The organism is Allobosea thiooxidans, assembly GCF_900168195.1.
GTDB classification, from domain to species: domain Bacteria; phylum Pseudomonadota; class Alphaproteobacteria; order Rhizobiales; family Beijerinckiaceae; genus Allobosea; species Allobosea thiooxidans.
In genome coordinates this window covers 109,657-334,526 of sequence record NZ_FUYX01000004.1, presented here as the reverse complement: position 1 = coordinate 334,526, position 224,870 = coordinate 109,657, and the positions used below count along the sequence as shown (strand labels likewise).

General features: G+C 67.5%; 201 protein-coding genes, 1 tRNA gene and 1 pseudogene (2 of these 203 only partly in view). 108 read left to right on the top strand and 95 right to left on the bottom strand.

Annotation, left to right across the window (positions count from 1 at the left end):
- Together B5Y19_RS09760 and B5Y19_RS09755 are read right to left on the bottom strand one after the other, a co-directional pair.
- Nucleotides 1-2,171, bottom strand: partial view of a putative bifunctional diguanylate cyclase/phosphodiesterase gene (locus B5Y19_RS09760; RefSeq protein WP_176168600.1) — the 5' portion only. It extends 133 nt beyond the left edge of the window; 2,171 of the gene's 2,304 nt are visible here — the first part of the coding sequence; the start codon lies at nt 2,169-2,171; its stop codon lies beyond the left edge, outside the window.
- A gap of 153 nt (nt 2,172-2,324) precedes the next feature.
- Entirely contained in the window at nt 2,325-3,266 is a 942-nt protein-coding gene (locus B5Y19_RS09755) for an enoyl-CoA hydratase-related protein (protein ID WP_055728789.1), read from the bottom strand.
- Between the two features lie 449 nt (nt 3,267-3,715).
- On the opposite strand from B5Y19_RS09755, the gene B5Y19_RS26090 reads away from it, so the two are divergent.
- From B5Y19_RS26090 to B5Y19_RS09730, 6 genes are all read left to right on the top strand, one after another.
- On the top strand, nt 3,716-3,877 hold the full coding sequence (locus B5Y19_RS26090; RefSeq protein WP_176168599.1) for a hypothetical protein: 162 nt from the start codon (nt 3,716-3,718) through the stop codon (nt 3,875-3,877).
- A gap of 57 nt (nt 3,878-3,934) precedes the next feature.
- Entirely contained in the window at nt 3,935-5,224 is a 1,290-nt protein-coding gene (murA, locus tag B5Y19_RS09750; protein ID WP_055728788.1) for a UDP-N-acetylglucosamine 1-carboxyvinyltransferase, read from the top strand.
- 45 nt (nt 5,225-5,269) lie between these two features.
- Complete coding sequence (locus B5Y19_RS09745) at nt 5,270-5,716, top strand: DUF2948 family protein (protein WP_055728787.1); 447 nt, start codon at nt 5,270-5,272, stop codon at nt 5,714-5,716.
- Nucleotides 5,717-5,760: 44 nt separating this feature from the next.
- Nucleotides 5,761-7,053, top strand: coding sequence for a histidinol dehydrogenase (gene hisD, locus B5Y19_RS09740; RefSeq protein ID WP_055728786.1), 1,293 nt, complete (start codon nt 5,761-5,763; stop codon nt 7,051-7,053).
- Between the two features lie 37 nt (nt 7,054-7,090).
- On the top strand, nt 7,091-7,579 hold the full coding sequence (locus tag B5Y19_RS09735; RefSeq protein WP_055728785.1) for a UPF0262 family protein: 489 nt from the start codon (nt 7,091-7,093) through the stop codon (nt 7,577-7,579).
- A 107-nt stretch (nt 7,580-7,686) separates the two neighbouring features.
- A complete protein-coding gene (locus B5Y19_RS09730; RefSeq protein ID WP_055728841.1) occupies nt 7,687-8,091 on the top strand; it encodes an arsenate-mycothiol transferase ArsC in 405 nt (134 codons plus the stop codon).
- A gap of 5 nt (nt 8,092-8,096) precedes the next feature.
- On the opposite strand, the gene B5Y19_RS09725 is transcribed toward B5Y19_RS09730, so the two are convergent.
- Together B5Y19_RS09725 and B5Y19_RS09720 are read right to left on the bottom strand one after the other, a co-directional pair.
- Complete coding sequence (locus B5Y19_RS09725) at nt 8,097-9,824, bottom strand: pilus assembly protein TadG-related protein (protein WP_079591393.1); 1,728 nt, start codon at nt 9,822-9,824, stop codon at nt 8,097-8,099.
- 34 nt (nt 9,825-9,858) lie between these two features.
- Nucleotides 9,859-10,287, bottom strand: a complete 429-nt coding sequence (locus B5Y19_RS09720) for a TadE/TadG family type IV pilus assembly protein (RefSeq protein WP_055728783.1) — start codon at nt 10,285-10,287, stop codon at nt 9,859-9,861.
- Nucleotides 10,288-10,511: 224 nt separating this feature from the next.
- Here B5Y19_RS09720 and B5Y19_RS09715 point away from each other — a divergent pair, with 224 nt between their 5' ends.
- Nucleotides 10,512-10,838 carry a hypothetical protein gene (locus B5Y19_RS09715; RefSeq protein ID WP_055728782.1) on the top strand — a complete coding sequence of 109 codons (327 nt, stop codon included), beginning with the start codon at nt 10,512-10,514 and terminating at the stop codon, nt 10,836-10,838.
- On the top strand, nt 10,835-12,292 hold the full coding sequence (locus B5Y19_RS09710) for a methyl-accepting chemotaxis protein (RefSeq protein WP_079591392.1): 1,458 nt from the start codon (nt 10,835-10,837) through the stop codon (nt 12,290-12,292). The genes B5Y19_RS09715 and B5Y19_RS09710 overlap by 4 nt, the downstream gene beginning before the upstream one ends.
- A 1-nt stretch (nt 12,293) precedes the next feature.
- On the opposite strand, the gene B5Y19_RS09705 is transcribed toward B5Y19_RS09710, so the two are convergent.
- The 6 genes from B5Y19_RS09705 to B5Y19_RS09680 form a co-directional block, all read right to left on the bottom strand.
- Complete coding sequence (locus B5Y19_RS09705; RefSeq protein WP_055728780.1) at nt 12,294-13,511, bottom strand: phosphopentomutase; 1,218 nt, start codon at nt 13,509-13,511, stop codon at nt 12,294-12,296.
- A gap of 2 nt (nt 13,512-13,513) precedes the next feature.
- Complete coding sequence (locus tag B5Y19_RS09700; protein WP_055728779.1) at nt 13,514-15,142, bottom strand: ABC transporter ATP-binding protein; 1,629 nt, start codon at nt 15,140-15,142, stop codon at nt 13,514-13,516.
- Nucleotides 15,139-16,311 (bottom strand): ABC transporter permease, encoded by a 1,173-nt coding sequence (locus B5Y19_RS09695; RefSeq protein ID WP_139384332.1) that lies wholly within the window; start codon nt 16,309-16,311, stop codon nt 15,139-15,141. The genes B5Y19_RS09700 and B5Y19_RS09695 overlap by 4 nt, the downstream gene beginning before the upstream one ends.
- Nucleotides 16,312-16,313: 2 nt before the next feature.
- Nucleotides 16,314-17,399, bottom strand: a complete 1,086-nt coding sequence (locus B5Y19_RS09690; protein ID WP_079591391.1) for a microcin C ABC transporter permease YejB — start codon at nt 17,397-17,399, stop codon at nt 16,314-16,316.
- Between the two features lie 7 nt (nt 17,400-17,406).
- A complete protein-coding gene (locus B5Y19_RS09685) occupies nt 17,407-19,269 on the bottom strand; it encodes an extracellular solute-binding protein (protein ID WP_055728839.1) in 1,863 nt (620 codons plus the stop codon).
- Between the two features lie 184 nt (nt 19,270-19,453).
- A complete protein-coding gene (locus B5Y19_RS09680; protein WP_055728777.1) occupies nt 19,454-19,996 on the bottom strand; it encodes a c-type cytochrome in 543 nt (180 codons plus the stop codon).
- Nucleotides 19,997-20,197: 201 nt separating this feature from the next.
- Here B5Y19_RS09680 and B5Y19_RS09675 point away from each other — a divergent pair, with 201 nt between their 5' ends.
- A complete protein-coding gene (locus B5Y19_RS09675; RefSeq protein ID WP_055728776.1) occupies nt 20,198-20,932 on the top strand; it encodes a 3-deoxy-manno-octulosonate cytidylyltransferase in 735 nt (244 codons plus the stop codon).
- A gap of 78 nt (nt 20,933-21,010) precedes the next feature.
- Nucleotides 21,011-21,865 carry a prephenate dehydratase gene (locus B5Y19_RS09670; protein ID WP_055728775.1) on the top strand — a complete coding sequence of 285 codons (855 nt, stop codon included), beginning with the start codon at nt 21,011-21,013 and terminating at the stop codon, nt 21,863-21,865.
- Nucleotides 21,866-21,939: 74 nt separating this feature from the next.
- Here the strand turns inward: B5Y19_RS09670 and B5Y19_RS26445 are convergent.
- The 7 genes and pseudogenes from B5Y19_RS26445 to B5Y19_RS09635 form a co-directional block, all read right to left on the bottom strand.
- Nucleotides 21,940-22,152 (bottom strand): annotated as a pseudogene (locus tag B5Y19_RS26445) (helix-turn-helix domain-containing protein); the annotation flags it as partial.
- Nucleotides 22,153-22,297: 145 nt separating this feature from the next.
- Nucleotides 22,298-22,702: an oxalurate catabolism protein HpxZ gene (gene hpxZ, locus B5Y19_RS09660; RefSeq protein WP_055728773.1), complete on the bottom strand. Its 405-nt coding sequence runs from the start codon at nt 22,700-22,702 to the stop codon at nt 22,298-22,300.
- Nucleotides 22,699-23,871, bottom strand: coding sequence for an amidase (locus B5Y19_RS09655; protein WP_055728772.1), 1,173 nt, complete (start codon nt 23,869-23,871; stop codon nt 22,699-22,701). The genes hpxZ and B5Y19_RS09655 overlap by 4 nt, the downstream gene beginning before the upstream one ends.
- 55 nt (nt 23,872-23,926) lie before the next feature.
- On the bottom strand, nt 23,927-24,883 hold the full coding sequence (gene nudC, locus B5Y19_RS09650; protein WP_055728771.1) for an NAD(+) diphosphatase: 957 nt from the start codon (nt 24,881-24,883) through the stop codon (nt 23,927-23,929).
- A gap of 43 nt (nt 24,884-24,926) precedes the next feature.
- Nucleotides 24,927-25,814, bottom strand: a complete 888-nt coding sequence (gene mmsB, locus B5Y19_RS09645; RefSeq protein ID WP_079591389.1) for a 3-hydroxyisobutyrate dehydrogenase — start codon at nt 25,812-25,814, stop codon at nt 24,927-24,929.
- Nucleotides 25,815-25,938: 124 nt separating this feature from the next.
- On the bottom strand, nt 25,939-27,093 hold the full coding sequence (locus B5Y19_RS09640; RefSeq protein ID WP_139384331.1) for an isobutyryl-CoA dehydrogenase: 1,155 nt from the start codon (nt 27,091-27,093) through the stop codon (nt 25,939-25,941).
- A 273-nt stretch (nt 27,094-27,366) separates the two neighbouring features.
- Nucleotides 27,367-28,863, bottom strand: a complete 1,497-nt coding sequence (locus tag B5Y19_RS09635; RefSeq protein ID WP_055728769.1) for a CoA-acylating methylmalonate-semialdehyde dehydrogenase — start codon at nt 28,861-28,863, stop codon at nt 27,367-27,369.
- Between the two features lie 124 nt (nt 28,864-28,987).
- Here B5Y19_RS09635 and B5Y19_RS09630 point away from each other — a divergent pair, with 124 nt between their 5' ends.
- Entirely contained in the window at nt 28,988-29,932 is a 945-nt protein-coding gene (locus B5Y19_RS09630) for a LysR family transcriptional regulator (protein WP_055728768.1), read from the top strand.
- Between the two features lie 4 nt (nt 29,933-29,936).
- On the opposite strand, the gene B5Y19_RS09625 is transcribed toward B5Y19_RS09630, so the two are convergent.
- From B5Y19_RS09625 to B5Y19_RS09615, 3 genes are all read right to left on the bottom strand, one after another.
- The gene (locus B5Y19_RS09625) at nt 29,937-31,223 is read right to left on the bottom strand and encodes a response regulator (protein WP_055728767.1); all 1,287 of its coding nucleotides are present in this window, start codon (nt 31,221-31,223) and stop codon (nt 29,937-29,939) included.
- A gap of 89 nt (nt 31,224-31,312) precedes the next feature.
- Nucleotides 31,313-33,064 (bottom strand): ABC transporter permease, encoded by a 1,752-nt coding sequence (locus B5Y19_RS09620; protein ID WP_079591439.1) that lies wholly within the window; start codon nt 33,062-33,064, stop codon nt 31,313-31,315.
- A gap of 31 nt (nt 33,065-33,095) precedes the next feature.
- Entirely contained in the window at nt 33,096-34,076 is a 981-nt protein-coding gene (locus B5Y19_RS09615; protein ID WP_055728766.1) for an ABC transporter substrate-binding protein, read from the bottom strand.
- Nucleotides 34,077-34,315: 239 nt separating this feature from the next.
- Here B5Y19_RS09615 and B5Y19_RS09610 point away from each other — a divergent pair, with 239 nt between their 5' ends.
- The 6 genes from B5Y19_RS09610 (at nt 34,316) to B5Y19_RS09585 (ending at nt 40,055) form a co-directional block, all read left to right on the top strand.
- On the top strand, nt 34,316-35,698 hold the full coding sequence (locus tag B5Y19_RS09610; RefSeq protein WP_055728765.1) for an ABC transporter substrate-binding protein: 1,383 nt from the start codon (nt 34,316-34,318) through the stop codon (nt 35,696-35,698).
- A 106-nt stretch (nt 35,699-35,804) separates the two neighbouring features.
- Entirely contained in the window at nt 35,805-36,680 is an 876-nt protein-coding gene (locus B5Y19_RS09605; RefSeq protein ID WP_197282444.1) for an ABC transporter permease subunit, read from the top strand.
- Entirely contained in the window at nt 36,677-37,513 is an 837-nt protein-coding gene (locus B5Y19_RS09600; RefSeq protein ID WP_055728763.1) for a carbohydrate ABC transporter permease, read from the top strand. Before B5Y19_RS09605 ends, B5Y19_RS09600 begins: the two co-directional genes overlap by 4 nt.
- 159 nt (nt 37,514-37,672) lie before the next feature.
- Entirely contained in the window at nt 37,673-38,629 is a 957-nt protein-coding gene (tal, locus tag B5Y19_RS09595) for a transaldolase (RefSeq protein ID WP_055728762.1), read from the top strand.
- Nucleotides 38,630-38,636: 7 nt separating this feature from the next.
- The gene (locus B5Y19_RS09590; protein WP_055728761.1) at nt 38,637-39,347 is read left to right on the top strand and encodes an SDR family oxidoreductase; all 711 of its coding nucleotides are present in this window, start codon (nt 38,637-38,639) and stop codon (nt 39,345-39,347) included.
- 111 nt (nt 39,348-39,458) lie between these two features.
- Nucleotides 39,459-40,055, top strand: a complete 597-nt coding sequence (locus tag B5Y19_RS09585; RefSeq protein ID WP_055728760.1) for an HdeD family acid-resistance protein — start codon at nt 39,459-39,461, stop codon at nt 40,053-40,055.
- 10 nt (nt 40,056-40,065) lie between these two features.
- On the opposite strand, the gene B5Y19_RS09580 is transcribed toward B5Y19_RS09585, so the two are convergent.
- Nucleotides 40,066-40,602: a hypothetical protein gene (locus B5Y19_RS09580; protein ID WP_139384329.1), complete on the bottom strand. Its 537-nt coding sequence runs from the start codon at nt 40,600-40,602 to the stop codon at nt 40,066-40,068.
- A 231-nt stretch (nt 40,603-40,833) separates the two neighbouring features.
- On the opposite strand from B5Y19_RS09580, the gene B5Y19_RS09575 reads away from it, so the two are divergent.
- Both B5Y19_RS09575 and B5Y19_RS09570 read left to right on the top strand, forming a co-directional pair.
- Nucleotides 40,834-41,397 (top strand): YceI family protein, encoded by a 564-nt coding sequence (locus B5Y19_RS09575; protein WP_055728758.1) that lies wholly within the window; start codon nt 40,834-40,836, stop codon nt 41,395-41,397.
- The gene (locus tag B5Y19_RS09570) at nt 41,394-41,957 is read left to right on the top strand and encodes a cytochrome b (protein WP_079591387.1); all 564 of its coding nucleotides are present in this window, start codon (nt 41,394-41,396) and stop codon (nt 41,955-41,957) included. The genes B5Y19_RS09575 and B5Y19_RS09570 overlap by 4 nt, the downstream gene beginning before the upstream one ends.
- A 7-nt stretch (nt 41,958-41,964) precedes the next feature.
- Here B5Y19_RS09570 and B5Y19_RS09565 read toward each other — a convergent pair whose 3' ends face one another.
- The 5 genes from B5Y19_RS09565 to amaB form a co-directional block, all read right to left on the bottom strand.
- The gene (locus tag B5Y19_RS09565; RefSeq protein ID WP_139384328.1) at nt 41,965-42,477 is read right to left on the bottom strand and encodes a hypothetical protein; all 513 of its coding nucleotides are present in this window, start codon (nt 42,475-42,477) and stop codon (nt 41,965-41,967) included.
- A gap of 97 nt (nt 42,478-42,574) precedes the next feature.
- Nucleotides 42,575-44,251: a thiamine pyrophosphate-binding protein gene (locus B5Y19_RS09560; protein WP_055728755.1), complete on the bottom strand. Its 1,677-nt coding sequence runs from the start codon at nt 44,249-44,251 to the stop codon at nt 42,575-42,577.
- A 117-nt stretch (nt 44,252-44,368) separates the two neighbouring features.
- Complete coding sequence (locus B5Y19_RS09555; RefSeq protein ID WP_079591386.1) at nt 44,369-45,553, bottom strand: CaiB/BaiF CoA transferase family protein; 1,185 nt, start codon at nt 45,551-45,553, stop codon at nt 44,369-44,371.
- A 108-nt stretch (nt 45,554-45,661) separates the two neighbouring features.
- Nucleotides 45,662-46,858, bottom strand: coding sequence for an acyl-CoA dehydrogenase (locus B5Y19_RS09550; protein ID WP_055728753.1), 1,197 nt, complete (start codon nt 46,856-46,858; stop codon nt 45,662-45,664).
- 126 nt (nt 46,859-46,984) lie between these two features.
- Entirely contained in the window at nt 46,985-48,505 is a 1,521-nt protein-coding gene (gene amaB, locus B5Y19_RS09545) for an L-piperidine-6-carboxylate dehydrogenase (protein ID WP_055728752.1), read from the bottom strand.
- 164 nt (nt 48,506-48,669) lie between these two features.
- Here amaB and B5Y19_RS09540 point away from each other — a divergent pair, with 164 nt between their 5' ends.
- The 3 genes from B5Y19_RS09540 (at nt 48,670) to B5Y19_RS09530 (ending at nt 51,422) form a co-directional block, all read left to right on the top strand.
- Entirely contained in the window at nt 48,670-49,584 is a 915-nt protein-coding gene (locus tag B5Y19_RS09540; protein WP_055728751.1) for a LysR family transcriptional regulator, read from the top strand.
- 92 nt (nt 49,585-49,676) lie between these two features.
- On the top strand, nt 49,677-50,900 hold the full coding sequence (locus B5Y19_RS09535; RefSeq protein WP_055728750.1) for an NAD(P)/FAD-dependent oxidoreductase: 1,224 nt from the start codon (nt 49,677-49,679) through the stop codon (nt 50,898-50,900).
- 15 nt (nt 50,901-50,915) lie between these two features.
- Entirely contained in the window at nt 50,916-51,422 is a 507-nt protein-coding gene (locus B5Y19_RS09530; RefSeq protein ID WP_055728749.1) for a DinB family protein, read from the top strand.
- A gap of 234 nt (nt 51,423-51,656) precedes the next feature.
- Here B5Y19_RS09530 and B5Y19_RS09525 read toward each other — a convergent pair whose 3' ends face one another.
- A complete protein-coding gene (locus B5Y19_RS09525) occupies nt 51,657-52,181 on the bottom strand; it encodes a hypothetical protein (RefSeq protein WP_055728748.1) in 525 nt (174 codons plus the stop codon).
- Nucleotides 52,182-52,377: 196 nt separating this feature from the next.
- Here B5Y19_RS09525 and B5Y19_RS09520 point away from each other — a divergent pair, with 196 nt between their 5' ends.
- The 3 genes from B5Y19_RS09520 to B5Y19_RS09510 are packed head-to-tail and all read left to right on the top strand — an operon-like array spanning nt 52,378 to nt 54,120.
- Nucleotides 52,378-53,010, top strand: a complete 633-nt coding sequence (locus tag B5Y19_RS09520) for a LysE family translocator (protein ID WP_055728747.1) — start codon at nt 52,378-52,380, stop codon at nt 53,008-53,010.
- 7 nt (nt 53,011-53,017) lie between these two features.
- Nucleotides 53,018-53,581: a chromate transporter gene (locus B5Y19_RS09515; protein WP_055728746.1), complete on the top strand. Its 564-nt coding sequence runs from the start codon at nt 53,018-53,020 to the stop codon at nt 53,579-53,581.
- Nucleotides 53,581-54,120, top strand: coding sequence for a chromate transporter (locus B5Y19_RS09510; RefSeq protein WP_055728745.1), 540 nt, complete (start codon nt 53,581-53,583; stop codon nt 54,118-54,120). Before B5Y19_RS09515 ends, B5Y19_RS09510 begins: the two co-directional genes overlap by 1 nt.
- 9 nt (nt 54,121-54,129) lie before the next feature.
- Here the strand turns inward: B5Y19_RS09510 and B5Y19_RS09505 are convergent, their stop codons facing one another.
- On the bottom strand, nt 54,130-55,077 hold the full coding sequence (locus B5Y19_RS09505; protein ID WP_055728744.1) for a hydrogen peroxide-inducible genes activator: 948 nt from the start codon (nt 55,075-55,077) through the stop codon (nt 54,130-54,132).
- 138 nt (nt 55,078-55,215) lie between these two features.
- On the opposite strand from B5Y19_RS09505, the gene katA reads away from it, so the two are divergent.
- Complete coding sequence (gene katA / locus B5Y19_RS09500; protein ID WP_055728743.1) at nt 55,216-56,745, top strand: catalase KatA; 1,530 nt, start codon at nt 55,216-55,218, stop codon at nt 56,743-56,745.
- 270 nt (nt 56,746-57,015) lie between these two features.
- Here katA and B5Y19_RS09495 read toward each other — a convergent pair whose 3' ends face one another.
- Nucleotides 57,016-57,837: a C40 family peptidase gene (locus tag B5Y19_RS09495; protein WP_342060152.1), complete on the bottom strand. Its 822-nt coding sequence runs from the start codon at nt 57,835-57,837 to the stop codon at nt 57,016-57,018.
- 187 nt (nt 57,838-58,024) lie between these two features.
- Between B5Y19_RS09495 and B5Y19_RS09490 the strand changes: the two genes are divergently transcribed.
- Nucleotides 58,025-58,951: a cation diffusion facilitator family transporter gene (locus B5Y19_RS09490; protein WP_055728741.1), complete on the top strand. Its 927-nt coding sequence runs from the start codon at nt 58,025-58,027 to the stop codon at nt 58,949-58,951.
- 126 nt (nt 58,952-59,077) lie between these two features.
- Nucleotides 59,078-60,286 (top strand): M20 family metallopeptidase, encoded by a 1,209-nt coding sequence (locus tag B5Y19_RS09485; RefSeq protein ID WP_055728740.1) that lies wholly within the window; start codon nt 59,078-59,080, stop codon nt 60,284-60,286.
- A 7-nt stretch (nt 60,287-60,293) separates the two neighbouring features.
- Here B5Y19_RS09485 and B5Y19_RS09480 read toward each other — a convergent pair whose 3' ends face one another.
- Nucleotides 60,294-60,875 (bottom strand): TetR/AcrR family transcriptional regulator, encoded by a 582-nt coding sequence (locus B5Y19_RS09480; RefSeq protein WP_079591385.1) that lies wholly within the window; start codon nt 60,873-60,875, stop codon nt 60,294-60,296.
- Nucleotides 60,876-60,978: 103 nt separating this feature from the next.
- On the opposite strand from B5Y19_RS09480, the gene B5Y19_RS09475 reads away from it, so the two are divergent.
- Entirely contained in the window at nt 60,979-61,221 is a 243-nt protein-coding gene (locus B5Y19_RS09475) for a putative antibiotic biosynthesis monooxygenase (protein ID WP_055728738.1), read from the top strand.
- 12 nt (nt 61,222-61,233) lie between these two features.
- Here the strand turns inward: B5Y19_RS09475 and B5Y19_RS09470 are convergent, their stop codons facing one another.
- Together B5Y19_RS09470 and otsB are read right to left on the bottom strand one after the other, a co-directional pair.
- Complete coding sequence (locus B5Y19_RS09470) at nt 61,234-63,075, bottom strand: glycoside hydrolase family 15 protein (protein ID WP_055728737.1); 1,842 nt, start codon at nt 63,073-63,075, stop codon at nt 61,234-61,236.
- A gap of 2 nt (nt 63,076-63,077) precedes the next feature.
- Nucleotides 63,078-63,878: a trehalose-phosphatase gene (gene otsB, locus B5Y19_RS09465; RefSeq protein ID WP_079591438.1), complete on the bottom strand. Its 801-nt coding sequence runs from the start codon at nt 63,876-63,878 to the stop codon at nt 63,078-63,080.
- A 277-nt stretch (nt 63,879-64,155) separates the two neighbouring features.
- Between otsB and B5Y19_RS09460 the strand changes: the two genes are divergently transcribed.
- From B5Y19_RS09460 to B5Y19_RS09440, 6 genes are all read left to right on the top strand, one after another.
- Nucleotides 64,156-65,721, top strand: coding sequence for an alpha,alpha-trehalose-phosphate synthase (UDP-forming) (locus B5Y19_RS09460; RefSeq protein ID WP_079591384.1), 1,566 nt, complete (start codon nt 64,156-64,158; stop codon nt 65,719-65,721).
- 183 nt (nt 65,722-65,904) lie between these two features.
- Entirely contained in the window at nt 65,905-68,172 is a 2,268-nt protein-coding gene (ptsP, locus tag B5Y19_RS09455) for a phosphoenolpyruvate--protein phosphotransferase (protein ID WP_055728736.1), read from the top strand.
- A 54-nt stretch (nt 68,173-68,226) separates the two neighbouring features.
- Nucleotides 68,227-69,312, top strand: a complete 1,086-nt coding sequence (gene prfA, locus B5Y19_RS09450) for a peptide chain release factor 1 (protein WP_055728735.1) — start codon at nt 68,227-68,229, stop codon at nt 69,310-69,312.
- Nucleotides 69,313-69,386: 74 nt separating this feature from the next.
- Nucleotides 69,387-69,641, top strand: a complete 255-nt coding sequence (locus B5Y19_RS26440; protein ID WP_055728734.1) for a hypothetical protein — start codon at nt 69,387-69,389, stop codon at nt 69,639-69,641.
- A 53-nt stretch (nt 69,642-69,694) separates the two neighbouring features.
- Nucleotides 69,695-70,534, top strand: coding sequence for a peptide chain release factor N(5)-glutamine methyltransferase (prmC, locus tag B5Y19_RS09445; protein WP_055728733.1), 840 nt, complete (start codon nt 69,695-69,697; stop codon nt 70,532-70,534).
- 418 nt (nt 70,535-70,952) lie between these two features.
- Entirely contained in the window at nt 70,953-71,921 is a 969-nt protein-coding gene (locus B5Y19_RS09440) for a DUF4167 domain-containing protein (RefSeq protein WP_176168598.1), read from the top strand.
- A 66-nt stretch (nt 71,922-71,987) separates the two neighbouring features.
- Here B5Y19_RS09440 and B5Y19_RS09435 read toward each other — a convergent pair whose 3' ends face one another.
- Together B5Y19_RS09435 and B5Y19_RS09430 are read right to left on the bottom strand one after the other, a co-directional pair.
- Nucleotides 71,988-72,773, bottom strand: coding sequence for an MOSC domain-containing protein (locus B5Y19_RS09435; protein WP_079591382.1), 786 nt, complete (start codon nt 72,771-72,773; stop codon nt 71,988-71,990).
- A 146-nt stretch (nt 72,774-72,919) separates the two neighbouring features.
- Complete coding sequence (locus tag B5Y19_RS09430; RefSeq protein ID WP_055728730.1) at nt 72,920-73,228, bottom strand: DUF2293 domain-containing protein; 309 nt, start codon at nt 73,226-73,228, stop codon at nt 72,920-72,922.
- Between the two features lie 176 nt (nt 73,229-73,404).
- Between B5Y19_RS09430 and clpB the strand changes: the two genes are divergently transcribed.
- Nucleotides 73,405-76,023, top strand: coding sequence for an ATP-dependent chaperone ClpB (clpB, locus tag B5Y19_RS09425; RefSeq protein WP_055728729.1), 2,619 nt, complete (start codon nt 73,405-73,407; stop codon nt 76,021-76,023).
- Nucleotides 76,024-76,209: 186 nt separating this feature from the next.
- Here clpB and metW read toward each other — a convergent pair whose 3' ends face one another.
- On the bottom strand, nt 76,210-76,833 hold the full coding sequence (gene metW, locus B5Y19_RS09420; RefSeq protein ID WP_055728728.1) for a methionine biosynthesis protein MetW: 624 nt from the start codon (nt 76,831-76,833) through the stop codon (nt 76,210-76,212).
- Between the two features lie 2 nt (nt 76,834-76,835).
- Nucleotides 76,836-78,005: a homoserine O-acetyltransferase MetX gene (gene metX, locus B5Y19_RS09415; RefSeq protein WP_055728727.1), complete on the bottom strand. Its 1,170-nt coding sequence runs from the start codon at nt 78,003-78,005 to the stop codon at nt 76,836-76,838.
- Nucleotides 78,006-78,316: 311 nt separating this feature from the next.
- Between metX and B5Y19_RS09410 the strand changes: the two genes are divergently transcribed.
- The 4 genes from B5Y19_RS09410 to B5Y19_RS09395 all read left to right on the top strand — a co-directional run bounded on the left by B5Y19_RS09410 (nt 78,317) and on the right by B5Y19_RS09395 (nt 81,437).
- Nucleotides 78,317-79,150, top strand: a complete 834-nt coding sequence (locus B5Y19_RS09410) for a chorismate mutase (protein ID WP_055728726.1) — start codon at nt 78,317-78,319, stop codon at nt 79,148-79,150.
- 38 nt (nt 79,151-79,188) lie between these two features.
- Nucleotides 79,189-80,295: a histidinol-phosphate transaminase gene (gene hisC, locus B5Y19_RS09405; RefSeq protein WP_055728725.1), complete on the top strand. Its 1,107-nt coding sequence runs from the start codon at nt 79,189-79,191 to the stop codon at nt 80,293-80,295.
- The gene (locus B5Y19_RS09400; protein ID WP_055728724.1) at nt 80,295-81,239 is read left to right on the top strand and encodes a prephenate/arogenate dehydrogenase family protein; all 945 of its coding nucleotides are present in this window, start codon (nt 80,295-80,297) and stop codon (nt 81,237-81,239) included. The genes hisC and B5Y19_RS09400 overlap by 1 nt, the downstream gene beginning before the upstream one ends.
- Nucleotides 81,240-81,361: 122 nt before the next feature.
- Nucleotides 81,362-81,437: transfer RNA gene (locus B5Y19_RS09395), tRNA-Thr, on the top strand.
- An 83-nt stretch (nt 81,438-81,520) separates the two neighbouring features.
- Here B5Y19_RS09395 and B5Y19_RS09390 read toward each other — a convergent pair.
- From B5Y19_RS09390 to B5Y19_RS09370, 5 genes are all read right to left on the bottom strand, one after another.
- Nucleotides 81,521-81,838, bottom strand: a complete 318-nt coding sequence (locus B5Y19_RS09390; RefSeq protein WP_139384327.1) for a hypothetical protein — start codon at nt 81,836-81,838, stop codon at nt 81,521-81,523.
- Nucleotides 81,839-81,943: 105 nt separating this feature from the next.
- Nucleotides 81,944-82,744: a cell wall hydrolase gene (locus B5Y19_RS09385; protein WP_079591380.1), complete on the bottom strand. Its 801-nt coding sequence runs from the start codon at nt 82,742-82,744 to the stop codon at nt 81,944-81,946.
- Nucleotides 82,745-83,058: 314 nt separating this feature from the next.
- On the bottom strand, nt 83,059-84,075 hold the full coding sequence (locus B5Y19_RS09380; protein ID WP_079591379.1) for an ABC transporter substrate-binding protein: 1,017 nt from the start codon (nt 84,073-84,075) through the stop codon (nt 83,059-83,061).
- A gap of 49 nt (nt 84,076-84,124) precedes the next feature.
- Nucleotides 84,125-84,991 (bottom strand): ABC transporter permease, encoded by an 867-nt coding sequence (locus B5Y19_RS09375; RefSeq protein ID WP_055728720.1) that lies wholly within the window; start codon nt 84,989-84,991, stop codon nt 84,125-84,127.
- 16 nt (nt 84,992-85,007) lie between these two features.
- Nucleotides 85,008-85,787, bottom strand: coding sequence for an ABC transporter ATP-binding protein (locus tag B5Y19_RS09370; RefSeq protein WP_055728719.1), 780 nt, complete (start codon nt 85,785-85,787; stop codon nt 85,008-85,010).
- Nucleotides 85,788-85,892: 105 nt separating this feature from the next.
- On the opposite strand from B5Y19_RS09370, the gene B5Y19_RS09365 reads away from it, so the two are divergent.
- The 3 genes from B5Y19_RS09365 to B5Y19_RS09355 all read left to right on the top strand — a co-directional run bounded on the left by B5Y19_RS09365 (nt 85,893) and on the right by B5Y19_RS09355 (nt 88,626).
- Nucleotides 85,893-86,558: a response regulator transcription factor gene (locus B5Y19_RS09365; protein WP_055728718.1), complete on the top strand. Its 666-nt coding sequence runs from the start codon at nt 85,893-85,895 to the stop codon at nt 86,556-86,558.
- Complete coding sequence (locus B5Y19_RS09360) at nt 86,500-87,906, top strand: sensor histidine kinase (RefSeq protein ID WP_055728717.1); 1,407 nt, start codon at nt 86,500-86,502, stop codon at nt 87,904-87,906. The genes B5Y19_RS09365 and B5Y19_RS09360 overlap by 59 nt, the downstream gene beginning before the upstream one ends.
- 498 nt (nt 87,907-88,404) lie before the next feature.
- On the top strand, nt 88,405-88,626 hold the full coding sequence (locus B5Y19_RS09355) for a hypothetical protein (RefSeq protein ID WP_055728716.1): 222 nt from the start codon (nt 88,405-88,407) through the stop codon (nt 88,624-88,626).
- Between the two features lie 417 nt (nt 88,627-89,043).
- On the opposite strand, the gene B5Y19_RS09350 is transcribed toward B5Y19_RS09355, so the two are convergent.
- From B5Y19_RS09350 to B5Y19_RS09330, 5 genes are read right to left on the bottom strand one after another with little or no spacing between them, the layout of a single operon-like run.
- Nucleotides 89,044-90,528 (bottom strand): M81 family metallopeptidase, encoded by a 1,485-nt coding sequence (locus B5Y19_RS09350; protein ID WP_055728715.1) that lies wholly within the window; start codon nt 90,526-90,528, stop codon nt 89,044-89,046.
- A gap of 38 nt (nt 90,529-90,566) precedes the next feature.
- Complete coding sequence (locus B5Y19_RS09345) at nt 90,567-91,412, bottom strand: ABC transporter permease (RefSeq protein WP_055728714.1); 846 nt, start codon at nt 91,410-91,412, stop codon at nt 90,567-90,569.
- The gene (locus B5Y19_RS09340; protein ID WP_055728713.1) at nt 91,409-92,341 is read right to left on the bottom strand and encodes an ABC transporter permease; all 933 of its coding nucleotides are present in this window, start codon (nt 92,339-92,341) and stop codon (nt 91,409-91,411) included. The genes B5Y19_RS09345 and B5Y19_RS09340 overlap by 4 nt, the downstream gene beginning before the upstream one ends.
- A gap of 33 nt (nt 92,342-92,374) precedes the next feature.
- Nucleotides 92,375-93,934, bottom strand: coding sequence for an ABC transporter substrate-binding protein (locus B5Y19_RS09335; protein ID WP_244555541.1), 1,560 nt, complete (start codon nt 93,932-93,934; stop codon nt 92,375-92,377).
- 60 nt (nt 93,935-93,994) lie between these two features.
- Nucleotides 93,995-94,873: a MurR/RpiR family transcriptional regulator gene (locus B5Y19_RS09330; RefSeq protein ID WP_055728711.1), complete on the bottom strand. Its 879-nt coding sequence runs from the start codon at nt 94,871-94,873 to the stop codon at nt 93,995-93,997.
- Nucleotides 94,874-95,014: 141 nt separating this feature from the next.
- Here B5Y19_RS09330 and B5Y19_RS09325 point away from each other — a divergent pair, with 141 nt between their 5' ends.
- Both B5Y19_RS09325 and B5Y19_RS09320 read left to right on the top strand, forming a co-directional pair.
- Complete coding sequence (locus tag B5Y19_RS09325) at nt 95,015-96,271, top strand: NAD(P)/FAD-dependent oxidoreductase (RefSeq protein ID WP_055728710.1); 1,257 nt, start codon at nt 95,015-95,017, stop codon at nt 96,269-96,271.
- A 279-nt stretch (nt 96,272-96,550) separates the two neighbouring features.
- On the top strand, nt 96,551-96,991 hold the full coding sequence (locus B5Y19_RS09320; protein ID WP_079591378.1) for a Rossmann-fold NAD(P)-binding domain-containing protein: 441 nt from the start codon (nt 96,551-96,553) through the stop codon (nt 96,989-96,991).
- Between the two features lie 191 nt (nt 96,992-97,182).
- On the opposite strand, the gene B5Y19_RS09315 is transcribed toward B5Y19_RS09320, so the two are convergent.
- The 5 genes from B5Y19_RS09315 to B5Y19_RS09295 all read right to left on the bottom strand — a co-directional run bounded on the left by B5Y19_RS09315 (nt 97,183) and on the right by B5Y19_RS09295 (nt 104,209).
- The gene (locus B5Y19_RS09315; RefSeq protein WP_079591437.1) at nt 97,183-99,216 is read right to left on the bottom strand and encodes a transglycosylase domain-containing protein; all 2,034 of its coding nucleotides are present in this window, start codon (nt 99,214-99,216) and stop codon (nt 97,183-97,185) included.
- 252 nt (nt 99,217-99,468) lie between these two features.
- Entirely contained in the window at nt 99,469-100,509 is a 1,041-nt protein-coding gene (locus B5Y19_RS09310) for an HlyD family secretion protein (protein WP_055728703.1), read from the bottom strand.
- Between the two features lie 3 nt (nt 100,510-100,512).
- Entirely contained in the window at nt 100,513-101,805 is a 1,293-nt protein-coding gene (locus B5Y19_RS09305; protein WP_055728702.1) for a glycosyltransferase family 2 protein, read from the bottom strand.
- 2 nt (nt 101,806-101,807) lie between these two features.
- A complete protein-coding gene (locus tag B5Y19_RS09300; RefSeq protein ID WP_139384325.1) occupies nt 101,808-103,112 on the bottom strand; it encodes a TackOD1 domain-containing metal-binding protein in 1,305 nt (434 codons plus the stop codon).
- Nucleotides 103,113-103,678: 566 nt separating this feature from the next.
- Nucleotides 103,679-104,209 (bottom strand): TetR/AcrR family transcriptional regulator, encoded by a 531-nt coding sequence (locus B5Y19_RS09295; protein WP_176168596.1) that lies wholly within the window; start codon nt 104,207-104,209, stop codon nt 103,679-103,681.
- Between the two features lie 266 nt (nt 104,210-104,475).
- Here B5Y19_RS09295 and B5Y19_RS09290 point away from each other — a divergent pair, with 266 nt between their 5' ends.
- From B5Y19_RS09290 to B5Y19_RS09275, 4 genes are all read left to right on the top strand, one after another.
- Nucleotides 104,476-105,807, top strand: coding sequence for an MFS transporter (locus B5Y19_RS09290; protein WP_055728699.1), 1,332 nt, complete (start codon nt 104,476-104,478; stop codon nt 105,805-105,807).
- A gap of 72 nt (nt 105,808-105,879) precedes the next feature.
- A complete protein-coding gene (locus tag B5Y19_RS09285; protein WP_055728698.1) occupies nt 105,880-107,292 on the top strand; it encodes an FAD-binding oxidoreductase in 1,413 nt (470 codons plus the stop codon).
- Nucleotides 107,293-107,323: 31 nt separating this feature from the next.
- A complete protein-coding gene (locus B5Y19_RS09280) occupies nt 107,324-107,611 on the top strand; it encodes a YciI family protein (protein WP_055728697.1) in 288 nt (95 codons plus the stop codon).
- Nucleotides 107,612-107,676: 65 nt separating this feature from the next.
- Complete coding sequence (locus B5Y19_RS09275; RefSeq protein ID WP_079591376.1) at nt 107,677-108,495, top strand: SDR family NAD(P)-dependent oxidoreductase; 819 nt, start codon at nt 107,677-107,679, stop codon at nt 108,493-108,495.
- Nucleotides 108,496-108,565: 70 nt separating this feature from the next.
- On the opposite strand, the gene B5Y19_RS09270 is transcribed toward B5Y19_RS09275, so the two are convergent.
- Nucleotides 108,566-109,432 (bottom strand): hypothetical protein, encoded by an 867-nt coding sequence (locus B5Y19_RS09270; RefSeq protein ID WP_139384324.1) that lies wholly within the window; start codon nt 109,430-109,432, stop codon nt 108,566-108,568.
- Between the two features lie 122 nt (nt 109,433-109,554).
- Nucleotides 109,555-110,421, bottom strand: coding sequence for a DMT family transporter (locus B5Y19_RS09265; protein WP_055728695.1), 867 nt, complete (start codon nt 110,419-110,421; stop codon nt 109,555-109,557).
- Between the two features lie 96 nt (nt 110,422-110,517).
- On the opposite strand from B5Y19_RS09265, the gene B5Y19_RS09260 reads away from it, so the two are divergent.
- Entirely contained in the window at nt 110,518-111,969 is a 1,452-nt protein-coding gene (locus tag B5Y19_RS09260) for an aminotransferase-like domain-containing protein (protein WP_055728833.1), read from the top strand.
- A gap of 112 nt (nt 111,970-112,081) precedes the next feature.
- Nucleotides 112,082-113,029: a hydroxymethylbilane synthase gene (hemC, locus tag B5Y19_RS09255; protein WP_055728694.1), complete on the top strand. Its 948-nt coding sequence runs from the start codon at nt 112,082-112,084 to the stop codon at nt 113,027-113,029.
- A 109-nt stretch (nt 113,030-113,138) separates the two neighbouring features.
- On the opposite strand, the gene B5Y19_RS09250 is transcribed toward hemC, so the two are convergent.
- From B5Y19_RS09250 to B5Y19_RS09240, 4 genes are all read right to left on the bottom strand, one after another.
- Entirely contained in the window at nt 113,139-113,345 is a 207-nt protein-coding gene (locus B5Y19_RS09250) for a hypothetical protein (RefSeq protein WP_055728693.1), read from the bottom strand.
- Nucleotides 113,346-113,469: 124 nt separating this feature from the next.
- A complete protein-coding gene (locus tag B5Y19_RS26085) occupies nt 113,470-113,619 on the bottom strand; it encodes a hypothetical protein (RefSeq protein WP_156367060.1) in 150 nt (49 codons plus the stop codon).
- A gap of 4 nt (nt 113,620-113,623) precedes the next feature.
- Nucleotides 113,624-113,839 (bottom strand): hypothetical protein, encoded by a 216-nt coding sequence (locus B5Y19_RS09245; protein WP_055728692.1) that lies wholly within the window; start codon nt 113,837-113,839, stop codon nt 113,624-113,626.
- Nucleotides 113,840-113,902: 63 nt separating this feature from the next.
- Nucleotides 113,903-114,925 (bottom strand): DNA topoisomerase IB, encoded by a 1,023-nt coding sequence (locus B5Y19_RS09240; protein ID WP_055728832.1) that lies wholly within the window; start codon nt 114,923-114,925, stop codon nt 113,903-113,905.
- On the opposite strand from B5Y19_RS09240, the gene B5Y19_RS09235 reads away from it, so the two are divergent.
- The 6 genes from B5Y19_RS09235 (at nt 114,849) to B5Y19_RS09210 (ending at nt 122,945) form a co-directional block, all read left to right on the top strand.
- Complete coding sequence (locus tag B5Y19_RS09235; protein WP_079591375.1) at nt 114,849-116,597, top strand: M81 family metallopeptidase; 1,749 nt, start codon at nt 114,849-114,851, stop codon at nt 116,595-116,597. The two genes, B5Y19_RS09240 and B5Y19_RS09235, sit on opposite strands and share 77 nt — an antisense overlap.
- 45 nt (nt 116,598-116,642) lie before the next feature.
- Entirely contained in the window at nt 116,643-118,265 is a 1,623-nt protein-coding gene (locus B5Y19_RS09230; RefSeq protein ID WP_079591374.1) for an amidohydrolase, read from the top strand.
- A 215-nt stretch (nt 118,266-118,480) separates the two neighbouring features.
- Entirely contained in the window at nt 118,481-120,070 is a 1,590-nt protein-coding gene (locus B5Y19_RS09225) for an ABC transporter substrate-binding protein (protein ID WP_055728690.1), read from the top strand.
- A gap of 137 nt (nt 120,071-120,207) precedes the next feature.
- A complete protein-coding gene (locus B5Y19_RS09220; protein ID WP_055728689.1) occupies nt 120,208-121,143 on the top strand; it encodes an ABC transporter permease in 936 nt (311 codons plus the stop codon).
- Nucleotides 121,144-121,152: 9 nt separating this feature from the next.
- Entirely contained in the window at nt 121,153-121,974 is an 822-nt protein-coding gene (locus tag B5Y19_RS09215) for an ABC transporter permease (protein ID WP_055728688.1), read from the top strand.
- Nucleotides 121,975-121,988: 14 nt separating this feature from the next.
- Nucleotides 121,989-122,945, top strand: a complete 957-nt coding sequence (locus B5Y19_RS09210; RefSeq protein ID WP_055728687.1) for a succinylglutamate desuccinylase/aspartoacylase family protein — start codon at nt 121,989-121,991, stop codon at nt 122,943-122,945.
- Between the two features lie 18 nt (nt 122,946-122,963).
- Here B5Y19_RS09210 and B5Y19_RS09205 read toward each other — a convergent pair whose 3' ends face one another.
- The 3 genes from B5Y19_RS09205 to B5Y19_RS09195 all read right to left on the bottom strand — a co-directional run bounded on the left by B5Y19_RS09205 (nt 122,964) and on the right by B5Y19_RS09195 (nt 127,168).
- Nucleotides 122,964-123,272, bottom strand: a complete 309-nt coding sequence (locus B5Y19_RS09205) for a hypothetical protein (RefSeq protein WP_055728686.1) — start codon at nt 123,270-123,272, stop codon at nt 122,964-122,966.
- 163 nt (nt 123,273-123,435) lie between these two features.
- The gene (locus B5Y19_RS09200) at nt 123,436-125,427 is read right to left on the bottom strand and encodes an ATP-binding protein (RefSeq protein WP_055728685.1); all 1,992 of its coding nucleotides are present in this window, start codon (nt 125,425-125,427) and stop codon (nt 123,436-123,438) included.
- A gap of 166 nt (nt 125,428-125,593) precedes the next feature.
- Nucleotides 125,594-127,168, bottom strand: a complete 1,575-nt coding sequence (locus B5Y19_RS09195) for an acyl-CoA carboxylase subunit beta (RefSeq protein WP_079591372.1) — start codon at nt 127,166-127,168, stop codon at nt 125,594-125,596.
- 237 nt (nt 127,169-127,405) lie between these two features.
- Between B5Y19_RS09195 and B5Y19_RS09190 the strand changes: the two genes are divergently transcribed.
- From B5Y19_RS09190 to B5Y19_RS09180, 3 genes are all read left to right on the top strand, one after another.
- The gene (locus tag B5Y19_RS09190) at nt 127,406-128,584 is read left to right on the top strand and encodes an acyl-CoA dehydrogenase family protein (protein ID WP_055728683.1); all 1,179 of its coding nucleotides are present in this window, start codon (nt 127,406-127,408) and stop codon (nt 128,582-128,584) included.
- A 130-nt stretch (nt 128,585-128,714) separates the two neighbouring features.
- Complete coding sequence (locus tag B5Y19_RS09185; protein ID WP_055728682.1) at nt 128,715-129,359, top strand: TetR/AcrR family transcriptional regulator; 645 nt, start codon at nt 128,715-128,717, stop codon at nt 129,357-129,359.
- Nucleotides 129,360-129,488: 129 nt separating this feature from the next.
- Nucleotides 129,489-130,532: a histone deacetylase family protein gene (locus tag B5Y19_RS09180; protein WP_055728681.1), complete on the top strand. Its 1,044-nt coding sequence runs from the start codon at nt 129,489-129,491 to the stop codon at nt 130,530-130,532.
- A gap of 182 nt (nt 130,533-130,714) precedes the next feature.
- Here B5Y19_RS09180 and B5Y19_RS09175 read toward each other — a convergent pair whose 3' ends face one another.
- Entirely contained in the window at nt 130,715-132,271 is a 1,557-nt protein-coding gene (locus B5Y19_RS09175; protein WP_055728680.1) for an acetolactate synthase large subunit, read from the bottom strand.
- 241 nt (nt 132,272-132,512) lie between these two features.
- Here B5Y19_RS09175 and B5Y19_RS09170 point away from each other — a divergent pair, with 241 nt between their 5' ends.
- The 5 genes from B5Y19_RS09170 to B5Y19_RS09150 all read left to right on the top strand — a co-directional run bounded on the left by B5Y19_RS09170 (nt 132,513) and on the right by B5Y19_RS09150 (nt 137,170).
- Nucleotides 132,513-133,472 (top strand): ABC transporter substrate-binding protein, encoded by a 960-nt coding sequence (locus B5Y19_RS09170; RefSeq protein ID WP_079591371.1) that lies wholly within the window; start codon nt 132,513-132,515, stop codon nt 133,470-133,472.
- Between the two features lie 120 nt (nt 133,473-133,592).
- The gene (locus B5Y19_RS09165; RefSeq protein ID WP_055728679.1) at nt 133,593-134,114 is read left to right on the top strand and encodes a mismatch-specific DNA-glycosylase; all 522 of its coding nucleotides are present in this window, start codon (nt 133,593-133,595) and stop codon (nt 134,112-134,114) included.
- Nucleotides 134,111-134,884, top strand: a complete 774-nt coding sequence (locus B5Y19_RS09160; RefSeq protein ID WP_055728678.1) for an ABC transporter permease — start codon at nt 134,111-134,113, stop codon at nt 134,882-134,884. Before B5Y19_RS09165 ends, B5Y19_RS09160 begins: the two co-directional genes overlap by 4 nt.
- Nucleotides 134,881-135,660: an ABC transporter ATP-binding protein gene (locus B5Y19_RS09155; RefSeq protein ID WP_055728677.1), complete on the top strand. Its 780-nt coding sequence runs from the start codon at nt 134,881-134,883 to the stop codon at nt 135,658-135,660. Before B5Y19_RS09160 ends, B5Y19_RS09155 begins: the two co-directional genes overlap by 4 nt.
- A gap of 286 nt (nt 135,661-135,946) precedes the next feature.
- Nucleotides 135,947-137,170: a class I SAM-dependent methyltransferase gene (locus tag B5Y19_RS09150; RefSeq protein ID WP_280174380.1), complete on the top strand. Its 1,224-nt coding sequence runs from the start codon at nt 135,947-135,949 to the stop codon at nt 137,168-137,170.
- 152 nt (nt 137,171-137,322) lie between these two features.
- Here B5Y19_RS09150 and B5Y19_RS09145 read toward each other — a convergent pair whose 3' ends face one another.
- Nucleotides 137,323-138,462, bottom strand: a complete 1,140-nt coding sequence (locus B5Y19_RS09145; RefSeq protein ID WP_055728675.1) for a citrate synthase family protein — start codon at nt 138,460-138,462, stop codon at nt 137,323-137,325.
- Nucleotides 138,463-138,548: 86 nt separating this feature from the next.
- On the opposite strand from B5Y19_RS09145, the gene B5Y19_RS09140 reads away from it, so the two are divergent.
- Complete coding sequence (locus B5Y19_RS09140; protein WP_055728674.1) at nt 138,549-139,628, top strand: citrate synthase/methylcitrate synthase; 1,080 nt, start codon at nt 138,549-138,551, stop codon at nt 139,626-139,628.
- A gap of 110 nt (nt 139,629-139,738) precedes the next feature.
- Here the strand turns inward: B5Y19_RS09140 and B5Y19_RS09135 are convergent, their stop codons facing one another.
- The 5 genes from B5Y19_RS09135 to hutI form a co-directional block, all read right to left on the bottom strand.
- Nucleotides 139,739-140,299 carry a HutD/Ves family protein gene (locus B5Y19_RS09135; protein WP_055728673.1) on the bottom strand — a complete coding sequence of 187 codons (561 nt, stop codon included), beginning with the start codon at nt 140,297-140,299 and terminating at the stop codon, nt 139,739-139,741.
- A gap of 161 nt (nt 140,300-140,460) precedes the next feature.
- Nucleotides 140,461-142,128 (bottom strand): urocanate hydratase, encoded by a 1,668-nt coding sequence (gene hutU / locus B5Y19_RS09130; protein ID WP_055728672.1) that lies wholly within the window; start codon nt 142,126-142,128, stop codon nt 140,461-140,463.
- Nucleotides 142,125-142,931 carry an N-formylglutamate deformylase gene (gene hutG, locus B5Y19_RS09125; RefSeq protein ID WP_055728671.1) on the bottom strand — a complete coding sequence of 269 codons (807 nt, stop codon included), beginning with the start codon at nt 142,929-142,931 and terminating at the stop codon, nt 142,125-142,127. Before hutG ends, hutU begins: the two co-directional genes overlap by 4 nt.
- Before the next feature lie 123 nt (nt 142,932-143,054).
- A complete protein-coding gene (gene hutH, locus B5Y19_RS09120; RefSeq protein ID WP_055728670.1) occupies nt 143,055-144,587 on the bottom strand; it encodes a histidine ammonia-lyase in 1,533 nt (510 codons plus the stop codon).
- Complete coding sequence (hutI, locus tag B5Y19_RS09115) at nt 144,584-145,750, bottom strand: imidazolonepropionase (protein WP_211200694.1); 1,167 nt, start codon at nt 145,748-145,750, stop codon at nt 144,584-144,586. The genes hutH and hutI overlap by 4 nt, the downstream gene beginning before the upstream one ends.
- 143 nt (nt 145,751-145,893) lie before the next feature.
- Here hutI and B5Y19_RS09110 point away from each other — a divergent pair, with 143 nt between their 5' ends.
- Complete coding sequence (locus tag B5Y19_RS09110) at nt 145,894-147,297, top strand: formimidoylglutamate deiminase (RefSeq protein WP_055728668.1); 1,404 nt, start codon at nt 145,894-145,896, stop codon at nt 147,295-147,297.
- A gap of 8 nt (nt 147,298-147,305) precedes the next feature.
- A complete protein-coding gene (gene hutC, locus B5Y19_RS09105) occupies nt 147,306-148,055 on the top strand; it encodes a histidine utilization transcriptional repressor HutC (RefSeq protein WP_055728667.1) in 750 nt (249 codons plus the stop codon).
- A gap of 87 nt (nt 148,056-148,142) precedes the next feature.
- On the opposite strand, the gene B5Y19_RS09100 is transcribed toward hutC, so the two are convergent.
- Nucleotides 148,143-148,403 carry a YMGG-like glycine zipper-containing protein gene (locus B5Y19_RS09100; protein ID WP_055728666.1) on the bottom strand — a complete coding sequence of 87 codons (261 nt, stop codon included), beginning with the start codon at nt 148,401-148,403 and terminating at the stop codon, nt 148,143-148,145.
- Nucleotides 148,404-148,649: 246 nt separating this feature from the next.
- On the opposite strand from B5Y19_RS09100, the gene B5Y19_RS09095 reads away from it, so the two are divergent.
- From B5Y19_RS09095 to B5Y19_RS09080, 4 genes are all read left to right on the top strand, one after another.
- Nucleotides 148,650-149,018, top strand: a complete 369-nt coding sequence (locus B5Y19_RS09095) for a PRC-barrel domain-containing protein (protein WP_055728829.1) — start codon at nt 148,650-148,652, stop codon at nt 149,016-149,018.
- A 254-nt stretch (nt 149,019-149,272) separates the two neighbouring features.
- Nucleotides 149,273-150,160 carry a transglutaminase-like domain-containing protein gene (locus B5Y19_RS09090; RefSeq protein WP_079591369.1) on the top strand — a complete coding sequence of 296 codons (888 nt, stop codon included), beginning with the start codon at nt 149,273-149,275 and terminating at the stop codon, nt 150,158-150,160.
- Nucleotides 150,161-150,206: 46 nt separating this feature from the next.
- Nucleotides 150,207-151,100 carry a diacylglycerol/lipid kinase family protein gene (locus B5Y19_RS09085; protein WP_055728664.1) on the top strand — a complete coding sequence of 298 codons (894 nt, stop codon included), beginning with the start codon at nt 150,207-150,209 and terminating at the stop codon, nt 151,098-151,100.
- A gap of 62 nt (nt 151,101-151,162) precedes the next feature.
- Nucleotides 151,163-151,813 carry a phosphatase PAP2 family protein gene (locus B5Y19_RS09080; RefSeq protein WP_055728663.1) on the top strand — a complete coding sequence of 217 codons (651 nt, stop codon included), beginning with the start codon at nt 151,163-151,165 and terminating at the stop codon, nt 151,811-151,813.
- Nucleotides 151,814-151,831: 18 nt separating this feature from the next.
- On the opposite strand, the gene B5Y19_RS09075 is transcribed toward B5Y19_RS09080, so the two are convergent.
- Entirely contained in the window at nt 151,832-152,320 is a 489-nt protein-coding gene (locus B5Y19_RS09075) for a pyridoxamine 5'-phosphate oxidase family protein (RefSeq protein ID WP_055728662.1), read from the bottom strand.
- Between the two features lie 148 nt (nt 152,321-152,468).
- Here B5Y19_RS09075 and B5Y19_RS26080 point away from each other — a divergent pair, with 148 nt between their 5' ends.
- The 3 genes from B5Y19_RS26080 to B5Y19_RS09065 all read left to right on the top strand — a co-directional run bounded on the left by B5Y19_RS26080 (nt 152,469) and on the right by B5Y19_RS09065 (nt 154,584).
- Nucleotides 152,469-152,621 carry a hypothetical protein gene (locus B5Y19_RS26080; protein ID WP_176168595.1) on the top strand — a complete coding sequence of 51 codons (153 nt, stop codon included), beginning with the start codon at nt 152,469-152,471 and terminating at the stop codon, nt 152,619-152,621.
- A 119-nt stretch (nt 152,622-152,740) separates the two neighbouring features.
- Nucleotides 152,741-154,186 (top strand): aldehyde dehydrogenase family protein, encoded by a 1,446-nt coding sequence (locus B5Y19_RS09070; RefSeq protein ID WP_055728661.1) that lies wholly within the window; start codon nt 152,741-152,743, stop codon nt 154,184-154,186.
- 65 nt (nt 154,187-154,251) lie between these two features.
- Nucleotides 154,252-154,584: a four-helix bundle copper-binding protein gene (locus B5Y19_RS09065; RefSeq protein ID WP_055728660.1), complete on the top strand. Its 333-nt coding sequence runs from the start codon at nt 154,252-154,254 to the stop codon at nt 154,582-154,584.
- A 39-nt stretch (nt 154,585-154,623) separates the two neighbouring features.
- Here the strand turns inward: B5Y19_RS09065 and B5Y19_RS09060 are convergent, their stop codons facing one another.
- Genes B5Y19_RS09060 through B5Y19_RS09050 form a run of 3 tightly spaced genes read right to left on the bottom strand, consistent with a single transcriptional unit; the run spans nt 154,624 to nt 161,434 of the window.
- Complete coding sequence (locus tag B5Y19_RS09060; RefSeq protein ID WP_055728659.1) at nt 154,624-155,502, bottom strand: transglutaminase family protein; 879 nt, start codon at nt 155,500-155,502, stop codon at nt 154,624-154,626.
- Nucleotides 155,499-158,018 (bottom strand): circularly permuted type 2 ATP-grasp protein, encoded by a 2,520-nt coding sequence (locus B5Y19_RS09055; protein ID WP_055728658.1) that lies wholly within the window; start codon nt 158,016-158,018, stop codon nt 155,499-155,501. The genes B5Y19_RS09060 and B5Y19_RS09055 overlap by 4 nt, the downstream gene beginning before the upstream one ends.
- Nucleotides 158,019-158,026: 8 nt before the next feature.
- Nucleotides 158,027-161,434 carry a transglutaminase family protein gene (locus B5Y19_RS09050; protein ID WP_079591365.1) on the bottom strand — a complete coding sequence of 1,136 codons (3,408 nt, stop codon included), beginning with the start codon at nt 161,432-161,434 and terminating at the stop codon, nt 158,027-158,029.
- A gap of 253 nt (nt 161,435-161,687) precedes the next feature.
- Between B5Y19_RS09050 and B5Y19_RS09045 the strand changes: the two genes are divergently transcribed.
- From B5Y19_RS09045 to eda, 8 genes are all read left to right on the top strand, one after another.
- Nucleotides 161,688-163,292, top strand: coding sequence for an ABC transporter substrate-binding protein (locus tag B5Y19_RS09045; protein ID WP_055730869.1), 1,605 nt, complete (start codon nt 161,688-161,690; stop codon nt 163,290-163,292).
- 140 nt (nt 163,293-163,432) lie between these two features.
- Nucleotides 163,433-164,497 (top strand): ABC transporter permease, encoded by a 1,065-nt coding sequence (locus tag B5Y19_RS09040; RefSeq protein WP_055730870.1) that lies wholly within the window; start codon nt 163,433-163,435, stop codon nt 164,495-164,497.
- A 10-nt stretch (nt 164,498-164,507) separates the two neighbouring features.
- Complete coding sequence (gene nikC, locus B5Y19_RS09035; RefSeq protein WP_079591364.1) at nt 164,508-165,413, top strand: nickel transporter permease; 906 nt, start codon at nt 164,508-164,510, stop codon at nt 165,411-165,413.
- A gap of 4 nt (nt 165,414-165,417) precedes the next feature.
- The gene (locus B5Y19_RS09030; RefSeq protein ID WP_055730872.1) at nt 165,418-166,275 is read left to right on the top strand and encodes an ABC transporter ATP-binding protein; all 858 of its coding nucleotides are present in this window, start codon (nt 165,418-165,420) and stop codon (nt 166,273-166,275) included.
- The gene (locus B5Y19_RS09025) at nt 166,272-167,024 is read left to right on the top strand and encodes an ABC transporter ATP-binding protein (RefSeq protein ID WP_055730873.1); all 753 of its coding nucleotides are present in this window, start codon (nt 166,272-166,274) and stop codon (nt 167,022-167,024) included. Before B5Y19_RS09030 ends, B5Y19_RS09025 begins: the two co-directional genes overlap by 4 nt.
- Nucleotides 167,025-167,191: 167 nt before the next feature.
- Nucleotides 167,192-168,694, top strand: coding sequence for a glucose-6-phosphate dehydrogenase (gene zwf, locus B5Y19_RS09020; RefSeq protein WP_055730874.1), 1,503 nt, complete (start codon nt 167,192-167,194; stop codon nt 168,692-168,694).
- Complete coding sequence (locus B5Y19_RS09015) at nt 168,694-169,380, top strand: 6-phosphogluconolactonase (RefSeq protein ID WP_055730875.1); 687 nt, start codon at nt 168,694-168,696, stop codon at nt 169,378-169,380. Before zwf ends, B5Y19_RS09015 begins: the two co-directional genes overlap by 1 nt.
- A 39-nt stretch (nt 169,381-169,419) precedes the next feature.
- Nucleotides 169,420-170,064 (top strand): bifunctional 4-hydroxy-2-oxoglutarate aldolase/2-dehydro-3-deoxy-phosphogluconate aldolase, encoded by a 645-nt coding sequence (eda, locus tag B5Y19_RS09010; RefSeq protein ID WP_055730876.1) that lies wholly within the window; start codon nt 169,420-169,422, stop codon nt 170,062-170,064.
- 116 nt (nt 170,065-170,180) lie between these two features.
- Here eda and B5Y19_RS09005 read toward each other — a convergent pair whose 3' ends face one another.
- Both B5Y19_RS09005 and B5Y19_RS09000 read right to left on the bottom strand, forming a co-directional pair.
- Nucleotides 170,181-171,287: an NAD(P)/FAD-dependent oxidoreductase gene (locus tag B5Y19_RS09005; protein WP_079591363.1), complete on the bottom strand. Its 1,107-nt coding sequence runs from the start codon at nt 171,285-171,287 to the stop codon at nt 170,181-170,183.
- A 16-nt stretch (nt 171,288-171,303) separates the two neighbouring features.
- On the bottom strand, nt 171,304-172,476 hold the full coding sequence (locus B5Y19_RS09000; RefSeq protein WP_055730878.1) for a M20 aminoacylase family protein: 1,173 nt from the start codon (nt 172,474-172,476) through the stop codon (nt 171,304-171,306).
- Between the two features lie 445 nt (nt 172,477-172,921).
- Here B5Y19_RS09000 and B5Y19_RS08995 point away from each other — a divergent pair, with 445 nt between their 5' ends.
- On the top strand, nt 172,922-173,242 hold the full coding sequence (locus B5Y19_RS08995; RefSeq protein ID WP_176168594.1) for a DUF882 domain-containing protein: 321 nt from the start codon (nt 172,922-172,924) through the stop codon (nt 173,240-173,242).
- Nucleotides 173,243-173,260: 18 nt separating this feature from the next.
- Here B5Y19_RS08995 and B5Y19_RS08990 read toward each other — a convergent pair whose 3' ends face one another.
- Both B5Y19_RS08990 and B5Y19_RS08985 read right to left on the bottom strand, forming a co-directional pair.
- Entirely contained in the window at nt 173,261-173,782 is a 522-nt protein-coding gene (locus tag B5Y19_RS08990; protein ID WP_079591362.1) for a GNAT family N-acetyltransferase, read from the bottom strand.
- A gap of 32 nt (nt 173,783-173,814) precedes the next feature.
- A complete protein-coding gene (locus B5Y19_RS08985; RefSeq protein WP_055730881.1) occupies nt 173,815-174,783 on the bottom strand; it encodes a threonine ammonia-lyase in 969 nt (322 codons plus the stop codon).
- Nucleotides 174,784-175,029: 246 nt separating this feature from the next.
- Here B5Y19_RS08985 and argE point away from each other — a divergent pair, with 246 nt between their 5' ends.
- The gene (argE, locus tag B5Y19_RS08975; protein WP_079591361.1) at nt 175,030-176,181 is read left to right on the top strand and encodes an acetylornithine deacetylase; all 1,152 of its coding nucleotides are present in this window, start codon (nt 175,030-175,032) and stop codon (nt 176,179-176,181) included.
- Between the two features lie 30 nt (nt 176,182-176,211).
- On the opposite strand, the gene B5Y19_RS08970 is transcribed toward argE, so the two are convergent.
- Nucleotides 176,212-177,474 carry a hypothetical protein gene (locus B5Y19_RS08970; protein ID WP_055730884.1) on the bottom strand — a complete coding sequence of 421 codons (1,263 nt, stop codon included), beginning with the start codon at nt 177,472-177,474 and terminating at the stop codon, nt 176,212-176,214.
- Between the two features lie 224 nt (nt 177,475-177,698).
- Between B5Y19_RS08970 and B5Y19_RS08965 the strand changes: the two genes are divergently transcribed.
- Nucleotides 177,699-178,214 carry a DUF2478 domain-containing protein gene (locus tag B5Y19_RS08965; protein WP_055730885.1) on the top strand — a complete coding sequence of 172 codons (516 nt, stop codon included), beginning with the start codon at nt 177,699-177,701 and terminating at the stop codon, nt 178,212-178,214.
- 31 nt (nt 178,215-178,245) lie between these two features.
- On the top strand, nt 178,246-178,860 hold the full coding sequence (mobA, locus tag B5Y19_RS08960) for a molybdenum cofactor guanylyltransferase MobA (RefSeq protein ID WP_055730886.1): 615 nt from the start codon (nt 178,246-178,248) through the stop codon (nt 178,858-178,860).
- A gap of 13 nt (nt 178,861-178,873) precedes the next feature.
- Here the strand turns inward: mobA and B5Y19_RS08955 are convergent, their stop codons facing one another.
- The 3 genes from B5Y19_RS08955 to B5Y19_RS08945 form a co-directional block, all read right to left on the bottom strand.
- Nucleotides 178,874-179,275, bottom strand: coding sequence for an SRPBCC family protein (locus B5Y19_RS08955; protein ID WP_055730887.1), 402 nt, complete (start codon nt 179,273-179,275; stop codon nt 178,874-178,876).
- An 82-nt stretch (nt 179,276-179,357) separates the two neighbouring features.
- A complete protein-coding gene (locus B5Y19_RS08950) occupies nt 179,358-180,473 on the bottom strand; it encodes an Mrp/NBP35 family ATP-binding protein (protein WP_055730888.1) in 1,116 nt (371 codons plus the stop codon).
- 28 nt (nt 180,474-180,501) lie between these two features.
- Nucleotides 180,502-180,729 carry a sulfurtransferase TusA family protein gene (locus tag B5Y19_RS08945; protein ID WP_055730889.1) on the bottom strand — a complete coding sequence of 76 codons (228 nt, stop codon included), beginning with the start codon at nt 180,727-180,729 and terminating at the stop codon, nt 180,502-180,504.
- A gap of 181 nt (nt 180,730-180,910) precedes the next feature.
- Between B5Y19_RS08945 and B5Y19_RS08940 the strand changes: the two genes are divergently transcribed.
- Nucleotides 180,911-182,158 carry a molybdopterin molybdotransferase MoeA gene (locus B5Y19_RS08940; protein WP_079591360.1) on the top strand — a complete coding sequence of 416 codons (1,248 nt, stop codon included), beginning with the start codon at nt 180,911-180,913 and terminating at the stop codon, nt 182,156-182,158.
- A 41-nt stretch (nt 182,159-182,199) separates the two neighbouring features.
- Here the strand turns inward: B5Y19_RS08940 and B5Y19_RS08935 are convergent, their stop codons facing one another.
- From B5Y19_RS08935 to B5Y19_RS08925, 3 genes are all read right to left on the bottom strand, one after another.
- Entirely contained in the window at nt 182,200-182,970 is a 771-nt protein-coding gene (locus B5Y19_RS08935; RefSeq protein ID WP_055730891.1) for a TIGR02186 family protein, read from the bottom strand.
- Entirely contained in the window at nt 182,967-183,896 is a 930-nt protein-coding gene (locus B5Y19_RS08930; protein ID WP_055730892.1) for a sulfite exporter TauE/SafE family protein, read from the bottom strand. Before B5Y19_RS08930 ends, B5Y19_RS08935 begins: the two co-directional genes overlap by 4 nt.
- A 181-nt stretch (nt 183,897-184,077) precedes the next feature.
- Nucleotides 184,078-187,383, bottom strand: a complete 3,306-nt coding sequence (locus B5Y19_RS08925; RefSeq protein ID WP_079591359.1) for an SEL1-like repeat protein — start codon at nt 187,381-187,383, stop codon at nt 184,078-184,080.
- A 368-nt stretch (nt 187,384-187,751) separates the two neighbouring features.
- Here B5Y19_RS08925 and B5Y19_RS08920 point away from each other — a divergent pair, with 368 nt between their 5' ends.
- From B5Y19_RS08920 to B5Y19_RS08905, 4 genes are all read left to right on the top strand, one after another.
- On the top strand, nt 187,752-188,207 hold the full coding sequence (locus B5Y19_RS08920; RefSeq protein ID WP_244555538.1) for a MerR family transcriptional regulator: 456 nt from the start codon (nt 187,752-187,754) through the stop codon (nt 188,205-188,207).
- A gap of 193 nt (nt 188,208-188,400) precedes the next feature.
- Complete coding sequence (locus B5Y19_RS08915; RefSeq protein WP_055727644.1) at nt 188,401-190,197, top strand: acyl-CoA dehydrogenase C-terminal domain-containing protein; 1,797 nt, start codon at nt 188,401-188,403, stop codon at nt 190,195-190,197.
- Between the two features lie 186 nt (nt 190,198-190,383).
- Nucleotides 190,384-191,592: an acetyl-CoA C-acetyltransferase gene (locus tag B5Y19_RS08910; protein ID WP_055727645.1), complete on the top strand. Its 1,209-nt coding sequence runs from the start codon at nt 190,384-190,386 to the stop codon at nt 191,590-191,592.
- 23 nt (nt 191,593-191,615) lie between these two features.
- Nucleotides 191,616-193,817, top strand: a complete 2,202-nt coding sequence (locus B5Y19_RS08905) for a 3-hydroxyacyl-CoA dehydrogenase NAD-binding domain-containing protein (protein WP_055727646.1) — start codon at nt 191,616-191,618, stop codon at nt 193,815-193,817.
- Nucleotides 193,818-193,995: 178 nt separating this feature from the next.
- Here the strand turns inward: B5Y19_RS08905 and B5Y19_RS08900 are convergent, their stop codons facing one another.
- Nucleotides 193,996-194,898: a LysR family transcriptional regulator gene (locus B5Y19_RS08900; RefSeq protein ID WP_055727647.1), complete on the bottom strand. Its 903-nt coding sequence runs from the start codon at nt 194,896-194,898 to the stop codon at nt 193,996-193,998.
- Nucleotides 194,899-195,014: 116 nt separating this feature from the next.
- On the opposite strand from B5Y19_RS08900, the gene B5Y19_RS08895 reads away from it, so the two are divergent.
- Nucleotides 195,015-195,788 carry an SDR family oxidoreductase gene (locus B5Y19_RS08895; RefSeq protein ID WP_079591433.1) on the top strand — a complete coding sequence of 258 codons (774 nt, stop codon included), beginning with the start codon at nt 195,015-195,017 and terminating at the stop codon, nt 195,786-195,788.
- A gap of 148 nt (nt 195,789-195,936) precedes the next feature.
- Entirely contained in the window at nt 195,937-196,431 is a 495-nt protein-coding gene (locus B5Y19_RS08890; RefSeq protein WP_055727648.1) for a peptide deformylase, read from the top strand.
- A 6-nt stretch (nt 196,432-196,437) separates the two neighbouring features.
- Here B5Y19_RS08890 and B5Y19_RS08885 read toward each other — a convergent pair whose 3' ends face one another.
- Complete coding sequence (locus B5Y19_RS08885) at nt 196,438-197,643, bottom strand: ABC transporter substrate-binding protein (RefSeq protein WP_079591358.1); 1,206 nt, start codon at nt 197,641-197,643, stop codon at nt 196,438-196,440.
- 236 nt (nt 197,644-197,879) lie between these two features.
- Complete coding sequence (aptA, locus tag B5Y19_RS08880) at nt 197,880-199,220, bottom strand: omega-aminotransferase AptA (protein WP_055727650.1); 1,341 nt, start codon at nt 199,218-199,220, stop codon at nt 197,880-197,882.
- A gap of 176 nt (nt 199,221-199,396) precedes the next feature.
- On the opposite strand from aptA, the gene B5Y19_RS08875 reads away from it, so the two are divergent.
- The 3 genes from B5Y19_RS08875 (at nt 199,397) to B5Y19_RS08865 (ending at nt 203,918) form a co-directional block, all read left to right on the top strand.
- Nucleotides 199,397-201,184, top strand: coding sequence for a tetratricopeptide repeat protein (locus B5Y19_RS08875; RefSeq protein ID WP_079591357.1), 1,788 nt, complete (start codon nt 199,397-199,399; stop codon nt 201,182-201,184).
- Between the two features lie 165 nt (nt 201,185-201,349).
- Nucleotides 201,350-202,837: an EAL domain-containing protein gene (locus B5Y19_RS08870; RefSeq protein ID WP_139384320.1), complete on the top strand. Its 1,488-nt coding sequence runs from the start codon at nt 201,350-201,352 to the stop codon at nt 202,835-202,837.
- 190 nt (nt 202,838-203,027) lie between these two features.
- Nucleotides 203,028-203,918, top strand: a complete 891-nt coding sequence (locus tag B5Y19_RS08865) for a TIGR01459 family HAD-type hydrolase (RefSeq protein ID WP_079591356.1) — start codon at nt 203,028-203,030, stop codon at nt 203,916-203,918.
- A gap of 70 nt (nt 203,919-203,988) precedes the next feature.
- Here B5Y19_RS08865 and B5Y19_RS08860 read toward each other — a convergent pair whose 3' ends face one another.
- Entirely contained in the window at nt 203,989-204,375 is a 387-nt protein-coding gene (locus tag B5Y19_RS08860; protein ID WP_055727653.1) for a response regulator, read from the bottom strand.
- A gap of 248 nt (nt 204,376-204,623) precedes the next feature.
- Here B5Y19_RS08860 and B5Y19_RS08855 point away from each other — a divergent pair, with 248 nt between their 5' ends.
- From B5Y19_RS08855 to mutL, 9 genes are all read left to right on the top strand, one after another.
- A complete protein-coding gene (locus tag B5Y19_RS08855) occupies nt 204,624-205,079 on the top strand; it encodes a MaoC family dehydratase (protein ID WP_244555537.1) in 456 nt (151 codons plus the stop codon).
- Nucleotides 205,080-205,211: 132 nt separating this feature from the next.
- Nucleotides 205,212-206,198, top strand: coding sequence for a bifunctional riboflavin kinase/FAD synthetase (locus B5Y19_RS08850; RefSeq protein ID WP_055727655.1), 987 nt, complete (start codon nt 205,212-205,214; stop codon nt 206,196-206,198).
- Between the two features lie 203 nt (nt 206,199-206,401).
- A complete protein-coding gene (gene ileS, locus B5Y19_RS08845; RefSeq protein ID WP_079591355.1) occupies nt 206,402-209,407 on the top strand; it encodes an isoleucine--tRNA ligase in 3,006 nt (1,001 codons plus the stop codon).
- Nucleotides 209,407-209,892, top strand: coding sequence for a signal peptidase II (gene lspA / locus B5Y19_RS08840; RefSeq protein ID WP_055727657.1), 486 nt, complete (start codon nt 209,407-209,409; stop codon nt 209,890-209,892). The genes ileS and lspA overlap by 1 nt, the downstream gene beginning before the upstream one ends.
- Nucleotides 209,893-209,963: 71 nt before the next feature.
- Entirely contained in the window at nt 209,964-210,611 is a 648-nt protein-coding gene (locus tag B5Y19_RS08835) for a hypothetical protein (protein ID WP_055727658.1), read from the top strand.
- Between the two features lie 121 nt (nt 210,612-210,732).
- On the top strand, nt 210,733-212,022 hold the full coding sequence (locus B5Y19_RS08830) for a M16 family metallopeptidase (RefSeq protein WP_244555536.1): 1,290 nt from the start codon (nt 210,733-210,735) through the stop codon (nt 212,020-212,022).
- 53 nt (nt 212,023-212,075) lie between these two features.
- The gene (locus tag B5Y19_RS08825; protein WP_055727660.1) at nt 212,076-213,371 is read left to right on the top strand and encodes a M16 family metallopeptidase; all 1,296 of its coding nucleotides are present in this window, start codon (nt 212,076-212,078) and stop codon (nt 213,369-213,371) included.
- Between the two features lie 36 nt (nt 213,372-213,407).
- A complete protein-coding gene (locus B5Y19_RS08820) occupies nt 213,408-214,733 on the top strand; it encodes a phosphoglucose isomerase-related protein (protein ID WP_055727661.1) in 1,326 nt (441 codons plus the stop codon).
- A 158-nt stretch (nt 214,734-214,891) separates the two neighbouring features.
- Nucleotides 214,892-216,697 (top strand): DNA mismatch repair endonuclease MutL, encoded by a 1,806-nt coding sequence (mutL, locus tag B5Y19_RS08815; protein WP_055727662.1) that lies wholly within the window; start codon nt 214,892-214,894, stop codon nt 216,695-216,697.
- Nucleotides 216,698-216,700: 3 nt separating this feature from the next.
- Here the strand turns inward: mutL and B5Y19_RS08810 are convergent, their stop codons facing one another.
- The 4 genes from B5Y19_RS08810 to B5Y19_RS08790 form a co-directional block, all read right to left on the bottom strand.
- The gene (locus tag B5Y19_RS08810) at nt 216,701-217,075 is read right to left on the bottom strand and encodes a DUF2019 domain-containing protein (RefSeq protein WP_055727663.1); all 375 of its coding nucleotides are present in this window, start codon (nt 217,073-217,075) and stop codon (nt 216,701-216,703) included.
- Entirely contained in the window at nt 217,072-217,344 is a 273-nt protein-coding gene (locus B5Y19_RS08805; RefSeq protein ID WP_055727664.1) for a hypothetical protein, read from the bottom strand. Before B5Y19_RS08805 ends, B5Y19_RS08810 begins: the two co-directional genes overlap by 4 nt.
- A 559-nt stretch (nt 217,345-217,903) precedes the next feature.
- On the bottom strand, nt 217,904-218,464 hold the full coding sequence (gene rsmD, locus B5Y19_RS08795) for a 16S rRNA (guanine(966)-N(2))-methyltransferase RsmD (RefSeq protein ID WP_055727666.1): 561 nt from the start codon (nt 218,462-218,464) through the stop codon (nt 217,904-217,906).
- A gap of 3 nt (nt 218,465-218,467) precedes the next feature.
- Nucleotides 218,468-220,516 carry a pseudouridine synthase gene (locus tag B5Y19_RS08790; RefSeq protein WP_079591354.1) on the bottom strand — a complete coding sequence of 683 codons (2,049 nt, stop codon included), beginning with the start codon at nt 220,514-220,516 and terminating at the stop codon, nt 218,468-218,470.
- Nucleotides 220,517-220,639: 123 nt separating this feature from the next.
- On the opposite strand from B5Y19_RS08790, the gene B5Y19_RS08785 reads away from it, so the two are divergent.
- Nucleotides 220,640-221,104: a nucleoside deaminase gene (locus B5Y19_RS08785; protein ID WP_139384347.1), complete on the top strand. Its 465-nt coding sequence runs from the start codon at nt 220,640-220,642 to the stop codon at nt 221,102-221,104.
- Nucleotides 221,105-221,219: 115 nt separating this feature from the next.
- Here the strand turns inward: B5Y19_RS08785 and B5Y19_RS08780 are convergent, their stop codons facing one another.
- Both B5Y19_RS08780 and B5Y19_RS08775 read right to left on the bottom strand, forming a co-directional pair.
- Nucleotides 221,220-221,471: a hypothetical protein gene (locus B5Y19_RS08780; protein ID WP_055728500.1), complete on the bottom strand. Its 252-nt coding sequence runs from the start codon at nt 221,469-221,471 to the stop codon at nt 221,220-221,222.
- Between the two features lie 103 nt (nt 221,472-221,574).
- Nucleotides 221,575-222,318, bottom strand: coding sequence for a sulfite exporter TauE/SafE family protein (locus tag B5Y19_RS08775; RefSeq protein WP_055728499.1), 744 nt, complete (start codon nt 222,316-222,318; stop codon nt 221,575-221,577).
- 105 nt (nt 222,319-222,423) lie between these two features.
- Here B5Y19_RS08775 and B5Y19_RS08770 point away from each other — a divergent pair, with 105 nt between their 5' ends.
- Nucleotides 222,424-223,182, top strand: a complete 759-nt coding sequence (locus B5Y19_RS08770) for an ArsR/SmtB family transcription factor (protein WP_079591431.1) — start codon at nt 222,424-222,426, stop codon at nt 223,180-223,182.
- Here B5Y19_RS08770 and B5Y19_RS08765 read toward each other — a convergent pair.
- A complete protein-coding gene (locus B5Y19_RS08765; protein ID WP_079591353.1) occupies nt 223,142-224,011 on the bottom strand; it encodes a patatin-like phospholipase family protein in 870 nt (289 codons plus the stop codon). The genes B5Y19_RS08770 and B5Y19_RS08765 overlap by 41 nt on opposite strands.
- Before the next feature lie 203 nt (nt 224,012-224,214).
- On the bottom strand, nt 224,215-224,870 hold the 3' portion of the coding sequence (locus B5Y19_RS08760; protein ID WP_055728503.1) for an alpha/beta fold hydrolase. Its footprint extends 259 nt past the window's final position; only the last 656 of its 915 coding nucleotides appear in the window; its start codon lies off the right edge, out of view; its stop codon occupies nt 224,215-224,217.

Genomic DNA, 224,870 nt, shown 5'->3' with positions numbered 1-224,870 from the left:
TCGACGACGACGTTCATCTGCAGCCGGCGGGCGAGCTGGCAAACGGCCTCGATGACGGCCTTCGACGCCTCGTTGGTGTGGACCTCGCGCGAGAAGCTCTGGTCGATCTTCACCTGTGCGAAGGGGTAGGTCGAGAGATAGGCGAGCGAGGAATAGCCGGTGCCGAAATCGTCGAGCGCGAAGGTCACGCCCAGGGCCCGCAATTCGTCGAGCACCGAAAGCGCCAGCTTGCTGTCCTCGATCAGCAGCGATTCCGTGACCTCGAGCATCAGCCGCCGGGATTCGAGATGGGAGGTGATGAGCGCCTCCTTCACGGTGTTGACGATCCGCCGCGGCTCGCGGAACTGCAGCGGCGAGACGTTCACCGAGACGCTGATGCCGGGCTCCCAGCTCGCCGCGTCCTTGCAGGCCTGGCGGATCGCCCAGTCGCCCATCGCCGCGATCAGGCCGGACTGCTCGGCGATCGGGATGAAGACGTTGGGCGGAACCAGGCCGCGGGTCGGGTGGCGCCAGCGCATCAGCGCCTCGCGCGAGACGACTTCCTGCGTCTTCAGGTCGATGATCGGCTGGTAGTAGAGCTCGAGCGTGCCGTCCGTGCAGGCCTTGCGCAGGTCGATCTCGATTTCGTGCCGTTCCAGCATCTCCTCGGCCATGGCGGGGTTGAAGAACATCAGCGTGTTCCGCCCGGCCGACTTGGCCTTGTAGAGCGCCGTGTCGGCGTGACGCAGCAGGTCGGCGGGGGTGCCGCCGTCATGCGGCGCCATGGCGATGCCGACGCTCGCCGTCACATAGACCGTCTTGCCCTCGACATCGAAGGCGCGGGTCATCGCATTGATCATGCGCTGGGCGATCGCGGTCACTACGGTATGGTCGGCCGAGGGCAGGATCAGCAGGAACTCGTCGCCGCCGAACCGGGCCAGCATGTCGTTGCTGCGGATCGCGCCGCGCAGGCGGCTGGCGGTCTCCATCAGCACATGGTCGCCGATGTCGTGGCCGAGGCTGTCATTGACCTGCTTGAAGCCGTCGAGATCGACATAGAGCAGTGCGAAGGCCTCGCCCGTGCGCTCGAGCCGTGCGAAGGCGTCGGCGATCTGCGTGTTGTACTCGAAACGATTGGCCAGGCCGGTCAGCTCGTCGAAGCGCGCCATCTGCTCTATGCGCGCCTCGGTCGCCTTCCGCTCGGTCGCATCCTCGGTGAGCATCAGGATGCCGCCTTCGGCGGCGGGCGCGAAGGTCACGACCAGCACCAGACCGCTGCGGGTGACGACCTCGTGGCTCGTGGCCTGCTGGGTGCTCTGCACCGTGGTCAGCGCTGTGCGTATGGCGCGCAGCTGGTCCTGGCTGATCACCTGCCGCTCGACCAGGAAGCGCGCGATCGCCGTCAGCGGCGTTCCCGGCAGGGCCAGCGTCTCGGGCAGGCCGTACAGGGTGCTGTGAGGCGCGTTGCTGACCGCGAGCTTGAGGCTGCGGTCGAACATCGCGAGGCCGTCGATCATCGTATTGAGCGCGGCGTCGAGCGTGAGGTTCTGCGAGTGCAGGGCGGAGGCGAGCGCCTTCGACTGCTTGGTCGCGTCGCTCAGCGCCAGCAGGTTCCGGTGCAGCGAGTTCGTGATCGCGATGTTGGCCGCCACATAGAGGAAGGCGAAGTAGCCGATATAGCGATAATAGGGGTTATGGGCCGCGATCAGGCCGATCGCCATCGGAATGCAGAAGGTCAGCAGCTGGACGGCGACGAATTTCGGACGTCCGGCATTGCGGGCGACATAGCCCGAGGCCAGCGCGATGGTCGAGGACACGGAGGTGATGTGCGCGGCCGGGTCGTCGGTCTGGACCAACGCGACATAGCAGCTGTAGCCGAGCACCGCGCTGAAGACGGTGGCGCCGAGGAAATAATCGCGGTCCCAGCGCCGGGTCTGCGCATAGCTGTCATTGGCATGGTTGCGCCGCCGATAGGCGACGACGGTCATCAGCCGCAGGATGACGATGAGCGTCACCAGGATGGTGAGGCTCATGAAGATGTCCATGCCGGTCGAGAGCCAGCACAGGAACGGCGTGAGGATCCCGGCGATGCCGCCGGGGATGATCGACGCCGGGGATGAGAACAGCGAGCTGACCAGCAGCGAGTAGCCGGTCAGGTCGACGGAGTCGTCCTGCTCGCGCCCGCCGGCCATGGATCGCTTCAGCGCGCCCGCCATCTACTCCTGCCTTCGCCGCATGCGCGGCCCTGCCCGCGCGGTCCAAACCACACGACAGCAAAGGTTTCTATGGCAGCAGAGGTAAATGCTTCGTGTGAATCGATCGCGACGAAAGACTACTGACGTCGATTATACCGTCGTCAGGTGTCGCTGGTAGACGCGCGCCAGCATGCGGTCCTGGGTCTGGGCGATACGCTGCAGCTTCGAGATCGCGCTGGGGCTGAGCCGCAGCATGCAATCCGTCCAGATCTGCCCGAGATGGGTCAGCTCCTCGCGCAGGTCGCCGGAGCGCCGGTTGAAGGCGGTGAAGAGGGCCGTCTTGGCGGCGTGGATCGGCAGCGCATCGCTGCAATATTTGCGGATCCAGGATTCGCCGGTCCCCGCCGGAACGACCGCTTCCAGGCCGCCCGCGGCCATGAATTCCGCGGCGCTCATCTCCTCGCCCGAGAGCAGCATCTGCTCGGCTGCCCGCTGCCCCATCCGCCGCGACAGGATGGCGACGGCCGTGATCGGGAAGTGGTTGAACTTGATCTCCGGGTAGACGAACGAGGCCTGCTCCTCGGCGATCATCACATTGCAGGAGCGCGGCGCGTCGATGCCGCCGCCGATCGCCTTGGCGTGGATGGTCGAGAGGGTGATCACCAGGCCGTTGAGGCCGCCCGAGTTCCAGATCGCGCCTTCCGCCGAGAGGCGGGCATATTCGGTCAGCGACGCGCGGTCGTTCTTCGCCAGGCAGTCCAGATAGAAGTCGAGGTCGCCGCCCAGCGTGAAGAACGGGCCGGTTCCGCGGAAGGCGAGGAACCGAACCGGGGCGCGGTGATACTGATCGGGAGCGCCCCATAGCGCGACGATCGCGCTCTGGATCTTCACCAGGCTGTCGAGCAGCTGCAGCGTGAAGACCGGCTTCAGCTCGGGCCGGATCGTGACCCAGAGCGTCTTGATCTCCGGTTCGTAGGCGATCTCCACCTCCGGCAGGAAGCCGGCCTTGTAGCGGATCGCATCGATGACCTCGCAGCTCTCGAGCAGGGCAGGCGCGACGGTTTCGGCTCCGATCTTCAAGGACTGCAACATGACGCTACCCCGGAACTCCCTGATGCCGGCAGCCTAAACGAGCTTAACAAAGTGTAAACACGTTCAACCGGAAATGGTTAATAGGATTAATCTTTCTCGGATAACCGTACGTCAGCTCCAGGCCTTTGCGCCGGCTCCGGGCCGCTCTCAGGCAAGTGCCAGGCCTGCTGGTGCGGACGGGGATCGGGACACAAAATTTCGATGGCGGCGCGTCGCAGGACACAAAGTGGCGCTGCGGGGGCTTTGAAGCGCTGCGAAGATGGAGGGGCGGAAATCCGGCCGGTCGGGTGCCCCGTATTGGCACAGCCGGTCCGGTGCATCCCGGGACAGTGCCGTCGGTCGGCGGCGCTTGTCCGGAAACGGATGTGGGTCTAACCATAGCGCCGCGAATTCGCCGCGTTCCCGCGTTCAAACACCTAGGTCGCAGACACCCACGCCGAGCTGATGCCGTGACCCGCCAGACAGCCGAGGACGAGAAGCAGGCGCGCCTTGCCGCCGCGCTCCGCGAGAACCTGAAGCGCCGCAAGGCCCAGGCCCGCGCTCGCCGCTCGGAAGAGGCGGCAGCGCAGGAGCCGGTGCCCCCCGTTCAGGCCGAAACTTCCCGGTCCTGACTTCCCTTAATTCGACGGGCCGCCGGGTCTTCCGGGCCGGCCGAGCAGGACCTGACGATGGACAAGATCCGCATCACCGGCGGCCAGCGCCTCAACGGCGCGATTCCGATCTCCGGGGCGAAGAACGCCGCCTTGCCGCTGATGATCGCGAGCCTGCTGACGGACGAGACGCTGACGCTGACCAATGTGCCGCGCCTGTCGGACGTGACCGCGCTCTCGCGCATCCTGTCGAACCACGGCGTCGACCGCACCGTCGCCGGCAAGCGCATCGGCCAGTCGGCCGAGACCGGCCAGAACATCTCGCTGACCGCACGCCAGATCGTCGACACCTGCGCGCCCTATGAGCTGGTCTCGACCATGCGGGCGAGCTTCTGGGTGATCGCGCCGATCCTGGCCCGCATGGGCGAGGCCAAGGTCTCGCTGCCCGGCGGCTGCGCCATCGGCACGCGCCCGGTCGATCTTCTGCTGATGGCGCTCGAGAAGCTCGGCGCCGAGATCGTGATCGAGAACGGCTACGCGCTGGCGCGTGCGCCCAAGGGGCTCAAGGGCGGCGAGATCGTCTTCCCGAAGGTCACGGTCGGCGGCACGCATACCGCGCTGATGGCCGCCGTCCTCGCGCAGGGCACCACCGTCATCGAGAACGCCGCGCGCGAGCCCGAGGTCACCGATCTCGCCGCCTGCCTCGTGAAGATGGGCGCCAAGATCGAAGGTGCCGGCACCTCCCGCATCGTGGTGACCGGCGTGTCTCGCCTCGGCGGTGCGCATCATGCCGTCCTGCCGGACCGGATCGAGACCGGGACCTACGCCATGGCCGTGGCCATGACCGGTGGCGACGTCATGCTCGAAGGCGCGCGCGCCGATCTGCTGCAATCCGCTCTCGACGTCCTGACCAGGGCCGGCGTCGAGATCAACGAGACCAATGAGGGCATCCGCGTCCGCCGCAACGGCCACGGCATCGACGCGGTCGATATCGACACCGATCCCTTCCCCGGCTTCCCGACCGACCTGCAGGCGCAGTTCATGGCGCTGATGACCAAGGCCAGGGGCACCTCGCGCATCCGCGAGACGATCTTCGAGAACCGCTTCATGCATGTGCAGGAACTCGCCCGCCTCGGCGCGAAGATCCGGCTCGACGGCGATGTCGCCCATGTCGAGGGTGTCGCCAAGCTCACCGGCGCGCCGGTGATGGCGACCGATCTGCGCGCTTCGGTCTCGCTGGTCATCGGTGGGCTTGCTGCCGAGGGCGACACCACCATCAACCGCGTCTACCACCTCGACCGCGGCTTCGAGGCGCTGGAATCCAAGCTGACCCGCTGCGGCGCGGTGGTGGAACGCATCAGCAGTTGAGTCTCGACAGTTGATTTTCCCGGGGCGGCTCGTCAGAACGGGATCATGTCAGACGATGCCGCCGACCCGCTGAAGCTCATCGCGCTCGATGCCGACGATCTCGCGATCGTCTCGGCGCATCTTCAGGATGCGGTGCTCAAGGCGGCCGACCTGGTCTATCTGCCGGCCGAGAAGCGCTTCGCGCTCGCGCTGCGCCGCTTCGACTGGGAAGGCGCGCAGCATGGCCGGCGCCGGCGCCGGCTGGCGGCACTGCATTTCGACCGGGTGCTCGCGGTGCGCAGCGCCAAGCTCGACAAGAACGACCCGGACAAGGTGCTGAACCTCCTCGCCATCACCTTCGACCAGGGCGAGGACCCGGCCGGCGACGTGACGCTGCACTTCTCGGAAGGCGCTGCCATCCGTCTCTCGGTCGAATGCGTCGAGGCCCAGATGAAGGATCTCGGCCCGGTCTGGGAAGCGGTGGCGACGCCGGGGCATCCCGACGGCGCCTGAGCGCGGCCGGCCATTTCTCGCGACGATTGCCAGGGACAACAGCGATGCCGATCAGGCTCGACGACAAGGATGCACGCTTCGCCGATGGCTTTGCGGCGCTGCTCGCCGCCAAGCGCGAGGTCTCGGAGGAGGTCGATCGCGTCGCCGCCGACATCATCGCCGCGGTGCGCGAGGGGGGCGATGCCGCGCTCATCGCCTACACCAGCCGCTTCGATGCTCTCGATCTGACGCCGCAGACCCTGCGCGTCAGCGAGGCCGAGATCGACGCCGCCGTTTCCACCTGTTCCGCCGAATTGCTGGCGGCGCTGGAAACCGCGCGCGACCGTATCGCCGCCTATCATGAGCGTCAGAAGCCGGCGGATTCCTGGGTGAAGGACGCGGCCGGCGTCGAGGCCGGCTGGCGCTGGAGCGCGATCGAGGCCGTCGGCCTTTACGTGCCCGGCGGCACGGCGAGCTATCCGTCCTCGGTGCTGATGAACGCGATTCCGGCCAAGGTCGCCGGCGTGCCGCGCATCGTCATGGTCGCGCCCACGCCGCGCGGCGAGACCAATCCGCTCGTTCTCGCCGCAGCCCGGCTTGCCGGCGTCGACGAGGTCTATCGCATCGGCGGCGCGCAGGCCGTCGCGGCCCTGGCCTATGGCACGCCGAGCATCGCGCCCGTCGCCAAGATCGTCGGCCCCGGTAATGCCTATGTCGCGGCGGCCAAGCGCCGCGTCTTCGGCCAGGTCGGCATCGACATGATCGCCGGCCCCTCCGAAGTCCTGGTGATCGCCGACCGCACGGCCAATCCGGACTGGATCGCGGCCGATCTGCTGGCGCAGGCCGAGCATGATGTCTCGGCCCAGTCGATCCTGATGACGGACGATGCGGCGCTGGCGTCCGAGGTCGAGAAGGCGGTCGCAGCCCAGCTTGCGACGCTGCCGCGCGCCGAGATCGCCGGCAGGAGCTGGCAGGAGTTCGGCGCGGTCATCCTGGTCGCCGATCTCGAGGCGGCCGTGCCGCTGGTCGACCGACTCGCGCCGGAGCATCTCGAGATCATGACGGCAGAGCCGGAGCGGCTCGCGGGGCTGATCCGCAATGCCGGGGCGATCTTCCTCGGCGGCCATACGCCGGAGGCGATCGGCGACTATGTCGGCGGCCCCAACCATGTGCTGCCGACGGCGCGCTCGGCCCGTTTCTCGTCGGGCCTCGGTGTCGGCGACTTCATGAAGCGGACCTCGCTGCTGAAATGCGGCCCGGAAGGCTTGCGCGCGCTCGCTTCGGCCGCGACGCAGCTCGCCGAGGCCGAGGGGTTGCAGGCGCATGGCCGATCCGTGACGATCAGGCTCAATCTCTGAGCGTCGCGAAGCGGGCGGCGCTGCGGCAGGAGGAGCGATGTCCGACGTCTCCACTTCCAACGGGCAATGCCTGGTTGGCGTCACCCTCGACGAGAATTCGCTCGGGCGCGGTTCGCCCGACCAGGAGCACGAGCGCGCCGTCGCCATCTACGACCTGATCGAGCGCAACCGATTCGCCGTGCCGGAGCACGATGGCGGCCCCTATCTCGCCCATCTCGCCATGGTCGAGCGCCGCCTCGTCTTCGAGATCAAGGCGGCGGACGGATCCCCCGTCGTCACGCATCATCTCTCGCTCAGCCCGTTCCGTCGCATCATCAAGGACTACGAGCTCGTCTGCGAGAGCTACTATGCCGCGATACGGACCGCGACGCCCGCGCAGATCGAGGCGATCGACATGGGCCGGCGCGGGCTGCACGACGAGGCCGCTGGCCTGCTTGCGGAACGGCTCGCCAACAAGGTCGAGATCGATTTCGACACGGCGCGCCGTCTCTTCACGCTGATCTACGCCCTGCACTGGAAGGGCTGATGCGTTTGGAGCCCAAAGTATCTTCAAGCGATGGGGAGACCGGTTCGCGTGAAGACGCTGCGGAGAATGCGCCGTCTCTCCCGCGCAAGGTCCAGAGCGTGCTGTTCATGTGCGCGATGAATGCCGTGCGCTCGCCGATGGCCGAGGCGCTGGCCAAGCATTTCTTCGGCAAGTCGATCTACGTCCAGTCGGCCGGCGCCCGGAAGGGCGAGCCGGACGGCTTCGCGCTCGCGGTCCTCGACGAGATCGGCATCGACCTGAGCCGGCACAGGCCGAAATCGATCGAGGAGCTGGAGGAGTGGGAGGGTCTCAACTTCGACCTGATCATCTCGCTCTCGCCGGAGGCGCATCACAAGGCACTGGAACTGACGCGGACCCATGCCGCCGAGGTCGAATACTGGCCGACCGTCGATCCGACCCTGTTCCAGGGCTCGCGGGAGCAGAAGCTCGATGCCTATCGCGAGGTTCGCGACGGGCTGATGCGGCGGATCAAGACGCGCCTGCAGCGCTGAGGCCCTTACCGCACCAGCACCGCCCCGCCACAGCGCACGCCGGTGACCCAGCTATCCGCCTGGCCGAGCCCGATTCCCAGCGTCCCGAGCAGCCCGTTGAGGATTTGGTCGAGCGGCGTCGCGGCGGTGGCGACGATGCCGCCCACCAGCCCCTCGAGGCCGGGCAATCCGATTCCCAGCCCGAGCGCCTCGACCTCCAGCTGGAGATCGCCGATCAGCCGTCCGAGCAGCGTGGCGACGAAGTTCTGGGTCGAGGTCGTCTTCTTGTCGCCGCGCTGGATCTCGGCGTACCTGAAGCTGACGCTGGTCTCGGCCAGGTTGGTCATCGTCACATGGGCGCGGGCGGTCACCTTGGCGAGGCCGGCAACGTTGAGCAGCGTCGCGGCCGGCGGCCGTGGCGCCGCCGTGAAATTGTTGAACTCGGCCATCGAGACCTGCCCGATCCAGGCATCGACCAGCGCCGGCGTGACGCCGAGCGTCACCCGCGAGGTCGAGACATCTCCCGGCGAGCATTGCAGGCCGGTGAGGCGCGCCGTGGCGGCGGCGAGTTCCAGATAGAGCGGTAGCCGCACCACCGCCGCCGCGCCCGAGCCGAGCAGATCGACGGTCAGGAGCAGGCGGGTCTGGGCGGTGTGGACGCTCGTCCCGGCCCGTCCCACGCGCACGAGGCTGGTCCCGACCGGCCGCTCGCCGATGCCGAGCTTGAGCGAAGCGGCGGCGATGCCCGGCAGGTTGAGATTGAGGCCGAGATCGATCTGCCAGTTGCCGTTGGAGATCTGGGCGACGGCGGAGACGATGTCGAGCGCGGTCAGCGAAGCGGCGATCGGCTTTGGACCGGCGATCGGCTTGTCGCCGGACGGGCCGAAGGAGATCAGGGACGGGAGATTGACGGGCAGGCCGCTCGCCGAGGCGGCGGCGAGGCGGCCGAGCGCGGCGGTCGCGGTGGCGCTGCGCGTGTCATGGTCGCGCGAGGCATCGACGATGGCCGCGAGCACGTCGCCGAGGCGAACATTCGCCTTCAGCACGTCGTCATAGGTCACTGCCGTCAGGTTGAGCCTGGTGGCCAGGTGGCGGGAGAAGTCGAACAGGTCGACGCGGGCCTTGATGAGGGCGTCGTAATCCATCACGGACAGCGAGACGCCGCCGCCGAGCAAAGCGCTCAGCAGGCTGTTGAGCAGGCCGCCATCGAGCTTGAGCAGGCGGGAGCCGACCGCGAAGGAGGCCTGGGCGTCCTGGAAGGCGACGGCGCTCGATCCGATCGGGACCTCGCCGCTGACGCTGGCCAGCACCGGCCCCTGCGACGGGGCCGCGGCCTGCACCGGTTTCGTGACGACGGTGGAGGCGGAGAGGACCCGGCCGAGCAGCAGCGGCGTCGTGGTCCCCATATCGATCCTGACCGCATTGGCGGTCGTCGCCGGGCCCGGCACGAAGCGCGCTTCCGGCGGCTTGCCGGGGTCGGGGGTATAGATGCCGGGTTGGAGGGAGCGGATGTTGCTGCCGGCGAAGCCGTTCTGCGTCACGCTCGCCTGAGCGGCCGCCTGAGCGCGCGGGATGTCGCTGGCGGCGGCCAGCGCCGCGAGGTCGTTGGCGGTCTGGAGCTTGCGCTTCTCGAAGTAAAAGCTGCCGACATCGACGGCCATGGCGCCGAAGCCGAAGAGCGCCATGATCGAAATGGCGAAGACAATGGCCGCGCCGCCCTTCTGGTGATCCGCGAAAATCCTGAGCCTGCTCATCCCGGGTCTCCAGCCTGAAATCTCGGATAGTCGTTCAGTATCCGCCGCGCTGGACGACCGCGCGGCGCTCGATCAAGGGAGGTGGCAGGGAAACCAGCCGGCTCAGTTCGCCGTAGACCGAGCCGCCCATGTCGTAGGAAACGGCGACCTCGAAGTTCTGCAGTTGCGGGCCGGTCTGGCTGGTCGTGACCCGCAGCTTCGTCGGGTCGATGAAGGCGTAGGATGTGGCGTTGGCCGCGACATAGGCCCGTGCGATCTGGGCGCGTTCGGCGTCGCTGATCCCCGACACCGACGAACGGGCCGCTTCGGCGGCGATCTGCTGGACGCCGTGATAGACGCCGAAGACGTAGCCGAAACCCATGATGCCGAAGAGCAGCAGAAGGAGGATGGGGGCGATAAAGGCGAACTCGATCGCGCTCGTTCCATCCTGGTCGCGGGCGAGGTGGGGCAGTGCGTGCAGCATAGCCAATCCCCAGCAAGGACAACAATCTCAGGTTGTGACCTGGCCCGTTGACGAAGGGTAAATGGCGCGCCCGGGTTGGAGCCGTCCTTAAGAAGCAGCCAAGGGCTTAAGCGAAATTTTACGGAGCTGCGCTTGCTTTGCCGCAGCGCGGCCGTCTTCCAGAATGGTTTCTTTCCATGCCTTCCAAGTGCCTTCCGGGATCGGAAGCGGTCCGCGAGGAGCGCTTGTCTCTCGGTGGCGGCCTGCTGATTGCTGCTGCCTGCCTGTTCATCAGCCTCGGTGCGCTCGCGAGCCTGCCGCGTCCGGCCATGGCGTCCGAGCCGATCGCGATCGTCTTCCCGCCCTGGACCGGCCGGGCCAGCGCGATCGCTGCGAGCTTCGAGGCTGGCCACCATGTACTGCGGAGCGGCCGGCTGGCCTCGATCGTCGTCGTCTCGCCCGCTACCGCGCATGAAAGGCCATCCCTGCCGCAAGGTGCCTGGTTTTCCCTGACCTTGGCGGGGCTCGCCGGTTGCCTCGATGCGGCCGGCGCGGCGGGGGACCTGTCGTGATCTGGTCCCTGTCGCTGGTTCGCCGCCGGGTGGCCCAGGCCCTGCTGACCCTGGGGCTGATCCATGTGCCGCTGCTGGCGCTCTGCTTCTGGGCAAACGGCATTGCTGGGGCGGTGCCGGTGGCGATCGCGGCTGTGGCGGCGCTGGGGGCCGTGCTGGTCTACCGGCTGGCCGGGCCCGCCATCGTGACCCAGCAGGTCATCGCGGTCGTTCTGATCGGGCAGGTCTCGATCCTCGTGTTCGGCTTTGCCGGCCATCCCTGGCAGCCCGACATCCACATGTATTATTTCGCGGTGCTGGCGCTGCTGGCGGGCTTCTGCGACTGGCGCCCGATCGTGACGGGCGCGGCCTTGACGGCGCTGCACCATCTCGCCCTGCAATATGTGCTCCCGGCCGCGGTGTTCTATCAGGGTGGAAGCCTGCTGCGCGTGTTGCTCCATGCCGTGATCGTCGTCATCGAGACCTCGTTCCTCGCTGTGTTCGCGGTCGTCCTGCAGCGCATGTTCGCCGTCAACGAGCAGAACCTCGCCCGGGCGCAGGCCGTCGCCGAGCGGGAACGCATCGCCGGCGAGAAGGAGCGCAATCTCGCAGGCGAGCTCGTTCGCAGGGCCGAGATCCTGCGCGCGGCGGTCTCAAGCTTCCATGCGCAGATGGAGCAGGCCATGGCGGTGCTCGACCACTCCGCCGAGGCGATGAAGAGCGAGGCGGGGGCCCTGACCGAAACGGCCGACCATGTCCGCCGGCAGACCGCGCTGGTTTCGGATTCGGCGGCGGGCACCATGGAGAGCATCGATCATCTCTCGGCCGCCAGCACGGAACTCGTCGCCTCGATCGGCGAGATCGGCCGCAATGCCGGCCATTCGGCCGAGGGCTCGAAATCGACCGCGACGCTGGCGCGCCGGGCCGGCGCCGAGATCGAGAATTTGGCGCATAGCAGCGAGAATGTCGGCGCGGTGGTCGAGATCATCCGCGGCATCGCGGCGCAGACCAGCATGCTCGCCCTCAACGCCACCATCGAGGCGGCGCGCGCCGGCGAGATGGGGCGCGGCTTCGCCGTCGTCGCCAGCGAGGTGAAGACCCTCTCGGCCCAGACGGCGAAGGCCACCGACGAGGTCTCGCATCAGATCGGGGCCATGCAGCAGGCCTCGCAGCGCTCGCTCAAGGCGATCCGCGACATCGTCGCGGCGATCGGCGAGGTCGAGAGCGTCGCCGATGCGATCGCGCTTTCGGTCGGCGAGCAGAGCCGCGCCACGGCCGAGATCGCCCATCAGGTCCGGCTGTCCTTCGAAGGGGCGCAGCGCAGCGCCGATGTCGCCGGCGGCTTCGAGGTCATGACCCGGCAGGCTCACGGCGCCGCGCAGCAACTCGAGGGCGCTGCGACCGCGCTCGCCCAGCAGGCGCAGGACATCCGCCGCGAGGTGGCGAGCTTCTGCAATCGGGTCGCGGCCGCCTGATCTACCAGTGGCGGCCGGGGCCGACCGGGCCGATGCCGAGGAAGACGCCGAGGCTGGCCGCGATATCGGCGAAGCTCTCGCGCCGGCCGAGCGGCTCGGGCGCGATGCCGGGCCCGAAGGCGAGGATCGGCACATGCTCGCGCGTGTGGTCGCTGCCTCTCCAGCTCGGGTCGTTGCCGTGATCGGCCGTGATCACGGCGATGTCGCCCGGCTTCAGCACCGCCTCGATATGCGGAACCAGCCGGTCGAACGCCTCCAACGCGGCCGCATAGCCCGGTAGGTCGCGGCGATGGCCGTACTCGGTATCGAAGTCGACGAGGTTGACGAAGCAGAAGCCGCCGTCGGGCAGGGCGTCCCAGGCTTCCAGCGTCGCCTCGACCATCGCCGCATTGCCGAAGGGCTTGATCTCTTCGCCCGTGGCGCGATGGGCGAAGATGTCGCCGATCTTGCCGATGGTGACGACCTTGCGGCCCTTCTGCGTCAGGCGGTCGAGGATCGTCTCGTCCGGGGGCGGTATGGCGAAATCCTTGCGGTTGCCGGTGCGGGTGAAACCCTCCTCCGGCGAGCCGACGAAGGGGCGCGCGATCACGCGGCCGATCCGCAAGGGGTCGACCAGCCCCCGCGCGAGCTTGCAGAGGGCGTAGAGCCGGTCGAGCCCGAAATGCTCCTCATGCGCTGCGATCTGCAGAACGGAATCGACCGAGGTGTAGCAGATCGGCTTGCCCGTCCGGATATGCTCGGGCCCGAGCTCCTCGATGATCGCGGTGCCCGATGCGTGCTTGTTGCCGAGGATGCCGGGCAGGGCGCCTTCCTTGACGATCCCGGCGACGAGCTCGGCCGGGAAGGAGTTCTCGAGATCGGTGAAGTAGCCCCAGCGGAAGGGTACCGGGCAACCGGCGATCTCCCAATGGCCGGACGGCGTATCCTTGCCCTGGCTGACCTCGACGCCGTAGCCCCAGCGTCCTTGCGGCTGCGCCGGCCTGGCGACGCCGGCGAGCGGCCGACCGGTCGAGGCTTCGCAGGCATGAGCGAGGCCGAGCCGGGCGAGGTTCGGCAAGTTGAGCGGTCCGCTGCGCAGGCCCTCGCGATCACCGCGGCCTTCCGTGCAGGCCTCGGCGATGTGGCCCAGCGTGTCCGAGCCGGCATCGCCATAGGCCACCGCATCGGTCGCGCCGCCGCAACCGACCGAGTCCAGCACGATCAGGAGCGCGCGCGCCATGATCAGTCCCTCACCGCGCTGCCGTTGGCGGTATCGAGATTGAGCGCGGCCGCCAGCAGCGCCTGGGTATAGGCCTCGCGCGGCTGGGCGAAGATCGCTTCCGCCGGGCCTTCCTCGACCACCTTGCCGTTCTGCATCACCACCACCCGATGCGACAGCGCCCTGACCACCTTGAGGTCGTGGCTGATGAAGAGATAGCCGAGCTTACGCTTGCTTTGGAGGCCGCGCAGCAATTCGACGATCTGCGCCTGCACCGACATGTCGAGCGCCGAGGTCGGCTCGTCCAGCACGACGAATTTCGGGTCGAGCGCCATCGCTCGCGCGATCGCGATGCGCTGGCGCTGGCCGCCGGAGAATTCGTGCGGATAGCGGTCCATCGCCGCCGGATCGAGGCCGACATCCACCAGCGCCTGCGCCACGATCTCGCGGCGCTGCTGATAGGTCAGGTTCGGCTGCTGGATGGCGAGTCCCTCGGCCACGATCTCGGCCACCGACATGCGTGGCGAGAGCGAGCCATAGGGGTCCTGGAAGACGACCTGGAGGTCCTTGCGCTTCGGCCGGACCTGCTTGCTGGAGAGCCCGTCGATGCGGTCGCCGAGGAAGACGATCGGCCCCTCCGAGGAGATCAGCCTGAGGATGGCGAGGCCGAGCGTGGTCTTGCCCGAGCCGGATTCGCCGACGACGCCCAGCGTCTCGCCCTCGCGCACCTTCACCGAGATGCCGTCGACCGCCTTCACATGGCCGGTGACACGGCGCATCAGGCCGGACTTGATCGGGAACCAGACCTTGACCGGCCCGGCTTCGAGCAGCGTCGCGGCGTCGGCCGGGACAGGCGCGGGCCGGCCCTTCGGCTCGGCCGCGAGCAGGCGCTTGGTGTAGTCGTGCTGCGGGTTCGAGAAGATCTCGCCGACCGGACCCTGCTCGACGATCTTGCCCTTCAGCATCACGCAGACCCGGTCGGCGATGCGCCGGACGATGCCGAGATCATGGGTGATGAACAGCATCGCCATGCCGAGCCGGCCCTGAAGCTCCTTGAGCAGCTTCAGGATCTGCGCCTGCACGGTGACGTCGAGCGCCGTGGTCGGCTCGTCGGCGACGAGCAGCTCCGGCTCGTTGGCGAGCGCCATCGCGATCATCACGCGCTGGCGCTGGCCGCCGGAAAGCTGGTGCGGATAGGCGTCGAGCCGGCTCGCGGCGTCGCGAATGCCGACGAGCTCCAGCAGTTCCAGCGTGCGGGCGCGGGCCTTCTCGCCGCGCAGGCCCTTGTGCAGCTCGAGGATCTCGCCGATCTGCCGCTCGATCGTGTGCAGCGGGTTGAGCGAGGTCATCGGCTCCTGGAACACCATGGTGATGTCGTTGCCGCGCACCTTGCGCATTGCGTCCTCGTCGGCCGCGATCAGGTCCTGCCCGCCGAAGAGGATCTTGCCGGAAGGGTGATGCGCCGCCGGATAGTTCAGCAGCTTCAGGATCGACAGCGCCGAGACCGACTTGCCGGAACCGGATTCGCCGACCAGCGCCAGCGTCTCGCCCTTGGCGATCGAGAAGGAGACGCGGTCGACCGCGAGCGTTTCCTGCCCGCCCTGGCGGAAGGCGACGGAGAGGTCTTCGACGGAAAGCAGCGGCGCTGTCATGCGAAGGTCTTCCGCGGGTCGAAGGCGTCGCGCACGGCCTCGCCGATGAAGATCAGCAGCGACAGCATCAGCGCGATCACGATGAAGCCGGAGAGGCCGAGCCAGGGCGCCTGCAGATTGGCCTTGCCCTGCGCCAGCAGTTCGCCGAGCGAAGGAGAACCGGGCGGCAGGCCGAAGCCGAGGAAGTCGAGCGAGGTCAGCGTGGTGATCGAGCCGTTCAGGATGAAGGGCAGGAAGGTCAGCGTGGCCACCATGGCGTTCGGCAGCAGGTGCCGGATCATGATCGTGCGATTGGAGAGGCCGAGCGCCCGCGCAGCGCGGACATATTCGAAATTGCGCGCCCGCAGGAACTCGGCGCGCACGACGCCGACCAGGGCCACCCATGAGAACAGCAGCAGGATCCCCAGCAGCACGAAGAAGCTCGGCGTGATGATCGCGGCGACGATGATCAGCAGATAGAGCGCCGGGATCGAGGTCCAGATCTCGATCAGGCGTTGGAAGATCAGGTCTGTCCAGCCGCCGAAATAGCCCTGGATCGCGCCGGCCGCGATGCCGATCACCGAGGAGAAGGCGCACAGGATCAGCCCGAACAGCACGGAGATGCGGAAGCCGTAGATCAGCCGCGCGACCACGTCGCGCCCCTGGTCGTCCGTGCCGAGCCAGTTCCATTCGAGGTCGCGGCAGGTCGATCCACCGTTGCGCTCCGCGATCGGCCTGCACTGCTCGTCTTTGAGCATCCAGGTCGGCGGGGCGGGGGCCGGCACCGGTAGGTCGAGATTATGCGTGCGGTAGGAGTAGCGGATCGGCGGCCAGATCGCGAAGCCGTTGGCGGCGATCTCCTTGGCTATGACCGGGTCGCGATAATCGGTTGTGGCGAGGAAGCCGCCGAACTTCTCTTCCGGGTAGTTCACGGCGACGGGGAACAGCCATTCGTCCTTGTAGCGCACGACGAGCGGGCGATCGTTCGCGATGAACTCGGCGAAGAGCGAGAGCACGAACAGCAGCAGGAACAGCCAGAGCGACCACCAGCCGCGCTTGTTGGCCTTGAAGTTGTTGAGCCGGCGCCGGTTGATCGGCGAGAGCTTGAGCCAGCCCTGCTTGGCTTCCGCTGGTGCGAGGGGCGTGTCGCTGCGCAGGGCCGGCGGGGGAGCGTCGATCAGCGTGTCCATGCTCACGCCTCCCGGCTCTCGAAGTCGATGCGGGGGTCGACCCAGCTATAGGTCAGGTCGGTGATCAGGTGCACGACGAGGCCGATCAGCGAGAAGATGTAGAGATTGGCGAAGACCACGGGATAGTCGCGGTTGACGATCGCCTCGAAGGACAGGAGCCCGAGCCCGTCGAGCGAGAAGATAGTCTCGATCAGCAGCGATCCCGCGAAGAGCGCATGCACGAAGGCGCCGGGAAAGCCGGCGATGACGATCAGCATCGCGTTGCGGAAGACATGGCCGTAGAGCACGCCGCGCTCGCTGAGGCCCTTCATCCGCGCCGTCAGGACGTATTGCTTCCGGATCTCGTCGAGGAAGGAGTTCTTGGTCAGCAGCGTCGAGGTCGCGAAGGCGCCGAGCGCCATCGCCAGGACCGGCAGCGTGATGTGCCAGAGATAGTCCTTCACCTTGCCGAACAGGCTGAGATCGGCCCAGTTGTCCGAGGTCAGGCCCCGGAGCGGGAAGATCTGCCAGAACGAGCCGCCGGCGAAGAGCACGATGAGCAGGATCGCGAAGAGGAAGCTCGGGATGGCGTAGCCGACGATGACGATGGCGCTCGTCCAGGTGTCGAAGCGCGAGCCTTCCTTGACCGCCTTGCGGATGCCGAGCGGGATCGAGATCGCGTAAGAGAGCAGCGTCATCCACAGCCCGAGCGTGATCGAGACCGGCAGCTTCTCCTTGATCAGCTGCAGCACCGGCGCGTCGCGGAAATAGCTGCGGCCGAAATCGAAGCGGGCATAGTCGCCGAGCATCTTCAGGAAGCGCTCATGCGCCGGCTTGTCGAAGCCGAACTGCTTCTCGAGCTCCTTGATGAAGGCGGGGTCGAGTCCCTGCGCGCCGCGATAGGCGGAAGCCTCGCCATGCGCCCCGGCATCGCCCATCTGGCTGCCGCCGACCCGGTCGGCCGCGCCGCTATTGGGGTTCTGGAGCTGCGAGATCACGCGTTCGACCGGTCCGCCCGGTGCGAACTGCACGATGACGAAGGAGACGAGCAGGATGCCGAACAGCGTCGGCACCATCAGCGCGAGGCGCCGGGCGATATAGCTCAGCATGCCCGGGTCACGCCTTTCCGATCCGCTTGGCCTTCTCGGCGTCGTACCACCAGATGCCCGGCGCGCCGGAAGAATATTTCGGCTTGGTCGCCGGCCGGTCGTACATGTCCCAATAGGCCAGCCATTCCTCGTCGTTCCACCACATCGGAATCCAGTAGCGGCCGGCGCGGAGCAGACGGTCGAGGCATTTCGCGGCGACGATGCAGTCGGCATAGGTCTTCGCCTGGCCGATCTTCTCGATCATCGCGTCGATGGCGGGGTGGCTGATGCCGCCGACATTGCGCGAGCCCTTGGTCTTCGCCGCTTCCGAGCCATAGACGATGCTGAGCGTGTCGCTGGGGATCGAGCCGCCCGAGAGCGCCCGGCTGATGATGTCGAAATCGAACTCGTCGAGGCGGCGCTGATACTGCGCGGGGTCGACGAGGCGCGAGGTGGCGTTGATGCCGAGCCGCTTGAGATTGGCCTGGAAGGGCTGGGTGTGCGGCTGCAGGGCCGGGTTGGAATCGAGGAATTCGATCTCGAAGGGCTGCCCGTTCGGCAGCTTCATCACGTTGCCGTCGCGCTTGCAGCCGGCGGCGCGCAGCATTTCGTCGGCCTTGCGCAGGAGGTTGCGGTCACTGCCCGATCCGTCCGAGACCGGCGGCAGGAAGGGCTCGCCGAAGACCTCTTCCGGCACCTTGCCGCGCCAGGGTTCGAGCAGGGCGAGCTCCTCCGGCGAAGGCTTGCCCACCGCCTTGGAATCCGAGTTCTCGAAATAGGAGGTCATGCGCTCGAATGAGCCGAACATGATGTTCTTGCGCGTCCATTCGAAATCGAAGGCCAGCCCCAGCGCCTCGCGGATGCGCGGATCGGCGAATTTCTCGCGCCGGGTATTGTAGACCCAGCCCTGCGAGCCGACCGGCTCGGTCTTCGGAAGGGTTTCCTTCTTGACCTTGCCTTCATGCACGGCCGGGAAATCGTAGCCCGTCGCCCAGATACGCGAGGTGAACTCTTCCTGGAAGGTGATGACGCCGCTCTTGAAGGCCTCGAACGCCACCTGCCGGTCGCGGAAATACTCCCAGCGCACGCGGTCGAAATTGTTGGTGCCGATATTCACCGGCAGGTCCTTGGCCCAATAGTCCGGCACGCGCTCGAACTCGATGAAGCGGCCCTGCTCGAAGCGTCCGACCTTGTAGGCGCCCGAGCCGAGCGGCGGCTCCAGCGTCGAGGCGGCGAAGTCGCGCGTCGACCAGTATTTCTCCGAGAACACCGGCAGGCCGGCGACGACGAGATGCAGGTCGCGTCCGCGCTTCGGCGAGAGCTTCACCACGAGGATATCGTCGCCTTCGGCCTCCGACGAGACCAGCTCGTTGAGCAGCAGGCGGTAGGTCGGATGGCCCTTCGCCTTCAGGATGTTCATCGAGAAGGCGACGTCGCGGGCCGTCACGCGCGAGCCGTCATGGAAGCGCGCCTCGGGCCGCAGGCGGAAGCGATAGCTCAGCTTGTCCGAGGAGACCGCGACGCTCTTCGCCAGCAAGCCGTAGAGCGAGCCCGGCTCGTCGCCGGAGCCGGCCATCAGGCTGTCGAAGCAGGCATCCATGCCGGCTGCGCCATCACCTTGCAGAACATAGGTGTTGAGCGTGTTGAAGGTGTCGAAGCTCTGGTTGCCGCCACCGCGCTTGATCTGGACGGTGAGCAGGCCGCCCTTCGGTGCCTTCGGGTTCACATAGGCGAAATGCGGGAAGTCCGGCGGCAGAGCCAGTTCGCCGAAGGTGGAGAGTCCGTGCGATTCGGCATCCTGCGCCAGCGCCGCTTGGGGAAGCTGGGGCAGGGCGCTCGCGACGGTCGCGGCACCTGCGGCTTCCAGCAATCTGCGGCGTGTGATGCGCATCGCCATCGTCTCGCGTCTCCCTCTGATTCGCCGTTGTCCTGTGTCGCCTGCGCGGCGGGCTACGGCAATGGCTGGCAGGAGAGCGATAGTGCCGGCACGCGCGGGGCGGGAGCAAGGCGCGGAAATGAAAAAGCCGGGCAAAGCCCGGCTTCGTGATCTCTGCTCGGCCCTCGATCGGGCTGCCTCAGGGCTTCGGCAGCGGCTGCGGCGAATCCGACAGCGAATTCAGATAGGCGACGACGTCGGCGCGTGCCTCGGGCTTGCTGATGCCGGCGAAGGCCATGGCGGTGCCCGGCACATAGGCCTTGGGGTTCTTCAGGAAGTGGTCGAGCGCGTCGGCGTCCCAGACCTTGTCGTTGCGGCCCTTCATCGCGGCGGAGTAGCCGAAGCCATCGACTGAGCCTTCGTTGCGGCCATAGACGCCGAAGAGATGCGGGCCGACCTTGTTGGCGCCGCCCTTGTCGAAGGTGTGGCAGGCCTTGCAGGCGCCGACGGCCTTCTCGCCCTTGGCCGGGTCAGCCTTCGCGAGACGCACGGCGATCGGCTCCTCGGCCGCAGGGGCGGCGGCGCCGCCGGCTCCGGCGGCCGGCTCCTCGCTCGGCAGTTCGAAGCCGGCCACGGCCGGCTTCTTCGGCGCGAAGACGATGCCCGCCGCCATATTGAGGCTCATCACGACAAGCAGCGTGGAGAGAACCGCGCCGGCGATCTTGTTGGCTTCGATATTCATCGTATCCGAACCTTGTGCCCTCCGCGGCCTAGGCCCGGGAGACGAGATAGCGCTAGCCGGAGTCTCGAAAGGCTCCAGCGTCCGCCGTTGCTTAACCGCTTTGCGCGCTTCATTGCAACTCGTATAAGCACGCTCCGCTTTGAGACTTTTTGACGCCGCCCGCCGCCGCCCGCGGCGCATTTGCCGAGCCCGCTTCGAAACATGTCGAATCCGCTGATCCTGATCCCCGCCCGCATGCAGGCGACGCGCCTGCCCGGCAAGCCCCTCGCCGACATCAATGGCGAGCCCATGATCGTCCACGTCTGGCGCCGGGCGGTCGAATCCGGCGCTGGAGACGTCGCCGTGGCGACCGACGCCTCCGAAATCGCCGCCGCCATCGAGGCTGCCGGGGGCAGGGCGGTGATGACGAGCGCCGACCATCAGACCGGCTCGGACCGCATCAAGGAAGCCGCCGACATCCTCGATCCCGAGCGGCATTACGACATCATCGTCAATGTGCAGGGCGATTTTCCGACGCTGGAGCCCTCGGCCATCGCTGCGGCGGTGAAGCCGCTCGCCGATCCGGCTGTGGATATCGCGACGCTCGCGGGCGAGATCACCGACGAGGAAGAGAAGGTCGCGCCGAGCGTGGTGAAGCTCATCGGCAGCGAGATTGCGCCCGGTCACATGCGCGCGCTCTACTTCACCCGGGCTACGGCGCCGGCGGGCGAGGGGCCGCTCTATCACCACGTCGGCCTCTACGCCTATCGGCGCGCCGCGCTCGACCGCTTCGTCAGCCTGCCGCAATCGCCGCTGGAGCTGCGCGAAAAGCTCGAGCAGTTGCGCGCGCTCGAGGATGGCATGCGCATCGACGTCATGATCATAGACCATGTGCCGCGCGGCGTCGACACTCCCCCCGATCTCGATCGCGCCCGCGCGATCCTGAAAGCCCGCTGAAGCCGTTCCGGCAAGGCCGCGCCGCGGCCTTGCGTTCGGACCGCGTCAAAACAAGAAGATCAGGAGCCTGAGCGTCCCATGTCCTTCGTCGTCTCTTACCAGGGTGAGCCCGGAGCCTTCTCCTCGCAGGCGGCTCTCCAGGTGTTTCCGGACTGCGAGCTCCTGCCCTGCGCCACCTTCGAGGATGCGCTCTCCGCCGTCAGCGACGGCAAGGCCCGTTACGGCATGATCCCGATCGACAATTCGATCGCCGGGCGCGTCGCCGACATCCATCACCTGCTGCCGCGCTCGGGGCTGCACATCATCGGCGAGCATTTCCTGCCGATCCGCTTCCATCTGATGGGGGTGAAGGGCGCGACGCTGGCGACCATCCAGACGGTGCAGAGCCACATCCATGCGCTCGGCCAGTGCCGCAAGATCATCCGCAAGCTCGGCCTCAAGGCCGAGGTCGCGGCCGACACCGCCGGCTCCGCCCGCCAGGTCGCCGAGGCCGGGGATCTGACGCGAGCGGCCATCGCCCCGCGCATCGCGGCGGAGGTCTATGGCCTCGACATCCTGATGGAGGACATCGAGGACGAGAAGCACAACACCACCCGCTTCGTCGTGCTCTCGAAATACCCGGAATACGCCCGTCAGGGCGCGGGCCGGACCGTGACGACGCTGATGTTCCGCGTCCGCAACATCCCGGCGGCGCTCTACAAGGCGATGGGCGGCTTCGCCACCAACGGCATCAACATGACCAAGCTGGAAAGCTACATGGTCGACGGGCTGTTCTCGGCGACGATGTTCTACGCCGATGTCGAGGGCCATCCCGACGATCCGGCGCTCCGGCGCGCGCTCGAGGAGCTCTCCTATTTCTCCAAGGAGATGAAGATCATGGGCGTCTACCCTGCCAACGACTTCCGCTCGACGATCGAAGAGGCCGGCGAGTAGCTGGGCCCGGGGCGCCGGCCGGCGGCGCCTGATCAGGACGATGCGGCGGTGTGAAGCCGCCGCATCGGGAGCCATCAGACACAGGCCAGGCTGGGCTGCGGCGGTTCGGGCACGTCGTAGCCTTCCGCCGCATAGCTGTTGATCTTGTTGCGCAGCGTGCGGATGGCGATGCCGAGCAGATTGGCCGCATGGGTGCGGTTACCGCCGGTTTCGCGCAGCGTGGCGAGGATCAGATCGCGTTCGACATCGGCAACGGGCAACCCGACGAGTTGCTCCACGATGGCCTGCTCGAGATCGAGATCGGGCATGGTCCTGGTCCTTTCGAGCCCCCGAAAGCCCCGATGGACTGCGACCAGAGGGCGCCCCTCATGGTTAAGGAAGGGTAAAGACGCCCGCTGTGTGTCGGTGGCCGTCGGGCTTCCGGGAGGAGGCTCACCAGGGGCGCGGCCCTTCCATCGTCGAGACATGGGCCGAGACGACCTTCCAGCCGAGATCGGGGAAGCGCACCCAGGTCTGGCTCTGGCGGCCGATGATCTCGCGTCCGCGCACCTTGAATTCGAGGTTCACCGTGGCGAGGTCGCGGCCGAGCGTCAGGATCTCGAGCCGGATCCGCTTCTCCTTGAGGCCCGGTCCCGGCGGGCGGGCGAGGCGGTGGCGGTGGATCTCGTCGAAGCCGTAGCCGTTCTCGCCCAGCGCATAGCGGATCGTATGGGGGCTGTTCCAGAACGAGGCGTCGAGCACATTGACGTTCTTGTCGATCAGGGCCTGCTCGTAGCGTTCGAACAGGGCGCTGATTTCTGCGACGATTTCAGGCAGGTTCGGGGTGAGGTCTGTCACGAGATGGCCTCCATGGCTTGAGCGAGGGCGATCAGGCTGGCGTCGGTGCCGCGCCCGCCGATGATCGAAAGACCGACCGGCGCACCATCGACCGTCGCGCCGGGAATGCTGATCTGCGGCGACCCGGTGAGGCCGCCCTGGGCGCAGAGGCAGGTGATGCGGTCGCGCATCGGCTGCAGGGCCGGCATCGGCAGGCCGCGCAGCGGCGCCGGGAACGGTGTGGTCGGCAGGCACAGGACCGTGCCGGGCGGCAGCAGATGGCGCAGACGCGCCCGCGCCTCCTCGCGCATCAGCGCCGCCCAGTTGCGCTCGCTCGCGGGAACCTGCGAGCCGGCGATCAGCCCGGCGGCGACGCTGAAGGCCATGCGCGGATTGTGCCGCTCGATCCAGGGCCGGAAGGTCTGCCAGGCTTCGACCGGCTGGAGGCTGCGCTGGGCTCGCGCCCAGACCGAGAGCCCCTGCGGCGCCATGATCTCCTCGCGCGCCGGCCCGACGACCCGCTCCAGCTTGCGGACCATCGGCTGCAGGGCGGCCGCGACCTCCGGATCGGCGAAGGCGAAGGCGTCGACGGCGATCAGGAGCTTCGTCGGCAGCGGGCCGGGGGCCTCGCCGAGCAGCACCGCGCCGACCCGGGCGAAGGTCGCGGCATCGCGGGCGAACCAGCCGGCGGTATCCGAGCTCGGCGCCTGCGGCATCAGCCCGGTGACGTCGATGCGGCCATGCGTCGGCCGGATGCCGTAGATCCCGCAGAAGCTCGAAGGCACCCGCATCGAGCCGCCGGTGTCGGTGCCCAGCGCCGTGTCGCAGAGGCCAGCGGCGACGGCCGCGGCCGAACCGGAGGAGGAGCCGCCGGGCACGCGCTCCGGCGCCGCGCTGTTGGTCGGGGTGCCATCGAAGGCGTTCTCGCCGAGGATGCCGAGCGAGACCTCGTCGGTGATGGTCTTGCCGACGAGGTCGGCGCCGGCGTCGAGCAGTGTCTGCACCGCCCAGGCATGGCGCTCGGGCACCGGGTTCGCCTTGGCCCAGTCATGGTTGCCGCCGCCCGTGGGAATGCCGGCGACGTCGAACAGATCCTTCACCGCGAAGCTGAGCCCGGCGAGCGCTCCCCCGGCGCGGCCGGAAATACGGGCGCGCGGCCCGGCTACGAAGGCGTTGACCGGGTCCGTCATGCAAAGGCTCCGCAAAGGCTGTTTGTCGGGGAGGCGGCGCAGGACACGCGCCCGGTCAGATCCGCTCGCATTCGAGCGCCCAGGCCCGCACCAGCGTATTGGCGATGGCGATGTGCTGCGGGCAGGCGAGGCCGTCCGGATGGACCCCGTCCAGCATCTGCAGCACCTCCTCGCGCGGGAACCAGCGCCCGGCCTCGAGCTCGGTCATGTCGAGGGTGATCTCGTCGCCGAGGGCTTCGGCGATGCAGCCGACCATGATCGAGGACGGGAAAGGCCAGGGCTGCGAGGCGATGTAGCGGACCGTGCCGACGCGCAGGCCGGCCTCCTCCCAGCTTTCGCGCCGGACGGCGTCTTCCAGCGTCTCGCCGGGCTCGACGAAGCCGGCGATGCAGGAATACATGCCGGGCGCGAAACGGGCCTGCCGCGCCAGCAGGCAGGCATCGCCCCGCGTCACCAGCATGATCACGACCGGGTCGGTGCGCGGGAAATGCATGGCGCCGCAGGCGGTGCATTCGCGTCGCCAGCCCGAAGCGCCGGCGACGGTCGGTCCGCCGCATTGCGCGCAGAAGCGGTGGCGGGCATGCCAGTCGAGCACGGCCTTGGCCTCGCCGAGCGGCCCGACCTCGTCCTCGGGCACGATGCGCTTCAGCGCAACCGAGCGAAGATCGGTCAGGAACAGTTCGGGGCGTTCCTTCAGTGTCTCGGCCAGCGCCCGGTCGAGCAGGCGCGCGAAGCGCGGAGCGCCGTCCTCGGCCATGCCGAGGAAGATCTCCTCGGCGGCCGGACCGAGCATCTCGGTCTCGCCATGGCTGAACCAGATCGAGAGCGCCTCGCCATCGAGCCGCTTGAGCACCGGCGTTTCGCCGGCGACGGCGACGATCCGCGTATCCGAGCGGTGGCGCAGCGCCGTCACCGCATCGGGCTTGTTGCGCAGGTCCTCCCGCCGGTCGAGCCTGTTGATCGCGAAGCCTGTGAGGGCGGAGCGTTCGCGGCGGAGCGGAGCGTCGTTCATGAATCGGGTCTAGACCCGCTCACGCCCGCCGCGCAAGCGCGTCTCACGCGTCCCTGCGTCCCCGCAGGAGATGGATGATGCCGGAGAAATCCATGTCACCCTCGCCCCAGGCATTGTGCAGGGCGAAGAGCTGCGCCGCGGCAGCACCGAGCGGGGTCGAGGCCCCGGCTGCTTGAGCCGCCTCCTGTGACAGCTTGAGGTCCTTCAGCATCAGCGCCGAGGCGAAGCCGGGCTTGTAGTCGTTGTTGGCCGGCGAGGTCGGGACGGGGCCCGGCACCGGGCAATAGGTGGTGAGCGACCAGCACTGGCCGGACGAGGTCGAGGCGACGTCGAACAGGGCCTGATGCGCCAGGCCGAGCTTCTCGGCCAGCACGAAGGCTTCGGAGACGCCGATCATCGAGATGCCCAGGATCATGTTGTTGCAGATCTTCGCCGCCTGGCCGTTGCCGGCCCCGCCGCAATGGACGATCTTGCGGCCCATCTTGGCCAGGACGGGCTCTCCCCGGGCGAAGGCCGCATCCGCGCCGCCAACCATGAAGGTCAGCGTCGCTGCCTTCGCCCCGCCGGTGCCGCCGGAGACCGGGGCGTCGAGCGAGGGGCAACCATGCTCGGCCGCCAGCGCATGCGCCTTGCGCGCGCTGTCGACATCGATCGTCGAGGAATCGATCAGCAGCGTGCCGGGCTTCACCGCGGGCAGGATGTCGGCCCAGACCGAAAACACATGCTTGCCGGCCGGCAGCATCGTCACCACGACCTCGGCACCGGCCACGGCCGCCTTCGCCGAGCCGGCGATCCCGACGCCCATCTCCGCGGCCGCGTCCTTCGATGCCTGCACCAGATCGAAGGCCTGGACGCTGTGACCGGCCTTGACGAGATTGCCGGCCATCGGGCCGCCCATATTGCCGAGGCCGATGAAGGCGATATTGGTCATGGTCGTTCTCTCCCTTCGCTAGCCGTCATGGTCGGCCTTGAGCCGGCCATCTCGGAAACCATGGCGTTCCGGTCACGAGTTCCTCGGGTCTGCGCTTCGCTTCGCCCGAGAATGACGTCGATCTTCAATTTCCCTTCGAGCGCCCGACCAGGCCGCGCGCCACGATCATCCGCATCACCTCGTTGGTGCCTTCGAGGATCTGGTGGACGCGCAGGTCGCGGACGATCTTCTCGATGCCGTAGTCGGCGAGATAACCGTAGCCGCCATGGATCTGCAGCGCGTCATTGGCGACCTCGAAGCCGGTGTCGGTGGCGATGCGCTTGGCCATCGCGCAGAGCCTGGTCGCATCCGGCGCCTTGGCGTCGAGGGCGGATGCCGCGCGCCACAGGAAGGTGCGGGCCGCTTCCAGCTCCGTCGCCATGTCGGCGAGCTTGAACTGCAGGGCCTGGAAATCGGCGATCGCCGCGCCGAAGGCCTTGCGCTCCTTGGCATAGGCGAGGGCCTTGTCGAGCGCCCCTTGGGCGCCGCCGATCGAGCAGGCGCCGATGTTGAGACGACCGCCGTCGAGCCCTGCCATGGCGATCTTGAAGCCGATCCCCTCGGGCCCGAGCCGGTTGGCCACCGGCACGCGGCAATTCTCGAAGATCACGGCTCGCGTCGGCTGGGCGTTCCAGCCCATCTTCTTCTCGTTGGCGCCGAAGGAGAGGCCGGGGGTGTCCTTCTCCACGACGATGGTCGAGATGCCGGAGGGGCCGGGCTCGCCGGTGCGCACCATCACGACATAGACGTCGGAGACGCCGGCGCCCGAGATGAACTGCTTCTGCCCGTCGAGGACATAATAGTCGCCGTCCAGCACGGCCTTGGTCTTCAGCGCGGCGGCATCGGAACCGGCGCCGGGCTCGGTCAGGCAATAGCTCGCCAGATGCTCCATCGTGCACAGCTTCGGCAGGAAACGCTGGCGCTGCTCCTCCGAGCCATAGCGGTCGATCATCCAGGCGCACATGTTGTGGATCGAGATATAGGCCGCGACCGTCGGGCAGCCGGTCGAGAGCGCCTCGAAGATCAGCGCCGCGTCGAGGCGCGACAGGCCGGAGCCGCCGACATCCTCCTGGATGTAGATGCCGCCCATGCCGAGCGCGGCGGCGGCACGCATCTCCGCGACCGGGAAATGCTTCTCCTCGTCCCAGCGCGCTGCATGGGGAGCGAGCGTTTCCGCGGCGAAATCCTGGGCCATCTCGCGAATGGCGATCTGGTCTTCGGTGAGAGCGAAGGCGTTCAAGGCTGGCCCTCCTGATCAGTGAGATAGTCCCGTCGCGCAGTCGCGCGCAATCGCGACGAAAGGCCCGGCCTCTTCGTCCCGGATCGGGATGGGGAGAAGATGCGCTCGGCGCGGGCCCCGCCCCGGGTTGTCCCGGGAGCGGGAGGAAAGGCGCTACCGGCAGGTCGCTCCGTGCGGGCGGCGGGCATGGCCGGGAGCCAGCCCCGAAGGGAGGCCGGAAGCGACGATGCGGACGGGCGCAGCGCTCGCTTCATGGCCTCCTCCGGCAGCGCGTCAGTTCATCGTCGGGATGACGAAGCTGGCGCCGTCCTTGATGCCGCTCGGCCAGCGGGCGGTCACGGTCTTGGTCTTGGTGTAGAAGCGGATCGCGTCCGGCCCGTGCTGGTTGAGGTCGCCGAAGGCGGAGCGCTTCCAGCCGCCGAAGGTGTAGTAGGCCAGCGGAACCGGGATCGGCAGGTTGATGCCGACCATGCCGACCTGCACCTTCGAGGCGAAGTCGCGCGCGGCGTCGCCGTCGCGGGTGAAGATCGCCGTGCCGTTGCCGTATTCGTGGTCGTTGGTGAGCTTCAGCGCCTCGTCATAGCTCTCGGCGCGCAGCACGGAGAGGACGGGCCCGAAGATCTCCTCCTTGTAGATGCGCATGTCCTTGGTGACGTTGTCGAACAGGCAGCCGCCGACATAGAAGCCGTTCTCGTAGCCCTGCATCTTGAAGCCGCGGCCGTCGACGAGGAGCTTGGCGCCTTCCTGCACGCCGATGTCGACATAGGACTTGATCTTCTCCACCGCCGCCTTGGTCACGACCGGGCCGTAATCGGCGGAGAGGTCGGTCGAGGGGCCGACCTTGAGGCTCTCCACGCGCGGGATCAGCCGCTTCACCAACTCGTCCGCCGTCGCCTTGCCGACAGGGACCGCGACCGAGATCGCCATGCAGCGCTCGCCGGCCGAGCCGTAGCCCGCGCCGATCAGCGCGTCGACCGCCTGGTCCATGTCGGCGTCCGGCATGATGACCATGTGGTTCTTGGCGCCGCCGAAGCACTGCACGCGCTTACCGTTCGCGCAGCCGCGGGCGTAGATATATTCCGCGATCGGGGTCGAGCCGACGAAGCCGACGGCCTTGATCTCGGGATGGTCGAGGATGGCGTCGACCGATTCCTTGTCGCCGTTGACGACGTTGAGGATACCGGGAGGTCCGCCTGCCTCGACGAACAGCTCGGCCAGGCGCATCGGCACGCCGGGGTCGCGCTCGGAGGGCTTCAGGATGAAGGCGTTGCCGCAGGCGATCGCGGGGCCGAGCTTCCAGAGCGGGATCATCGCCGGGAAGTTGAACGGCGTGATGCCGGCGACGACGCCGAGCGGCTGGCGCATCGAGTAGATGTCGATGCCGGGGCCGGCGGCGTCGGTGAACTCGCCCTTCATCAGGCCGGGGACGCCGAGCGAATACTCGATCACCTCGACGCCGCGCTGGATGTCGCCCTTGGCGTCGGGAATGGTCTTGCCGTGCTCGCGGGCGAGCAGATCGGCGAGCTCCTCGTTGTTCTGGGCGATCAGGTCCAGGAACTTCATCAGCACGCGGGCGCGGCGCTGCGGGTTGACCGCGGCCCATTTCGGCTGTGCCTCGGCCGCGTTCCGCACCGCGGCGTCGAGCTCGGCGGCGGAGGCGAGCGCGACCTTGCCGATCACGCTGCCGTCCATCGGCTGGAAGATGTCGGAGGTGCGCCCCGAAGTGCCGGCGACGTGCTTGCCGCCGATGAAATGTCCAACCTGACGCATGGGCGCCCTCCCTACGAATTGGTGGTGTGGTGATCGTGATGACTCACTACCATTCCCGTTTGTGCACGGCTATAGCGAGAGTGGAACGTCGGCCGTGCGAAAACACAAATATGGGGAGAGGGCCTTGGAGCGCTTCGACTGGGACGACCTCCGCTTCTTTCTCGCCGTGGCGCGCTCGGGGCGCCTCACGGCGGCCGCGCGCCGGCTCGGGGCCGACCATGCCACGGTTTCGCGCCGCATCACCTCGCTCGAGGAAGCGCTGAAGGCCAAGCTCTTCGAGCGCCGCCCGCAGGGCTACACCCTGACCGGGCACGGCGAGCGCCTGCTCGCCAAGGCGGAGAGCATGGAGACCGAGGCGCTTGCGATCCAGAGTGATATCGGCGGTGCCGACATGGCCTTGTCGGGCACGGTCAGGATCGGCGCGCCTGATGGATTCGGCACCTCCTTCCTGGCGCCACGGCTTGCGACCTTCGCGAAATCCTATCCCGGTCTCGAGATCCAGCTGATCGCCATGCCGCGGCTGCTCTCGCTGTCGAAGCGCGAGGCGGACGTCGCGATCACGCTGGCCCCGCCCAAGGAGGGCAAGGTCGTCGCCCGCAAGCTCTCCGATTATCGCCTCGGCCTTTACGCCGCGCCGGAATATCTGGCGTCGATGCCGCCGATCACGAAGCCGGAGGATCTCTTCGAGCACCGCATCATCGGCTATATCGACGACCTGATCTTCTCGCCCGAGCTCGACTATCTCGACGAGGTCGCCAAGGGGCTGCGCGCCCATGTCCAGAGCTCCAGCGTCATCGCGCAGATGAATGCGGTGGCCGCCGGCGCCGGCATCGGCGTCATCCATCATTTCATGGCGGAAGGGGAAACCCGCCTTGTCCCGGTCCTGCCGGAGACGGTGCAGATCACGCGCTCCTTCTGGCTGCTCGTGCATGCCGATCTGAAGGACGTGGCGCGGGTGCGCGCCATCGTCGACTTCATCGTGCGCGAGGCGAAGGCGTCGCGCCTGCTGCTGCTGGGCGAGACGAGGCCGGAGGCGCGTGCGCCGGAGCGGCGCCAGGCGGCGGAATAGCGCTTCAGGCCGCCGCGGTGTCGACCCGGTTGCGGCCCTTCTGCTTGGCCGAATAGAGGGCTCGGTCGGCGCGGTTGAGGCTGGCGTCCAGCTCGTCGTCCGGACCGATCTCGGCCACGCCCAGCGAGACCGTGAGGGCGAGCGCCTCGTCGCCCAGAGCCTGCGACTCGCGCGCGATCGTCTCCCGAATGCCGTCGCAGAGCCGTACGGCCTCATCGAGATCGGCGCCGGGAAAGAGGATCGCGAATTCCTCGCCCCCGAAGCGCGCGAGCAGGTTGAAGCCGCGCTCGGCCGAGGCACTGAGGCTGCGCGCGACCGCCATGAGCGCCTTGTCGCCGCCGTCATGGCCATGGCGGTCATTGAGCCGCTTGAAGTGATCGATGTCGAGAATGGCGATCGAGACCGGAACACCCATCGCGCGCGCCTCGTCGACGAGCCGGCGTCCGTTCTCGAAGAAGTGGCGGCGGTTGAACAGGCCGGTCAGGAAGTCGCGCGCGGCCAGATCCTGCAGCTGCTTCAACTGTGCCAGCGTCTCGACATTGGAGGCGATGCGGCATTGCAGCTCTTCGAGCACGAAGGGGCGCGAGACGAAGTCGTGCGCGCCCGCCTTGAGGAAGCCCGCCGATGTCTTGCGATCGGTCGAGGACGAGATGCCCAGTAGCCGGACCTTGGGGTGGAGGCGCCGGATGCGGCGCGCCAGCTCGAATCCGTCCATGTCGGGCATGTAGTAGTCGCTGACCACCAGCTGGATGTCCGGGTTCGCATCGAGCATCGCCAGCGCTTCCTGGCCGGATCCGGCCTCGACCACGGCATATTGCTGGATTGCCAGCATGCGGGCGAGCACCTTGCGGGTGGTGCGGGTGTCGTCGACGACGAGGATGCGGGTGTTGCGGTTGTCCAGCGCGCGCTTGACGGTGCCGACGAGGTTGGGCAGCGCGAGCTCGTTGTCCTTCAGGACATAGTCGATCACCTCGCGCTCCATGATCCGGCCGCGCGTGGCGAGATCGAAGGTGGCGGTGAAGACGACCGAGGGGATGCCGTGGGTGACGGTCCAATCCAGCGCCTCGCCGCGCGGCGCGTCGGGCAGGTTGAGGTCGACCACCGCGATCGCATAGGCGCCGGGCGCGGCGACGATCAGTTCGCTCAGATCCTTGAGGGAGCCGCAGGTCGTGACCGGCAGTCCGGTTTCCGCTTCGAGAAACTGACGTAACGCCAGCGAGAAGGTGCGGGAGTCCTCGATCACGAGGATCTTGCGGTCATCGGCGATCGGTTCTTGTCTGGTCTGAAGCATCGTAGAAGCACCCATGGCTCATCTAGGGCGCTCGCAAGCTTAATTTTCCGTCACGGCGAAGGGCCGTTTCCATCCGGCCGCGCGCCCCGTCAGAGGCGCCAGGGCAGGATGTTCTGCGGCAGATGCCGGCCCAGCAGGTCGAGGACCAGCATCGCCGCGAGGATGACGGCCGAGGCGCTGACGGCGACCGCTGCTGCCTCGCCGGCCAATCCCGCCTCCTTCAGGCTGAACAGCACCACCCCGAGCGTCTCCGTGCCCGACGACCAGAGCAGGGCCGAGACCGTGAGCTCGTTGAAGGCGACGAGGAAGACCATCAGGGCCGAGACGGCGGCGGCCGGCGCCAGGATCGGCGCGACGATGAAGCGCAGCATCTGCCAGAGATTGGCGCCGTCGAGCTTCGCCGCCTCCTCGTGATGCGCCTCGATCTGGGCCATGGCCGCGACTGGAGCCTTCAGGGCCAGCGGCAGGAAGCGCGCGAGATAGGCGAAGAGGATGATGAAGGGCGTGCCGTAGATGCTGACCCCGATGAGCGGCAGCGGCTTCAGGAAGATCAGGATGCAGGCGATGGCGAGGACCACGCCCGGCAGCGCATAGGGTAGCTCGATCAGGAGCTCGACCGGGCGTCTGAGCTTGCCGAGCCGCCGCTCCAGCGCATAGGCGAAGGCGATCGCCAGCAAGGCGAGGATGACGGCGGCGGCGCCGGCGAAGGCCAGCGAGTTGCGGAAGGCGCGCATCGTCGCGGCCTGCCGGAACAGTACCTCCGCGAATTTGTCGAAGGTCAGCGTCTGCCAGGAGAGGGCGACTCCGAGTGCCGGCGTCAGCGCCTCGCTCAGCAGCGCCAGCAGGGGCAGGCCGAGCTTCAGCGCCAGCAGCCCCCAGAGACCCGCCGCGACGAAGGGCCGGGCGGCGCCGAGCCGCCAGAACGGCTCGAGCGGCCGTTCGATCTCGATCTTGCCGCGCTGGCGGCGGGCGACGAGCGCACTGGCGACGATGCCCAGCGCCGCCACGGTGCCGACCAGCACGGCGAGCGCCGCCGTCTCGCCGAGGCTCGACGGGCCGAAGCTCGACAGCCGGCGATAGATCAGCGTCGGCAGCGTCAGATAGTTCACGGGCAGGCCGAGTAGGGCGGGAATGCCGAAATTGCCGACGCCCGCGACGAAGGCGACGAGGCCGGCCGCCACGATCTGCGGCCGCAGCACGGGCACGACGATCCGCGCGGTGATGGTGGCGTGCGAAGCCCCCTCCATCTGCGCCGCCTCGATCAGGGATTGCGGGATGCTGCGCAACCCGGTCCAGAGCGTGATCGCGACCAGCGGCGCGTGGTGCAGCGCCATCACCAGGACGATGCCGCCGCGCCCCAGCAGCGGGTTCGGCGTGCCCGGCGCCGGTGCGAGGCCAATCAGCGCGAGAATCTGCGAGTTCGGTGCGAACAGGCTGAGGAAGGCAAGCGCGGCCACCTGCGGCGCGATCATCATCGAGAAGACGAAAGCGAAGGCGAGGGGGCGCTTTCCCCGCACATCGGTGACGCCGAGCGCCAGCGCGACGATGCCGCCGACGAGCAGGGCCCCGGCCGCGGAGAGGCTGGCGGTCTCGAGCGTATGCCAGGTCGCGGTCATGGCGGAACGGCTCGCCATCTCGGCGAAGGCGGCATCCGGCGCGAACTGCCCGCCCGGAGCGAAGGCGGCTGCGACCAGGCGGAAGAAGGGCAGTCCGCCGAGCAGGAGCGCGACGGCGACGACGAGCGCCGGCAGGCCGAGGCCTTCCGGCAACGGCAGGCGCGGCAGAAGCGGGGCCGCCAGGGCGGGCTCCCGCTTCCGGTTTCGGGCGATGGCCAGCGTCATGGCGCCGGCCATCTCGAAGGCGATGCCGTCGTCACTCGAAGATGGCGCCGAAGCGCTTGCGTGCCGCGGACTCTTCGGCGAGCGCCTTGGCCGCGTCGAAGGCCATCAGTTTGATCGCGCTGCGCGCCGGATAGCCGGCCGGCAGGGCGACATCGGGATGGGCCGCGACATAGCCCTGCTTCAGGGCGAGTTCCTGGCCGTCCTTCGACAGCAGGAAGTCGATGAAAGCCTTGGCGGCTTCGGGGTTCTTCGTGGTCTTCAGGATCGCGACCGGCTCGCTCACGGCCGAGACGCCTTCGCTCGGGAAGACGAACGCGACCGGGGCTCCCTTGGCCTTCTCGCGGATCGGCATGAAGTCGACGATCATGCCGTAGAGCTTCTCGCCGGTCGCGACCTGGCGCAGGATGTCGCCATTGGCGCCGGCGGCGAGCGTGCCGTTCTCCTTGAGCTTCTCGTAGAAGCCCCAGCCGTCCTTGAGATTGCTGGTCAGCGTGATCGTGTGGATCAGCGCGGCGCCGGAATTGAGCGGGCTCGGCATGGCGAGCTGGTTCTTCGCTTCCGGCTTGGTCAGGTCGGTCCAGCTCGAAGGCGTCATCGTCGCCTTGGTGTTATAGACGATGCCGGTGGTGATCAGCTTGGTCGCGAACCACATCTTCCGGGGATCGTGGACACCGGCCGGATAGGCGGAGACGTCGGCCTTGTCATGGGCGAGCAGGCGGTCGTCCTTCTTGAGGCCCTCCATCGTCACCGAATCGGCGATGAGCAGGATGTCGGCCTGGGGCGCGCCCGCTTCGAACTCGGCCTTGATCTTCGCCATGACGCGCGGCGTTCCGTCGCGGACGAAGGAGATGTCGACCTTCGGATATTTCGCCTTGAAGGCGTCGACCGTCTGCTGCGCGTCGGTGTTCGGCTGGCTGGTGTAGAGAACGAGCTTGCCCTCGACGGCGAGCGCCGGGCCGGAGCCGGTGAGGCCGGCCGCGAGGATGAAAGCGCTCAAGGCCTTGCGTTGCATCTGTCTCTCCATCTCATGATCGCAGCTGCGAGATGGCGCTGCCGGTAGCGAGCGCAGGTGACAGTTCGATGAACCCCGGAGATGCGCCGCGCCCGGTTTCGCGGGCTTGCTCTGGAGGGAATAAAAAATACTATTTGTGAGGGGCTCGCCCGGCTTGTTTCGTTCGGGGCTTTTCGACTAGGGTCGCGGCAAGACGGTCATAACGTCGGATTCAAACGGTTTAAACGGGAGGTTTTCTGATGAAGTTGGATCGGTATTTCGTTGCGGGCACGGCCGTCGCGGCCGTCGTTGCGGGCTGGTCGGGCGCCGCTTCGGCACAGGAAGTGCTGACCGCCTGGTTCACCAAGGGCTTCTACAAAGGCGAGGACGACGCGCTGCTGGCGGTCGTCGACAAGTTCCAGAAGGCGACGGGCGTCAAGGTCGAGCTCTCGCTCTACGCGACCGAGGATTGCGTCACGAAATCGGTCGGCGCCGTCGATGCGGGCACGCCGCCGGATGTCGGCTTCTGCACGACCTATGATTTCCGCACCACCGGCAAATGGGCCTATGACGGCAAGCTCGAGGACGTCTCGGACGTGATCGAGCCGCTGAAGTCGGAGTTCCAGCCGATGGCGCTCTCGACCACCTTCCTGATGAACGGCAAGGCCGGCAAGAAGTCATACTATGCCTTCCCGGTCGAGCAGCAGATGATGCACATCACCTACTGGAAGGACATGCTGGAGGAGGCCGGCTTCAAGGAGGCCGACATCCCCAAGACCTGGAACGGCTACTGGGACTTCTGGTGCGACAAGGTGCAGGGCGCGATGCGCGCCAAGGGCAAGCGCGTCTACGGCATCGGCCATCCGATGGGCATCGCGGCGTCCGACACCTTCTATTCGTTCCTGACCTTCGCCAACGCCTATAACGCCAAGGTCGTCGACGAGAACGGCAAGATCGTGCTCGACCAGCCCGAGAACAAGAAGGCGATGGTCGAGGCGGTGAAGTCCTACGCCAACATCTTCCAGCGCGGCTGCACCCCGCCGTCCTCGGTCAACTGGCTCGACCCGGACAACAACGTCGCTTTCCACAACCGCACCACCGTCGCCACGCACAACGCCACGATCTCGATCGCCGGCAAGCACATGGACGACATGAACAACGCCGCGCTCACCGCCGAGCAGCGCGCCACGGCCAAGAAGAACTACGAGGACAACATCCGCACGGCCGAGTTCCCGCTCAAGGCCGACGGCAGCAAGATGACCAACCTCGCCGCGGTCAAGACGGCGGTGATCTTCGCCGACGCCAAGAACAAGAAGCGCGCCAAGGAGTTCATGGCCTTCTTCATGAAGGACGAGAACCTGCGGCCCTTCGTCGAGGGCTCGGCCGGCCGCTGGGTGCCGACGACGCTGAAGGGCATCGAGGCGCCGTTCTGGTCGGATGGCAAGGACCCGCATCGCGCGGTCGTCTACAAGCAGTACAAGGACGGCACGGTGCCGTTCCAGTTCGTCTACAACTACAACTTCACGACCGTGAACGCCGAGAACGTCTGGGCCAAGGCCGTGAATCGCGTGGTTCAGGACAAGATCCCGGCCGAGCAGGCCGTGGACGAGATGATCGCCCGTATCAAGCAGATCGCCGGCTGATCTTCGCGCAGCTCGCGCTTGCCTCTTCGATCCGCCGCGGCGATGCTTGCCGCGGCGGAGCTTTCACCGGGTCCATTTCCAGGGAGAGTCCATGAGCACTGCCGTCATGACAGCGCCGATTTCGGCACCACGCGAGGATGCGTCGGGCTTCACGCGCGACCGCGCGATCTGGGGCACGATCATGCTGGCGCCCTATGTGCTCGTCTTCGCTGTGATGGTGGTCTATCCCGTTGGCTACGGCCTCTGGCTCGGCCTCAACTGGAATTCCTACAAGGCGCTCTTCGCCGACCCGATCTTCCTGCGCACCGTCGTCAACACGGTCATCTTCCTGTTCGTCGCGGTGAACCTGAAATTCCTGATCGCGCTCGGCCTGTCCGGCTTCTTCGTACAGCAGCGGCCCTGGATCCGCTTCGTCCTGGTGCTCTTCATCCTGCCCTGGGCGGTGCCCTCGATCCCGACCATCCTGTCCTTCCGGGTGATGCTGAACCCGGAGAACGGCATGGTGAACCAGCAGCTCTTCCAGTGGTTCGGCATCATGGAAGGGCCGGGCTGGCTGACCGATCCGACGCTGGCTTTCGCGATGTCGATCGTCGTCCATATCTGGAAGTCGCTGCCGTTCTGGACGCTGATCCTGATCACTGGCCGCCTCGCCATCGCGCAGGACCTCTACGAGGCCGCGAGCGTCGACGGCGCCAATCGCTGGCAGCAGTTCCGCTTCATCACCTGGCCGTCCCTGGCGACGCTCTACGTCACCTCGACCATGCTCTCGATGATCTGGACGCTGGGCGACTTCAACAGCGTCTACCTGCTCAACAGTGGCGGGCCGGGCGATCTCAACCACGTGCTCTCCACGCTCGGCATCCGCTACATGCGCAACAACAACCTCGATCTCGGCATCGCCTCGATCATCGTCGCCATGCCGCTGATCCTGCCCATGGTCTTCGTGATGGTGAAGCGCCTGTCCAAGGGAGCCGAGGCATGAGGAAGTTCCTCGACGAGGGCAAGCTGATCCTGATCGCGATCCCGGTCCTGATCTGGACGCTGCTGCCGATCTATCACCTCTTCGTGCTGTCGATCTCGAACCAGGAATCGATGCTGGCCGGCAAGCTCTGGCCGGACAATCCGACGCTGCAGAACTTCCAGATCGTCTTCAACCAGCAGCACTACTACCTGCATAATTTCTGGCGGCAGCTGTTCAACAGCTTCTTCATCGCGGTTTCGACCGGGCTGATCACGCTCTTCGTCGCGACCTTCGCCGCCTTCGCCATCGCCCGGCTCAAGGTTCGCGGCGGGCGCACGATGATGAACCTGGCGCTCGCGACCTATCTGATCCCGGCCGCCTTCCTCGCCATCCCCATGTACAAGGCGATGGGTTCCTACGGGCTGCTCGATACCCAGGCTTCGCTGATCCTCGCCATGGTCGCCCTGGCCTCGCCCTACGCGATCTGGGTGCTGAAGCAGGCCTCGGACAAGCTGCCGAAGGAGCTCGACGAAGCCGCGGTGATGGACGGCGCCACCTCGCTGCAGCTCTTCCGGCTGGTCTACCTGCCGCTGATGAAGCCCTCGATGGTGGTGATCGGCATCTATGCGCTGCTGCTTGCCTGGAACGAGTATCTCTACGCCTTCCTGCTGCTCTCCTCGGAGAAGGCGGTGCCGCTCGCCGTGGGCCTCGGCCTTTTCCTCTCCGCCGACGACGCGCCCTGGAACCTGCTGATGGCCGCCGGCCTGCTCTACGCCATCCCTCCGGCGGTGATCTATTACGGTTTCCGCAAGAACATGGTCGGCGGGCTGACCTCGGGCGCGGTGAAGAGCTGAGCCAGGCCGAGGCTCGCGAAAGTCATGCTCGGGCCGAGCCCGAGCAGGCGGGACGCGGGTCGTTGCATGGCCGTGTTGCTTCGCCCCCCTCGCAATCCTGCCGAACAGGCGTCACATTGCGGGGGTTAGGCTGATGAAGACGATTTCCAGGAAAAGACGATGACCGCCTCCAAGCTCGACCAGCTCCGCGAAATGACCACCGTCGTCGCCGACACCGGCGACATCGAGGCCGTGCGCCGCCTGAAGCCGGTCGATTGCACCACCAATCCGACGCTGCTGCTCAAGGCGGTCGAGACTCCCGCATATGCCCATCTCGTCGAGGAGGCGATCGGCTGGGGCAAGAAGCAGGGCAGCGGCGAGAAGGCGGTCCACGCCGTCTGCGACCGGCTCGCGGTGAGCTTCGGCACCGAACTGACCAAGATCGTGCCAGGCCGCGTCTCCACCGAGGTCGATGCCGATCTCTCCTTCGATACGCAGGCGACCATCGAGAAGGCGCGCGCCATCATCGCAGCCTACAAGGAGCGCGGCGTCGCGAAGGACCGCATCCTGATCAAGGTCGCCTCGACCTGGGAGGGGCTGCAGGCCGCCAAGGTCCTGCAAGGGGAGGGGATCGACTGCAACCTGACCCTGCTCTTCGCGCTGCCGCAGGCGATCGCGGCCGCCGACGCCAGGGCCTTCCTGATCTCGCCCTTCGTTGGGCGCATCCTCGACTGGCACGTCAAGGCGGGCGGAGGCCCCTACACGGCCGAGACCGATCCCGGCGTCGTCTCGGTTCGCACCATCTACGCCTATTACAAGACCTATGGCATCGACACGGTGGTGATGGGCGCCTCCTTCCGCAACACCGGCGAGATCGAGGCGCTGGCCGGCTGCGACCGGCTGACCATCGGCCCGGGCCTGCTCGACGAGCTTGCCGGCGCGACCGGCGAGCTGCCCCGCAAGCTGAAGCCCGAGGCGCCGGGCAAGGCGCCGGAGAAGCTCGTCCTCGACGAAAAGGCCTTCCGCTTCGCGATGAACGAGGACGCGATGGCGACCGAGAAGTTGGCCGAGGGCATCCGCGGCTTCGTCAAGGACCTGCGCAGCCTGCGCAGGCTCGTCGCAGAGAAGCTCGGCTGAGCCGACCATGGCGGAGCGGGGGATCGCCGTCGTCACCGGCGGCGCCAAGGGCATCGGCGCCGCGGTCGCCGACAGGCTCGAGCAGGACGGTTTCGTTCCGGTCGTCTGGGATATCGCCGCTCCGGGCACGGCCGGGCGGCGCCATCTCGCCTGCGACGTCTCCGACGAACGCTCGGTCGCGGAAGCCCTCGCTTCGACCGAGCGCGAACATGGCCCGGTCGCCGTGCTGGTCAACAATGCCGGCCTGACCGGTCCCTCGACGACGGTCGCCGACACGCCGCTCGCGCAATGGCAGAAGGTGCAGGCGATCAACCTGACCGGGACCTTCCTCTGCTCGCGTGCGGTGGCGGCGGCGATGCTGCCGCGTGGCTACGGCCGTATCGTCAACATCGCCTCGCTCGCCGGCAAGGAGGGCACGCCGACCCTCGCGGCCTACAGCGCCGCCAAGGCCGGCGTCATCGCCCTCACCAAGGCGCATGGCAAGGAGCTCGCCGGGACCGGCATTCTGGTCAACGCCGTCGCTCCGGCGGCGATCGAGACCGACCTGCTCCAGCAGATGAGCGCCGAGACGGTCGCGACCATGATCGCCAAGAGCCCGCTGAAGCGCCTCGGCACGGTTGCGGAACTGGCCGAGCTGGTCGCCTGGCTCGCGAGCGAGCGCTGCAGCTTCTCGACCGGGGCGGTCTTCGATCTCTCGGGCGGGCGCGCCACCTACTGACGCATGGCTTGCGTCAGATCATTGACGCAACCGCTGCGCGGGTTTCTCATGCGGTCTGTCGAATGAGGCGGCCCCGGCTGTCGCGGCCTGCCCGGAACGGAGACGGTTGTCATGAGCACACCCTCTGAAGCTTCCACCCCTCCCTCTCTCGGTACGCATCTCATTCCGCTCCGGCGCAGCTGGGGCTGGTTGATGGCCGAGGGCATCGTCCTCATCATCCTCGGCGTTCTCGGCCTGGGCGCGGTGGCGCTGCTCAGCCTCGCGAGCGCGATCTGGTTCGGCGCGATGATCTTCGTCGGCGGCATCGTCGTGCTGATCGACGCCTTCCGACACCAGGGCTGGAAAAGCCGCCTGTGGCACCTGCTGATCGGCGTGCTCTACGTCGCGGTCGGCGTGATGACCTTCGTCAATCCGCTCGTCGCCACGGCTTCGCTGACCCTGCTGGCCGGTGCGGCCCTGGTCGCGACGGGCGTGCTGCGCCTCGTCATGGCCTTCCAGAACCGGGAACTGCCCTATTGGGGCTGGGTCGCCTTCTCGGGCGTGCTGTCGCTCTTGCTGGGCGGCATGATCCTGGCGCAGTGGCCGGGCTCCAGCCTGTGGGTGCTCGGCACCTTCCTGGCGATCGAGCTGATCTTCCAGGGCTGGGCGGCGATCGCGCTGGCGCGCGCCATCCGCTCGACCTTCGACGGTGTCCGCTCGAAGGGCTGAGGCAAGGAAGCTAGCGCCCGGCCGGTTCGATCAGAGCAGTCGGCTGGGCCAGCGAGAGCTCCGGCGGGAGCGGAGGCGCATCGCGGAAATCGCGGAAGAAGCTGCGGCCGCCGGCCGCGGCAGCCTGGAGCTGTCCCTTCCAGCCCTTCTCGCCTGATTTTCCGCCAAGCCCGGTGAAATCGCCCTCGATCAGGTGATCGCTGTTCCGGCCCTTATAGACCAGCACGCCGCGTGCGGTGACGACGACATCGCCGCGGCGCAACGTCGGATCCTTCAGATACCAGTCGGGATCGCGCTGCGGATCGAGCTTGACGATCGGCGGCTTGGGCTTGGAGGTCGTCTCGGCCGAGGCGGCGCGTTTCCGGCGCGGCTTTACCGTAACGTTGAGCGGATCATAGGGCTCGACTTCGACCCACCGGCGCGGCTGTGGCTGCCCGAACAGCGCCTTGGCGAGATCGTCGAGGAAGCCGGCGGCACTGGCCGGCATGGTCGCGGCGATGCTGATCGCGGCTGCGACACACACGACACTGCGCAACTGTCCCGTCATTCCGTCGGCCTCCCCCTGCGGAGACACAACTGACGAGTCGGCGGGAAGTTTCAACCCCATGGCGCCAGCGCGCTTAACGAGCGGTCAACCGGCTGCCGCTGCCGGAGGTTCGCATCAACCTTGATGCATCGATCTTGAATCACCTTTCCGTGTCCGGCCTTCTCCGCCATGGCTTTTCCTTCAAGTTGATGGATCGTCGCACCGTCCCGCGGGCATCTGCCGGAGGCCGCCATGGCCAGGGTCGTCGCCTTCCTTCTCGCAATGTCCTTCGCCGCCGTGCAGGCGCAGGCTCAGTCCACCTGGAGCTTCGATCGCGGCACAACCGAGATCAGCTTTGTCGGGCATCGCTTCGGGGCGGTGGTCACGACGGGGCGCTTCGAACGCTATGACGGCAATTTCGCCATCGATTTCGACCATCCCGAGCGCAGCCGCGTCCGCGTGACGCTTGAAACGGCGTCGATCAAGGCGGGCTCGGCGCTGGTCGATGGCTTCATCGTCGGGCCCAGCATGCTCGATGCCGCCCGGTACCCGATGGCGAGCTTCGTCTCGGAGAGCGTATCGCGCACCAGCGAGCACAGCCTCGACATTCGCGGCAGGCTGACGATCAAGGGCGTGACCCAGCCATTCACCGTCACGGCGAACGTAGCCGGCGATATCGAGCGGGCGAAGCGCGGCGACGCGCTGCCCTTCCAGGCCAGCGGCAGCTTCCTGCGGCCGGCCTATGGCATCGGCCAAGACGTCAACGTCGTCGACGATCGCATCGACATCGTCATCAAGGGGCGCCTGAGGCGATGAGCTGCAGCCCCGATCGGCCGGCGCGGTGGCATCCGGCCAGCGTTGCGCTGCACTGGCTGACGCTCCTGCTCGTGCTGTTCCAGTTCTGGATCGCCGGCCCGATGCGAGACGAGAGCCGCGATCTCATCTCCCGCTTCGAGCTCTACCAGCGCCACAAATCCGTGGGGCTGACGATCGCGCTCTTCGTCGTGCTGCGCCTGATGCTGCGCCTCGCTATGCCCCAACCGGAGCCATTCGAGCGCAATCCCTGGCTGCGCGGCGCCGCGGCGAGCGTCCATGCCGCGCTGTATCTTTGCCTGCTGGCGCTGCCGGTGACGGGGCTGCTCATGGCGGCAGCCGCCCCGATCCAGATCCCGACGCTCTATTTCGGGCTGTTCCCCGTGCCGCATCCGATCGGCCCGGACCCAGCCACCTACCGGCGGATGCTGTGGATGCATAATCAGCTCGGTAACATCCTGATCGGGCTTGGCGCGGTGCATTTGGCCGCGGTGGCCGTCCATATGCTGCTCTGGCGCGATGGCCTGCTCGGCCGGATGTGGTTCGGCCAGCGCTGGCGTTAGTCGCTCTCTAGCGGTTCGGCTCCGCCTGGCCGTTCTCGGCGGCCTCCGCAGTCACGGCTTCCGTTCTGGCCGGCTCGCTGTGGAACATGGTGCGGCCTCCGGCGGCTGCGGTTTCCAGCTTCTGCTTCCAGCCTTTGGGGTCGCTGCCGCCAAGGGCGGCGAAATCGGCCGGGCGTGCCGCATCGCTGTCGCGGCCCTGATAGACCAGCACGCCGTTTGCTGTGACGACGATATCGCCTCGCCGCAGAGTCGGGTCCTTCAGATACCAGTTCCGGTCGGCCTGCGGGTCGAGCTTGACGACCGGGGGCTTGGGCTTCGACGAGGTCTCGGGTGCCCGCGGGCGGGGCCTGGCCCGCGGCCGCTCGTCGTCGAACTCGTAGATCGGCGAGGCGTACAGGCGGGGCTGACCGAAGATCGCCCGCGCCAGGCCGTCGAAAAGCCCCTGTGCCCTGGCGCCGGGCGCGGCCGTGACGGCGATCAGAGCCGCCATCCCGAACCGGATCGCAAATCCATGTCTCATGGCCGAGCCCTCCGCGTCGTCGTCTCCTCAACGACGATTGGTCGCGAAAGGTTCGGCTCCGGTTCAGGCGCGGGGGCGAATTTTCACCGTGGCGCGATCAGCGCTTGCCCTGTGCCGCGAAAGCTTCCGCCCGGATCGTCGAGAGCGACTTCGCCGGGGTGATCGCTTCGGGATCGAGCAGGCAGTGGATGATCGCGGGCTTGCCGCTCTTCACTGCGCGCTCGAAGGCTGGCGCGAATTCCTCGGTCTTCTCGACGCGCTCGCCATGGCCGCCGAAGGCCTTGGCGTAAGCCGCGAAATCCGGGTTCTTCAGCGTCGTCGCCGAGACGCGGCCGGGATATTCGCGCTCCTGATGCATGCGAATCGTGCCGTACATGCCGTTGTCGACCACGACGATGATCACCGGCAGGTCGTATTGCACGGCGGTTGCGAAATCCTGGCCGTTCATCAGGAAACAGCCGTCGCCGGCAAAGGCGACGACGGTGCGTTCCGGGAAGATCCGCTTGGCGCCGATGGCAGCCGGCACGCCATAGCCCATCGAGCCCGAGGTCGGCGCGAGCTGCGTCGCGAACTTGTTGAAGCGGTGGAAGCGGTGCACCCAGGTCGCGTAATTGCCGGCGCCGTTGCACATGATGGCGTCGTCGGGGAGCTGGCTGCGCAGCCAGCGCACCATCTCGCCGGGATGGAACTCACCGGCCACGGGCGCCGGTTGCTCGCTCCAGGCGATATAGGCCTCATGCGCGGCCGCGCTCGCGCCCTTCCAGGCCGGGTCCTTCGGCGGCTCGAGCTTCGTCAGAGCGGCACAGAAGCCGGCCGGCGAGGCGTTGATCGCCAGCGTCGGGCGATAGACCCGGCCGAGCTCTTCCGGATCGGGGTGGACATGGACCAGCGGCCGGCCCGGATTGGGGATGCCGAACAGGGTGTAGGACTGGCTCGGCATCTCCGAGAGACGCCCGCCGATCAGCAGGACGAGGTCGCTCTCCTTGATGCGGGCAAGCAGCTTGGGGTTCGGGCCGATGCCGAGATCGCCGGCGAAGTTCGGATGGTCGGCCGGGAACAGCATCTGGCGGCGGAAGGAAACCGCGACCGGCAGATCGAAACGCGCGGCAAACGCCTGGAAGTCGGCGATCGTCTCCGGACTCCAGCGCGAGCCGCCGAGGATGGCGATCGGCGACTTGGCCGCGGCGAAGCGCTTGGCGAGTTCGTTCATCTGCACCGGCGAGGGGTGCTGCTCGGTGATCTCATAGGGCTCGGCGTCGGCGACGTCGGCGAGGTCGGTCAGCACGTCCTCGGGCAGCGCGATCACCACGGGGCCGGGGCGGCCGGAGGTCGCGACATGGAAGGCGCGGCTGATGATCTCCGGAATGCGCGCGGCATCGTCGATCTCGGTCGCCCATTTCGTCATCGTGCCGAAGACGGCGCGGTAGTCGAGCTCCTGGAAGGCCTCGCGCTCGCGCATGCCGCGCTCGATCTGGCCGACGAAGAGGATCAGCGGGGTCGAGTCCTGGTCGGCGATATGGATGCCGGGCGAGGCATTGGTGGCGCCGGGGCCGCGCGTCACGAAGCAGATGCCGGGCTTGCCGGTGAGCTTGCCGGCGGCCTCGGCCATCATGCAGGCGCCGCCTTCGGCCCGGCAGATGGTGACCTTCATCGAGGCGTCGTGCAGGGCGTCGAGCACGGCGAGATAGCTCTCGCCCGGCACGCAGAAGGCGTCGGTCGCGCCATGGATCAGAAGCTGGTCGACGAGGATCTGCCCGCCGGTACGATTAGCCATTGCTCTTGTTCCCTTGCCCTTGCCGTCATTGCGAGGAGCGCAGCGACGAAGCAATCCAGGGGGACGTCGAGCGAGCCCTCCTGGATTGCTTCGCTGCGCTCGCAATGACGGTGAGTGTCATCGCGCCGGCCCGCCCCAGGCCGGATCGTTCAAAATGTCGTCAGCATGCTCGCCGAGCCGCGGGCTCGGGCGCCCGGCGACCTGCCGCACGCCGTTCATGACGATGGGCGAGGCGACGGTCGGAATATGTCCTGCCTTGGCGGCCGCGCTCGGCAGGTCGACCCTGACGCTGCGCGCGATCACCTGCGGGTCTGCGAAGACCTCGCCGATATCGTTGATCGGCCCGGCGGGCACGCCGACCTTCTCCAGCCCGGCCAGCAGATCGGCCTTGGCATAGCGCTGGCAAAGCAGGTGCAGTTTGGCGGTCAGCGCGACGCGATTCTTCACCCGCGATTTGTTGTCGAGATAGTCGGGGTGGTCGGCCAGCGCCGGTTCGCCCAGGACTTCGCAGAGCTTGCGCCACTGCCCGTCATTGCCTGTCGCGATGATGATGTGCCCGTCCGCAACCGGGAACACATCATAGGGCACGATGTTGGGATGCGCGTTGCCGAGGCGCGGCGGCGGGTTTCCGCCGACGAGATAGTTCATCGCCTGGTTGCCGAGCACCGCGACCTGCGAGTCGAGCAAGGCGAGGTCGAGCGTCGCGCCTTCGCCGGTCGTGTCGCGCTGGCGCAGTGCCGAGAGGATGCCGACCGTGGCGTAGAGCCCGGTATAGATGTCGGCGACGGCGTAGCCGGCTTTCATCGGTGCGCCCTCAGGCTCGCCGGTGATCGACATCGCCCCGCCCATGCCCTGGACGAGGAAGTCGTAGCCGGCGCGCGGCGCATAGGGGCCGTCCTGCCCGAAGCCGGTGACAGAGCAATAGACGAGCTGCGGGAATTGCTTGCGCAGCGAGGCCGCGTCGAGCCCGTACTTCTCGAGGCCACCGACTTTGAAGTTCTCGACCACCACATCGGCATGGGCGGCGAGCCGCTTGACCAGCGCCTGCCCCTCCGCTGTGCGGAAATCGGCGGTGATCGAGCGCTTGCCACGATTGGCGGCGTGGAAATAGGCGGCCGAGAGATGCTCCTCGCCGGTGCCTTCGACGAAGGGAGGGCCCCATTTGCGGGTGTCGTCGCCTTCCGGCGCCTCGACCTTGACGACATCGGCGCCGAGATCGGCGAGCAACTGGCCGATCCAGGGACCTGCGAGGATGCGCGCCAGTTCGAGGACGCGCAGGCCGGTAAGCGGTGGGGTCGTCATGGCGGGTTCGACTCGGGCGTCATGGTCGGGCTTGACCCGACCATCTCCGGGGAGGTTCACGAGGGACGAGATGCCCGGGGCGAGCCCGGGCATGACGCCTTGTTGCGCTCAGAAGAACGCCTGCAGGCCAGTGATCGCCCGGCCGAGGATCAGCGCATGGACGTCATGCGTGCCCTCATAGGTGTTCACCGTCTCGAGGTTCGCCGCATGGCGCATCACCTGATACTCGATCTGGATGCCATTGCCGCCGTGCATGTCGCGGGCCTGGCGGGCGATGTCGAGCGCCTTGCCGCAGTTGTTGCGCTTGACAAGAGAGATCATCTCCGGGGCCATCTTGCCCTCGTCGAGCAGGCGCCCGACGCGCAAGCTGCCCTGCAGGCCGAGCGTGATCTCAGTCAGCATGTCCGCGAGCTTCTTCTGGTAGAGCTGCGTCTGGGCCAGCGGCTTGTTGAACTGCTTGCGGTCGAGCCCGTACTGGCGGGCGCGGTGGAAGCAGTCCTCGGCGGCGCCCATGACGCCCCAGGAGATGCCGTAGCGGGCGCGGTTGAGGCAGCCGAACGGGCCCTTGAGCCCCGAGACGTTCGGCAGGATGTTGTCTTCCGGCACGATGACGCCGTCCATGACGACCTCGCCGGTGATCGAGGCGCGCAGCGAGAGCTTGCCGCCGATCTTCGGCGCCGAGAGGCCCTTCATGCCCTTTTCGAGGATGAAGCCGCGGATCTGGTTATCATGCGCGGCCGACTTCGCCCAGACGACGAAGACGTCGGCGATCGGCGAGTTCGAGATCCACATCTTCGAGCCGGTCAGCTTGTAGCCGTCGGCGACCTTCTCGGCGCGGGTCTTCATGCCGCCGGGATCGGAACCGGCATCCGGCTCGGTCAGGCCGAAGCAGCCGACCCATTCGCCCGAGGCGAGCTTGGGCAGGTACTTCTGGCGCTGCTCTTCGCTGCCATAGGCATGGATCGGGAACATCACCAGCGAGGACTGCACGCTCATCATCGAGCGATAGCCGGAATCGATGCGCTCGACCTCGCGGGCGACGAGACCGTAGGAGACGTAGTTGGCGCCGGCGCAACCGTACTTCTCGGGGATCGTCACGCCGAGCAGGCCGAGCGAGCCCATCTCGTTGAAGATGGCGCGATCGGTCTTTTCCTCGAGATAGGCGTCGTGGACGCGCGGCGCGAGCTTCTCCTGCGCGTAGGCGCGGGCGGTGTCGCGGATCAGCCGCTCGTCTTCGGTGAGCTGCTCGTCGAGCAGGAAGGCATCGTCCCAGTTGAGCTGCGCGAGCTTGTGGCTGCCGGCCATGGTGTTCGTCTCCCGATATTCAGACCGTCATGGTCGGGCTTGACCCGGCCATCCCGGAAACCAGTGTCTTCTTGTCATGAGTTTCCCGGGTCGCCGCTGCGCAGCACCCGGGAATGACGTTCCGTGTCACGCGTCCACGTCGAAGCTGACGCCCTGCGCCAGCGGCAGGGTGGTGCCGTAGTTCAGCGTGTTGGTGGCGCGGCGCATATAGGCCTTCCAGGCGTCCGAGCCGGCCTCGCGGCCGCCGCCCGTCTCCTTCTCGCCGCCGAACGCGCCGCCGATCTCGGCGCCCGAGGGGCCGATATTGACGTTGGCGATGCCGCAATCCGAACCCTCGTCCGAGACGAAGAGCTCGGCCTCGCGCATGTTGAGCGTGAAGATCGAGGAGGACAGGCCGGCGCCGACCGCGTTCTGGATTGCGATCGCCTCGTCGATGGACTTGTACTTCATGACATAGAGGATCGGGGCGAAGGTCTCGCGCTCGACCGGGCCACACTGGCTGGGCATCTCGACCAGGGCCGGGCGGACATAGAAGCCGCCGACGCCGACATCGACCTTCTCGCCGCCATGGACCTTGCCGCCCTCGGCCTTGGCCTCGGAAAGCGCCTTCTGCATGCCCTGATAGGCGGCCTCGTCGACCAGCGGGCCGACCAGAACGCCTGCCTCGCGCGGATCGCCGATCTTCACCGAACCGTAGACCTTGGCGAGCTTCGGCACGAGCTGGTCGTAGACGCTCTCATGCACGATCAGGCGGCGCAGCGTGGTGCAGCGCTGGCCGGCGGTGCCCATCGCCGCGAAGGCGATGCCGCGCAGCGCGATGTCGAGATCGGCGGAGGGGGCCACGATCGCGGCGTTGTTGCCGCCGAGCTCGAGGATGGCGCGGGCGAAGCGCGCGGCGAGCTTCTGGCCGACTTCCTTGCCCATGCGGGTCGAGCCGGTGGCGGAGACGACCGGGACGCGGTGATCCTGGACCAGAATGTCGCCGATCTCGCGGCCGCCGATCAGGACCTCGGAGAGGCCGACCGGGGCCTCGGGGCCGAAGCGCTTCATCGTCTTCTCGACGATGGCCTGCACGGCGAGCGCGGTCAGCGGGGTCTTCTCGGAGGGCTTCCAGACGACGCTGTCGCCGCAGACGAAGGCGAGCGCCGCGTTCCACGACCAGACCGCGACCGGGAAGTTGAAGGCCGAGATCACGCCGCAGATGCCGATCGGGTGCCAGGTCTCCATCATGCGATGGTTCGGGCGCTCGGTGGCGATGGTCAGGCCGTAGAGCTGGCGCGACAGGCCGACGGCGAAGTCGCAGATGTCGATCATCTCCTGAACCTCGCCGAGGCCTTCGGAGGTCACCTTGCCGGCTTCCAGTGTCACCAGCAGGCCGAGGTCGGTCTTGGCTGCGCGCAGTTCCTCGCCGAGCAGGCGCACGAACTCGCCGCGCCGCGGCGCCGGCACCTTGCGCCAGGCGAGATAGGCGGACTGGGCCCGGCCGATCGCGGCCTCGGCCTCGGCAGGCGAGGTTTCGCGCAGGGTCACCACGGTCTCGCCGGTGATCGGCGAGCGCGCCGACAGACCGGCATCGGCATAGGCCGCGTCGGAGACCCCGAGGCGCTTGAGCAGGGCGAGCGTGTCTTTCGGCAGAGCTGTGGCCATTTTCGTCTTCCAGCGGTCGCGGCGGGTGCCAAAGGGCTGATAGCCCCGAGGCGCATGAACAATTGGCGCGGAAACCGGAGCTGCCGCGCTTTGGGGCGGGAGAATGCCCTCTTTCATGGGCGCGCGGCAACCGATATGTTCTCACCACTTGGTGAGTATTGCTCATGGATGACGCGCTTGTTCCCGGCCGCCTCTCGGTGCCCTCGCTGTCCGCGCTCGCCGCCTTCGAGGCGGCTGCCAGGCATGGCAGCTTCACCCGCGCAGCCGAGGAGCTCAACCTGACGCAGGGGGCGGTCAGCCGCCAGGTCGCACATCTGGAGAAGACGCTCGGCGTCAGCCTGTTCGAGCGCGTCAAGAAGCGCGTCAGCCTGACGGCGGCCGGAGCCGCCTATGCCAACGAAATTCGGGATGGTCTGTCGCGCCTCGCGGCTGCAACCGTCTCCGCCATGGCCTTTCGCGGCGCGGCCGGCGTGCTCAATCTCGCCATCCTGCCGACCTTCGGGACGCGTTGGCTGATCCCGCGCCTGCCGCGCTTCACCGAGGCGCATCCGGGGATCACCATCAATTTCACCACCAAGCTGGTGCCCTTCGACTTCGCCCGCGAGCAGGTCGACGCCGCCGTGCATTTCGGGGCCGAGAGCTGGCCGGGCGCCCGGCTGCACCGGCTGATGGGCGAGGAGGTCGTGCCGGTCGCCGCGCCCTCCCTGCTGGTGCGCACCGGCATCGCCGAACCGGCCGACATGCTGCGCGTGCCGCTGCTGCAGCAGTCGACCCGGCCGCGCGCCTGGGCCAACTGGCTGGAGCAGCAGGGGCTGGCGCCGGAGCGGGCGCTGATGGGGCCGCGCTTCGAGCAGTTCGCCATGATCGCACAGGCGGCCGTGGCCGGGCTCGGGCTCGCCATCGTGCCGCGCTTCCTGGTGGAGGAGGAGCTGCGCTCCGGCTCGCTCGTCATCCCGATCGACCGGCCGGTCACGGGCAAGGACGGCTATTACCTCGTCTATCCCGAGGAGAAGGCCAACCTGCCGACGGTCATCGCCTTTCGCGACTGGCTGCTGGGGGAATGCACGCCCGCGAGCTGAGCCGCCTCTCGACAAGCGCGCCGCGCTCGGTCATTCATGCGCGAAATTCACCAACCCGGCTTCCTGCCGAAGCCGGCCGCGCGAGGCCTGCCATGCCGCCCGTCTCCGAAAGCGCCGATGTCGTGATCTGCGGAGGTGCCGCGATCGGTTCCTCCGTGGCCTATCATCTCGCGGCCGACCCCGGCTTCTCCGGCAAGGTCGTGGTGATCGAGAAGGATCCGACCTACCGCTTTTCGGCTTCCGCGCTCTCCGCCGCCTCGATCCGGCAGCAATTCTCCAGCGCGGTGAACATCCGCATTTCGCTCTTCGGCATCGATTTCCTGCGCAATATCGGCCAGCACCTCGCGGTCGACGGCGAGGTTCCGGCCATCGATCTGCATGAGGGAGGCTATCTCTATCTCGCGAGCGAAGCCGGCGCGCCGATCCTCGAAGCCAACCAGAAGCTGCAGGCGGCGGAGGGCGCGGATATCGCGCTCTACGATCCCGCTGCGCTGAAGCAACGCTTTCCCTGGCTCAATGTCGAGGACCTCGCCTGTGGCACCTTCGGCGTCAGCGGCGAGGGCTGGTTCGACGGCTGGGCGCTGCTCCAGGCCTTCCGCAAGAAGGCGCGAAGCCTCGGCGTCGAGTACCGGCAGGGCGAGGTCGCGCGTTATGTCACCGAAGGCAGCCGGGTGACGGCGGTCGAACTCGCCGATGGCAGCCGCATCGCCTGCGGCGCCGTGGTCAATGCCAGCGGCACCCATGGTGCGAAGCTCGCGGCCACGGCGGGCGTTTCGATCCCGGTGAAGTCGATGAAGCGCTACGTCTTCACCTTCACCTGCAAGGGCGATGTCGAGGGCTGCCCGCTCTTGATCGACACCACCGGTGCCTGGTGCCGGCAGGAAGGCAAGCGCGGCAGCGACGGCCAGCTCTTCATCGGCAGCTGCTCGCCCTTGACGCCCGAGCAGGATGTCGAATGGATCGAGACCGATCCTGCCGCCGAGGATGTCGATTGGGGCTTCTTCGAGGAGGTCGTCTGGCCGTCGCTCGCCACCCGCATCCCTGCTTTCGAGCAGATCAAGCCCGGCCGTGCCTGGGCCGGCCCCTATGACATGTGCGGGCTCGACCATAACGCCATCGTCGGCCCATCGGTCGGCTTGCCGAATCTCTATCTCGCCAATGGCTTCTCCGGCCATGGCCTGCAGCAATCGCCCGCGGTCGGTCGCGGGCTTGCCGAGCATATCGCGCATGGCAGCTATCGCTCGCTCGACCTTGCCGATCTCGGCCACGAGCGCATCGTTGCGGGCCGGCCGCTCAAGGAGGCCAACGTCATCTGACGAGGAGCCCGCCCCATGGTCGATCCCGCCTATGTCCGGACCATGGCCCGCTACAACGCTTGGCAGAACCGCAGCCTGATGGCGGCGGCAGACGGGCTGACCGATGAGGCGCGCAAGCTCGATCGCGGCGCCTTCTTCAAGTCGATCCACGGCACCTTCAACCACATCCTCTGGGGCGACGAGACCTGGCTCAGCCGCCTGACCGGCAGCGAGAAGCCTGCCGTCAGCGGCCGCGACTCGGCGATCTATTTCGAAGGCTGGGCGCAGTTCTGCGCGCGCCGCCGCCAGCGCGACCAGGCGATCCTCGACTGGGCCGAGAGCGTCGAGGCGAATTGGTTGCGTGGCACGCTGATCTGGTACTCCGGCGCGGCCGGACGCGAGATCGGCAGGCCGCGGGCCTTCGTGATCGCGCATTTCTTCAACCACCAGACCCATCATCGCGGTCAGATCCACGCGATGCTCACCGCCGCCGGCGCCAAGCCTGATGACACTGACCTCTTCCTGGTCGACGAGCCGCGGTGAGGGCGATGTGGCGGACCGGGACGCTCCGATAGCGCTCTACCTCTCCCCAGCAAGCCCGGTTAGCACGGGGAACCCTCTCCCGGAGGGAGAGGGCAGGGTGAGGGGTAAGCCGTTGGACACTGTCGCCGTGACCTGACCGCTGCGCCGTTGGGGCCTCGCCGTACTGGTCCAGCGGCCGACGCTTACAGGAGAGAGGTTCCCTGCGCCGTTTCGGCTTGGTCGTCCGCTTGGGTTTCAGCCAGCTTTCTCCGCGGGAGTTGGCGTCAGCGCGCGTTGCTTTGACCGCTTGCTTTGCTCGCCCTCGTCCCGATCCGGCGGCACCGCGGCGGTCACGTTCTGGCTGAGCTTCTGGAAAAGCCCGAGCCCGACCAGCGTCAGCACGGCGAGCAGCATCAGAAGGCCGGGATAGACGAGGTTGCCCATCGTCTCGCGCGAGGTCTTGGCGATCAGCACGAGGGATTCGAGCGAGAGCGCCACGATCATGATCGACATGAACTTCGTCAGCGAGCCGCGCGCCTCGGCCGGCCGGCGCATCTCGCGGTCGGCCACCACCTCCTCCTCGAACAGGAACTTGCCGACATCGGCGACCGCCACCGCGATGATCACGAGGCCGATCGCGTCGAGCATCGTGTCGAGCGCGCCCTCGCCGGTCCAGAAGCCGTGCGAGGTGCGCCAGATCGCGACGCCGATCAGGACGATCGAGGCGCCGAGCAGGGCGAAGGCGATGATGGTGTAGAGCAGCCGGCTGAACAGCGTCATGTCTTCCCCCGATGCGCTTGCAGGCGACAACGGCCCGCGTCACGGCCGGTTCCGTCTGGGGCAGTCGAGGGACAGTGGAGAATGCCGGACGTTGTCGCGCTTATCGCGAAATCTTGCATGGCTGTTCCCGCAGCCGCGCGATTGCCGGCCGTCGTGACCCGTGCTTCAAGCGCAGAGTTCCGCTGGAGCGCTTGGCATGCCCGAGACGACGAACCTCCTGACCTTCGCCCTGATCGCGCTGGGCATGGTGCTCACGCCTGGACCGAACATGATCTACCTGATCTCGCGCTCCATCGCGCAAGGCTTCGGAGCCGGATTGATCTCGCTTGCCGGCGTGGCGCTCGGCTTCGTCGTCTACATGCTCTGCGCGGCTTTCGGCATCACCGCGCTGCTCTTCGCCGTGCCCTACGCCTATGACGCGCTGCGCCTGGCGGGAGCGGGCTATCTGCTCTGGCTCGCCTGGCAGGCCGTGAAGCCCGGCGGTCGGTCGCCCTTTCACGTCCGTGAACTTCCGCCGGATGGTCCGCGCAAGCTCTTCTTGATGGGTCTCCTGACCAACCTGCTCAACCCCAAGATCGCGATGCTCTACCTCGCGCTGCTGCCGCAGTTCATCGATCCTGCTGCCGGCGACGTGCTGGCCCAGTCGCTGGTTCTCGGCTCGGTGCAGATCGCCATCAGCGTCAGCGTCAACACCGTGATCGCGCTGGCGGCGGGCGGGATTGCCGTCTTCTTGCGGACACGGCCGTTCTGGGCGCTGATGCAGCGCTGGCTGATGGGCACCGTGCTCGCCGTCTTTGCCCTGCGCATGGCGACGGAAGCGCGCCGCTGACGGCCCGATGACCACGCTCGAAACCGCGACGGACGTGCCGCCGAGTTTGCCGGCGCTCTTCACCGGCTTCCTCAAGATCGGGATGATGGGCTTCGGCGGCGTCGGCCCGGTCGCGCGTCACATCATCGTCGCCGAGCGCAACTGGCTGGACGATCGCGCCTATGCCGAGCTGATGGGCATCTGTCAGGCGCTGCCCGGCGCCAACACCGTCAATGCCGCCGTCATGCTGGGCGACCGCTTTCGCGGGACGGCCGGCGCGCTCACCTGCGTCTTCGCACTGATGGCGATGCCCCTGCTCGCCTTGGTCGCGATCGCGAACGTCTACGATGCTGTCTCCGATCACCCGCTGGCGCAGGTGGCGCTCACCGGTGCCGCGGCGAGTGCCGCCGGGCTGATCCTCGGCACCGCCGCGCGGCTGCTGACCAAGGCCGGGCTGGCCCGCTGGGCCTGGCTCATGGCGGCCGCCGCCTTCCTCGCCGTCGGGCTGCTGCGGCTGCCGATGCTGCCCACCCTGCTGGTGCTGGTGCCGCTCGGCCTTGTCGCGGCGTCCCTGGGAGCGCGACGGATCTGATGGAACGCGGCATCTTCGGCCAGCTGGTCATCACCTTCGGCACCATCTCGCTGATGGCGATCGGCGGCGCCAACGCCGTGGTGCCCGAGGTCCATCGCCAGATCGTGGAGATTCTCGGCTGGATGGACGCGCCGACCTTCGCGCGTCTCTTCGCCATCGCCCAGACAGCGCCGGGGCCGAACGTCATGCTCGCCAGCATCGTCGGCTGGCATGTCGCCGGCACGAGCGGCCTGCTCGTGGCGACGGCGGCGATGCTGCTGCCATCCTCGCTGCTCGCTCTCGCCTGCAGCCGGGGCCTGCAGCGCTTCAGCGACAACCGCATCGTCCGGATCGTCACGCTGGCGCTGGTGCCGATCGCGCTCGGCCTGATGCTGGCGAGCGGCGCCGTGGCGATGCTGGCCGCCGATGCCGGGCTTTTCGGCTTCGCGATCACGGCCGCGACGGCGGCCGTGACCTACCGCTCGAAGGTCAATCCGCTCGTACCGATGGCCGTGGGCACGGCGGCCTATGTCGCGGGCTGGTGCGTCGGCCTCGCCTGACGGCTTTGTTCAGGCCGCCAGGCGGATCATTTCAGCCTCGGCTGCGGGCAGGCGACCTGCGGTCAGAGCCGTGCCGACCTCGGCCAGGATCGCGCCGAGCGCCTCGAAATCCGCCTTGCGCGGCGAGGTCCGGCGCCAGGCGAGGCCGATCGAGCGGCTGGGGCCCGGGGCGGCGAAGCGGAACAGCCTGACCGGCATGTCCGGGCGCAGCTCGACCGGCAGTGCCATCGCGGGCATCAGCGTGGTGCCGAAGCCGTTCGCCACCATCTGCATGATGGTCGAGAGGCTGGAGGCGCCGTATTGCCGGCGCGAGCCGCCGGGGGTCGTCCGGCAGAAACTCAGGGCCTGGTCGCGCAGGCAATGGCCTTCCTCGAGCAGCAGCAGGCTCTCGCCGGCGAAAGGTGCATCCGGTCGGAAAGGCGGAGCGTTCGGCGACGTCTCCACTGGCACGGCCAGCAGGAAAGGATCGTCGAACAGGGGCAGGGTCTCGATGCCGGGGCGCTCGATCGGCAGCGAGAGCAGCGCGACGTCGAGCCCACCCTCGATCAGTTCGTCCAGCAGCGTCGCGGTCTGCGTCTCGCGCAACCTCAGATCCAGCGCCGGATGGCGCCGCTGCAGCAGGGGCAGCGTCGCCGGCAGCAGATAGGGCGCGATCGAGGGGATGACGCCGAGGTCGAGCTCGCCGCTGAGCAGGCTACGGCGATGGCGCGCATGGTCGATGAGATCGCTCGTCTCCAGCAGGATGCGGCGGCCGCGCTCGGCGATCTCGGCGCCCATCTCGGTCAGCGCCACGGCGCCGCGCCGCCGCTCGACGAGCTGGCAGCCGAGAAACGCTTCCAGTTCCTGGATCTGCAGCGACAGAGCCGGCTGGCTGACATGGCATTCCTGCGCGGCGCGGCCGAAATGGCGATGCCGGGCGAGGGCGGTGAAATAGCGGAGCTGTTTCAGGGTGAGCATATCGATAAGATAAACTTATCGATGGTCGCCGTAAACGGTATTGGACATTGTCGCCACATCGGGCTGTTAGTTCCTCCAATTCGAAACCGTCCGCGCATCCGCTGCGGGCGGCGGCCGCTCGTCAGGAGGGAATGAGCCATGTCAGCCAATGATCCGAAGAACCCGCAGGTTGGCGTCACCATGACGACCTCGGCCGGCGCGCCGATCCCGGACAACCAGAATTCGATCACCGCCGGCGAGCGCGGCCCGGTCCTGATGCAGGACTACCAGCTCATCGAGAAGCTGGCCCATCAGAACCGCGAGCGCATTCCGGAGCGCGCCGTCCACGCCAAGGGCTGGGGCGCCTATGGCACGCTGAAGATCACCGGCGACATTTCGAAATACACCAGGGCCAAGGCGCTGCAGCCCGGCACCGAGACGCCGCTGCTGCTGCGCTTCTCGACCGTCGCGGGAGAGCTCGGCGCGGCCGATGCCGAGCGTGACGTGCGCGGCTTCGCGATCAAGTTCTATACGCCCGAGGGCAACTGGGACCTCGTCGGCAACAACACCCCCGTGTTCTTCGTGCGCGACCCGGTGAAGTTCCCCGACTTCATCCACACCCAGAAGCGCCACCCCAAGACCAACATGCGCTCGCCCACCGCGATGTGGGACTTCTGGTCGTTGTCGCCTGAGAGCCTGCACCAGGTCACCATCCTGATGTCGGATCGCGGCCTGCCGACGGATGTGCGCCACATCAACGGCTATGGCTCGCACACCTATTCGTTCTGGAACGACAATGGCGAGCGCTATTGGGTGAAGTTCCACTTCAAGACCATGCAGGGCCACAAGCACTGGACCAACGAGGAAGCCGAGAAGGTTGTCGGCAAGACCCGTGAATCCACGCAGGAAGACCTGTTCAACGCGCTGGAGCGCGGCGAGTATCCGAAGTGGAAGGTCCAGGTCCAGATCATGCCCGAGCTGGACGCCGAGAAGACCTCCTACAATCCCTTCGACCTCACCAAGGTCTGGCCGCATGCGGATTATCCGCCGATCGACATCGGCGTGATGGAGCTCAACCGCAATCCGGAGAACTACTTCGCCGAGGTGGAGAACGCCGCCTTCTCGCCGTCGAACATCGTGCCCGGCATCGGCTTCTCGCCGGACAAGATGCTGCAGGCCCGGATCTTCTCCTATGCTGACGCCCATCGTCACCGGCTCGGCACGCACTACGAGAACATCCCGGTCAACCAGCCGAAATGCCCGGTCGCGCACTATCATCGCGATGGTCAGATGAACACCTATGGCGGCATCAAGACCGGCAATCCGGATGCCTATTACGAGCCGAATTCCTTCGGCGGGCCGAAGGAGCAGCCCTCCGCCAAGGAGCCGCCGCTGAAGATCTCGGGCGATGCCGACCGCTACAACCATCGCATCGGCAATGACGACTATGGCCAGCCCCGCGCGCTGTTCAACCTGTTCGACGCCGGCCAGAGGGAGCGCCTGTTCTCCAACATCGCCGCGGCGATGGGCGGCATTCCGCAGCATATCGAGGAGCGCCAGCTCGCCCATTTCGACAAGGTCCATCCGGACTATGGCAACGGCGTGCGGCGCGCCCTCGCCAAGGCCGATGGCCGCGAGCGCCCGGCGATCTCGGTGACCGAGAACACGCCCCAGCGCGCGGCCGAGTGAGCCCGCTGCCCTGACGGGCCGACACCGGGGCCCGCCTGCATGAGCAGGCGGGCCTTTTTTCTGTTGCCCATGGGAGCAGAGGTGCTGGAAGCGGCAGGTCTCCCGATCGGGTTGGAAGCGGAGACTGGCGCTCAGCCCCACAATGAGGCGCGGCAGAAAGGGCCGTCGGGCAAATTCTCCGAATGCGCTTCATCATCCAGGGGAGTGCCGGCAACAGGCTTCGGCCTCCCATCTCGGCTGGGCAGCTCGTCGGATGCGGGATGTCGCGTACTAGGCGGGACGACCGGAGCGAGGAACGACGACCGAATTCTGGTGATCCCAGTGCAATCGCCGGTAATCGAACCCCGCTTCGATCACCGGCTTGATGATCTGAAAATAGGGAGAAATGTCGAAGTCGCGCGGCGCGTAGAGGCTATGGTGCCGAATGTGCAGAATTTCGTCCCGGGAATGCAGGCTGACGGCGCGATCATGGCACGGCAGATGGTCGATCTGGGGCAGAATGGGATAGTGTACCGACTGAAATGCCTCGGCGATCAAGGAGGAGCAGATTGCACGCGTCGGCAGTCCGCTGCCAAGCGCGATCATGCGGCGGCGCCAGCGCACGGGAATGAAGGGCAGCGGGTGCAAAAAGCGCGCAAGGTCGACCACGTTCCGCAGATCGTATTGAAGCCCGAGATGATCGACCATGAAACGCACCACCTCCTGCTTCTCCGCGAGGCTAAGTCCGACCGGGCGGCAGATGCGCGTCGTGAAGTTCTCGTACTTGCTTAGCGGAACCGCAATGCACCCCTTTGCAAGGTCCATCTCGATCAGCATGGGTTCGCTTCGTGAGATGGCGTTCACATCCGGCATATCGCCCACATAGAGCGCCGCGTGAGACCATGTCGATTGCGTCAGATATTTTATGACCGTCGAGACTTTCTGGTTGCCCTCGACCAGGACGATATCGGCTGGTTCGAGCACGCGGCGCAGTAGTTCCGGATCGCAGGGCGTAAACGGCTTGTAGGCGCTCGATGGCCGCGTGATCAGCCGAACGAGCATCCCGCTGCACGCGCCAAGTATTCGATGAATCGCAAACATTTTCGCATTCATCCATAGCCGTCATCAATACAGATCTGTGCTCCAGCTTCGCAGTTCAAGGGGCGGTGGACTCTTGGGTTTGCTGCAATCCGCCGCGCCTCCTAGTCTCGCAACGAAGCGGAGGTGTTAGGGGCGGCGATGGCGTTTCCACGCCGCTGCCCGTAGAATTGAGGTCGCCGAGGCATCGAGGGGGCAGGGGTTGAACACCGAGCAACGGGTCCTGCGCCTCTCGATCGGGGTGACCTTCATCCTCGCGGCGGCCGGCATCGTCTTCGGCCTGCTCTCCGGCTCCTTCGCGATCGTCTTCGACGGCATCTACGCCCTGACCGACGCCACGATGACGATCGTCGCGCTGCTGGTCTCCAACCTAATCACTTCCTCGACGGCGAGCGGCGCCGTCGGCGGCAGGTTGGTCAAGCACTTCACCATGGGATTCTGGCATCTGGAGCCGATGGTGCTCGGGCTCAACGGCGTCCTGCTGACCGGGGCGGCGATCTACGCCCTGATCAACGCCGTCGGCAGCATCATGGCCGGCGGCCGGCTCCTCGCCTTCGACTACGCCATCATCTATGCCGGGCTGACCATGCTGATCGCCTTCGCCATGGCGATCTACGGAAGCCGGGCCAATCGGGAGCTGAATTCGAGCTTCGTCGGGCTGGACGCCAAGGCCTGGGCGATGTCCGGCGGCCTCAGCGGCGCGCTGCTCGGCGCCTTCGTCTTCGGCTATGCGATTCAGGGAACGAAACTCGCCTGGATGCTGCCTTATGTCGATCCGGTCGCGCTCGCGCTGGTCTGCCTCGTCGTCATCCCGATGCCGATCGGAACGATCAAGCAGGCTCTCGCCGACATCCTGCTGGTGACGCCCTCCGATCTGAAGCGCCATGTCGACGGCGTCGCCGAGGAGATCGTTCGCCGTTACGGCTTCGCCTCCTATCGCTCCTATGTCGCCCGGGTCGGGCGTGGCAGGCAGATCGAGCTCTACTTCATCGTGCCCAGGAACGGCCCCGCGAGGAGGCTGGAGGAGTGGGATCACATCCGCGACGAGATCGGCGATGCGATCGGTGACGACACGCCCGATCGCTGGCTCACCATCGCCTTCACCACCGATCCGGAATGGGCCGACTGATCCGGAAGGAGCCGGGCCGGCATGCGCCGGGTGAATGGGAACTCCGCTGCCGTTTCCCATTGCCGGGGAGGGCGCAGCCATTAAGCTGCCCGGCATTGTCCCAGCTGGAACGATTGCGAGCGAGCGATGAGCGCCTTGACCCCCGAGGAACAGAAAGTCACCGAGTGGCTGGCGGGCCGCAAGGAGGGCATGGTCGCGCTCCTGCGCGAGTTGGTCGACACCGACTCGGGCTCCTATGACAAGGCGGGCGTCGACCGGGCGGGCGAGGTCGTGGCCCGCTTCCACCGCGCGAACGGCCTCGATGTCGAGATCGTGCCGGATGCCCGCTTCGGCGATGCCGTCAGGGCGCGCTTGCCGAACCCGAGCGCCAACGACCAGCGTCCGGTGCTGCTCCTCGGCCATCGCGACACGGTCTTCCCGCAGGGCGAGCCGACGCGGCGGCCCTTCACGATCAAGGGGACGCGGGCCTATGGGCCGGGCGTCGCCGACATGAAGGGCGGTATCGTCATCTCGGCCTTCGTCGCCGCGGCCTTCGCCGAATGCGGCGGGGTCGCCGCGCCGCTGCTGATGCTGACGACCAGCGACGAGGAGATCGGCTCGCCGTCCTCGCGTCCCGTCATCGAGGCGGCGGCGCGCGAGTCGCGCTGCGTCTTCAACGCCGAGCCCAGTCGCCTGCCGGCCGGCACCGATTTCGCGAAGGACCAGAAGCAGTCGGTCACTAGCGGCCGCAAGGGCGGCGTCTTCATGCGCGCCGAATTCACCGGCAGGCCGGCCCATTCCGGCGCCAATTACGAGAAGGGCGCCTCGGCCATCGTCGATCTCGGCCACAAGATCCCGAAGCTGCAGGGACTCACCGATCTGGAGAAGGGCATCACCGTCAATGTCGGCCTGATCGGCGGCGGCCAGACGGTCAACACCGTCGCGCCGCATGCCTGGTGCGAGATCGACCTGCGCTACGTCACCGCCGCGCAGCGCGACGAGATGGTCGGCAAGATCAAGGCGATCATCGAGGCTCCCGTGGTCCCGGAAACCACCGCCGTGCTGTCGATCAAGGGCGAGTTCCTGCCGCTCGAGCGCTCGCCGGAATCGGCTACCCTCTACGACACCTATCGCGAGGCCGCTGCCGCTTTCGGCATCGGCGTCACGGCCGAATTCACTGGCGGCTGCGCCGATTCCGGCTTCACCGCGGCGCAGGGCACTCCGACGCTCTGCAGCGTCGGGCCGATCGGCGGCATGGCCCATACGCCGGATGAGTTCCTCGAGGTCGAGAGCCTCGTGCCGGCCGCCCAGGTGCTGGCGCTGGCCGTGATGCGCGCGGCCGTCAGGGTCGAGTAGGCCACGCTCAGCGGCAGAGCAGGTCGATCTTGCGGCTGAGCGTGGGCTCGTCCTCGCTCAGCCGGTCGGTCAGCGCATGCAGCCAGTTGAAGCCGACCCAGAGCTCCAGCCGGTCGTCGATTTCCGTGGCCGGGAATTCGCCGCGTTCGGCGGCGCGCACGAACATCTGCCGGGGCGCCGCCAGCCTGTCCGGCATGAACTTGAAGCGCAGCGCGGCCAGCGCGCTTTCGCTGGTCTGCGCCTCGGCGATCAACCCCTTGAACACCCGGCCCGCCGTGTCCTCGCGCCAGAAGCGCCAGAGATCCGCGGTGTAGCGCAGCAGGTCGGCGCGCAGCGAGCCTTCGTCGGGAAGCGGGATCGCGGCGTCCTTGCTGGCGCCGTAGATCGCGATGAAGAGATCGGCCTTGTTCGGCCACCAGCGATAGATCGTCGGCTTACCGGCCCCGGCACGTCGCGCCACTTCCTCGATCGAGAACCCGGCATAACCCTTCTCCGCAAGCACGGCTCTCGCAGCTGCCTTCACGGCCGCCTCGGTCTCGGGGCTGCGCCTCGCGCCGATCGAGGCGCGGCGCGGCGGACGCGTTTCCATTGGCTCTTCGACTCCGTTGATCCGGTCCATCTTGACATAACGAAACGGTCCGTTTAATTCAACAAATAGAAACGATACGTTTCGTTACGAATAGGTCCGCACCATGACTTCGTTTCCCGCCTCCGCTGCACGTGCCGTCCTGTCGCGCCTTCTGGTGCGGCTGCGTTTTCTGGTTGTCGCGACTCTGGGTGCCTACGCCGCCATCAACCTGCTGCTGATCGCACTCTCGCCGTTCACACAGGGCTGGCCGACGCTCGCCGTCACGGCCCTGGCCGTGCCGCCGATGGTGCTGGTCATGGTTTATGCGGTGATCCCGGTCGCCTTCCGCTTCGGCTCGCCGCGCTGAGGGGAGGGCGCTTCAGAACGCCTCTTCCCAGTCCCGGCTCAGCCGCATCGCGCAGTTGATCAGCCCGACCATCGAGTAGGTCTGCGGGAAATTGCCCCAGAGCTCGCCGGTCTTGAGATCGGCGTCCTCCGAGAGCAGACCGAAGCTGTTGCGTCGCTGCAGGATGCGCCCGAACAGGGCCTTGGCCTCGTCGCTGCGGCCGATCGTGTTCAGCGCATCGACATACCAGAACGCGCAGATCAGGAAGCCGGTATGCATGTAGCCGAAATCGTCCTGCGTGGCGTAGCGCAGCAGCAGGTCGCCGCGCTTCAGATCGCGGCCGATCGCCTCGACCGTCGCGACGAAACGGGCATCGTCCGGCTTCACGAAGCCGATCTCGGCAAGCAGCAGCAGCGTGGCGTCGAGGTCCTGGCCATTGAAGGTCGAGACGAAATGGCCCTTCTGCTCGTTCCAGATGCGCTCGGCGATGATGCTCTTGAGGCGTTTGGCCTCCGCCTTCCAATATTCCTTGCGGTCGGCCCGGCCGAGCGTCCCCGCGATACGGGCGAGGCGATCGCAGGCCGCCCAGCACATCACGCTGGAGAAGGCATGCACGGCCTCCTTCTCGCGCAGCTCCCAGGGGCCTGCATCCGGCTTGTCGAAGACGGCGATGGCGAGTTCGCCCATGCGCTCGAGCTGGCTGAACAGCGTGTCCTTCCCAGGCTGGATCAGGCGCCGGTCGAAGAAGGAATGCGTCGCGGCGAGCACCACGGCGCCATAGCCGTCGTTCTGGATCTGCACGGCGGCGCCATTGCCGAAGCGGACCGGCTGGTGCCCGCGATAGCCGGAGAGGTTCTTCGCCTCGAATTCGGTCAGCGAGCCGCCGCGCGTGATCGGGTAGAGCGGCGGCAGATGCTCGGCGCCGCTTTCCGAGAAGGTGTCGACGATATTGGTGATGAAGCCGAGATAGTCCTCCATCGTCCGCGTCGTGCCGAGACGGTTCAGCGCATGCACGACGAAATAGGCGTCGCGCAGCCAGCAATAGCGATAGTCCCAGTTGCGCTGCGTGCCGGGCGCCTCCGGGATCGAGGTCGTCAATGCCGCCACGATCGCGCCGGTCTCCTCGAAGGAGCAGAGTTTCAGCGTGATCGCTGCCCGGATCACCTCGCTCTGATATTCGAACGGGATCGAGAGCGAGCGAACCCAGTCGCGCCAATAGTCGGTGGTCTTGTCCAGGAACTCGCGCGAGGTCGTCTCGATCTCGGCGCGCAACGCCTCGTCGGAGCCGATGAAGAACGAATAGGCCTGGTCGACCGCGAAGGGCGTGCCTTCGACGACATAGGAGAGCGGCGCGTTCGTGGTCAGCCGGATCGTCTGGTCGGCCCCGACGAAGCGGACATGGTTCGATCCGCGTGTGATCTCGTCCGGCTCTTCGCCGATGCCGAGGCTGGGCTTGACGAGCACGCGGATCCGGGGCCGCCCGGAGATGCGCCGCACCCGCCGCACCAGCTGCGGCGGCCGGAAGAAGCGCTCGTAGCGGACGAAGCGGGGCGCGAAATCGAGGATCTCGATCGCGTTGCCCTGGTCGTCGGAGAGCACCGAGGACAGGATCGCGGTGTTGTCCAGATAGCTTTGCTCGCAGCGTGTCATGCCGACCAGCTCGATGCCGAAGAAACCCTTCTCCGGCTCGTCATCGCCGTCATTCGCATGGTTGTCGATCAGCGAGCAGAATACGGGGTCGCGGTCGAAGCGCGGAAAGCAGCCCCAGACGATGCGGGCGCGCCGGTCGATCAGCGCCGCGATCGAGCAGTTGCCGATCACGCCGAGATCGAGCGAGGCGGAGTGATGCCCCGCGGCCGTGGTCGTTACGGTCATGGTCAGTCCCGGGTGAAGCTGGAGGCGGTCAGGCTGCCGCCTTCGGCGGCTTCGAGAAGGATATGCCGCAAGGCGGTCGGTGAAGCGAGCCGGTGCAGCGCATGGCTCTCCCGATCCTCGCCGATGCGGATCGAGAGCCCACCCATGGCGTTGACCGCCTCGAACCCGTCCTCGTCGGTGATGTCGTCGCCGATGAAGACCGGGCGGCGTCCGGCATAGGTCGGCGTCGCCATCAGCCAGGCGATGGCGCTGCCCTTGCTGGCGCTCGCCGGCACCAGCTCGGCGACCGACTTGCCTTCCTGCAGCCTTACGCCGGGGCCGAGCTTCGCCGCGGCCTGGCGCATCAGATCGAGCGCCTCGTCCTTGAGCTCGGGCGCCAACCGCCAATGCAGGGCGGCGGAAATGCGCTTGTCCTCGACGATGATGCCGACATGGCTGTTGGCGAAGCGGACGAGGTCGCGCAGCGCCTCGCGCATGTTCTCCGGCGCGTCGGATTGCGAACGGATCTCGCCGTCGACGCGGATCTGCGCGCCATGCAGGCCGGCGATGTCGAAGCTGTGCGGCGTCAGCATCTCGTCCAGAAAGGCGATCGGGCGCCCCGAGACCAGTGCGAGGGCGCCGCCGAGGCCGGTGCGCAGCGCCTCCAGCGCCGGTGCGACGCGGCGATCCAGCCGGACATCCTCCGGCGAGGGTGCGATCTCGACAAGCGTTCCATCGAAATCCAGGAACAGAGCGATCTGCGGTTGGGCCGCAGCGATATCGTCATTGTGATGGACGGTTTCGGGGTCGATCAGTGTCGTCATCATTTACTATCTGGCCATCGAACACGGCAGAAGAACGGCCGTTTTGCCTGGCATTCCTTTTGCTTGGCCATCGCCAACTCGCGCGGCCGAAAATTCAACGTCGGGGTTGTCTCGATTGACTTATAGCCTAACATGGCAGCCACGATTTCAGCGCAGGGCCGCCACGGCTCCGCCATGCGGCCAGCCCGCGCCCCCGGAAACATTACGTCTTTGCGAGCGTTCTGTTCCTGCCGCCCATGGCAAAAATCGGGCGGCGCTTCTGGAGAACCCGTACCCAATGCGTCTCATCGTCGTCTCGAACCGCGTCACCATTCCCGAGCGCCATGAAAAGGCCGCGGCGGGGGGATTGGCGGTGGCGTTGCGCGAGGCGCTGGAACAGCGCGGCGGCCTCTGGTTCGGCTGGAGCGGCGCCGTGGCCGAGGGAGCGGCGCAGCAGGTCAGGCAGGTCCAGCGCGGCAACGTCACCTATGCGGTGACCGATCTCAGCGAGGCCGAGCGGCAAAGCTACTATCTCGGTTTCTCGAACCGCGCTCTGTGGCCGCTGATGCACTACCGCCTCGGCCTGACGGATTTCCAGCGCAGCGACTACATGGGCTATCTCGGCGTCAACCGGCGCTTCGCCAAGCAGCTCGCGGCGCTGATCCGCCCGGACGACCTGATCTGGATCCATGACTATCATCTGATCCCGCTGGCGGCGGAGCTGCGCCGGCGCGGCGTCACCAACCGGATCGGCTATTTCCATCACATTCCCTGGCCGTCCGCCGACGTGATGGGCGCGTTGCCCTTCAGTTCCACCCTGGTCCGGACCATCGCGGCCTATGACCTCGCCGGGATGCAGACCGAGCTCGATGCCCGCAATCTGATCGACGGCCTGGTGACGATGTGCGCCGGGCGGACGGACGGGCAGCGCGTGCGGCTGGGCGCGCGTGAGACGCTGGTGCAGACCTTTCCGATCGGGATCGACGTGGAGGCATTCCGCCGGCTCGCGGCGGCTTCGACGCGCCAGGCGCCGGTCCCCCTGCGCGCCGCGCGCGAAACGCTCGGCGAGCGCAAGCTCGTCGTCGGCGTCGACCGCCTCGACTATTCGAAGGGGATCGTGCAGCGGCTCGCGGCTTTCGGCGAGTTCCTGCGCGGCCACCCGGAGCATCGCGGCAGGGTCAGCCTCCTGCAGATCGCGCCGCCATCGCGTAGCGACGTGCCCGAATATGCCGAGCTCGACCGCCTGTCGGACGAGGTCGCCGGGCGATTGAACGCTCAGCTCGGCGAATTCGACTGGACGCCGATCCGCGTCGTCAAGAAAGCCTATTCGCGCAGCGCGCTCGCCGGCTTCTACCGCCGCGCCCAGGTCGGCCTCGTCACTCCGATGCGCGACGGGATGAACCTGGTCGCCAAGGAGTACATTGCGGCGCAGGACCCCGCCGATCCCGGCGTGCTCGTGCTGTCCCGCTTCGCAGGCGCCTCGCAGCAGATGGGGGAGGCGCTGATCGTCAACCCTTACGACACGCATGAGGTGGCGGAGGCGATCCGCACCGCGCTCGCCATGCCGAAGAGCGAACGGATCCGCCGTTTCGAGAAGCTCTACGCGACTATCGCCGCCAGCGATATCGACTGGTGGACGCAACGCTATCTCGACGCGCTCGCCGGGGGCGCGGCCGCCCAGGCGGTGCCTGTCGAGGCTACGGGCGACAAGAAGCCGCGTGCCGGCGCACGGCGCGCCGCCGGGTCTGAGGCCGTGGCGGTGAAAAGGCCGCCGAAGCCCGGCAAGGCCGGAAAGATCTCGACAGGTTCGCGCCGGAAAGGAAGGGGCACGCCACCGCCGTCGCTGACCGTGGGGCAGCCGTGACAGCTTGCCCCGCGACGGCGAAAACCGACGAAATCTTGGGGGGATGCTTGCTCGAGCTCGCGCGGCCCTTGCCGAATAAGGTCTTTGGTCGCTAGAAGGCAGCATGACCGGGTTGGGCGACTCAGGTTCTGGACAGGCATCGTATCGTCGATGGCTGAGGAGGCGGGCGGAGGGCTGAGATCGATGCGAGGCGCTCTCGGAGGACCGGGCGTTCTGTTGCGCCGCCTCCGCGAGGTCATGGCGGCATCGATCAGCCCGCAGGAGCGGCTCGACCGGCTCGTCGTCCTGATCGCCGGCAATCTCGTCGCCGAAGTCTGCTCCGTCTACGTCCTGCGCGAGGACGGCTCGCTCGAGCTCTATGCCACCGAAGGCCTCAACCGCGAGGCCGTCCACCTCACCACCATGCGTGCGGGAGAGGGGCTCGTCGGCCTGATCGCCAGCGAGGCCGAGCCCCTGGCCTTGTCGGACGCGCAGGCCCATCCCTCCTTCTCCTATCGCCCGGAGACGGGCGAGGAGGTCTACCGCTCCTTCCTCGGCGTCCCGATCCTGCGCGGCGGCGCGGTGATGGGCGTGCTCGTCATCCAGAACCGGGCCTCGCGCATCTACTCCGAGGAGGAGATCGAGAGCCTCCAGACCACCGCCATGCTGATGGCGGAGATGATCGCCGCCGGCGGGCTGAAGTCGCTTGCCGCGCCCGGTGCCTCGATTGGCCTCGACCGGCCTATCCATGGCGTCGGCGTCATCCTCGCCGACGGGGTCGGCCTCGGCCATGTCGTGCTGCACGAGCCGCGCGTCGCGATCACCAACCTGATCGCGGAAAACCCCGCCGCCGAGGTCAGCCGCCTCGAAGCCGCGATCGGCGAGATGCGCGCCTCGATCGACGAGCTCGTCGAGCGGGGCGACGTCGCCCATACCGGCGAGCACCGCGACGTGCTCGAGACCTTCCGCATGTTCGCCCATGACCAGGGCTGGCTGCGCCGGATGCGCGAGGTCGTGCTGACGGGCCTGACTGCCGAAGCCGCCGTCGAGCGCGTCCAGTCCGACACGCGCGCCAAGATGCTGCGCCAGACCGATCCCTATCTGCGCGAGCGGCTGCACGATCTCGACGATCTCGCCAACCGGCTGCTGCGCACCCTGGTCGGCAAGGCCAATGGCGTGACGCATGAATCCCTGCCGGAGAACGCCATCGTCGTCGCCCGTTCGATGGGGCCGGCCGCGCTGCTCGACTATGACCGCGCCCATCTGCGCGGGCTCGTGCTGGAGGAGGGTGGCCCGACCAGCCACATCGCCATCGTCGCACGGGCCTTGGGCATCCCCGCCGTCGGCGAGGTCGCGAATGCGACGGCGCTGGTCGAGGCGGGCGATGCCATCATCGTCGACGGCCAGGCCGGCGAGGTGCAGATCCGCCCGCAACCCGACGTCGAGAACGCCTACAAGGACAAGGCCCGGCTGCGCGCCCGCAAGCAGAAGCAGTACGAGAAGCTGAAGGAGCTGCCGGCGACGACCCGGGACGGCGTCGAGATCACGCTGCAGATCAATGCCGGCCTGATCGTCGATATCCCGAACATCGAGGCGACGGCCGCCTCCGGCATCGGGCTGTTCCGGACCGAGCTTCAGTTCATGGTGGCGCAGCACATGCCGACCACCGCCGAGCAACAGGCGCTCTACACCGCCGTCCTGAACGCGGTGCAGGACCGGCCCGTGACCTTCCGCACCCTCGATATCGGCGGCGACAAGGTGCTGCCCTATATGGAGCGGGTCGAGGAGGAGAATCCGGCGCTCGGCTGGCGGGCGATCCGCATCGGGCTCGACAAGCCGCGCCTGCTTCGGGCGCAGCTGCGCGCGATGTTGCGCGCCGGCGCCGGGCGCGATCTCAAGATCATGCTGCCGATGGTGGCGACCACTGACGAATTTCGCCGCGCCCGCATGATCATCCGCCGCGAGCAGGCGATGCTGGAGAAGCAGGGCGTCGCGCCGCCGAGCGATCTGCGCGTCGGCGTCATGGTCGAGGTGCCCTCGCTGTTGTTCGAGCTGTCGGAAATCGCGCGCGAGGCCGATTTCCTCTCGATCGGCACCAACGACCTGATGCAGTTCCTCTTCGCCGCGGACCGCGAGAACAAGCGCGTCGCTGATCGCTTCGATCCGCTCGGCGTCGGCGCCTTGCGGGCGCTGCGCCGCATCGTCGAGGCGGCCTCGGAAACCGGCTGCCCGGTGACCGTCTGCGGCGAGATGGGCGGCAAGCCGCTCGAGACCATGGCGCTGATCGGGCTCGGCTATCGCGGCTTCTCGATGTCGGCCGCCTCGATCGGCCCGGTCAAGGCGATGCTGCGCGCGCTCGATGTCCGCAAGCTCCGGGAGCGGATGGACTGGATGCTCGCCTCGCCGGAAGGCGCCACCAGCTTGCGCCCGCAGCTCGCCGCCTTCGCGACCGAGTTCAAGGTCCCGGTCTAGCGCTGCTCGTTCGCGCTCCCGACATTTCCTTTCAGCGTCATCAAGAGTTTCCGCATGTCCCTTCAACTTCCCCAGGATCGTCTCGACGGCATCGTGGCGCGCCACGCCGCCGCGACGGAGGAGATCAACCAGGCGAGCGACCCGGTGCGCACCGTCGAACTCGCCAAGGAATTGTCGGAGCTCGACCCGGTGGTGGCCGCGATCGCGACCTGGCGCCAGGCGCAGGCGACGCTGGCCGAGGCGGAGGCCCTGATCGCCGATCCTGCGACGGACGCCGAATTCCGCGACCTCGCCTATGAGGAGCGCGATAGCGCCCGCGCCGAGATCGAGGCGCGCGCGAGGGAGATCCTGATCGCGCTCCTGCCCAGGGATGCCGCCGACGAGCGCGGCGTCATCATCGAGATCCGGGCGGGCACCGGCGGCGACGAGGCCTCGCTCTTCGCCGGCGATCTGCTGCGCATGTATCAGCGCTATGCCGCGCAGAAGGGCTGGAGCGTCGATATCCTCTCGGAAAGCGAGGGCACTGTCGGTGGCTACAAGGAGGTGATCGCCGAGATCAACGGCCGCGGCGTCTATGCCCGGCTCAAATTCGAATCCGGCGTCCACCGTGTCCAGCGCGTGCCGGATACCGAGGCGAGCGGACGCATTCACACCTCGGCCGCGACGGTGGCGACGCTGCCGCTGGCGAGCGAGGTCGACGTCGCGCTCAACGATGCCGATATCCGCATCGACACGCTGCGCTCCGGCGGTGCCGGAGGCCAGCACGTCAACAAGACGGAATCGGCGGTGCGCCTGACCCATATCCCGACCAACACCGTGGTGCTGGTCCAGGACGAGCGCTCGCAGCACAAGAACAAGGCCCGCGCCTATGAGCTGCTGCGCGCCAAGCTCTACGACATGGAGCGTATGCGTATCGATGCCGAGCGGTCGGCGGACCGGCGTTCCCAGATCGGCTCGGGCGATCGCTCCGAGCGCATCCGGACCTACAACTTCCCGCAGGGGCGCGTCACCGACCACCGGATCAACCTGACGCTCTACAAGCTCGACGAGATGATGCAGGGCCTCGTCCTCGACGAGGTCGTCGACGCGCTGACGGCGGAGCATCAGGCACGCCTGCTGGCCGAGGAGGCGCTTGCGTAACGTCATGGCGGTGAAACAAAATCGCCATTGCCGTGTTGGTTCGGCATCGACACCAGCAAATGGGGGACACTTCGATGATGAAGATGGTTTCCGGTTTCGCGATCGCGGGCCTGATGGTTTTCGCGATGAGCGGCGTTTCGCAGGCTCAGGAGCGGACCCTGCGCAAGATCACCACTTCGAACCCGCCGGCGGCGCTGCAGGGCTCGATGACCGAGGCGCAGGCGCGCAAGGCCTGCCAGCTCGAGATGAAGGGCGCGCGCGAGAGCAAGTCGGCGATACGGACCAAGATGAAGAGCTGCATGGACCTGAAGATGCAGGGCAACAGCTGAGCCGGATCAAGGCAGGGCCGGTTGACCCTATCCCCGGTCTAGGGGAAGGCGCCGTGTCGACCGTCACGTCGGCGCGGCGTCTGCTTGCGCGCAGCTTCAGCCGGGCCGCCTCTGCGACGCCGGGGCTGGATGCGCGTCTTCTGGTCGAAGGCGCTGTCGGGCAGGAAAATCCCGATCCGGACATGCAGCTCCCCGCCGATGCGCTTGCGCGTCTGCGCGATTTCGCAACGCGGCGCCTGGCGGGCGAGCCGGTATGGCGCATTCTCGGCGAGCGCGAATTCTGGGGGCTGCGCTTTCGGCTGTCGCCGGCGACGCTGGAGCCGCGCCCGGACAGCGAAACGATCGTCGAGGTGACGCTGGCGGCATTGGCGGGGCGGCGCGAAGAAGCGCTTTCGTTGCTCGATCTTGGCACCGGCACGGGCTGCCTGCTGATCGCATTGCTCAGCGAACTGCCTCGCGCGACCGGCCTCGGCATCGATCTGTCGGCGGAGGCTCGCGATATGGCGGCCGGCAATGCCGAACTGAACGGGGTCGGCGATCGGGCGGCGTTCCGGCAGGGCAGCTGGACGGAGGGCCTGGCCGGCCGCTTCGACGTGATCGTCTCCAATCCGCCCTATATTCCGTCAGGCGAGATCGCTGGCCTGTCCGTGGAGGTCCGGGAGCACGATCCGCTGCTCGCGCTCGATGGCGGAGCCGACGGGCTCGGGCCCTACCGGATCTTCGCCCGGACCTTGCCGGCGCTGATGGCGCCGAGCGGCATCGTCGTGTTCGAGATCGGTGCGGGGCAGGGGCCGGATGTGGTTGCCCTGATGCAGGCCGGGGGGCTTGAATTCCGCGGCAGCAGGAACGATCTGGGTGGGCATGAGCGGGCGCTGATCTTCGCGCTCACTTGAAAGTGCACAGGCTTTTGGTCGATTTCGCTTGGAGAAGCCGCCAAAAGCAGTTATGCAACTTCCAGCCGAAGCTGGTGGCGTCAGAGCCGGGCCTCTGGGCAGTTTCCGATCGTACAGGATTTGCTCGAGTTCGGCGTCGTTTGCGGGCGTGTTCCCGGGACGACGCAGCTGACAAGCCGGGTGGAGCCCCGAGGGCGCTTGGCGCCGATCGGCTCATGGGGTGGGACCCCTCCGGGGTTGGGCCCTTTTTGGAAAAGAGCGCGTGAAGACCAGAAACGGCGTATCGCCCCTTCGGGTCAACTCAGTCCGACACAGCGTCGCAACCCGCTGTGCGTCGCAACGCGCATGACGGCACCACGGTTGCTTTGAACACAGAAGCGCGAGACAGACGCGAATGAGACCAGGTCAGAACCGGCGTATGCGCGGCCGTAACAATAACGGCAACAATAACGGCAATCGCAAATCTCCCAACCCGTTGCAGCGTAGCTACGAATCCAATGGTCCGGACGTGAAGGTCCGCGGCACGGCGCAACATGTCGCCGAGAAGTATTTGCAGCTGGCGCGGGACGCTCAGTCTTCCGGTGATACGGTTGCGGCGGAGAGCTATTTCCAGCACGCCGAGCACTACTATCGCATCCTGCTTGCGGCTCAGGAGCAGATGGCCCAGCAGTTCGGCCATTCCTTCCCGCCGAACCGCGCCTTCGTCGAGGATGCTGACGAGGGCGACGAGGAAGGCGACGAGGAGGCTCAGCCCTTCCAGCCCGGTACTGGTCCGCAGCCGGACTTCCGCTCGGCCAATGGCCATGGCGGAGCCAATGGCTATAACGGCCATGGCGGACAGCGTGCCGAGGGCGAGGGTGGCGAGGGGCAGCCGCAGGGCGGCCAGCGCTTCGATCGCCAGAACCGCCGCGAGCGCTTCAACAACGACCGTCGTTTCGACCGCCAGGACCGCGGCGAGCGCCGCTTCGACCGCAATGCCGAAGGCGGCCAGGGTGCTGCCGGCGGCTACGCGCCGCGCCCCGATGCGCCGCGTTCCGACATTCCGGTCGCAGAGGGTTCGGCCGAGATTGCTCCCGAGCAGGCTCAGGGCGAGCGCCGCCTCGAGCGCGGCGAGCGTCCCCAGCGCGAGCGCCGTCCGCGTCGCGAGCGTGAAGTCGAGAGCGATGCGGGCGAGGATGTCGCCGCCGCGCTGCCGTCCTTCCTGACCAACCCCGTGCGGGTCGCCGCGCCGGAGCCGGTCGAGGCGCCGCCGGCAGAGGCGGCTGCGGCGGTTGAGCCGGCGCCCGAGGTTTCCGAGGAGCCGGCACCCAAGCGTACGCGCCGTCGCCGCTCGCCGCGCGAGGTGATGGACGCCCTCGGCTCCGAGGCGGATGGCCCGGCCGAGTGAGCCGCGGACACCGTCGACAGATTTGAAAAAGGGCCCGCGAGGGCCCTTTTTTTGCTGGAGCGCCTCTCAGGCGATGCCGAGTTCGGCCGGCGCTTCCGCAGGCGTCAGCCCGTCGCCTTCGCTCAGGCTGCCTCCGGCGATGACGCGGCAATAGATGCCACAATCGACATGGCCGTAATGCTGCATCAGGGCCTTGGGGATCTGCATGTCGCGCTCCCCGGTCTCCGGGTCGACATTTGTGGCCGCGCAGCGTTCGATCCGCTTGATCACCTGCAGCCGCAGGCCTTCAGGTCCTGCGATATCCCGGCCGACGAGGTCGTTCTCCGCCCAGGGTGCGAGCCCGCTCACCATCAGGTTGCCGCGGAAGCGCAGCGGATCGACCGGCCGCCCGAGGCGCCCTTCGAGATCGGCGACGCTGGCGAGATTGATGATCGAGACGAAGCCCGAGCGGGAATCGGTGAAGCGATAGGTCGAAGGCGCCGTGAGCAGCTTCGGTTCGCCGCGCAACTCCTCAGGCATGAAGCCTGCGAAGAAGCGCGTGATCGCGGTGCGGCCGTCGTCGTTGGCGGTCGCGGCGCGCAGCACTTCCTGCCCGCCTTCATGGATGACGAGGTTGCCGGTGGCATCATCGTAGCGGGTCTTGAGCCGGGCCAGCGACTCGTTGCGCATCAGCATCAGGTACTTGATCTTCGGCTGGTGCACCGGCTCGGCCGGGTCGAAGCCGGAAGGACCGTTCTCGATGGCGAAGAGGCGGTCGCCCGGGAAATACCCGTCGGCGAGCAGGTTGGCGCGCTTCACCCGCTCCGGCGAAAGGCCTTTGACGGGGTAGCGATAGAGCGTTTCGATGCGCATGGTCCGGTCCGGTGCGGGAAGGGCGGGCGGACCATAGCCGTGCCGCCCGGTCCTGACAGATCAAATCTTGTATCCGTTTCGATCAATCCGCTGGCATCGGCCCGAAAAGTGGGAGCCGGTTTTTTTGGGAGGGCGCCGATACCGCACTAGTCGTCCTCGCCCTCGCTGACCGAGCGCTGGCAGCCCCAGCCGGCGAGGACGGCGTCGGTCTCGTCAGCGACGAAGAAGCGGGCGGCGTCGCGGTCGTAGCCTTCCGCCAGCAGATGCTCGTAATCGGTGTGGACGTGGCGGACATGGCTGCCGAGCGCGAGCCACAACGCCGTGGAAGGCGGCAGATCCTTCATGTGCCGCCGCTCCGCCAGCGTGATGACCGCCTCGGCATCGGAGAGCGGAATGCCCGGCGCCAGTGCTCGCAGCGCCTTGCGAATCGCCTGCTGTCGCTTGGTTCCGGCCATGCCCGATCTGCGCCTGCCGCTTGCGCCAGGTCAATTGTCGCCGGCGCCCTCTTCCGTTGCGCCAATGTCACACTATCTTGGAGGGCGAGGGGCGGCCCGAAAGGGCGCCCTATCCAGACGGAAGGGCAGTGGAACCGCGTTGCTACGGGGCGCGTTCCGCGGGCGGAGTGATTTGAATGAACATTGAGAAATATACGGATCGGGCGAAGGGCTTTCTCCAGGCAGCGCAGACGATCGCGCTGCGCGAGGGGCACCAGCAGTTCACGCCGGAGCATCTCCTCAAGGCGCTGCTCGACGACAATGAAGGCATGGCGGCCGGTCTGATCGACCGGGCCGGGGGGCAGTCGCGCGTCGCGCTGCAGTTGACCGATCAGGCGCTCGCGAAGCTGCCGAAGGTTTCCGGCGGCTCCGGTGGGCTCAACCTGACGCCGGGCCTCGCCCGCGTCTTCGATACCGCCGAGAAGGCGGCCGAGAAGGCCGGCGATTCCTTCGTCACGGTCGAGCGGCTGCTGCTGGGGCTGGCGATCGAGAAGGACACCGAGGCTGGCAAGGCGCTGGCCAAGGCCGGCGTGACGCCGCAGGCGCTCAATGCCGCGATCGAGGCGATCCGCAAGGGCCGCACCGCCGATTCCGCTTCGGCCGAGCAGGCCTATGACGCGCTGAAGAAGTACGCCCGCGACCTCACGGCCGCGGCGCGCGAGGGCAAGCTCGACCCGGTGATCGGCCGCGACGAGGAGATCCGCCGTACCATCCAGGTGCTGTCGCGCCGGACCAAGAACAATCCCGTCCTGATCGGTGAGCCCGGCGTCGGCAAGACAGCCATCGCCGAGGGCTTGGCGCTGCGCATCGTCAATGGCGACGTGCCCGAGAGCCTGAAGGACAAGGAGCTGCTCGCGCTCGACATGGGCTCGCTGATCGCGGGCGCAAAGTATCGCGGCGAGTTCGAGGAGCGGCTGAAGGCGGTTCTGACCGAGGTCTCGGCCTCGGATGGTGGCGTCATCCTGTTCATCGACGAGATGCACACCCTCGTCGGCGCCGGCAAGACCGACGGCGCGATGGATGCGTCCAACCTGCTGAAGCCGGCGCTCGCCCGTGGCGAGCTGCACTGCGTTGGCGCGACCACGCTCGATGAGTACCGCAAATATGTCGAGAAGGACGCTGCCTTGGCGCGGCGCTTCCAGCCCGTCTTCGTCGACGAGCCGACGGTCGAGGACACCATCTCGATCCTGCGCGGCCTCAAGGAGAAGTACGAGCAGCATCACCGCGTCCGCATCACCGACTCGGCGCTGGTCTCGGCCGCGACCTTGTCGAACCGCTACATCACCGACCGCTTCCTGCCCGACAAGGCGATCGACCTCGTCGACGAGGCCTCGGCGCGGCTGCGGATGCAGGTCGACTCCAAGCCGGAGGAACTGGATTCGATCGACCGCGAGATCGTCCGCCTCAAGATCGAGCAGGAGGCGCTCAAGAAGGAGAGCGATGCCGGCTCGAAGGAGCGGCTGAAGCGGCTCGAATCCGAACTGGCCGATCTGGAGTCGCGCTCCGACACGATCACGGCCAAGTGGAAGGCCGAGAAGGACAAGCTCGGCCAGGCCGCCGAGATCAAGACCAAGCTCGACAATGCCCGCAACGAGCTCGCCCAGGCGCAGCGCAAGGGTGAGTACCAGCGAGCGGGCGAGCTCGCCTATGGCGAGATCCCCGGGCTCGAGAAGAAGCTGGCCGAGATCGAGGAGAAGGGCGAGAGCGCCGGCATGGTGGAGGAGGCTGTGACGCCCGATCACGTCGCTGCCGTCGTCTCGCGCTGGACCGGCGTGCCGGTCGACCGCATGCTCGAAGGCGAGAAGGAGAAGCTGCTCCGCATGGAGGAGGTTCTCGGCTCCCGCGTCGTTGGGCAGAAGGAGGCGGTGGAAGCGGTCTCGACCGCGGTCCGTCGCGCCCGTGCCGGGTTGCAGGATCCCAACCGTCCGATCGGCTCCTTCATGTTCCTCGGCCCCACCGGCGTCGGCAAGACCGAGCTGACCAAGGCTCTGGCCTCGTTCCTGTTCGACGACGACACGGCGCTCGTGCGCATCGACATGTCCGAGTACATGGAGAAGCACTCGGTCGCCCGGCTCATCGGCGCGCCTCCCGGCTATGTCGGCTATGAGGAGGGTGGCGCCCTGACGGAAGCGGTGCGGCGCCGGCCCTATCAGGTCGTGCTCTTCGACGAGGTCGAGAAGGCGCATCCGGACGTGTTCAACGTCCTGCTGCAGGTGCTCGACGACGGTCGGCTCACCGACGGCCAGGGCCGCACGGTCGACTTCCGCAACGTGCTGATCATCATGACCTCGAACCTCGGTTCGGAGTTCCTGGTGAACCAGCCCGAAGGCCAGGACAGCGACGCGGTTCGCGACGAGGTGATGGGTGTGGTCCGCCACGCCTTCCGGCCGGAATTCCTGAACCGGATCGACGACATCATCCTGTTCCACCGCCTGCGGCGGCAGGACATGGACGCGATCGTCGATATCCAGATGGCCCGGCTCCAGAAGCTGCTGACCGACCGCAAGATCACGCTCGAACTCTCGAAGGAGGCGCGCGAGTGGCTGGCGGAGAAGGGCTACGACCCGGCCTATGGCGCGCGCCCGCTCAAGCGCGTGATCCAGAAGTCGGTGCAGGACCCGCTGGCCGAGGCCATCCTCGCCGGCGAGATCGTCGACGGCGAGACGGTGCCGATCACTGTCGGACCGGGCTCGCTGATGCTGGGCGATGTCGCGGCGGTGAAGGAGAAGCGCCCGGCTGGTGTGGCGCTGAACTGACATGGCTGACTTTCTTCTCCCTCTGGGGAAGAAGGTGTCTGCGAAACAGACGAATGGGGGAGGGCCGCGCAAGCGGCCCTTTTTCGTCATGGGCGGGCTTGTCCCGACCATCCACGTCTTTGCCGATTGAGGGCGCGTTCAAGACGTGGATGCTCGCCACAGGGGCGAGCATGACGGCTGAGCCCATCACCCCCGCTTCAGCAGGAACACCGCCTGCGCGCCGAACAGGTTCCAGAACCACCAGGGCGCGTTGACGCCGACCTTGCCGCCGGCGGCGTCGAGCGCCACCGCGCGCTCCTTCTTGGCGCCGATCTGGTCGCAGAGCGTGACGAAGTCGCGGATCGTGCAGAAATGGATGTTGGGCGTGTCCCACCAGGAATAGGGCAGGGCGTCGGTCACAGGCATTCGCCCCTGGAAGAACACCTGGGAGCGCATCCGCCAATGGCCGAAATTCGGGAAGGAGACGATGGCGTGCCGGCCGATGCGCAGCATCTGCTCGAGCACGAGGCGGGGATTGCGCGTCGCCTGGATCGTCTGGGAGAGAATGACGTAGTCGAACGAGTCGTCCGGGTAGTCGGCAAGGTCGGTATCGGCGTCGCCCTGGATCACCGAAAGTCCGCGCGCCACGCAATCGGCCACGCCTTCGCGCGAAAGCTCGATGCCGCGCGCATCGACCCGGCGGGTCTCGGCCAGCAGAGCGAGCAGTGCGCCGTCGCCGCAGCCGACATCGAGCACGCGCGTGCCGGGCTGCACCATCTCGGCGACGAGCCTCAGGTCGATGCGGCTGGTCTGGGTGTCGCTGAAGGCCATGCTCAGAGTCCGCGTGCCCGTGCCGCGGCGCCGATGAAGCCGCGCGTCGTGGCGAAGAGATTGGGCTCCTCCAGCAGGAAGGCGTCGTGCCCCTTGTCGCTCTCCAGCTCGACGAAGGAGACCGAGGCGCCGGCCGCATTGAGTGCGTGCACGATCGCGCGCGAGTCGGCGGTAGGGAACAGCCAGTCGGAGGTGAACGACGCGACGCAGAAGCGCGTCTTCGTGCCGGCGAAGGCGCGCGCCAGCACGCCGTCATGGTCGTCGGCGAGGTCGAAATAATCCATCGCCCGCGTGACGTAGAGATAGGAATTGGCGTCGAAGCGCTCGACGAAGGAGAGGCCCTGGTGGCGGAGGTAACTCTCCACTTGAAAGTCCGCGTCGAAGGAGAAGGTCGGCGCCTCCCTGTCCTGCAGCTTGCGGCCGAACTTGCGGTGCAGGGCCTGCTCGGAGAGATAGGTGATATGCGCGCCCATCCGCGCCACCGAAAGCCCCTTGGCCGGCCGCGTGCCCTCTTCGAGATAGCGTCCTTGCCGCCAGTCCGGGTCGGCCATCACCGCCTGCCGGCCGACCTCGTGGAATGCGATGTTCTGGGCCGAGTGCTTGGCGCCCGTCGCCAGCGGCAGCGCCGAGAACACGCGGCCCGGATAGCTCGCCGCCCATTGCAGCACCTGCATGCCGCCCATCGAACCGCCGGCGACGCAGAACAGCGTCTCGATGCCGAGCGAGTCGATCAGCGCGGCCTGAGCCCGCACCATGTCGCGGATGGTGACGACCGGGAAGGACAGACCCCAGGGCTTGCCCGTCGTCGGGTTGGTCGAGGCCGGGCCGGTCGTGCCGGTGCAGCCGCCGATGACATTGGCGCAGATCACGAAGAAGCGCTCGGTATCGACCGGCTTGCCGGGGCCGATCATCGAGGTCCACCAGCCGCCCTTACCGGTGATCGGGTTCCGGCTCGCGACATACTGGTCGCCGGTCAGCGCGTGGCAGACCAGGATCGCATTGGATTTCGCGGCGTTGAGCTCGCCATAGGTCTGGTAGGCGATCTGCCAGCGATCGAGCACCACGCCGCAATCCATTAGCAAGGGCGTGTCGGGCCCGAAGCGCGCGACCGGGCTCGAAGGCTCGTTCGCCTCCTTCTGCGGGTCGGCCAGGCTGGGGGAGAGATCGCTCATTTCGTCCGCATCGACAGTATGATTTGTCTTGCCGGTCCGCGCGTTCGGAAAACCGAACTCTAGCGATGCCGTGCCGGCGCGCCGCTGTCAACGCGGGATTGCGCAGCCGGCTTTGCCAAGGGGCGGCGGGAGCGCTAAGGAGCGTGGCAACTCCTAAAGCCCTCATCCTGAGGAGCCGCGGAACGCGGCGTCTCGAAGGATGATCCAGCGGGTTCCGGAACCTCCTGGAGCATCCTTCGAGACGCAAGCCGTCGGCTTGCTCCTCAGGATGAGGGCTTACGGGCCCTCGTCGAGAAGCGCAGCCTGCCGCCATGACCGAAGCCGCCCCCACGACCCTCGCCGACCTGCGTGCCGGGATCGACCGCATCGACAGCGAGATGCATGCGCTGCTGATGGAGCGTTCGCAGATCATCGAGACGCTGATCGCGGTCAAGAAGACGCAGGCCTCCGGCTCCGCCTTCCGCCCCGGCCGCGAGGCGGACATGATGAAGCGCCTGGCGCTGCGGCATAAGGGGCTCCTGCCGCTCGACACGGTCGAGAGCATCTGGCGCATCATCATCGCCACCTTCACCTATGTGCAGGCGAATTATTCGGTGCATGCCGACGTTTCCGGCGGCGACCCGGCGATGCGCGATTCCGCCCGTTTCCATTTCGGCTTCACCGTCCCCTTCGTCCCGCATGAGGATGCGCGTGCGGTCATCCGTGCCGTGGCCGAGTCCGCCGGCGATCTCGGCATCTTCCGCATGGACCAGGGCGCCAGTGCCGGCATCTGGTGGCGCGATCTGATCGGCTCCGACAAACCGAAGATCATCGCGCGCCTGCCCTTCATCGAGCGGCCCGACCATCCGGCCGGCACGCCGGTCTACTGCATCGCCAAGCCGCTCGCCGATGCCGCCGTCCGCGAGATCGTGCTCTATGCCGCCCGCGTCGAGCGCTGGTCCGAGGGCTTGCGCCATGGCCTCGCCGAGCATCTCGCGGAGGTCTCGGCCTCCGCGGCCGACGGCTCGCATCTGTCGCTGCTGGTCGCGGCGTCGGGCGAGGTCGACCAGGCAGCGATCCGCGATGCGCTCATGCCCGCCGGGCTCAGCGACTTCTCGGAGGTCGGCAGCCACGCCGCCCGCTTCGCCGTCAAATCCGCCCGCTGAACGGGCACGCATCGCTCCCTGCTGCAAGGTCAATCACCATGACGACCGCCTCCCGCCCCGTCCCGCGTCCCGGCGTCCTCGATATCGAGGCCTATGTTCCCGGCAAGTCCGCCGCTCCCGCCGGCGTGAAACTACACAAGCTCTCCTCCAACGAAACCCCGCTCGGCCCGAGCCCGAAGGCCGTCGCGGCTTTTGAAGGCGTCGCCCGCAAGCTGGAGCTCTATCCGGACGGCACGTCGAGCAAGCTCAAGCAGGCGATCGCCGGGCGCTATGGTCTCGACCCGGCACGGATCATCTGCGGCAACGGCTCGGATGAACTGCTCGAACTCGTCACCAAGGCCTATCTCGGCGAGGGCGACGAGGGCATCTACAGCCAATACGGCTTCCTCGTTTATCGCATCGCTATCCTCGCCGCCGGCGGCAAGCCGGTCGTCGTGCCCGAGAAGAACTACACGGCCGATGTCGACGGCATCCTCGCCGCGGTGACGTCGAAGACCAAGATCGTCTTCCTCGCCAACCCGAATAATCCGACCGGCACCTATCTGCCCTTCGACGAGGTCAAGCGCCTGCAGGCCGGCCTGCCGCCGCATGTCCTGCTCGTGCTCGACGCGGCCTATGCCGAATATGTCCGCCGCAACGACTACGCTGCCGGCCTCGAGCTCGTCGCCGAGAGCGAGAACGTCGTGATGACGCGCACCTTCTCGAAGATCTATGGCCTCGCCAATCTGCGCATCGGCTGGCTTTATGCACCGGCCCATATCGTCGACGCGCTCGAGCGCATCCGCGGCCCCTTCAACGTCAATGGTGCCGCGATCGAGGCCGGCGCCGCCGCCATCGCCGACGAGGCCCATGTCGCCGCCGCGATCGAGCACAATGAGAAGTGGCTGGCCTGGACCACAGCCGCAATCGAGAAGCTCGGCCTCACCGTGACGCCCTCGGTCGGCAATTTCATCCTGATCCATTTCCCCGACACGCCGGGCAAGACCGCGAAGGAGGTGGATGCCATCCTGACCCAGCGCGGCTTCATCCTGCGCGGCGTCGGCGCCTATGGCTTGCCGGGCGCGCTGCGGATGACGATCGGCAGCGAGGAAGCCAATCGTGGCGTCGTTGGGGTGCTGGAAAACATCTTCATCGGCAATCCCTGATGGCGAGCGTTCCCGCATTTGCACCGCGCCGCGACGAGCCGGTCTTCGCCCGCCTCGCCATCATCGGCATCGGGCTGATCGGCTCCTCGATCGCGCGCGCGGCGAAGGAGCTGAACCTCGCCGGCACGATCGTCCTGGCGGATCGCGATGCGGCCGTCCGCCAGCGGGCGCGCGAACTCGATCTCGGCCATGCCATCGCCGAGACGGCGGCCGAGGCGGCTGTGGACGCCGATCACGTCATCCTCTGCGTGCCGGTCGGTGCCTGCGGGGAGGTTGCGGCCGAGATCGCGAGCGAGCTGAAATCGGGCGCGATCCTGTCGGATGTCGGCTCGGTCAAGGGCTCGGTCGTCGATGCGGTGTCGCCGCATCTGCCGGAAGGCGTCTCCTTCGTGCCGGCCCATCCGGTGGCGGGGACCGAGAATTCCGGCCCCGATGCCGGCTTCCCGAGCCTCTTCCTCAACCGCTGGTGCATCCTGACTCCGCCGGAGGGCACCGATCCGTCAGCCATCGCGAAAACCCGCCAATTCTGGGAGGGGATGGGCGCGCTGGTCGAGGTGATGAGTGCGCAGCACCATGACCTCGTTCTCGCGGTCACCAGCCATCTGCCGCATCTGATCGCCTACAACATCGTCGGCACGGCCGAGGATCTGGAGGCGGTAACGCAGTCGGAGGTGATCAAGTTTTCGGCCGGCGGCTTCCGTGATTTCACCCGCATCGCGGCCTCCGACCCGACGATGTGGCGCGACGTCTTCCTGCACAACAAGGAGGCGGTGCTGGAGATGCTCGGCCGCTTCAACGAGGACCTCGCGCTGCTGACCCGCGCCATCCGCTATGGCGACGGCGAGACGCTGCACAAGCACTTCACCCGCACCCGCGCCATCCGCCGCGGCATCGTCGCGCTCGGTCAGGAGAAGCCGGAGACGGAGAAGCTGCGCAAGGATTGAAGAGGCGGTGACCGACCGGCGCTGCGATCGGACCGGATCGCAGCGGCTGCAAAAGGCGAGCTGTGCACGATGTCGAGTATGGCTTGCCAAGCCCCGCGGCGGCTGTTACAGCGCCACCCGTTGCCGCAATAGCTCAGCTGGTAGAGCACCTCATTCGTAATGAGGGGGTCGGGGGTTCGAATCCCTCTTGCGGCACCACCAAACTCCCCGAAATCGCAGGTACTTAGACGCGCTGCGGCTTCGGGTGTTGGTCCCGGCGCACGGTTACGGAAACCGCAACCTCAGACGAAACCCCGGCGGGGCATGCCCGCCTGCGCAGCCAGCGCCGCCGCCAGCGGATTTTGCGGCTGGCCGGGCACTTGGAAGGGCTGCGGGTGCAGCATCTGGGCCGAAAGCTCGATCTGGGCCGGCGCCTGCCCGACGCCTTGCAGCGCCCGCGCCGAAGCAGCCCCGATCTGCTGCGCGAGCCCGGTTCCGAGGATGCCCGGCGAGGCATCCTGAGAATTGCCGGACAGGGGCCGAAGCGCCGCCGCCGGATGTGCCGGTGCTCTCCCCCGTCTTGGCCAGATCGCGCAACAGGTCCGCAACGGTCGTGTCATTGCTGGTCTGCGGCATCTGCATAGCGGGCACCCCCGATGCAGCGGGAGCGGCGTTCTGCAAGTCGGTCACGTTCCGGGGCGTGGCGCCGCCGAGCCCGGCCGGCATCACCTTGGCGCTGCCGGGCGCCCCGGCCACTTCGATGTGCCAGTCTTCGCCCCGCGCGAGCAGCGGGAAGGCGAGCCCGTAAGCCGGCGCTTGCTTGTGAACCCAATCACGCACCGCGTCGCGCTCGGGGTGCCCCGCATGCCGAACGACAGGTCAAGGCTGTCGCCGCGCTCATGCTTCGATCGGCCGGGCGGGGCGGCGAGCGGCCCCTTACCGGCCTTGTAGAGCTCGTAAAGCTCGGCCTGCTTTTCGCGGGTTCGCTCCCCGGAATTGATCCACACCGCATCACGGATGTTCGGCGGCGCGGCGTCGAGCATGGCGGCTGCCAAGCCCCTCTTGCAGCCCTGCAATATTGACCCCCGGTTTGCGATAGCCTTCCAGCCGGGCGAGGTAGTCAGCCGAAACGGGCTGCTGAGGCGGCTGAGGCGGCTGGGAGGGCGTAGGAGCGGCGCCGGGCGGAATTTGGTAGTTGGAAGCCCCACCGGCCCGGCGATCGGCGCCAGCGAGGCCGCTATGGTGCTGCCATTGCCACCGTAGAACCGATGGCCCCCGATCTCCTGATAGGGGCCGGTTGCCCATGCCGGTGCCGCCCGGCCCAACTGCGCTTGCGCCGCCGGGGCATAGAAGTTCATCGCGCCCCCGGTCGGGTCGCCCTGCATGCCCACCAAGATCGTGTTGCGGATCGCCGCGTATTGCGGGCCGTTGGCGTCGAGCCCCTGCATGCGCGCCCGGCCGGCATCGGTGCCCCACGGCTCGAATTGATTGGGCGCGAGCACGGGTATCGGCCGCAGAACCGCCATTGCGGGCCATGCGGTTGCCGATCACCGCCGCCACCGCCTGCTGCCCGAGCACCGGCTGATCGGCCGCTTCGCCATAGACGGTGGGGGTCAGATAATCGAGCTGATCCGGCGGCAGGCTCGCCCAGTTGTAAGCCATCAGCGCTTTTCCTCATCCCGACGCCCGGCGGCTACACCGCTGCCGACGCCCGCTTGGAAGAGCCGTTCCGCGAGCAGGCGCCCGGCCTGCCGGTTGGTCTGATGAGCGAAGAAGGGCAGAGAAAAATACGCCGCCACAGGTAACGTGGCGGCGTGGTGCTCTCTCGCTTACTAGCGACCTAGCTGCCGGAGCGGCCGGCGAGTTGCGGCACGAACATGTCGCTCCACTTGGCAGGCTTCACCTTGATCGAGCCGGCCTTGTGCATGAACTCGGCGAATTTCATCACACCCTCGGGCGTCGCGGTGAAGCGGGCGTCCTTGTCCTCGATCATCTCCTGGACCTCGGCGGCGTCGATCTTCACCTTCGAGCCCTTGGCGAAGATCTCGGCGGCGAGCTTCTTGTCCTTGGCGATCAGGGCGTTGGCGTCGTCCATCGCGTCGATGAAGGCCTGGGTCATCTTCGGGTTGGCGTCGACGAACTTCTTCGGCGCGAAGGTGACGTCGAGCGTCAGGTTGCCGAGATAGTCGACCGAGTTGAGCACGCGGTGGATGCCGGCGCTCTTGGCCTCGATATACTGGAAGGGCGGCGAGGTGAAATGCGCCTTGATCTCGGTCTTGCCGCCGACGAGCGCGGCCAGCGCCTCCGGATGCGGCAGGCTCACCGTCATCGGGTCCATCTTGGCATAGTTCGCGTCGCCGAATTCCTTGGCCGCGATCATCTGCAGCACGACGGCGGCGAGCGAGGTCTTGATGCCGGGCAGAGCGATCTTGTCGGTCGCGCTGAAGTCCTTCAGCGACTTGAGTCCCGGCTTGTTCGACATCATCCAGAGCGAGGTCGAGCTCATGCCGGAGACGCCGACGACCTCGACGCCCGGAATGCCCTTGGCCTTAGCCCAGAGCGTGACGAAGCCCGGCGCTCCGGTGCCGGCGAAATCGAGCGTCCCGGCCATCATCGCGTCGTTGATGACGTTGCCGCCGTCGAGCATCAGCCAGGTCACCTTGATGTCGCCGAGGCCGGCGGCCTTGGCGCGCTTCTCCAGGAACTGCTGGTCCTGCATGACGAAGAGCGGCAGGTAGAGGATGCCGAAGCCCTTGGAGATGCGGACCTCGCTGACCTCGGCCCGGGCCGGGGCGGCGAGCGCCGCGCCGAGCGCGGCGACCGTGAAGGCGGTGCGCAGGAAAGTCTTGAATGCCATGGGTATGTCCCTCCGAGTGACGGCCGTTCGGCCTTGTGAAGTGTCGATATCAGTGCTGCATGCCCCAGCGGCGGATCGTCTTGCGCTCGATGACGGCGAAGATGACGTTCTCGACGAAGAGGCCGATCAGGATAACGGTGAACAGGCCGGCGAAGACATTCGCGGTCTCGAGCTGGTTGCGGTTCTCGAAGATGAACCAGCCCAGCCCGCCTGAGCCCGAGGAGACGCCGAAGACGAGTTCGGCCGCGATCAGGGTGCGCCAGGCGAAGGCCCAGCCGACCTTGAGGCCGGTCAGGATCGCCGGGAAGGCGGCGGGGATCAGGATGAGCCGCACCAGCTTCAAGCCCCGCAGGCCGTAGTTCTGGCCGACCATGCGCAGCGTGTTCGAGACCGAGCGGAAGCCGGCATGGGTGTTGAGCGCGATCGCCCAGAGCACGGAATGGACGAGCACGAAGATCACGCTGCCGGTGCCGAGCCCGAACCAGATGAGCGCCAGCGGCAGCAGCGCGATCGCCGGCAGCGGGTTGAACATCGAGGTCAGGGTTTCCAGCAGGTCGGCGCCGATGCGCGAGCCGATCGCCAGCGTCGTCAGCAGCGCGGCGAGCACGATGCCGATGCCGTAGCCGATGACGAGCGTCTGCAGCGAGACCAGCATCCGCTGCGGGATGACGCCGTTGACGATGTTCTCGACGAAGGCCTGGACCGTCTGGCCGAAGGTCGGGAACAGCAGGGGGTTGCCGAGCCAGCGGCCATAGGCCTCCCAGGCGAGGGCGAGCACCGCGAGGATCAGGCCCTTGCGGACGAAGCCGAGGCGATAGATCCGCTCGACCCAGCCGAGGGTCTTGGCGACGACGGGGGCGTCGCTCGAATTGACGTCGCGGATGATTTCCGGACGGAAGCTGACGAGGTCGGTCATGTCGGTCTCCTCCGGCTCAATGATGCGCGAACAGCATGTCGTTGATGCGGGTTTCGAGCGCGGCCTGCTTGCCGGTGCCCATCTCTTCGGGCGGCACGCTGTTGAGCTCGGCCTTGACCTCGCCGGGATGCGGCGAGAGCAGCAGGATGCGGGTGCCGATCCTGATCGCCTCCTCGATCGAGTGGGTGACGAAGAGCACGGTGAACCTGGTGTCGTCCCAGAGACGCAGCAGCTCATCCTGCATCTTGCGGCGGGTGAGGGCGTCGAGCGCGGCGAAGGGCTCGTCCATCAGCAGGACGTCCGGCTCCATCGCCATGCCACGCGCGATCGCCACGCGCTGCTTCATGCCGCCCGACAGCATATGCGGGTAGCTGTCGATGAACTTGGAGAGGCCGACCTTGTCGATATAGGAGCGGGCGCGCTCGGCTGCTTCGGAGGGGGTAGCGCGGCCCGAGGCCGTCAGCGCGAAGACGACGTTCTCGCGCACGGTCTTCCAGGGCAGGAGCTGGTCGAATTCCTGGAACACCATCATCCGGTCCGGGCCGGGGCCGGAGACCTTGCGGCCCTTCAGGCTGATTTCGCCTTCGACCGGCGTGAGGTACCCGCCGATCGCCTTGAGCAGGGTCGACTTGCCGCAGCCAGACGGGCCGAGCAGGACGAAGCGATCGGACGGATAGACATCGAAGGAGACGCGCCGGGTCGCGGTCACCACCACGTCGGGCGTCTTGTATTGCAGCGTCACGCCCTCGACCGAGAGGAGCGGAGTCGCAGTTGCAGCGTCGAACGGGGCCAGCATGCACCCTCCCTTCTTTCGTTTCCTTGCGCACTTATGGGCGCTTGCCGAGGGTGATAATCTGCGAGGCTGACTCCAGCCTGACTCGGAGCCGGGAGGGAGATCCGCTTGCGCGTACTGGTCGTGGAGGACACTGCCGATATCGCCGAGGCCGTGGTGATGCGGCTGGAGAAGATCGGCCACGCGGTCGACTGGGAGCAGGACGGCATCACGGCCTCCGAGCTCCTGCATGTGCAGGCCTATGATCTCGTCGTGCTCGATCTGAGCCTGCCTGGACAGGACGGTTTGGCGGTGCTCCGACAGATGCGGGCGCGGCGGCTGAAGACGCCGGTCCTGGTGCTGACGGCCCGCTCGGCGGTGGACGAACGGATCGGTGCGCTCGATCTCGGCGCCGACGACTACCTGATCAAGCCCTTCGACTATGGCGAGCTTGAAGCTCGCGCCCGGGCGCTGTTGCGGCGCAGTGCCGGGCAATCCGACAACCTGCTGCGCGTCGGGCCGCTCGTGATCGACCGGGCCGGGCGCGTCGCCAGCGTGAATGACAGGCCGCTCAACCTGACCCGGCGCGAATTGACGGTTCTCGAAATCCTCGCCGCGCGTCCAGACCGGATCGTGCCGAAGGAGGAACTGGTCGAGCAGCTCTTCAATTTCGACCAGGAGGCGAGCCCCAACGCGGTCGAGCAGTTCGTCGCGCGGCTGCGCCGCAAGCTGGCCGATGCCTCGGTCGAGATCAGGACCCTGCGTGGATTGGGGTATCAGCTTGCGGTTGTCTGAGCTGCGCCTGTCGCTGCGCTTCCGCATTATCGCGGTGCTGGCGGCGGTGCTGGCGGCGGGGGCGATCGTGCTCGGCGCCGCCGCCTGGCATTCCTCTTCGCTCGCCGCGCAGCAGGCCTATGATCGCTTGCTGCGCGGCGGCGCCGTGCAGATCGCCGAGAATGTCTATGTCCAGGGCGGTGTCGTCACTGTCGATCCGCCGGTCTCGACGATCGCGACGCTCGCCGACTACGACCTCGTCTTCTACAAGGTGGTCGACCCGCGCGGCATTGTGGTCGCCGGCTACGAGGATCTCGCCTCGGACGCGGATCCCGTGGAGACCCGCGCCGGGGTCGTGCTGGAGGATGGCCTCTATCAGGGCCAGCCCGTGCGCATCGCGACGTTGGCCCGGCAGATCGATCTGCCGGGAACCAACAATTGGGCGACGATCGTCGTCGCCCAGACGACCGATGCCCGGCGCGCGCTGGCACGGGACCTGACGCTGAAGGCGCTCGGCGTCATCGCGGTGATGAGCGTGCTGGCCCTGCTCGCGGCTGCCTATGCGGTGACGCTGGCACTGAAGCCGCTGACCCGCATCGAGCGCGAGATTGCGGCGAGGCGACCTGACGACCTGCGCCCGATCGAGGCCGAGCCGCCGCTGGAAATCCGCAATCTCGTCGAGGCGATCGACGACTTCATGCGCCGTCTCTCCGAGCGGATGGCGATCATGCAGCGCTTCATCGCCGATGCTGCGCACCAGATCCGCACGCCGCTCGCCGCGCTCGATGCCCAGGTCGAGATCCTGATCGGCACGCCCGCATCGCGGCGCAAGGCCGATACCGTCAAACGCATCCACGAACGCACGGCGGAGCTCGGCCGTCTGACCGGGCAATTGCTCGACCATGCGATGGTGATCCATCGCAAGGACGCGGCCGCGACCACGCCAATCGATCTCAACGAGTTGGCTAAAGCCGTGCTTGCGAAGGCCGTGCCTCTTTCGCTGCCCCGCGAAATTGATATCGCCTTCGTGCCGGCGGAGACATCACCGACGGTGGACGGCGATGCCGTGAGCTTGCGCGAAGCTCTCAGCAATCTGATCGACAATGCTCTGACACACGGTGCCCGAAGCCGCCTTCTCGTGACGGTCGGCGCTGACGAAACCCAAGCCTGGATCGAAGTGGCCGACGATGGCGACGGCTTTTCCGCTTCGCCAGCAGAGCTGATCCAGCCTTTTGTCAAGGGCACCGCCTCTCGTGGCTCAGGCCTGGGCCTCGCGATTGCGTCGGAGGTCGCAATAATGCACGAGGGCAAACTTACAGTAGCGCGTGAAAGCGGCACGACCCTGGTCAGGCTCGTTCTCGCACGCTGAGCCGCGCGCCCAGCGTCTCTCCGAGCGCAAGCTGCGGTGCGTTTGATGTGATGAAGCTACCCGCTCACTTCGATATCGCGCCATGCAAGTCAGACCAGCAAGAAGTACCGAATGTCTCCTTCCGGATAGTCGTTCGTTGTCAGCTTTTGGCGCTACTTGCCATCAGCTGGACCGCCTTGATCAGCAACCCGAGACCGGACCGTAGCGCTTCGGGGCTTGAAATTACTGCACGAGTCTCCGTGGCATTCGCAAAAAACATGCGCCGTGCAGATAGCGCCCGGCCGGAGCGTCTGCATCATAGCGGTTGTCCGGCTGGGACGGGCCTGAAGCTCGAGCCGCAGCCGACGACGTGCGGCATTCCGGCCCGCATGCAAAAAGGGTGGGTTGGGGGACCCTGTGCGGATATCATTAGGGGCTTGTTTTGCCGTAGTTCTGGTCGCCGTCGCCATGGCGTCCGCACCTGTTTCCTCAGGGGAGGTCCCCGAGGCTTCTCTCGGGTTGAAACCCAGACTGCTCGACGGCGATTGGCGCAACGACCTCGCCGGCCACGGCATAAGCTTCGACGCCTGGTGGACGCAGATCTACCAGGGCTCGCCGCGCGGAAAAGGCATCCATTCCTGGCAGTATGGCGGCAAGGGCGATCTTCAGGTGGTGCAACCTGTTCTCGCCAGCGCGCAGACGGGTGTGACGGCGTCACTGCGTACGAAAGCGAGATTCTGAAGCTCGAATATGCCCAGATGGCGGACCCCATCGTCGGTAGGATCTGCACATTGCAGCGGGACGCAAAACGTATTGGAAAACATCAACCTCGGGATTTTTCACGATGATCACATGCACTGCTGTGGATGAAACCCCGGAATCCGCGTTCGGCTGCATCTGCCACAGCCCGGCTTTCGCCCGCCTCAACGCAATCGTGGAACAGAAGTTCTCGCGCCGGTCGTTCCTGACGGGTGCGGCCGCAGCAGCCGGCATTCCCGCGGCGCCGGCCAAGCCTGTCTAAATGTCCGCGTATGCGCGAGACACCAATGTCCGGATGTGGCGCGGGTCAGACGCTGCTGCCTCTAATACCGTGCACTCTGGGCTGCGAAGCCGCCGCTCGGGCAATCGCTGCTCAATGGACATGGGGTAAAGGGGGCATCATCGCTTATCGAGTGGAAAGATGGGCCGCCGCACCTTGCGATAGGGCAATTTTCCGAGATCGGGCGTGCACAGCGCCCCGCTGTCGCAGACGATGACCTTGCCGGCGATCGGTTCGAAGGCAGCACGGAAATGCTGCATCGACTTCAAACCGACGACGCGCTTCGCCGCGGGGTCGATGCCGAAGGCGCGGAACTGCTGCAGGTCGTTCATCTGGGCGCGGATCGTGGTGACGAGGATCTCGATATCGCCGACGCGCAGCACCGCGCAGGGCCCCCAGCTCGCCTGCAAACCGCCCATCATCGGTCCGTCGCCGGTATAATCGCCATCGCTGACGCTGACGAGCGTGCCGGTGAGCGCGAGCGGCCCGCCGCCGATCTCGGGATCGACCTTGCCGCCGAGCCGGACCGAGACCGTCGAACCCGGTTGGCCCTTGCGCAATTCGGCCGCGACCTCTGGATCGACCATCGGGCCGAAGCAGGCGTCCTTGAGATCGGCCGCGATCATGCCCTTGAGCAGGCCGGTCGCATCGCCATAGCCGCCGCCGCCGGGATTGTCGGCATAATCCGCGATGATCAGCGGCCCCTTCGTCGCGACATAGGACTTGGCTTCCGCGACTGCGTCCTCGACCGAGAGGAAATCCGTGACCTTCTCGAAGCGGCGCTGCCACATGTCCTCGACCATCGCCTCGGCGAAGGCCTGGTGCTTCTCGCGCTCGCCCTCGCAGGTGACGAGCACGGTCGGGCCGACCTCATGGATATCGGCATTGCCGAAGCCGCCATTGACGCTGACGGCGAAGACGCCCGCTTGCTTCTCATAGGCCTTGGCCTTGGCGATGCGCTCGACCATCGGGCCGATATCGGTGCGCCCGCCATTCACCTCTTCCAGCATCGGCCGCTCGGCGCGCAGCGTCACCGGCCTGATCTCGCCCTTCATCGTCCGCTGCATGATGCCGGCCGCGAGCTTGCCGATCTCGCGCATGTCGACATGCGGATAGGTCTTGTAGGAAATCACGATATCAGCGAGCTCGGTCATCTTGCGGGTCACGTTTGCATGGGGGTCGAGCGTGACGCCGATCGGCACGTCCGGCCCAAGCACGGCCCGGACGCGCTCCAGCAATTCGCCCTCGCCGTCCTCGCAGAACTCCGTGACCATGGCGCCGTGCAGGCCGAGCAGCACGCCATTGATCTTTTCGGCATGGGCCTTCGCCGTCTCGACGATGACGCTGGCGATCCGGTCGAAGGCGTCGCGCGTCACCGGGCCGGAAGGCTGGGCGGCGGCGCTTATCGCGTGGATGACCTTCCAGCCGGCCGGGCGGCCGATATCGAGGAAGCCGGCGATCGGGGTGTTGGCCTCGGCACGCGCGGCGATCGCCTCCTCGCCCAGGCTGATGCCGCGATCGGTGAAGGCGGCATAATCGGCCGGGCAGCGGCTGAAGGTATTGCTCTCATGCGAGAACTCGGCGGTCAGGACGGTGAAGCTCATGGCGTTCCTCTGGCTGTTTCGCGAGTTATTGGGAGACTTCAGCCGTCCCGCAGCGGGCGGCGGATATCGAGCGCCTCGATCAGCGCATCACCGAACAAGTTGATGGCGATGACGGCCGCGGCGATGACGAGGCCGGGGAAGATGATGATCCAGGGCGCGATAAATATCTGCGCGGTGCCGGAGCTCATCATCGCCCCCCAGCTCGGCACGGGTGGCTGCGCGCCGAGCCCGAAGAAGCCGAGCGTCGCTTCCAATACGATCGCATCGCCCGTCGCCAGCATGCCCGCGACGATGACCGGGGTCATCGCATTAGGCAGGAGATGCAGGAAGAGCACGCGCGCAGGCCTGGCGCCCGCCGTCACTGCCGCATCGACGAAGAGCTCGCCCTTCAGCGCCATCACCTGCGCCCGGGTCAGGCGGGTGAACTGCGCGAGATAGGCGATCGCGATGGCGATCGCGGTCGAATGCAGTCCGGGTCCCAGGATCGCGATCAGGATCAGCGCCAGCAGGATTTCCGGGAAGGACCAGGTCAGGTCGACGATGACGGTGACGATCTTGTCGAAGACGCCGCCGAAATAACCGGCGGCAGCGCCGAGCGTCGCACCCATCAGTACCGACAGCGCGATCGAGAGCACGCTGACGCTGAGCGAGGTCCGCGCGCCCTGGATGATGCGCGAGAGCAGGTCGCGCCCGAACTCGTCGGTGCCGAGCCAATGCGCGGCCGAGGGCGGCGTGTTGGCCATGGAGAGCTTCTGCGCGGCATAATCATAGGGCGCGATCCAGGGCGCGAAGAGCGCGCAGAGCACGAGCGCCAGCAGGAACAGCGCGCAGATGGCGCCGCGCGGCGACCGGATGATACGGCCAGCGAGAGACGAACGGCTCATCGGGCACCCATCGCTTCGCGCAGTCGCGGATCGAGCGCCGCCTGGGCAAGATCGCCGATCAGCGTGCCGAGCATCACCGCGATCGCCAGCATCAAGAGGCAGCCCTGCACCAGCGGATAATCGCGCTGGCCCAGGCCCGTGATCAGCAAGGAGCCGAGCCCCGGCCGGGCGAAGACGTACTCGACCGTGACCGCGCCACCGAGAATCCAGCCGATGCGCAGGCCGAGAATGGTCATGACCGGCAGCATCGCCTGCTGCAGGACGTGGCGGAGCTGGATGCGCCAGAACGGCACGCCCTTGGCCTGCAGCACGCGCACGAAATCCCGCTGCGAGATCTCGACCATCGCGGCGCGGGTGACGCGGGCGATCAGTGCCGTGCCGCCGATGCCGATGGTCAGCGCCGGCAGCACCAGCGCATCCCAGGTCCGGGCGCCCGAGACCGGGAACCATTCGAACTGCACGGCGAACATCAGGATCATCAGGAGCGCCAGCCAGAAGCTCGGCAGCGTCGAGCCCAGCAGGATGAAGCCCATCACCGCCCGGTCGAACAGGCTGTCGCGGAAGGACGCCGCCAGCACGCCGGTGACGATCCCGACCGTGGTCGAGAAGAGCAGCGCCGTGCCGCCGAGCGCGAGGCTATGCGGCATGTTTTCGGCGATGAGCTGCGAGACCGGCTGGCGCATCACGATGGCATCGCCGAAATCGCCGGTGACGACCTTGGCGAGCCAGCGCCCGTACTGGACCAGCAGCGGCTGGTCCAGGCCGTAGCGGGCGATCATCTGTGCCCGCTGCTCAGGGGAGGAGCCGACCTGGATCAGATGCTCCAGCGGATCGCCCGGCACGAGATGGATGATCATGAAGATCACCAGCGAGACGGCGAGGAAGACCGGCACCAGCATGGCGAGGCGCCGGATCGCGAAGCGCAGCAAGGATCGATCTCCCGCGTGATCTGTCGTCCCGGCTCAGTTGGCCGGCGCGATGTCGAGCATGGTCGGCCCATAGAAGCCCGTGCCGCGGATCGTCTCGGGCATGGTGACGCGCTTGCCATAGGCCACGCTCTGCACCGGCTGGTAGATCGGCGCGAACGGATACTGCGACAGCACGTATTCGTGGTACTTCGTGAAGTTCGCGACGCGCTCGTCCCAGGTTTTCGACCTGGTCATCGCGACATCGTTCAGCTTCTCCGCCTCGGGAACGTTGAACATCGAGACGTTGGGATAGCCGGCGCGCTTGGCTGCGAAGAACCAATCGACGATATCCGCATTGGTCCACTGATAGGCGCGGATCGCGAGCTGGTGCTCGGTCTTCTTGCGGTACTGCGCATTGATCGAACCGGCATCGATGATGCTGATATCGGCCTGCATGCCGACGGCCTTGAGCTGCGCCTGGACGATCTCGACAAGGCGCTTGAACTCGGTGCCGTTCTGGGTCCAGAGCTTCACTTCGAGGCGCTTGCCGTCCTTGACGCGGATGCCGTCGGCGCCCGGCTTCCAGCCGGCCGCCTCGAACACCTTCTTCGAGCGCTCGGGATCGTAGGAGATCTTGTACTTGGGATCGACCTGCGCCTCCTTGAGCGAGGAGATCAGGAAGGTGTCGGCGACGGCTCCGTTGCCGCCATAGAGGCTGGTCAGGATTTCCTTCTGGTTGACGGCAAAGGCGGTCGCCTCGCGCACCTTGATGTCGGTGAACGGCTCGACGCTGGTGTTGATCGGCATATAGACCACCTCGTTGCCGGGGATGGTCACCAGCTTCACCGCCTTGTCGGCCTGGATGCGCGGCAGGAAATCGGTGGGGACGTTGACGAGCAGATCGGCGCCGCCGGTCTTGAGTTCGAGATAGGCCGTCGATTCCTCGCCGATCTCGCGGAAGGTCAGCTTCTTGAACTTGGCCGGCCCCTGGTTCTTCGAGAGGTCGGAGGCCCATTTGTAGTCGTCGTTGCGGGTGAGAACGGTCTGCTGGCCCACCGTGAACTGCTGCATCTTATAGGGGCCGGTGCCGATCGCCTCGGTCACACCGAACTTGTCGCCCAGCGCCTCGTAGGATTTCGGCTCCGGCACGCACATGAAGGAACTGGCGAGGTTGAACAGCAGGTTCGGGTCGGGATTCTTCATGTGGAAGCGCACGGTCAGGTCGTCGACGACCTCGACCTTGTCGATCGCCTCGACGGTGAAGGCGTTCTCGGTGCCTTTGAACTGCGGCACCCACCATTCGATGGTCTTGGCGTTGAACGGTTCGCCATTGTGGAACTTCACGCCGGGCTTCAGCTTGAAGGTCCAGAGCATGCCGTCCGGGCTCGATTCCCAGGAGGTCGCGAGTTGGCCGTGGAAGCTCTGGTCGGCGTCCTGCACCACCAGCCGGTCGTAGATCAGCGTCGTCGCCGTGTTGAGCTTCGTCGCCTTGATCGGGTTGTAGGTCGGCGCGCCGACGAGGCGCGCGGTCATCACGAACGTGGCTTCCTGCGCCAGCGCCGTGGAGGCGGCGAGCGCCGACAGGCCCAACGCCAGCAGGCTCCCTTTCATCATCGTCTTCATCCCGCTTCCCCTTTTGTTTCGAGATGTTGCGAAAGGCTGTGATCGCGGCCGTCAGCCGAGCGGGCCGGAACTGTCCCCGACATGGCCGGTGAAGCGGCCATAGAGCTCGGCCATGCGGTTCAGCCGCGCCTCGACCTGCGGGCCGAGCTCGACGAAGACCGCGTTGATCAGCAGGTTGCTCAGGCTCGCCATCTGGGCGGTCGAGTCCCAGAACAGGTTGAACTCGGTCGAGACGACCAGCATCTCGTCGACGAGCCCGCGCCCCCAGTCGCAGAAGGAGTCGGTGATGAGTGTGGTCTTGATGCCCGCCGCCTTCGCCTGCTCGGCCAGCACCTTGGCCATACGCGAATAGCGCCGCGCCTCGAAGATCACCAGGCAGCGCTCCTTCTCGGTCGACAGCAGCAGCTCCGAGAAATTCCCGGCGGCCAGATCGGCCAGATGCACGCCGTCGCGCAGATATTGCAGCTGGTTGGCGAGATATTGCGCAAGCCCGCGCTCGGTCTGGAAACCCGTGACATAGACAGATGAGGCCGTCGCCAGCCGGCGGGCGACGCGTTTCCACTCCTCGCTCTGGGCGAGCTCGTAGATGCGGACGAGCCCGGCGATCTCGAGCTGGAGGCTGCGCGCCAACTGGTCGTCGCCAGCGAGGCTGCGCTGCTGGAAATCGCGCAGCCTGTCGCTGATCAGCCAGGGCCTGTCGCCGATCTCCTCGGCGAGGCTGGCCTTGAGGTCCTTCAGGCTCCTGTAGCCGAGCGTGCGACAGAAGCGCCCGACGGTCGGCTCGCTGAGCGAGACCTTCTCGGCCAGGCTTGCCGCCGTCTCGAAGGGCAGGCTCGGCATCTGCGCCAGCATATAGCTCGCCAGCGCCTTGTCGGCCTTGGAGCCGTTGGCGAGGCAAGTCTGCAATCTCTGGCGAAGCGTCTGCGACATCGGCACTCCCGCGCTCCGAGGGATGAAGAAATTTTTCTTACAAGCTGTCAATTCATTTTTATTTTCTTGCAAAACTGATCCGTTTCCGGCTCGGTGCGGCTAAGCTCGGCAACGGGCAAACGGGGATGGATTCGACTGGCGATGGCGACCGCGACAGGACAGGCCGATGTGATCGTGCTCGGCGCTGGCATCGTCGGCGTCAGCGTGGCGCTGCATCTGCAGGAGCGCGGCCGGCGCGTGCTGCTCATCGATCGCGGCGAGCCGGGCGCCGAGACCAGCCATGGCAATGCCGGACTGATCGAGCGCTCCTCGGTGGTGCCCTATGCCTTCCCGCACGATCTCACAGCGCTCGTCAACCTGGCCTCGAACCGCTCGATCGCCGTGCGCTATCGGCCGGCAGCGCTGCTGCGCATGGCACCCTGGCTCGCACGCTACTGGTGGAACTCGGCCCCGAACCGGCTCGATAAGTTGGGGCGCGCCATCCTGCCCTTGATCGAGCGCTGCATCGAGGAGCACCGGCGCTGGACGCAGGCCGCAGGTACCGAGGCGCTGATGCGCGACGAAGGCTGGATCGAGCTCTACCGCACCCGGCAAGGGCTCGACGCGGCGACCCGGGCGGCGGCCGAACTTGCCGCATACGGCCTCTCCTATGACCTGCTCGACGAGGCGGCGCTGAGCGAGCGTGAACCCGGCCTGCTCGCCGGCACGGTCACCGGCGCCGTGCATTGGCGCGACCCCGTCACCGTCAGCGATCCCGGCGCGGTGACCCGCGCCTATGCAGCGCTGTTCGTCGCCCGCGGCGGCCTGTTGAAGTCGGCCGACGCCGCCAGCCTGCGCCAGGACAGCGAGGGATGGCGCCTGTCCGCCGATGGCGGGAGCTGGCAGGCTCCCGAAGCCGTCGTCGCGCTCGGCCCCTGGTCGAACGACCTTGTCGAGCGCTTCGGCTATCGCTTCCCGATCGGCTTCAAGCGCGGCTACCACATGCATTACGAGAGCGCCGAGGAAACGGCGCCGCGGCATCCACTCTGCGACGCCCAGGCTGGCTTCGTGCTGACTTCGATGCGGCGCGGCATCCGCCTGACCACGGGGATCGAGCTCGCCGGGCGCGACGAACCCTCGGATTCCTGGCAACTCGACCAGGCTGAGCGCATCGCGCGGCGGATCGTGCCGCTAGGCCGGCGCCTTGACGCTGAACCGTGGCGCGGAGCGCGCCCTTGCCTGCCAGACATGCTGCCGATCATCGGCCGAGCGCCACGGCATCACGGTCTGTGGTTCGCGTTCGGCCATGCGCATCATGGATTCACGCTGGGGCCGGTGACAGGGCGGCTTCTCGCAGATGCGATGACCAAAGCACCGTCATTTTGCGACATCGCGCCGTTCGCAGCCGATCGATTCTAGATCATATATTTGAAGAAAGCGCAGCCTTCGTAATTCAACGCAACGCAGCCCTCTTCAGAGTCGCACGAGTTTCCCGGCCTCGGCCTTGAGGATGGCGTCCGCAGCCTTGCGGCATTCTTCTTCACCCAGCATGGGGAATCCTACCGGTCGTCAGGTCGAGCTACTTGATCGGGCTGGGCCTGTATCCGAGCGAGCCGTGCGAGCGCAGCGTGTTGAAGTGCCGGCGACGAACTCAAAAAGCTCAATGTCCCACTGACATTCGTGAGGTCGGCGGAGCATATGCAGAACTGGAGCCGCCTGGCCAAGCAGGCGACCCGGAGCGGTGTGCTGCCCAGTCTGCACCACCCCATTTCCAAGCGTTTTCCGACGGTTTCGGCATCCGATGTCGGTCTGCTCTCGGCCGAACTCCTGATGTCGGCGGGGGATGTGCCGCTTCGCATCGTCCATGCGGAAGGGCCGGAACGCTACAGCACCGAAGACGTGGCTCGCATCTTGGGGGAACTCGTCGACCGCCAGATCACGGCCAAGGAGCTTCCCCAAGCCGAATGGGTTCCGGCGCTGGTCGGCGGCGGGCTCAGCTCCAGCTACGCAAACCTTGTCGCTGAAACGTACCAGGCTCACAACGCGGGACGTATCGACGTCGAGCAGGATGTCGGAGAAACAGCGACGGGCCAAACGACGATGCGCGAAGTCTTGGCTCTGATGATCGGTGGCCGCTGATATTGTCCGCATTGCGCATCAAAGGCTGTAAGTCCAAGCCTTCTGCCGCAAACCGGATCGCAAGCTATAGCTGGCACGAGATGGAGCTCCACCGCACGGTCGCCATTTCTGGCGTCGGCGACGAACCGCCAATGTCGGCAATTGGCGCAGCCCGCAACAATGAGCTTGGCTCTCGGCTGAATGACTGAGCCTCAGAGTCCGAACAGCCTCTCGAAGAAGTTCTTCTGGCGCTTGATGCGTTGCCGCGGTTGGCCCCGGCTTTCGCCTGCACTGGCGTAGCGCGGATCCTGTCCGGCGCCGGCCACGCCGGCCAGGGCGACCGGCTTCTGGTCCTTGAGGGCGATCTTCATGAAATTGTGCCAGATGTCGGTCGGCAGGTTGCCGCCGGATACGCCCTTGGTGGGCGTGCTGTCGTCGTTTCCGAGCCAGACGCCGGCAACCAGATTGCCGGTGTAACCCACGAACCAGGCGTCCTTGTAGTCGTTGGTGGTGCCGGTCTTGCCAGCCATCGGCCAGCCGGGCATCCGCGCCCTTTGGGCCGTGCCGATGACGAAGATGTTGTGCATCATTTCGTTCATCATGGCATCGGTTCTTGGATCGATGACTTGCTCCAGATCGCCCGAAACCGGGCGGCTGAAGACGGGCTTGCCATCCGCGGTCTTCACCTCGGTGATCACATAGGGCGCAACTCCGAGGCCCCCGTTGGCGAAGGTCGCATAGGCGCCGACCAGCTCGAGCGGCGTGACTTCGGAGGTGCCGAGCGCGATCGAGGGGGCGGCTTGGAGCGGCGAGGTGATGCCGAGGCGCTGCGCTGTTTGCACGACGGCCTCGGGACCGACCTCCATGTTGAGCTTCACCGCCACCGTATTGAGGGAGAGCGCGAGAGCCCTGCGCAGTGTGATCGGCCCCCGATAGCCCCGGTCATAGTTCTCGGGCTTCCAGCCGTTGATATTGACCGGCGAATCCGTGCGCACGGTGTCGGGGCGAAGCCCTCGTTCGAATGCCGTCAGATAGACAAAGGGCTTGAAGGATGAGCCCGGCTGGCGACGGGCGGAGGTCGCTCGGTTGAACTGGCTTGCCTCGTAGTCGCGGCCACCCACGAGAGCTGTCACCGCACCGTCCGGCCGCATCGCCACGAAAGCGCCCTGGCTCACATTGAACTTCTGGCCCTTGGCATTGAGCTCGTCGACGAGTACCCGCTCGGCCGCAGCTTGCATGGGCGGCTCAAGTGTGGTCGAGACCACGATATCGGAGTCGATGGTGCCAACAGCGTCGTCGAGCGCCTCCATCACGTAGTCAGCGGCATAATTGGCGGAGCCGGCTCCTTTTGGACGCACGAGCTCGGGCGGTGCGCCAAAAGCCGTCTGGGCCATGTCGGGCGCGATGAAGCCGAGTTGCTTCATGTTCTCGATCACGCGTTCGGCGCGGGCCTGCGCGGCCTCGCGGTTGCGGTTGGGGGCCAGGCGCGACGGGGATTGGACGAGGCCAGCCAGCATGGCGGCTTCCGATAGCGACACATTGCGGGCCGACTTGCCGTAGTATCGCTGAGCTGCCGCCTCGACGCCATAGGCACCGGCACCGAAATAGACCCGGTTGAGATAGAGCTCGAGAATCTGGTCCTTGCTGTAGCTCCGCTCCAGCCAGAGCGACAGGATCGCTTCCTGGATCTTCCGCGAGACCGTGCGCTCTTGCGTCAGGAACAGGTTCTTCGCGAGCTGCTGGGTCAGCGTTGAGCCGCCCTGGAGGCCGCCGTCATGGGTCAGGTTGCGGTGGGCCGCACGGACGAGGCCCATCAGGTCGATACCCCAATGGTCGTAGAAGCGCCGGTCCTCGATGGCGACGAAAGCCTTGGGCAAGTAGGGCGGCAGCTCCCCGAGGGAGACCTCGCGGCCGCCCGTCTCGCCGCGATTGGCCAGAAACGAGCCATCATGAGCCAGGATGGCGATGTTCGGGGGCCTTTTCGGCACTGTGAGCTGACTGAGCGGAGGCAGCTGCGAGGCGTAGTAGGCGACGACACCGCAAAGGCCGATGAGGCCAGCCAGACAGAACGCAAGCCCGGCATAAACCAGCTTTTTCAGGACCGAACTCCCGCCCGCAGGCCGGGCCGTCCCGGGTCGGAGAGATGCGTCATCGCTGGTTTGAGATGTCGGCCAGCACGCCGAAGCGCGGCCATCGCGATCCTCGGAGGCGGGGCGAGAGGCAGGCTCCTGTGCTGCCGTCGCCAGCGCGCCGACAGACGGCTCGCGCCTGTCACCTTCGTTCGGCACCTGTGGTCAGCCCCCATTCCGTGCAGCCTATGCAGTCGGAGCTTCTGGCATCGGCTCTTGGCGCAACTAAGACCAGGGACGGACATGCATGTCACGCTGGAGATCAGGCGCGCGACGGCGCTTCATCGTCGAAGCCTGGGGAGAGTAACTGAAGGGCAGGGGACAAGGAGTGGCTCCTCCTGTCCCGCAGGTCGGGGAAGCACTTCCAGCTCAACCGGGCCCACGCCGCTCCGAGCGGAACGGCCACCAGCGCCGGCCCGCCACCGAGATCTTCGACGACATCGGAAAGATTGCCTCGTTCTCAAGCTCTATTTTGGCGACCTGCCCGCGGGACGGCGGACGAAAGGCTCGCTGGAACTCGGCCGGAAGCGGCACGGTCAGCGGCTGGATCTCCGCGATCCGCCCGTTCGTCTGCTTGAAGCCGTCCGCGACGGTCACGCGATCGCCGACCTTGGTCTCGTAGAGCGAGCCCGTCTCCAGATAGACAAGAGCATATTTCGTCCCGACATAGAGTTGCATCAAGTTGTCGCCGGGCCTCAGGACATCGCCCTGCACCGTCGTCTTCGGGCCGATCGTGCCATCCGAAGGCGCTTCGATGACCCCGTTATTGTAGCTCAGCCGCAGTTGCTGGAGCGCGAGGCGGGCTTCGGACAAGGACAGGTCGAGCTGGGCAAGCTGTTCGATGGTGCCTCGACGCTCCGCTTCCCGCGAAGCCTTCTCCTGCATCGCGAAGTAGCGATCCTTCTGGACATTGGCGACGAACGCGTCCGAGACGAAGCCCGAGCCGGCGCGGGAGGTATTGACCTTGCGCAGCTGAGCCTCCGTCTCCTTCAGGCGCTCGTCGGCGGACTTCATGACGGCATTGGCGACCTCGAGCTTGATGGCGAGCTCGGCCTGCCTGGCGGTCGTCTCCGCGGCCTTCGAGGTGAGCGTGGCCATCGCCTCCATCATCTGCGGGGAGCTGACATGCGCCAGGATGTCGCCCTGCTTGACCGCCTGCCCGGGCTGGGCCTCCATCCTCGTCACCTGGACGGCGTAAGGAGAGGCGATGATCACATGATCGGACAGGACGAGCCCTTCCGCCCGAAGCCATAGCAGGTGCCCGCCGAAGAGATTGCCGAGGTAAGCGAAACCGGCCAGCAGGGCGATGATGTAGAAATACCGACCATAATTCCGACGCGACTTCTGGTTCGCTCTCACGTCGTTCAGAAAGCGGTCGGCGCGTGTTCGGGCTTTCAGCTGCGTGATCATGGCTCATCTGATCCGATGAGCCTGATACGAGACCCGCCGTGGCGAATACGAGTCCCGTATGGAGGCGCGGTGAACCCACTCTTCATAATAGGCGTACAGGCGGACGCATCGCATGAAGACGCCATTGTATAGGCCGAATGTCGGCAAGTATGGCGCGATGCTGAGGATCATCCTCCAGTCGTATCGCCTGCATATCGAGAGGGCCATCAAGAAGGATATCGCGTCTACTATGATGTAGATCAGCGCCACTGACGCCAGGATATATAGCCCGACGACGCCGAATATCAGCAGGATCCAGGTTATGTAGATCGGGAAGATGAACGTCGTGATCGTCGTCATCAGAAACCATTCGAGCTGCTCGAACGTTTCGATGAAGCTGAATGTCCTGCGCCCCGGATTGAGCGTATTTCGAAATTTCCGCATGCGGATGCGAAGCGTGTCCCGATCCCAGCGGCGGCGCTGGCGAATGATCGCCGCGAAGGTCGCCGGCGTGTCGGTGAAGCACCATGAATCGGCTGCGAACCTGATTTTCCAGCCGCTTCGGCGCAACCGCATGGTCAGGTCGAAATCCTCTCCTGGCCCGGGATCGAGGAGGCCGACCTGGGCGAGGGCTTCGCGGCGAAAGGCGCCAAAGGCGCCTGAGGCGCAGACGACCAGATCCAGCATGTCGAGCGCACGTTTCCCCATGCCGATCGAGATGGTGTATTCGATGGCCTGATAGGCGGTCACGATCGAATGGTCGAAATTGCGGACGCCAAGAGCGCCGGTCGTCGCTCCGACGCCCGGATCCGTGAAAGGCTCGATCAGTTTTTCGATCGCGTTGCGATCATAAGAGCAATCGGCGTCCAGATTGATGATGATATCGCCCTTCGCGACAGTGAAGCCGAGATTGCACGACGCCGCCTTCCCGCTCCGCACCTGATTGGAAAGGGCGATGTCGATCCGGCCGAGCTGGCGGTAGCTGTTGATGATCTCGCGCATGCCGTCGGTGGAGCCGTCATCGATGAAGATGATCTCGTCGATCCGGCGGGTCTGCTCGCCGAGCGATTTGAGGCATTTTTCGATCGCGTCAGCTTCGTTATGGCCCGCGATCACGACGCTGACCGCCAATTGGTCGAGCTGCCGCCGCTCGGGCGCGGTCGGCGGCTGCGTTCTGGCGAAGCTGGCGGCGAAGATCGCGACCCCGGAGAAGGTGTATCGCGGAATCTCCAGCAGGATCATGAACCAGAACATCGTGAGCCACGCCGCCCAGTCCAACTGGCCGAGCAAGACGAAGGGTGTGGCCAGATCGGTCATGGCTATGCGGCCCGCTCGTCGGCGCTTCGCGTCGGCGAGGCCTGCAGGAGCGAATGGCTAAACCCCAGTTCGACCTTCAGCACCGCTTCCAGCCTGGCGGCGAGCCGAGCCATGGTGCGATGCGCGCCAGCCGCGTCGGTCCGCGGCATCAGGATGAGAAAGCCGCCATCCTCTTCCCGAAAGGCGTCGACTTCACGCAGCGTGCTCTGCAGGACGTCGATCACGAGCAGAAGGCTCTGCTCCCAGAGCCGCGCATTCTCGGCTTCGAGCTGCGGCCGATTCGCGAAGGTCACGCGCACGAGCTGATAGAGCGAGCCGAATTCGCGCTGTTCCCGTTGGGCATAGTCGAGAAGGACGCGGAAACTGTCCGAGCGGGGATCGGGCGAAGCCGCCGGCGCCTCCCTCTCCTCGAGGATCCTGCGCAGGCCTGCAGCGGTCATGTTGTAGGCATACCATGTCCGGGCAGGGACCTGATCCGGTCTGGAATGCGTTCCGCAGTTGATGCATTTGAAGCCGACGCTCGGCTTGTCGTTGATCGATCCGCAATCGTTGCAATGCGTTATCGATCCCGGCTTGTCGTAGTCGAGGCCGATGTGCCGGAGCTTCCGCGCACATTTGGGGCATTCGAGTCCGGCTTCGGTCTTGAAGCGGGATTCCGGTGCCTCATAGGCGCATTGGAAATGATGAACGACGATCTCCTCGCTGATGTTCGCGGACATGCAGGCATGGCACTCCTCGCGGACCGACAGGTGCCCCGAGCGGCATTGCGGGCAGACGTGAATGCGATCGAAGAAACTGCGCAGCAGATAGCCCTTCTCGAAGAGGGTCGTCGCTGTCTCGGAAATGTTTTCGAGCCGTCCGGCAACAGGGTAGCGAATGAAGTCCTGGGATCGTGAATCGTATACGGGGTTCAGATTTTCGTTTCTGGAGTACATTCTGGAAAGCAGGATATCTTCGCTCTGCACAGAATGGCGTATGGCCGGCGGCAGTTCCTCGAGGCGCTCGCAGATACTCTGGATCTTGTTCCAGGCCGAGCGTTCTCCTTCTTCCGTCGCGTCGATGTAGACCGATTCATTGCGAGCGAAGCTTACAATGGGGATCAATGGATCCTTGATGTTGTTCAGGATGAGTCTAAGCGCGTGATCCGGCATCGTGGCGGTGAGAATAACCGCCTCGAACCTGTCGCCGGCTCCATGCGCCCTCCATCCCGAAGGTGCGCTATAGCCTTCTGGAAGTCGTGGGTAGGCGAGGAAATTCCGTGGCCGCGATATTGTCGACAGGTTGTTTTCTTTTAGTTCGACCAGCATCTAAGCCACCCTCGCTACGTAGATAACGCGTCGTCCGGCAGGATTCTGGAATGTCTTATTGGTATGTGTGGAATTCGACTTGAATCGAAAGTTTTAGTATATTTTGATATCAACATTCATGCTCCGCGAATCTATTAGGAGATTCGAGGATTTTTGCTATCTGTTGTGTAAGTTTTAGTTGTAGGTGGTGCAGATTGTCTACGGTTGTGCATTTTGGCGATTTATCGACTGGGAAAATCCAATCAGGATACCTGGCGTGATTGATCGATCTCCGGTGAGATTAGGGTTGATCTTCCCTCTTTTAAGATTGTGAGTTCCGTAGCGTCGCTTTGGTTGTTATTGTGATATAATGGTATTATAGCGACCCAGATCCGTCAGTTAGAGTTGGGATAACAAGAAATTTACTATAAAATATCGGCGGGTACAATGGGGGTTTGAAAGGGTGGGCGGCGTCATGCCGGCGGGGCTCCTCGGCTCGCCGCTGCCTCGCCGGCGAAACTGCGTGCCCTGTTTCGCCGCTCAGTCACGCGTGGGAGCCACTGGGCCTGCGCGCCAAGGGGGAGCGGTCAGTGCGCGCGGGGTGTCAGTCCGTTCAGGGCAAGCGTGACGTGCTCGCGGATGAACGCCGCCGACAGCGGCTGGTGCCCGACGAGGAGCCGATAATATAGCGGGGCATAAAGCATATCGAGGATCACATCGGGGTCGGCGTCGCGAATGAGGCCGGCCGCGATGGCGGCATGCACAATCTCGACGCCCTGCTTGCGGCGCGCGAGCACGTAGCCTTCCCGAAAGGCCTCGGCGATCTCGGGGTCCGACTGCCCTTCGGCGATGAGCACGCGCACCATGTTGCCGATCGGGCCATGGAACTCCTGGGCCATGCGGTGCAGCCGGTCGAAGATGCTCGTCATGTCCAGCTGCTCCGGATAGGGCAGGGCGTCGCGCGCTTCGCGCAGGAACGCGGACATGATGACTGCTGCCCGGTTCGGCCACCATTTGTAGATCGTGGCCTTGCTGACCTTGGCGCGCTGCGCGATCGCCTCGACCGTGGTCGCCTGGAGGCCCTCAGTCGCGAGAAGGTCATAGGCCGCCGCCAGCACCGCGTTCTCGGCTGCGGCGCTGCGCTTGCGGCCGCGAGGTGTGGGAGGCTGCGCCATCTTTCCGGGTCCCCTGCCGTTGGTCGTGGTATTTACAAAACTAAACGTTCAGTTTTTAAATGCCGGCGCCCGGCCACGTGGGCGCCGGCCACCTGACGCTCCGCCGAGGGTATGCCACGCGTCCGCGAGCGCGCAATTCGATGCAAGCGATAACCGGATCGCACAGGCGAAAGTGCGGCCGCAAATAAAGATATGCCGAGGAAGCGACCATGAACGACGACCAACTGGAGCGGGCGACCATCAGCAAAGTCGGCTGGCGCATCCTGCCGTTTCTCATACTCTGTTACTTCGTGGCGTTCCTGGATCGGGTGAATGTCGGCTTCGCCGCTCTTCACATGAACGGTGATCTTGGATTTACCGCTTATATATATGGTTTCGGGGCCGGTATATTCTCGATCGGCTATTTTCTGTTCGAGGTCCCGAGCAATTTGGCCTTGCACCGATTCGGCGCCAGGGTGTGGATCCCGCGCATCATGATCACCTGGGGGATCGTCTCCGCCGGATTCGCCTTCGTCTACAATGACACCTCCTTCTATGTGATGCGCTTCCTGCTGGGCGCGGCGGAGGCGGGGTTCTTTCCGGGCATCGTCTTCTATCTCGGCCGGTGGTTTCCGGCGCGGCATCTGTCCAGCGCCACGGCGATCTTCATTCTCGGCCTGCCGATCTCAGTACTGATCGGTGCGCCGCTCTCGACGGCGGTCCTCGAATTCGCGCCGCAGATCTGGTTCCGCAACTGGCAGTGGATGTTCCTGATCGAGGGCGGGCTCGCCGTCGTGGTGGGCATCGTCGCCTATGGCGTGCTTCGGCGCGGCCCGGAGGAGGCCGAGTGGCTCACGGATGAGGAGCGCGTCTGGCTGGTCAACCGGCTGGAGGCGGAGCGGCGGGAGAAGGAGCAGGCCGGTTCCTATGGCGTGCTGGAAACCCTGTGGAACGGCAAGGTGCTGTTCCTCTCCTTCGCGATCTTCTGCAACATCACGGCGCTCTTCGGCGTCACGCTGTGGATGCCGCAGATCATCAAGGGCTTCGGCGACATGACCAATGCCCAGGCGGGTCTTCTGACCGCGGTTCCCTATCTGTGTGCGGGTATCGCGATGGTGCTCAACGCCCGCCATTCCGACCGCACCGGCGAGCGCCGCTTCCATATCCTCTTGCCGGCCTGCATCGGCGGGCTGGGGCTGGCCCTGTGCACCGTCACGCAATCGCCGCTTCTGGCCATGATCGCGATCTGCGTCGGGGCGGCCGGCATCCTGGCCTCGAACATCCTGTTCTGGCCGCTGCCGAGCACGTTCCTGACCGGGGCGGCGGCCGCCGCCGGCATCGGCCTCGTCAACTCCATCGGCAATCTTGGCGGCTTCGTCGGGCCTTACATCAATGGCTGGGCACGCGACTATTTCGGCAATTATGCGGCCAGCATGGCGGTGCTCGGCGCGATGGTCGCGCTCTACGGCGTGCTCATCTTTGCCTTCCTGACGCTCGCAGGCCGTCGCGATGTCGCCTTGGCGAGCGCTCCCATGGGGCAGCCCATGCGCAGCGGGGGCTAGGCCGGAAACCGGCGCCAACACTTCGGCGGGCGGCCACAGGGCTCCCGCCGGCTCTCATCATCGAGGACGATTATGACGCTTGCAGCGCAAGGTTCTCCCAAGACTCGGCCCAATGCGGCGGTCGAGCTGGTCATCGCCGCTTTGGCCGATCGCTTCGGCGAGCAGGTCACGCGGAATGCCGTCATCCGCGAGCAGCACGCCAACGCAACCTCCTGGCATCCGCTCGAGGTGCCGGATGCCGTCTTCTTCGCGCGCTCGACCGAGGATGTCGTGGCGGTCGTCAAGCTCTGCGCGGCTCACAAGGTGCCGGTCATCCCCTTTGGGACCGGCACTTCGCTGGAAGCCGGCGTCAATGCGCCCTTCGGCGGGATCTCGCTCGACCTGAGCCAGATGAACGCCGTCCTCGCCGTCCATGAGGAGGACATGGACTGCGTGGTCCAGGCCGGCGTGACGCGCAAGGCGCTCAACGCCCATCTGCGCGCCACCGGTCTGCATTTCCCGATCGATCCCGGCGCCGACGCCTCGCTCGGCGGCATGGCCTCGACCCGCGCATCGGGTACCACGGCCGTGCGCTACGGCACGATGAAGGACAACATTCTCGGCCTGACCGTGGTGATGCCCGACGGGACGGTCTGCAGGACGGGCACGCGCGCCCGCAAATCCTCGGCCGGCTACGACATGACGCGGCTCTTCATCGGCGCCGAGGGCACACTCGGCGTCATCACCGAGCTGACGGTCAAGCTGCATGGCATCCCGCCATCGGTCGTGGCGGCCGTCTGCGCCTTTCCCGACCTGGGTTCCGCCTGCAATGCGGTCATCGCCAGCATCCGCTACGGCCTGCAGCCGGGCCGTATCGAGCTGGCCGACAGCCTGCAGATCCGTGCCTGCAACGCTTATTCGAAGCTCGCCATGGCGGAGGCTCCGACGCTGTTCGTGGAGTTCTCCGGCCTCGAGGCCGCGGTGAAGGAGCAGGTCGAGCTCTTCGGCCAGATCGCCGAGGAGTTCGGCTGCAAGTCCTACGACGACGCCGCGACCGCCGAGGAGCGGAATGCGCTCTGGGCTGCGCGGCATGACGTCTACTGGGCCTGTCTGCAGCTTCGGCCGGGTTCGCAATTCATCGCCACCGATGTCTGCGTGCCGATCTCGCGGCTGGCCGATTGCATGACCGAAACGCACGCCGATATCGCGCGGAGCGGGCTGGTCGCTCCCATCGTCGGCCATGTCGGCGACGGCAACTTCCATGTCTCGATCATGGCGATGACGGACGATGCCGAGGAGATGGCCCGGACGAAGGCCTTCATCGACCGGCTCAACCATCGCGCGATCGCCATGGATGGGACCTGCACCGGCGAGCACGGTATCGGGGAGGGGAAGCGCAGCTTCCTGCGGGACGAGCTGGGCGTGACCGTCGACTATATGCGCCGGCTGAAGGCGACGCTCGACCCTCATGCCATCATGAACCCGGGCAAGGTCTTCGAGGCCTGAAAGCCACGCCGCAACCCGTCAAGGAGACATCATGCTGTTTGCGATCCTGTGTACCGACAAGCCGGGTGCGACCGCCCTCCGGGCCCAGCTTCGTCCGAGCCATCTCGATTATCTCGCCCCGCATCGCTCCCGGATCCTGTTCGCCGGTCCGTTCCTGGCCGAAGACGGTGAGACCTCGACCGGCAGTTTGATTGTCATCGACTGCCCGGACCGGGCGGCGGCGGAAGCCTTCGCCGCGGACGATCCCTATGCGCGCGGCGACCTGTTCCAGAGCGTCGAGGTGCGCGCCTGGCGAAAGGTCCTGCCGGACGGGCGGTGAGCCCCAGTCTGACGCCGAAATTCAGCAGCAGCCGACGCGTTCGCGCGTGACGACAGGAAAAACCGATGTCAGCGAAGATTGACCACCGCTCGATCATGTCGCGCCGCCGGGAGGAGGGTGCGGCGATTGTCGTGACCGGCGCTGCCGGGGGGATCGGGGGCGGCATCGTCGAACGTCTGCTCGCCGATGGCTGGCAGGTGATCGCGACCGATCTGAGTGCGGAAGCTCTCGAGAGGTTGAAGGACGGCGCTGCTGGCGCCGCGCTGTCGTTCGCGCCGCTGGACGTTGCGGATTCCGCCGCAGTGCGTGCGCTGGCCGTGGATCTCGATGCCCGGGGCGTCGCGGTGGCCGGGCTGGTCAACGCCGCCGGCCTGCTGCAGGACATCATGCCCTTCATGACCATGGACGAGGCGGCTCACCGCAAGATCTGGGACGTGAACTATTTCGGCGCCCTGGCCTGCACGCGCGAATTCGGCGCCTGCATCATGGCGGGCGGCGGCGGCTCGATCGTGAACATCACCTCGATCAACGAGATCCGGCCCCTGCCGCTGCATGCCTACGCGCCGACGAAGGTCGCCCTCGGCTCGATGACCGCGCTGACGGCCGGCGAGTTCGGACAGGCCGGGCTCCGCGTCAACGCGGTCGCGCCCGGCTTTACGCTGACGCCGATCATGCGCGCGAAGATCGAGAGCGGGACGCGCGACGATTCCGCCATCAAGCAGGCGACGGCGATGGGCCGGCTCGTCGAGATCGAGGAGATCGCGGCGGTGGTCGGCTTCCTGATGTCGGACGCCGCCAGCGCCGTCTCGGGCGCTTCGATCCCGGTCGACGCGGGTTGGCTGGCGACTTCGCACTGGATGAATTTCGGTGCCGCTCTTCGATAGGCGCCGCGCCACGACCGATGGGGTTGCCCGGACCGGGAACCCGGGCCGGGCGCAAGCGGGGGAAGGCAGGCTAGAGAAGCGATTGCCGACCGGGACGCTCGCACGGATTACTGTTGTGCGCCCGGAACTTGCAGATGGCCCCCAGGGTAAACGCGATGCCGGCCTTGGAACCGAGGCCCATCACGTTGCCGATGGTCGGATCGTCCTCCCGATGGCGGCGGATCAGGGGCTTCGGCTGTCCGCCGAAGTAGAGGCTCAGGCCGGCCAGCGCATAGACGTCGCCACCCTCGCGCAGCAGGGCGCGTGCGAAGACGCTCGGCTGGGCCGAGCTGGTGCTGGCCGGTGCCCATTCAATGCCGACGCCGGCCGTCACATCGCCCCCTGCCACTGCCCCGGAAACGGTCAGGGCAAGGTTATCGTCAGGATACCAGGTGAGATTGGCGGCAGCCACGAAACGGGTGTCCAGATCATAGCGGAACTGTCCCTGCGGCGTGGAGAAGGTGGCGTTGCTCTGGTCGATCACGCCGATCAGGCCCCCTAACGTGAACGAATTCCAGTAGCGTTCGGCCTCGACCCCGACGGAATAGGTATTCACGCCTCCCAGCGCGTCGAGACGGGCGAAGCCGGCCTCGACGCCGATCATGCCCGTTGACGGATCGCGCCAGAACAGGTGAGCCCCGCCGCCATAGAAGGCCGGTTTTCCCAGCGAGCCGTCGAGCGCGCCGCCGGCGCCATCGAGCTGCAGGCCGAAGCGCTGCCCGAGCGGCAGCGTCACCGCGCCTTCCAGCCCGGTCGCGTCGTCGCCGTTGGCGCCCCCGCGCGTGAAGCTGAGCTTCCCGCTGGGGCCATCCACGGCCGGGAGCGTCTGTTGGGCCTGGGCAGGCAAGGCTGCGAGCAACATCATGGATATCAGGGCAAAGGGCGCCTGATGACGCATCGCAGCCTCCATCGTTCGGTGGTTTTCACCTTGCCCGCACCGATCGAGGCCGTCTATGGCGTCGGCCGGGCTTTCTACAGTCTTCCTCAAGGGAAGTCCGCAGGCCGGCGCCGCTTCCCGGTTCAGGCGAAGCGCTTGGCGCCGGCGACGCAGAGCACCACCACGCCCGTCGCCGCGATCATCGTCCAGGCGATCGGTTCGTGCAGCAGCAGGCCGGCGAGCAGCAGGCCGAAGAAGGGCTGCAGCAGCTGAAGCTGCCCGACGCCGGCGATGCCGCCGAGCGCCAGCCCGCGATACCAGAAGACGAAGCCGACCAGCATGCTGAAGACCGAAACATAGCCGAGCCCGAGCCAGGCCGGTGCTCCGATCCCCTGCCAGGTCGCCGGCAGGTAGAGCAACGCCACGGCCGCCATCGCCGGCAGCGAGAGCAGCAGCGCCCAGGAGATCACCTGCCAGCCGCCGAGCCGGCGCGAGAGTGCCGCGCCCTCCGCATAACCGAGCCCGCAGAGCAGGACGGCGGCGATCATCAGCAGGTCACCGGTGACCGAGCTGCCTTCGCTATGGGCAAGGGCGAAGCCGGCGACGGTCGCTCCGCCCAGCAGCGAGAACAGCCAGAAGGCGAGCTGTGGCCGCTCGCCGCCGCGCAGCACGCCGAACAGCGCCGTCGCCAGCGGCAGCAGGCCGATGAACACGATCGAGCGCGCCGCGGTGATGTGCTGCAGCGCCAGCGCCGTCAGCAGCGGGAAGCCGAGCACCACCCCCAGCGCGACGACCGCGAGTGGGCCGAGATCGTGCCGCTCCGGCCGCTTCTGGCGCAGCAGCGCGAGGCAGGCGGCACCCAGCACGGCGGCGATCACGGCGCGGGCCGAGGTCAGGAACAGCGGCGAGAAACCGGCCACGGCGACGCGCGTCGCCGGCAGGGAGCCGCTGAAGATGAGGACGCCGAGGAAGCCGCTGCCCCAGCCCCTGCCGGCCCATCCTTCGCGCATCGATGTCGCTCCTGTTGTCGTCCCTGCCGGCTCTACGCCATGGCGCGTCCGATGGAACAGCGACATTCTGGTACATTTGTGCCAAACTGTATGGCTATGAACAGCAATACGATCGAGGATATGGCGGAGGTCCGGCAGACGCGCACCGCAACCGTGATGGCCGCCATCCGCGGCAGGCTGGCGGCGCGGACGCTGGCGCCGGGGGACCGCCTGCCTTCCATCCGCCGCTTCGCGGCCCTGATGGGCGTTTCGCCCGCGACGGTGGTCGAGGCCTATGACCGTCTCGTGGCCGAGGGGCTGATCCGGGCCCGCCAGGGCTCGGGCTTCTACGTGACCGGCGGCGGCCTGCCGCCGCTTTCCCTGGCGCAGGCGGAGACGGCACGGGAGCGCGCCGTCGATCCCTTCTGGGTCTCGCGGCAGTCGCTCGATGCCGACCCTGCCGCCCTCAAGCCCGGCTGCGGCTGGCTGCCGGCCGACTGGATGCCGGGCGACGCGCTGCGTCGGGGCTTCCGCGCGCTGGCCCGTTCATCCGACGCCGTGTTGGCCGATTATGGCGGCACCCTCGGCTCGCCGGTGCTGCGCCGGCTGCTGCTCGGGCGTTTCGCGGAGGAGGGGTTGTCGACCGGGCCCGAGCAACTTCTGCTGACCGGATCGGGCACTCAGGCGCTCGACCTGATCTGCCGCTTCCTGCTGCGGCCGGGCGATACCGTGCTGGTGGACGACCCCTGCTACTTCAATTTCCAGGCTCTGCTGCGGGCGCACCAGCTGCGCGTCCTCGGCGTCCCCTACACGCCGACGGGGCCGGATGTCGCAGCCTTCGAGGCCCTGGCGGCGCGCGAACGCCCGCGCCTCTACATCACCAATTCCGGGCTACACAATCCGACGGGAGCCAGCCTGACGCCGCAGACGGCCTATCGTGTCCTGAGTGCGGCGGCGGCTTGTGCGATGACGATCGTCGAGGACGAGATCTTCGCCGATTTCGAGCCGGAGCCCTCGGCGCGGCTCGCCGTGCTCGATGGCCTCGACCGCGTCATCCGCATCGGCAGCTTCTCCAAGACCCTCTCGGCCTCCGTCCGCTGCGGCTATATCGCGGCGCGCGCGGACTGGATCGAGGGGCTGGTCGACCTCCAGGTCGCGACCAGCTTCGGCGGACAGAGCCCGGTCGCCGCCGAGCTGGTCGCCGGAATCCTCGCCGGCGGCAACTATCGCAAGCATATGGAGGAACTGCGCCGCCGGCTCGCCCAGGCACGGCGCGACGTCGCCGCCAGGCTGGCGCCGCTCGGCATCCGGCCCTGGCTGATGCCGCGCGGCGGCTTCTACCTCTGGTGCCATTTGCCCGATGGCATCGATTCGGCCGAGCTCGCCCGCTTCGCCCTGAGCCGGGAGGTGGTGCTGGCACCCGGCAATGTCTTCAGCATCTCGCAAGGGGCGGCGGGTTTCATGCGCTTCAACGTCGCCCAATCGCGCGATCCGCGCCTGATCGAGGTCCTGCGCGAGGCAATGGCGGGGTTGCACGCCGGATCGGTCGCTGCGGCCGGCCCCGGCTAGGAGGGACCAAAGCCTGAACGGCGCGGGGTTGCGCCGCACTCGTCAGCCCCGCGCCCCCCTGTTATAGAGCGGCACGACCGGCCAGAGCCGGAGAGCACCGGAAGTTCAAGTCATGCATCTGAGGATCGGCACGCGCCGCAGCCCGCTGGCGATGGCCCAGACCAACCATGTCATGGGCCTGATCCGTGAAAAATTCCCCGATACTGAATTCACCCTCTGCCAGATCGCCACGATCGCGGACCGCGATCGCGTCTCGGAGTTCCACCAATTCGGGATGGTCGGCGTCTTCGCCGTCGAGCATGAGCAGCAACTGGTCACGCGCGAGGTCGATTTCGTCGTCCATTCGCTGAAGGACTTGCCCACCACCTTGCATGAGGGGCTCGTCCTGGCCTCGGTGCCGCCGCGCGAGGACCCGCGCGATGCGCTCTGCGGGGCGACGATGGCTTCGCTGCCGCAAGGCGCCAGAGTGGGCACCGGCTCGCTGCGGCGCCGCGCCCAGATCCTGAACCTGCGTCCTGACGTCACGGTCGTGCCCATCCGCGGCAATGTCGGACCGCGCCTCGCCAAGATCGGCGGCGATGACGCGCTCGACGCCGTCATCCTGGCGCATGCCGGCCTGCGCCGGCTCGGCCTCGACGATGCTTCCTCCGAAGTGCTGGATCCGGCGCTGTTCCCCTATGCGGTCGGGCAGGGCGCGCTCGGGCTGGAAGCCCGTGCCGACAATACGGCCGCGGTCGAGATCCTGCAGGCCATCCAATGCCCGACGGCGCGCGCCGAGGCGGAGGCCGAGCGCGAGATGATGCATGCGCTGGGCGCCGGCTGCAGCCTGCCGGTTGGAGCCTGTGCCAGCTGGGAGGATGGGCGGCTGACGCTGCACGCGCAGGTGACGTCGATCGAGGGGACGGAGCGCGTCGTGGCGAGCGGAAGCGGAGCACTCGAGCAGGCGCAGCAGATCGGCCTTGCCGTCGCCGAGGAGCTGAAGGCACGCGGCGGTGGAGCGATCCTCGAGAAGAGCTTCCGCGGCTATTATCCGACGTTCAAGAACCTCACACCGGGCTGATCCGCCTTTCCGAACAGGCAACACGCAAAGAAGGCCCGGCCTCCTGAGGGAGTGCCGGGCCTTGCCATGGCCGCTGTCGCATGCGGGCGAGCGGCCGCTTCGGGAAAATTCAGAGTCGACCCGCGACGTCGCGATGGCGGTCGGCAAACAGCGCGGCCTCCTTGCGGAACAGCATCCAGGCCGGTTGCGGGCCCTCATACCCGGGCTCCCGCATCGACATCGTATAGGGGCCCTTGTTGCCGGCAGGCTTGTCGGGATCGAGGCGCGCCGCCCGGCACATCGCGCGGGCGATCCGCTTGATTCTCTCTTCGTCCATGTCCGTCTCCGCCGCGGGGTAAGCGGCCACGGAACGTCGAATCGGCGGGAGAGGTTCCCTGAAAAACGGAGAAATCGGAGAGGCGCCCGATTCCAGTGGCTTGAGACTGCCCGTGAAGCCGGCTCTAGATCGGGTCGCGCGGGTCCTCGGGGCTGGGGCTATCGATGCGCGCCGCGCCCGGACGACGCGAACGCGCCCACAGCGCCGAGAAGGCGATGCCGAGTGGGATCGCGATCAGCACGATCCAGACGACGAACCCCCAATCCCCCGCCATCGGGTCAGTCCTGCCTGGCGCCGCCGGCTTGGGAACGCACCGTCGTCGCATCGGCCGGGATGTCGGTCTGCGGCGGCTCCATCTCGTATTCGAATGGCGGCGCGGGGCCGGTGGGGTGGGCGGAATGCGGCGAGGGGCCGGGCCGCTTCTCCGCGTCTGCGGACTGTCCTGGCCGCTGCGGTGTATCGATCGGGGTCGGGGAACCGACACGGTTGAGCATTTCATCCTCCGTGGGGCGAGCTACTGAACCAAGCGCTGGGCCGCGGCATTGTTCCCCTAATGCTCAGGCGGCCAGCAGCCCGAGCGCGCGCTCGATCCGCGAGCAGCCGGCGCGGGCTCGCGCCTTGGCATAGCTGCGCTGCAGCCGGCCGCTGGCATAGGCCTCGACCACGATGGCGTGGACATAGCTCTTGCGCACGACCGCCGGCGTATTCGCGAGCCGCTCCGAGATCGCCCGCATGATGTCGGCGAGCTGGCGCTTGCGCCCGGTTTCGCTGGCGATCTCTTCGCCGGCGAGGAGGAGTTCCGCCGCGGCGGCGTTGGCTGCGAGCATGCGCAAATCCTTGCTGCTGACGGAAAGGCCGCAGGCTTGGCGCAGATAGGCATTGACCTCGGCTGCGCGGATCGGCGCAACCGTGCCTTCCGCGTCGCGATATTGCAGCAGGCGCCGGCCCGGCAGCGCGACGATGCGGGCGAGGGCGCGGGCGAGTGGCCCGTCGTCGATCGCGCAGGCGATCTCCTTGCCGCCCTTGCCGCGGAAATGCAGCGCGACCCGGGTGCCGGAGAGCGTGACGTGCCGTTTGAGCAAGGTCGAGGTGCCATGGCTGCCATTCGCCCTGGCATAGCTCTCATTGCCCACGCGCAGATGGCAGCGGTCAATGATGGCGGCGGCGCAGGCGAGGGCTTTCTCCCGGCAAAGCGCCCGCGTCTTGATGTCGGCCGCGATCCGGGCGCGCAGCCGCGGCAGCGCCTCGATCAGCCGGCCGAGGCGCTTGAGCTTGCGGCGCTCGCGCACCTTCTCCCATTCGGGATGGTAGCGATGCTGGACGCGGCCGGCTTCGTCATGGCCGACCGCCTGCAGATGCGCCTGCGGGTCGGCGGCGATGCGGACATCCTCATAGGCCGGCGGAATGGCGAGCGCGCGAATCCGGCCCAGGACGTCCGCGTCCGTGATCTTCGCGCCCTCTGCGTCGCGATAGCCGAAGGAGCGGCCAAGCCGGACGCGCCGGATGGTGAGGTCGTCGGAGGAAACGCGCCGCAGCCGCGTCGCGGTGGCAGGGCGATTGGCGTTCGGGGAAACCGGCATGGGCGGGCTCGCGCAGATCCATTGCGAAAACGGCGCCATCGTCCAGTTGGTTCCACTCAGTCGAGCATATTCACCACATTTCGACAAGCGCGCAGGTTTCTGGGGATGCATGCGCGAAAATCAGTGGCCAGGGCGCCGGTTCCTCGCCCACATTGTCAAAAAAATTGAACGATATTTGGGGAGACGAACGGTGCCGCGGGTTTTGATCGCAGAGTTCATGCATGAGACGAACACCTTCAGTGTTCAGCTCACGGACGAAGCCACCTTCCAGGCACGTCGCGTCTATCGCGACAATGAAATCCCTGGCGCCTTCCGCGGCACGCGCACCTCGATAGGGGCGGCCTTCGAGGCAGCCGACAAGTTCGGCTGGAGCCTTGCCCATCCGCTGGTAGCCGGTGCCAACCCGTCCGGCCGCGTCACCGATGCCGCTTTCGATCTCTTCGCCGGCCAGATCGTCGATGCTGCCGCCGGTGTCGATGGCGTATTGTTGCACCTCCATGGAGCCATGGCGACGGAAAGCTCGGATGACGGCGAGGGCGAGCTGCTCGCCCGGCTGCGCAAGCGGATTGGCCCGGATGTGCCTGTGGTCGTCGTGCTCGACCTGCATGCGACCGTGACGCAGCTCATGGCGGACAACGCCAATGCGCTGATCTCATACCGTACCTACCCGCATATCGACCAATACGAGCGGACCTGGCAGGCCGCCGAATTGCTTCAACGTGCGATGAAGGGCGAGATCAGGCCAAAGGTGGCGATCGCCCGGCGCCCGATCCTCTATGCGCTCGACGGTGGCCGCACCACCTCGCCGCCTTTCCTGGAGCTGCTGCGCCGCGGCGATGCGCTGGAAGCCTCGGGCGATGCGCTGGTCGTCAGCGTCCAGGCCGGTTTCTCCTCGGCCGACGTCCACGATATCGGCCCCTCGATCGCGGTCACGGCCGATGATCGCGGCAAGGCTCAAGGCATCGCCGAGGAGCTGATGGATTACGCCTGGGAGCAACGCCGCTTCTCCTCGATCCATTTCACGCCGCTGGCCGAGGCCATGGCGCGTGCCAAGGCCGGCGAGGCCGACACCGGCAAGCCTGGCTACAAGCCCCTCGTGATCTCGGATTATTCCGACAACCCCGGCTCGGGCGCCTATGGCGACGCCACCAACCTGCTGCGCGCCGTGCTGGCGGCGAAGCTCAGGAATGTCGGCTTCCATGCGATCTGCGACGCCGAGGCGGTGCTCGCCGCCCAGGCGATCGGCGTCGGCAATCGCGGCCGGATCAAGCTCGGCGGCAAGGTCGATCCGACCATGGGTGGCGGCCCGCTCGAGCTCGACGCCCATGTCGTCGCGATCACTGACGGGCATTTCATCTGCTACGGCCCGATGGCCGGCGGCGTCTGGCGCAATTACGGGCTTTCGGCCCTGCTGCGCGTCGACGATGTCGAGATCATCGTCATCACCCATAACGGCCAGGCGACGGACCTCGCCCAGTTTACCTCGCTCGGCGTCGATCCGACCCGGAAATCGACGGTGATCGTCAAGTCGATGCAGCATTTCCGCGCCGCCTTCCAGCCGATCGCCCGCGAGGTGCTGGAGGTCGATACCGGGGCGCTCTCGACGCGCAACTTCAAGGAGCGGCCCTACAAGAAGGTTCGCCGCCCGATCTTCCCGCTCGACGATATCTGACCGCCGCTCGCAGGAGCCGCGACGACTGAATTTGAGGAGAACATCATGGCGATTCAGGCCGATATCGTATTGCGCAACGGGCCGATCTGGTGCGGGCGCGAAGAGGGCGTCGTCGAGGCGCTGGCGATCTTTCGCGACAAGGTGCTGGCGGCTGGAAGCGACGCCGAGATCGCGCCGCTGATCGGCCCTAAGACCCGCGTGGTCGACCTGAAGGGCCGGCTGGCGACGCCGGGCCTCAACGACTCGCATCTGCATCTCGTCTCGCTCGGCATGACCATGGGTTGGGTCGATTCCAAGCCCGACGCCGCACCGACGCTGGAGGCGCTGCTCGGCGCCATCTCGGCCCGTGCCGCCACGCTCAAGCCCGGCGAGTGGATTTTGTCGCGCGGCTACGACCAGACCAAGCTCGATACCGGCCGCCATCCCTATCGCGAGGAACTCGACCGCGCCGCGCCGAACAATCCGGTGATGCTGGTGCGCACCTGCGGCCATATCGCGATCTGCAATTCCGAGGCGCTGAGGCTCGGCGGCATCGACGAGAAGTCGCCGACCCCGCAGGGCGGGCTGATCGAGCAGCAGAACGGCCGCCTGACCGGCCTGCTCGCCGAGAACGCCCGTGCCCCGGTCCAGGCTGCGATTCCGGCCGCGACCGAGGAGGACATCATCGCCGGCATCGAGCGCGGCGGGCAGTATCTGCTCTCGCTCGGCATCACCAGTTGCATGGACGCCGCCGTCGGCCAGAAGGGCGGCTTCGGCGAGATCGCCGCCTATCATCGCGCCAAGCGCGACGGGCGCCTGCCGGTCCGCACCTGGCTGACCCTGCTCGGCGACGATGGCCGCTCGATCGTTCCGCAATGCTACGACGCCGGGCTGATCTCCGGCACCGGTGACGACATGCTGATGGTCGGTGCCGTCAAGCTCTTCCTCGACGGTTCGGCCGGCGGGCGTACCGCCTGGATGACCGAGCCTTATCTCGGCGAGGACAAGACCACCGGCGTCTGGATGTGGGAGGATGCCGAGCTCGAGCGCATGGTGCTCGACGCCCACAGGAAGGGCTATCAGCTCGCCTGCCACGCGATCGGCGACGCCGCGATCGAGCAGCTCATCACGGCTTATGAGAAGGCGCTCGCGGCCTATCCCGATTCGGACCGCCGCCACCGCATCGAGCATTGCGGCTTCTCCACCCCGGCCCAGCACGAGCGCATGGTCAAGGCCGGCATCTACCCCTGCCCACAGCAGGTCTTCATCCATGATTTCGGGGACGCCTACGTGAAGGTCCTGGGTCCCGAGCGGGCGCTGCCGAGCTATCCCTTCCGTACCTGGTTCGATCTCGGCCTGAAGCCGGGGACCGGCAGCGACGCGCCGGTCTGCGATCCCAATCCGTTCCCGAACTTTCACACCATGCTGACCCGCAAGACCTGGAAGGGCACGGTGATGGACGAGCGTCAGCGCGTCTCGATCGAGGAGGCGCTGCAGGCCTATACCGAGTTCGGCGCCTTCTCCCAGAAGCAGGAGAAGGTGAAGGGGCGCCTCGCGCCGGGCTTCCTCGCCGATGTCGCGGTGTTCTCGCGCGATCTGTTGACTGCCGACCCCGCCGATATCCTCAAGGATACGCGCTGCGATCTCACCATCCTCGGTGGCGAGGTGGTCTACGAACGGGAGGTTTGAGTCAGAGCATCTTCGAGCGAAAAAGGCCGGTTCGCTTGAAGAAAATGCGAAAAATAATCCCGAACAGCTCTGCGCCACCGTGAAACGCGGAGCTGTTCGGGGAATTTGGCGGCGCGGGGGAAGACAAGCGCGGCAAAGCCGTTATGGTTCCACTTGAAAGCAAACAACTCCGGATCAGCCGGAGCAGATGGGAAACGGGAGGACTGATCGTGTTGTTGAAAAAATTTGCCTTCGCCACCGCGTTGACGCTGGCAGCCTTTACCATTTCGGCGCAGGCCCAGGAGCCGCGCCGCGGCGGGACGATCCGCTTCACGGCGCCCTATGGCGCCTCCTTCGTCAGCAATGACAGCCACGTCTCGAACCAGATCCAGGACGAGATCTACGGCTACGCGCTGCACAGCATGCTGTTCCGCTGGGATTCGAAGGCCGGCAAGCCCGAGCCGGAGCTCGTCAAGAGCTTCACCACCGCGGCGGACGGGCTGACGCACACGCTGAAGCTGCGCGACGACGCCTTCTTCCACAACGGCCGCAAGATGACGGCCGACGATGTGATCTGGTCGTTCACGCGTCTTGTCGATGGTTCCAAGAACTATCCGGGTGCGAGCCGCGTCGTGCGCATCAAGGGCGCTGAGGCCGTTCGCAAGGGCGAGGCCAAGGAGATCTCCGGCCTCAAGAAGATCGATGATTTCACCATCGAGATGACGCTGACCGATCCGGCCGATCCCAGCTTCCTGTTCTACGCCGCCACCACGGCGATCATGCCGGCCAAGGAAGCGCAGGAGCCGGACTTCTTCAACAAGCCGATCGGCCTCGGCCCGTTCAAGTTCGTCGAGCATGTGCCCGGCTCGCGCATGGTCTTCGAGCGCTGGGAGAAGTACTACAAGCCCGGCAAGCCTTATGCGGACAAGCTCGTGATCTCGCCGATGGGTGAGGCGGCTGCGCGCGACGTCGCCTTCCGCAACAAGGAAATCGACGTCTCGATCCTCGGCTCGACCCAATACGTCGCCTATAAGGCCGACCCGAACCTCTCAAAGGGCATCCTGGAGGTCGCGGAGGTCTTCACCCGCAACATGGGCATGAACCCAGAGTTCAAGCCCTTCTCCGACAAGCGCGTCCGCCAGGCGATCAACTACGCCATCGACAGCGACCTGATCATCAAGCGCCTCGTTCGCGACAAGGCCTATCGCGCGGTGAGCTGGCTGCCGAGCTCGGTCCCGGCCTTCGACAAGGACGCCAAGCCTTATGCCTTCGACCCGGAGAAGGCCAAGAAGCTCCTGGCTGAAGCCGGCTATCCCGACGGCTTCGAGTTCGAATGGACGGCGACGCCGAACGAGAGCTGGGGCATTCCGATCGTCGAGGCGACGATCCCGATGCTCGCCAAGGTCGGTATCAAGGTGAAGGTCAAGCCGGTCGAGACCTCGGCGCTCGGCGGCGTCATCGCGAAGGGCGATTTCCAGGCCTATATCTGGTCGAACACCTCGGGGCCCGATCCGTTGACCGCGCTGAAGTGCTTCCATTCGGCGACGCCGCGCTCGTCCTGCAACTACACCACCTTCAAGAGCGCCGCTTTTGACAAGTTGTTCGAAGAGGCCGCGGCCGAGAGGGATGCGGGCAAGAAGGTCGAGCTCATGAAGAAGGCCAACGCGCTGCTGCAGGACGAGGCTCCGGTCTGGTTCTTCAACTACAACAAGGCGGTGCTGGCCTATCAGCCTTGGCTGCACGGCCTCCAGGCGAACGCGACCGAGCTCGCGCTCCAGCGCTACGAGGATCTCTGGGTCGACGCTTCTTCGCCCGCGGCGAAGTAAGCGCCTCCGCGGAGGTTCCCGCCAGATCAGGAAACTCCGTCACCCCGGATCGGTGCAGCCGCGCCGTCCATCCGGGGTGACGGGGACTTCCGGGCCTAGACCTGAGTCCGCCATGCGGCGGCGATCAGGAGTTCACCATGCTGCCCTATGTCATCCGCCGCCTGCTGCAGGCCATTCCGATCCTGCTTGCGGTCGCCGCGCTCATCTTCGTGATGTTCAGCGTCATTCCCGGCGATTTCGCGTCGACCCAGATGGCGGATGGCCGTTCGGTCGTCGATGCCGAGCAGGTCGCGCGCATGAACAAGCAGTTCGGCCTCGACGATCCCGTCCATGTACGCTTCGCGAACTATGCGACGAAGCTGGCGACGTTCGATCTCGGCACTTCGTTCCGCACCCGCCAGCCGGTGATCAATTCCCTGCTCGAGCGCATCTGGCCCAGTCTCCAGCTCGCCATTGCCGCGATGGCCTTCGCCATCGCCTTCGGCATCCCGCTCGGCTTCCTGGCGGCGCTGAAGCCCGGCGGCTGGCTCGACATGCAGTCGATGTTCGTCGCCGTGTCCGGCCTGTCTCTGCCGCAGTTCTGGCTCGGGCTGATGCTGATGTACGCTTTCGCGCTGGTGCTCGGCTGGTTCCCGAGCTTCGGCTATGGCGACGGCAATCCGCGCTACATCGTGCTGCCGGCGGTCGCGCTCGGCGTGGCGCCGCTCGCATTGCTCGCCCGTACGACGCGCGCCGCCGTGCTCGAGGTCATGAACGCCGACTTCGTGCGCACTGCCCGTGCCAAGGGCAACAGCGAGGTCCGGGTGATGCGCTGGCATGTCGCGCGCAACGCGATGGTCATCGTGCTGACGACGCTGGGTCTGCAGTTCGGCTCGATCATGGGCGGCGCCGTCGTGATCGAGAAGCTTTTCGCCTGGCCGGGCATCGGCTCGCTCCTGGTCGACAGCGTGTCGCTGCGCGACATTCCCGTCGTCCAGGCCTGCATCCTGCTGCTCGTGCTCTTCTTCCTCGTCGTGAACATCATCGTGGACGTGCTCTGCGCTCTGATCGATCCGCGCATCAAATACACCTAGGGGCGGGGCATGAAATTCCGGGCTAATCTGTGGATCGGCGGCGTGCTCTTTGCCGCCGTCGTGGTCGGCGGGACGCTGGCGCCCTGGCTGGCGCATACCGATCCCGTCATGGACGCCAACCTGATGAATGCCGAAATCCCGCCCGGTGGCGAGTTCTGGTTCGGCACGGATGCGCAGGGGCGCGACATCTACAGCCGCGTGCTCTACGGCGCGCGCATCTCGCTGACGGTCGGCATCGTCTCGCAACTGATCAACACCGTGATCGGCGTGGCGCTGGGCATGTCGGCAGGATATTTCGGCGGCTGGTGGGACGATTTCGTCAACGGCCTGACCAATCTCATGCTGTCGATCCCCTCGCTGATCTTCGCGCTCGCCATCATGGCGATCCTCCAGCCGGGCCTGGCCAGCCTGCTGATCGCGCTCGGCCTGACCAACTGGTCCTATACCTGCCGGCTGTCGCGGGCTGCGACGCTCTCGATCAAGCAGCAGGGCTATGTCGAGGCGGCGCGCTCCTTCGGCTCCAGCAACCTGCGCATCATGCTGCTGCAGATCCTGCCGAACATCGCCGGCCCGATCATCGTCATCGGCACGCTCGGCATGGGCGGCGCCGTGCTGGCGGAGGCGGCGCTCTCCTTCCTCGGCCTCGGCATCCGCCCGCCCTTCCCGAGCTGGGGCAGCATGCTGTCCGATGCGCGCGACCAGATCACCACGGCGCCCTGGATCTCGATCTTCCCGGGCCTCGCCATCTTCATGACCGTGCTCGGCCTCAACCTGCTGGGCGATGGCCTGCGCGACATCCTCGACCCGCATTCGCAACTTCGCAAAGCCTGACAGCAAGTAGACATATGACGACTCAAGACTTGATCGACCCGCCGCTCGAGACCATCCGCTTCCACGGCCTGAAGGCGGGGCCGAAGCTCCTCGTTCTCGGCGCCGTCCACGGCAACGAGACCTGCGGGCCGAACGCCATCGCCCGTGTCGTGGAGGACTGCCGGGCCGGCCGGGTTTCGATCCGGCGCGGCGAGGTCACCTTCCTGCCGGTCGCCAACCCCAAGGCCTATCGGCAGAACACCCGCGAGGGCGACCGCAACCTCAACCGCGACCTGCGCGAGCGGCCGCAGCCTGATGACAACGAGGACCGGATCGGCAACCGCCTCTCCGCGATCCTGCGCCAGCACGACATGCTGCTCGACGTCCATTCCTTCACCGGGGAAGGCGTGCCCTTCGTCTTCTTCGGGCCGGAGGACAATCGCGGCGAGCTCGAGCCGTTCCGCCACGGCGCGGCCGAAGCGGCTTTCGCCGCCTGCCTCGGCGTCGACCTGATGATCCATGGCTGGCTCGACATCTATGTCCGCCTGATCGCGGCGCGCGAGCGGCTGAACCTGCCACGGCTCGCCGTGACCGAAGGTTTCGGCACCACGGAGTTCATGCGCTTCGCCGGCGGTTATGGCGTGACGCTTGAATGCGGCCGCCATGAGGACCCGGCCTCCGTCGATGTCGGCTACAGGGCGATCCGCAACGTGCTCGCCCATCTCGGGCTGACCGACGAGGCGGCCCCGTCGACCGATCATCGCGTCGTCGTCCATATGGACGATCTCGTCATCTGCGAGGCCGAGGGCGATCGCGTCGAAGGCAGCTGGAAGACCGGCGATCGCGTCGCCAAGGGCACGCCGATCGCCCGCCGCGCCGACGGCACCGTGGTAACGATGCCGCGCGACGGCTTCATCATCTTCCCGAACCGCAAGGCCAAGCCCGGAGAAGGCCTCTGCTATCTCGGGACGGAGAGCAGACGCCGGCCCTGAGTGGGGCCGGCGCGGCGGTTACTGCACGATGCCGCGCTTGCTGCCGAAGCCCGGGATGTGGCAGCTGCAGCTCGAGCCGTAGGGCAGCGGCGGCGTCGGGCAGTCGCCCCGGCTGGTGACGCAGATGTTGCCATAGCGCGGCTGGTAATAGGGGCGTTCGTAGTCGTAGTCGCGGCGATAGCGGCGCGGTGGCGGGCGATCGTCTTCGTCGTTATCGTCGTAGGCCGGCGGATTGCGATAGGGCCCGCCATAATACTGGGCATGAGTCGGGAGGGCGCCGAGCAGGACGGCGCAGGCGAGTGCCGAGGCCGTGAACTTGCGCAACATGGTCCATCCTTTCGGTTTCCCCGCCGCCCATTGGCGCAGCGAGGTGATTCTGTCCTCCTAGCCGGCGCGCGATGAACGGATGCTGAGGCGGTCGGCGGATGTTCCCGCATGGGAGCAGGCCAAGGCGGCGCCTTTGCGACGGGGGAAGCCGCTCGCCGTGCGATCAGGCGGGTGTGATGGCGATCAGCAGCTCGCCGGCCGCCGCCGTCGCCCCCGGTCGGGTGGCGATGCGCGCCACGGTTCCCGCCGCCGGGCTCTTCAGCTCCATGAACAGCTTCATCGATTCCAGCACGGCCACGACCTGCCCGGCGGCGACGCTGTCGCCTTCGCCGACATGGATGGCGGCGACGGTGCCGGGCATGGTGGCGCGAATGGAATCGCCGGCATGGCCCTGTGCCTGGCGCGCCGCGGCCGCGGCCTCCACGGCGAGCGCGATGGCGATGCGCCCTTCGACGTTGCCGTGACGCAGGAAGACGCCCAAGCGGTCGGGCATGGCGTCGACGAATCGGCGCTGGCCGTCGAGCATGATCGCGTAGCGCATGGCGCCAGCTGTGGGTGATGCCGCGGTGAGCGCGACCTGCCGTTCGCCGATCGTCACGCGGATACCGTCGCCGGCATTTTCCGCGCGCAGTCGGCGGGCCTCGCCATCCCCATCGAGCATGAGATGGCAGGCGCCCGGCTTGCCGGCAGTTGCGAGCAGGCGGAAGCCCGGAAGCTCACCCCAGGGGCCGGCCGGAACGTTGTGGCGCGCCGAGAGCCAGATCGCGGCCGCGATGGCGTCGCGCTCCGCAGCGTCGCCGGCGGGAGCATGCCAGCCGCCGGGCCAGGTCTCGCCGATGAACAGCGTCGTCGCCCCGCCCTGTGCGAACACCGGCTGCCTGAGGGCGTCGACGAGGAAGGGCCGGATCGTCGCCGGGCCGAGCACCGTCATCCGCTCCAGCCCGTCGGCGAGGCGCCGCCGCGCGGCCTCCCGGTCCGGGCCGTGGGCGATGACCTTGGCGAGCATGGAATCGTAGAAGGGGGAGACGGCGCTGCCGGTTTCGACACCGCTGTCGACGCGCAGGCCCTCGGGCTCCCGCCACAGCGCGATCGTGCCGGTATCCGGCCGGAAGCCTTCGTCGGCGCGCTCCGCCGTCAGCCGCGCCTCGATGGCGTGACCGGTGCAGGTGATCTCATCCTGCTGGCGCGGCAGCGTCTCGCCGGCGGCGATGCGGATCTGCCATTCCACCAGATCGAGCCCGGTGATCGCCTCGGTGACCGGGTGCTCGACCTGCAGGCGCGTGTTCATCTCCAGGAAGAACACGTCCTGCGTCTCGGCATCGACCAGGAACTCGACCGTGCCGAGATTGTCGTAGGAGATGGCGTGGGAGAGCCTCAGCGCATAGGCATGCAGCGCCGCGCGCGTCTTGGGCTTCAGATTGGGGGCAGGCGCTTCCTCCAACAGCTTCTGGTTGGAACGCTGCACCGAGCAGTCTCGCTCGAAGAGATGGACGATGTTGCCGTGCCGGTCTCCGGCGACCTGCACCTCGACATGGCGCGGCCGGGTCACGAACTTCTCGATCAGCAGCCGCCCGTCGCCGAAGGCGGCCTCGGCCTCGCGGCTCGCGGTGGCGATGGCGGCGTCGAGTTCGGCCTCGGCCTCGACCCTGCGGATGCCCTTGCCGCCGCCGCCGGCCGAGGCCTTGACCATGACCGGCAGGCCGATGCGTAGCGCCTCTCGTTTCAGCGTCGCGGGGGACTGGTCTGCGCCGTCATAGCCCGGCACGCCCGGCACATCGGCTTCGCGCGCGATCTGCTTGGAACGGATCTTGTCGCCCATCGCTTCGATGGCACTGGCGGACGGGCCGACGAAGGCGATGCCGTTCGCCTCGCAGGCGGCGATCAGGTCGAGCCGCTCCGAGAGGAAGCCGTAGCCCGGATGGATCGCCTGCGCTCCGGTATCCAGCGCCGCGGCGATGATGCGGTCGGCGCGCAGATAGGAATCGCGCGCCGGGGCGGGGCCGATAGGCACGGCCCTGTCGGCGAGCCGGACATGCAGCGCGTCCTTGTCGGCCTCCGAATAGACCGCGACGGTGCGGATGCCGAGCTTGCGGCAGGTGCGGATGATGCGGCAGGCGATCTCGCCGCGATTGGCGATGAGCAGGGTGTCGAACATCACGGCACCTCTGTCATTCCGGGGCGGCCCCCAAGGGCCGAACCCGGAACCCACGGCTGGGTGATGACGTCACGATCGCAGCGGCAAGGGCGCGCCCGGTCGTGGGTTCCGGGTTCTTCGCTGTGCGAAGCCCCGGAATGACAAAGGTGGTGCATCAACATCGCCATCACATCCGGTAGACCGGCCGTGGGCCGGTGTCGCGGGTCTCGCCCGCCGAGAGCGCGAGGCATAAGCCCAGCACGTCGCGCGTCTGCGCGGGCTCGATGATGCCGTCGTCCCAGAGCCGGGCGGTGGCATAATAGGGGTCGCTCTGCTCCTCGAACTGGGCCCGTGTCCGCCTGTCGAGCTCGGCGATGGCGGCTTCGTCCGCGGCGCCCTTGAGCGATTGCCGTCGCAGCTCCGTCACCACGGTTGCCGCCACCTCCGGGCTCATCGTCGCGATGCGGGCATTGGGCCAGGAGAACAGGAGGCGCGGACGGAAGCCCCGGCCGCACATGCCGTAGTTGCCGGCGCCATAGGAGCCGCCGATCAGCACGGTGTATTTCGGCACGCGTGCATTCGAGACGGTATAGACCAGCTTCGCCGAATGCTTGGCGATGCCGCCGCGCTCGGCTTCGGTGCCGACCATGAAGCCGGTGATGTTCTGCAGAAAGATGAGCGGGATCTGGCGCTGGTCGCAGAGCTCGATGAAATGCGCACCCTTCACGGCGCTTTCCGAGAACAGCACGCCGTTATTGGCGAGGATGCCGACCGGATAGCCATGGATATGGGCAAAGCCGGTAACCAGCGTCGCGCCATAGTCGGGCTTGAAGGCGCTGAAGGCGCTGTCATCGACCATGCGGGCGATGACCTCGCGGACGTCATAGGGCCGGCGCAGATCGGTCGGCACGATGTCGACGAGTTCGGCCGGGTCGAGCTTCGGTGCGGCGGGAGGCTGCGGTGGCGGCGTGATCTTGCCGATCTCGCCGAGCGCGCCGACGATCTCGCGCAGCTTGGCGAGCCCTTCCATCTCGGTCTCGACAAGATGGTCGCTGACGCCGGAAACGAGCGTGTGCATCTCCGCCCCGCCCAGCGTCTCGCCGTCGACGATCTCGTGGACGGCCGCCTTCACGATCGGCGGCCCGCCGAGATGGATGCGGCCGGTGCCCTTGACCATGATGACCTGGTCGGAGAGCGCCGGAATATAGGCGCCGCCTGCGGTCGCGCCGCCGAAGACGATCGAGATCTGCGGGATGCCCGCCGCCGACATCCGGCACTGGTTGTAGAAGGAGCCGCCGAAATGATCGCGGTCGGGAAAGACGCGATCCTGTTCCGGTAGGAAGGCGCCACCGCAATCGACGAGGTAGAGGCAGGGCAGCCGGTGTTCCTCGGCGATCTCCTGGGCGCGCAGATGCTTGCGCACCGTCTCGGCGAAGAAGGAGCCGCCCTTCACGGTCGCGTCGTTGGCGATCAGCATGCAGGCGCGGCCCTGCACGATGCCGATGCCGGTGACGATGCCGGCGCCCGGCACCTCGTTGCCGTAGAGCCCCCAGGCCGCGAGGGGCGAGAGCTCGAGGAAGGGCGTCTGCGGGTCGAGCAGCAGGTCGACGCGCTCGCGCACCATGATCTTGCCGCGGGATTCGTGTCGGGCGCGCAGCTTCTCGCCGCCTCCCAGCGCGACGAGCCCATGGCGCTCGCGCAAAGTCTCCAGCATGGCGGAGAGCGGGGGAGGGGGGGAGATACCCGGGTCTGTTTGCGCCATGTGCCTCTTCCGCGATGGTTTCCTCAGCCCTCATCCTGAGGAGCCGCGGAACGCGGCGTCTCGGAGGATGCTCCAGTTCGTGCCGGAGCCTTCTGGGCCATCCTTCGAGACGCGCCTTCGGCGCTCCTCAGGATGAGGGCTCGCAGGTACATTGGGCGTCTTGATCTCGCCGCAACATTCACCTACCGTCCGGTAGGTAGTCAGATCGCGGCGCCGCGGTCAAGCAGGGAGGAAGCCATGTCGGCCATCGAGACGCTTGCACGCGAGGGTGCCCGCCGCTCGCCCTATTTCACCGAGGAGCACGAGGCGCTGCGCGACCAGGTCCGTCGGTTCGTCGAGACCGAGATCAAGCCGCACGCGCTGAAATGGGAGGAGGACGGCTTCGTCCCGCGCGATGTTCTGCGCCGGATGGGCGAGCTCGGCTTCTTCGGCATCCGCTATCCTGCCGAATATGGCGGCTCGGAGATGGACACGCTCGCGACCGTCGTGCTGGCGGAGGAGCTCGGCCGCTCGACCTTCTCGGGTGTCGCCATCACCGCGCTGGTCCATACCGACATGGCCTCGGTCCATATCGCCAATGCCGGATCGAAGGCGCAGAGGGACAAGCACCTGCCCGCGATCATCGCCGGAGAGAAGATCGTCGCGGTCGCCGTGACCGAACCTGACGCCGGCTCCGACGTGAAGGGCATCCGCACCACGGCGCGGCGCGAGGGGGATCATTACGTCCTCAACGGCGCCAAGATGTTCATCACCAACGGCGTCCATGCCGATCTCTACTGCGTCGCCGCCAAGACCGACCCGCAAGCGCGGCCCTCGCAATCCGTCTCGATCTTCCTCGTCGAGAAGGGCACGCCGGGCTTTTCGGTCTCGCGCGCGCTCGACAAGCATGGCTGGCGCTCCTCCGACACCGCCGAGCTTTCCTTCGTCGATTGCCGCGTGCCGGCCGAGAACCTGCTCGGCCAGGAGGGGCGCGGCTTCTACGCGATCATGAGCAACTTCCAGAACGAGCGTACCGTGATCGGCGCCATGGCGATGGGCGAGGCCCAGGCCGCGATCGACCTGACGCTGGACTATGTCCGCACCCGCAAGGCCTTCGGCGCGCCGCTCTGGGAGAAGCAGGTCATCCGTCAGCGCCTGGCCGAGCTCGCGAGCAAGGTCGAGGCCGGCCGCCAGCTCGTCTATCACGCCGCCTGGCTCGATGCGCAGGGCTTCGACGCCACCCGCGAGGTCTCGATGGCCAAGGCCTATTGCGGCGAACTGGTCAACGAAGTCATGTATGACTGCCTGCAGTTCCACGGCGGCATGGGCTACATGCGCGAGAGCGCGATCGAGCGCATGACGCGCGACGCCCGCGTCCAGGCGATCGGCGGCGGCGCCACCGAAGTCATGCTGGAAGAGGTGGCGAAGCGGCTGTGACGACACCTCGCCGTCGTTCCGGAGCGTCGCGTAGCGACAAGTCCAGAACCCGTGGACGCGATGCTTCCCGTCATGGTCGGCCTTGTGCCGACCATCCACGTCTTTGCCGGCCGAACGCGGTGTTCAAGACGTGGATGCTCGGCACAAGGGCGAGCATGACGGCGGGGTGTTCGTTGTGACCGCCATGCCCGAGCGCGCGTCCCGCGAAACCGAAGGCGGCTCGCGCCGCCTGATCCTCGATCATGCCGCGCGGCTGCTGCGCAATGGCGGCTATCACCAGACCACGCTTCGCGAGATCGCCGAGGCGGTCGGCATCCGCAAGGCGAGCCTCTACTACCACTTCGCCTCGAAGGAGGAGATCGTCGAGGCGGTGGTCAATGACGGCGTGCGCTTCGTGCACGAGGCGGCGGTCGCGGCTCTGGCGGCGAAGGAGGGCGCTCCGCCGCGCGAGCGGCTGGAGGCGGCGATCAGGGCGCATCTCGCCGCCCTGCACGGCCATGGCGACTACACCTCCGCCAGCATCAAGGTTTTCACCTTCGGCACGACACCGGCGCCCGAGAGCGTGCGCGCCGTGCGGCGCGCCTATGAGGAGGTCTGGCGCGGGCTGATCGCCGAACTCCAGCAGGCGGGAACGCTGCCGGCGTCGCGCTCGCCGGATGCGCTGCGCCTCTTCATCCTCGGTGCGCTCAACGGCTCGACCGACTGGTACCGGCCGGAGCGCTTCGACATCGACGCGCTGGCGCGGGAATTCGCGGCGCTGCTGGCACCGCCCTGAAAGGGGGCGTTGCGCCTCTCGCGCAGGGGCGGACCGCATCACCGTGGCTGACCGACGCGCGGGCCATTGCTAGCATCCCGCTCGCGGGGCCCGCTGATCGCCTCGCTGCTGACGAGGATCCTTCGCCCGATGCGCGCCTTCTACCATCCCGACCAAGCTCTCCACGACCCGCAGCAATATATGCGCTTCGGCAAGGTCGTGGCCCCCAAGGACCTGCCGGAGCGGACGGAGCGTCTGCTGGGCGCGCTCAAGAAGCACGGCATTGCGCCGGAACGGCCGGCGGCTCACGGCCTCGATCCGGTGCTCGCGATCCACGATGCGGGCTTCGTCACGTTTCTCGAAACCGCCTGGGCGCGCTGGCAGGACCTGCCGGCCGAGCGCGGGCCGGAAGTCTGGCCGAGCACCTTTCCCTATTGGAGCGGCCGTCCGGACGAGGATGTCCGCCCGCCCTGTCGTCCGACCGGCTTCATCGGCCAGCTCGGCTGGTATCTCGGCGACCTCTCGGTGCCGGTCGGCGAGCATTGCTGGCACTCGACCCTGCGTTCGTCGGAGACCGCGGTTTCCGGGGCCGATGCAATCCTCGGTGGCGAGCGTGCCGTCTATTCACTCTGCCGCCCCTCGGGGCATCATGCCCGGGCCGACCGTGCCACCGGCTTCTGCTACCTCAACAACACCGCGATCGCCGCCCAGCGCCTGCGCTCGAAATTCGGCAAGGTCGCGATCCTCGACGTCGACGCCCATCACGGTGACGGCACGCAGCAGATCTTCTATCGCCGCGACGACGTGCTGACGATCTCGGTCCATGCCGATCCGTCGAACTACTATCCCTTCTTCACCGGCTATGCCGACGAGCGCGGCAACGGGCCGGGCGAGGGCTTCAATCTCAACCTGCCGCTCGCCCATGGCGCAGGGGGGGCCGAGATGCAGGCCGCCGTCGACCGGGCCGACAAGGCCATCCGCGAATTCGGCGCCGAGGCTGTGGTGATCGCGCTCGGCTACGACGCCCACAAGGACGATCCGATCGGCGTCCTCAAGCTCGAGGCGTCCGATTTCGGCACGATCGGTCGGCAGGTGAAGGCGTTCGGCCTGCCGACGTTGGTCGTGCAGGAGGGCGGCTACGCCATCGACGCGATCGGCGACTGCCTCGACGCATTCCTGGGTGGGTTCAAGTAGCGCTGTCTTCGTGACCACACGTGTCATCCCGTGCGCGCTGCGGCATGGAATGCCGCTGCGCAGACACGGGACCGCGTGACGAGAAGGCGTCCTTTCCTGAAGACGATCCCGCATCTGCACCGCAGCACTTCGTGCCGCAACGCGTGCGGGATGACACTCTTCAGGTGGCGGCTTGATGCCGCTTAGATCGCCGCCTCGATCAGGAACGGCCCCTTCCGGCCGAGCGCCGCCTTGAACAGGCTGGTGAACTCCTCGGCCGTGGTGGCGCGTGCGGCCTCGACGCCCATGCCCTTGGCCATCGACACCCAGTCCAGCGCCGGCTCGTCGATGTTCAGCATCAGCGTGGCGTTGCGGCCGAAGTCGTTGACGCCGACGGCGCGCATCTCGCCATGCAGGATCTGGTAGGTCCGGTTGGCGAAGACGACGGTGACGATGTCGAGGTTCTCGCGCGCCTGCGTCCACAGCCCTTGCACCGTGTACATGCCCGAGCCGTCGGCCTGCATGCCGATGACCTTGCGGTCGGGGCAGGCGACGGCCGCGCCGATGGCGAGCGGAATGCCTTCGCCGATCGCGCCGCCGGTGAGCTGGATGTAATCGTGCTGCGGCGCGCTGTGGCAGTCATAGTAGAAGCTGCGGCCGGACGAGACCGACTCGTCGCAGACGATGCAGTTCTCCGGCAGCAAGGCCGAGACGATGGCGCAGGCCTTGTCGGCATCGAGCTTGCCGGTCGGCAGGCCAGGCTGCTCCTTGCGCGGCGGGGCGATGTAGAGCGGCGCGCTCTTCGTCGCGCCCATCTCTTCGGCGAGCGCGGTGATCGCGGCCGGAAGGTCGTCGCCGGGGCTGGCGAGCGTCACGACCTCGCAGCCGTCATGAACGAGGCGGCCGGGCTTGCCTGGATAGGCGAAGAAGCCGACCGGGGTCTGCGCGCCGACGAGCACGAGATAGTCGACGTCCTTGAGCTGCTCGAGCGCCTTGTCGATCGGATAGAACACCTTGGGCATGGCGACACGGCCGGCGCCGCGCTGGATGCGCCCGTTCGACATCTGGCTGAAGATCTTGGAGCCTGTCGCGGCGCAGACGCGCGCGGCCATTTCCATCGGCTTCTCGCGCAACGCCAGCCCCGTCAGCATGATCGCGGCACGCGCGCCGTGCTTGCGCAGGCCGGCCGCGACCGCGCCGACCGTGGCGGCATCGACGCTTTTCAGCGCCGGCAGCTCGGTCGGCTTCAGAGTGGCCGGCTCGACGCTGCCCCAGGCGCAGTCGGCCGGCAGGATCACGGTGGTGACGCCGGGCAGCGTCAGCGAGGCGACATAGGCCTCCCCGATTGCCGGGCCGACATCCTCGGCCGTCGCGATGCGGCGGACGAAATGCGACATCGGATGCGCCAGGCTCTCGATGTCGCTGGTCAGCGGCGCGTCATGGACGAGGTGGTAGGTGGCATGGTCGCCGACCACGTTGATCATCGGCGTGCGGGCGCGCCGCGCGTTGTGCATGTTGGCGAGCGCATTCGCCATGCCGGGCCCGCAATGGAGCAGCGTCGCCGCCGGCTTGTCGGCCATGCGGGCATAGCCGTCGGCGGCGCCGGTTACCACGCCCTCGAACAGGCCGAGCACGCAGCGCATCTGCGGCTTGCGGTCCAGCGCGGCGACGAAATGCATCTCCGAGGTACCGGGATTGGCGAAGCAGGTATCGACGCCGTTGATCAGAAGGGTGTCGCAAAGGCGGTCGGCGCCGTTCATCCTGAAACCTCGACTCAAGCAATAAGGGCGCCCTCGCGCCGGCGGGCGGAAGAGGAGGAAATTCCCTCTGCCCTGTCAAACGAGAGAATGTCATGACTTCCCCAAGCGCCGCTGATCGGCCGCTTGACGTGTTTGCATATGCAATTAGGCTGTTTTGGAACGAAGGTTGCATCGCGCTGCGAATGACGCTCCAGGCGTCTGAACGGCGGGTCGGCCAAAAATCAGGGGAAGGGTTTCAATCATGGCAGTTTTCAAGCGCGTCGGCGCGACCCTTGGCTTCGGCCTCGCCGCGCTTCTGGCGGCGGGTGGCGCTCAGGCGCAGACCAAGGTGAATATCGGGATCTCCGGCTGGACCGGCTTCGCGCCGCTGGTGCTCGCGAAGGAGGCCGGCATCTTCGCCAGGAACGGCCTCGACGTGACGATCAAGAAGATCCCGCAGAAGGACCGGCACCTCGCCATCGCCTCGGGCGATATCCAGTGCGCCGCGACCACGGTCGAGACCTGGATCGTCTGGGATGCGGCCGGCATCAAGACCAAGCAGATCTTCCAGCTCGACAAGAGCTATGGCGCCGACGGCATGGCCGTGCGCAAGGACGTCGCCGCGATCAAGGACCTGAAGGGCAAGACCGTGGCAGCTTCCGCTCCCGGCACCTCGCCCTATTTCGCGCTGGCCTGGATGCTCAAGGAGAACGGCCTGTCGGTGAAGGACGTCAAGGTGGTCAACATGGAGCCTGGTCCGGCGGCGCAGGCCTTCATCGCCGGCCAGAACGACGCGGCGATGACCTACGAGCCCTATCTCTCCACCGTCCGCGACAAGCCGGATGCCGGCAAGATCATCGCCACCACCCTCGACTATCCGATGGTGATGGACACCTTCGGCTGCACGCCGGCCTTCCTCGTCAACGAGAAGGCCGCCACTGCGCTGGCTCAGAGCTATTTCGAGGCGCTGGAGATGATCAAGAAGGACCAGGCCAAGGCCTACGAGATCATGGGCGCCGACGTGAAGCAGACCGGTGAGCAGTTCGGCAAGTCGGCCGGCTTCCTGCGCTGGTCGGATGCCGAGGGGAACAAGAAGTTCTTCTCCGGCGACTGGCAGGCCTTTTCGGCCAAGGCTGCCGACCTGCTGCTCGAGATCGGCCTGATCAAGGCCAAGCCCGATCTCGCCGCGCTGGTCGAGACCAAGTTCGTCGCAGGCAAGTGACGCTGTTTGGCTTTTGCACGAGGCCCATACCCCCGTCATGCTCGCCCTGGTGGCGAGCATCCACGTCTTGAACACGGTTTTCGACCAGCCAGGGCGTGGATGGTCGGGGCAAGCCCGACCATGACGGAGCAGCAGCCCATCCTCCCGGATGTCCTGGAACCCGGCCTGCGCGTCGTCTTCTGCGGCACGCAGGCGGGTACGGCGTCGGCGCGTCGCGGCGCCTATTATGCCGGCCCGGGCAACAAGTTCTGGGCCGTGCTCCACCAGATTGGGTTGCTGCCGGAGCGGTTCGCGCCGGAGCGCTTTCGCGAAATGCCGCGCTACGGCATCGGGCTGACCGATGTCGCCAAGCAGAGTTTCGGGCCGGATTCGGCTTTGCGCAGCTCTCATTTCGACGTATCGGGCTTCCACGCGCGGATCGCCGCGCATGCTCCACGCTTCGTCGCCTTCAACGGCAAGCGTTCGGCGCAGGAGGCCCTCGGCCGGAAGGGCGCGACGCTCGCATTCGGTCTCCAGCCCGAGCTTCTCGCCGGGGCTGGCGTCTTCGTCTTGCCCTCGACCGCCGGGCTCGCCTCGGGCCACTGGTCGATCGAACCCTGGAAGCAACTGGCCATGGCCGTGACCGGAACGACAGCGCGATGAGACCCCTGCAACCCGTCTCGGCCACGGCCCGCATCGGCTATGGGCTCACCTTCTTCGCGCTCTTCGTCGCGCTCTGGTCGGTGGCGACCTTCGGGGGCTATGTCCAGCGCCTGTTCCTCGCCGATCCGCTGACCATGGTCGGCGAGGGCTGGAACCTGATGACGCGCTACGGCTTCGGCTTCGACATCGTGATGACGATCTGGCGTGTCGTCGGCGGCTTCATCCTCGCCGTCATCGTCGCCCTGCCGCTCGGCATCCTGATGGGCGCCTACAAGCCGATCGAGGCCTTCCTGGAGCCCTTCGTCTCCTTCGCGCGCTATCTGCCGGCCTCGGCCTTCATCCCGCTTCTGATCCTCTGGGCCGGCATCGGCGAGACCCAGAAGCTGCTGGTCATCTTCATCGGCGCGGTTTTCCAGCTCATCCTGATGATCGCGGTATCGGTCGGCTCGATCCGGCGGGACCTCGTCGATGCCGCCTATACGCTCGGCGCGACCGACCAGTCGGTGGTGCGCCGGGTCATGCTGCCGAACGCGGCGCCCGAGATCGCCGAGATTTTCCGGCTCGTCCTCGGCTGGGCCTGGACCTATGTCATCGTCGCCGAGCTGATCGGCTCCTCTTCGGGCATCGGCCACATGATCACCGACAGCCAGGCGCTGCTGAACACAGGGCAGATCATCTTCGGCATCATCGTCATCGGGCTCATCGGCCTGATCTCGGATTTCCTGTTCAAGGCGGTCAATCAGCGCCTGTTCCCCTGGGCGCGCGCATGAGCAAGCTTCTCGTCGAGAATGTCGGCAAGGTCTTCGCGGGCCAGCGCGGCGGCGAGCCGACGCGTGCGCTGATGCCGACCTCGCTGACGGTCGCCGACAACGACTTCATCACCATTCTCGGCCCCTCCGGCTGCGGCAAGTCGACTTTGTTGCGCATCATCGGCGGGCTCGAGACCGCGAGCGAGGGCCGCATCCTGCTCGACGGCTCGGCCGTCACCGGGCCGGGCGCCGATCGCGGCTTCGTCTTCCAGAGCTACACGCTCTTCCCCTGGCTGACCGTGCAGCAGAACATCGCCTTCGGCCTGCGCGAGAAGGGCGTTCCCGAAGCCGAGCGGCTGAAGATCGCCCGTGACTGGGCGGCGCGCGTCGGGCTTGGCGGCTTCGTCGACCATTTCCCCAAGCAGCTTTCGGGCGGCATGCAGCAGCGCACCGCGATCGCGCGCGCGCTCGCCAACGATCCCAAGATCCTGCTGCTCGACGAGCCCTTCGGCGCGCTCGACAACCAGACCCGCGCCCTGATGCAGGAGATGCTGCTCGGCATCTGGGAGCGCGAGCAGAAGACCGTGCTCTTCGTCACTCACGACATCGAGGAGGCGATCTTCGTCGGCTCGCGCGTCGTGGTGATGAGCGCCCGGCCGGGGCGGATCAAGGCGGACATCCCCGTCGATCTGCCGCATCCGCGGCCCTACACCATCAAGACGACGCCGGAATTCGTCGCCCTGAAGGAGCGGCTGGTCGAGGAGATCCGCGCCGAGGTCATCGCGGCGGATCATTGACGCCCGCCGCACTCGGCCGTCATTGCGAGGAGCGTCAGCGACGAAGCAATCCAGGGGCGGTAGAGCGCTACGTCCCCCTGGTTTGCTTCGCACCGCTCGCAATGACGGCGGTGATGCCACCCGTCATGCTTCCGTAGCGGAACCGAACGGCATCGCCTGCGTTGTCATGTCGCAGGCGTGGGCCTGCCCTGCGCCAGGAGGCCGTTACGGCAGCGATCCGACTTGCCATCTTGAAAGCAAAGGGGCGCTGCCGAAGGTGGGGCCAATGCATTCGCTGATTGCCAGGATGTTGTCTCGGCTCGCGATAGAGCCACGTATCGATGTCGTATTCCCCGATGGCACGCTGCAGTCGATCGGGCAGGGCGCTGCTCCACGACTGCGCATGCGGATCGTGGACGCGCCGACGGAACTCAAGCTTGCACTGAATCCCGAGCTCGCCTTGGGCGAGGCCGTGATGGACGGGCGCGTCGTGGTCGAGCAGGGCTCGCTCTATGATCTCCTCGACGCGCTGGTGGCGGCCGTGCACAAGGCTCGCCCACAGGGCTGGGGCAAGACGCTGTCGGGGCTGCGCACCGCGATCAGGCGCTTCCAGCAACACAACACGCCGGCGCTGGCGAAGCGCAACGTCGCCCATCACTACGACCTGAAGAGCGACTTCTTCCGGCTCTTCCTCGACCCGGACATGCAGTATTCCTGCGCCTATTTCGCGCAGCCGGACATGACCCTCGCCGAGGCGCAGCTCGCCAAGAAGCGCCATATCATGGGCAAGCTCGACTTGGCGCCGGGCCAGCGCGTGCTCGATATCGGCTGCGGCTGGGGCGGCATGGCGCTGTCGATCGCCGGTGAGACCGGCGCTTCCGTGACGGGCGTGACGCTCTCGGAGGAGCAACTCGCCATCGCCAGGCAGCGCGGGGCCGAGTCCGGCCTGCCGGTCGAATTCCGGCTGCAGGACTACCGCCACCTCACCGAGCCCTTCGACCGCATCGTCTCGGTCGGCATGTTCGAGCATGTCGGCGTCGGCTACTATCGCGACTATTTCCGCAAGGTCCGCGAGCTGCTGACCGAGGACGGCGTGGCGCTGATCCACACGATCGGCCGCTCGACGCCGCCGGGTGCGACCAACCCCTTCATCGCCAAGTACATCTTTCCGGGCGGCTACATTCCCGCCATGTCAGAGGTGACGGCGGCGATCGAGAAGGAAGGGCTCGTCGTTACCGATGTCGAGGTGCTGCGCATCCACTATGCCGAGACGCTGAAGGCCTGGCGCGAGAACTTCCTGGCCCGGCGCGACGAGGCGGTCGCGATGTATGACGAGCGCTTTGCAAGGATGTGGGAGTTCTACCTCGCCGCCTCCGAGGCAAGCTTCCGGCATGACGATCTGGTGGTGTTCCAGTTCCAGCTCGCGAAGCGGCTCGACGGCCTGCCGATCACCCGCGGCTATATCGAAGAGCGCGAGGGCGAGCTGGGTCGCGAGAGGGCCACCGGCAAGGTGAAGGCGGCGGAACTCTAGGGCTGATTTCATCCAGGCCCAACCGTCATTGCGAGCGCAGCGAAGCAATCCAGGGGACGGGGTGAGACGTTCAGCCCAGTCTCCCTGGATTGCTTCGTCGCTTCGCTCCTCGCAATGACGGTTGAGACCGACCGGAAACCGCTGGCCTGTCTTCAGGCCGGCTCTCGCCCGACATAGCGGGCGCGCGGCCGGATCAGGCGTCCGGTCTCGCCCTGCTCCAGCGCGTGGGCGATCCAGCCCGCGCAGCGTGCGGCGGCGAAGATCTGGAAGGAGACATCCGCCGCAAGCCCGAGCTCGCTTACGATCGCGGTCAGCACGAAGTCGATATTGGGTTCCTCGCCGGTCAGCGCCGTGACGGCCCGGCGCGTCGCCTCATAGGTCGGCGGCAGCGCAAAGGCGGTGAGCAGCGCTCGCGCCCGCGGATCGCCGTCCGGATAGAGCGGATGGCCGAAGCCGGGCAGGGGCATGCCGCCGGCGAGGCGTGCGGCTATCGCCATCTCCGCCCCGTCTTCCGCGATCTCCCGCATCAGCCCGAGCACGCGCGGGGTCATGCCGCCATGCAGCGGGCCGGACAGCGTGGCGAGCCCGGCCAGGATGCAGGCGGCGAGCGAAGCGCGGGTCGAGGCTGCGACGCGCACCGCGAAGGTCGAGGCGTTGAGCTCGTGATCGGCGAGCAGCACCAGCGCGCGGCGGATCAGGTCGGCGCCATCAGCGTCGCAGCCCCAGGCCTGCGCCAGCCGGTGATGGATCGGGCCCTGGCCCGGCCGCCCCGCAATGGCGTCGACCAGCGCGTCGATGACGGAGGCGGCCTCGAGATAGAGCGCCTTCTTGGTGCGCCCCGCCATGGCGGCGTCGCTTGCGGCCCGCGCGGCGATCACCGCGAACATGCGCTGCCGGGCCGGTGCCTCCGGGACGATCGTGAACAGCGGCGGAAAGCGCTGCGAGCCGCAATCCCAGAGCAGTCGCGCGACATCCTCCAGCTTCGCCGTCTCGGCCAGCACCTCCGCATCCTGCCCGCGATACCAGAGCTTGCCGCGCTGGATCGTGGCGATGCCCGAGGCCAGGATCGGCTCGCCGAAGGCGATCGCGTCCTCGGCGATAGCGGCGGGTTTCCGTCCCCGCGCCTTGCGGTGCTCCAGCCGCGCCACATCCTCGGTCCGGTAGAGCCGCCGGCGCGAATCCCCCGCATCGCCGCGCGCCTCGATCAGCCCGCGGCTGACATAGGCATAGAGCGTCTGCGGCTTCAGCCCGAGCCGCTGCATCACCTGTTGCGCCGTCAGCCAGTCGGTCATCGAAATACATTGATTATATTGTTCAAGATTGATTTTAGCGATGAAGCTACCGATCCTCAAGGCATCGTTTTGCAGGAGTGATCGCCATGTCCGATGGCCTTGAAGATGTCGTTGCCGCCCACACCGTGCTCTCCGAGGTCGATGGAGCGGCGGGCCGGCTGGTGATGCGCGGCCACAGCCTGGACGAGCTGGCGGGGCATACCTCCTTCGAGGAGATGGCGGCGCTGATGCTGGACGGCTTCGTGCCGGACCTGCCGGCCATGAAGGATCTGCCGGCGGCACTGGGCGCAGCGCGGGCGGAGCTGTTCGAGACGGTGGTCCGGAAGGCTGCCGTGCCCACGACGCTCGGGCCGGTCGAGATGATCAGGGCGATGACCGCGCTGATCCCGGATGGCGAGGATGCCGGCACGGTCCTGCGGCTGCTGGCGGCGCCGGCCGTCTTCACCGCGGCTTCCCTGCGCCTGCAGCGGGGCCTCGCCCCGGTCGCGCCCGATCCGGCGCTGTTGCAGGCGGCCGACACGTTGCGCATGCTGCACGGCAAGGCGCCGACGCTGCAGCAGGCGGCGGCGCTCGACACCTACCTCGTCACGGTCGCCGATCACGGTCTCAACGCCTCGACCTTCGCCTCGCGCGTCGTCGCCTCGACCCGGGCGGGGCTGGTCTCGGCCGTGCTCGCCGGCATCAGCGCGCTGAAGGGGCCGCTCCATGGCGGCGCGCCCGGCCCGGTGATCGAGATGCTCGATGCGATTGGGACACCCGGCAATGCCCGCGCCTGGTTGGAGGCGGCGCTCGACCGCGGCGACCGGCTGATGGGCTTCGGGCACCGCATCTATCGCGTGCGCGATCCGCGTGCCGATGCGCTGAAAGGCGCGATCCGCCGGCTCGGCGCCGATAGCGGGCGTCTCGCGCTCGCCGAGGCGGTCGAGCAGGCCGCGCTCGCCATCCTGCGCGAGCGCAAGCCCAACCGGACGCTGGAGACCAATGTCGAGTTCTATACGGCGCTCTTGCTGGAAGCGCTCGGCTTCACGCCGGATTCCTTCACCTGCGTCTTCGCGCTCGGGCGGACGACGGGCTGGCTCGCCCATGCCAAGGAGCAGATCGCCGGCGGCCGCCTGATCCGCCCGCAATCGGTCTATGTCGGCCCACAGCCGCGGCAGGCGGCCTGAGACGATACAAGGGACGTCATGCTCGGGCTTGACCCGAGTATCTCGGAAACCAGTGTCTTCATGGGATTCTCGGGTCGGAGCTGCAATCCGCCCGAGAATGACGGTTTGGGTCAGAGCGGCGATAGTCGGATGGCGAAGAGTTCGCCGCCGTTTTCGGCGACGAGCTTTGCCTTGACGGCAATTTCCAGGACGGCGCTGTCACCAGCGGCCAGAACCGTCCCGTTCACCTGCCAAACACCCTGACGCGCGACCAGAACCAGCAATCCGCGCTCGGCTGCGATCTCATGCGCTCCGCCGGTCAGGCGCTCGACGCTGTGGCTCCACGCCCCGCGCCGGCTCATCACGTTGAGATCGTCAATCGCCCCATCGACCAGCGCGCCGTCTACCGCCCGGTCGGCGGCGAAGAAGAACGGCGCGGTCGCGCGATCGAGCGCCACCGTCTCGCCATCGCCGAAGGCGAGGCGGATGCCGTTTCCTGTCAGCACCGACAAGGTCCGGTCGATGCCGGGGAAGGACGAGAACGGCCCGTCCTGCCCGACATGGGCCATCGAGATGCGCCAATCGAAATCGCTCAGGGAGGCTCCCTCCGGAGAAACGGCGATCTCGGTCGTGGTGCCGCCGCCGTTCTTCCACGGCATGACCTTGCAATCGGCGGCGCGGATGATGCGCATGAAGGCTCCTTCGAATTCATGCCGAACCCTTGTCATTCCGGGGCGCCCGAAGGGCGAGCCCGGAACCCACGACTGGGTAGAACATCGTGGTTGGACAAGGCTCGCCCGGTCGTGGGTTCCGGGTTCTCCGCTTGCGCGGAGCCCCGGAATGACACGAGGTCTCAGCCCAGGATACCCGGCAGGTTGAGCCCCTTCTCGCGGGCGCAGTCCAGCGCGATGTCGTAGCCGGCATCGGCATGGCGCATCACGCCCGTGGCCGGGTCGTTCCAGAGCACGCGCGACAGACGGGCCGCTGCGTCATCCGTGCCGTCGGCGCAGATGACGACACCCGAATGCTGGGAGAAGCCCATGCCGACGCCGCCGCCATGATGCAGCGAGACCCAGGTTGCGCCGCCCGCGGTGTTGAGCAGGGCGTTGAGCAGCGGCCAGTCGGAGACCGCATCCGAGCCGTCCTTCATCGCTTCGGTCTCGCGGTTCGGCGAGGCGACCGAGCCCGAATCGAGATGGTCGCGGCCGATCACGACGGGAGCCTTGAGTTCGCCGTTCTTGACCATTTCGTTGAAGGCGAGGCCAAGGCGATGGCGGTCGCCGAGGCCGACCCAGCAGATGCGCGCCGGCAGGCCCTGGAACGAGATGCGCTCCCGCGCCATGTCGAGCCAGTTGTGCAGGTGCTTGTTGTCCGGCAGCAGCTCCTTCACCTTGGCGTCGGTCTTGTAGATGTCCTCCGGATCGCCCGAGAGCGCCGCCCAGCGGAACGGGCCGATGCCGCGGCAGAACAGCGGGCGGATATAGGCCGGCACGAAGCCCGGGAAGGCGAAGGCGTTCTCCAGCCCCGCTTCCTTGGCGACCTGGCGGATGTTGTTGCCGTAGTCGAAGGTCGGAATGCCCATGTCCTGGAAGGCGATCATCGCCTCGACATGCTCGCGCATCGAGGCGCGGGCCGCCTCCTCGACGGCCTTCGGGTTGCCCTCGCGGCGCTGCTTCCATTCGCCCATCGTCCAGCCCTTCGGCAGGTAGCCATTGACCGGGTCATGCGCCGAGGTCTGGTCGGTGACCATGTCGGGGCGGATGCCGCGGCGGACCATTTCGGGCAGGATCTCGGCGCAGTTGCCGAGCAGGCCGACCGACTTCGCCTCGCCGTTCTTGGTCCAGCGGGCGATCATCTCCATCGCCTCGTCGAGGTTTTCGGCCTTCTCGTCGAGATAGCGGGTGCGCAAGCGGAAATCGATCGAGTCGGGATTGCACTCGACGGCGAGGCAGGAGGCGCCGGCCATCACCGCCGCCAGCGGCTGGGCGCCGCCCATGCCGCCGAGGCCGCCGGTCAGGACCCACTTGCCCTTTAGGTTGCCGTTGTAATGCTGGCGCCCGGCCTCGACGAAGGTCTCGTAGGTGCCCTGCACGATGCCCTGCGTGCCGATATAGATCCAGGAGCCGGCCGTCATCTGGCCGTACATGGCGAGCCCCTTCTTATCGAGCTCGTTGAAATGGTCCCAGTTGGCCCAATGCGGCACCAGGTTGGAGTTGGCGATCAGCACGCGCGGCGCGTCCTTGTGCGTGCGGAACACGCCGACCGGCTTGCCGGACTGGACGAGCAGCGTCTCGTCCGCCTCGAGCTGGCGAAGCGCCGCGACGATGCGGTCGAAATCCTCCCAGCTGCGCGCGGCCCGGCCGATGCCGCCATAGACCACGAGCTCATGCGGGTTCTCGGCCACGTTCGGATCGAGATTGTTCATCAGCATGCGCAGCGGCGCCTCGGTCAGCCAGCTCTTGGCTGTGAGCTCGGTGCCGGTCGCGGCGCGGATCGTGCGGGTGTTGTCGAGGCGGGTCATGAACGGCTCCGTTCGAGGGCGGCGGCCGCATCGAGGGCTGCGGCGATGATGGCGGACAAGGCGGTCTGCAGGCTGGCGGCCTTCGTCGCGTCGAAGGCCCAGGGCGCGTTCTCCTCGGCGAGATAGGCCGAGAGCGCGATCTCCATCTGGAGCGCATGCACGCGCTCGAAGGGGCGGCCGTAATGGCGCGTGATCCAGCCGCCCTTGAAGCGGCCATTGGCGATCTGGGTGAGCGGCTGGCCGGCCATGGCGGTAACGGCCGCAGCCTCGATGCTCGGTGCGCAGCTCTGGCCGGAATTCGTGCCGAGGTTGAGCGTCGGCAGCGTGCCCTCGAACAGGCGGGGGATCACCGACTTGATCGAGTGGCAGTCCCACAGCACGCAATAGCCGTGCTCGGCCTTCACCCGCGCGATCTCGGCGGCGAGCGCCGTGTGATAGGGCTGGAAATAGGCGCCCTTGCGCCGCTCGATCTCGTGCGCGTCCGGCGCTGTCTGCCAGATCGGCGCGCCGTCGAAGGTTGTGGTCGGCACAAGTTCGGTCGTCGCCTGCCCCGGATAGAGCGAGACGCCGGACGGATCGCGGTTGAGGTCGATGACGAAACGCGAGAGCTGCGCCTCGACGATCGTCGGCTGGAGTGGCGTTGCAAAGCTGTAGAGTTGGCGCATATGCCAGTCGGTATCCTCGACCAGCTTTCCGCGTTCGTTGAGCTGCGCCGCGACTTCCGGCGGAACGCCGGTGCCGGGATGCGGCATCGAGAGGATGAGCGGGGACGACCCCCGCGTCACGATGACGGTGTCGGTCATTTCATTCCTCCGTCATGCTCGGGCTTGACCCGAGCATCTCCCTCCGAAAGAGGCTCATTGCGCTTAGGCGTCCTGAGATTCTCGGGTCTCCGCTGCGCTCCGCCCGAGAATGACGGCTAACCCTCACGCCGCGCACTCGGCGAAGCTGTCGAGGCCCGCGGCCTTGCCGACGGCGCCGGAGAGCACGAACTCGGTCGCGGCCGCGAGATCGGGGGCGAGATAGCGGTCCTCGGTCAGCGGTGCGATCTTGCTGCGCAGCAGGGCGAGCACCGGCTCAAGGCGCGCGCTGGTCTTGAGCGGGCGATGATGCTCGATCGCTTCCGCCGCCGCCATCAGCTCGACGCCGATGACGCTGGCCGCGTTCTTCGCCATGTCGAGCAGGCGGAAGGCGCCATGCGTCGCCATCGAGACATGGTCTTCCTGGTTGGCCGAGGTCGGGATGGTGTCGACCGAAGCCGGGTACGCCTTCTGCTTGTTCTCGGAAGCGAGCGCGGCGGCGGTGACCTGCGCGATCATGAAGCCCGAGTTCAGGCCGGCATCGCGGGCGAGGAAGGGCGGCAGGCCGCTCATCACGGGGTCGACCAGCAGAGCCATGCGGCGCTCGGAGAGGTTGCCGATCTCGCAGACGGCCATCGCCAGGATGTCGGCGGCGAAGGCGACCGGCTCGGCGTGGAAATTGCCGCCCGAGACGATCTCGCCGGGGCCGAGCACCAGCGGGTTGTCGGTGACGGCGTTCGCCTCGATCGAAAGCGTGGCGGCGGCATTGCCAATGAGATCGCGCACCGCGCCCATCACCTGCGGCTGGCAACGCAGCGAATAGGGGTCCTGCACCTTCGTATCGCCATGGCGATGGCTCTCGCGGATGGCGCTGCCGGCGATCAGGTCGAGCAGGATCTTGGCGACCTTGATCTGGCCGGGCTGGCCGCGGAGCGTCTGGATGCGCGGATCGAACGGGGTGTCGGAACCCTTGAGCGCATCGACGGAGAGAGCGCCGGCGACGAGCGCGGCATCGAAGACGCGTGCGATGGCAGCAAGGCCGGTCAGCGCTATCGTGGTCGAGACCTGCGTGCCGTTGATCAGCGCGAGGCCTTCCTTGGCGCCGAGCGCAAGCGGGCTGAGACCCGCGCGCTTCAGCGCCTCGGCCGCCGACAGGGTCTCGCCCTTCAGGCGGATCTCGCCGAAGCCCATCAGGGCCGCGGTCATATGGGCGAGCGGCGCGAGGTCGCCGGAGGCGCCGACCGAGCCCTTGGCGGGGATGACCGGCAGGGCATCGGCCTCGAGCGCATTGGTCAGCGCGTCGATCACCACCGGCCGCACGCCGGAGGCGCCGCGCGCCAGGCTCGCCGCCTTCATCGCCAGCAGCAGGCGGACCACGCCGTCGGGCAGGGCAGGGCCGGTGCCGACCGCATGCGAGAGGATGAGGTTGCTTTGGAGCTTGGCGAGGTCGGCATCGGCGATGCGGACGCTGGCGAGCTTCCCGAAGCCGGTATTGACGCCATAGGTCACGGTGCCCGCAGCGACGATCTCCTCGACGATCTTCTGGCCGGAGGCGATGTTCCTGGCGCTGTCGCTGCCGAGCGAGGCGACGGCGCCGTCGAGGATCGCGCGCCAGTCGGTGAGGCGGGCTGCGCCCGGGTTCAGCGAAACCGTGGTCATTGTCCGTTCCAGATGCGGGTGTGAAGGGGGTTGAAACCGATGCGGTAGGCGAGTTCGGCCGGGCGCTCGATCTCCCAGATCGCGAGATCGCAACGCTTGCCGGCTTCCAGCGTACCGACCTCGTCCTGGAGGCCGAGCGCGGTCGCGGCATGGCGGGTGAGGCCGGCCAGCGCCTCCTCCGGCGTCATGCGGAAGAGCGTGCAGGCCATGTTGAGCACGAGCAGCGGCGAGGTCAGCGGCGAGGAGCCGGGATTGGCGTCGGTGGCCAGCGCGATGGCGACGCCATGCTTGCGCATCAATTCGATCGGCGGCTTCTGCGTCTCGCGCAGGAAATAGAAGGCGCCGGGCAGCACCACCGCGACGGTGCCGGCCTTGGCCATGGCGATGATGCCGTCCTCGTCGAGATATTCGAGATGATCGGCCGAAAGCGCGCCCATCTCCGCCGCGAGCTTGGCGCCATACAGATTGGAGAGTTGCTCGGCGTGGACCTTGATCGCGAGGCCCTTGGCCTTGGCGGCCTCGAAGACGGCCTTCGTTTCCGCGGGCGAGAAGGCGATACCCTCGCAGAAGACGTCGACGGCATCGGCCAGCCCCTCGGCCGAGACGGCATCGAGGATCGGCCCGGCAACGAGCGCAGTGTAGTCGCCCGAGCGGCCCTTGAATTCCGGCGGCACGGCATGGGCGCCGAGGAAGGTGGTGCGGACGGTGACCGGCCGCTCGCGGCCGATCCGGCGCGCGACGCGCAACTGCTTCAGCTCCGCCTGCTGCTCCAGCCCGTAGCCGGACTTGATCTCGACGGTGGTGACGCCCTCGGCGATGAGTGCGGCGAGGCGCCGGTCGGCGGAGGCGAAGAGCGCATCCTCGCTCGCCTCGCGCGTCGCCTTGACGGTGGAGAGGATGCCGCCGCCGGCCCGGGCGATCTCCTCATAGGTCGCGCCTTGCAGGCGGAGCTCGAATTCATGGGCGCGGTCGCCGCCATAGACGAGATGGGTGTGGCAATCGATCAGCCCCGGGGTGATCCAGCGGCCCTGGCAATCGATGGTCTCGGCAGCCTGGAAGGCGGGAGCCTCGCTGCGCGGCCCGGCATAGACGATGCGCCCACCGCGCGCTGCGACCACGCCGTCCTCGATCGCGCCATAGGATGCCTCGACCGCAGGCGACATCGTCGCCAGCCGCGCATTCGTCCAGAGCTTGTCGCAAGCCAGCGTTTCACCGGGCGCATTCGCCACCGTGCATCCTCCCGCTACTCTTCAGGTTGGAGCTATGCTATCCAATTGCATATGCAAATGGCAAGTGGTATTTGCATATGCAAATAAGCGCCAGTGATCGACGGAGCGAAACGGTGACCGAGACCCTGTATTTGGCCGCGGCGCTTCTGCCCGAAGGTTTTGCCAGCGATGTGAAGCTGACCGTTGCCGACGGCACGATCACGTCTGTCGAGACAGGGGTGAAGCCGGTTGGAGATGCCAGCCGCTTCGCGGGCATCACCTTGCCCGGCATGCCGAACCTGCACAGCCACGCCTTCCAGCGCGGCATGGCCGGCCTCTCCGAGCGGCGCGGCGCGCCGGAGGATTCGTTCTGGACCTGGCGCGAGGTGATGTACCGCTTCCTCGACCGGCTCGATCCCGAGGATGTGCAGGCTGTCGCCGCGCAGGCCTTTGTCGAGATGCTGGAGGGCGGCTTCACCGCGCTCGCCGAGTTCCACTACCTGCATCACGACAAGGATGGGCGCCCTTACGCGAACATCGCGGCGATGGGGCAGGCGATCGCCACGGCCGCTGAGGAAACCGGCCTCGGCCTCACCTTGCTGCCCGTGCTCTATCGCTTCGGCAATTTCGGGCAGGCGCCTTCCGTTCATGGCCAGCGCCGCTTCGTCAACGATCGCGATGCCTATCTGCGCCTGCTGGAGGGCAGCGCCGCCGCGATCCGCGACCTGCCGGATGCCCGCCTCGGCGTCGCCCCGCATTCGTTGCGCGCCGTCGCGCTCGACGATCTCGGCTGGGTCTCGTCGCTGCGCCCGAACGATCCCGTCCACATCCACGTCGCCGAGCAGATCCCCGAGGTCGAGGCCAGCCTGAAGATCACCGGTAAGCGGCCGGTCGAGCTGCTGATGGACACGATCCCGCTCGACAGGCGCTGGTGCCTGATCCATGCGACGCATCTGAGTGATGCCGAGCGCGACGGAATCGCCCGCAGCGGCGCGGTGGCGGGCCTGTGCCCGATCACGGAATCGAGCCTCGGCGACGGCATCTTCGACGGCATCCGCTATCGCGCCGCCGGCGGTGCCTTCGGTGTCGGCAGCGATTCCAATATCCAGATCGATGCCGGCGCCGAACTGCGCCAGCTCGAATATTCGCAGCGCCTGCGCGACCGTCGTCGGGCGCTCTTCGCCGAGGAGAGGGCCTCCACCGGGCTCGCCCTCTGGCAGGTGGCCTGCGCCGGCGGCGCCCAGGCATGCGGCCGCGCCATCGGCGCGATCGCGCCCGGCCATCGCGCCGATTTCATCACGCTCGACACCGATCACCCGGCGATCGTCGGCAAGTCCGGTGCGGAGGCGGTGGACAGCGCGATCTTCGCCGCCAACGCCCTGCCTTTGCGCGATGTCGTCGTCGGTGGCAGGAGGGTGGTCGCCGAAGGCCGGCACATCGCCCGTGATTCGGTGCGCACGCGCTTCGCCGGCGTGATGCGGCGCCTGCTCGCGGCAGCATAGGGAACAGGATGATTGAGACCCGGCTCGACGCGGTGAAGCTGGACGGCGCCGGGCCGGTCTACGACCAGATCCGGCGCGCGATCCGCGATCTGGTGGTCAGCGGCGAATGGCCGCCGGGCACCGGCGTGCCGCCGGAACACGCCCTGATGGAACAGCTCGGCGCGTCCCGGATGACGGTGCACCGCGCGCTGGTCCAGCTCGCCCGCGAAGGGCTGATCGTTCGCCGCCGCCGCTCGGGCACCATCGTCGCGAGCCCCCCGGCGAGCCATGCCATGCTCGACATCCTCTCGATTCCCGAAGAGGTCGAGCAGCTCGGCCAGGTCTATGCCTATGACGTGCTCTCGCGCAGCGACGGCAGGCCCGCTCCGGAGGTGGTCGAGCGCTTCGGGCTGAAGCGGTCCGACAAGGTGGCCCATCTCGTCGTGCTGCATCGCGCCGACGGCATGCCGCATGTGCTGGAGGAGCGGGTCATTCACGCTGCCACCGTTCCCGGTCTCGCCGAGGAGGATTTCGCCGAGACTCCGCCGGGCGACTGGCTGCTCAAGCACAGCCTGTGGTCGCAAGCCGAGCATGCGATCAGCGCGATCGGGGCGGGGGCTGAGGAGGCCGACCTGCTGAGCATCGCCATCGGCGAGCCCTGCCTTCTGGTCGAGCGCCGGACCTGGAACCAGTCGAAGCCGGTGACGGCCGTGCGCCTGCTCTACCCCGGCTCGCGCCACCGCTTCGTCGGGCGCTTCGGCCCCTATGGCCAGGTTTGACTGCAGCGAAGTCCGAGGCGAACGGTTCGGGCCAAAGAAAAAGGCTCGCCGACCCGGCGAGCCTTCCATGGATGAGCTGAGTTTTCGTCAGCAGGCGTAGCGCACGCGCCGGCCCCATTCATCGCGACCATAGCAGGTCTGGGGCGTCGCAGCCGCGCCGATCATGGCGCCACCCGCACCGCCGATTGCAGCCCCCGCGAGCGCGCCACCGGCCCGGCCCGTAGCTGCGCCGCCGATGATGGCGCCTGCGCCTGCACCGATGAGAGCACCAGTACCTGCATTCTGTTCACGCGGGGTACAGGCGCCGATAGCGGCCGCGAGACCCACGATGACCATGAACTTTTTCATGCCGACTGTTCTCCTCTTCACAAAACGGCGATGTGGCTCGCAACCGAAACCCGCCTTTCCGGCAAAGGTTCCCGAATCGAGCTCCGGCTCCATTCACAGGATGAAACGGTCGAAAATTTGATGCCGGAAGATTGCACAGAAAGACGCTGAAAACGCTGGAACCTTTGGCTCTCGCGGGACGTTGAGGAAGCGAGTTTCCGGCGCGGCAACGCTGCGCCCGGCAAGATGGAGGAATCGATAATGGCGATGACCACCACCACCACGGCTAATCCGCTGATCGCCGGCGCCCGCGTCGCCGGCACGGATGTCTACAACACGGCGGGCGATCATCTCGGCGAGATCTACGACGTGATGCTCGACAAGCAGACCGGGAAGGTCGCCTACGCCATCATGTCCTTCGGCGGATTCCTCGGCCTCGGCGAGAAGTACCATCCGATCCCCTGGAGCGTGCTGGATTATGACCCGCAGCGCGGCGGCTACGTCGTGCCTCTCACCAAGGAAAAGCTCGAGGCGGCGCCGATGTACGACAGCGAAGGCGAGCCCGACTGGGAGGACAAGGCTTACGGCAAGCGTGTCCACGACTACTACGGCACGATGCCCTACTGGATGATGTAGCGGCTGCCAGGCGCAGGTCGCGGCGGTTGCTATCCCCCCAGCCGAACCGCCGTGGCGGCGGGATGCGGGCCGAAAGGCCCGCATCTTCTTTTTGTGGGGCCCGTTGCGAGTGGTGCGGCTACCACCGCGCTTTTTTCGGTCGAAGCGGGAACCGGAGGCTCGCTCCGCGCGTCTGCCCTGTGGGGGATTTCGACACAGATGAGCCGCGGGACCTTGTCACCGCCCGGCCGTCCCTCACGCCAGGAGAGAGCGCGATGCGCATCCGTTACGGCTATCGGATCGAGCTGGTTTGCGCCCACGAGATGCCGTTGGTGACGCTGCTGGACGTCCATCCGTCACGCCGACACGACCTGACCATGCCGGACGAGATGCGGGTGAGCGCGCTCGCCGATCCTGCCCGCCCCGTCGCGGTGACGCAGCATCTCGATGCCTTCGGCAATATCCGCCGGCGCATGGTGGCGCCGCCCGGTGGCGTCCGCCTGGAATCGGAAGGGATCGTCCATGATTCCGGCGAGCCGGACGTCGTCGATCCGGCGGCGCGCGAGGTGGCCCCGTCGCGCCTGCCCGATGATGCCCTGGTCTATCTCCTCGGCAGCCGCTACTGCGAAACCGATACGCTCTTCGACCTGGCATGGTCGCTGTTCGGCGGGGTCGAGCCCGGCTGGCCGCGCGTCCAGGCGATCGTGGATTTCGTCCATAACCATCTGCGCTTCGGCTATCACTTCGCCCGCGGCACGCGCACGGCGGCGGAGGCGTTCGAGGAGCGGGTCGGCGTCTGCCGCGATTTTGCCCATCTCGCCATCGCGCTCTGCCGCTGCATGAACATCCCGGCCCGCTACTGCAATGGTTATCTCGGCGATATCGGCGTGCCGCCCGACCCGGCGCCCATGGACTTCAACGCCTGGTTCGAGGTCTTCCTCGGACGCCGCTGGTACACGTTCGACGCCCGCCACAACGAGCGGCGCATCGGCCGGATCGTCATCGCCCGTGGCCGCGACGCCACCGATGTCGCGATGATCAGTTCCTTCGGCAGCCACGAGTTGCGGCGCTTCGAGGTGGTCACCGAGGAAATCGGCGAGGTGCCGATGCCGCTGACGCCGGTGGCACCCGAGCAGTCCGATGCTCGCCCGGCTGCGGCATAGGCGAACCCTTGCGCCGCCCCCTCCGGCGCCTATCTACACCAACGCCATGCGTCACACCGTCGTCATCAATGCTCGTGCCGGGACGGTTCTCGAGGCTGGGGCCGATGCTTTCGCCGCCCGACTCGGCGCAGCTTTCGCCGCTCATGGCTGCCGTGCCGACATCCGGCTGGTGCCGCCGCGCGAGATCGACGACGCGCTCTCGCTGGCTATCGAAGACCGTGAGACGACACCTGTCCTTGCTGGCGGCGACGGCACCATCAACGGTGCCCTGCCGGTCCTGATCCAGGCGGACCGGCCGATCGGCGTGCTGCCGATGGGAACCGTCAACGTACTGGGGCGGGATCTCGGCCTCGCCGGCCCGCTGGAGCAGCAGGTCGGGGCGCTGTGTCATGGCGAGCCGGTGGCCATGGATGTCGGCCGCGTCAACGACCGGCTGTTCCATTCGCTTTCCGGCATGGGCTTCTTCAGCCTGATGGCGCGCGAGCGTGAATACGCCCGGCGCCGCTTCCCTTTCAGCCGGGCCGCCGCCTTCGGCATCGCGGCGGCACGTTCGATCCTGTTCACCCGCCCGATCACCGTAGACGTCACTGTCGGCGGCGAGCATCGGGTCGTCGAGGCGGATGCGGTTCTCGTCACCGTCAATCGCTTCGAAGGGGCGGACTGGCGGCGCGCGCAGCTCGACGGTGGCCTCTTCGAGGTGCATCTGCTGAATGCCGGCGGCCTCTATTCGCGCGGCAAGGCGGCGCTGTCGGTCGTTTCCGGGCGCTGGCGCACCGCGAAGAGCCTGGTCTCCCTCACAGGCGATGCGGTGACGCTCAGCCGGCGTGACAAGCACCGTGGCCACATCACCTTCGACGGCGAAGTCGAGCGCAAGGTCGGTCCGCTGAGCTATGGCTTGCTGCCGCGGGCCTTGCGTGTGATCGCCGCGCGGCGCGGCTGAGCTTTGACGGGAGCGAGCGCAGCCCTATGAGCTTGGATCCCAGCCTTCGGAGACCGACACTCTTGCTTCAGCCACGCCTTCTGGTTCCCACTGCCGCCGGGCTGGTCTTCCTCGGCCTCGTCGGGCTGATCATGTCGGGGCACAGCTTTGCCTTCGATACACGGCTGATGCTGCTGTTCCGGGATGCGGCGGACCCGTCCGTCCCGCTGGGGCCCGCCTGGTTCCAGGAAGCGGTGCGGGACATGACGGCGTTCGGCAGCTTCGTCGGCCTCGCCTTCATGGCGTTGACGGCGGTGCTCGCGCTCTGGCTGTGCGGCTACCGCCGCCTGGCGGCCGGGCTGGTCGTCAGCCTCCTCGCCGCCCTGGTCGTGAGCAACGGGCTGAAGATGGTGATCGGGCGCGAGCGCCCGGACATCGTGGCCCATACGGCGCTGACCTTCACCGCGAGCTTCCCGAGCGGCCACGCCTTTCTCTCAGCCACGACGCTCTTCACCATCGCCGGCTTCGTCGGTCTGGCCTCGCGCCGGCGGGACATCGCCCGTTTCTGCATCCTCATGGCGGCGATCATTGTCGGTCTGGTCGGGCTCAGCCGCATCTATCTCGGCGTCCATTGGCCGACGGATGTGATCGGCGGCTGGTGCCTCGGCATCGTCTGGGCCAGCGTCGCGACCGCCTGGCTCGGCCGCAGCATGGCGCGCTCCGACCCGGCCTGATGCGTAAGGATCGGCGCTTCAGCGCATGTCGATGGTGGCATTGACGCCGAGATCGGGCGTGCGGCCGAGGATCTTGGCGGTCGCCAGCTTGAAGGCGACCAGCACGCTGCTCGACGGTCCGTCCCAGATCTCGGCGGTGACCGGCGTCAGGGCGAGGATGGTGGCGTCGGGATCGTCGGGCCCGTTCGGGAACCAGGCGTTCGCCATCGGCGTCCAGATCTCGCGCAGCTTGTCCCGGCTCGGAACCTCCGACGCCGAGCAGGAAACCGCGGCGTAGAAATTCCGGGCTTCATGGCTGATCGCGATCGAGACCGAGGGCGAGCGCAGGGCCGCCCCGATGATGCCGGTATGCCGATGCGAGACGAAGAGAAGGCGATGATGGTCCCGGTCGATCTGGCCGGACATCGGCCTTGTCTTGATGTCGCCATTGGCAAGGAGCGAGACCATGTAGACCGGATGCGCGGCCAGCGCCGTCCAGATCCGCTCCTGCAACTCGATCTCGGCCATCGTTCGCTCCAGCTGGCGCGACCATCCCATGGCTCGCGCCAGATGAAAACGCCGACGGCGCGCCAACGTTCCGTCCTCACGGAACTTTGAGAAGGCGAGTGACGTTGGCTGAGGGCCGTGTTTCCGGCGACTCTCTCAGGGATGCTCCATGCTCGCTTCGCGCAATCTTCTGGTCGTTCTCATCGTCGTGCTCGTCGCTGCACTCGCTGTGACCGGCTATTCGCTCTACCAGGAAAAGAAGCAGCCGGACGGCGTGGAGATTTCCGTCGGCAAGAACGGCCTGTCGATCAAGGAGAAGTAGTCTCCGTCGGCGCATGGCTGGCAATGCGGCCAGCGGGTGGCCGGCAGGCGACGGGGCAATGGCCTTCCCGGCCCAAAGGCGCTAACACCCGGGCAAGACCTGTTTCGAGGGAGAATGAGATGAACGCGCCTTTCAAGAACCTGATCGCCGGCGAATGGGCCGGTGCGGCCAATGCCTCGCGCAACATCAATCCCTCGAACACCAATGATGTCGTCGGCGAATACGCCCAGGGGACGGTCGAGGACCTCAACAACGCGGTCGCTGCCGCCAAGGCTGCCTTTCCGGCCTGGAGCCGCTCCACCCCGCAGGAGCGCTACGAGGTCCTGAAGAAGGCTTCGGACGAGATCCTGTCTCGCAAGGACGAACTCGGCCGCCTGCTTTCGCGGGAGGAGGGCAAGACCCTCGCCGAGGGCATCGGCGAGGCGACCCGCGCCGGCCAGATCTTCGCCTTCTTCGCCGGCGAATGCCTGCGGCTCGGCGGCGAGATGGTCCCGTCCGTGCGTCCCGGCGTCGGTGTCGAGATCACGCGTGAGCCGGTCGGCATCGTCGGCATGATCACGCCCTGGAATTTCCCGATCGCGATCCCGGCCTGGAAGATCGCCCCGGCGCTCGCCTGGGGCAACTGCGTCGTCATCAAGCCGGCTGACCTCGTGCCGGGCTCGGCCTGGGCTCTGGTCGACATCATCCAGCGCGCCGGTCTGCCGAAGGGCGTGCTCAACCTCGTCATGGGTCGCGGCTCGGTCGTCGGCCAGGCGCTGCTGGAGCACAAGGACGTCCACGCCATCTCCTTCACCGGCTCGGTCCCGACCGGCCGCAAGGTCGCGGCCGCCTGCATCGCCTCGAACCCGATGAAGAAGGTCCAGCTCGAGATGGGCGGCAAGAACCCGCTCGTGGTGCTCGACGACGCCGACCTGAAGGTCGCCGTCGAGGTCGCCGTCAACGGCGCCTTCTTCTCGACCGGCCAGCGCTGCACGGCGTCTTCGCGCCTGATCGTCCAGGCCGGTATCCATGACCGCTTCGTCGAGGCCTGCATCGAGCGGCTGAAGACCGTCGTCGTCGACGATGCGCTGAAGAGCGGCACCCATATCGGCCCGGTCGTCGACCAGAGCCAGCTCGACCAGGATCTGAAATACATCCAGATCGCCAAGGACGAGGGCGGCAAGCTGGTCTTCGGCGGCGAACTGCTGAAGCGCGAGACGCCCGGCTTCTATCTCCAGCCGGCGCTCTTCACCGAGACCACCAACGCCATGCGCATCTCGCGCGAGGAGGTCTTCGGCCCGGTCGCCAACATCGTCCGCGTCAAGGACTATGACGAGGCGCTCGCCATCGCCAACGACACCGAATTCGGCCTCTCCTCCGGCATCTGCACGACCTCGCTGAAGCATGCGACGCATTTCAAGCGCAACAGCGAGGCCGGCATGGTGATGGTCAACCTGCCGACGGCCGGCGTCGACTATCACGTGCCGTTCGGCGGCCGGAAGGGCTCGAGCTACGGCCCGCGCGAGCAGGGCGCCTACGCCAAGGAGTTCTACTCCACGGTGAAGACGGCCTACACGCTGGCCTGATCGCCGGAACAGGGTGCTGTCGCGGCGGTTGATCGGGGAAACCCTTCCCCCACCGGAGCCGCGACATGCACCATCTCGATCCGAAGACGCGCAACGCCGCCGATCTCGCGCTCGACTGCTACAAGCACTGCCATGGCATGGCGACGACGCATTGCCTCGCCGTTGGAGGTGCCCATGTCGAACGCGGGCACCTCACCCTGATGCTGGCCTGCGCCGAGATCTGCCGCACCACAGCCCATCTGCTGCTGATGGATTCCGTCCATGGCCGGCACATGGCCGCCGAATGCGCCGAAATCTGCGAGGCCTGCGCCAGGGACTGCGCAAGGCTCGGCGACATGGAGTCCTGCGTCGCCGCCTGCCGCGCCTGTGCGAACGCCTGCCGGGCCCTGGCGGGCTGAGCCTAGCGGCCGCAGCCATTGCATGAGAAGAAGGCCTCTTCAGCCCACAGGAACGACGTCCACCGCGACGCCGACCTTCTGTGAGCCGGGGCCGATCACCACCCCGTCGAGCGGGGCGACATCGGCATAGTCGCGGCCGACGGCGGTGACGATATGGTCGTCGGCAACGATCAGGTCGTTGGTGGGATCGAGGCCGATCCAGCCGGTTTCCGGGCCGCACCAGAGCATGACCCAGGCATGGCTCGCATCCGCGCCTTCCAGGCGCTTCTCGCCGGGGGGCGGGATGGTGCGGATATAGCCGCTGACATAGGCCGCCGGCAGCCCGAGGCCGCGCAGCCCCGCGATCATGATATGCGCGAAATCCTGGCAGACGCCGTGGCGCTGGGCGAAGGCCTCGGCGAGCGGGGTCGTCACCTCCGTCGCCTCGGGATCGTAGCTGAAGTCGCGCCGGATCCGTGCCATCAGCTCGCAGGCGGCTTCGAGGACCGGCCGCGCGCCGCCGAAGCTCTCGCGCGCATAGGCGACCACGGCCGCGACGGGTGGGACGAGCCGGCTCGGATAGAGATGATGGGCCGGGGAATCCGGCGCGAGGCTGTTCGACTCCTGCGCAAGCCTCGCGACTTCCTCCCAGCCGCGAGTCAGGCCGGGATGCGGCGGCGCCGGACGATCAACCACGATCCGCGCGCGCATCTCCAGCTTCAGCTCCCGATGCGGCTTGGCGATGGTGATGCTCGTCATGCGGTTGCCGAAGAAGCAGACGCTGTCGCTGCGTTCGGCCGGCCGCGGCGTGATCGTGAGATCGGCTTTCTCGACCCGCTGGCCGCTGCCATCGCGCGGCAGCAGGCGCAGGATGCAGCGGGAGAACGGTACCGGCCGGCCATAGCCATAGGTGGTGACGTGGCGCAGCTCGTAGATCACGCGATGCTCGTCATCCGCGAGCCTTCGGGGCCGCTGTTCTGCAGGAAGTAGCGATCGGCGATCGCCCCGGAGAGGCCCATCAGCAGCTGCTCGAACAGCAGGACGCTGGTGCGGTCGAGCCGCTCCGCCTCGGTCGTCCGGCAGTCGGCCGCCAGGCGCAGCACGAGCCGGCGCGGCGCTTCCAGCATGCCGTCGTCGGCGAGCGTCGGCAGGTCCGCGATTTCGGCATCCAGCCGCTCGACCTGGAAGGCGACGGAGCGTGGGTTGTAGGGATCGAGCATCACCAGGTCGAGCACGGGCAGGAGGCTGGCGCCGAGCAGGTAGCGCGAGCGATAGGTGATCTGCGAATCGGTCAGGTCGAGCAGGGCGTCGAGGCTGTCGCCGGAGGCGTGGCTGTCGGCGAATTGCCGCGCGAAGCGGCAGGTCGCGATGCCGCGTTCGAGGCGCCGGCCGATGTCGAGGAAGCGCCAGCCAGGCCCGCGCACCATGTTCTCCTGCGACAAGCCGGAGAAGGCGGCGAGCGATTTCAGGGCGCGGTCGGCGATCTCGTAGGTTTCGCCCTCGCTCGGCTTGCGGCCGTCTTCCGGGACGAGCTGGCGCTGGAGATCGCCGAACAGGCGCCAGGCATCGATCGAGAGGCGTTCGCGGATCACCGAGGCGGTGCGCCTAGCCTCCCGGATCGAGGCGGCGGCCGAGCCGTAGTCGTCGAGGCTGTGGAGCGCGGCGCGGGCCTGAGCGACCGGATCCTTCCGGGCCGGGCCGCCGCCGGCAGCGCCCCAGGCGACCAGCATGCCTGCGAGCTGCTTGACGGTTTCGCTGCGCCCCGGAGCCGGGTCGGCATCCATCAGCCGGCCGAGCAGCGCCCGCACTAGCCGCAGCGTCGCTTCACTGCGTTCCAGATAGCGCCCGAGCCAGAACAGATTGTCGGCGGCGCGGCTCGGCAGCGTGCCGCTGACCCGGCGGATGCCGATCCGGTCCGGCGTCGGCAGCAGGCTCACCTGTGCGACAGGCTCCTCCGAGGTGATCCAGACATCGGTGGAGCGGACGCCGTTGCGCAGGCTGACGGCGCGCGCATCGGGCTCGTCCGAGATGCGGCAGAAACCGCCGGGCATCACCTTCCAGCCCTCGGGCGTGGAAGCTGCGAAGACGCGCAGGGTCATCGGGTGTGGTTCGAGCCGCCCGTTCTGGAAGACCGGCATGGTCGAGAGCCGCACCACCTCCTGCCCGACATAGTCCATGCCACGCGCCACGATGCGCTGGCGCAGCCTGTCCCGCTCCGTCTCCGACAGCTCGCCCGGCAGCACGGGCGCGTCGTCGGGGCCGCCATTGCCGCGGAAGGCCGGTGCAACGCTCATTTCGCCCAGCCGGTCGAGGACCGTCTCGCGCTCCTGCGGCTGGCCGCACCACCAGGTGGCGATATTGGGCAGGATCAACTCCTCGCCGGTCAGCTGCCTGGCGATCGCCGGCATGAAGCCCATGAGGGCGCGGGCCTCGACCACGCCCGAGCCCAGCCCGTTGGCGACATGGACCTGGCCCTGCCGCACCGCCTCGACCAGGCCCGCCACCCCCAGCGCCGAGGCCGCGTTGAGCTCGAGCGGATCGGCGAAATCGCCGTCGATGCGGCGCCAGATGACGTCGGCCCGCTTCAGCCCGGCGATGGTGCGGACATGGATGCGCCCCTCGCGCATCACGAGGTCGCCGCCCTCGACCAGGAGGAAGCCGAGATAGCGCGCCAAATAGGCCTGCTCGAAATAACTCTCGTTCAGCGGGCCGGGCGTGAGCAGGCAGATGCGCGGTTCGACCCGCTTCGAACGGGCGACGAGCCCGGCACGGAAGCCCTGGAAGAAGGAAGCCAGCCGCTCGATGTTCATGCTCCGGAACATGTCCGGGAAGGCGCGCGCCAGCGCCAGCCGGTTCTCCAGAGCGTAGCCGGTGCCGGAGGGGGCCTGCGTGCGATCCTGCAGCACCCACCAGCGCCCGTCCGGGCCGCGGCCGAGATCGGCGGCGTAGAGCTGGAGGGAGCCGCCGCCCGGCGCGCCGTGGAGCGGGCGCAGATAATCGGGGCTGCCGGTGATCGCCGCAGCCGGCAGCAGACCTTTCGCGATCAGTGCTCCCGGCCCGTAGATGTCGTCGAGCAGCGTCGAGAGCAGCTCGGCTCGCTGCGTGACGCCGGCGGCGATCACCTGCCATTCCGCCTCGGGAATGACGAGAGGCACGTGCGAAAGCGGCCAGGCGCGCTCGCCGAAGCCGGGATCGCGCGCATCGACATCGCCATGGACGCGATAGGACACGCCGGTGTCGCGCACATGCCGGTCGGCCAGACCGAAGCGCTGCGAGAGCTCGGCAGGCGACAGGGCGCACCATTCCGACAGGAACGGTTCCCAATGCGGGCGGACCTCGCCCTGGCCATCGATGAACTCGTCGAAGGCGCCGGGCAGCGGCCGGTAGCCGGCGAGCAGCGCGGCGCGTCGGTCTGCCCTGCTGCGTCCCGTGCGGGTGCGGCCCTGAACTGCCATCCGTCCTGTCAGACCCTCGCTGGGCGCCTCAGATCCAGCGTCAGCGGAAACTCGGCGCTGCGCTCTTCCGGCGGAATCGCCAGAGGGCCGGGACTATGACCGATCGCCTCGAAGCGCGCGAGCCGCCTTGCCTCGGCCTCGTATGAATTGACCGGCGGTGTCTCGTAATTGCGACCGCCGGGATGGGCGACATGGTAGACGCAGCCTCCAAGCGACCGTCCGACCCAGCTGTCGACGATGTCGAAGGTCAGCGGCGCATGGACCGGCACGGTCGGGTGCAGGCCCGAGGCCGGCTGCCACGCCTTGAAGCGGACGGCGGCGAGGGCTTCGCCGGAGGTGCCGGTTCCTGTCATCGGCAATTGCCGGCCGTTGCAGGTGATCAGGTGGCGCCCCGGCACGAAGCCGGTCGCCTTGACCTGCAGCCGCTCGACCGAGGAATCGACATAGCGCACCGTGCCGCCGAGCGAGCCTTCCTCGCCCAGCACGTGCCAGGGCTCCAGCGCCTGCCGGATCTCGATCTCGACGCCGCCATGCGAGACCTTGCCGAAGAAGGGGAAGCGGAACGCGGCCTGCGCTTCGAACCAGGCGGGGTCGAAAGCGTAGCCGGCGCGCCCGAGATCGGCGAGCACCTCGCGGAAGTCTCGCCAGATCATCTCGGGCAGCATGAAGCGGTCGTGCAGCGCCGTGCCCCAGCGCACCGGCCTGCCATGCTGCGGCTCGCGCCAGAACCAGGCGACCAGCGCGCGCAGCAGCAATTGCTGGGCGAGCGACATGCGCGCATCCGGCGGCATCTCGAAGCCGCGGAACTCGATCAGCCCGAGGCGCCCGGTCGGTCCCTCCGGCGCATAGAGCTTGTCGATGCAGATCTCGGTGCGGTGCGTGTTGCCGGAGACGTCGACGAGCAGGTTGCGGAACAGGCGGTCGACCAGCCAGGGCGGGATCGGCGCCTCGCCCGGCTTCGGCACCTGCGCGAGAGCGATCTCGAGCTCGTAGAGCCCGTCTTGCCGGGCCTCGTCGATGCGTGGCGCCTGGCTGGTCGGGCCAATGAACAGGCCCGAGAACAGGTAGGACAGGGAAGGGTGCCGGTTCCAGTAGAGCACGATGCTCTTGAGCAGGTCCGGCCGGCGCAGCAGGGGCGAGTCGGCCGGGGTGACGCCGCCGAGCACGACATGGTTGCCGCCCCCGGTGCCGGTGTGGCGCCCGTCGACCATGAATTTCTCGGCGCAGAGCCGCGCCAGCCGCGCCTCCTCGTAGACGCCCTGCGTGATCGCCACCGCCTCGCGCCAGCTCCGCGCTGGATGGATGTTGACCTCGATCACGCCCGGATCGGGCGTCACCTTGATCACGTCGAGGCGCGGATCGAAGGGCGGCGCGTAGCCTTCGACATGGACCGGCCGGCCCATCTGCTCGGCCACGGCCTCGACCGAGGCGACGAGGTCGAGATAATCCTCCAGCCGTTCGACCGGCGGCAGGAAGACGCAGAGCACGTTGTCGCGGATCTCGAGGCTGAGAGCGGTGCGGACATGCTCGCCGCCGATCTCCTGCTCCTGCCGGTCCTGGGCCGGAACGGCCTGGCCCGGCCCCGCGCCGAGCGCCATCTGCGGCGCGGCGGGCCGCCCATCCGAGGTTGCCGCCGCGGCGGCGGGCGCAGGCGGCTCCCGGGTGGGCGGGGAGGGACCGGCGGTTCCAGCCCGCGGCAGCGGCGGGCGCGGCTCCAGCGGGTCCTGCGGGTGGACATGCGGATACTCCGCCTCCGGTACCACCGGCAGCGAATTCAGCGGCAGCCTGTAGCCGACGGGCGAGTCCCCCGGCACGAGGAAGAGCTTGCCGCGGCGCAGGCGCCATTTCTCGGAGCGCCAGCGCAGGTCGTTCGCTGCCGCCTGCCAGCGCTGCACCGGGATGACGAAGCCGCGCGGCTTCCCGAGCCCGAGCGCGAAGACGCGTGCCATCCGCGCGCGCTCCTCCGGATCGGAGAGGCGGGAATCGAGCGGGTCGACATTCGCGGGCAGCTGCGCCTCCTTGAGCAGCCAGTGGCCGGTGTCCTCATAGGCGGGCAATACGTCGTCGGCGCCGAGGCCGAGCTTCTCGGAGAGGCCGCGGGCGAGCGCCTCGGCGTCCTCGATCGCGACCGCGGCCTCGCCGGTGCGGTCGTCCGGCGGCGGTGCGCCCGGTTCGCGCGCGATGAGATCGGCGTTGCGCCAGATCGGCTCGCCGTCCCGCCGCCAGTAGAGCGCGAAGGCCCAGCGCGGCAGGCTTTCGCCCGGATACCATTTGCCCTGGCCGTAATGCAGCAGCCCGCCCGGCGCGAAGCGCCGGCGCAGGCGCCGGATCAGCTCGTCGGCGCGCTGGCGCTTTGTCGGGCCGACGGCGGCGATGTTCCATTCCGCACCGGTTTGGTCGTCGATCGAGACGAAGGTCGGCTCGCCGCCCATGGTGAGGCGGACGTCCTGCGCCGCGAGATCGGCCTCGACCACCTCGCCGAGCTTGTCGAGCTCCGTCCAGGATTCCGCCGGGAAGGGCAGGGTGACCCGCGACACCTCGTGCAGCCGCGTCACGCTCATCTGGAAGTCGAAGCTGGTTTCCGCGTAGCTCGCGACGCCGCTGACCGGCGCTGCGGCGCGGTAATGCGCCGTCGCCGCGAGGGGCAGGTGGCCCTCGCCGGTGAGTAGCCCGGATGTCGGATCGAGTCCGATCCAGCCGGCGCCGGGGATGTAGACCTCGGCCCAGGCATGCAGGTCGGTGAAGTCCTTCTCCGTCCCGCGCGGCCCCTCGAGCGGGTCGATGTCGGCCTTCATCTGGATCAGGTAGCCGGAGACGAAGCGCGCGGCGAGGCCGAGATGACGCAGGGCCTGAACCAGGAGCCAGCTGGTGTCGCGGCAGGAGCCGGAGCGGGCCTGGAGCGTGTGTTCCGGCTCCTGCACGCCCGGCTCCAGCCGGATGCCATAGGCGATCATCCGCTGCAGCCGCGCATTGAGGTCGACGATGAAGCCCACCGTGCCCTGCGGCTCCCGCGGCAGTTCGGCGAGGAAGGCTTCGAGCAGCGGGCCTGCCGGTTCCACCGCCAGGCAGGGCGCGAGCTCTTCGCGCAGCTCCGGCGCATAGGCGAAGGGAAAGGTTTCGGCCTCCGTCGCGACGAAGAAGTCGAACGGGTTGATGACCGACAGCTCGGTGACGAGATCGACCTCGATGCGGAACTCGCGGACCGGCTCGGGAAAGACGAAGCGCGCCAGCCAGTTGCCGGTCGGGTCCTGCTGCCAGTTCACGAAATGCTGCGCGGGCGTGACCTTCAGCGCGTAGCTTTCGATCCTGGCCCGGCAGTGCGGCGCCGGCCGCAGCCGCACGGTCTGGGGGCCGAGCGTGACCGGCCGGTCGTAGCGGTAATGCGTGACGTGGTTCAGCGCGGCGATGATGGCCAAGCCCCGCCCCCTTGATCCCGCGGCGGAAACCGCCGTCGGCTCAGGTTAGCGGTGCTGCGGGCCGGCGCAAGGCGCCCTCATGGCCAAGAACACGCCAGCATGTGCGGATCCTGCTCAGGAGATGTGCAAAATCGCGCGAGAGGCCCGTTCCATCGCCTTTGGACGACTGGACAGCCGCCATCGACTGGTTGTAGATAACGCGCAACGGGCGGCAGGGGTTCGCAACCGACAGAGCGCCCGCGAACATAGAACAATGGGGAATCAGATGCGTCACGTAGCCAAATTGATGGCGGTTTCGGCCTTTACGGCCCTGATGTCGACGACGGCCGCCTTCGCGCAGACGCCGAAGGACACGATCGTGATGGCCAAGCAGATCGACGACATCATCACGCTCGATCCGGCCGAGGCTTTCGAGTTCTCGGGTGTCGAGGTCGGCGCGAATGTCTACGACAAGCTCATCAATATCGACATCGCCAAGAACAACGAACTGATCCCGGATCTCGCCGAGAGCTGGACCGTCAGCCCCGATAACCTGACCTACACCTTCAAGCTGCGTAAGGGCGTCAAGTTCCACTCCGGCAATCCGCTGACCGCGGCCGACGTCGTCTATTCCTTCCAGCGCGCGGTCACGCTCAACAAGTCGCCGGGCTTCATCCTGCGCCAGTTCGGCTTCGTCGCCGAGAACGTGCTCGACAAGGTCAAGGCGGTCGATGACCACACCGTCCAGATCACCGTTTCGAAGCCTTTCGCCCCGACCTTCTTCTACAACTGCCTCACCTCCGGCGTGGCCGCCATCGTCGACTCGAAGCTGGTCAAGGCCAATGTGAAGGACGGCGACTGGGGCAATGGCTGGCTGAAGCTGAACTCGGCCGGCTCCGGCGCCTACAAGGTCCGCAGCTATCGCCCGAACGAGCAGTACACGCTCGACGCCAACGAGAGCTGGTGGAAGGGCGCGCCGAAGAGCAAGCGCATCGTCGTGCGCCATGTCGCCGAGCCGGCCTCGCAGCGCCTGCTCGTCGAGAAGGGCGACGTCGACATCGCGCGCAACCTCTCCAAGGACCAGCTCGCGGCGGTCAAGAGCAACGAGGCGATCAAGATCGTCCAGGGCGACAAGGGCTACATCCTCTATCTCGGCCTGAACCAGAAGAACCCGAACCTCGCCAAGCCCGAGGTCCGCGAAGCGCTGAAGCTCCTGGTCGACTATGCCTCGATCGAGAAGAACATCCTCGAGGGCACCTATCGCGGGCACGAATCCTTCCTGCCGCAGGGCTTCCTCGGCGCGATCTCGGACAAGCCCTATTCGCTCAACGTCGCCAAGGCGAAGGAACTGCTCGCCAAGGCTGGCCTTGCCAACGGCTTCACCGTCACCATGGATACCCGCTCGGTCGCCCCGATCACCGATATCGCCCAGGCGATCCAGGCGACCTGGGCCCAGGCCGGCGTCAAGCTGGAGATCATCCCCGGCGACGGCAAGCAGACGCTGACCAAGTACCGCGCCCGCACGCACGACATCTATATCGGCCAGTGGGGCCCGGACTATCTCGACCCGCACACCAATGCCGAGACCTTCGCCATCAACGAGGACAATGGCGAGGAGGCGAAGTCGAAGACGCTGGCCTGGCGCAATGCCTGGGACATCCCGGAGATGACCAAGGTCACGCAGGGCGCCGTGCTGGAGGCCGACGCCGCCAAGCGCAAGACCACTTATGAGGGTCTGCAGCGCGAGCACCAGAAGGTCTCGCCCTTCGTCATCATGTTCCAGCAGATCGAGGTCTCGGCCGAGCGCAAGAACGTGAACGGCTGGGTCATCGGCCCGAGCTCGGACACCAACCGCTACGCCACCATCGTCAAGAACTGAGGCCCTTCAGGGCTGGGACCCGCCGCGGCAGCACCAAGCCGCGGCGGATTCCTTTGGCGGCGAGGCATGGACCCGGGGCAAGCCCGGGATGACCTCCGTGGTTCCGTAAAACCAACTGACACGAGAAACGGAGGCGGGTCATGACAGCCGTGACGCAAGCTCCTGCCACCAAGGCATTGTCGTCGGGGAGGCTGCGCCGTTGGGGCAGCGCGCTCTCGCGCGAGCTGACGACGGTGGTCATCACCATGTTCGGCCTGCTGCTGGTCACCTTCTTCATCGCCCGCGTCATCCCGATCGACCCGGTGCTCGCCGTCGTCGGCGACAACGCCAAGCCCGAGACCTACGAGGCGGCGCGCATCGAACTCGGCCTCGACAAGCCGCTCTGGCAGCAATTCGCGATCTATATCGGCAAGGTCTTCACCGGGAATCTCGGCACCTCCGTGCTGACCTCGAATCCGGTCACCGAGGACATCAAGCGCGTCTTCCCGGCGACGCTGGAGCTCGCGACGCTGGGCACGCTGATCGGGGTCCTGATCGGTGTCCCGCTCGGCATCCTCGCCGCCGTCAATCAGGGCCGCTGGCAGGACCAGATCGCCCGCGTCGTCGGCCTCGTCGGCTATTCCGTGCCGGTCTTCTGGATCGGGCTGATGGCGCTCCTGCTGTTCTACGCCAAGCTCGGCTGGGTCGCCGGGCCGGGGCGCATCTCCGTCGTCTGGCAGGATATCGTCACCACACGCACCGGCGTCATCATGATCGACGCCGCGCTCGAGGGCGAATGGGAGGCGTTCTGGGATGCCTTCTCGCACCTCATCCTGCCGGCGCTGGTGCTCGGCCTGCTCTCCGTCGCCTATATCAGCCGGATGACGCGCAGCTTCATGATCAGCGAGCTGCAGCAGCAATACGTCATTGCCGCCCGTGTGAAGGGCGTCTCCGAGACCGCGGTCATCTGGCGCCACGCCTTGCGCAACGCGGCCGTGCCGCTCTTCACCGTGATCGCGCTCTCCTACATGCACCTGCTCGAAGGTTCGGTGCTGACCGAGACGATCTTCGCCTGGCCGGGGCTGGGCCGCTATCTCACCAACGCGCTGCTCAACGCCGACATGAACGCGGTGCTCGGCGGCACGCTGGTGGTCGGCGTCGTCTTCATCGCGGTCAACCTCCTGACCGACATCATCGGCCGCCTGGCCGATCCGCGCGTGCGCTGAGGAGGCGGACATGAGCGACACCTCCTCCACCGGCCTTCATGCCTGGTTGATCAGTGATACGCCGGAATCGCGCCGCCAGGCCCGCTTCGGCCAGCTCTACCGGCAATGGCTTGCCTTCAGGCGCAACCCGATGGCGGTCGCAGGCCTCGGCATCGTCGTCCTGCTTCTGCTGGTCGCTGCCTTCGCCCCGCTGATCGCGCCCTTCGACCCGATCGCCCAGGCGCTCGACAAGCGGCTCCTGCCACCCTCGGCGACCAACTGGTTCGGCACCGATGCGCTCGGCCGCGATATCTTCAGCCGCATCGTCTTCGGCACACGCATCACGTTGGTGATCGTGCTGCTGGTCGTGGTCACGGTCGGCCCCTTCGGCCTGCTGATCGGCGCGGTCTCCGGCTATTTCGGCGGCTGGGTCGATCGGCTCCTGATGCGCATCACCGACGTCTTCCTCGCCTTCCCGCGCCTCGTCCTGGCGCTCGCTTTCGTCGCGGCGCTGGGGCCGGGCATCGTCAACGCGATCATCGCCATCGCGATCACGACCTGGCCACCCTATGCCCGCGTCGCCCGCGCCGAGACCATGGTCATCCGTAACCAGGATTACATCGAGGCGATGCGCCTGCAGGGCGCCTCCCGCGCCCGCATCATCTGGAAGCATGTCGTGCCGATGTGCTTGCCCTCGCTGATCGTGCGCACCACCTTCGACATGGCCGGCATCATCCTGACGGCCGCCGGCCTCGGCTTCCTCGGGCTCGGCGCGCAGCCGCCGATGCCGGAATGGGGCGCGATGATCTCGGCCGGTCGCGAGCAGATCTTCGACCAGTGGTGGGTCGCGACCTTCCCCGGCATCGCGATCTGCATCGTCGCGCTCGGCTTCAACCTGCTCGGTGACGGGCTCCGCGACGTCATGGATGCGAGGTAAGCGGATGACGAGCGAGCAGCCTCTTCTCGAGGTCGACAATCTCAAGGTCGATTTCCACACGCCGACCGGCATCGTGCGTGCCGTGCGCGGCCTGTCCTTCACGCTCGGCCGCGAGCGCCTCGGCATCGTCGGCGAATCCGGCTCCGGCAAGTCGATGACCGGCCGCGCCATCCTCGACCTGATTCCGCATCCCGGTGTCGTCGGGGCCGACCGCATGCGCTTCCGCGGCCAGGACCTGATGGCGATGGGCAACAAGGAGCGGAGCAAGCTGCGCGGCCGCCACATCTCCATGGTGATGCAGGATCCGAAATTCTCGCTGAACCCGGTCCAGACCGTCGGCAGCCAGATCGCGGAGGCCTATCGCATCCACCGCAGGGCCGGCGCCCGCGAGGCGCGCGAGCGCAGCCTCGCCATGCTGGAGCAGGTGCAGATCCGCGAGCCGGCGCGCGTCTACGAACTCTATCCGCACGAGGTTTCGGGCGGCATGGGCCAGCGCGTCATGATCGCGATGATGCTGATCGCCGAGCCCGAGATCCTGATCGCTGACGAGCCGACCTCGGCGCTCGACGTCACCGTGCAGCTGCAGATCCTGAAGATCCTCGACGATCTCGTCACCGAGCGCGGCATGGGGCTGATCTTCATCAGCCACGACCTGCATCTGGTGCAGTCCTTCTGCGACCGCGTCATCGTCATGTATGGCGGCAAGGTGATGGAGACGCTGCCGGCGGCCGAACTCGCCGATATCTCCGCGCGCGACCGGCGCCATCCCTACACGCTCGGCCTGCTCGGCTGCCTGCCGGACCTCGACCATCCGCAGGCCAAGCTCGCCACCCTCAACCGCGATCCGGCGTGGCTGGCATGACGAACGCTGCAATCTCCGTCGACAAGCTCAACGTTTCCTTCGGCGACTCCCATGTCGTGAAGGATCTGTCCTTCGAAGTCCGCCGGGGCGAGAGCTACGGCCTTGTCGGCGAGTCCGGTTCCGGCAAGTCCACCGTGCTGCGCGTGCTCTCCGGCCTCAACCGTGATTGGAGCGGCGCGATCGCAATCGACGGCGCGGCGCAGCCGAAGGTCCGGGACAAGGCGTTCCATCGCCATGTCCAGATGGTCTTCCAGGACCCTTACGGCTCGCTGCATCCCAAGAAGACGGTCGACGACACGCTGGCCGAGCCGATGGCCATTCACGGCATCCGCGATGCCGAGGCGCGCATCGGCAAGGTGCTCTCCGATGTCGGTCTGCCGGCCTCCTTCCGCTTCCGCTACCCGCATCAGCTCTCGGGCGGGCAGCGCCAGCGCGTCGCCATTGCGCGTGCCCTCGTGCTTGAGCCCTCGATCCTGCTGCTCGACGAGCCGACCTCGGCGCTCGACGTCTCGATCCAGGCCGAGGTGCTGAACCTGCTTGCGGCGCTCAGGCAGGAGCGCAAGCTCACCTACATCCTCGTTAGCCACGACCTCGCCGTCGTCGGGCATATGTGCGAGCGGCTGCTCGTCATGCAATTCGGCCGCGCCGTCGAGGAGATGGCGGTCGAGACGCTCGCCGCGCGCCAGCCGCGGACGGCCTATGCGCAGCAATTGCTGGCCGCGAGCGCGGGCTTCCGACGCGCGGGCTGAACGGTGCGGGCAGCGGTCGTGCGCCGCCCCCTCTTTGCAGCGCGGCAAAACCGTCTCACTGTGGTCGCAGCCTTGCGCTAGACGCTTCGCGTCCGGTCGAGCTTCGGCCGGGGCAGGGCCCGCGCCGATCGCGAGCGACCGGCACCGCCTTACGGAGTTTCAGTTCCATGGACGCCATCGTCGACAACGCGCTTCGGCCCGAGACCATTCCCGAGCGGACGCCGGTCCCGCCCTTCGACCTCGTGATCTTCGGGGCCGGCGGCGATCTCGCCCTGCGCAAGCTCTTCCCGGCGCTGGCCCAGCGCAATCGCGAGGGCGTCCTGCCCGGCGAGAGCCGCGTCCTCGCCGTCGTGCGCAAGGAGGAGGATGTCGAGGGGCTGCCGAAGCAGATCGCGCAGCGGCTGCATGAGGACGGCATCCCGAAGGATCAGATCGAGCCCTTCCTGCGTCGGCTGACCATGGTGCTGCTCGATGCGGTCAAGCCCGAAACCTACAAGGCCCTCAAGACCGCGCTCGGCGACAGCGATCGCGTCCGCTCCTTCTACCTCTCGACGCCGCCGGACCTCTTCATCCCGATCTGCGAGAACCTGGCCGGGGCCGATATCCTGACGCCGACCTCGCGCGTCATCCTGGAGAAGCCGCTCGGCCGCGATCTCGCCTCGGCGCGGCAGATCAACGACGCCGTGGCGCGCATCCTGCCGGAAAGCCGGACGTACCGGATCGACCATTATCTCGGCAAGGAGACGGTGCAGAACCTGCTCGTCCTGCGCTTCGCCAACACGCTGTTCGAGCGCTCCTGGTCGAGCCGCGACATCGATCATGTCCAGATCACCGTGGCCGAGACGGTGGGGCTGGAGCAGCGCGCCGGCTATTACGACAAGGCCGGGCACATGCGCGACATGGTGCAGAACCATCTCATGCAGCTGCTCACCCTCTTCGCCATCGAGCCGCCGAACATGCTCGAGGCCGGCGCCGTGCGCGACGAGAAGATCAAGGTGCTGAAGGCGCTGCGGCCCATCGTCGGCCCCGACGTCCAGCGCTACACCGTGCGCGGTCAGTACGGGCCCGGCCAGATCGACGGCCAGCGCGTGCGCGGCTATGCCGAGGAGCTCGGCCACGGCAGCAACACCGAGACCTTCGTCGCCATTCGCTGCGAGCTGGATAGCTGGCGCTGGGCCGGCGTCCCGATCTATCTGCGGACCGGCAAGCGCATGGCGCAGCGCTATTCCGAGATCGTCGTCACCTTCAAGCCGGTGCCGCATTCGATCTTCGGCAACGGCACCTGCGACCGGCTCGACGCCAACCGCCTCTTCATCCGCCTGCAGCCGAACGACGGCGTGCAGCTTCAGCTGATGATGAAGGTGCCGGGCTCCGGCCGGCTCAAGATCGTGCCGCGTCAGCTCGACCTGCGTTACTCCACCGCCTTCGACGAGCGTACGCCCGACGCCTATGAGCGCCTGCTGACCGACGTCATCCGCGGCGACCAGACCCTGTTCATGCATCGCGACGAGGTCGAGCAGGCCTGGGCCTGGGTCGACCCGATCATCGCCGGCTGGCAGGACTACACGCCGCATCCGCATCGTTACGCCGCCGGCTCCTGGGGGCCGTCGCAGGCGATCGGCCTGATCGAGCGCGACGCCCGCTCCTGGGCCGATCCGGATCTGGTCTGATGATGGCCGGCCCGCTCGCCTGGCATCGTTTCGCCAGCCTCGCCGATGCCTCGGAGGCGCTGGCCGAGACCGTGGCCGTGCGGCTGAAGGAGCTCCTCGCCGACAGGGGCGGGGCGCTGCTCGCCGTGCCCGGCGGCACGACCCCGGCACGGTTCCTCGCCGTGCTCGGCCAGCATGATCTCGCCTGGGACAAGGTCACGCTGCTGCCGACCGACGAGCGCTTCGTTGCGGCCGACGACACGGCCTCGAACGAGCGCATGATCCGCGCGCAATTCGCGCCGCTCGCCGATGGGCGCGCCGGCTTCCTGTCCTTCCACGGCCATGGCAGCGACATCGAGGCCGCGGCGGCCCTGCTCTGCACCAGGCTCGCTGCGCTGCCGCCGCTCGACCTGCTCGTTTCCGGAATGGGCGCCGATGGGCATATCGCCTCGCTCTTTCCGGGCGCCGAGGCGACGTTCGACGCGGTCCCGGACAGCGGCATCGTCGTCGCCCGCCCGCCGGGCCAGCCGCCGCGGCTGTCGCTCTCGCCCGCACGCCTGCTTGAAGCCGGCTGGGCGAGCCTGCTCGTCGCGGGCGGTGCGAAGGAGGCCGTGCTGAAGGAGGCCGGCAGCCGCAAGGCGCCGCTGCCGGTCGACAGGCTGATCGGCCGCGAGCAGGGGCTCGACGTCTACTGGGCGAAGGAGTAAAGCCCGGTCATCCGCTCAAATCGATTGAAAGACGAGGCTATGGACGAGACTGCCGCGATTGCCCGGTTGAAGCGCTGCGGCGTGATCCCCGTCGTCGTGATCGAGGATGCCTCGCGCGCCGTCGACCTCGCCCATGCGCTCGTCGCCGGCGGCGTCGATGTCGTCGAGGTCACGCTGCGCCGCCCGGCTGCGCTCGAGGCGCTCGCCGCCATCGCGAAGTCGGTGCCGAAGGCGCTGCCCGTCGCCGGCACGGTGGTGACGCCGGCCCAGGTGGCACAGGTCAGGGATGCGGGCGCCGAGGCCGTTGTCAGCCCCGGCTTCAGCGAGAGCGTCGACGAGGCGCTGCGCAAGGCGGGATTGCCCTGGCTTCCGGGCGTTGCCACGGCGTCCGACTGCATGCGCGCCGTGGCCGCGGGGCGGACCACCGCCAAGTTCTTCCCGGCCGAGCAGGCCGGCGGCCCGCCGGCGCTGAAGGCGCTCTCCGGTCCGTTCCCGCAGATGACATTCTGCCCGACCGGCGGCGTCGGCCTGAAGAATCTCGGCGATTATCTCGCCCTGCCGCAGGTGATCTGCGTCGGCGGCTCCTGGCTGGTGCCTGCCGATGCGATCGCCGCGGGCGACTGGAAGCGGATCGAAACGCTGGCCCGCGAGGCGAAGGACGCGTTTGCGAAGCTGAGAGGCTGAAACAGGGCTCTGCACGTCATGGTCGGGCTCGTCCCGACCATCCACGTCTTCGCTGGTCGAAGGCCGTGTCCAGGGCGTGGATGCTCGCCACAAGGGCGGGCATGACGCCTCCGGCCCTACGCCGCGAGCTTCTCGCGCACAATCTCCGCGATGGCGAGCGAACTCGTCAGCCCCGGGCTCTCGATGCCGAGCAGGTTGACCAGTTCGGCTACGCCGTGGACCTCCGGCCCGTCGATGCGGAAATCCGGCATCGGCTCGCTCGGCCCGTGCAGCTTCGGCCGGATGCCGGCATAGTCGGCGACGAGGGCGCCGCCCGGCAGCGCCGGCCAATAGGTCCGGATCGCCGCGTAGAACTTTTCCGCCCGCGCCGGGTCGACGACCAGATCCTGGTCGTGGTCGACCCATTCGACGTCCGGGCCGAACTTGACCCGCCCGCCCATGTCGATCGTGGCGTGGATCCCCAAGCCCGCCGCCTCCGGCACGGGATAGACCAGATGCGTGAAGGGCTGCTTGCCGGTCAGGGCGAAATAGTTGCCCTTGGCGTAGTGCTGCACCGGCACATACGCGGCCGGGAAGCCTTCGAGCAGGCCGAGCAGCTTTGGCGCGCCATGGCCGGCAGAATTGACCACGGTGCGCACTGAATAGGTCTCAGGGTCGGCGCCGCCGAAATCGACGCTGAAGCCTTCCGCCTCACGCCGCCAGCCGGTGATCGGCGTGTTGAGTGCGAGCGACCCGCCCGCCGCCTCGCATTCTCCGAGCAGGGACAGCATCAGCGCATGGCTGTCGACCACCCCGGTCTCGGGCGAGAGCAGGGCGATCTCGCACCGCACCTCGGGCTCCATGGCCTTGGCCTCGGCGCCGGAGAGCCAGCGCAGCGAATCCACGCCCGAAGCCTGGGCGCGGGCCATGATCGTCTCCAGCGCCGGCTTCTGGCTTTCGGAGGTGGCGACGATCAGCTTGCCGCAGGCCTTGTGCGGCAGGCCGCGTTCTTCAAGGTAACGGTAGAGCCGCTGACGACCCGCGACGCAGACGCGGGCCTTCAGCGAGCCGGGCGGGTAGTAGATCCCGGCATGGATGACCTCGGAGTTGCGCGCCGAAGTCTGGGTGCCGATGCCCTCCGCGGCCTCGGCGATGACGACCTCGCGACCTGCGAGCGCGAGCTCGCGGGCCACCGCGAGGCCGACGACGCCGGCCCCGACCACCAGACAATCAATGTCGCTCATCGCCGTCTCGACGCGCTCAGCCGCGCTGGGGCATCGAGATCTCGATCAGGCTCGTCCAGTAGTTCACGCCGACCGGGATCACCGCGTCGTTGAACTCATAGGCCGGGTGATGGAGACCGGCCGAGTCGCCGTTGCCGATGTTGATGAAGGCGCCCGGGCGCTCCTCCAGCATGTAGGAGAAGTCCTCGGAGCCCATGGTCGGCGGGATGTCGGTGGTGATCGCGTCCGAGCCGAAGATCTCCTTGGTCACGCTGGTGACGAAGTCGGTCTGGCCGTGATGGTTGAAGGTCACCGGATAGCCGAGATGGTATTCGAGGTCGTACTTCATGCCGAAGGCCTTCATCACGCCCTCGACGATCTCGGTGATGCGCTTCTGAGCGAGCTCGCGGGTCTTCGGCGTCAGCGTGCGGACCGAGCCCTTGATCTCGGCGGTCTGCGGAATGACGTTGAAGGCCTCGCCGGCATTGAGCGCGGTGACCGAGACGACGATCGAATCGAGCGGGTCGGCATTGCGGGAGGCGACCGTCTGCAGGGCGCTGACCAGCGCGCAGGAGGCGACGATCGGGTCGTTGACGTGGTGCGGGGCGGCGGCGTGCCCGCCCTTGCCTTCGATCTTGATGTGGATGCGGTCGGCGGCCGCCATCGCCGGCCCCTTCACGATCTCGAAGCGGCCGACCGGAACGCCGGGCTTGTTGTGCATGCCGTAGACTTCCTGGATGCCGAAGCGGGAGATGAGCCCGTCGTCGATCATCGCCTTGGCGCCGGCGCCGCCCTCTTCGGCGGGCTGGAAGATCAGCACGGCGGTGCCGTCGAAGTCGCGGGTCTGGGTCAGGTACTTCGCTGCGCCGAGCAGCATGGCGGTGTGCCCGTCATGGCCGCAGGCATGCATCTTGCCGGGGATGGTCGAGCGGTGCTCGAGATTGGTCTCCTCATGGATCGGCAGCGCGTCCATGTCGGCGCGCATGCCGATGACCTTGCCCGAATTCTGGCCCTTGCCCTTGATGATGCCGACGACGCCGGTCTGGCCGATGCCGGTGACGACTTCGTCGACGCCCCATTCCTTCAGCTTCTCGGCAACGAGGCCCGCGGTCCGGTGCACGTCGTACATCAGCTCGGGGTGGCGATGAATGTCGCGGCGGATCGCGGTGATTTCCGGGGTGAGCGCCGCGATGATGTCGGTCTTGGGCATCGTGTCCTCTGAGATGGCATGGGGCGACCGCGCAGAAAGCGGGTGCCGTCCGGCACGCTAGCCCAGCCTCGCCCCGCCTGTCCAAGCCGGTAGCGCGCAGGTGCCGGGCTTTGGCGGAATGACGGCGGCTCTCAGGAAGATCAGGGTGGTTCAATTCGGGGGCCAGAATGATCTGGGTTACGATTGTGAAATAGATTGGAAAGGATGCAGCCATGATTTGGCCTTCCTTGACCAATAGCGGGACGGCATTCCGCTCAGGCCATCGAGAAACTCTGGTCTGATCCTTCTCGTTCTCCTCTCTCAGATCCGGTAGATGATGCGTCGCTCGTCGTTGCTTGCGTTGGTGTTTGGTTTCTTGCCTGTGGCCGCTTTTGCAGACACTCCCTCCCAAAAAATTTCCTTCCAACCGCAGGTCAAGGGCCTGCATTGCCTGAAGCCCGAAACGGTGGCGATGATCTCCGAGCTCGTCGCCAAGATCGGCCCGATCCAGGTCACCTCGACCTGTGGCGGCCGCCATGCGCGGCACTCGCAGCACTATAGCGGCAAGGCGATCGACTTCCGGCCGCTGGCGACCTCGCCGCGCAAGGCCGCGGCCGTAGCTCGTTCCCTCGCGAGCGTCGGCGGTGTCGGCAGCTATTCGAACGGCCTGCTCCATGCCGATGTCGGCGAGCGCGAGATTTCCTGGTACGGCCACAAGCGCAGCCGCTATGCCGCAGCCGCCTCCAAGCGCAGCCGCTATGCGCGCGTTGCCCGCAACAGCAACTGAGGAAGCCTGACGCGCCCCTCAGCGCGGCGTGGTCGTGAGCCTGTGGCGATAGACCAGATCGTTCGGATCGGGTCTGTCGGCCAGGAGATCGCGCACGGCTCCCAGCCGCTCGGCCACGGCGGCCGAGGCCGCGTTGTTCGGCGCGATGTAGCTGACGAGCTCGGAAACCCCGAGCGCCCGTGCGGCCCAGTCGCGCAAGGCGATGGCTGCCTCGGTGGCGTAGCCATGTCCTTCATGGCCCTCATAGAGCAGCCAGCCCAGCTCCTTCTCCGGGAAGAGTGGGCCGTGGCTGATGCCGACCTGGCCGACGCAGGTGCCGTCGGCGCGCCGGTCGATCATCAGCCCGCCATGTCCGAACAGGGGCCAGCAGGCGATGTCGTGGCAGAACAACCCCCAGGCCTGCCGCTGTGACAACGGCCCGCCCAGCCCTGCTGCGCGCGGCGATGCCAGGAACGCGGCATAGGCCGGGAAATCCGCCTCGGCCATCGGCCGCAGGTTGAGGCGCTGCGTCTGGAGTGTCGGAACGGTGTGCTGGCTCATGCGCGGCTTCTAGAGCGGCGTCGCCGCCACGGCTAGATCGCGAATTCGCGGCGCCAGCGCGCCAGGTCCTCCAGCGCGACATTCGATCCGCAGAGCACGAGGCAGATGCGCTCGCCGGGCCGGAAGACCTGCTTCCGCGCCTGGGCTGCTGCGACCACGCAGGCCGCGGCGGGCTCGACCAGCACGCGCTCGTTCTGCAGCACCCAGACCAGCTCCCGCACCGCATCCGCATCCGGCACCACGGCGATCTCCTCGAGGAACTGCCGGGCCGCCGCCATCGTCCGCTGCGTGGCGAAAGGGGCGCCGAGCGTGCGCGCGATCGAGGTCGCGCGGATCGGCACCTGCGCGCCGGCCGCGAGCGCCTGCGTCATCGTGGTCGCGCCCTCGGTTTCGACGCCGTGCAGGCGCACCGCCGGGTCGAGCCCCTTCAGCGCCGCGCCGACGCCGGCCGAGAAGCCGCCGCCGCCGATCGAGACGAAGACATGGTCGAGCCGCCCGCCGGCATCGGCCGCGATCTCGAGCCCGAGCGTGCCATGGCCGGCGATGATCGCCGGGTCGTCATAGGAATGGACATGGACCATGCCGCGGACCGCATGCTCATCCGCCCTGGCGAAGGCGGCGATCGAATCCTCGCAGAGCTCGACCGTGCCGCCGGCTTCCTCCGTCAGCCTGATATTGAGCGCCGGCGTCGCCCTGGGCATCAGGACGAGGGCACGCGCGCCCATCGCCCGGGAGACCAGCGAGACGGCGATGGCATGGTTGCCGCCCGAGACCGTGACCACGCCGCGCGCGAGCTCCGCCTCGGTCAGTCCCGCCAGCTTGTTGAAGCAGCCGCGCACCTTGAACGAGCCACCGAGCTGCAGGCTCTCCAGCTTCACCCAGGTTTCGACCCCGAGCCGCTCCGACAGCCCGGCGCTGTGATAGGTCGGCGTTCGGCGGACATGGCCGGCGATCCGCGCCGCGGCGGCCTGGATGTCGGACAGGGTGACGTCGAATGACATGGTGGCTCCGGTCTTCTCCGTCCTCGTCCGGCCGGAGGAAACGCAGCAGAGCGCGTCCGGTTCGGGCCCGTCAAGCGGGCGGGGGAACGGCCGGGCCCTTGCCCCCGGCGATCGGATCCGTCTCCCCGGGATACGGAGAGGGAACGCCCGGCCCGACCAGATTGCAGTGCAATCCGAGCAGCGCGTGTTCTAGCCTTGCCGGCACGGATTCTGCCCGGGGCGGGCGGAACTGCACGAGAGGATGCCATGACGATGACGCCGAAGGAGATGCTGGCGAAGCTGGTTTCGTTCAACACGGAATCCCAGCGCGGCAATCTCGACCTCATCCATTTCTGCCGGGACTATCTGGCTTCGCTCGGCGTCGAAAGCCGGCTGGCGCCGAGCCCGGACGGCCAGAAGGCCAATCTCTACGCGACGATCGGCCCGAAGCTGGATGGCGGCGTCGTGTTGTCGGGCCATACCGACGTGGTTCCGGTCGAGGGCCAGAACTGGAGCTCCGATCCCTGGACCCTGACCGAGCGGGACGGCAAGCTCTATGGGCGCGGCGCCTGCGACATGAAGGGTTTCGACGCGATCGGCCTGGCGCTGGTGCCGGAGATGCTGGCCGCGCCGCTGAAGCGGCCGATCCATCTCGCGCTGTCCTATGACGAGGAAGTCGGCTGCCGCGGCGCGCGCGTGATGATCAAGGCGATGCAGCGCGACGGCCTGAAGCCGGCGGCCGTGATCGTCGGCGAGCCCTCGATGATGCAGGTCGTCACCGGCCACAAGGGCGCCATGCGGATGCGCACGGCCGTACGCGGCCATGCCGTGCATTCGAGTCGCGTCGACATCGGCGTTCCGGCGGTGATGGTCGCCGGTGAACTGGTCCATTGGCATAATGAGACGATGGCCGCGAACAAGGCGCGCGCCGCCTCTGCCGGTGGCTTCGAGCCGCCCTACAGCACGCTGCATGTCGGCGAGATCCGCGGCGGGACCGCGGTCAACATCACCGCCGAGCACTGCGCCTTCAATCATGAGGTGCGCTGCGTCCCGGGCGACAGCCATGAGGACTACGCCGCCCGCTACCGCGCCCGGATCGCCGAGCTCGAAGCTCGGATGAAGGCGATCGCGCCGGCGAGCGGAATCGATTTCGAGATCACCTCGAACACGCCGGCGATGGGGCCGGAGGAGAACGGCGCCGCCGAGGCGCTCTGCCGCCGGCTGACGGGCGACAATGGCAGCCATGTCGTCGCCTATGGAACCGAGGGCGGCCTGTTCCAGCGCGCCGGCTGGTCCACCGTGATCTGCGGGCCGGGGGACATCGCCCAGGCGCATCAGCCGGACGAGTTCATCGCTGTCGCGCAGCTCGAAGCCGGAACCGCCTTCATCCGCAAGCTCATCGCCGAACTGGCGCGCTGAGCCTCGGGGGCGTGCCGTCCGGGACGGAGCCTAGCGGGGGGGCGGCGGCTCCCCCGCTTTCGGGCGGACGGTATTTGCCGCAGTGCGCGTGGGCAGCGGCACGGCCGGCCGGTCGGTGCGGTACTGGCCGCGGGCGATGGCGCCGAACAGCAGCACGACGGCGGTCAGCGTCATCAGCCACCACGGCAGCAGCGGCGCAAAGCCGAAGACGCTGAGCGCGAAGGCCGTGGTGAAGGCAGCGACGCCGCCGGCCGCCAGTGCCCCCGGCATCCTGCCGGCGGCGCGGATCGCGAAATACAGGCAGGCGGCGGCTGCGGCCGCGCCGACGAGCCCGAGCTCGTACCAGGTTTCGAACAGCAGCGTGGCCGGCGCGGGCTGGGGTAGGATGCCGCTCATCTGGCTGCGCACCACGGTGTCGAGCCCGTGGCCGGTGATCAGCTCGATCGGGGATTGGCGGATCACGTCGGCCCAGATCGAGAGCATCTGCGCGAAGTCGCTGGCGCCGTCCGGCAGCGCGGCGACGAGCGGTGCGAGCAGGAAGGGCAGGATCGGCGCAAACAGCATCAGGCCGGCGATGATCGTCGCGATCACCTGCGCGGCGCGTTCCCGGCTGGCGGTGACGGCGCCGAAGGCAACGGTGCCGCAGATCATCGCGATGGTCTCGCCGTCCTCGAAGCGGGTCAGGGCCAGCAGCGCCACGACCAGGGCGAGGCCGAGAGCGCTCAGGCCCCTTTCGCGCGACAGCAGCCAGGCAAGCGCCGGCCAGGCCGTGATCAGGATGATCGAGACGCCGCGCTCGACGGCCCCGGGCGGCGTTTCGGCGCTCCGCAGGGCGGCGACGATGATCAGTCCGAGCGCGAAGATGCCGGCGCTGCCGGTGCCGAGCGGCGAGAGGTTCAGGTTGGAGGAGCGCATCCGCTCCGGCAGGGCGGAAAGCCCGGCGAAGCCGAGCAGGACGGCGAGCAGCAGGTTGCCCGCCTTCTCGGCAGCCGCTGCGGGGAAGGGACTCCAGACCAGCGAGAGCAGCGCCCAGGCGACGAGGCCGAGCAGGATGAGGCCCGGCCGGCTGAAGACCGCCTCGCGCAGCATCGCGGTGAAGCGGCGCGGATCCTCGACCAGTGTGGCGATGATCAGCAGGGCGATGCCGATCGGAACCAGCACCACGGCGGCGCGGCGCGACACCAGGGCCGCCAGAGGCAGGACGAGTGCGAGCGTGCCGAAGCCGATGCGTCGCAGCAGCAGCGCGGCGTCGGTCGCGGGATCGAGCGGGGCTTGAGCGTTGTTTCGGATCATGCGTTCCGGCGGCGTGGCGGCTCCCGGCCCGCCTGGTTGCCCAGGGCAGGCCGATGCCACCCTAGCGAGCGTGATCGCGGGCGGCTGTAGGTGCGGCGCAACACTGCGCAGACATCTTTCCGCCGCCGTTCGGCCTTGCATGGGCGGCGTCTTTCGCCGCGCTTCGGCCGACACCGCGCGATGACCTCTGGCCGAGCGGCGCGCTTCGTGAGAAGACTTGGGCCATGACCATGCTGGCGGCCATTCCCTATGCGGGCGGTTTTCCGATCGATGACCTCATGCAGGACGTGGCGGCGCGGCTGAAGCGGCGGGGCCTGCGGCTGGGCGGCGTGGTCCAGCATAATGACGCGGCCTGCGACGATCGCTGCATGGTGATGTCCCTGGAGGACCTCGGCAGCGGCAGGCGCTTCCCGATCAGCCAGGATCTCGGCGCCGGCGCCGCGGGCTGCCATCTCGACGCGGCCGGGCTCGCGGCGGCATCGGCTGCCTTCGCCGGGGCGCTGGCCGAGCGGGCCGACATCGTCATGGTCAACAAGTTCGGCAAGCAGGAAGCCCTGGGCGAGGGGCTGCGCCAGGAGATCGCCGAGGCGGTGATGGCGGGGCTGCCCTTGCTGATCGCGGTGCGCCGGGATTTCCTGTCGGCCTGGCGCGATTTCGTCGGAGATGGCTGGATCGAGCTCGAGGCCGACGGCGAGATCGTCGAGCGCTGGGTGCTGGATGTCGCCGGGGTCCCGGCCTGATCCCTGCTCCGCGCCGGTTGGAGCGCTACCGATGACGACCACGACCTGCGGCCTCGTTCTCGCCGGCGGGCTCGCCCGGCGCATGGGCGGCGGCGACAAATCGCTCAGGCTGCTCGCGGGCAGGCCCATCCTCGCCCATGTCGTCGACCGAATGCGGGGGCAGTGCGACGACCTGCTCCTCAGTGCGAATGGCGATCCCACCCGTTTCGCGGCCTTCGGCTTGCCGGTCGTCGCCGACACGGTGCCGGGTTTCGCCGGGCCTCTCGCCGGGATCCTGGCGGGGGTCGACTGGCTCGCCGAGCATCGGCCGGACACGGCCTGGCTGCTGAGCGTCGCCGCCGATACTCCTTTCATTCCGCGCGATCTCGCCCCGCGCCTGCACGAGGCGCGGGCGGCGGCGGGCTTGCCCCTGGCCTGTGCTGCCTCGGCCGGGCAGGCGCACCATGCCATCGGTCTCTGGCCGGTTTCCCTGCGGGAGGATCTGCGGCGGACTCTCGCGGCTGGCGAGCGCAAGCTCGGCCGCTGGACGCAGGCGCATGGCGTGGCCGTCGCCGAATGGGCCGTCGAACCGCTCGACCCCTTCTTCAACGTCAACACGCCGGAAGATCTCCGCGAGGCGGAGCGCCTCGCGGAGTTGGCGAGCTAGCCGCCGGGCCTCTTCAACCTTCCAGCAGCGCCTTCAGTGCCTTGAGGTCGCGGGTCACCATTGCTGCGTCGCGGGCCATCTCGTCGTCCGACATGCCCTCGCGCTGGAACAGGGTGAAGATCAGTTCCGCGCCGTCGCCATTGGCGACGACACGCATCGGGTTGTGCATCGCCGCACCATGCTCGGGGATCACCGCATGGTCGAGCACGCCGTGGTTGTTCGGCTCGCTGAACAGGACGCGCATCGGCCCCATCGGGGTCTCGGCACGCCAGATCATGCCCTCGAGATGGCTGAAGCTATGGCCGAGGCCCTCGGCCCAGCGCGGGAAATTCTCCGGCTCGGCCAGGAAGGCATAGACCTCGTCGACCGGGCGATCGATGCCGATGCCGATATGGCGGGCGCGCTGGACGGCCATGATCCTCTCTCCTTGTCGGAACAAAAAGAGAACAAAATTGGCCCGCTGTCAAGCGCCCTGGTATTCGCCGTCCGTTCCCGGACTATTCGATGACGATGCGTGGCGCCGCCCGCATGGCGCCGCCGAGGCCGGCCTGCACCTGCCGCGCCAGCGCGACATAGGCCTTGGCATGGGCGCTCGACGGGTCGCTGGCGACGATCGGGCGGCCGCCGTCTGAAGTCTCGCGGATCGGCATGGCCAACGGGATCTCGCCGAGGAAGGGGATATGGAGCCGCTCCGCCTCGTGCCGCGCTCCGCCATGGGCGAAGATGTCGGACTGGTGCCCGCATTCCGGGCAGATGAAGTAGCTCATGTTCTCGACCAGCCCGAGGATCGGCACGGCGACCTTGCGGAACATCGCGACGCCGCGGCGCGCATCGAGCAGAGCGAGGTCCTGCGGCGTCGAGACGATCACGGCGCCGGCCAGCGGCACCTGCTGGGCCATGGTCAGCTGTGCGTCGCCGGTGCCGGGCGGCATGTCGACGACCAGCACGTCGAGCTCGCCCCAGGCCACTTCGCGCAGCATCTGCGTGATCGCAGAGATAACCATCGGCCCGCGCCAGATCATCGGCGTCTCCTCGTCGACGAGGAAGCCGATCGACATGATCTTGAGCCCGTAGGCTTCCATCGGCGCCAGCGTCCGGCCGGAGACGATCTGCGGCTTGCCGGTGATGCCGAAGATCTTCGGCATGGACGGCCCGTAGATGTCGGAATCGAGCACGCCGACCTTGAGGCCGAGCGTCGAGAGCGCCACGGCGAGGTTGGCGGCGGTGGTCGACTTGCCGACGCCGCCCTTGCCGCTGGCGACCGCGATGATCTGCTTCACGCCGGGCACGCCGCTCGGCTTCGGCGCGCCACCGGGTCCCGGCCGCTGCGCCTGCTGGCGGGCCTGCATGGCGGCGGATGGCGGCGCCTTGTCGGCAGTCAGGCCGACGAGGACCTGGGTCACGCCCGGCAGGCCGCCGACGGCGCTCTCGGCCGCCCGGCGCACCGGCTCCATCGCGCTGGCCTCGGTGGCGTCGATGCCGATGGCGAAGATCACTTTGCCGCCTTCGACCAGGATGTCGCCGATGCGGCCGGAGGCGGCGAGCGACTGCCCGCTCGCCGGCAACTTCACCAGTTCGAGGGCGCGCAGCACATCGGCTCTGGAAACGGTCACGTCGCTGTACTCCGGTCGCTGAGGCTTCTTAGCTCGCCTTGCGGATATGGAAGAAGAGGGCGCCATCCGCATCGCCCTGGTGCTCGATGGCGTCGCCGGTCTCGCGCGCCAGATTGGGCAGGTCGATCGCGGCCATCGGGTCCGTGCAATGGACGACGAGCAGGCTCCCCGGGCGCGCGGTGCCGAGGGCCTTGCGTACGCGCAGCACCGGCAGCGGGCATTTCAGGCCGCGCAGATCGAGCGGAATGCTGTCCATGGTCTTTGCCCGCCGGGCCATTGTCCTGACGCGCTACATAGGAGGCTGCTCGGGCGCGGGCAACCGGCGCCATGCCGCAGGGCGCTTGACCCGCTCCGGCGCGGCGACGATGAAGGGGCGATGTGGCGAAGGAGTGCCGGGTCGTGAGGCGATCGGGAGAGCGGAGCAGGCGGGGTGCGCCATGGCGCATCTGAGCGGAAGCCCGGCGGAACCGAGCCTTATCTCCCTCGGCGAGGCGGGCGAGCGCGCTGCCGCGCTTGTCGCTCCGATCGCCGGTGTGCTCGAGCTGCCGCTCGCGAGCGCCGACGGGCACGTGCTGGCCGAGAGCGTCGTCGCTCCGCGCGATCTGCCGCCCTTCGCCAATTCCGCCGTGGACGGCTATGCCATCCGCTTCGCCGATCTCACACCGGGGCGGCAGACCAGGCTGCCCCTGCTCGGCCGCAGCGCGGCGGGAGAGGCGCCGCCGGCCGCGCTGGGGCGCGGTGCCTGGCGCATCTTCACCGGAGCTCCGGTCCCGGCCGGCGCCGATACCGTCGTGATGCAGGAGGACGTCCGGATCGAGGGCGGGGCCGTCATCCTGCCGGCTGAGATCGAGCCGGGAGCCAATCTGCGTCTGGCCGGGGAGGATGTGGCGCGCGGCCAGGTTGTCCTGCCGGCCGGGCGGCGCCTGCGTCCCCAGGATCTGGGCCTGCTGGCGGCGCTCGGCCTGGCGCGTATTGGCGTGCGCCCGCGCCCGCGCGTCGCCCTGTTCTCGACCGGCGACGAGCTGGCCGAGCCCGGCGAGGCGCTCGGCCCGGCCGCGATCTACGACACCAACCGGGCGATGCTGCGTGCCCTGTTCGAGAGGGCGGGCGCCGAGGTCGCCGATCTCGGCATCCTGCGCGACGAGGCCGAAGGCCTGGAGAAGCGCCTGCGTGAGGCCGCCGGCGCCTGCGATCTCGTCGTCACCTCCGGCGGTGTCTCGGTCGGGGAGGCGGACCATGTCCGGGCGGCTGTCGAGGCCGGCGGTGCGCTCGACCTCTGGCGGGTCGCGATCAAGCCGGGCAAGCCGATCGCCGTCGGCCGCGTCGCTGGGACGCCCTTCGTTGGCCTGCCGGGCAACCCCGTCGCCGTCTTCATCGGCTTCGCCTTCATCGCCCGGCGCCTGCTGGCGCGGCTCGCCGGCGCGGTCTACGAGCCGCCCGTCGCGCTGCCCGTGACGCTGGGCTTTGCCCATCGCAAGAAGGCCGGCCGGTGCGAGTTCCTGCGCGTGTCGCTGGAGCGGGCGGCCGACGGAACGGTTCTGGCCCGCAAGCACCGGGGCGAGGGCGCGGGCTCGCTCGCCTCGCTCGCCCAGTCGGACGGGCTGGTCGTGCTCGCGGAGGCCATCGAGCAGGTGGAGGAGGGGGATAGCGCACCCTTCCTTTCCCATGCCGATCTGCTCGGCTAGCGCCCGTTCCACCGCTGGGCGCGAATAGACCGGGTTCGGCCCTAGTCGCGCCGGAAGATCACGCTTGCTCCCCAGCCCAGGAACAGCGCCAGCAGGACGGTCGCCAGGCCGTAGAGCAGTGCCCAGTCATAGGCGCCGGAGGCCAGCCGCTGCTCGATTCCGGTTTTGATCACCTCGAAATTGGTCTGCTGCCGGGCCAGTGGCACGCCGCCGGAATAGAGCACGATGTCGACGGTGTAGGAGCCAGTCGGCGCCGTGGCAGGAATCTCGACCGGCGCGCTGAACAGGGCGTTGGACAGGAAGGTGACGCCCCGCTCCGCATAGCCGTACAGGTCCTTGGCCTGCATGATCCTGACCAGGCTTTCGCGGAAGCGGCGCGAGCTGGGGTCGAGATCGACCCAGCTTCCGGAGGGCCGCTCGGCATTGGCGAGGCCGATGCGGTCGCGCTGGGCCGTCTCCAGGCTCATCATCTCGCTGATCGGCCGGTTGCTGGCGACGAGCAGGAACACCGGGTTGTCGGGGAAGCGCCGCTGCGTCCGGTTGATCCAGATCGGGCCGAGCCGCTCCTTCTCGCGGACCAGCAGCATGCGCCGCGGCCCGCGGACCGTGATGATGATGTCGTAGGGATCGCCGCGCGCGACCGTGCGCCCGTCGCGCTCGACCAGGCCGAATACGGTAAGCTGGCTGCCGGTGTAGTTCGAGGTGATCTGGATCTGATGACTCGACATCGCCGCGATCAGCGCTTCGGCGCGGGCGCCGGCCGGGCAGAGCCCGGCGGCCAGCAGGGCGAGGAGGACGAGGAGCCGCTTCATCGTGCGCTCTCCGGCACGACCACCGAGAACGGCTCGTTCGGCGGGATGAACAGCTCGATCGCGAAGCGCAGGCCGACCGAGAGGATCAGCAGCGCCAGCAGCAGGCGGAAGGATTCGACATTGAGGTTGCGGGCGGCCCGGCCGCCGAATTGGGCGCCGATCACGCCGCCGAGCAGCAGCAGGACGGCCAGCACGATGTCGACCGACTGGTTCGTGACGGCGTGAAGCACCGTCGCGCCGGTCATCGTCACCAGGATCTGGAAGAGCGAGGTACCGACCACGACGGCCGGCGGGATCCGGAAGAAATAGATCAGGCCGGGCACCAGGATGAAGCCGCCGCCGACGCCGAGCACCGCGCCGATGAAGCCGATGACGATGGCGAGCAGCGCGATCGGCAGGACGCTGCAATAGAGGCCGGAGCGATAGAAGCGCTGCCGGAACGGCAGGCCCATCCACCAGGGATGCATGCCGCCACGCCGCTTCAGCCGTGCCGGCTTGCCGGCGCGGACGCGCAGCATCGCGCGCAGCGCGTCGTAGAGCATCAGCCCGCCGATGATCGAGAACAGCGTGACATAGGACAGGGTGATGACGAGCTCGAGCTGGCCGAGCCGCCGCATGGCGTTGAAGAACAGCACGCCGAGCACGGTGCCGACGATGCCGCCGGTGACCAGCACGCCGCCGAGCTTGAGGTCGAGCGCCTTGCGGCGCAGATAGGTGAGCACGCCGGTCATCGAGGAGCCGGCGACCTGCGCGGCCACCGTGGCGACGGCCACCGCCGGCGGAATGTCGAGGAAGATCAGCAGCGGTGTCAGCAGGAAGCCCCCGCCGACGCCGAACAGCCCCGAGATGAAGCCCACGGCCCCGCTCAGCCCGAGCACCGTCAGCACGCTGATCGGAAGCTCGGCGATCGGCAGATAGATCTGCACTCTTACCCCTCGCAGGCCGGCGCATGAGCTGTCGCTTGCGCCGATTTGTCCCAGGCTAGGCTGCCCGGGTTAAAGCAAGCTGTTGAAATGGAAGACGGGCCGTCACCGGCCCGTCCGTAAGAAACTATCGTTCTCCTTGCCGCGTCAACACGTCGAAAGCATGACGGGTGCGCGGCTCGGCTCAGCTCCGCGCCGGCTTCGCCGGCTTGGCGGCGGCTGCCGTCGGTCCCGCGTCCCAGCCCTTGGCGGGGGCTGCGACCTCGTTCGCCCCGGTGTCGAGCGTCTTCGGCTTCCAGCTCGCGGCCTGGGTCCGGACGCTGGTCAGCTCCTCGGGCTTCAGGCGTTGCGCCACCTCGTCGCGCTTGCGCGCCGCGTCGGTGTCGCCCTGGTCGGCCGCGACGGAGAACCAGAGATAGGATTTGGCGAGGTCGGTCGGCGCACCCAGGCCCCGCCCGAGCAGGACGGCGAGGTTGAACTGGCTGTCGCGCACGCCGAGCTCGGCGGCACGCCGGAACCACTCGGTCGCGGTGGCGTAGTCCGGCTTGCCGTTGACGCCCTCGGCATGCAGCACGGCGAGGTTGTGCATCGCCTTGGCGTTGCCGCGCTCGGCGGCGCGCTGGTACCAGATGCGCGCGAGCGAGAGATCGCGCTGAGTGCCGATGCCCTTCTCGAACATGTTGCCGACGCGGAACTGCGCGGGCGCGAGCCCGGCCACGGCGGCGCGCTCGAACAGGCGCAGGGCGAGCTTGGCGTCGCGCTGGGCGGCCGGGCCGTCAGCCGCGCGGCTCGCCAGCTCGTAGACCGCGCGGGCATCGCCGTCGAGCGCCGCCTTGCGCAGCCCGGCGCTGCCGAAGCCGGCCGGGAGATCGCCGATGCCGGTGACGGGCTGGACCGGCTCCGGAGTGGCCGATGCCGGCGCTTCCGCCGCTACGGGTGCAGCCGGCGCCATCGCCGTCTGCTCGGGAGCGGCGGGGGGCGGCGTCGGCTCCGCTACGGGAGCCTGCGGCGCCGGCGTCAGCGCCGATGACTGGTCCTTGGCGGGGACCTGCGCCGGCTCGGCCGGCGCCTCCGGCTGGGGCGCCGGCGGTGCGACCAGGTTGCGGCTCTCGCTGCTGGCGGTCTTGGCGCCGTCGCCGCGCAGGGCGCCGGTCACCAGATGGGCAGTGCCCATGGCCAGGATCAGGGCGGCGAGGCCGAGCAGGAGCGGCCGCTTGCGCTTCTCCAGGATGTCCTTGAGCCGGCTGCCGCCCTTGGCCGGCGCTTCCGTCGCGGTCGTCGGTGCCGCCGCTGCTTCGCTGGCGGCCTTGGCCGAGCGCCTGGCCGCGGCGATCAGGCTCTGGCGCACCGATTGCGCGTCCTGTCCGGCGGAGGTGGTCTCCGTGCGCGGCCGGCCGGAGCCGGGCTCCAGCGGCAGGTCGAAGGCAGCCGAGGGTAGCGGCGCGGGCGCCTCAGTGCGGCCGGCCTCGCCGAGCGGGGCAGCGAAACGGTCCTGCGCGGCAGCGCTCACCGGCGCACCGCCGTCGCGGGCCGTGGCCGCCAGGACGGTCCGGGCCGGCTTCTCCTCGACGCGGGCTGCAGGAGCCGGGCGCGAGGGGGCGTTCCGGCGCTCGCCCTGCAACTCGGCCTCGAGGCCGGAAAGCCGAGCCATGATCGCTTCCAGCGAGAGATGGACGGCGCCAAGCGCATCCTGCGTCTGGCGTTCGGACGAGACATGGGTGTCGCGCAGCCCGGTCATCAGGCTCGACAGCTCGGCGATGCTCTTGCCCGGGGTGGAGGTGCTGGCCGCCTGGACGAGCGCGGCGCGCTCGGCCGCCGTCTCCTCGCGCATCGAGCGCAGATGGACGACGAGGTCCTGCAGCGTGCGTTCGATGCCGTGTTCGGCCGAGCGCGTCGCCGCCGCCTCGTCGAGGCGGGCGGCGATGCCGGAGATCTGCTGCTCCAGCGCCTCGAAGGATTCCGAGCTCGCTCCGGGCGCGCCGGCCTCGTCGATCTTGTCGGCGAGGCGGCCCAGCATGTGCTCGATCGGGCCGAGGTCGAGCCCGTTTTCGCCGGCGCCGACCATGCGAGTCAGCTGGCTCGAGGCGGAGAGGCTCTCGATGCGGCCCGCCAGCGCCTCGATCTGGCGCGTGACGGCCGACGGACCCTGTTCGGCGAGGATCTCGATCCGCTGCTGCAGGGCGTCGATCCGCTCCTCGAGATGATGGCTGGGGCGCTGGGTCGCGATGTCGTCGAACTTGTAGGACAACGCCTCGATCTGGGATGCGAGGGCGGCGAGGGGCCCCGCCTCGAAGTCACGGCCGCGGCCCGAGAGCACGGCGCCGCGAATGTCCTCGATCGCGGCGGCGAGATGGCCGAGTTCACGCGTGTCGGGCTGGGCTTCGCGCAGGCGCCCGACCTCGAAGCCGAGCGAGGCGACCTGCTGGGCGAGCTCGTCGAGCCTGCGGTCCTGGCCGCCGGCGGCGATGATCTCGCGCAGCTCCGCGATGTCGCGCAGCACCGGCGTGAGATTCGCGGCCTCGCCTCCGCGCGTGGTGAGCGCCTCGACCTTGGCGGCGAGATGCGCGATCTCCAGCTGGAAGCGCTGATAGCCGTCGCCGGCGCGATCCTGGGAAAGCCGCGATACCTCGGCCTCGATTCGCGCCAGCGGCTTGAGCAACGGCTCGAAGCTGTCGCGCCGGTCGAAGCGGTCGAGACGGTCGGCCAGATCGGCGATCCGGTTTTCGAGATTGCCGACCTCTGCCTGGCGGAACGGGGCGGCAGGGCGCTGTCCCTGCGCCGGGCGCCGGCCTTCGGAGGCGAGCCGTGAGCCGAGCTCGCGCAGATCCTCGCGCAGCGCCGAGAGGCGCTCGGGCCCGACGGCCGGGCGCGATGCGGGCGTCTCGTCGCTGTCGAGCACCCGCTGGCGCGTACGGATATCGGTGACGGCGGCCGCCAGCCCTTCGCGGTTGAAGGCGAGGCGCGCGGTCGGCTCGGCACGGCTGTGACTGGTTTCCTGGCTGCGGCGCTCGATCTCGGCGATCCGCTCGCCCATGGTCTTGATCGCTTCGGCGATCACGCCGGTCGCGCGCTCCTGCCGCTCGGCGGCGCCACGCTCGCTCGACGACAGACGATCCTCGGTCTTCTCGATCCAGCGGGCGATCGAGTCCAGCGCGCCGGCGGTGCGGCTGCTCGCTTCGCGGGTCATGCGCTCCATGGCGGCGGCCTGGTTGACGAAGCTTTCCAGCTCGGCGCGCGAGGGCCCGGGCGCGAAGCTGCGCGGCGCGGTCTCCGTCTGCCCCTGCGAGAGCCGGGCGAGCCGTTCGGAAAGGCCGGCGATGTCGAGCTGCTCGGGCCTGGCGGGGGCCGCTTCGGGGGCCTCGCCTTCGTCGCGGATCTTGTGGTCGAGCCATGCGCCGAGCGTCATGCCGGCACGCCGGGCCGCTGCCTTCGCCGCATCGCGCGTCCGGGGATCGACGCCCTTGACGCTCCAGGGCAAGCTGTTGGCCATGTTCTCGCTCGCCTACGGGGCCCTACCTTCACGGCGGGCGCAGCCCCCTGATGCCGCTGCCCTCCGCGCGAACCTTGGCAAGTCGTGAAAATAGCGTTGAGGCAGCCACGACGCCGATGCGCGCCTCCGACATTTGGCCGGCATGGTAAACAGCGAGTTAAGAATCGGGCCGGCGACCGTTAATTTTTCCCGAATGACGCATGGGAAGGCGGGTGGGGAGGGGGGCGTAACGGTAACTTACCCTGGCAAAAGGTCACATTACCTGACGCAACGAGAGCAGGTATCCTATTTCGAGTTTATCGATCGACGCCGGCAGAGGATCGGCGATTCGAATTCCCATTCGACGTTCTCGAAGGATACAAGCCTCCATGTCACGCCACAGCCTCGCTATGGTTGCTTCGACTCAGGAAGCGCGCACAGCCGCCTCGCCGGCCGAAACCGAAGCCGACGGCGAATTTTCCATCAGCGATCTCGCCCGCGACTTCGGAGTGACGCTCCGCACGCTCCGCTTCTACGAATCGCGCGGCCTGCTTGCCCCGGCACGCTCCGGCATGACGCGGATCTATTCCGCCCGTGACCGCGCCCGCCTCGCGCTGATCCTGAAGGGCAAGCAGCTCGGCTTCACCCTGGTCGAGATCCGCGCCATGCTTGCCAACGAAGAGGCAAAGAGCGCTTCCGGCGCCAAGGCCACCTCGGTGGGCGGGCTCCAGCTCAGCCGCGACCAGATCGTCGAGCAGCTCGATCTGCTCCGCAGCCAGCGCGCCGAGATCGAGAGCGCGATCGCTGAGCTCGAAGCCTCGCTGGCGCGTATGCCCAAGGCCTGAGGCCGGACGGCCGCTACGGCTTTTAAAACCCCGGCTTCGCCGGGGTTTTTTGTTGCGCCCCGCCGAGTGATCGTCAGCCTCGCGACAAAGTCCTGCGCTATGGTTGCAAGTCCGACTAGATTGTTTATATATGAACTATCTAGTGGCGGCCACGTGACTGAGCGGCTGCCCGACGAGGAGAGGGAGGACCACGATGCCGGTCTACAAGGCGCCCGTCGACGATACGCTTTTCCTGCTCAACGACGTTTTCAACATCGAGCGCTACAACAACCTGCCGGGCTTCGCCGATGCGAGCGCGGACGTGATCGAGGCCGTGCTCGGCGAGGGCGCCAGGCTCTGCGAGGAGGTTCTCCAGCCGCTCAACCATTCCGGTGACCAGGAGGGTTGCACCCGCAACGCCGATGGCAGCGTGACCACGCCGAAGGGCTTCAAGGAGGCCTATGAGGCCTATGCCGGCGGTGGCTGGATCGGTCTCGCCATGGACCCGGAATATGGCGGCCAGGGCCTGCCCTATACGCTCGGCGCCGTGATGAACGAATACGCTTCCGCCGCGAACATGGCCTTCGCCATGTATCCCGGCCTGACCATGGGCGCGCTCGCCGCGCTCTATGTCCACGGCTCGGACGAGCAGAAGCGAGCCTATCTGCCGAAGATGATCGAGGGCAAATGGTCGGGCACGATGAACCTGACCGAGCCGCATTGCGGCACCGATCTCGGCCTGCTCAAGACCAAGGCCGTGCCGAATGGCGACGGCTCCTACGCCATCACCGGCACGAAGATCTTCATTTCGGCCGGCGAGCAGGACATCACCGAGAACATCATTCACCTCGTGCTTGCCCGCATCGAGGGGGCGCCGGCCGGCACCAAGGGCATCTCGCTCTTCGTCGTGCCGCGCAACAAGATCGGCGGGGATGGCTCGGTCGGAGAGAACAACCACGTCTCCTGCGGCTCGATCGAGCACAAGATGGGCATCCACGGCAACGCCACCTGCGTCATGAACTATGACGGCGCGCAGGGCTGGCTCGTCGGCGCCGAGAACAAGGGCCTCAACGCCATGTTCGTGATGATGAACGAGGCCCGCCTCGGCGTCGCGATCCAGGGGCTCGCCCAGTCCGAGGTCGCCTATCAGAACGCGGTCGTCTACGCCAAGGAGCGCCTGCAGGGCCGCGCGCTGACCGGCCCGAAGAACGCAGCCGGCCCGGCCGATCCGATCATCGTCCATCCCGATGTCCGCCGCACGCTGATGTCGATCAAGGCGTTCAACGAGGCGGCCCGCGCTTTCGTGCTCTGGAACGCGCTGCAATCCGACATCGCCCATCGCTCCGGCGATGCGGCCGAGCGCCAGGCGGCCGACGACCAGCTCGGCCTGATGACGCCGGTGCTCAAGGGCGTGCTCACCGATATCGGCTTCGACAACGCCGTGAAGGCCCAGCAGATGTTCGGCGGCCACGGCTACATCGCTGAGACCGGCGTCGAGCAGTTCGTGCGTGATGCCCGCATCGCCATGATCTACGAGGGCGCCAACGGCGTGCAGGCGATGGACCTCGTCGGCCGCAAGCTTGGCCGCGACGGCGGCCGCGCCATCATGGCCTTCTTCAACGAGGTCGGCGGCTTCATGAAGGAGAACGCCGAGAACGAGGCGCTGAAGCCTCTGCTCGGGCCCCTCCAGGTCTCTTTGGGCCACCTGCAGCAGGCGGCGATGTGGTTCATGAACAACGCGCTCGCCAAGCCCGACAATGCGGGCGCCGGCGCGAGCGACTTCATGCACCTGCTCGGCCTGGTCTCGCTCGGCTACATGTGGGCGAAGATGGCCAAGGCCGCGCAGGAGAAGCTCAAGGCCGGCGCCGACGGCGCGACCGAGCGGATGAACGCCAAGCTGGTGACGGCGCGCTTCTTCATGGAGCGCACCCTGCCGGAGACCGCCGCCCACCTCGCGCGGATCACGGCGGGCGCCGACACGACCATGGCGCTGGCGCCTGAGCAGTTCTGACCAACCTGCTCAGCCCTCATCCTGAGGAGCCGCGGAACGCGGCGTCTCGAAGGATGATCCAGTTTGCGAAGGAAGCACCTTCTGGAGCATCCTTCGAGACGCGCTTCCGATGGAAGCGCTCCTCAGGATGAGGGCTGAGTTTCCAGACAAGACGGCCGCTTGCTGCGGCACGCCCGGGAGGCCCCCATGGCAGACGCATTCATCTACGATCACGTCCGCACGCCGCGCGGCAAGGGCAAGGCGGACGGCTCGCTCCACGAAGTCACGGCGATCGAGCTCGGCACCCAGGCACTCCGCGCCATCAAGGACCGCAGCAACCTCGACCCGCTCCTCGTCGAGGACGTGGTCATGGGCTGCGTCGATCCGGTCGGCGAGGCCGCCGCCGACATCGCCCGCACCGTCGCGCTCAAGGCCGGCTATGGCAAGGAAGTGCCGGGCGTGCAGATCAACCGCTTCTGCGCCTCGGGCCTGGATGCGGTGAACCTCGCCGCGGCGCAGGTCATGTCCGGCCAGAAGGAGATGGCGATCGGCGGCGGCGTCGAATCCATGTCGCGCGTCGGCATGGGCGCCTCCGGCTTCGGCATCGCGGTCGATCCCAGCGTCGCGATCGATACCTATTTCATGCCGCAGGGCGTCTCGGCCGATCTGATCGCGACGAAATACGGCTTCTCGCGTGACGACGTCGACGCCTTCGCCGTGCGCTCGCACCAGCGGGCCGCTCAGGCCTGGAAGGAGGGTCGCTTCAAGAACTCGGTGATCCCGGTCACCGATGTCAACGGCCTCACCATCCTCGACCATGACGAGACCATTCGACCCGACGCCAACATGCAGGCGCTGGCGGCGCTGAAGCCTTCCTTCGTCCAGATGGGCGAGATGGGTGGCTTCGATGCGGTCGCGACCGCCGCACATCCCGATGTCGAGTTCATCAACCACGTCCATCACGCCGGTAATTCCTCCGGCATCGTCGACGGTGCCGCTGCCGTGCTCGTCGGCTCGAAGCGGGCCGGCAAGGCTGCGGGCCTGAAGCCCCGCGCCCGCATCAAGGCCTTCGCCACGCTCGGTTCGGATCTCGCGCTGATGCTGACCGGCCCGATCGACGTCACCGAGCGCGTCCTGAAGAAGGCGGGCATGACCACCAGGGACATCGACCTTTTCGAGCTGAACGAGGCGTTTTCCTCGGTCGTGCTGCGCTACCAGCAGGCGCTCGACATCGATGACGCCATCCTCAACGTCAATGGCGGCGCCATCGCCATGGGCCATCCGCTCGGCGCGACCGGCGCGATGGTGCTCGGCACCGTGCTCGACGAGCTGGAGCGTCAGGACAAGCAGACCGCGCTGGTGACGCTCTGTGTCGCCGTCGGCATGGGCGTCGCCACCATCATCGAGCGCGTCTGAGCGGAAGGGCAGGGAGAGAGATCATGAACCTCACCAATTTCCGCTTCGAGACCGACGCCGACGGCATTGCGGTGGCGACCTGGGACATGCCCGGCCGCTCGATGAACGTCATCACCCCCGAGGTGATGGAAGAGCTGAACCGGATCGTCGACAAGGTCGCCGCTGACGAGGCGATCAAGGGTTGCGTCGTCACCTCCGGCAAGGAGAGCTTCTCCGGCGGCGCCGACCTCACCATGCTCCAGGGCCTGCGCGATCTCTATGTGAAGCTTGCCAAGGAAAAGGGCGAGCAGGTCGCGCTGCAGAGCTTCTTCGACGAGAGCCGCAAGCTCAGCCAACTCTACCGCAAGCTCGAGACCTGCGGAAAACCCTTCGCCGCTGCGATCCACGGCGTCTGCCTCGGCGGTGCCTTCGAACTCTCGCTCGCCTGCCAGTATCGCGTCGTCTCCGACGATGCTTCGACCCGCGTCGGCCTGCCCGAGATCAAGGTCGGGCTCTTCCCCGGCGCCGGCGGCACCCAGCGCGTGGCGCGGCTGATGCAGACCGGCGACGCGCTCCAGATGATGTTCAAGGGCGAGCAGATGAAGTCGCTGCCGGCACGCAATTCCGGCCTCGTCCATGCCGTCCTGCCGCGCGCCGATATCGTCCAGAACGCCAAGGACTGGCTCAAGGCCAATCCGCAGGCGACGCAGCCCTGGGACCAGAAGGGCTTCAAGCTGCCCTCCAACAAGGTGCATTCGCCGGCCGGCATGCAGATCTGGCCGCCGGCCAACGCGATCTATCGCCGCGAGACCAACGACAACTATCCGGCCGCCCGCGCCATCCTCTCGGCCGTCTATGAGGGGCTGCAGCTGCCGATCGACCTCGCGCTCAAGGTCGAGAGCCGCTACTTCGCCAAGATTCTGCGGACGAAGGAGGCGGCTTCGATGATCCGCTCGCTCTTCGTCTCGATGCAGGAGCTGAACAAGGGCGCCCGCCGCCCGGCCGATGTGCCGCCGTCCAAACTCAAGAAGGTCGGCGTCGTCGGCGCGGGCTTCATGGGCGCCGGCATCGCCTATGTCACCGCGCTGGCCGGCCTCGACGTCGTGCTGGTCGACAAGGACGTCGAGGCTGCCGAGAAGGGCAAGGCCTATTCGCACAAGCTGGTCTCCGACCAGATCATGAAGGGCCGTGCCAAGACCGCGGACCGCGACGCGCTGCTCAGCCGGATCAAGGCTTCCGCCGACTATGCCGATCTCAAGGGCTGCGACCTGATCGTCGAGGCCGTGTTCGAGGACCCGAAGGTCAAGGCCGAGGTCATCGCCAAGGTCGAGGCTGTGGTCGGCCCGCGGACCATCTTCGGCTCCAACACCTCGACGCTGCCGATCACCGGCCTCGCCGCCCATTCCGAGCGGCCGAAGAACTTCATCGGCATCCATTTCTTCTCGCCGGTCGAGAAAATGCTGCTGGTCGAGGTCATCATGGCCAAGAAGACCGGCAAGAAGGCGCTCGCCATGGCGCTGGACTATGTCCGCGCCATCAAGAAGACGCCGATCGTCGTCAACGACACCCGCGGCTTCTACGCCAATCGCTGCGTCGGCAACTATATCCGCGAAGGCCATCTGATGCTGATGGAGGGCGTGCCGCCGGCGATGATCGAGGCCGCCGGCAAGCAGGCCGGCATGCCGGTCGGCCCGCTCTCGCTCAATGACGAGGTCGCGGTCGACCTCGCCTACAAGGTGCTGAAGGCCACGAAAGCCCAGCTCGGCGAGAGCGCTGTCGATCCGGCGCAGGAGAAGCTGCTCGCCGACATGGTCGAGAAGCATGGCCGGCTCGGCCGCAAAAACAGGAAGGGCTTCTACGACTATCCGGAAGTTGGGCCGAAGCGGCTCTGGCCGGGTCTCGCCGATCTCGTCGGCAAGCAGCTTAATCCCGACAGCGTCGACATGGAGGAGCTGAAGCACCGCCTGCTGGTGACGCAGGCACTCGAAGCTGCGCGCACCTATGAGGAGGGCGTGGTCACCGATCCGCGCGAGGCCGATGTCGGCTCGATCATCGGCTTCGGCTTCGCGCCGTTCTCGGGCGGCACGCTCTCCTATATCGACAATATGGGCGCGGCCGTCTTCGTGAAGCTCTGCGAGAAGCTGGCCAAGGCCCATGGCGAGCGCTTCAAGCCGAACCGGCTGCTGAAGCGCATGGCCAAGACCGGCGAGAGCTTCTACGGCACGGCGGAGAAGAAGGCGGCCTGAGCAAGACGCTCCGGTGCTCATTTCGGTTTGTCTGGAGCCCTCATCCCGAGGAGCCGCGTCAGCGGCGTCTCGAAGGAGGCACCAGATGTCTCCGAAGCCTCCTGAAACATCCTTCGAGACGCCATTCCCTCGGGGATGGCTCCTCAGGATGAGGACCGAGGAGATGGCCCGCGGGCGCTCAGTTCGCCAGCCGTCTGCGCAGCAGCGCCACGAGCCAGTCCGCAAAGACCTGCAGCCGGCGCGACAGGTGCCGGCGGTGGGGATAGAGCAGCGTCATCGGCATCGGCGCTGCCCGGTGCCGGGGCATCACCTCGACGAGTTCGCCGGCGGCGAGATGCTCGGCCACGTCATAGGCCGGGATCTGGATCAGCCCGAGCCCGGCGAGGCAGCAGGCGATATAGGCCTCCGCGCTGTTCGCCGTGACGCGCCCGGGCAGGGCGCGCAATTGCAGCATGTCATTCTCCAGCCATTCCCAGGGCTCGATCCGCCCCGTCGTCGGCGAGGCGTAGTTGACGGCCAAATGCCCGTCGAGTTCGCCGGGATGCGTGGGGGTGCCGTGCGCCGCGAGATAGCCGGGGCTTGCGACATTGATCAGCGGCAGCTCGCCGACCGGGCGGGCGATCAGCCCCGAATCGCTCAGGGGCCCGACGCGCAGCACGCAATCGATCCCGTCCTCGATCAGGTTCGCCGCCTTGTCAGTCACGCTGAGATCGATCTCGATTTCGGGGTAGCGGGTGAAGAAATCCGGCAGTGCCGGCGCGACGATCAGTCGGCCGATCCGCCCCGGCACGTCGATCCTGAGCCGGCCGGCGGGGCTCGCGGCGCTGTGGCGGAACAACGCCTCGGTTTCCTCGACATCGGCGACGAGCCGGGCGCAATGCTCGTAGAAGGCCGTGCCGTCCGGCGTCGCCGAGACGCGCCGCGTCGTGCGGTGCAGGAGGCGCGCCCCGATCCGCTGCTCGAGCGCTGCGACCGCTGCCGAGACGGAGGAGCGGGGCAACCCGAGTGCCTTGGCCGCTTGGGTGAAGCTCTCGCATTCGACAACGCGGGCATAGATGCGGAAGAGGTCGATACGGTCCAAATCCGCGCTCCAGATTATTCGTGATAGCTGACCAGTGATGTCCTGGATGGAGGCTTTATAACGGATTTTATGACGATATCTTGCGGCGATCGATGATGAACGCGCAGGAGCATGCGATGGCCGATCACGGCATCAAGGGAAAGACGGTTCTGATCGCCGGCGGTGCCAAGAATCTCGGCGGCCTGTTGGCGAAGGACCTGGCAGCGCAGGGCGCCAAGGCCGTCGCCATCCACTACAACAGCGCCGCGACCAAGGCGGAGGCCGAGCAGACGGTCGCCGCGGTCAAGGCCGCCGGCGCGCAAGCTTATGCCTTCCAGGCCGACCTGACCTCGGCGGCTGCGATGGAGAAGCTCTTCGCCGATGCGAAGGCGGCAATGGGCGCGATCGACATTGCCGTGAACACGGTTGGCAAGGTGCTGAAGAAGCCGATGGTGGAGATCAGCGAGGCCGAGTTCGACGAAATGAGCGCGGTCAACTCGAAGACGGCGTTCTTCTTCCTCAAGGAAGCCGGCAAGCATGTCAGCGACAATGGCAAGGTCTGCACGCTGGTGACTTCGCTGCTCGGGGCCTTCACGCCGTTCTATGCGAGCTATGCCGGCACCAAGGCGCCGGTCGAGCATTATACCCGCGCTGCCTCCAAGGAATTCGGTGCCCGCGGCATCTCGGTCACCGCGATCGGGCCGGGCCCGATGGACACGCCGTTCTTCTATCCAGCGGAAGGCGCCGACGCGGTCGCCTATCACAAGACGGCGGCGGCGCTCTCGCCCTTCTCGAAGACGGGTCTGACCGACATCCAGGACATCGTCCCCTGGGTTCGCTTCCTCGTCACGGATGGCTGGTGGATGACTGGCCAGACCATTCTGGTGAATGGTGGCTACACGACGAAGTGAGTGGCAGTTGCCGAGGCCATGTGGAAACAGGGCGCCATCTTGGCGCCCCGTTTCGCTGCGGCCGGGACCATCCGCGCTTTCGCAAGGGCATGGCATGCCCTTGGAAGTTCGGTAGCAGGAACAGCACAAGGGAAGACCGAGCCAGCGCATGCCTATACGCCCGATCCTGAGCTTTCCCGATCCGCGCCTGCGCCTGCCCGCGGCGCCCGTCACGCGCTTCGATGCCGATCTGCGCGAGCTTGCCGGCGATCTGCTCGACACGATGCGGGCCGCGCCCGGCATCGGCATCACGGCGCCGCATGTCGGCGTCCCCTCGCGCCTGGTCGTGCTGGAGCTGACGCCTGGGGAGGTCAGGACCTATGTCAACCCCGTGCTGGACAACGTGTCGCGCGAGACCATCCGCCATATCGAGGGCAGCGTCTCGATGCCGGGCGTGACCGACGAGCTGGAGCGCCATGCCCATGTCCGGGTGCGCTATCACGATCTCGACGGGGCGGAGCGGATCGAGGAGGCGGAAGGCCTGCTCGCCGTCTGCCATCAGCACGAGATCGACCAGCTCGACGGCACCTTCTGGATCGACCGCCTGTCGCGCCTCAAGCGCGACAGGGTGATCGCCCGCTACAACAAGCTGCGGCGGGCCTGAGCGGGCTCACTGCTTGACGAGCGGGCACTCGCCCTCGCTGAGCGGGCGGAAGGCCTGGTCGCCCGGAATGGTGCGGATCAGCTTGAGGTAGTCCCAGGGATATTTCGACTCCTCGGGCTTCTTCACCTCCAGCACATAGAGATCGTGCACCATGCGGCCATCCTCGCGGATGACGCCGTTCTTGGCGAAGAAGTCGTTGACCGGGGTCGCCTTCATCTGGGCCGCGACCTTGTCCGTCTCCGCGCTGCCGACGGCCTGAACGGCCTTCAGATAATGCGTGATCGCGGAGTAGGTGCCGGCCTGGCCCATGGTCGGCATCGCCTTGTGGCGCTCGAAGAAGCGCTTCGACCAGGCGCGGGTTTCGTTGTTCAGATCCCAGTAGAACGCCTGCGTCAGGATCAGCCCCTGCGCGTCCTTGAGGCCGATAGCGTGGATGTCGGTGATGTGGAGATAGAGGCCGGCGAGCTTGACGCCGGACTGCGGCAGGCCGAACTCGGTCGCCTGCTTGATGGTGGTGATCTGGTCCGCGCCCGAGCTGGCGATGCCGATCATCCTGGCGCCGGAGCTCTGCGCCTGCAGCAGGTAGGACGAGAAATCAGCGGTTCCCTGCGGGTGCTTGACGCTGCCGACGATCTTGCCGCCCGCCTTCTTCACGGCCTCCGAAGTGTCGCGCTCCAGCGCATGGCCGAAGGCGTAATCCGCGGTGATGAAGTACCACGGCCCCTCCTTGGCGAGGGGCAGGCCGGTGCCGACCGCCAGCGCATAAGTGTCGTAGGTCCAGTGGATGCCGGTCGGGGCGCAGAACTTGCCGGTGAAGTCGGAGGAGCCGCCGGTCGAGGCCAGGACAAGCTTGTTCTTGCGGCGGCCGATTTCCTGGATGCCGAGCAGGACCGAGGAGGTCGGGATGTCGGCGATCACATCGACACCGTCCTCGTCGATCCAGCGATTGACCAGCGCCGAGCCGATATCCGGCTTGTTCTGGTGGTCGCCGGCCAGGATCTCGATCTTGCGGCCGAGCACCGAGCCGCCGAAATCCTCGACCGCCATCTGCGCCGCGATCACCGAGCCGGGGCCGGCCATGTCGGCATAGATGCCGGCCATGTCGTTGAGCACGCCGATCCGCAGCGGCTTGGTGGACTGGGCGAGGGTCGGGCCGAGCAGGGCTGGGACGAGCAGGGCGCCGAGACCGGCGGCGAGGAGGCGAAGCGACATGGCGATCCGAAAAGCTGCGAAAGTGCGCAGGCTGTACGGGGCTGTCGTCGGCTGGGTCAAGGATACGTTCTGAATAAAGAACCAAAACCCGAAAGGGAGCAGCGTTTCAGCCGCTTCCTTCTGCTGAATGCCCAAAAAGAGGAAGGAATTTCTCTGTTCAGGAAACAAAAAATTCCGGGAAAGCGCGAAGCTCTCCCGGAATGATGGGTTTTGTCCGCTAAGGCGAACGCACGGTCTTAGTTCGCGACCGCCCGGATCGTCCGCCGCAGCTTGCCGATCAGCTCCTCGACCTGGGACTCGCTGATGATCAGCGGCGGCGAGAAGGCGATGGTGTCGGCGGCGGTACGGATCATCAGCCCTTCCTCGTGGAAGGCGCGCTCGATGAACTCGTAGCCGCGCTTGCCGGCGCCTTCCGCGCGCGGGGCAAGGTCGACGGCGCCGACCAGGCCGAGCGTGCGGATGTCGACGACGTTCGGCTCGTCCTTCAGGCTCATCACCGCATCGGCCCAGGCGCCTTCCATCGCGCGCGCCCGCTCGAACAGCCCTTCCTCGCGATAGATGTCGAGCGAGGCGAGCGCTGCCGCAGCCGCCAGCGGATGGCCCGAATAGGTATAGCCGTGGAACAGCTCGATGACGTTGTCCGGGCCGCCCATGAAGGCGTCGTAGATATGCTTGCGCACGATCACGCCGCCCATCGGCACGGTGCCCGAGGTCACGCCCTTGGCGAAGGTGATCATGTCGGGGACGACGCCGTAGCGCTCGGCGGCGAAGGCGAAGCCCAGCCGTCCGAAGCCCGTGATGACCTCGTCGAAGATCAGCAGGATGCCGTGCTTGTCGCAGATCTCGCGCAGGCGCTTGAGATAGCCTTTCGGCGGCGGCAGCGCGCCGGTCGAGCCCGCCATCGGCTCGACGATCACGGCGGCGATGGTCGAGGCGTCGTGCAGCGCGACGATGCGCTCGAGGTCATCGGCGAAATGCGCGCCGTAGTCCGGCTCGCCCTTGCTGAAGGCCTGCTTCTCGCGGTCATAGGTATGAGCGAGATGGTCGACGCCGGTGAGCAGCGAGCCGAAGAACTTGCGGTTGTTCGACATGCCGCCGACCGAGATGCCGCCGAAGCCGACGCCGTGATAGCCGCGCTCGCGGCCGATCAGGCGGGTCTTGGCGGCCTTGCCGGAGACGTTCCAGTAGGCGAGGGCGATCTTCAGTGCCGAGTCGGCGGCTTCCGAGCCAGAGCCGGCGAAGAAGACATGGTCGAGATCGCCGGGCGCCAGCGCCGCGATCCGCGCTGCTGCAGCGAAGACCTTCGGGTGGCCGTACTGGAAGGACGGCGCGTAGTCGAGGTCGCGCGCCTGCGCCTGGATCGCCTGGATGATCGGCTCGCGGGCATGGCCGGCATTGCAGCACCACAGGCCGGCCGTGCCGTCCATCACCGGCTTGTTGTCCGGGGTGTAGTAGAACATCCCCTCGGCTCGGGAGACCATGCGGGGATTCTTCTTGAACGACCGGTTGGCCGTGAACGGCATCCAGTAGGCTTCGAGATCGTTCGGCGTGGCGATGGCGGAGGATGCGGAATTCATCGGCGGCCCCTGTGGATTAACCTTCGTTGAACCTAGCAGCGGAAACCGGTCTGTAAATCGCCATCATGGCACGGCATGCCTGCAGCCGGCTGATGGCGGGTCACCTGTGATGGCAAGTGACGCTACGTCGCCGATGACGTAATCTCCCCGGTGGGGCACACACTGAATGGACCCCGATGGCAGAAGGCGACGATGAGGTCGGACGGCCGGACGAGCGCGCTGCCGCGAGCATTCGCGCGGAGCTCGACCGTGTTCTCGCTTCCGATGCCTTCCGCGCCGCGCCGCAGCTCTCCGCCTTCCTGAGCTTCGTCGTCGAGCGCACGGTCGAGGGCCGGGCAGCCGAACTCAAGGGCTATACCATCGCCGTTGAGGCGCTCGGCCGGCCGGCGGATTTCAATCCGCAGATCGATCCGATCGTGCGCGTCGAGGCCGGCCGGCTGCGCCGCGCCCTGACCCAGTATTATGCCAATGAGGGACAGGCGGACCCGCTCCAGCTGTCGATGCCGGTCGGCGGCTATGTGCCGGTCTTCACCTTCGTCGACGGGGATGAGGAGGGCAGGTCGGCGCCGGCCTGGACCAGCACGCCCGCGCCCTCTGCGCCGGCGGTTCGCCCCGCTCCGGCACCCCCCGCCGATCGCCGCGCCGCGCTTCGATGGGTCGTCGCATCCCTGGCAGCGCTGGCGCTCGGCCTGCTCGCGCTGTCCTGGTGGCTTCTGGCGCCTGCCGGATCGCCGATGGAGCTGGCGTCGGAGGAGACGGTCTCGCTGCCGCCCTCCGCCGCGCCGCCGCCCGCCGTCAACACGCTCCAGCTCACCCGGGTCGCGATCGCAATCCCGGTTCTGCCGGCCGATCCGAAGCGGGCGGATCTGCTGCGCCGTTTCTCCGAACTCCTCGTCGATGCCATGGCCCGGTTCGACGACCTCGTGACGATCAAGGCTCCCGCGCCCGGATCGCCTCCGGCCGACGACGTCGATTACGTCTTCGAGATGAGCATCCAGACGGTCGATGGCGGTGCCGAGGGGCTCGGCCGCCTGCGTTCCGTCCGCGACGATCGCATCGTCTGGACGACCTCGTCCGGGCGCCCCTCGATCGAGATGTTGCAGGAGGCGCAGCTCTCCGAGATGGCGCGGCGGCTCGCGACCCGGCTGACGGAGCCGTTCGGCATCATCCATGCCGATGCCCGCCAGTCGTCGTCCTCGCCGGCGGCGCGCTGCATCCTCAAGACCTTCGATGCGCGTCGGACCATGCTGCCGGAGGATTTCGTGGCCGCTCGCAGCTGCCTCGGCCAACTGGTCGAGCAAGATCCGGGGTTCTACCCCGCCTGGGCTCATCTCGCGATCCTGTCTCTCGGCGAGCACAGTTCCGGTATCGAGAAGCTTGGCGCGCAGGCAACGGAGGCCGGAGGAAAGCCCCCGCTCGATCGTGCCTTGGCAGCGGCCATGACCGCGACTCGTCTCGCGCCCTCCGGCGCGCGCGCCTATCAGGCGATGATGAAGGTCCTGCTCCTGCGCGGAGCATCCGAGGAGGCGCTGCAGAAGGGGCGGCAGGCGCTGGCGCGCAATCCCTACGATCCGGAGATCATGTCGGAACTGGGATCGCTCTATGTCCGCATCGGCCGGGCGGAGGACGGGCTGCCGCTGCTCGAGCGCGCGATCGCACTGAGCGTCGGCCGTCCGGCGCGCTATGATTTCTACGCCTTTCTCGGGGCCTACCTGACCGGCGCAAAGGTCCCCGAAACCTATCTCGCGGCTCTCGCGACCGATACCAGCCCCTTCGGGCTGCTGGCACAGGCCCTTGCCGCCATCTCGGAGGGCGATCGCGCGCGAGAGATGGCTGCCGTCGCGACGCTCGCCGAAAAGGCGCCACTCTTCGGCACCGATCCGCGCGCCTACCTCGCCCGCAAGGGCTTCGCGCCCGCGGTTGCCGACAGGCTGCTGGCGGCGCTCGCCATCGAGCGGCGCTAGAGCTCGACGGGAGCGGCGCGGCCGGGCCGGTCTGTTGCTGGCCTGCGACGGAGGGGATGCCGTCGCAGCCGCTCGCTTAACGCTGTGCGGAGGGGTACTCTGCGACGCAGCGTTGTGATTCGTATCCCCCGTTTTCCGATCAACCTTCCGAGCGCGAACGCCGCCGTGGCACCTGTGCGCCTGAAAGCCCTGCCTCCTCTCGCCGGCGCGGTCAGCGGCCTGTCGGCCGGTGCCGTGGTGGCGATTCTGCTGCCGGGCGCTCTCGGCACGGCGATCGGCCTGCTGGCCTCCGGCGCAGGCCTGGTCGCGACGATGCGCGCCTTCGAGCGGCGCGCGCTCGCCCGCCACGAGCAGGCATTGGCCGGCCTCGGCGAGGTGAAAGTCCGGCTCGCGACCGGAGCGATCCGGCTCGACGCGCTGTCGCAGCGGGTCGAGCAGATGCCGATGCGCGATGTCGATGCCGCGCCGGCCCGTGCCGCGATCCACGAGCTGACGGCCGAAGTCGGGCTGCTCGGCGACCTCATCCATCAGGTCGCGATGACGCTCGCCGACCACGAAACCGTCCTGGCGCGCCTGCCGGAGCCGGCCGCTGCCGCGCCGGTCGTGGCGACCGCGGTGCCCGAGGTGGTTCTCGATCCGGAGGCCATCCGCCGGGCCCGTGCGGAGCAACTCGCCGCCGAGCGCGCCGCGGCCGCAAAGCGCGCGCAGGAAGAGGCGGAGGCAGAGCGCGCTGCGCTGATCAGCACCGCCTTGAGCGAGGGGCGCCTGGAGGTGCATCTGCAGCCGGTCGTCTCGCTGCCGCAGCGCCGCACGCGCGGCTATGAAGCGCTGGCGCGGCTGCGGCTCGACGAGAACACGCTGCTTCTGCCCCATGAATTCATGGAGACGGTCGAGGCGCGTGGCTTCGGGCCGACGCTCGACGCGCTCGTCCTGACGCGGGCGCTCGCGATCGCACGGCATCTCGGCTCGAAGGAAGGCGACATCTTCGTCTCCTGCAATTTCAGCGCTGCCACCTGGGGCTCATCGCGGGCGCTGGCGGCGCTGACCCGCATCCTCGACAAGTACCGCGACCACGCCGCCCATCTCGTCATCGAGATGCCGCAGGCGGTCTTCCGGGCGCTCGACCCGACCAGCCTCGGCCTGCTCGGCGCGATGTCGGCCAATGGCGTCCGCTTCGCGCTCGATCACCTCACCGATCTGCGTTTCGATGCGCGCGCGCTGTTCGATCGTGGCGTGCGCTACATCAAGGCGCCGGCCGTGCTGCTCCAGGCCCATGCCGAGGGTCGGGTTCCGAGCGATATCGCGGCAGGCGATCTGGTGGCGATGCTGACGCGCGTCTCGATCGTCCTCGTGGCCGAGGGCGTCGAGGACAATCCGCTGGCCGCCGACATGATCGAGCTCGGCGTCACCATGGGGCAGGGGCAGGCTTTCTCGCCGCCGCGCCCGGTCAAGCCCGAGGTCTTCGCCGAGCCGGAGCCCGCGCGCCCTGTCGCCGAGGTGCCTGCGCGACCTGCAGAGGAACCACGCCCGGCCCGCGAGGTCGTCTCCTCCCTTGCGGCCCATGCCGCTGCCGTCCGGGCGGCGCAGCCGGCTCCGGCCGAGCGGCCCGAGCGCCTGCCGTTCCGGGCCGTCCTGCGGCGCGCCAGCGCCTGACGCGGCCCTCTCCGCCGCGACACCCGGTTCCGCTCCCGGCGAATCCCGTCCAGATCGCCGCGCATCCTTCCGGATGCGGAAAAAGTGATCTATGTAGTTGTTTTCGCATCGGATTTTTCCGAGAAGTGGATTCCACTTTTCGGTTCGATGCTATAGACCAGCCGGAACGAGGCGCCAGACGCCATCGCGCATGCAGCCGGAGATCGAGACAGTGCCGTCATCGGGGATCGCTTCCACCCTTCCGCTTGCGGGCTTCTCCGAAGCCGCCGACCGCTTCGACCTCTGCCTCTGCGATGTCTGGGGCGTGGTCCATAACGGGGTCGCCGCCTATCGCGAGGCCGTGGCCGCGCTGATGCGCATGCGCCAACACGGGATCAGCGTCATTCTCGTCACCAATGCGCCGCGCCCCAGCGAAGTCATCATCGGTCAGCTCGACGGCTTTAGCGTGCCGCGCGAGGCCTGGGACGGAATCGTCACCTCGGGCGATGTCTGCCGGTCGCTGATCAGGGCGCGCGCCGGCGAGCCGATGTTCCGGCTCGGTCCCGATCGCGACCTGCCGCTGATCGCCGGGCTCGACGTGCGCGAGACCGGGCCGGAGGCGGCGGCCTATGTGCTCTGCACCGGGCTCTTCGACGACGAGAAGGACACGGCGGCGACCTATGCCGAGCTGCTCGCCGGCTTCGCAGCACGCGGGCTGCCGCTGATCTGCGCCAATCCCGATCTCGTCGTCGAGCGTGGCGGGCGCATCATTCCCTGTGCCGGCTCGGTCGCGCTCGCCTATGAGGAGATCGGCGGGCAGGTGATCTATGCCGGCAAGCCGCACCGGCCGATCTACGAGGCCGCGCTGGCGGTTGCCGAGGAGAAGCGGGGCGCGCCGATCGCCGTCGACCGGATCTGCGCGGTCGGCGATGCGATCCGGACGGATATCGCCGGCGCGGAGGGCTTCGGGGCGGCGGGCATCATGGTGCTCGCCGGCATCCATGCCCAGGATCTGATGGAGGCCTCCTGGGAAGAGCGCCACGGTTGGTTCGGCCGGCAGACGCATCGCCCGGCCTATGCCATGCCGCACCTGGTTTGGTGAGGGCGATCTGGCCTTTTGTCAGCGCATCGGATGCACCCGGAAAGTGGATTCCACTTTTCGATCCGATGCCTCAGGCGGCGGCGCAGACCGATTCGATCTTGGTCTTCAGGGTCTGCGCGTTGAACGGCTTGACGATGTAGTTGCTGACGCCGGCCTTCTTGGCGGCGATGACGTTCTCGGTCTTCGATTCGGCCGTGACGATGATGAAGGGCGTTTCCGACAGGGCGGTTTCCTCGCGCACCTTCTGCAGCAGCTCGAAGCCGCTCATCGGCTCCATGTTCCAATCGGAGATGACGAGGCCGTATTTCTTGTCGCGCATCTTGGCGATCGCGGCCGTGCCGTCCGAGGCGTCGTCGACATTCTCGAAGCCGAGCTGCTTCAGCAGGTTGCGGATGATGCGGATCATCGTCTGGTAGTCGTCGACCACCAGGATCGGCATGGACGGATCGAGAGCCATTGCGATGCTCCAGGCAGTGCGGTTGCGGCGCCGGGACATCCCGCTGCCATGCCGCCTGTGCGGGGCGGCCTCCACGTGTCTCCGGTGATAGCCTTGGCGCGTTGCGAACCGGTTAATCCGATAGCGAACTGACGCAAGGGCACGATGACGCGCCGCACCAAAGTCCAATTGCGATCATATCGCAGTTGCGAGATGATGAATCGGATCGATGACAGGAGGGCTGTGGTCTTCAGGCCGCACGAAAGACCATGACAGTTCAGCCGATGCCCGGCACGCTCTACACCGTCCACGCCTTCGAGGATCTGACGCTCGGCCAGAGCGAAAGCCTGATGCGCACCGTCATGGAGCGCGACGTCGCGCTCTTCGCGGAGCTCTCGGGCGATGCCAATCCGATCCATCTCTGCGACCATTACGCGGCCGGCACCAAGTTCGGCCAGCGCATCGCCCATGGCATGCTGACCGCGAGCCTTGTCTCGGCGCTGCTCGGCACGCGGCTGCCCGGTCCGGGGGCCGTCTATCTGTCGCAGACGCTGACCTTCCTCGCGCCCGTCAAGATCGGCGATGTCGTCACCGCGCGCGTCGAGGTGGTCGAGCTCGTCGGCGAACGCCGGCGGGTTCGCCTGTTCTGCGAATGCCTGGTCGATGGCAAGGCGGTGATGGAGGGCGAGGCCTGGGTGGCGATGCCGCCGAAGCCGAAATCTTGAGGCCCCCTGGGGGCGTTTCGGGCTGGTCTCTTCCGCGCCCGAGGCGCACCTGCGCCCTTGACGCCCCGGCCGCCTTCGCCGCAAACACGGCCCATCGCCCGGCTTCCTCGGGCAGACGGACGTTCTTTATCGATGTCATTCCAGTCCGATGCGCCGTCCTCGCGCCCCGAGCCGGCAGCGGTGGTCCTCGACCTCGACAAGCCGTTTCCCGCCGACTGGCGCGGCGCGGTGCTGGCGCTGGGCAATTTCGACGGCGTCCATCGCGGCCATGCCGAGCTCGCCCGCGCGGCGGGCGTCATGGCGCGCGATCTCGGCACGCGGCCGGCCGCCTTCACCTTCGAGCCGCATCCGCGCAGCGTCTTCCGGCCGGAGGAGCCGGTCTTCCGGCTGACGCCGCCGCAGCTCAAGCTCGAATTGCTGGCCGAGGCCGGCCTGGGCCAGGTCTTCGTCCTGCCCTTCGACCGCGACATCGCGGCGATTCCCGCCGAGCGCTTCGTCGACGATCTGCTTTTCGGCAGGCTCGGCGCGGCGGGTCTGGTCTGCGGCTACGACTTCCACTTCGGCAAAGGCCGCACCGGCTCGCCCGAGATGCTGCAGGCCCATTGCCTGGCGGCCGGCGTTCCACTCCGGGTGGTGCCACCCTTCGCCTGGCAGGGCGAGGCGGTGTCCTCGACGCTGATCCGTACCGCGCTGGAGGAGGGCGACGTCGCCCGCGCCGCGGATTTCCTCGGGCGGCCCTGGTTCGTCCGCGGCCTCGTCGCCCATGGCGACAAGCGCGGCCGCGAGCTCGGCTATCCCACGGCAAACATGCAGCTCGCACGCGACTGCCGGCTGCGCCACGGCATCTACGCCGTGCGGATGCGGATCGACGGCGCCTGGCATGACGGCGTCGCGAGCTTCGGCCGCCGCCCGACCTTCGATGACGGGGCGCCGCGGCTGGAGACCTTCGTCTTCGATTTCGACGGCGATCTCTACGGCAAGCGCGTCGATGTCGCCTTCGTCGGCTGGCTGCGCGGCGAGGCGAAGTTCGACACGCTCGAGGCCCTGATCGCACAGATGGACGCCGACAGCGCCCGCGCGCGCGACATCCTGGCGGGAACGCCGCCCTTCCTTCCGTAAGCCGCGCCTGCTAGAAGCCCCTCATGCCCGCAGAACGCGCCATGCTGATCGATCTTTCCCGGCGAATTACGGGCCCGGCTGCCGCCTCGCGCTGAACCGCGCGGGCGCTTGCGCAGTCCGGGTTGAAGACCGCTTTTCCCGTTTCAAATGCGGATGCGCCGGGGCCTGACAGAGCCCGCCGTCCCGATTGTCCGAGCCGGAACATGACCGACAAGACGAAGACTGCCGCTGCCGCCGCCGACGGCGTCGATTATTCGCAGACGCTTTTCCTGCCCCAGACCGAGTTCCCGATGCGGGCCGGGTTGCCGCAGCGCGAGCCCGAGCTGCTCGCTCGCTGGGCGAAGATCGAACTCTACCGCAAGCTGCGCGAGGCCGGGCAGGGGCGGGACCGCTTCGTCCTGCATGACGGCCCTCCCTACGCCAACGGCAACATCCACATCGGCCATGCGCTGAACAAGGTGCTGAAGGACCTCGTCACGCGCTCGCAGCAGATGCTGGGCTACGATTCCAACTACGTGCCGGGCTGGGACTGCCACGGCCTGCCGATCGAGTGGAAGATCGAAGAGCAGTACCGCGCCAAGGGGCTGAACAAGGACGATGTGCCGGTCGTCGAATTCCGCAAGGAATGCCGCGCCTTCGCCGAGCACTGGGTCGATGTCCAGCGCGAGGAGTTCAAGCGCCTCGGCGTCGAGGGCGACTGGGCCAATCCCTACCTGACCATGGCCTATCCGGCCGAGGCGCAGATCGCCCGCGAGATCATGAAGTTCGCCGAGACCGGCCAGCTCTATCGCGGCTCCAAGCCGGTGATGTGGTCGGTGGTCGAGAAGACCGCGCTGGCCGAGGCCGAGGTCGAGTACGAGGAGCACACCAGCGACACGGTCTATGTCGCGTTCCCGGTCCTGGCTGCGCCGGGGCCGCTTGCGGGTGCGTCCGTCGTCATCTGGACGACCACGCCCTGGACCATCCCGGGCAACCGCGCGATCTCCTATCACCACAAGATCGCCTATGGCCTCTACAAGGTCACGGCCGCGCCCGAGAACAACTGGGCCAAGGTCGGCGCGACCTACATCCTCGCCAAGAATCTCGCCGAGAGCGTCTTCAAGGCCGCCAAGGTCGAGGCTTTCGAGCTGGTCGCCGACGTTGAGGCCGATCAACTCGCCGGTCTGGCTGCCGCCCATCCGCTGCGCGGCCAGGGCTACGATTTCGTCGTACCGCTTCTCGACGGCGATCACGTCACCGACGATGCGGGTACCGGCTTCGTCCACACCGCGCCGGGCCATGGCCGCGAGGACTTCGACATCTGGATGGCGAATGGCCGCATGCTGGCCGAGCGCGGCATCGAGACCCGCATCCCCTACACCGTCGACGCCGATGGTCGCTTCACCAAGGAGGCGCCGGGCTTCGAGGGTGCGCAGGTCATCACCGACAAGGGCGAGAAAGGCAACGCCAACGACGTCGTCATCAAGGCGCTGGTCGAGGCCGGCAACATCATCGCGCGCGGCCGCCTGAAGCACCAGTATCCGCATTCGTGGCGCTCGAAGAAGCCGGTCATCTTCCGCAACACGCCGCAATGGTTCATCGCCATGGATAAGCCGATCGGCGAGGCCGGCGCGCCCGATGCGGCCGATCCGAAGCCGGTGGCCGGCGGCAACACCGATACGCTGCGCAACCGCGCGCTGAAGGCGATCAAGGAGACCGAGTGGGTTCCCGCCGCCGGCGAGAACCGCATCACCGGCATGATCGCCAACCGGCCGGACTGGGTCGTCTCGCGCCAGCGCGCCTGGGGCGTGCCGATCACCGTCTTCGTCGAGAAGGAGACGAAGGCGATCCTGGTCGATCCCGCCGTGAACGCCGCGATCGCCGAGGCCTTCGAGGCCGAGGGCGCCGACGCTTGGTTCACCGATACGGACGGCGCCCGCTTCCTCAAGCCCTATGGCTATGATCCGGCGCTGTACGAGCGCGTCACCGACGTGCTCGACGTCTGGTTCGACTCCGGTTCGACCCATGCCTTCACGCTGGAGAAGCGTCCGGATCTCGCGACCCGCCGCGTCGTCGATGGCGGAAGCGACAAGGTGATGTATCTCGAAGGCTCCGACCAGCATCGCGGCTGGTTCCATTCGAGCCTGCTGGAAAGCTGCGGCACGCGCGGCCGCGCGCCCTACGACATCGTCCTCACCCATGGCTTCTGCCTGGACGAGAAGGGCGAGAAGATGTCGAAGTCGAAGGGCAACGTCACCGCCCCGCAGGACGTCATCAAGGATTCCGGTGCCGACATCCTGCGCCTCTGGGTGGCGGCGGCGGATTATTCCGACGATCTGCGCATCGGCAAGGAGATCCTCAAGACCTTCGTCGAGACCTATCGCAAGCTGCGCAACACCATGCGCTGGATGCTCGGCACGCTCGCACATTTCAGCGAGGAGATCCGTGTCGCCAGCCCGCAGACCATGCCGGAGCTGGAACGGCTGATGCTGCACCGGCTCGCCGAGCTCGGCCCGCAGGTTGAGGAAGCCTATCGCACCTACGACTACAAGAAGGTCGTGTTCCTGCTCTCGCAGTTCATGAACACCGAGCTTTCGGCCTTCTATTTCGATGTGCGCAAGGACGCGCTCTATTGCGATCCGCTCTCCAGCCATGTCCGCAAGAGCGCGCTGACGGTGGTCGACCATCTCTTCCGCTGCCTGACGACCTGGCTCGCGCCGATCCTGGTCTTCACTGCCGAGGAAGCCTGGCTCGAGCGTTATCCGGCCGAGAAGGTGGGCGAAGGCTCGGTGCATCTCGAGCGCTTCGCCGAGGCGCCCGAGAGCTGGCTCGATCCGGAGCTGGCCGAGCGCTGGGCCAAGATCCGCCGCGTGCGCCGCGTCGTCACCGGCGCGCTCGAACTGGAGCGCGCGGCCAAGCGCATCGGTTCCTCGCTGGAGGCCGCCCCGCAGGTCTTCGTCTCCGATAGCGATCTCTACGCCGCCCTGTCGGGTGCCGATCTCGCCGAGATCAGCATCACCTCCGGCATCCGCGTCGAGAACGGGGAGGGGCCGGCCGACGCCTTCCGTCTCGCCGAGGTGCCGGGCGTCGCGGTGGTTCCGCATCGCGCCGCCGGCATCAAATGCGCCCGCTCCTGGAAGTATTTCGACGCCGCCACGGCCGATCCGGCCTATCCGCAGGTGACGCCGCGCGACGCCAGGGCCCTGAAGGAACTCGGGGTGCGCGCCTGATGAACCCGGCCCGACGCCTCGGCCTCGCCACGGTCCTGATCGTCTTCCTGGCCGATCAGGCCCTGAAGTGCTGGCTGCTCTATGGCGTCGGTCTCGCCGAGAACGGCCCCTTCGATCTCGCCCCCTTCCTGACGATCGTGCTCGCCTGGAACCGGGGCATCTCCTACGGGCTGTTCCAGCAGGGCACCGATCTCGGCCGCTGGTTCCTGGTGATCATCTCCTTCGTGGCGGCGATCTGGCTCTGGCGCTGGATGTGGCGCAGCCACGACAGGTTGACGGTGCTGAGCCTTGCGCTGATCATCGGCGGCGCGCTCGGCAACGGGCTCGACCGGGCCTTCTACGGCGCCGTCGTCGATTTCGTGCATTTCCACTGGGGCAACTTCAGCTGGTACATCTTCAACATCGCCGATGTCGCGATCGTTGTCGGCGTGGTCGGGCTCCTGTATGAGTCCTTCCGGCCGGCTGGGGAAAAGACAGCCGAATGACGGTTCTGCCATCCTTTCGCCGCTCGGCTATGTTTGAGGCGGTCGTAAGATCGTCCAAAGGGAGATTTGATATGGCGCGACGCATTCGCGTGACGCATCTGCTGCTCGCCGGCGGTCTCGTGCTCGCTGCGCAGCCCGCCTCGGCTCAGGACGGCATGCTGTTCTACAACCTGATGCAGGGCGTGTTCGGCAAGGGCGACGGGGCCGACATCGACTATCGCGCCCGCGCGCCTCTGGTGGTTCCGCCGAACTCGACGCTGCCGCCGCCGCAGGAGCCCGCCAGTGCCCGCAACGCCGCCTGGCCCAACGATCCCGACGTCCAGCGTCGCAAGGACGAGGCCAACCCGGCGCCTTACGTGCCGGCGCTCGGCGTGCGCAACAATCCGATGATGTCGGCCCAGGAAGTCCGCCGCGGCCGGACCACGCGCGCCGCCGCGAGCGGGCACAACGGCACCGAGGAACAGACCAACTACAACAACCAGATCCAGCCGATCCGCCTCGGCCGCGAGCTCGCCGCGCGGCAGAACCAGGTCGACGCCGAGGCGCTCGCCTATGGCAGCGAGCCGCCGCGCCGCATGCTGACCGAGCCGCCGGTCGGCTATCGCCGTCCCGCCGCGACGGCGTCGGTCGGTCCGGGCGCCAGCGGACCGGTGGAGGACAAGCAGGCTCTCGGCCAGCGCGAATTCGTGACCGGGCAGGGCCCGGTGATGCAGCGCTGACCGCCGCCGGCTCGGCCGGGCCTCGCGGCCCTTGCCGAACCGACCGGGCCTGACCAAGTTGTTATCCGGGGCGGGCGCGTCGCGCTCGCCCCTTTTTCGTCGCTCACGGAGGCGGTGTCCGGTGAACATCCATGCGCGCCAGCAGGGTCTGGCGGAGCCCGTCGAAACCTTCCGGCTCGCCAACGGCCTCGACGTCGTCGTCGTCAGGGACCCCAGGGCGCCGGTCGTCACGCACATGGTCTGGTATCGGAACGGCTCGGCCGACGATCCGGCCGGCAAGTCGGGCATCGCGCATTTCCTCGAGCATCTGATGTTCAAGGGCACCGAGCGCTGGCCGGCGGGCGAATTCTCCAAGATCGTGGCCGGCTTCGGCGGCCAGGAGAACGCCTTCACCTCCTTCGACTACACCGCCTATTTCCAGCGCGTGCCGAAGGAGCATCTGCGCGCGATGATGGACTACGAGGCCGACCGGATGACCGGCCTCTCCTTCGACGAGAGCGTGGTCGCCCCCGAGCGCGACGTGGTGCTGGAGGAGCGGCGCATGCGCGTCGATGCCGACCCCGCCGCCCAGCTGGGCGAGGAATTCTCCGCCTCGCTGTTCTTCCACCATCCCTACGGCACCCCGATCATCGGCTGGGAACACGAGATCGAGCGCCTGAGCCGGGATGACGCCTTCGCCTATTACCAGCGCTTCTACACGCCGGAGAACGCTATCCTCGTCGTCGCAGGCGACACCAATGCCGCCGAAGTGCGCGCCCTCGCGGAGGAGAGCTACGGCAAGATCGCGGCCCGCGGCGCGGCGCCCGTCCGCAGCCGCCCGATCGAGCCCGAGCCCCGCGCGTCGCGCCGCGTGCAGCTAAACGACCCGCGCGTCCAGCAGCCTTCGCTGCGCCGCGGCTGGCTGACCCCGACCTACACCGCCGGCGAGCGCGAAGAGGTCTTCGCCCTCGAGCTGGTGGCGGAGATCCTCGGTGGCGGCACGACTTCGCGGCTCTACCGCAGGCTCTGCGTCGAGGACGAGCTGGCCGCCGGCGCCAACGCCTATTTCATGGGCTCGATGGTCGACCGCGCCGCCTTCCAGCTTTCGGCCAGCCCGCGCCCGGGCGTCGAGATGGCGGCGATGGAGGCCGGGCTCGATGCGGCTCTCGCCACTTTCCTCGCCGAGGGACCCACAGAGATCGAACTGGCGCGGGCCCGTACCCGGCTGGTGGCGGAGACGATCTTCGCCCGCGACAGCCAGTCCTCGCTCGCGCGCATCTTCGGCTCGGCGCTCGCGGTCGGCGAGACCGTCGAGGACGTGCTGGCCTGGCCGCAGCGCATCGAGGCGGTCGGCCGCGATGCGGTGGTCGAGGCGGCGCGCCGCTATCTGAAGCCTGATCGCAGCGTCACCGGCTTGCTGCTGCCCGCCTGACCCTGCCGTCTCACCGAACGGGCGGGTGTCATGCCCCGCCGACAGGAAGCGACATGAACGCGCCGATTCCGACACCCAAGCTCAACACGGCGGGCCCCGCCATCAACGTCCAGACCGTCCGCTCCCCGGGCGGCGTCGAGGCCTGGCTGGTCGAGGAGCACAGCCTGCCGCTGATCGCCGTCGATTTCGCCTTCGACGGCGGCACCAGCCGCGATCCCGAGAACGGCGCCGGCAGCGCCTATCTGGTCTCGGGCCTGCTCGACGAGGGCGCCGGCGATCTCGACGCCGAGGCTTTCCAGGGGCGCATGGCCGATCACGCCATCAGCCTCGGCTTCGATGCCCGCCGCGACGATTTCCACGGCCAGCTGCAGACCCTGTCGAGCCATCGCGACACGGCCTTCGAGCTGCTGGCCCTGGCGCTCAACCGGCCGCGTTTCGATGAAGACGCCGTCGCCCGCGTCCGCGCCCAGATCATCGCCGGCCTGCAGCGCCAGGCGAAGAACCCCGAGGTGATGTGCCGCAACGCGCTTTATGCCGCGGCCTTCCCCGGACACCCCTATGGCCGGCCCGAGAAGGGCGACGTCGACAGCGTTTCGAAGCTCGAGGCCTCGGCGCTGAAGGCGCTGACGCCGACGCTGCTCGACCGCGCCGGGCTGAAGGTCGTCGTGGTCGGCGACATCACCGCGGCCGAGCTCGCCGGGCGCCTCGATCTGGTCTTCGGCGGGCTGCCGAAGGGGCAGGAGCGTCCGCGCCCCGTGCAGCCGCTGCCGATCCAGGGGCTCGGCCAGACCCATGTCATCGATCTCGACGTGCCGCAGACCGTGCTGCGCTTCGTCGGCCCCGGCCTGATGTGGCACGATCCCGGCTTCATCCCGGCGAGCGTGCTCAACCACATCCTCGGCGGCTCGGCCTTCACCTCGCGGCTGTTCATGGAGGTGCGCGAGAAGCGCGGCCTCGCCTATGGCGTCTCGTCCAGCCTGATGCCGCTGCGCGAGAGCGCCATGCTGGTCGGCGGCACCGCGACCCGCAACGACCGCGCCGCGCTCGCGATGCAGGTGATCCGCGAGGAGATGGCGAAGCTCGCCGCCGAGGGACCCACCGAGCACGAGGTCGAGGAGGCCAAGCGCTATATCGTCGGCTCCTATCCGCTGCGCTTCGACACCTCGCCGAAGATCGCCGGCGAATTGCTGCACCTCGCCTTGCGCGGCTACACGCCCGACTATCTCGCCCGCCGCAACGAGCTCTTCGCGGCCGTGACGCTGGCCGATGTCAAGAGTGCGGCGGAGCGCCTCTTCGGCAACCCGGACCTGCTCGTCCAGGCGGTTGGCAAGCCGGCCGGGCTGGTCTGAAATAGCCTTCTTCTTCTGTCGCTACGGATAGGGTTCATGCTCCAGCAAAGCTTCGATCTCGCGCTCGAATCCAAGGTCGGAAAAGGGGGCATCCCCGACGCGGCCTTCGAGAAGGCGCTCGCCGATCTCGGTCCCGCGCTGGCGAAGCTGCAGGGCCAGGCCAGGGACGGCTCCCTGCCGCTGCTGAAACTGCCGAGCGACACCGCCGATCTGGCGCCCGTGAAGGCGGCGGCCGAGCGGCTCAAATCCGGCGGCGCCACCGATGTGCTGGTGCTCGGCACCGGCGGCTCCAGCCTTGGCGGCCAGACGCTGGCGCAGCTCACCGGCTACGGCATCGCCGGCCTGTCCCAGTTCGCCTCGGGGCCGCGCGTCCACTTCATCGACAATCTCGATCCGGCCACCTATGCGGCGCTGCTCGCCAGGCTGCCGCTCAAGACGACGAAATTCGTCGCGATCTCGAAATCGGGCGGCACCGGCGAGACGCTGCTGCAATCGATCGCGGCGATCGAGGCGCTGCGCGGCGCGCATCTGACCGATCAGCAGATCGGCGCGCATTTCCAGGGCCTTTCCGAGCCGGCGAAACCCGGCAAGCTGCATGCGCTGCGCGCGCTGCTCGAGCCCTTCGGCACGCCCTTCCTCGAGCATCACACCGATGTCGGCGGCCGCTATTCGGTGCTGACCAATTGCGGCCTGCTGCCGGCCGCCGTCCTCGGCCTCGACATCGAGGCGCTCAGGCTCGGCGCCGGCCGGGCGGTGGCGCCGCTCTTTGCCGGCAAGGGCGTCCGTGAGACGCCGTCGGCGGTCGGCGCCGCGCTGCATCTCGCCGCCATGCGATCGGGCAAGAACATCGCCGTGCTGATGCCCTATGCCGACAAGCTCGCTCTGCTCACCCGTTGGTGGATGCAGCTCTGGGCCGAGAGCCTCGGCAAGGACGGCCAGGGCACGCAGCCTGTCGGCGCGCTCGGCCCCGTCGACCAGCACTCGCAGCAGCAGCTCTATCTCGCGGGGCCGAAGGACAAGTTCTTCACCGTCGTGACGACCGGTGTGAAGGGCAAGGGCCCGCAGATCGACGCCGGTCTCGCGGAAAAGATCGGTCAGGCCGATTTCGCCGGCAAGACCATCGGCGACATGGTCGCGGCGCAGGGTATCGCCATGATCGACACCTTCGCCAGAAACGGCTGCGCGGTCCGTCGCTTCCATGTCGAGCATATCGACGAGACCAGCCATGGCGAGATGCTGATGCATTTCATGCTGGAGACGATCCTGACTGGCTACGCCATGGGCGTGGATCCCTTCGACCAGCCGGCCGTGGAGGAGGCGAAGCTCCTCGCCAAGAGCTATCTTGCCGAAGGGCGGGCTTGAGCCGCGGTTTTCCGGTAGAGGCGCGTCATGCTCGGGCTTGACCCGAGCATCTCATGACACGAAGGCTCGGGAGTCTCTTTCGGCAAGAGATTCTCGGGTCTGCGCTTCGCTCCGCCCGAGAATGACGAGCTTTATCGTCCTATGACCACCAGAGCGCCATGACCGTCCGCCGCCTCGATCCCATCCTGGTCGACCGCATCGCCGCCGGCGAGGTGATCGAGCGGCCGGCCGCGGCCGTGAAGGAGCTGGTCGAGAATGCGATCGACGCCGGTGCCCGCGCCATCGGCGTCACCATCGCTGCGGGCGGGCGCGAACTGATCCGCGTCGTCGACGACGGCGCCGGCATGACGCCCGAAGACCTCGCCCTCGCCGTCGAGCGCCACGCCACCTCGAAGCTGCCGGATGGCGACCTCTTCGCCATCGGCACGCTCGGGTTCCGCGGCGAGGCGCTGCCCTCGATCGGCTCGGTCGCGAGGCTTTCGATCGCGACGCGCCGGCACGACGCGCCGCAGGGCTCGGGGCTCGTCGTCGAGGCCGGAGAGAAGGGCGTCGTCCGCCCCGTCGCCGCCGCGCCCGGCACGCGTATCGAGGTCAGCGACCTCTTCATCTTCACCCCGGCGCGGCTCAAATTCCTGAAGAGCGACCGGGCCGAGGCCCAGGCCGTCTCCGAGACGCTGCGGCGCCTCGCCATCGCCCATCCGGATATCCGCTTCTCGCTCGAAGGCGAGCATGCCGGTGCCTTCGACTGGCCGGCGGAGCCGATCGGGGAGGAGGGGCTGCTGCGCCGCCTCGGCCGGGCGCTCGGCCGCGATTTCCCCGAGAACGCGCTGAAGATCGACGCCGAGCGCGAGGGTTTCCGCATCGACGGTTTCGCCGGGCTGCCGACCTATCATCGCGGCACCTCGGCCGGCGTGCATCTCTCCGTCAACGGCCGGCCGGTGCGCGACAAGTTGCTGCTCTCGGCCGTGCGCGGCGCCTATGCCGACGTCCTCCCCTCCGACCGCCATCCGATGCTCTTCCTCGATATCGGCTGCGATCCGCGCTCGGTCGACGTCAACGTCCATCCGGCCAAGAGCGAAGTGCGCTTCCGCGATCCGGCGCTGGTGCGCGGCCTCGTCGTCTCCGGCCTGAAGGCGGCGCTCGCCGCCGCCGGCCACCGCGCCACCACCACGGGCGGCGCCCGCACGCTCGACGCCTTCCGCGCCGTGTTGAGCATGGGCGGCGGCGGCAACGCGATCCCGCGCCCGAGCTTCCCGCAGGCGCCTTCCTGGAACGCGCCGGCCCCGGTCTCTGCGAGCACGCAGCAGCCCGGCTTCTCGGATTTCGCCGCGCCTTCGGCGGACGCCCGCGCGCATCTCGCCGAACCTTCCACGGAGGCGCTCGACCGGCCGCTCGGTGCCGCTCGGGCACAGGTCCACGAGACCTATATCGTCGCCCAGACCCGCGAGGGTGTCGTCATCGTCGACCAGCACGCGGCCCATGAGCGGCTGGTCTATGAGCGACTCAAGGCTGAGCGCGCCCGCAACGGCATCGCCCGCCAGCCGCTGCTGCTGCCGGAGGTGGTCGAGCTCGATCCGGTCGATGCCGATCGGCTGATCGCGGCCGGTAGTGAGCTCGAAAGCCTCGGCCTCCTCCTCGAAGCCTTCGGGCCGGGCGCGGTGCTGGTGCGCGAGGCGCCGAGCCAGCTCGCCGGCGGCAATCTCCAGCGCCTCGTCCGCGATGTCGCCGATGCTCTGGCCGAGCACGGCACGGCCGGCTCGCTGGAGCGCCGGCTTGACCATGTGCTGGCGACTATGGCCTGCCACAACTCGGTCCGCGCCGGCCGCCGCATGCGCCCCGAGGAGATGGATGCATTGTTGCGCGAGATGGAGATCACGCCGAATTCCGGCCAGTGCAACCATGGCCGCCCGACCTATGTCGAATTGAAGCTCAGCGATATCGAGCGGTTGTTCGGGCGGCGGTGAAGCTTAGGTGGGTCGGTAGAAGCCGGAGTCTATGTTCCTCAGGATGAAGCTGGCCTCCGCCGCTTGCGGGTACCACTTTGAATCGACGATGGCCTGGAGTCCCTGTCGAGCTGCGATGTAGTCGACCCGGAGATTGGCTTGTGCTGCGCTCAGGCGAACCTGCATGTTTGGATGACCAAACAGCTTCTTGAGAACATGTCTCTGATCGCCGAGACGGGATTTGAGTTCATTTTCCAGATCGTTGACCTTCCAGAGTAATCGATTGGCCCGATTGTTCTCATTGCGCTCCATGGCGTCGTACTGCTCGATGCAGAGATGCTCGAATTCTGCTACGATTTCAGCGTTTGAAAGGGATCCGAGTTTCTTTCCGCGCTTCATTTGAGCGCTCCGAAATCACGCAGCACCTGATGGCGGAATTGTGCGTGCTCGGACCAGTCTCCGCCGCGGAGATAATTGCGCGGTGTCTGCATTCCGAGACTCTTGTTTGGCTTGTTGTACCACCCTGTGATCTCATGGTGTTTGTATCGCGGAATACTGACCACGTTGTCTACGCCGTCGACGGTGGAGAGCGGAAAGCCTTCACGCAATCCCGCGCCCTGCTCGACGATATGGTGGTGGTCATAGCCCCGGTCGGCGTTGGCCCGCATGCTGCTGCAACTCCGCCAGCGATTTCGGCTCGTCCTGATAGGAGCGGATCGAAAGGCCATTCGGTATAAAGCCAGTGACCCGCCTCGATCGCTGTGATGACGGCGCCGATCGGACCAACTCGCCGCAGAGCCTGACGCGCGATCGTCTTTGCTAGCGCCTTCGCGGCCTGGATCTTCGATGATTTATCTTTGAGCGCGTCCTTGTTCGGATCGAGCGTCGGGCCGCCATTGTCGCCGATGCCCGGGTTGCCGACTCTGACCGGAGCCCTCGCCGCCGGCCCATTGTCCGCCCTCCGGGCTACCTGCGGGCACGCGCGGCTGGTCTGGATTGAAGCCGCCCTTTTCGACGAGAGCCTGCAGGCGAGCGAGGGCGCGCATCATGCGCTCGCCCGCGCTTTGGCATGCAACGGCACGGCGGCGGGCCATCAGGGCGCGCCCGCAAGGTTCGATGGATCGTAGGATTGGCATCCGGCGCTTGGTCTCCGCGACGGATACGGAGATGAAGCGCGAATTGGGCGCCCGGGATAAGTCCGTAGCTGATGCGAGCGGCGCGCGCCGTCTATCCAGCCCGCAAAATTATGACCTGAGTCTCGCCATAGGCCCGCCGCTCCAGCTCCTCGAAGCCATCAGGCAGGCTGATCTCGGCGTCCGCCGCCTCTTCCAGCACGATCAGCGCGTCCGGTTCCAGCCAGCCGCCTGCGCGGGCCGAGACCAGCGCCTTCTCGCCGAGCCCCTTGCGATAGGGCGGATCGCAGAAGACGAGGCCGAAGGGGGCCATGCCGGAGATCGGGCCGAGCTTCGTCGCGTCGCGGCGGAAGATGCGGCTGAAGCCGGCGAGGCCGAGCGCCATCTGGTTTTCGCGGATGACGCCGCGCGCCTCCGTGCCGTCATCGACCAGCAGCGCGAAGCCGGCGCCGCGCGAGAGCGCCTCGAAGGCCAACGCGCCGGTGCCGGCGAAGAGGTCGAGCACGCGCGCGCCCTCGATCGCATCGCCATAGGCATGGACGAGGACGTTGAACAGGGATTCGCGCAGGCGGTCCGAGGTCGGCCTGATGCTGCCGATCCCCGGCTTCGGGCCGGCCAGGGGCCGGCCGCCCAGGCGTCCGCCAACGATCCGCATCGCTTAGCCGCGCTTGCCGCCGCCGCGCGGGCCGCTGCCGCCCGGTCGCGGTCCCTTGCCGCCGCCCGGCCGCCCGCCGCCGGGCTTTCCGCCAAAGGGGCGTCCGCCGCCGGCAGGCCGTTCCGAGGAACGGGCGCCAAAGCTCTTGCCGCCGAAACCTTTGCCCGCAGGCTTGTCACCGAAGCCACGGCCGCGCGGCCTGTCCTCGGCCGCATGTTCGCGGGTACGACGGAGTGGGCGTTCCGTCGCCTCGTGGCTCATGCGCTCCGGCCGCTCGCCGCGGGCCGGGCGTTCCGGCCGGGGCTCGCCCGTCGCGCGGCCACGCTCATGGCGCGGCAGCCGGTCGGGCCGGCGCCCGCGTGCCGGGGCCTCTTCCTCACGGGCAGCTGCGCCGACACGCTCGACCAGCACGCGCCGGCCCTTCGGGTCGGCGATCGGCGTGTCGCGGCGGCGCTTCACCTCGCCGGCGGCCTCGCGCTCCTGCCGTTCCAGCTTGGGGTCGGCTCCGCGGCGCGGCGGCGCCTTGCGAGCGCGCTGCGGCTCGGTCTCGGCGTCGCGCCAGACGGTGCGGGTCCACGGCTTGTCGCCGCGCAGCTCGCGTACGGCCTCGCGGCGCGCCTCGTGCTGGTCCTCGGCGGCGTCGCGGCGTCGACGGGGCCGGTCGTCGCCCGCCGGCGCCGGGCGCGGCGCGGTCGGCAGGGCGTCGCGTCGCGGCGATTCGAAATCGGCGCCGGCCTTGGCGGCGAGATCGGTGCCGAGCTGATCCTGCAGCACGCGCGAGCGGACCTCGTCGGCCTCGCCCTCCTCGAGATCGCCGAGCTGGAAGGGACCGAAGGAGACGCGGATCAGCCGGTTCACCGTCAGCCCGAGATGCTCGAGCACGGTCTTGACCTCGCGGTTCTTGCCCTCGCGCAGATCGACCGTCAGCCAGGTGTTGAAGCCCTGCTGGCGTTCGAAGCGGGCAGTCACCGGCCCGTACTGGATGCCCTCGATGGTGACGCCGTCCTTCACCGTGTCGAGCACGTCCTGCGTCACCTCGCCGAAGGCGCGCACGCGGTAGCGCCTGAGCCAACCGGTTTCCGGCAGCTCCAGCACCCGCGCCAGCCCGCCATCATTGGTCAGGAGCAGCAGGCCTTCGGTGTTGATGTCGAGCCGGCCGATCGAGAGCACGCGCGGCAAATCCTCCGGCAGCGCGTCGAAGACGGTCGGCCGGCCTTCCGGGTCGAAATTGGTCGTCACCAGGCCGCGCGGCTTGTGATAGAGCCAGAGCCGCGTGCGCTCGCGGGCGGGCAGCGGCTCGCCATCGACCAGCACCACATCCGTCGGCTTGACGTCGAAGGCCGGGCTTTCCAGCACCGTGCCGTTCACGCTGACGCGGCCCTCGGCGATCATCGCCTCGCTGTCGCGGCGGGAGGCGACGCCGGCACGCGCCATCACCTTGGCGATGCGCTCCGGCTCCTCCGCCGTGATCAGCTTGCGCTCGGGCGCGGCCTCGCGCGGGCGACGTGGCCGGTCCTCATGGCCGGCCGCCCCCTCGAAGCGCGGCGGGCGCGGGCGCGAAAAACGCTTCTCGCCATCGCGGCCCTCGCCACGCGGGGCGCGGCCGGGACCGCCCTCGGCCCTGTCGCGGGCCGGGAAGGGACGATCGCCCGTCCTGGCCGGGCGCCGGGGACGGTCGTCGCCCGAACGCTCGCGGAAGACGCGGCCTTCGCCTTCGGCCTTGAAGCGGGCCGGCCTGTCTGCGTCGAAGCGGCGCGGACGCGGGGCCTCGCCCTCGGCGCCGCGTTCGAAGCGGCGGGCGGGGCGCTCGTCGCCGCCGGAATGGCCACGGAAGGGCCGGCGCTCGCCCTCGCGGGCGGGGCGGTCGTCACCGGCCGGGCGGCTGCGAAACGGCTTGCGTTCGCCGTCGCGCGCGGGGCCACGGCCTTCGCCGCCGCGGCTGCCGAAGCTCTTGCCGCCGCCGAAGCTCTTGCCACCCGAACCCTGGCCACGGCCGCCGGCGCCGCCACCCTTGCGCGGGCCGCGGCCTCTGTTGTTGTCGTCGTCTTTCATGACTGCTCCTGAGCCGGCCGAGCACATCCGCTTTGCGGGAAGGGGCTGGCTCGCTTATTCGCTATGACCGGCGCTTGTAGCAGAGGCTTTTCCTCGCTGCGAGCGCCAAAGCAGGGGTCCATGATGTCGAAGCCGCAACCATCCTCCGCGCCCGACGCGATGGCGCTCGCCTTCGACGAGGCGAAGGCCGCTGCGCGACGCGGCGAGGTGCCGGTCGGTGCGGTCGTGCTGCGCGACGGCGTGGTCCTCGGCCGCGCCGGCAACCGCACGCTGGAGCTGAAGGACCCGACCGCCCATGCCGAGATGCTGGCGCTGCGCGGCGCTTGCGAGGCGATCGGCAGCGAGCGGCTGATCGGCTGTGACCTCTACGTCACCCTCGAACCGTGCCCGATGTGCGCCGCGGCGATTTCCTTCGCCCGGATCAGGCGGCTCTATTTCGGCGCGGGCGACCCGAAGGGCGGCGCCGTCGAGAACGGCGTCAGGCTCTATGAGAGCCCGACCTGCCATCATGTGCCGGAGGTCTATGGCGGCTTGCGCGAGACCGAGGCCGCGGCGTTGCTCAGGGAGTTCTTTCGAGAGCGGCGTTGATCCTTGCCCTCACTCTCCGGCGCAGCGCAGCGAAGACCCGAGAAGCTCATGACGAGAAGGCGCTGGTTTCCGAGATGCTCGGGGCAAGCCCGAGCATCTCGGCGGAAGCGTGCGCTCACGTATCCGAAGAGGTGATGCCGAATTTCTGCGCGAGCTGGGCGCGGTCCATGCAGGAGACGTCATAGGTCACCTGCCGGCCCTTGAATTCCGGGCGCTTGCCGAATTCCCTGGTCATCGAGCGGGTGATGTCGTCGATCCGCGCTTCGCAGGCCTGGACGGAGGTGAAGTCCATCTCGCTGACCCGGTTGGTGGCGCAATGTGCTTCGCCGGCGACGCAGGCCATGATGACCATGGTGAAGGCATCCATGCAGGCGCTCCTGTTGCGGCCGGTCGAGGCTGCGCTCCTATGGTTAGCGCTTGGTTAAGACCGGCGATGTGCCCCCGCGCGTCTTTAAGCGAAATGCGGGCTGTCAGGCAAGGCTGCGCCAGCTCAGATAGGCGCCGAGAGCCAGCAGGCCGGCGAAGAAGCTGGCCTTGAAGGTGGCCGCCGAGATGCGGCTGCGGATGAACTGCCCCGCGCTCATGCCGATCAGCGCCGGGGCGAGGGCGAGCAGGGAGTGCCAGGCGACGGAGCCGTTCAGCGCGCCGGCGCCGATCAGACCGAAGGAGAGCGCCAGCGTCGAGACGATGAAGGAGATGCCGAGCGCCTGCACCAGCTCGTCCTTGTCGAAGCCTAGCGCCTGCAGATAGGGCACGGCCGGCAGCACGAAGACGCCGGTCGCGGCGGTGACGACGCCGGTCGTCGCGCCGATCACCGGGCCGAGCCAACCCTCCCAGGCCGGCGGGACACGCAGCTTCGCGGCCTTGAGCCCGACCACGGCGTAGAGCACCAGAGCCAGGCCCAGCCAGAGCGTCGCCGTGCCGTCCTTCTCCTGCTGCAGCAGCCCCGCGCCGGCCCAGGTGCCCAAGCAGATGGCGGCGAGCATCGGCCAGAGCCGGCGCAAGGTCGCGGTCAGCTTCGGGCCGGTGGCGATCTGCCAGCCATTGGTGACGAGATTGGGCACGACCAGCAGCGCCGCGGCTTGAGCCGGCGCCATCACCACGCCGAGGACGCCGACCGCAATGGTCGGCAGACCGAGCCCGATCACGCCCTTGACGAAGCCGGCGAGCACGAAGGTCGCGGTGATGAAGAGGAGGAGAGTCGTGTTGTCCATGCCCTGCTTGTGGCATCGCCCGCGGCGGCTGTCGCGGCCGGATGCTACGGTCGGCGCCGTAGCGTTCCCGCTTGCGGCGCCGCGGCGATGGCGCATCATGCGGCGATGAGCACGCCGAGCACCTATTCCGGTCCTTATCTGGCGGAGATCGCCCATCTGATGGGGGATCCGGCCCGCGCGAACATGCTGCACGCGCTGATGGATGGCCGCGCGCTGACGGCCAAGGAGCTCGCCTGGATCGCCGGCGTCGCGCCGCAGACGGCGAGTGGCCATCTCGCCAAGCTGATGCAGGGCGGGCTGATCGCGGTCGCGGCGCAGGGGCGCCATCGCTACTATCGGCTGGCCGGGCCGGAAGTGGCGACTGCGCTGGAAGGTCTGATGGTGCTTGCCAATCTGGACGGGACGAGCCGGCGCCTGCCCTCCCGCGTCGGCGCCGAGCTGAGCGAGGCCCGCACCTGCTACGACCATTTCGCCGGCCGGCTCGGCATCGGCATCCATGACGCGCTGCTGGCCGGCGGCCATCTCGCGGTCAGCGAGGGCGGCTACGCGCTGACAGCCTCGGGCAAGGTGGTCTTCGCCGGATTGGGCATCGATCCCGACGGCGGCGGAAAGAGCCGTCGCGCGGCGCTGCGCCCCTGCGTGGACTGGAGTGAGCGCCGCCCGCATCTCGCCGGCCATCTCGCTGCGGCGCTGGCCTGCCGCTGCTTCGAGACGGGCTGGGTGCGCCGCCGCAAGGACAGCCGCGCCGTCATCCTGACGGAGGAGGGCCGGGCGGTGCTCGGCGCTGCGCTCCCCGGTTTCCGCTGCGATGCGCCGGAGCCGGTCAGCCCGCGGCGGAGAGAGCCCGCTCCAGCGCTCGCTTGACCTCGTCCTTGATCGGTTCCGCCGCGGCGAGGATCGCCCTCGCCTTGAAGAAGTCGAGCCCGCCGATGCGGTCTGCGCCGGCCCGGATCAGGATGTCGGGCGGCTGGCGCTCGACCATGCGCTGGACCAGCGTGCGGGTCAGGATCTGCGAGGCGCCGACGATCGCCTCCATCGCGCCGGGAATGCGCGTGTCGCTGGTTGCCGTCGTCGGTGCGCTGACATCGACGGCGAAGACGATGCGGCCGGGCGCCAGCAGCTCGCGATAGGGCAGGGGATCGATGGCGCCGCCGTCGATCAGCACACGCCCGCCGAGCGCCACCGGCCGCACCAGCCCGGGGATGGCGAGCGAGGCGGCGACGGCCGGCGTCAGCGGCCCGTCGGCCAGCACGACCTCGGCATGGCGATGATAGTCGGCGGCGATCGCCGTGAAGGGGATTGCCAGCTCCTCGAAGCGATCGGGCACCGCTTCCGGCCAGAACAGGTCGAGCAGCCGCTCGCCATCGATCAGGACCGGGTTGCCGAGGCCGCGCACGAGATCGGCAAGCTTGCCGACGCGGCAATCGAGCAGGCGCGCGATGACCCGCGCCCGGTCACGGAATATCGCCAGCACATGCTCGCGCAGCTCCCCGCCGGAGATCCCGGCGGCATAGGCCGCGCCGACGATGGCGCCGATCGAGCAGCCGGAGATGTGCGCCGGCTTGAGGCCGAGTTCGTCGAAGGCCTCCAGCACCGCGATATGGCTCAGCCCCCGCGCCCCGCCGGCGCCGAGTACGAGCGCGATGTCGGGTGCGCCGCCCGGGCTGCGGTCCGACTCGGGATCTGTCTTCATCTCAGCTGACATCGAAGCCGCCATTCCGCGCAGGCCGCGAGCCCGAGCCCGGAACCCATGAACACGACGCGGCTTCATCGTCATTGCGAGGAGCGAGGCGACGAAGCAATCCAGGGGGACCGAGCGAGGCGTTCAACCCTGTCCCCCCGGATTGCTCCGCTCCGCTCGCAATGACGTCCCTTTCGAACCGGGCCCGCGCCGGCTCAGGCCACGGCCTGCGCCAGGAAGGGCTTCAGCGCGGCAAGCGTCGCCTGCGGGTTCTCCTCCGGCAGGAAATGGCCGCTGTCGATCGCCTGGCCCTCGGCCTGCGGCGCGAAGGTCTCCCGCCAGATCTCCAGCGGGCTCGCGCCCTTGGCCGGGATGCCGGCTTCGCCCCAGAGCACCAGCGTCGGGCAGAGGATGCGCTTGTTCGCGGCGAGGTCGGCCTTGTCATGCGCGATGTCGGTGGTGGCGCCGGCGCGGTAGTCCTCGCAGGCGGCATGGGTGCGGGAGGGATCGCTGAAGGATTCGGCGTAGGCCCGCATCGCCAGCGGGTCGAACAGGTCGAGGTTCTTCGCCCGGCTCCAGCTCGCGATGGTGCGGTCGAGCCAGCCGATGGGATCGGCCTTGAGCAGGTTTTCAGGCGTCGGCTCCGGCTGCGCCAGGAAGGTCCAGTGATAGACCTGCATGGCGCGCGCCGCGTTCATGCCTTCCCACATCGAGATGGTCGGCAGGATGTCGAGCAGCGCTAGCCGCTCGACACGGCCGGGGTGGTCGAGCGCGAGGCGGTAGCCGACACGCGCGCCGCGATCATGGCCGATCACGCCGAAGCGGATATGGCCGAGCGTCTGCATCACGGCGACGATGTCCTCGCCCATGC

Bases quoted from the DNA above. Each gene is read 5' to 3' on its own strand.
- B5Y19_RS09175 (WP_055728680.1), bottom strand. From the start codon at position 132,271: ATGAACGGCGCCGACCGCCTTTGCGACACCCTTCTGATCAACGGCGTC.
- metW (WP_055728728.1), bottom strand. From the start codon at position 76,833: ATGGCCTTCAGCGACACCCAGACCAGCCGCATCGACCTGAGGCTCGTC.
- hemC (WP_055728694.1), top strand. From the start codon at position 112,082: ATGCATCTGAGGATCGGCACGCGCCGCAGCCCGCTGGCGATGGCCCAG.
- B5Y19_RS08810 (WP_055727663.1), bottom strand. From the start codon at position 217,075: ATGAAGCGCGGAAAGAAACTCGGATCCCTTTCAAACGCTGAAATCGTA.
- B5Y19_RS09695 (WP_139384332.1), bottom strand. From the start codon at position 16,311: ATGGACACGCTGATCGACGCTCCCCCGCCGGCCCTGCGCAGCGACACG.
- nikC (WP_079591364.1), top strand. From the start codon at position 164,508: ATGAGCGACACCTCCTCCACCGGCCTTCATGCCTGGTTGATCAGTGAT.
- B5Y19_RS09670 (WP_055728775.1), top strand. From the start codon at position 21,011: ATGTCCTTCGTCGTCTCTTACCAGGGTGAGCCCGGAGCCTTCTCCTCG.
- B5Y19_RS09110 (WP_055728668.1), top strand. From the start codon at position 145,894: ATGCAAATAAGCGCCAGTGATCGACGGAGCGAAACGGTGACCGAGACC.
- B5Y19_RS09025 (WP_055730873.1), top strand. From the start codon at position 166,272: ATGACGAACGCTGCAATCTCCGTCGACAAGCTCAACGTTTCCTTCGGC.
- B5Y19_RS08765 (WP_079591353.1), bottom strand. From the start codon at position 224,011: ATGAAGACAGATCCCGAGTCGGACCGCAGCCCGGGCGGCGCACCCGAC.
- B5Y19_RS09585 (WP_055728760.1), top strand. From the start codon at position 39,459: ATGAGCACACCCTCTGAAGCTTCCACCCCTCCCTCTCTCGGTACGCAT.
- B5Y19_RS08875 (WP_079591357.1), top strand. From the start codon at position 199,397: ATGGCAGAAGGCGACGATGAGGTCGGACGGCCGGACGAGCGCGCTGCC.
- B5Y19_RS09040 (WP_055730870.1), top strand. From the start codon at position 163,433: ATGACAGCCGTGACGCAAGCTCCTGCCACCAAGGCATTGTCGTCGGGG.
- B5Y19_RS09320 (WP_079591378.1), top strand. From the start codon at position 96,551: ATGCAGAACTGGAGCCGCCTGGCCAAGCAGGCGACCCGGAGCGGTGTG.
- B5Y19_RS08820 (WP_055727661.1), top strand. From the start codon at position 213,408: ATGCTCCAGCAAAGCTTCGATCTCGCGCTCGAATCCAAGGTCGGAAAA.
- B5Y19_RS09435 (WP_079591382.1), bottom strand. From the start codon at position 72,773: ATGCGCATCGAAACGCTCTATCGCTACCCCGTCAAAGGCCTTTCGCCG.
- B5Y19_RS09335 (WP_244555541.1), bottom strand. From the start codon at position 93,934: ATGATGAAAGGGAGCCTGCTGGCGTTGGGCCTGTCGGCGCTCGCCGCC.
- B5Y19_RS09610 (WP_055728765.1), top strand. From the start codon at position 34,316: ATGAAGTTGGATCGGTATTTCGTTGCGGGCACGGCCGTCGCGGCCGTC.
- B5Y19_RS08985 (WP_055730881.1), bottom strand. From the start codon at position 174,783: ATGTCATTCGACGTCACCCTGTCCGACATCCAGGCCGCCGCGGCGCGG.
- B5Y19_RS09755 (WP_055728789.1), bottom strand. From the start codon at position 3,266: ATGTTGCAGTCCTTGAAGATCGGAGCCGAAACCGTCGCGCCTGCCCTG.
- B5Y19_RS09460 (WP_079591384.1), top strand. From the start codon at position 64,156: ATGCGTCTCATCGTCGTCTCGAACCGCGTCACCATTCCCGAGCGCCAT.
- B5Y19_RS08785 (WP_139384347.1), top strand. From the start codon at position 220,640: ATGTCGAAGCCGCAACCATCCTCCGCGCCCGACGCGATGGCGCTCGCC.
- B5Y19_RS08865 (WP_079591356.1), top strand. From the start codon at position 203,028: ATGCAGCCGGAGATCGAGACAGTGCCGTCATCGGGGATCGCTTCCACC.
- B5Y19_RS09745 (WP_055728787.1), top strand. From the start codon at position 5,270: ATGTCAGACGATGCCGCCGACCCGCTGAAGCTCATCGCGCTCGATGCC.
- B5Y19_RS09575 (WP_055728758.1), top strand. From the start codon at position 40,834: ATGGCCAGGGTCGTCGCCTTCCTTCTCGCAATGTCCTTCGCCGCCGTG.
- B5Y19_RS09530 (WP_055728749.1), top strand. From the start codon at position 50,916: ATGGTCGATCCCGCCTATGTCCGGACCATGGCCCGCTACAACGCTTGG.
- B5Y19_RS09030 (WP_055730872.1), top strand. From the start codon at position 165,418: ATGACGAGCGAGCAGCCTCTTCTCGAGGTCGACAATCTCAAGGTCGAT.
- B5Y19_RS09605 (WP_197282444.1), top strand. From the start codon at position 35,805: ATGACAGCGCCGATTTCGGCACCACGCGAGGATGCGTCGGGCTTCACG.
- B5Y19_RS09685 (WP_055728839.1), bottom strand. From the start codon at position 19,269: ATGCGCATCACACGCCGCAGATTGCTGGAAGCCGCAGGTGCCGCGACC.
- B5Y19_RS09005 (WP_079591363.1), bottom strand. From the start codon at position 171,287: ATGAGCGACATTGATTGTCTGGTGGTCGGGGCCGGCGTCGTCGGCCTC.
- B5Y19_RS09195 (WP_079591372.1), bottom strand. From the start codon at position 127,168: ATGGCGCAAACAGACCCGGGTATCTCCCCCCCTCCCCCGCTCTCCGCC.
- B5Y19_RS09470 (WP_055728737.1), bottom strand. From the start codon at position 63,075: ATGACCGTAACGACCACGGCCGCGGGGCATCACTCCGCCTCGCTCGAT.
- B5Y19_RS09725 (WP_079591393.1), bottom strand. From the start codon at position 9,824: ATGAGCAGGCTCAGGATTTTCGCGGATCACCAGAAGGGCGGCGCGGCC.
- B5Y19_RS09305 (WP_055728702.1), bottom strand. From the start codon at position 101,805: ATGACCGATCTGGCCACACCCTTCGTCTTGCTCGGCCAGTTGGACTGG.
- B5Y19_RS08860 (WP_055727653.1), bottom strand. From the start codon at position 204,375: ATGGCTCTCGATCCGTCCATGCCGATCCTGGTGGTCGACGACTACCAG.
- rsmD (WP_055727666.1), bottom strand. From the start codon at position 218,464: ATGCGGATCGTTGGCGGACGCCTGGGCGGCCGGCCCCTGGCCGGCCCG.
- B5Y19_RS09480 (WP_079591385.1), bottom strand. From the start codon at position 60,875: ATGGAAACGCGTCCGCCGCGCCGCGCCTCGATCGGCGCGAGGCGCAGC.
- B5Y19_RS09560 (WP_055728755.1), bottom strand. From the start codon at position 44,251: ATGGCTAATCGTACCGGCGGGCAGATCCTCGTCGACCAGCTTCTGATC.
- B5Y19_RS09525 (WP_055728748.1), bottom strand. From the start codon at position 52,181: ATGACGCTGTTCAGCCGGCTGCTCTACACCATCATCGCCTTCGCCCTG.
- B5Y19_RS09385 (WP_079591380.1), bottom strand. From the start codon at position 82,744: ATGGCGGTTCTGCGGCCGATACCCGTGCTCGCGCCCAATCAATTCGAG.
- B5Y19_RS09140 (WP_055728674.1), top strand. From the start codon at position 138,549: ATGTCCGATGGCCTTGAAGATGTCGTTGCCGCCCACACCGTGCTCTCC.
- B5Y19_RS09200 (WP_055728685.1), bottom strand. From the start codon at position 125,427: ATGTTCGACACCCTGCTCATCGCCAATCGCGGCGAGATCGCCTGCCGC.
- B5Y19_RS09275 (WP_079591376.1), top strand. From the start codon at position 107,677: ATGTCAGCGAAGATTGACCACCGCTCGATCATGTCGCGCCGCCGGGAG.
- eda (WP_055730876.1), top strand. From the start codon at position 169,420: ATGGACGAGACTGCCGCGATTGCCCGGTTGAAGCGCTGCGGCGTGATC.
- B5Y19_RS09045 (WP_055730869.1), top strand. From the start codon at position 161,688: ATGGGGAATCAGATGCGTCACGTAGCCAAATTGATGGCGGTTTCGGCC.
- B5Y19_RS09590 (WP_055728761.1), top strand. From the start codon at position 38,637: ATGGCGGAGCGGGGGATCGCCGTCGTCACCGGCGGCGCCAAGGGCATC.
- B5Y19_RS09245 (WP_055728692.1), bottom strand. From the start codon at position 113,839: ATGCTCAACCGTGTCGGTTCCCCGACCCCGATCGATACACCGCAGCGG.
- B5Y19_RS09515 (WP_055728746.1), top strand. From the start codon at position 53,018: ATGACCACGCTCGAAACCGCGACGGACGTGCCGCCGAGTTTGCCGGCG.
- B5Y19_RS09735 (WP_055728785.1), top strand. From the start codon at position 7,091: ATGTCCGACGTCTCCACTTCCAACGGGCAATGCCTGGTTGGCGTCACC.
- B5Y19_RS09430 (WP_055728730.1), bottom strand. From the start codon at position 73,228: ATGGCCGGAACCAAGCGACAGCAGGCGATTCGCAAGGCGCTGCGAGCA.
- B5Y19_RS09260 (WP_055728833.1), top strand. From the start codon at position 110,518: ATGAACAGCAATACGATCGAGGATATGGCGGAGGTCCGGCAGACGCGC.
- B5Y19_RS09135 (WP_055728673.1), bottom strand. From the start codon at position 140,299: ATGCGCATCATCCGCGCCGCCGATTGCAAGGTCATGCCGTGGAAGAAC.
- B5Y19_RS09390 (WP_139384327.1), bottom strand. From the start codon at position 81,838: ATGACACGACCGTTGCGGACCTGTTGCGCGATCTGGCCAAGACGGGGG.
- B5Y19_RS09330 (WP_055728711.1), bottom strand. From the start codon at position 94,873: ATGTCGCAGACGCTTCGCCAGAGATTGCAGACTTGCCTCGCCAACGGC.
- B5Y19_RS08990 (WP_079591362.1), bottom strand. From the start codon at position 173,782: ATGAGCCAGCACACCGTTCCGACACTCCAGACGCAGCGCCTCAACCTG.
- B5Y19_RS09620 (WP_079591439.1), bottom strand. From the start codon at position 33,064: ATGACGCTGGCCATCGCCCGAAACCGGAAGCGGGAGCCCGCCCTGGCG.
- B5Y19_RS09290 (WP_055728699.1), top strand. From the start codon at position 104,476: ATGAACGACGACCAACTGGAGCGGGCGACCATCAGCAAAGTCGGCTGG.
- B5Y19_RS09350 (WP_055728715.1), bottom strand. From the start codon at position 90,528: ATGAGCTTCACCGTCCTGACCGCCGAGTTCTCGCATGAGAGCAATACC.
- B5Y19_RS09690 (WP_079591391.1), bottom strand. From the start codon at position 17,399: ATGCTGAGCTATATCGCCCGGCGCCTCGCGCTGATGGTGCCGACGCTG.
- B5Y19_RS08780 (WP_055728500.1), bottom strand. From the start codon at position 221,471: ATGGATGCCTTCACCATGGTCATCATGGCCTGCGTCGCCGGCGAAGCA.
- B5Y19_RS09150 (WP_280174380.1), top strand. From the start codon at position 135,947: ATGTTGTCTCGGCTCGCGATAGAGCCACGTATCGATGTCGTATTCCCC.
- otsB (WP_079591438.1), bottom strand. From the start codon at position 63,878: ATGACGACACTGATCGACCCCGAAACCGTCCATCACAATGACGATATC.
- B5Y19_RS08915 (WP_055727644.1), top strand. From the start codon at position 188,401: ATGCCGGTCTACAAGGCGCCCGTCGACGATACGCTTTTCCTGCTCAAC.
- B5Y19_RS08770 (WP_079591431.1), top strand. From the start codon at position 222,424: ATGAGCACGCCGAGCACCTATTCCGGTCCTTATCTGGCGGAGATCGCC.
- B5Y19_RS09085 (WP_055728664.1), top strand. From the start codon at position 150,207: ATGCGTCACACCGTCGTCATCAATGCTCGTGCCGGGACGGTTCTCGAG.
- B5Y19_RS09550 (WP_055728753.1), bottom strand. From the start codon at position 46,858: ATGGCCGGCAGCCACAAGCTCGCGCAGCTCAACTGGGACGATGCCTTC.
- hutG (WP_055728671.1), bottom strand. From the start codon at position 142,931: ATGACCGACACCGTCATCGTGACGCGGGGGTCGTCCCCGCTCATCCTC.
- B5Y19_RS08935 (WP_055730891.1), bottom strand. From the start codon at position 182,970: ATGAAGCGGCTCCTCGTCCTCCTCGCCCTGCTGGCCGCCGGGCTCTGC.
- argE (WP_079591361.1), top strand. From the start codon at position 175,030: ATGACGATGACGCCGAAGGAGATGCTGGCGAAGCTGGTTTCGTTCAAC.
- B5Y19_RS09065 (WP_055728660.1), top strand. From the start codon at position 154,252: ATGCACCATCTCGATCCGAAGACGCGCAACGCCGCCGATCTCGCGCTC.
- B5Y19_RS09680 (WP_055728777.1), bottom strand. From the start codon at position 19,996: ATGAATATCGAAGCCAACAAGATCGCCGGCGCGGTTCTCTCCACGCTG.
- B5Y19_RS09565 (WP_139384328.1), bottom strand. From the start codon at position 42,477: ATGAGACATGGATTTGCGATCCGGTTCGGGATGGCGGCTCTGATCGCC.
- B5Y19_RS08970 (WP_055730884.1), bottom strand. From the start codon at position 177,474: ATGATCCGAAACAACGCTCAAGCCCCGCTCGATCCCGCGACCGACGCC.
- B5Y19_RS09400 (WP_055728724.1), top strand. From the start codon at position 80,295: ATGGCGAGCGTTCCCGCATTTGCACCGCGCCGCGACGAGCCGGTCTTC.
- B5Y19_RS09655 (WP_055728772.1), bottom strand. From the start codon at position 23,871: ATGACGGACCCGGTCAACGCCTTCGTAGCCGGGCCGCGCGCCCGTATT.
- B5Y19_RS08910 (WP_055727645.1), top strand. From the start codon at position 190,384: ATGGCAGACGCATTCATCTACGATCACGTCCGCACGCCGCGCGGCAAG.
- B5Y19_RS09375 (WP_055728720.1), bottom strand. From the start codon at position 84,991: ATGACCGACCTCGTCAGCTTCCGTCCGGAAATCATCCGCGACGTCAAT.
- B5Y19_RS08885 (WP_079591358.1), bottom strand. From the start codon at position 197,643: ATGTCGCTTCGCCTCCTCGCCGCCGGTCTCGGCGCCCTGCTCGTCCCA.
- B5Y19_RS09380 (WP_079591379.1), bottom strand. From the start codon at position 84,075: ATGGCATTCAAGACTTTCCTGCGCACCGCCTTCACGGTCGCCGCGCTC.
- B5Y19_RS09310 (WP_055728703.1), bottom strand. From the start codon at position 100,509: ATGATCACGCAGCTGAAAGCCCGAACACGCGCCGACCGCTTTCTGAAC.
- B5Y19_RS08805 (WP_055727664.1), bottom strand. From the start codon at position 217,344: ATGCGGGCCAACGCCGACCGGGGCTATGACCACCACCATATCGTCGAG.
- B5Y19_RS08825 (WP_055727660.1), top strand. From the start codon at position 212,076: ATGAACGCGCCGATTCCGACACCCAAGCTCAACACGGCGGGCCCCGCC.
- hisD (WP_055728786.1), top strand. From the start codon at position 5,761: ATGCCGATCAGGCTCGACGACAAGGATGCACGCTTCGCCGATGGCTTT.
- B5Y19_RS09070 (WP_055728661.1), top strand. From the start codon at position 152,741: ATGAACGCGCCTTTCAAGAACCTGATCGCCGGCGAATGGGCCGGTGCG.
- ileS (WP_079591355.1), top strand. From the start codon at position 206,402: ATGACCGACAAGACGAAGACTGCCGCTGCCGCCGCCGACGGCGTCGAT.
- B5Y19_RS09170 (WP_079591371.1), top strand. From the start codon at position 132,513: ATGGCAGTTTTCAAGCGCGTCGGCGCGACCCTTGGCTTCGGCCTCGCC.
- B5Y19_RS08940 (WP_079591360.1), top strand. From the start codon at position 180,911: ATGGCGCATCTGAGCGGAAGCCCGGCGGAACCGAGCCTTATCTCCCTC.
- hutI (WP_211200694.1), bottom strand. From the start codon at position 145,750: ATGTCGCCTGCGGTCGAGGCATCCTATGGCGCGATCGAGGACGGCGTG.
- B5Y19_RS08920 (WP_244555538.1), top strand. From the start codon at position 187,752: ATGTCACGCCACAGCCTCGCTATGGTTGCTTCGACTCAGGAAGCGCGC.
- B5Y19_RS09505 (WP_055728744.1), bottom strand. From the start codon at position 55,077: ATGCTCACCCTGAAACAGCTCCGCTATTTCACCGCCCTCGCCCGGCAT.
- B5Y19_RS09370 (WP_055728719.1), bottom strand. From the start codon at position 85,787: ATGCTGGCCCCGTTCGACGCTGCAACTGCGACTCCGCTCCTCTCGGTC.
- B5Y19_RS09220 (WP_055728689.1), top strand. From the start codon at position 120,208: ATGCTGCCCTATGTCATCCGCCGCCTGCTGCAGGCCATTCCGATCCTG.
- hisC (WP_055728725.1), top strand. From the start codon at position 79,189: ATGACGACCGCCTCCCGCCCCGTCCCGCGTCCCGGCGTCCTCGATATC.
- hutH (WP_055728670.1), bottom strand. From the start codon at position 144,587: ATGACCACGGTTTCGCTGAACCCGGGCGCAGCCCGCCTCACCGACTGG.
- B5Y19_RS09635 (WP_055728769.1), bottom strand. From the start codon at position 28,863: ATGCGTCAGGTTGGACATTTCATCGGCGGCAAGCACGTCGCCGGCACT.
- hutU (WP_055728672.1), bottom strand. From the start codon at position 142,128: ATGACCCGCCTCGACAACACCCGCACGATCCGCGCCGCGACCGGCACC.
- B5Y19_RS09095 (WP_055728829.1), top strand. From the start codon at position 148,650: ATGACCACCACCACCACGGCTAATCCGCTGATCGCCGGCGCCCGCGTC.
- mmsB (WP_079591389.1), bottom strand. From the start codon at position 25,814: ATGACCAATATCGCCTTCATCGGCCTCGGCAATATGGGCGGCCCGATG.
- B5Y19_RS08965 (WP_055730885.1), top strand. From the start codon at position 177,699: ATGACCATGCTGGCGGCCATTCCCTATGCGGGCGGTTTTCCGATCGAT.
- B5Y19_RS09215 (WP_055728688.1), top strand. From the start codon at position 121,153: ATGAAATTCCGGGCTAATCTGTGGATCGGCGGCGTGCTCTTTGCCGCC.
- B5Y19_RS08790 (WP_079591354.1), bottom strand. From the start codon at position 220,516: ATGAAAGACGACGACAACAACAGAGGCCGCGGCCCGCGCAAGGGTGGC.
- aptA (WP_055727650.1), bottom strand. From the start codon at position 199,220: ATGAATTCCGCATCCTCCGCCATCGCCACGCCGAACGATCTCGAAGCC.
- B5Y19_RS08925 (WP_079591359.1), bottom strand. From the start codon at position 187,383: ATGGCCAACAGCTTGCCCTGGAGCGTCAAGGGCGTCGATCCCCGGACG.
- B5Y19_RS09075 (WP_055728662.1), bottom strand. From the start codon at position 152,320: ATGGCCGAGATCGAGTTGCAGGAGCGGATCTGGACGGCGCTGGCCGCG.
- B5Y19_RS09360 (WP_055728717.1), top strand. From the start codon at position 86,500: ATGCCTCGGTCGAGATCAGGACCCTGCGTGGATTGGGGTATCAGCTTG.
- B5Y19_RS09440 (WP_176168598.1), top strand. From the start codon at position 70,953: ATGCGCGGCCGTAACAATAACGGCAACAATAACGGCAATCGCAAATCT.
- B5Y19_RS09240 (WP_055728832.1), bottom strand. From the start codon at position 114,925: ATGCCGGTTTCCCCGAACGCCAATCGCCCTGCCACCGCGACGCGGCTG.
- B5Y19_RS09325 (WP_055728710.1), top strand. From the start codon at position 95,015: ATGGCGACCGCGACAGGACAGGCCGATGTGATCGTGCTCGGCGCTGGC.
- B5Y19_RS09520 (WP_055728747.1), top strand. From the start codon at position 52,378: ATGCCCGAGACGACGAACCTCCTGACCTTCGCCCTGATCGCGCTGGGC.
- B5Y19_RS09410 (WP_055728726.1), top strand. From the start codon at position 78,317: ATGACCGAAGCCGCCCCCACGACCCTCGCCGACCTGCGTGCCGGGATC.
- B5Y19_RS08945 (WP_055730889.1), bottom strand. From the start codon at position 180,729: ATGGACAGCATTCCGCTCGATCTGCGCGGCCTGAAATGCCCGCTGCCG.
- B5Y19_RS09190 (WP_055728683.1), top strand. From the start codon at position 127,406: ATGTCGGCCATCGAGACGCTTGCACGCGAGGGTGCCCGCCGCTCGCCC.
- B5Y19_RS09285 (WP_055728698.1), top strand. From the start codon at position 105,880: ATGACGCTTGCAGCGCAAGGTTCTCCCAAGACTCGGCCCAATGCGGCG.
- B5Y19_RS09165 (WP_055728679.1), top strand. From the start codon at position 133,593: ATGACGGAGCAGCAGCCCATCCTCCCGGATGTCCTGGAACCCGGCCTG.
- B5Y19_RS09230 (WP_079591374.1), top strand. From the start codon at position 116,643: ATGGCGATTCAGGCCGATATCGTATTGCGCAACGGGCCGATCTGGTGC.
- B5Y19_RS08890 (WP_055727648.1), top strand. From the start codon at position 195,937: ATGCCTATACGCCCGATCCTGAGCTTTCCCGATCCGCGCCTGCGCCTG.
- B5Y19_RS08955 (WP_055730887.1), bottom strand. From the start codon at position 179,275: ATGGCCGTCCAGCGCGCCCGCCATATCGGCATCGGCATCGATCGCCCG.
- B5Y19_RS09600 (WP_055728763.1), top strand. From the start codon at position 36,677: ATGAGGAAGTTCCTCGACGAGGGCAAGCTGATCCTGATCGCGATCCCG.
- B5Y19_RS09580 (WP_139384329.1), bottom strand. From the start codon at position 40,602: ATGACGGGACAGTTGCGCAGTGTCGTGTGTGTCGCAGCCGCGATCAGC.
- B5Y19_RS09155 (WP_055728677.1), top strand. From the start codon at position 134,881: ATGAGCAAGCTTCTCGTCGAGAATGTCGGCAAGGTCTTCGCGGGCCAG.
- lspA (WP_055727657.1), top strand. From the start codon at position 209,407: ATGAACCCGGCCCGACGCCTCGGCCTCGCCACGGTCCTGATCGTCTTC.
- B5Y19_RS09540 (WP_055728751.1), top strand. From the start codon at position 48,670: ATGGATGACGCGCTTGTTCCCGGCCGCCTCTCGGTGCCCTCGCTGTCC.
- katA (WP_055728743.1), top strand. From the start codon at position 55,216: ATGTCAGCCAATGATCCGAAGAACCCGCAGGTTGGCGTCACCATGACG.
- B5Y19_RS09510 (WP_055728745.1), top strand. From the start codon at position 53,581: ATGGAACGCGGCATCTTCGGCCAGCTGGTCATCACCTTCGGCACCATC.
- B5Y19_RS09555 (WP_079591386.1), bottom strand. From the start codon at position 45,553: ATGACGACCCCACCGCTTACCGGCCTGCGCGTCCTCGAACTGGCGCGC.
- B5Y19_RS26080 (WP_176168595.1), top strand. From the start codon at position 152,469: ATGCTCGCTTCGCGCAATCTTCTGGTCGTTCTCATCGTCGTGCTCGTC.
- clpB (WP_055728729.1), top strand. From the start codon at position 73,405: ATGAACATTGAGAAATATACGGATCGGGCGAAGGGCTTTCTCCAGGCA.
- hutC (WP_055728667.1), top strand. From the start codon at position 147,306: ATGATTGAGACCCGGCTCGACGCGGTGAAGCTGGACGGCGCCGGGCCG.
- B5Y19_RS26440 (WP_055728734.1), top strand. From the start codon at position 69,387: ATGATGAAGATGGTTTCCGGTTTCGCGATCGCGGGCCTGATGGTTTTC.
- B5Y19_RS09675 (WP_055728776.1), top strand. From the start codon at position 20,198: ATGTCGAATCCGCTGATCCTGATCCCCGCCCGCATGCAGGCGACGCGC.
- ptsP (WP_055728736.1), top strand. From the start codon at position 65,905: ATGCGAGGCGCTCTCGGAGGACCGGGCGTTCTGTTGCGCCGCCTCCGC.
- B5Y19_RS09090 (WP_079591369.1), top strand. From the start codon at position 149,273: ATGCGCATCCGTTACGGCTATCGGATCGAGCTGGTTTGCGCCCACGAG.
- B5Y19_RS09485 (WP_055728740.1), top strand. From the start codon at position 59,078: ATGAGCGCCTTGACCCCCGAGGAACAGAAAGTCACCGAGTGGCTGGCG.
- B5Y19_RS09705 (WP_055728780.1), bottom strand. From the start codon at position 13,511: ATGGCGCGCGCGCTCCTGATCGTGCTGGACTCGGTCGGTTGCGGCGGC.
- B5Y19_RS09100 (WP_055728666.1), bottom strand. From the start codon at position 148,403: ATGAAAAAGTTCATGGTCATCGTGGGTCTCGCGGCCGCTATCGGCGCC.
- B5Y19_RS09495 (WP_342060152.1), bottom strand. From the start codon at position 57,837: ATGAATGCGAAAATGTTTGCGATTCATCGAATACTTGGCGCGTGCAGC.
- B5Y19_RS09730 (WP_055728841.1), top strand. From the start codon at position 7,687: ATGTGCGCGATGAATGCCGTGCGCTCGCCGATGGCCGAGGCGCTGGCC.
- B5Y19_RS09210 (WP_055728687.1), top strand. From the start codon at position 121,989: ATGACGACTCAAGACTTGATCGACCCGCCGCTCGAGACCATCCGCTTC.
- B5Y19_RS09570 (WP_079591387.1), top strand. From the start codon at position 41,394: ATGAGCTGCAGCCCCGATCGGCCGGCGCGGTGGCATCCGGCCAGCGTT.
- B5Y19_RS09300 (WP_139384325.1), bottom strand. From the start codon at position 103,112: ATGCTGGTCGAACTAAAAGAAAACAACCTGTCGACAATATCGCGGCCA.
- prfA (WP_055728735.1), top strand. From the start codon at position 68,227: ATGTCCCTTCAACTTCCCCAGGATCGTCTCGACGGCATCGTGGCGCGC.
- amaB (WP_055728752.1), bottom strand. From the start codon at position 48,505: ATGGCCACAGCTCTGCCGAAAGACACGCTCGCCCTGCTCAAGCGCCTC.
- B5Y19_RS09205 (WP_055728686.1), bottom strand. From the start codon at position 123,272: ATGTTGCGCAAGTTCACGGCCTCGGCACTCGCCTGCGCCGTCCTGCTC.
- B5Y19_RS08850 (WP_055727655.1), top strand. From the start codon at position 205,212: ATGTCATTCCAGTCCGATGCGCCGTCCTCGCGCCCCGAGCCGGCAGCG.
- B5Y19_RS08855 (WP_244555537.1), top strand. From the start codon at position 204,624: ATGACAGTTCAGCCGATGCCCGGCACGCTCTACACCGTCCACGCCTTC.
- B5Y19_RS09180 (WP_055728681.1), top strand. From the start codon at position 129,489: ATGCGCGCCTTCTACCATCCCGACCAAGCTCTCCACGACCCGCAGCAA.
- mutL (WP_055727662.1), top strand. From the start codon at position 214,892: ATGACCGTCCGCCGCCTCGATCCCATCCTGGTCGACCGCATCGCCGCC.
- B5Y19_RS09160 (WP_055728678.1), top strand. From the start codon at position 134,111: ATGAGACCCCTGCAACCCGTCTCGGCCACGGCCCGCATCGGCTATGGG.
- murA (WP_055728788.1), top strand. From the start codon at position 3,935: ATGGACAAGATCCGCATCACCGGCGGCCAGCGCCTCAACGGCGCGATT.
- B5Y19_RS09625 (WP_055728767.1), bottom strand. From the start codon at position 31,223: ATGCTTCAGACCAGACAAGAACCGATCGCCGATGACCGCAAGATCCTC.
- nudC (WP_055728771.1), bottom strand. From the start codon at position 24,883: ATGAACGACGCTCCGCTCCGCCGCGAACGCTCCGCCCTCACAGGCTTC.
- tal (WP_055728762.1), top strand. From the start codon at position 37,673: ATGACCGCCTCCAAGCTCGACCAGCTCCGCGAAATGACCACCGTCGTC.
- B5Y19_RS09280 (WP_055728697.1), top strand. From the start codon at position 107,324: ATGCTGTTTGCGATCCTGTGTACCGACAAGCCGGGTGCGACCGCCCTC.
- B5Y19_RS09145 (WP_055728675.1), bottom strand. From the start codon at position 138,462: ATGACCGACTGGCTGACGGCGCAACAGGTGATGCAGCGGCTCGGGCTG.
- B5Y19_RS09615 (WP_055728766.1), bottom strand. From the start codon at position 34,076: ATGCAACGCAAGGCCTTGAGCGCTTTCATCCTCGCGGCCGGCCTCACC.
- B5Y19_RS26085 (WP_156367060.1), bottom strand. From the start codon at position 113,619: ATGGCGGGGGATTGGGGGTTCGTCGTCTGGATCGTGCTGATCGCGATC.
- metX (WP_055728727.1), bottom strand. From the start codon at position 78,005: ATGAGCGATCTCTCCCCCAGCCTGGCCGACCCGCAGAAGGAGGCGAAC.
- mobA (WP_055730886.1), top strand. From the start codon at position 178,246: ATGACGACCACGACCTGCGGCCTCGTTCTCGCCGGCGGGCTCGCCCGG.
- B5Y19_RS09345 (WP_055728714.1), bottom strand. From the start codon at position 91,412: ATGAGCCGTTCGTCTCTCGCTGGCCGTATCATCCGGTCGCCGCGCGGC.
- B5Y19_RS08775 (WP_055728499.1), bottom strand. From the start codon at position 222,318: ATGGACAACACGACTCTCCTCCTCTTCATCACCGCGACCTTCGTGCTC.
- B5Y19_RS08835 (WP_055727658.1), top strand. From the start codon at position 209,964: ATGGCGCGACGCATTCGCGTGACGCATCTGCTGCTCGCCGGCGGTCTC.
- B5Y19_RS09055 (WP_055728658.1), bottom strand. From the start codon at position 158,018: ATGGCAGTTCAGGGCCGCACCCGCACGGGACGCAGCAGGGCAGACCGA.
- B5Y19_RS08905 (WP_055727646.1), top strand. From the start codon at position 191,616: ATGAACCTCACCAATTTCCGCTTCGAGACCGACGCCGACGGCATTGCG.
- B5Y19_RS09720 (WP_055728783.1), bottom strand. From the start codon at position 10,287: ATGCTGCACGCACTGCCCCACCTCGCCCGCGACCAGGATGGAACGAGC.
- zwf (WP_055730874.1), top strand. From the start codon at position 167,192: ATGGACGCCATCGTCGACAACGCGCTTCGGCCCGAGACCATTCCCGAG.
- B5Y19_RS09700 (WP_055728779.1), bottom strand. From the start codon at position 15,142: ATGACAGCGCCGCTGCTTTCCGTCGAAGACCTCTCCGTCGCCTTCCGC.
- B5Y19_RS09270 (WP_139384324.1), bottom strand. From the start codon at position 109,432: ATGCGTCATCAGGCGCCCTTTGCCCTGATATCCATGATGTTGCTCGCA.
- B5Y19_RS09015 (WP_055730875.1), top strand. From the start codon at position 168,694: ATGATGGCCGGCCCGCTCGCCTGGCATCGTTTCGCCAGCCTCGCCGAT.
- B5Y19_RS09535 (WP_055728750.1), top strand. From the start codon at position 49,677: ATGCCGCCCGTCTCCGAAAGCGCCGATGTCGTGATCTGCGGAGGTGCC.
- B5Y19_RS09235 (WP_079591375.1), top strand. From the start codon at position 114,849: ATGGTGAGGTCGTCGGAGGAAACGCGCCGCAGCCGCGTCGCGGTGGCA.
- B5Y19_RS09250 (WP_055728693.1), bottom strand. From the start codon at position 113,345: ATGGACGAAGAGAGAATCAAGCGGATCGCCCGCGCGATGTGCCGGGCG.
- B5Y19_RS09000 (WP_055730878.1), bottom strand. From the start codon at position 172,476: ATGCCCAAGACCGACATCATCGCGGCGCTCACCCCGGAAATCACCGCG.
- B5Y19_RS09475 (WP_055728738.1), top strand. From the start codon at position 60,979: ATGACTTCGTTTCCCGCCTCCGCTGCACGTGCCGTCCTGTCGCGCCTT.
- B5Y19_RS08895 (WP_079591433.1), top strand. From the start codon at position 195,015: ATGGCCGATCACGGCATCAAGGGAAAGACGGTTCTGATCGCCGGCGGT.
- B5Y19_RS09265 (WP_055728695.1), bottom strand. From the start codon at position 110,421: ATGCGCGAAGGATGGGCCGGCAGGGGCTGGGGCAGCGGCTTCCTCGGC.